Origin of the sequence: Stenotrophomonas sp. TWI809 (assembly GCF_039673205.1) — a bacterium.
Classification (GTDB): Bacteria; Pseudomonadota; Gammaproteobacteria; order Xanthomonadales; family Xanthomonadaceae; genus Stenotrophomonas.
Map to the genome: position 1 here is coordinate 229,981 of NZ_JBDJLE010000001.1, position 164,935 is coordinate 394,915.

Annotated in this window: 150 protein-coding genes, 1 tRNA gene and 1 pseudogene (1 of these 152 cut by a window edge); 68 read left to right on the plus strand and 84 right to left on the minus strand. The window is 66.3% G+C overall.

What is annotated here, in order from left to right; all coding sequences use genetic code 11:
• From carB to dapB, 4 genes are all read right to left on the minus strand, one after another.
• A protein-coding gene (carB, locus tag ABE472_RS01000; protein ID WP_313218218.1) for a carbamoyl-phosphate synthase large subunit crosses the window boundary here: on the minus strand, window positions 1-347 show its 5' end (the start). Its footprint begins 2,896 nt before the window's first position; the window shows 347 of its 3,243 coding nt (coding positions 1-347); the start codon lies at window positions 345-347; its stop codon lies off the left edge, out of view.
• 54 nt (window positions 348-401) lie between these two features.
• On the minus strand, window positions 402-956 hold the full coding sequence (locus ABE472_RS01005; protein ID WP_346462690.1) for a hypothetical protein: 555 nt from the start codon (window positions 954-956) through the stop codon (window positions 402-404).
• Entirely contained in the window at window positions 956-2,086 is a 1,131-nt protein-coding gene (carA, locus tag ABE472_RS01010; RefSeq protein WP_313212716.1) for a glutamine-hydrolyzing carbamoyl-phosphate synthase small subunit, read from the minus strand. The genes ABE472_RS01005 and carA overlap by 1 nt, the downstream gene beginning before the upstream one ends.
• A 241-nt stretch (window positions 2,087-2,327) precedes the next feature.
• Entirely contained in the window at window positions 2,328-3,065 is a 738-nt protein-coding gene (gene dapB / locus ABE472_RS01015) for a 4-hydroxy-tetrahydrodipicolinate reductase (RefSeq protein ID WP_313218216.1), read from the minus strand.
• Window positions 3,066-3,257: 192 nt separating this feature from the next.
• Between dapB and ABE472_RS01020 the strand changes: the two genes are divergently transcribed.
• Together ABE472_RS01020 and ABE472_RS01025 are read left to right on the plus strand one after the other, a co-directional pair.
• The gene (locus tag ABE472_RS01020; protein WP_313212718.1) at window positions 3,258-3,659 is read left to right on the plus strand and encodes a MerR family transcriptional regulator; all 402 of its coding nucleotides are present in this window, start codon (window positions 3,258-3,260) and stop codon (window positions 3,657-3,659) included.
• A 54-nt stretch (window positions 3,660-3,713) separates the two neighbouring features.
• On the plus strand, window positions 3,714-4,295 hold the full coding sequence (locus tag ABE472_RS01025) for an NAD(P)H-dependent oxidoreductase (RefSeq protein ID WP_313212719.1): 582 nt from the start codon (window positions 3,714-3,716) through the stop codon (window positions 4,293-4,295).
• 45 nt (window positions 4,296-4,340) lie between these two features.
• Here the strand turns inward: ABE472_RS01025 and ABE472_RS01030 are convergent, their stop codons facing one another.
• From ABE472_RS01030 to ABE472_RS01040, 3 genes are read right to left on the minus strand one after another with little or no spacing between them, the layout of a single operon-like run.
• Complete coding sequence (locus tag ABE472_RS01030) at window positions 4,341-4,595, minus strand: DUF6587 family protein (protein ID WP_346465089.1); 255 nt, start codon at window positions 4,593-4,595, stop codon at window positions 4,341-4,343.
• Window positions 4,595-6,454 (minus strand): ferrous iron transporter B, encoded by a 1,860-nt coding sequence (locus ABE472_RS01035; protein WP_313212721.1) that lies wholly within the window; start codon window positions 6,452-6,454, stop codon window positions 4,595-4,597. The genes ABE472_RS01030 and ABE472_RS01035 overlap by 1 nt, the downstream gene beginning before the upstream one ends.
• Window positions 6,451-6,708 carry a FeoA family protein gene (locus ABE472_RS01040; RefSeq protein WP_313212722.1) on the minus strand — a complete coding sequence of 86 codons (258 nt, stop codon included), beginning with the start codon at window positions 6,706-6,708 and terminating at the stop codon, window positions 6,451-6,453. Before ABE472_RS01040 ends, ABE472_RS01035 begins: the two co-directional genes overlap by 4 nt.
• A gap of 114 nt (window positions 6,709-6,822) precedes the next feature.
• Here ABE472_RS01040 and ABE472_RS01045 point away from each other — a divergent pair, with 114 nt between their 5' ends.
• From ABE472_RS01045 to ABE472_RS01075, 7 genes are all read left to right on the plus strand, one after another.
• On the plus strand, window positions 6,823-7,611 hold the full coding sequence (locus tag ABE472_RS01045; RefSeq protein WP_313218210.1) for an enoyl-CoA hydratase-related protein: 789 nt from the start codon (window positions 6,823-6,825) through the stop codon (window positions 7,609-7,611).
• Window positions 7,612-7,622: 11 nt separating this feature from the next.
• Window positions 7,623-8,009 carry a VOC family protein gene (locus ABE472_RS01050; protein ID WP_313212724.1) on the plus strand — a complete coding sequence of 129 codons (387 nt, stop codon included), beginning with the start codon at window positions 7,623-7,625 and terminating at the stop codon, window positions 8,007-8,009.
• A 168-nt stretch (window positions 8,010-8,177) separates the two neighbouring features.
• Complete coding sequence (locus ABE472_RS01055; protein ID WP_313212825.1) at window positions 8,178-9,071, plus strand: hydroxymethylglutaryl-CoA lyase; 894 nt, start codon at window positions 8,178-8,180, stop codon at window positions 9,069-9,071.
• Window positions 9,068-11,656: an EAL domain-containing protein gene (locus ABE472_RS01060; RefSeq protein ID WP_313218208.1), complete on the plus strand. Its 2,589-nt coding sequence runs from the start codon at window positions 9,068-9,070 to the stop codon at window positions 11,654-11,656. The genes ABE472_RS01055 and ABE472_RS01060 overlap by 4 nt, the downstream gene beginning before the upstream one ends.
• 52 nt (window positions 11,657-11,708) lie before the next feature.
• Entirely contained in the window at window positions 11,709-12,479 is a 771-nt protein-coding gene (locus ABE472_RS01065; RefSeq protein WP_102788428.1) for an SDR family NAD(P)-dependent oxidoreductase, read from the plus strand.
• A 68-nt stretch (window positions 12,480-12,547) separates the two neighbouring features.
• Complete coding sequence (gene yeiP, locus ABE472_RS01070) at window positions 12,548-13,114, plus strand: elongation factor P-like protein YeiP (RefSeq protein ID WP_121036675.1); 567 nt, start codon at window positions 12,548-12,550, stop codon at window positions 13,112-13,114.
• Window positions 13,104-13,565, plus strand: a complete 462-nt coding sequence (locus tag ABE472_RS01075) for a hypothetical protein (RefSeq protein WP_346465091.1) — start codon at window positions 13,104-13,106, stop codon at window positions 13,563-13,565. Before yeiP ends, ABE472_RS01075 begins: the two co-directional genes overlap by 11 nt.
• Before the next feature lie 60 nt (window positions 13,566-13,625).
• Here the strand turns inward: ABE472_RS01075 and ABE472_RS01080 are convergent, their stop codons facing one another.
• The 3 genes from ABE472_RS01080 to ABE472_RS01090 form a co-directional block, all read right to left on the minus strand.
• Window positions 13,626-14,369 (minus strand): MliC family protein, encoded by a 744-nt coding sequence (locus ABE472_RS01080; protein ID WP_346465093.1) that lies wholly within the window; start codon window positions 14,367-14,369, stop codon window positions 13,626-13,628.
• Window positions 14,370-14,472: 103 nt separating this feature from the next.
• On the minus strand, window positions 14,473-14,868 hold the full coding sequence (locus ABE472_RS01085) for a nuclear transport factor 2 family protein (RefSeq protein WP_346465094.1): 396 nt from the start codon (window positions 14,866-14,868) through the stop codon (window positions 14,473-14,475).
• Complete coding sequence (locus tag ABE472_RS01090) at window positions 14,865-15,068, minus strand: hypothetical protein (protein WP_346465096.1); 204 nt, start codon at window positions 15,066-15,068, stop codon at window positions 14,865-14,867. Before ABE472_RS01090 ends, ABE472_RS01085 begins: the two co-directional genes overlap by 4 nt.
• Window positions 15,069-15,090: 22 nt before the next feature.
• Here ABE472_RS01090 and ABE472_RS01095 point away from each other — a divergent pair, with 22 nt between their 5' ends.
• Together ABE472_RS01095 and ABE472_RS01100 are read left to right on the plus strand one after the other, a co-directional pair.
• The gene (locus ABE472_RS01095; RefSeq protein ID WP_313212835.1) at window positions 15,091-15,840 is read left to right on the plus strand and encodes a response regulator; all 750 of its coding nucleotides are present in this window, start codon (window positions 15,091-15,093) and stop codon (window positions 15,838-15,840) included.
• Complete coding sequence (locus ABE472_RS01100; protein ID WP_313212837.1) at window positions 15,840-16,907, plus strand: ATP-binding protein; 1,068 nt, start codon at window positions 15,840-15,842, stop codon at window positions 16,905-16,907. Before ABE472_RS01095 ends, ABE472_RS01100 begins: the two co-directional genes overlap by 1 nt.
• On the opposite strand, the gene ABE472_RS01105 is transcribed toward ABE472_RS01100, so the two are convergent.
• The 3 genes from ABE472_RS01105 to ABE472_RS01115 all read right to left on the minus strand — a co-directional run bounded on the left by ABE472_RS01105 (window position 16,885) and on the right by ABE472_RS01115 (window position 20,448).
• Entirely contained in the window at window positions 16,885-18,702 is a 1,818-nt protein-coding gene (locus ABE472_RS01105) for a DUF4105 domain-containing protein (RefSeq protein WP_346465098.1), read from the minus strand. The genes ABE472_RS01100 and ABE472_RS01105 overlap by 23 nt on opposite strands.
• The gene (locus ABE472_RS01110; protein ID WP_272713931.1) at window positions 18,702-18,998 is read right to left on the minus strand and encodes a DUF2388 domain-containing protein; all 297 of its coding nucleotides are present in this window, start codon (window positions 18,996-18,998) and stop codon (window positions 18,702-18,704) included. Before ABE472_RS01110 ends, ABE472_RS01105 begins: the two co-directional genes overlap by 1 nt.
• Window positions 18,999-19,059: 61 nt before the next feature.
• A complete protein-coding gene (locus tag ABE472_RS01115; RefSeq protein ID WP_313218197.1) occupies window positions 19,060-20,448 on the minus strand; it encodes an FAD-binding oxidoreductase in 1,389 nt (462 codons plus the stop codon).
• 205 nt (window positions 20,449-20,653) lie between these two features.
• On the opposite strand from ABE472_RS01115, the gene serA reads away from it, so the two are divergent.
• Entirely contained in the window at window positions 20,654-21,895 is a 1,242-nt protein-coding gene (gene serA / locus ABE472_RS01120; protein ID WP_313212845.1) for a phosphoglycerate dehydrogenase, read from the plus strand.
• A gap of 126 nt (window positions 21,896-22,021) precedes the next feature.
• On the opposite strand, the gene ABE472_RS01125 is transcribed toward serA, so the two are convergent.
• Window positions 22,022-22,606 (minus strand): NUDIX hydrolase, encoded by a 585-nt coding sequence (locus ABE472_RS01125; RefSeq protein WP_346465100.1) that lies wholly within the window; start codon window positions 22,604-22,606, stop codon window positions 22,022-22,024.
• Window positions 22,607-22,791: 185 nt separating this feature from the next.
• Between ABE472_RS01125 and ABE472_RS01130 the strand changes: the two genes are divergently transcribed.
• From ABE472_RS01130 to mtnC, 5 genes are all read left to right on the plus strand, one after another.
• A complete protein-coding gene (locus ABE472_RS01130) occupies window positions 22,792-24,270 on the plus strand; it encodes an amino acid permease (protein WP_313218194.1) in 1,479 nt (492 codons plus the stop codon).
• 69 nt (window positions 24,271-24,339) lie between these two features.
• The gene (locus ABE472_RS01135; protein ID WP_313211775.1) at window positions 24,340-25,764 is read left to right on the plus strand and encodes an amino acid permease; all 1,425 of its coding nucleotides are present in this window, start codon (window positions 24,340-24,342) and stop codon (window positions 25,762-25,764) included.
• 113 nt (window positions 25,765-25,877) lie between these two features.
• Entirely contained in the window at window positions 25,878-26,519 is a 642-nt protein-coding gene (locus ABE472_RS01140; RefSeq protein ID WP_123729133.1) for a methylthioribulose 1-phosphate dehydratase, read from the plus strand.
• A gap of 117 nt (window positions 26,520-26,636) precedes the next feature.
• Window positions 26,637-27,200 carry an acireductone dioxygenase gene (locus tag ABE472_RS01145; protein ID WP_313218192.1) on the plus strand — a complete coding sequence of 188 codons (564 nt, stop codon included), beginning with the start codon at window positions 26,637-26,639 and terminating at the stop codon, window positions 27,198-27,200.
• Window positions 27,201-27,203: 3 nt separating this feature from the next.
• Window positions 27,204-27,902, plus strand: coding sequence for an acireductone synthase (gene mtnC / locus ABE472_RS01150; protein ID WP_346465103.1), 699 nt, complete (start codon window positions 27,204-27,206; stop codon window positions 27,900-27,902).
• Window positions 27,903-28,150: 248 nt separating this feature from the next.
• Here mtnC and ABE472_RS01155 read toward each other — a convergent pair whose 3' ends face one another.
• The 6 genes from ABE472_RS01155 to ABE472_RS01180 all read right to left on the minus strand — a co-directional run bounded on the left by ABE472_RS01155 (window position 28,151) and on the right by ABE472_RS01180 (window position 38,163).
• Entirely contained in the window at window positions 28,151-30,802 is a 2,652-nt protein-coding gene (locus tag ABE472_RS01155) for a glycoside hydrolase family 2 protein (protein WP_346465105.1), read from the minus strand.
• Window positions 30,803-30,963: 161 nt separating this feature from the next.
• Entirely contained in the window at window positions 30,964-32,157 is a 1,194-nt protein-coding gene (locus tag ABE472_RS01160) for an AGE family epimerase/isomerase (RefSeq protein WP_346465107.1), read from the minus strand.
• Complete coding sequence (locus tag ABE472_RS01165) at window positions 32,154-33,149, minus strand: carbohydrate kinase (RefSeq protein WP_346463188.1); 996 nt, start codon at window positions 33,147-33,149, stop codon at window positions 32,154-32,156. The genes ABE472_RS01160 and ABE472_RS01165 overlap by 4 nt, the downstream gene beginning before the upstream one ends.
• A gap of 7 nt (window positions 33,150-33,156) precedes the next feature.
• Window positions 33,157-34,401: an L-fucose:H+ symporter permease gene (gene fucP, locus ABE472_RS01170; RefSeq protein ID WP_313218182.1), complete on the minus strand. Its 1,245-nt coding sequence runs from the start codon at window positions 34,399-34,401 to the stop codon at window positions 33,157-33,159.
• A 110-nt stretch (window positions 34,402-34,511) separates the two neighbouring features.
• A complete protein-coding gene (locus ABE472_RS01175) occupies window positions 34,512-35,555 on the minus strand; it encodes a LacI family DNA-binding transcriptional regulator (protein ID WP_313219179.1) in 1,044 nt (347 codons plus the stop codon).
• 118 nt (window positions 35,556-35,673) lie between these two features.
• Entirely contained in the window at window positions 35,674-38,163 is a 2,490-nt protein-coding gene (locus ABE472_RS01180; RefSeq protein ID WP_346465109.1) for a GH92 family glycosyl hydrolase, read from the minus strand.
• A gap of 569 nt (window positions 38,164-38,732) precedes the next feature.
• Between ABE472_RS01180 and ABE472_RS01185 the strand changes: the two genes are divergently transcribed.
• Window positions 38,733-41,816 carry a TonB-dependent receptor gene (locus tag ABE472_RS01185; RefSeq protein ID WP_346465111.1) on the plus strand — a complete coding sequence of 1,028 codons (3,084 nt, stop codon included), beginning with the start codon at window positions 38,733-38,735 and terminating at the stop codon, window positions 41,814-41,816.
• A gap of 79 nt (window positions 41,817-41,895) precedes the next feature.
• Here ABE472_RS01185 and ABE472_RS01190 read toward each other — a convergent pair whose 3' ends face one another.
• The 15 genes from ABE472_RS01190 to hisS all read right to left on the minus strand — a co-directional run bounded on the left by ABE472_RS01190 (window position 41,896) and on the right by hisS (window position 55,771).
• A complete protein-coding gene (locus tag ABE472_RS01190) occupies window positions 41,896-42,627 on the minus strand; it encodes a copper homeostasis protein CutC (protein ID WP_313211786.1) in 732 nt (243 codons plus the stop codon).
• Window positions 42,624-43,622, minus strand: a complete 999-nt coding sequence (locus tag ABE472_RS01195) for a N(4)-(beta-N-acetylglucosaminyl)-L-asparaginase (protein ID WP_346465113.1) — start codon at window positions 43,620-43,622, stop codon at window positions 42,624-42,626. The genes ABE472_RS01190 and ABE472_RS01195 overlap by 4 nt, the downstream gene beginning before the upstream one ends.
• Window positions 43,623-43,655: 33 nt before the next feature.
• A complete protein-coding gene (locus ABE472_RS01200; RefSeq protein WP_346465115.1) occupies window positions 43,656-44,657 on the minus strand; it encodes a glucokinase in 1,002 nt (333 codons plus the stop codon).
• A 145-nt stretch (window positions 44,658-44,802) separates the two neighbouring features.
• Entirely contained in the window at window positions 44,803-46,401 is a 1,599-nt protein-coding gene (locus ABE472_RS01205) for a calcineurin-like phosphoesterase family protein (RefSeq protein WP_319623952.1), read from the minus strand.
• Window positions 46,402-46,493: 92 nt separating this feature from the next.
• Window positions 46,494-47,120: a bifunctional phosphoribosyl-AMP cyclohydrolase/phosphoribosyl-ATP diphosphatase HisIE gene (gene hisIE, locus ABE472_RS01210; protein WP_313219177.1), complete on the minus strand. Its 627-nt coding sequence runs from the start codon at window positions 47,118-47,120 to the stop codon at window positions 46,494-46,496.
• Window position 47,121: 1 nt separating this feature from the next.
• A complete protein-coding gene (hisF, locus tag ABE472_RS01215) occupies window positions 47,122-47,898 on the minus strand; it encodes an imidazole glycerol phosphate synthase subunit HisF (RefSeq protein ID WP_346465117.1) in 777 nt (258 codons plus the stop codon).
• Entirely contained in the window at window positions 47,892-48,626 is a 735-nt protein-coding gene (gene hisA, locus ABE472_RS01220) for a 1-(5-phosphoribosyl)-5-[(5-phosphoribosylamino)methylideneamino]imidazole-4-carboxamide isomerase (RefSeq protein WP_313211796.1), read from the minus strand. The genes hisF and hisA overlap by 7 nt, the downstream gene beginning before the upstream one ends.
• A complete protein-coding gene (gene hisH / locus ABE472_RS01225) occupies window positions 48,623-49,225 on the minus strand; it encodes an imidazole glycerol phosphate synthase subunit HisH (protein ID WP_313211798.1) in 603 nt (200 codons plus the stop codon). Before hisH ends, hisA begins: the two co-directional genes overlap by 4 nt.
• Window positions 49,222-50,295, minus strand: a complete 1,074-nt coding sequence (hisB, locus tag ABE472_RS01230) for a bifunctional histidinol-phosphatase/imidazoleglycerol-phosphate dehydratase HisB (protein WP_070472965.1) — start codon at window positions 50,293-50,295, stop codon at window positions 49,222-49,224. The genes hisH and hisB overlap by 4 nt, the downstream gene beginning before the upstream one ends.
• Window positions 50,292-51,380 (minus strand): histidinol-phosphate transaminase, encoded by a 1,089-nt coding sequence (gene hisC / locus ABE472_RS01235; protein ID WP_346465119.1) that lies wholly within the window; start codon window positions 51,378-51,380, stop codon window positions 50,292-50,294. The genes hisB and hisC overlap by 4 nt, the downstream gene beginning before the upstream one ends.
• Window positions 51,377-52,672, minus strand: a complete 1,296-nt coding sequence (hisD, locus tag ABE472_RS01240; RefSeq protein WP_346465121.1) for a histidinol dehydrogenase — start codon at window positions 52,670-52,672, stop codon at window positions 51,377-51,379. Before hisD ends, hisC begins: the two co-directional genes overlap by 4 nt.
• On the minus strand, window positions 52,669-53,580 hold the full coding sequence (gene hisG, locus ABE472_RS01245) for an ATP phosphoribosyltransferase (protein ID WP_102788409.1): 912 nt from the start codon (window positions 53,578-53,580) through the stop codon (window positions 52,669-52,671). The genes hisD and hisG overlap by 4 nt, the downstream gene beginning before the upstream one ends.
• A gap of 12 nt (window positions 53,581-53,592) precedes the next feature.
• Window positions 53,593-53,913, minus strand: a complete 321-nt coding sequence (locus tag ABE472_RS01250; protein ID WP_346465123.1) for a YerC/YecD family TrpR-related protein — start codon at window positions 53,911-53,913, stop codon at window positions 53,593-53,595.
• A gap of 170 nt (window positions 53,914-54,083) precedes the next feature.
• The gene (locus ABE472_RS01255; protein WP_314404750.1) at window positions 54,084-54,377 is read right to left on the minus strand and encodes a hypothetical protein; all 294 of its coding nucleotides are present in this window, start codon (window positions 54,375-54,377) and stop codon (window positions 54,084-54,086) included.
• Window positions 54,374-55,771: a histidine--tRNA ligase gene (gene hisS, locus ABE472_RS01260; RefSeq protein WP_346465125.1), complete on the minus strand. Its 1,398-nt coding sequence runs from the start codon at window positions 55,769-55,771 to the stop codon at window positions 54,374-54,376. The genes ABE472_RS01255 and hisS overlap by 4 nt, the downstream gene beginning before the upstream one ends.
• 141 nt (window positions 55,772-55,912) lie before the next feature.
• On the opposite strand from hisS, the gene ABE472_RS01265 reads away from it, so the two are divergent.
• Complete coding sequence (locus ABE472_RS01265) at window positions 55,913-56,674, plus strand: helix-turn-helix domain-containing protein (protein ID WP_070472989.1); 762 nt, start codon at window positions 55,913-55,915, stop codon at window positions 56,672-56,674.
• A gap of 7 nt (window positions 56,675-56,681) precedes the next feature.
• Here the strand turns inward: ABE472_RS01265 and thrC are convergent, their stop codons facing one another.
• From thrC to ABE472_RS01295, 6 genes are all read right to left on the minus strand, one after another.
• Window positions 56,682-57,974 carry a threonine synthase gene (gene thrC / locus ABE472_RS01270; RefSeq protein ID WP_346465127.1) on the minus strand — a complete coding sequence of 431 codons (1,293 nt, stop codon included), beginning with the start codon at window positions 57,972-57,974 and terminating at the stop codon, window positions 56,682-56,684.
• Window positions 57,975-58,005: 31 nt separating this feature from the next.
• Window positions 58,006-58,938 (minus strand): homoserine kinase, encoded by a 933-nt coding sequence (locus ABE472_RS01275; RefSeq protein ID WP_313218155.1) that lies wholly within the window; start codon window positions 58,936-58,938, stop codon window positions 58,006-58,008.
• A complete protein-coding gene (gene thrA, locus ABE472_RS01280; RefSeq protein WP_346465129.1) occupies window positions 58,935-61,457 on the minus strand; it encodes a bifunctional aspartate kinase/homoserine dehydrogenase I in 2,523 nt (840 codons plus the stop codon). The genes ABE472_RS01275 and thrA overlap by 4 nt, the downstream gene beginning before the upstream one ends.
• A gap of 89 nt (window positions 61,458-61,546) precedes the next feature.
• Window positions 61,547-61,675 carry a hypothetical protein gene (locus tag ABE472_RS01285; RefSeq protein WP_346465131.1) on the minus strand — a complete coding sequence of 43 codons (129 nt, stop codon included), beginning with the start codon at window positions 61,673-61,675 and terminating at the stop codon, window positions 61,547-61,549.
• Between the two features lie 129 nt (window positions 61,676-61,804).
• Entirely contained in the window at window positions 61,805-62,752 is a 948-nt protein-coding gene (locus ABE472_RS01290) for a DMT family transporter (protein ID WP_313211821.1), read from the minus strand.
• Between the two features lie 67 nt (window positions 62,753-62,819).
• Window positions 62,820-63,509 carry an AraC family transcriptional regulator gene (locus tag ABE472_RS01295; RefSeq protein ID WP_313218151.1) on the minus strand — a complete coding sequence of 230 codons (690 nt, stop codon included), beginning with the start codon at window positions 63,507-63,509 and terminating at the stop codon, window positions 62,820-62,822.
• A gap of 103 nt (window positions 63,510-63,612) precedes the next feature.
• On the opposite strand from ABE472_RS01295, the gene ABE472_RS01300 reads away from it, so the two are divergent.
• Window positions 63,613-64,101 (plus strand): GNAT family N-acetyltransferase, encoded by a 489-nt coding sequence (locus ABE472_RS01300; RefSeq protein WP_313211825.1) that lies wholly within the window; start codon window positions 63,613-63,615, stop codon window positions 64,099-64,101.
• A gap of 54 nt (window positions 64,102-64,155) precedes the next feature.
• On the opposite strand, the gene ABE472_RS01305 is transcribed toward ABE472_RS01300, so the two are convergent.
• The 10 genes from ABE472_RS01305 to ABE472_RS01350 form a co-directional block, all read right to left on the minus strand.
• The gene (locus ABE472_RS01305; protein WP_046272599.1) at window positions 64,156-64,443 is read right to left on the minus strand and encodes a hypothetical protein; all 288 of its coding nucleotides are present in this window, start codon (window positions 64,441-64,443) and stop codon (window positions 64,156-64,158) included.
• Window positions 64,444-64,644: 201 nt separating this feature from the next.
• Window positions 64,645-65,094, minus strand: coding sequence for a PA2169 family four-helix-bundle protein (locus ABE472_RS01310; protein WP_019183020.1), 450 nt, complete (start codon window positions 65,092-65,094; stop codon window positions 64,645-64,647).
• A gap of 169 nt (window positions 65,095-65,263) precedes the next feature.
• Window positions 65,264-65,533 carry a PQ-loop domain-containing transporter gene (locus ABE472_RS01315; RefSeq protein WP_313218149.1) on the minus strand — a complete coding sequence of 90 codons (270 nt, stop codon included), beginning with the start codon at window positions 65,531-65,533 and terminating at the stop codon, window positions 65,264-65,266.
• Window positions 65,533-66,246, minus strand: coding sequence for a glycosyltransferase (locus tag ABE472_RS01320; RefSeq protein WP_346465134.1), 714 nt, complete (start codon window positions 66,244-66,246; stop codon window positions 65,533-65,535). Before ABE472_RS01320 ends, ABE472_RS01315 begins: the two co-directional genes overlap by 1 nt.
• On the minus strand, window positions 66,243-66,839 hold the full coding sequence (locus tag ABE472_RS01325) for a class I SAM-dependent methyltransferase (RefSeq protein WP_346465232.1): 597 nt from the start codon (window positions 66,837-66,839) through the stop codon (window positions 66,243-66,245). Before ABE472_RS01325 ends, ABE472_RS01320 begins: the two co-directional genes overlap by 4 nt.
• Complete coding sequence (locus ABE472_RS01330; RefSeq protein WP_346465136.1) at window positions 66,827-67,585, minus strand: PIG-L family deacetylase; 759 nt, start codon at window positions 67,583-67,585, stop codon at window positions 66,827-66,829. The genes ABE472_RS01325 and ABE472_RS01330 overlap by 13 nt, the downstream gene beginning before the upstream one ends.
• Window positions 67,573-68,565: an acyl-CoA dehydrogenase gene (locus ABE472_RS01335; protein ID WP_346465138.1), complete on the minus strand. Its 993-nt coding sequence runs from the start codon at window positions 68,563-68,565 to the stop codon at window positions 67,573-67,575. The genes ABE472_RS01330 and ABE472_RS01335 overlap by 13 nt, the downstream gene beginning before the upstream one ends.
• 1 nt (window position 68,566) lies before the next feature.
• Window positions 68,567-69,730, minus strand: a complete 1,164-nt coding sequence (locus tag ABE472_RS01340) for a zinc-dependent alcohol dehydrogenase (RefSeq protein WP_313211835.1) — start codon at window positions 69,728-69,730, stop codon at window positions 68,567-68,569.
• Window positions 69,731-69,922: 192 nt separating this feature from the next.
• Window positions 69,923-70,162 carry a hypothetical protein gene (locus ABE472_RS01345; protein WP_313211837.1) on the minus strand — a complete coding sequence of 80 codons (240 nt, stop codon included), beginning with the start codon at window positions 70,160-70,162 and terminating at the stop codon, window positions 69,923-69,925.
• Between the two features lie 92 nt (window positions 70,163-70,254).
• Window positions 70,255-70,743, minus strand: a complete 489-nt coding sequence (locus ABE472_RS01350; RefSeq protein ID WP_313218138.1) for a YetF domain-containing protein — start codon at window positions 70,741-70,743, stop codon at window positions 70,255-70,257.
• A gap of 156 nt (window positions 70,744-70,899) precedes the next feature.
• On the opposite strand from ABE472_RS01350, the gene ABE472_RS01355 reads away from it, so the two are divergent.
• From ABE472_RS01355 to ABE472_RS01365, 3 genes are all read left to right on the plus strand, one after another.
• Complete coding sequence (locus tag ABE472_RS01355; RefSeq protein WP_346465234.1) at window positions 70,900-71,271, plus strand: hypothetical protein; 372 nt, start codon at window positions 70,900-70,902, stop codon at window positions 71,269-71,271.
• Window positions 71,272-72,171: 900 nt separating this feature from the next.
• Window positions 72,172-73,296, plus strand: coding sequence for an ImmA/IrrE family metallo-endopeptidase (locus ABE472_RS01360; RefSeq protein ID WP_346465141.1), 1,125 nt, complete (start codon window positions 72,172-72,174; stop codon window positions 73,294-73,296).
• A 2-nt stretch (window positions 73,297-73,298) separates the two neighbouring features.
• Window positions 73,299-73,811, plus strand: coding sequence for a DUF4411 family protein (locus ABE472_RS01365; protein WP_346465143.1), 513 nt, complete (start codon window positions 73,299-73,301; stop codon window positions 73,809-73,811).
• Window positions 73,812-73,962: 151 nt separating this feature from the next.
• Here ABE472_RS01365 and ABE472_RS01370 read toward each other — a convergent pair whose 3' ends face one another.
• Together ABE472_RS01370 and ABE472_RS01375 are read right to left on the minus strand one after the other, a co-directional pair.
• Window positions 73,963-74,301, minus strand: coding sequence for a hypothetical protein (locus ABE472_RS01370; RefSeq protein ID WP_346465145.1), 339 nt, complete (start codon window positions 74,299-74,301; stop codon window positions 73,963-73,965).
• A gap of 1,076 nt (window positions 74,302-75,377) precedes the next feature.
• Window positions 75,378-76,232 carry a hypothetical protein gene (locus ABE472_RS01375; protein ID WP_346465147.1) on the minus strand — a complete coding sequence of 285 codons (855 nt, stop codon included), beginning with the start codon at window positions 76,230-76,232 and terminating at the stop codon, window positions 75,378-75,380.
• A 148-nt stretch (window positions 76,233-76,380) separates the two neighbouring features.
• Between ABE472_RS01375 and ABE472_RS01380 the strand changes: the two genes are divergently transcribed.
• Window positions 76,381-76,596 (plus strand): hypothetical protein, encoded by a 216-nt coding sequence (locus ABE472_RS01380; protein ID WP_346465149.1) that lies wholly within the window; start codon window positions 76,381-76,383, stop codon window positions 76,594-76,596.
• Between the two features lie 1,136 nt (window positions 76,597-77,732).
• On the opposite strand, the gene ABE472_RS01385 is transcribed toward ABE472_RS01380, so the two are convergent.
• Window positions 77,733-78,452 (minus strand): sialate O-acetylesterase, encoded by a 720-nt coding sequence (locus ABE472_RS01385; protein ID WP_346465151.1) that lies wholly within the window; start codon window positions 78,450-78,452, stop codon window positions 77,733-77,735.
• Between ABE472_RS01385 and ABE472_RS01390 the strand changes: the two genes are divergently transcribed.
• The 9 genes from ABE472_RS01390 to ABE472_RS01430 all read left to right on the plus strand — a co-directional run bounded on the left by ABE472_RS01390 (window position 78,402) and on the right by ABE472_RS01430 (window position 84,734).
• On the plus strand, window positions 78,402-78,644 hold the full coding sequence (locus ABE472_RS01390) for a KTSC domain-containing protein (RefSeq protein WP_346465153.1): 243 nt from the start codon (window positions 78,402-78,404) through the stop codon (window positions 78,642-78,644). The two genes, ABE472_RS01385 and ABE472_RS01390, sit on opposite strands and share 51 nt — an antisense overlap.
• Before the next feature lie 13 nt (window positions 78,645-78,657).
• The gene (locus tag ABE472_RS01395; RefSeq protein WP_346465155.1) at window positions 78,658-78,894 is read left to right on the plus strand and encodes a hypothetical protein; all 237 of its coding nucleotides are present in this window, start codon (window positions 78,658-78,660) and stop codon (window positions 78,892-78,894) included.
• 673 nt (window positions 78,895-79,567) lie between these two features.
• The gene (locus ABE472_RS01400) at window positions 79,568-80,059 is read left to right on the plus strand and encodes a hypothetical protein (RefSeq protein WP_346465157.1); all 492 of its coding nucleotides are present in this window, start codon (window positions 79,568-79,570) and stop codon (window positions 80,057-80,059) included.
• On the plus strand, window positions 80,056-80,301 hold the full coding sequence (locus ABE472_RS01405) for a hypothetical protein (protein ID WP_346465159.1): 246 nt from the start codon (window positions 80,056-80,058) through the stop codon (window positions 80,299-80,301). Before ABE472_RS01400 ends, ABE472_RS01405 begins: the two co-directional genes overlap by 4 nt.
• Window positions 80,298-80,594: a hypothetical protein gene (locus ABE472_RS01410; protein ID WP_346465161.1), complete on the plus strand. Its 297-nt coding sequence runs from the start codon at window positions 80,298-80,300 to the stop codon at window positions 80,592-80,594. The genes ABE472_RS01405 and ABE472_RS01410 overlap by 4 nt, the downstream gene beginning before the upstream one ends.
• Window positions 80,595-80,935: 341 nt before the next feature.
• Window positions 80,936-81,271 carry a hypothetical protein gene (locus ABE472_RS01415; RefSeq protein WP_346465163.1) on the plus strand — a complete coding sequence of 112 codons (336 nt, stop codon included), beginning with the start codon at window positions 80,936-80,938 and terminating at the stop codon, window positions 81,269-81,271.
• Window positions 81,272-81,384: 113 nt separating this feature from the next.
• On the plus strand, window positions 81,385-82,119 hold the full coding sequence (locus tag ABE472_RS01420) for a tyrosine-type recombinase/integrase (protein WP_346465165.1): 735 nt from the start codon (window positions 81,385-81,387) through the stop codon (window positions 82,117-82,119).
• A gap of 75 nt (window positions 82,120-82,194) precedes the next feature.
• The gene (locus ABE472_RS01425; protein ID WP_346465167.1) at window positions 82,195-83,868 is read left to right on the plus strand and encodes an AAA family ATPase; all 1,674 of its coding nucleotides are present in this window, start codon (window positions 82,195-82,197) and stop codon (window positions 83,866-83,868) included.
• Window positions 83,869-83,870: 2 nt separating this feature from the next.
• Window positions 83,871-84,734 (plus strand): DNA adenine methylase, encoded by an 864-nt coding sequence (locus ABE472_RS01430; protein ID WP_346465169.1) that lies wholly within the window; start codon window positions 83,871-83,873, stop codon window positions 84,732-84,734.
• 149 nt (window positions 84,735-84,883) lie between these two features.
• Here the strand turns inward: ABE472_RS01430 and ABE472_RS01435 are convergent.
• A tRNA-Arg gene (locus tag ABE472_RS01435) sits at window positions 84,884-84,960 on the minus strand.
• Between the two features lie 151 nt (window positions 84,961-85,111).
• Here ABE472_RS01435 and ABE472_RS01440 point away from each other — a divergent pair.
• The 8 genes from ABE472_RS01440 (at window position 85,112) to ABE472_RS01475 (ending at window position 92,364) form a co-directional block, all read left to right on the plus strand.
• Window positions 85,112-85,756, plus strand: a complete 645-nt coding sequence (locus ABE472_RS01440) for a phosphatase PAP2 family protein (protein WP_346465172.1) — start codon at window positions 85,112-85,114, stop codon at window positions 85,754-85,756.
• 146 nt (window positions 85,757-85,902) lie between these two features.
• Window positions 85,903-87,435, plus strand: a complete 1,533-nt coding sequence (locus ABE472_RS01445) for an aldehyde dehydrogenase family protein (protein ID WP_346465174.1) — start codon at window positions 85,903-85,905, stop codon at window positions 87,433-87,435.
• Entirely contained in the window at window positions 87,435-88,220 is a 786-nt protein-coding gene (locus ABE472_RS01450; RefSeq protein ID WP_346465176.1) for an SDR family oxidoreductase, read from the plus strand. Before ABE472_RS01445 ends, ABE472_RS01450 begins: the two co-directional genes overlap by 1 nt.
• Before the next feature lie 50 nt (window positions 88,221-88,270).
• The gene (locus ABE472_RS01455; RefSeq protein ID WP_313212673.1) at window positions 88,271-88,555 is read left to right on the plus strand and encodes a DUF4190 domain-containing protein; all 285 of its coding nucleotides are present in this window, start codon (window positions 88,271-88,273) and stop codon (window positions 88,553-88,555) included.
• 7 nt (window positions 88,556-88,562) lie between these two features.
• Window positions 88,563-89,333, plus strand: coding sequence for a class I SAM-dependent methyltransferase (locus ABE472_RS01460; protein WP_346465178.1), 771 nt, complete (start codon window positions 88,563-88,565; stop codon window positions 89,331-89,333).
• Window positions 89,334-89,342: 9 nt separating this feature from the next.
• Window positions 89,343-90,398, plus strand: coding sequence for a quinone-dependent dihydroorotate dehydrogenase (locus ABE472_RS01465; protein WP_313218104.1), 1,056 nt, complete (start codon window positions 89,343-89,345; stop codon window positions 90,396-90,398).
• Complete coding sequence (gene murB / locus ABE472_RS01470; protein ID WP_102788374.1) at window positions 90,395-91,444, plus strand: UDP-N-acetylmuramate dehydrogenase; 1,050 nt, start codon at window positions 90,395-90,397, stop codon at window positions 91,442-91,444. The genes ABE472_RS01465 and murB overlap by 4 nt, the downstream gene beginning before the upstream one ends.
• A gap of 32 nt (window positions 91,445-91,476) precedes the next feature.
• Window positions 91,477-92,364 carry a DMT family transporter gene (locus ABE472_RS01475; protein WP_313219175.1) on the plus strand — a complete coding sequence of 296 codons (888 nt, stop codon included), beginning with the start codon at window positions 91,477-91,479 and terminating at the stop codon, window positions 92,362-92,364.
• Window positions 92,365-92,478: 114 nt separating this feature from the next.
• Here ABE472_RS01475 and ABE472_RS01480 read toward each other — a convergent pair whose 3' ends face one another.
• Window positions 92,479-93,645 carry a nucleotide sugar dehydrogenase gene (locus ABE472_RS01480; protein ID WP_346465181.1) on the minus strand — a complete coding sequence of 389 codons (1,167 nt, stop codon included), beginning with the start codon at window positions 93,643-93,645 and terminating at the stop codon, window positions 92,479-92,481.
• Window positions 93,646-93,977: 332 nt separating this feature from the next.
• Here ABE472_RS01480 and ABE472_RS01485 point away from each other — a divergent pair, with 332 nt between their 5' ends.
• The 3 genes from ABE472_RS01485 to ABE472_RS01495 all read left to right on the plus strand — a co-directional run bounded on the left by ABE472_RS01485 (window position 93,978) and on the right by ABE472_RS01495 (window position 98,887).
• Window positions 93,978-94,328, plus strand: a complete 351-nt coding sequence (locus tag ABE472_RS01485; protein WP_313212677.1) for a helix-turn-helix transcriptional regulator — start codon at window positions 93,978-93,980, stop codon at window positions 94,326-94,328.
• On the plus strand, window positions 94,325-95,632 hold the full coding sequence (locus tag ABE472_RS01490) for a HipA domain-containing protein (protein ID WP_346465184.1): 1,308 nt from the start codon (window positions 94,325-94,327) through the stop codon (window positions 95,630-95,632). Before ABE472_RS01485 ends, ABE472_RS01490 begins: the two co-directional genes overlap by 4 nt.
• 135 nt (window positions 95,633-95,767) lie before the next feature.
• Window positions 95,768-98,887 carry a discoidin domain-containing protein gene (locus tag ABE472_RS01495; protein ID WP_346465186.1) on the plus strand — a complete coding sequence of 1,040 codons (3,120 nt, stop codon included), beginning with the start codon at window positions 95,768-95,770 and terminating at the stop codon, window positions 98,885-98,887.
• 12 nt (window positions 98,888-98,899) lie between these two features.
• Here the strand turns inward: ABE472_RS01495 and ABE472_RS01500 are convergent, their stop codons facing one another.
• Window positions 98,900-99,535 carry a cupin domain-containing protein gene (locus ABE472_RS01500; RefSeq protein ID WP_070427228.1) on the minus strand — a complete coding sequence of 212 codons (636 nt, stop codon included), beginning with the start codon at window positions 99,533-99,535 and terminating at the stop codon, window positions 98,900-98,902.
• Between the two features lie 389 nt (window positions 99,536-99,924).
• Between ABE472_RS01500 and ABE472_RS01505 the strand changes: the two genes are divergently transcribed.
• The 8 genes from ABE472_RS01505 to ABE472_RS01540 all read left to right on the plus strand — a co-directional run bounded on the left by ABE472_RS01505 (window position 99,925) and on the right by ABE472_RS01540 (window position 112,331).
• Window positions 99,925-101,799 carry a serine hydrolase domain-containing protein gene (locus ABE472_RS01505; RefSeq protein WP_346465188.1) on the plus strand — a complete coding sequence of 625 codons (1,875 nt, stop codon included), beginning with the start codon at window positions 99,925-99,927 and terminating at the stop codon, window positions 101,797-101,799.
• 33 nt (window positions 101,800-101,832) lie between these two features.
• On the plus strand, window positions 101,833-102,831 hold the full coding sequence (locus tag ABE472_RS01510) for a dipeptide epimerase (RefSeq protein ID WP_346463102.1): 999 nt from the start codon (window positions 101,833-101,835) through the stop codon (window positions 102,829-102,831).
• Window positions 102,828-104,828, plus strand: coding sequence for a serine hydrolase domain-containing protein (locus ABE472_RS01515; RefSeq protein ID WP_346465190.1), 2,001 nt, complete (start codon window positions 102,828-102,830; stop codon window positions 104,826-104,828). The genes ABE472_RS01510 and ABE472_RS01515 overlap by 4 nt, the downstream gene beginning before the upstream one ends.
• Before the next feature lie 19 nt (window positions 104,829-104,847).
• Entirely contained in the window at window positions 104,848-106,179 is a 1,332-nt protein-coding gene (locus ABE472_RS01520; protein WP_313212691.1) for a peptide MFS transporter, read from the plus strand.
• Between the two features lie 514 nt (window positions 106,180-106,693).
• Window positions 106,694-108,901, plus strand: coding sequence for a TonB-dependent receptor (locus ABE472_RS01525; protein ID WP_346463096.1), 2,208 nt, complete (start codon window positions 106,694-106,696; stop codon window positions 108,899-108,901).
• A gap of 192 nt (window positions 108,902-109,093) precedes the next feature.
• The gene (locus ABE472_RS01530) at window positions 109,094-110,137 is read left to right on the plus strand and encodes a DUF1611 domain-containing protein (protein WP_346465192.1); all 1,044 of its coding nucleotides are present in this window, start codon (window positions 109,094-109,096) and stop codon (window positions 110,135-110,137) included.
• Entirely contained in the window at window positions 110,134-111,138 is a 1,005-nt protein-coding gene (bla, locus tag ABE472_RS01535; RefSeq protein ID WP_313212688.1) for a class A beta-lactamase, read from the plus strand. The genes ABE472_RS01530 and bla overlap by 4 nt, the downstream gene beginning before the upstream one ends.
• Window positions 111,135-112,331, plus strand: a complete 1,197-nt coding sequence (locus ABE472_RS01540) for a hypothetical protein (protein WP_313212687.1) — start codon at window positions 111,135-111,137, stop codon at window positions 112,329-112,331. The genes bla and ABE472_RS01540 overlap by 4 nt, the downstream gene beginning before the upstream one ends.
• On the opposite strand, the gene ABE472_RS01545 is transcribed toward ABE472_RS01540, so the two are convergent.
• Window positions 112,301-113,212, minus strand: coding sequence for a LysR substrate-binding domain-containing protein (locus tag ABE472_RS01545; protein ID WP_070427220.1), 912 nt, complete (start codon window positions 113,210-113,212; stop codon window positions 112,301-112,303). The two genes, ABE472_RS01540 and ABE472_RS01545, sit on opposite strands and share 31 nt — an antisense overlap.
• A gap of 262 nt (window positions 113,213-113,474) precedes the next feature.
• Between ABE472_RS01545 and ABE472_RS01550 the strand changes: the two genes are divergently transcribed.
• The 4 genes from ABE472_RS01550 to lpdA are packed head-to-tail and all read left to right on the plus strand — an operon-like array spanning window position 113,475 to window position 118,530.
• Window positions 113,475-114,725, plus strand: a complete 1,251-nt coding sequence (locus tag ABE472_RS01550; protein ID WP_070427219.1) for a 3-methyl-2-oxobutanoate dehydrogenase (2-methylpropanoyl-transferring) subunit alpha — start codon at window positions 113,475-113,477, stop codon at window positions 114,723-114,725.
• A gap of 4 nt (window positions 114,726-114,729) precedes the next feature.
• Complete coding sequence (locus ABE472_RS01555; protein ID WP_123729076.1) at window positions 114,730-115,773, plus strand: alpha-ketoacid dehydrogenase subunit beta; 1,044 nt, start codon at window positions 114,730-114,732, stop codon at window positions 115,771-115,773.
• A gap of 3 nt (window positions 115,774-115,776) precedes the next feature.
• Window positions 115,777-117,120, plus strand: coding sequence for a dihydrolipoamide acetyltransferase family protein (locus ABE472_RS01560; RefSeq protein ID WP_070427217.1), 1,344 nt, complete (start codon window positions 115,777-115,779; stop codon window positions 117,118-117,120).
• A 3-nt stretch (window positions 117,121-117,123) separates the two neighbouring features.
• Window positions 117,124-118,530, plus strand: coding sequence for a dihydrolipoyl dehydrogenase (lpdA, locus tag ABE472_RS01565; protein WP_102788361.1), 1,407 nt, complete (start codon window positions 117,124-117,126; stop codon window positions 118,528-118,530).
• A 198-nt stretch (window positions 118,531-118,728) separates the two neighbouring features.
• Here the strand turns inward: lpdA and ABE472_RS01570 are convergent, their stop codons facing one another.
• Both ABE472_RS01570 and ABE472_RS01575 read right to left on the minus strand, forming a co-directional pair.
• Window positions 118,729-121,182 (minus strand): M20/M25/M40 family metallo-hydrolase, encoded by a 2,454-nt coding sequence (locus tag ABE472_RS01570; protein ID WP_346465196.1) that lies wholly within the window; start codon window positions 121,180-121,182, stop codon window positions 118,729-118,731.
• A 129-nt stretch (window positions 121,183-121,311) separates the two neighbouring features.
• The gene (locus ABE472_RS01575) at window positions 121,312-121,758 is read right to left on the minus strand and encodes a PACE efflux transporter (protein WP_346463086.1); all 447 of its coding nucleotides are present in this window, start codon (window positions 121,756-121,758) and stop codon (window positions 121,312-121,314) included.
• 97 nt (window positions 121,759-121,855) lie between these two features.
• Here ABE472_RS01575 and ABE472_RS01580 point away from each other — a divergent pair, with 97 nt between their 5' ends.
• Window positions 121,856-122,740: a LysR family transcriptional regulator gene (locus ABE472_RS01580; RefSeq protein WP_346465198.1), complete on the plus strand. Its 885-nt coding sequence runs from the start codon at window positions 121,856-121,858 to the stop codon at window positions 122,738-122,740.
• 94 nt (window positions 122,741-122,834) lie between these two features.
• Here ABE472_RS01580 and guaA read toward each other — a convergent pair whose 3' ends face one another.
• The 12 genes from guaA to ndk all read right to left on the minus strand — a co-directional run bounded on the left by guaA (window position 122,835) and on the right by ndk (window position 137,322).
• Complete coding sequence (gene guaA, locus ABE472_RS01585; RefSeq protein WP_313218074.1) at window positions 122,835-124,400, minus strand: glutamine-hydrolyzing GMP synthase; 1,566 nt, start codon at window positions 124,398-124,400, stop codon at window positions 122,835-122,837.
• A gap of 111 nt (window positions 124,401-124,511) precedes the next feature.
• Window positions 124,512-125,969, minus strand: coding sequence for an IMP dehydrogenase (gene guaB / locus ABE472_RS01590; protein WP_123729717.1), 1,458 nt, complete (start codon window positions 125,967-125,969; stop codon window positions 124,512-124,514).
• A gap of 313 nt (window positions 125,970-126,282) precedes the next feature.
• Complete coding sequence (folD, locus tag ABE472_RS01595; RefSeq protein ID WP_346463082.1) at window positions 126,283-127,164, minus strand: bifunctional methylenetetrahydrofolate dehydrogenase/methenyltetrahydrofolate cyclohydrolase FolD; 882 nt, start codon at window positions 127,162-127,164, stop codon at window positions 126,283-126,285.
• A 139-nt stretch (window positions 127,165-127,303) separates the two neighbouring features.
• Window positions 127,304-129,130 carry a monovalent cation:proton antiporter-2 (CPA2) family protein gene (locus tag ABE472_RS01600; RefSeq protein WP_346465200.1) on the minus strand — a complete coding sequence of 609 codons (1,827 nt, stop codon included), beginning with the start codon at window positions 129,128-129,130 and terminating at the stop codon, window positions 127,304-127,306.
• A 313-nt stretch (window positions 129,131-129,443) separates the two neighbouring features.
• Window positions 129,444-130,580, minus strand: a complete 1,137-nt coding sequence (moeB, locus tag ABE472_RS01605; protein WP_346465202.1) for a molybdopterin-synthase adenylyltransferase MoeB — start codon at window positions 130,578-130,580, stop codon at window positions 129,444-129,446.
• A gap of 136 nt (window positions 130,581-130,716) precedes the next feature.
• Window positions 130,717-132,108 (minus strand): ribosome biogenesis GTPase Der, encoded by a 1,392-nt coding sequence (der, locus tag ABE472_RS01610; RefSeq protein WP_259261070.1) that lies wholly within the window; start codon window positions 132,106-132,108, stop codon window positions 130,717-130,719.
• Window positions 132,109-132,120: 12 nt separating this feature from the next.
• Complete coding sequence (gene bamB, locus ABE472_RS01615) at window positions 132,121-133,329, minus strand: outer membrane protein assembly factor BamB (protein ID WP_346465204.1); 1,209 nt, start codon at window positions 133,327-133,329, stop codon at window positions 132,121-132,123.
• Entirely contained in the window at window positions 133,329-133,967 is a 639-nt protein-coding gene (locus tag ABE472_RS01620; protein ID WP_019183086.1) for a tetratricopeptide repeat protein, read from the minus strand. The genes bamB and ABE472_RS01620 overlap by 1 nt, the downstream gene beginning before the upstream one ends.
• Window positions 133,968-134,026: 59 nt before the next feature.
• A complete protein-coding gene (locus tag ABE472_RS01625; protein ID WP_346465206.1) occupies window positions 134,027-134,890 on the minus strand; it encodes a RodZ domain-containing protein in 864 nt (287 codons plus the stop codon).
• Window positions 134,891-134,896: 6 nt separating this feature from the next.
• Window positions 134,897-135,694: a type IV pilus biogenesis/stability protein PilW gene (gene pilW, locus ABE472_RS01630; protein WP_313212319.1), complete on the minus strand. Its 798-nt coding sequence runs from the start codon at window positions 135,692-135,694 to the stop codon at window positions 134,897-134,899.
• Window positions 135,681-136,886 (minus strand): 23S rRNA (adenine(2503)-C(2))-methyltransferase RlmN, encoded by a 1,206-nt coding sequence (gene rlmN / locus ABE472_RS01635; protein WP_346465208.1) that lies wholly within the window; start codon window positions 136,884-136,886, stop codon window positions 135,681-135,683. Before rlmN ends, pilW begins: the two co-directional genes overlap by 14 nt.
• Window positions 136,887-136,896: 10 nt before the next feature.
• Entirely contained in the window at window positions 136,897-137,322 is a 426-nt protein-coding gene (gene ndk / locus ABE472_RS01640) for a nucleoside-diphosphate kinase (RefSeq protein ID WP_008265389.1), read from the minus strand.
• Between the two features lie 320 nt (window positions 137,323-137,642).
• Here ndk and ABE472_RS01645 point away from each other — a divergent pair, with 320 nt between their 5' ends.
• The 3 genes from ABE472_RS01645 to ABE472_RS01655 are packed head-to-tail and all read left to right on the plus strand — an operon-like array spanning window position 137,643 to window position 141,953.
• Entirely contained in the window at window positions 137,643-138,305 is a 663-nt protein-coding gene (locus ABE472_RS01645; protein ID WP_346465209.1) for a TetR family transcriptional regulator, read from the plus strand.
• A gap of 44 nt (window positions 138,306-138,349) precedes the next feature.
• On the plus strand, window positions 138,350-140,722 hold the full coding sequence (locus ABE472_RS01650) for a 3-hydroxyacyl-CoA dehydrogenase/enoyl-CoA hydratase family protein (RefSeq protein ID WP_346465211.1): 2,373 nt from the start codon (window positions 138,350-138,352) through the stop codon (window positions 140,720-140,722).
• 22 nt (window positions 140,723-140,744) lie between these two features.
• Window positions 140,745-141,953: an acetyl-CoA C-acyltransferase gene (locus tag ABE472_RS01655; RefSeq protein WP_141058424.1), complete on the plus strand. Its 1,209-nt coding sequence runs from the start codon at window positions 140,745-140,747 to the stop codon at window positions 141,951-141,953.
• Between the two features lie 285 nt (window positions 141,954-142,238).
• Here the strand turns inward: ABE472_RS01655 and galU are convergent, their stop codons facing one another.
• From galU to cmk, 8 genes are all read right to left on the minus strand, one after another.
• A complete protein-coding gene (galU, locus tag ABE472_RS01660) occupies window positions 142,239-143,120 on the minus strand; it encodes a UTP--glucose-1-phosphate uridylyltransferase GalU (protein WP_346465213.1) in 882 nt (293 codons plus the stop codon).
• Complete coding sequence (locus ABE472_RS01665; RefSeq protein ID WP_313212328.1) at window positions 143,120-145,027, minus strand: nucleoside-diphosphate sugar epimerase/dehydratase; 1,908 nt, start codon at window positions 145,025-145,027, stop codon at window positions 143,120-143,122. Before ABE472_RS01665 ends, galU begins: the two co-directional genes overlap by 1 nt.
• A gap of 16 nt (window positions 145,028-145,043) precedes the next feature.
• Entirely contained in the window at window positions 145,044-146,018 is a 975-nt protein-coding gene (locus ABE472_RS01670) for a glycosyltransferase family 4 protein (RefSeq protein ID WP_346465215.1), read from the minus strand.
• 3 nt (window positions 146,019-146,021) lie between these two features.
• Complete coding sequence (lapB, locus tag ABE472_RS01675; RefSeq protein WP_121042140.1) at window positions 146,022-147,200, minus strand: lipopolysaccharide assembly protein LapB; 1,179 nt, start codon at window positions 147,198-147,200, stop codon at window positions 146,022-146,024.
• Window positions 147,201-147,206: 6 nt separating this feature from the next.
• The gene (locus ABE472_RS01680; protein WP_313212332.1) at window positions 147,207-147,491 is read right to left on the minus strand and encodes a LapA family protein; all 285 of its coding nucleotides are present in this window, start codon (window positions 147,489-147,491) and stop codon (window positions 147,207-147,209) included.
• Window positions 147,492-147,589: 98 nt separating this feature from the next.
• The gene (locus ABE472_RS01685) at window positions 147,590-147,895 is read right to left on the minus strand and encodes an integration host factor subunit beta (RefSeq protein WP_019183098.1); all 306 of its coding nucleotides are present in this window, start codon (window positions 147,893-147,895) and stop codon (window positions 147,590-147,592) included.
• Window positions 147,896-147,982: 87 nt separating this feature from the next.
• Entirely contained in the window at window positions 147,983-149,668 is a 1,686-nt protein-coding gene (gene rpsA, locus ABE472_RS01690; RefSeq protein ID WP_121042136.1) for a 30S ribosomal protein S1, read from the minus strand.
• Window positions 149,669-149,862: 194 nt separating this feature from the next.
• Entirely contained in the window at window positions 149,863-150,543 is a 681-nt protein-coding gene (gene cmk / locus ABE472_RS01695; RefSeq protein ID WP_046273768.1) for a (d)CMP kinase, read from the minus strand.
• 194 nt (window positions 150,544-150,737) lie between these two features.
• On the opposite strand from cmk, the gene ykgO reads away from it, so the two are divergent.
• The 6 genes from ykgO to ABE472_RS01725 all read left to right on the plus strand — a co-directional run bounded on the left by ykgO (window position 150,738) and on the right by ABE472_RS01725 (window position 155,364).
• Window positions 150,738-150,863 carry a type B 50S ribosomal protein L36 gene (ykgO, locus tag ABE472_RS01700; protein WP_057628212.1) on the plus strand — a complete coding sequence of 42 codons (126 nt, stop codon included), beginning with the start codon at window positions 150,738-150,740 and terminating at the stop codon, window positions 150,861-150,863.
• 181 nt (window positions 150,864-151,044) lie between these two features.
• On the plus strand, window positions 151,045-151,407 hold the full coding sequence (locus tag ABE472_RS01705; RefSeq protein ID WP_346465217.1) for a hypothetical protein: 363 nt from the start codon (window positions 151,045-151,047) through the stop codon (window positions 151,405-151,407).
• 46 nt (window positions 151,408-151,453) lie between these two features.
• Complete coding sequence (locus tag ABE472_RS01710; RefSeq protein WP_313218058.1) at window positions 151,454-152,488, plus strand: agmatine deiminase family protein; 1,035 nt, start codon at window positions 151,454-151,456, stop codon at window positions 152,486-152,488.
• Window positions 152,489-152,701: 213 nt separating this feature from the next.
• Window positions 152,702-153,589, plus strand: coding sequence for a carbon-nitrogen hydrolase (locus ABE472_RS01715; RefSeq protein WP_346465219.1), 888 nt, complete (start codon window positions 152,702-152,704; stop codon window positions 153,587-153,589).
• A 19-nt stretch (window positions 153,590-153,608) separates the two neighbouring features.
• The gene (locus ABE472_RS01720) at window positions 153,609-154,139 is read left to right on the plus strand and encodes an N-acetyltransferase family protein (RefSeq protein ID WP_313212341.1); all 531 of its coding nucleotides are present in this window, start codon (window positions 153,609-153,611) and stop codon (window positions 154,137-154,139) included.
• Window positions 154,140-154,143: 4 nt separating this feature from the next.
• Window positions 154,144-155,364, plus strand: coding sequence for a TraB/GumN family protein (locus ABE472_RS01725; RefSeq protein WP_123729051.1), 1,221 nt, complete (start codon window positions 154,144-154,146; stop codon window positions 155,362-155,364).
• A 294-nt stretch (window positions 155,365-155,658) separates the two neighbouring features.
• Here ABE472_RS01725 and ABE472_RS01730 read toward each other — a convergent pair whose 3' ends face one another.
• The 3 genes from ABE472_RS01730 to ABE472_RS01740 are packed head-to-tail and all read right to left on the minus strand — an operon-like array spanning window position 155,659 to window position 163,402.
• Window positions 155,659-158,754: an efflux RND transporter permease subunit gene (locus ABE472_RS01730; protein WP_346465222.1), complete on the minus strand. Its 3,096-nt coding sequence runs from the start codon at window positions 158,752-158,754 to the stop codon at window positions 155,659-155,661.
• Window positions 158,751-162,260, minus strand: a complete 3,510-nt coding sequence (locus ABE472_RS01735) for an efflux RND transporter permease subunit (RefSeq protein WP_346465224.1) — start codon at window positions 162,258-162,260, stop codon at window positions 158,751-158,753. Before ABE472_RS01735 ends, ABE472_RS01730 begins: the two co-directional genes overlap by 4 nt.
• Window positions 162,257-163,402, minus strand: a complete 1,146-nt coding sequence (locus ABE472_RS01740; RefSeq protein WP_313211586.1) for an efflux RND transporter periplasmic adaptor subunit — start codon at window positions 163,400-163,402, stop codon at window positions 162,257-162,259. The genes ABE472_RS01735 and ABE472_RS01740 overlap by 4 nt, the downstream gene beginning before the upstream one ends.
• 204 nt (window positions 163,403-163,606) lie before the next feature.
• Between ABE472_RS01740 and ABE472_RS01745 the strand changes: the two genes are divergently transcribed.
• Both ABE472_RS01745 and ABE472_RS01750 read left to right on the plus strand, forming a co-directional pair.
• Window positions 163,607-163,999, plus strand: a complete 393-nt coding sequence (locus ABE472_RS01745) for a c-type cytochrome (protein WP_019183109.1) — start codon at window positions 163,607-163,609, stop codon at window positions 163,997-163,999.
• 8 nt (window positions 164,000-164,007) lie between these two features.
• Complete coding sequence (locus ABE472_RS01750; RefSeq protein ID WP_019183110.1) at window positions 164,008-164,469, plus strand: cytochrome c; 462 nt, start codon at window positions 164,008-164,010, stop codon at window positions 164,467-164,469.
• Window positions 164,470-164,667: 198 nt separating this feature from the next.
• Here the strand turns inward: ABE472_RS01750 and ABE472_RS01755 are convergent.
• Window positions 164,668-164,935: pseudogene (locus ABE472_RS01755) on the minus strand (ABC transporter ATP-binding protein); the annotation flags it as partial.

Below are 164,935 nucleotides of genomic sequence, written 5' to 3' on the forward strand. Positions count from 1 at the left end.
ATCAGCTCGACGTTGTACTTCTCCAGCACGCCGTTGTCGGCCAGGTCCAGCGCGCAGTTCAGCGCGGTCTGGCCGCCCATGGTCGGCAGCAGCGCGTCGGGCTTTTCCTTTGCGATGATCTTCTCGACCGTCTGCCAGTTGATCGGCTCGATGTAGACGGCGTCGGCCATCTCCGGGTCGGTCATGATGGTGGCCGGATTGCTGTTGACCAGCACCACGCGGTAACCCTCGTCGCGCAGTGCCTTGCAGGCCTGCGCGCCAGAGTAGTCGAACTCACAGGCCTGGCCGATGACGATCGGGCCTGCACCGATGATGAGGATGGTTTTAAGGTCAGTGCGCTTGGGCATTGTCTTCTCTAAGTCTGGACAGCGAGGCAGATGGGGGTGATCGCACGCTGTCGATCAGGAAATATCGTCGGGGTTCAGCGCGATCCGGCACTGGTCCTGCAGTCCTTTCGCCAGCTGCACGCCGATGTCGTCGGGCAGCTCCGATTCGATGTCGAGCGTGGCGATGAAGCGGGTGTAGGCCGGGCTGGTCAGAAACGCCGCCACGTCGGCGCGTTCCTTTTCACTCAGGTCGGCGTTGGCCTTGGCGGCAATCGTCGATGGATTGGCACCGGCAAAGGCCGAGGCGAGGCTCTTGCCGCCCGGGGTCCCCAGGAAGCGCGACCACTCCGCGATCACCTGGTCGCCGTCGTTGCCGAGGCCGCTGATCACCGAGCGACGGAACTGCGCGTCGAGCAGGCCCTTGATCGGCGCATACGCGCACTGGCGATCGGTCTCGGGCAGCGCATTGAGCGCCGGCACGTTCTCGACCATCAGTTTGGCCATGTCCGTGCCCAGCGTGCCCAGGCCCAGCGACTGGACCACCGCCCGCACCTCGGCATCCGTGGCCGGCGCGGCCTGGGCCACACCGGTGAGGCACAACAGCGACAGCAGCAGCGCGGGGCTGCGCATCACGCCTTGGCCTCGGCCATCAGGGTCACGAAGCGATCGAACAGCGGGCCGACGTCGTGCGGGCCCGGCGAGGCTTCCGGATGGCCCTGGAACGAGAACGCCGGCACGTCGGTGCGGGCGATACCCTGGTTGGTGCCATCGAACAGCGAACGGTGGGTCACGCGCAGGTTGGCCGGCAGCGACGCCTCATCGACCGCGAAGCCATGGTTCTGCGAGGTGATCATCACGCGGCCGCCGTCCAGATCCTGGACCGGGTGGTTGGCGCCGTGGTGGCCATGGCCCATCTTGACCGTCTTTGCGCCGGAGGCCAGCGCCAGCAGCTGGTGGCCCAGGCAGATGCCGAAGACCGGCACTTTCTTCTCGAGGAAGGTCTTGATCGCGGCGATCGCGTAATCGCACGGTTCCGGATCGCCCGGACCGTTGGACAGGAACACGCCATCCGGATGCATCGCCAGCACTTCGGCGGCCGGGGTCTGCGCCGGCACCACCGTCAGCTCGCAGCCGCGCTCGGCCAGCATGCGCAGGATGTTCAGCTTGGCGCCGAAGTCATAGGCCACCACCTTGAAACGCGGTGCGGCGTTGACGAAGGCATTGCTGTCCAGATCCAGCTGGCCCTCGGTCCAGGTGTAGCGCTTGTCGGTGCTCACGACTTTGGCCAGATCCATGCCCTTGAGGCCGGGGAACTTGCGTGCCGCTTCCAGCGCCGTGTCCACGCTCAGGCCTTCGCCGGCCATCAGCGCACCGTTCTGGGCGCCGCGCTCGCGCAGGATGCGCGTCAGCTTGCGGGTATCGATACCGGAGATGGCAACCACGCCGCGCTGGATCAGCCAATCCTGCAGCGACACCTGGCTGCGCCAGTTGCTCGGGCGGCGCGGCACATCGCGCACGATCAGGCCGGCCGACCACACCTTGGCCGCTTCATCGTCCTGGTCGGTCATGCCGGTGTTGCCGATATGCGGGTAGGTCAGCGTGACCATCTGCCGGGCGTAGGAAGGATCGGTCAACACTTCCTGATAGCCGGTCATGGCGGTGTTGAACACCACCTCACCAACGGACAGGCCGGGCGCGCCTACGGATTCGCCCTCGAATACGGTGCCGTCTTCGAGGACGAGGATTGCGGCTTGGGTCACGGAAATCTCACTTTGGCTACCGAGGGGTCGCCGAAGTCACGCCTGCGCTTCACGAAAAAGCGGCTGCAAAAAAGCGCGGACTGCGGTTCTGGACCGGTCCGGCTGTCGTGATTCGGCGAGCGGGAATTGTAAAGGCAAGCCGGGTGCGACGCCAGTATCCGCGTGCAATTGCCCTGTTCAGGCCGACGGAGGGCGCAGCGCCGGTTCAGGCGCGCGCCCATCCTGCCCGGAGGCCCCCAATTCAGACGGCGGGCGGCGTGGCCCCATCCAGCAGATCCCGGACCCGGTAGCTGCCCGGCGCGCGGCCCGGCAGCTGGCGGGCCGCAAACAGGGCCCCACGGGCAAAAATGTCCCGATTGGTGGCACGGTGGGTCAGCTCGATGCGCTCGCCCAGCCCGGTGAACTGGACCAGATGCTCACCCACGATGTCGCCGGCGCGCAGGCTGGCGTAGTGGGGGTGCGCCCCGCCCTTCTCCGCCGCCGCGCCCAGGGTCAGGGCCGTGCCGGAGGGCGCGTCCTTCTTCTGGGTGTGATGGGATTCGACGATGTCGCAGTCCCAGCCGGCCAGTGCAGCGGCAGCCCGCTCGACCAGCTCGTCCAGCACCGCCACGCCCAGGCTGAAGTTGGAGGCCCAGACCAGTGGAATCCGGCCGGCCGCCTGGATCAGTGCCTGGCGCTGCGCCTCACTGATGCCGGTGGTGCCGGACACGAAGCCCGCACCGCGCTCCACGCACAGCGCCAGCACCGGATCGAAGCCCTCGGGCAGGCTGAAATCGATGGCGACATCGAACTGGGGGGCACCAGCCAGCTCGCTGCTGGCGAAATGCGGCACGCCCTCGACCACGCGCTGGGCCGGCGAGCGGCGGTTCACCGCGGCCACCACCTGCAGGGCGGGATTGTCAGCGGCAAGGCGGAGCAGCGCCTGGCCCATGCGGCCGGATGCACCGTGGATGAGCAAACGTAGGGGAGTGGTAGTCATGCATGCAGGCTAGCGGGTGGCAGCGACGATGTACAAGAGGAAAACCACCCACGGCTTGCTACGCTGGCCGACCGGTCCGTCTCTGGCAGCCTCTCCATGCAGCGTTTGAAGCAGCGCCTTCCCGTCACCCGCAGCGCACCCGACCTCGGTCATCACCTGGCGGTGCATGGCGGGCTGATGCGGGATTGATCCATGCGCATCTCCGACATCGCCCGACGCAGCGGCGCGAGCCAGAAGGCCATCCGCCTGTATGAAGCACGGGGCCTGCTGGCGCCGATCCCGCGGGTCAATCGCTACCGCGACTACAGCGAACAGGATCTCCACCTGGTCCAGCTGATCCGCCAGGCGCTGACGCTGGGGTTCCGCCTTGCCGACGTGGCCTGCCTGCGTCGTGCCGATGGCGGCATCGATTGGCCACGCGTACAGACACTGCTGGTCACGCGCCAACTGGCGGTACGCGCAGACATGGAGCGCCTCCACCAGCTTGACCAGGCACTCACCGTTCTACGCGATGAGGTGGCCGAACTCGTCGTCCACGGGGATACCGGCGCACTGGAAAGCTGCATGGCCGCTGGCGACTGCCGGGCCGCTTGACTCTGCCCCATGGGGCAGACCGCAGGCTTGCGCTCCCCTCCTGCGAGTTCGCCCATGTCCCGCTCCATCGTCATCCTGCTTGGCCACCCCGACCGTGACAGCCTGTGCGGCACAATGGCCGAGCGCTACCGGGACGCCGCGCAGGCGGCCGGGCACTGCGTCCACCTGTTCGCCCTGGGCGAGGCCGATTTCGATCCTGTCCTGCGCCATGGCTACCGGCAGATCCAGCCGCTGGAGCCGGACCTGCAGGAGATCATGGCCGCCATTGCCCAGTGCAACCACCTGGTGCTGGTCTACCCGACCTGGTGGGGCGGCATGCCGGCACTGTTGAAGGGCTTCTTTGACCGTGCCTTCCTGCCTGGCGTCGCGTTCCGCTATCGCAAGGATTCGGTGTGGTGGGACCGGTTGCTCAGTGGGCGCAGCGCGCGGGTGATCACTACCCTGGACACCCCGCCCTGGTACTACCGCTGGGTGTACCGCATGCCCGGATATCAGCAGATCCGCCGCACGATCCTGGAATTCTGCGGGATCAAGCCGGTCAGGATCAGCGGATTTGGCCCGGTGCGCAGCACCACGCTGGCGCAGCGTGAGGCCTGGTTGCGGCAGGTGGAGCGACTGGGCAACCAGGGCCGCTGACTGTGTTCCTGCAGGGGAATCCACGCAAGGCGTGGATCCCGCCCCTCAGTGCTGCTTCGGCGGCGTCGGCCCACAACTGTCGCAGCCGCCACACGCACCACCGCCACCCGTGGCAGGTGGCGCGATCCTGCGCCCCAGCGCCTGCAACCAGGCGGCGCGCTGCGGTTTGACCAGCCCCAGCGCGATCGCCCCGCGTGCCTTGCGCACGGTACCCGGGAACTGCTTCTTCATCACCACCCACGCGCTGAAAAGCACGGCCAGCGCGATCACGATGTACTGCAGCAGCAGACCGGTCTCCATCAGCCGCCGCCCAATGCCACGGTCACCTGATAGGTGATCAGCGAGGCGATGTAGGCGGCCGCGAACAGGTAGAACGTGGCAAAGCCCATCTGCTTCCACGAGTTGGTCTCACGCTTGATCGTGGCCAGCGTGGAGATGCACATCGGGGCGTAGATGTACCAGACCAGCAGCGACAGCGCGGTGGCCAGCGACCAGCCGTCGCTGATCAGCGGGGTCAGCGCCTGGCTGGCGGCATCGTCATCGGCGGCGGACAGCGCGTACACCGTGGCCAGCGAGGCCACCGCCACTTCACGCGCGGCCAGGCCCGGGATCAATGCGATGCAGATCTGCCAGTTGAAGCCCAGCGGCGCGAAAAACACCGCCATGGCATGGCCGATCTGACCGGCGAAGCTGTAGTCGATCGCCGGCATGGTCGCGTTCTCCGGCGCCCCCGGGAACGACAGCAGTACCCACAGCAGGATGGTCAGCGCCAGGATGATGCCGCCCACACGCTTGAGGAAGATCATGCCGCGCTCGTACAGCCCGACCGCCAGATCGCGCGGGTGCGGGATGCGGTAGGACGGCAGTTCCAGCATCAACGGATGCTCGCTCTTGTCGCGGCGCCACTTCTTCATCGTCCAGGACATCAGCAGCGCGCTGAGGATGCCGGCCGCGTACAGGCCGAACAGGACCAGGCCCTGCTGGTTGAAGACGCCCCAGATCTGCTTCTGCGGGATGAAGGCGCCGATCAGCAGCGCATACACCGGCAGGCGCGCCGAACAGGTCATCAGCGGGGCCACCAGGATCGTGGCGAGCCGGTCGCGCGGGTCCTGGATGCTGCGGGTGGACATGATGCCCGGCACCGCGCAGGCGAAGCTGGACAGCAACGGTATGAACGAGCGCCCGGACAGACCGGCCGCGGCCATCATGCGATCCAGCAGGAAAGCCGCGCGCGGCAGGTAACCGGATTCTTCCAACGCCAGGATGAAGGCGAACAGGATCAGGATCTGCGGCAGGAACACGATCACGCCCCCCACGCCGGCAATGATGCCGTCGGTAAGCAGGCTGTTGAGCGGGCCTTCCGGCAGCGCGCCACCGATCCAGCCGCCCAGTGCCGCCGTACCGGCCTCGATCAGGTCCATGACCGGCGTCGCCCAGGCATACACCGCCTGGAAGATCAGGAACATCACCACGGCAAGGGTCAGCAGACCGAACACCGGATGCAGCAGCCAGCGATCCAGCGCGTCGTCGATCTTCGCCGTACGTGTCGGCATGCTCACCGAAGCGGCCAGGATGTCGCGCACCTGGGCGTGGTAATCGGCCTCGGCGGCAGGCACCACCACCGGGGCCTGCAGGTGCGGCACCATCGCATCCAGGCGCTCGACCAGCTGGGCCGCGCCGTTGCGGCGCACCGCCACGGTCTCCACCACGGGCACGCCCAGGGCCTGCTCCAGCGCCTGCACGTCGATCTTGATGCCGCGGCGCTGCGCCGCATCGACCATGTTCAGCGCCACGATCATCGGCTTGCCCAGCTCACGCAGCTCCAGCGCGAAGCGCAGGTGCAGGCGCAGGTTGGTCGCATCGATCACGCACAGCAGCACGTCCGGCGCGGCCTCGCCCGGGTAGAAGCCCCGGCACAGGTCACGGGTGATGGCTTCGTCCAGGCTGGCCGGCTGCAGGCTGTAGGCGCCCGGCAGATCGAGCACGGCGAACTCGCGGCCGGACGGCGCACGCAGGCGGCCTTCCTTGCGCTCAACGGTGACGCCGGTGTAGTTGGCCACTTTCTGGCGGCTGCCGGTGAGCTGGTTGAACAGCGCGGTCTTGCCGCTGTTCGGGTTGCCGACCAGGGCGATGCGCAGGGCGTTGCTGGCGGTGCTCATGCGCGGGCCTGCTGGGCCTGCAGCGCGGTCACCACGATGCGGGCGGCTTCACTGCGGCGCAGCGCGAAGCGCGTGAACCCTACCTGCACCAGCAGCGGCTCGGCACCGACGGGACCACGGGCGACCAGACGCACCTCTTCCCCTTTGACGAAGCCAAGCTCCTTCAGTCGGCGGGCGATCGCATCGTTTGCGTGTGTTTCCTGCACGGACTCCACCACGGCGGAGCTGTACAGCGCCAGATCGGACAACGTCACGGAGCGCCTTCTCGATGATAGGAATGGTTATCAATTCTACCATCGACGCGCCGCGCCATTGCCCGTGACCGATGGCCCGCTATGATCTGTACATGTACTGGAGCAAGCCGACCCATGAGTGATGCACTACGGATTGAACGCAGCGCCTCGGTGCTGACCCTGTGGCTGAACCGCCCGGCCCTGCACAACGCTTTCGACGCCTCGTTGATCGCCCAGCTGACGGCCGCCCTGGAGGCCGCCGGCCGCGACGACCACGTCCGGGCGGTGGTGCTGGCCGGCGAAGGCGCCTCGTTCTCGGCGGGCGCGGACATGCAGTGGATGCGTGGCATGGCCGCCGCCAGCGAGGAGGACAACCGCCAGGACTCCCTCGCCCTGGCCCGCCTGATGCGGACCCTGGATGAGCTGCCCAAGCCGACCATCGCCCGTGTCCAGGGCGCCGCCTTCGGTGGCGGGGTCGGCCTGGTGGCCTGCTGCGATATCGCCATCGCCAGCACCAGCGCCCGCTTCGGCCTGACCGAGAGCCGCCTGGGCCTGCTGCCCGCCGTGATCTCGCCCTATGTCATCGACGCGATCGGCCCACGCCAGTCGCGGCGCTGGTTCGCCACCGGCGAGCATTTCGACGCCGAGACCGCCCTGCGCATCGGCCTGGTCCACCAGCTGATCGAGCCTGAACGGATCGACGAGGCCGTCCAGCGCCAGCTCGGCCTGCTCGACAAAGCCGGTCCGGTGGCCGCTTCGTCTGCCAAGGCGCTGGTCCGACGGGTCGCACTGGGCCGCGACCGCGACGCCACCGACCGCGACAACGCCGCCCTGATCGCCCGCCTGCGGGTCTCGGCCGAAGGTCAGGAAGGCCTCGGCGCCTTCCTGGACAAGCGTGCCCCGCACTGGGTCACCCAGGACTGAGGAGACGTACCATGCTCGACCACGTTGGCATCCGCTGCGGCGATTTCGCGCGCAGCCTGTCGTTCTTCCAGCAGGCCCTGGCCCCGCTGGGCATCTCGGTGGTGATGCAGGTCTCGGCCGCGCAGACCGGCGACCATGACCATGCCGGCTTTGGCCGCAGCGGCAAGCCGGACTTCTGGATCGGCAACGCCCCGGGCGCCCATGGCGGCGTGCACGTCGCCTTCAGCGCGGGCAGCCGGGCCGATGTGGACGCTTTCCACCGCGCCGCACTGGCAGCCGGCGGCACGGACAACGGCGCCCCGGGCATCCGCGAGCATTACCACCCCCACTATTACGGGGCGTTCGTGCTCGACCCGGATGGCAACAACATCGAAGCGGTCTGCCACCTCCCGGGCTGACCGCCCATCGCCGGCGGGATGGCCGCTTTGTCGCCCATCCCGCGTATCCCCCTTTCGTGGCCCGCCGGGGAACGTGGGCCGCCTTTCGTCTGACAGGAATCTCCGTGATCTCTACCCCGCCCCGCCCCCTGCTGGTCGTCCGTCGCTCCGTTCGCGGAGGGCTGGCACATGGATGACTTCGTCCGCATCGTCGAGGTCGGCCCGCGTGACGGGCTGCAGAACGAAGCCCAGCCGGTGGCCACCGCCGACAAGATCGAACTGATCCGCCAGCTTTCGCTGACCGGCCTGCGCACCATCGAGGCGACCAGCTTCGTCAGCCCGCGCTGGGTGCCGCAACTGGCCGACGCCGCCGAGGTCTACACCGGCATCGAGCGCCGCCCGGGCATCGACTACCCGGTGCTGGTGCCCAACGAACAGGGTTACGACCGCGCACGCGCGGTGGGCGTGCAGGAGGTGGCGGTGTTCACTGCCGCCTCGGAAACCTTCAACCGCACCAACACCAATGCCGGCATCGACGAGTCGCTGGCGCGCTTCGCGCCCATCCTGGCGCGGGCCAAAGCCGACGGGGTCAAGGTGCGTGGCTATGTGTCCACCGTGCTCGGCTGCCCCTACCAGGGCGAGGTCGCGGTGAGCGAGGTGGTCCGTGTCGCGCGCGCGCTGCATGACATGGGCTGTTACGAAATCTCGCTCGGCGACACCATCGGCGTCGGCACGCCGCGCAAGGCACGCGCGATGCTCAACGCGGTCGCCAGCGAACTGCCGATGGCCGCGCTGGCCGTGCACTTCCATGACACCTATGGCCAGGCGCTGGCCAACATCGATGCCTGCCTGGAAGAAGGCGTGCGCGTGGTCGATTCGGCGGTGTCCGGTGCGGGTGGCTGCCCGTATGCCAAGGGCGCCAGCGGCAACGTCGCCAGCGAAGACGTGGTCTACATGCTGCATGGCATCGGCATGCGCACCGGCATCGATCTGCCGGCGCTGGCCGCCACCGGGCGCTGGCTGGCCGCACGGCTGGGGCGCGAGACCGGCAGCAAGACCGGCAGGGCGCTGGCGGCGACATGAAAAGTGGCGGCCCGCGCAAGGACGCTGCGGTGGGTGATCACCTCACCCCCCACGTCCACGCGCTGGCTGCCCTGGAACGCGCCCTGGCCCACTCGCCGGGCGACCTGCGCGGCCTGCTGGAGGAGGTCCAGCAGGCCCTGCAGGAAGCGATGGACGAGCGGCAGCTGGCCCTGCGTCGCTATGCCGCCTTGTTCGATGCCGTCCCCGACCCGGTCAGCATCCTCAGCGAACGCGGCGTGGTACTGGACCTCAACAAGGCGGGCGTGCGTGCCTATGGGCGCCCCCGCGAGGAGATCGTCGGCCAGCCGATCGAACTGTTGAACCCGGACCTGCCCGGCGACCACCTGGACCCGGTCTGGGAAGCCCTGCATCGGGGCGAGACCTACGTCATCGAAGTCACCAACATGCGCGGCGATGGCAGCCGCTTCCCGGTGGAGGTGCATTCGGCCGGCTTCGAGCACCAGGGCGAGCACTGCATCGTGGCGGTGGCGCGCGACCTGAGCAGCCGCTGGCAGGCCGAATCGCGTTACCGGCTGCTGATGGAATCCATCGACAAGGGCGTGATCCTGTTTGACCGCCAGTTGCGGGTGGTCTCGGCCAACCCGGCCGCGCACCGCATTCTGGGCACCGCCGGCAATGGCGGCAGCCTGCAGGCGATGCTGGCGCCGGAGGACTGGATCAGCGTGGACGAGCACGGCCACCCGCTCACCCGCGACCAATGGCCCGCCAGTGTCTCGCTGCAGACCGGGCGCATCGTGCGCAGCACCATCGTCGGCCTTTACCACCGCCCGCGCGGCCGGATGATCTGGATCTCCACCACCAACGTGCCGGTGTACGGCAACGGGCGCGATGCGCCGGACCACGTGTTCGGGCTGTTCAGCGACATCACCGAGCTCAAGCGCAACAACACCCTGTTCGACCGCGCGCAGTCGCTGGCGCACATCGGCGGCTGGGAGTGGGACCGCGGCCTGCAGCGCCTGTACCTCACCGACGAAGCGACCCGCATCCTTGGCCAGAACCTGCCGATGCACGACATGGCCGAGCTGCTGGAGTGCCTGCGCCTGGATGATCGCGCGCTGCTGCAGCAGGCGCTGCTGGAGGTGATCGACCGGCAGGTGTCCTTCGAACTGGAGCTGCAGGGCCAGCGCAGCGACGGCCACTCGTTCTGGGTGCGCATGATCGGCGAAGCCGAGGCCGGTGATGTCGATGCCGCCCGCATCGCTGGCACCGTGCAGGACATCACCGCGCGCAAGCAGGCCGAAGAGACGCTGCGCATCCAGGCGCGCACCGATCCGCTCACCGGCATCATGAACCGCGATGCGGTGCTCAATGACCTGGCCACACGCATGGCCAACCCCACCCATTGCCGGGTGGCCGTGCTGTACATCGATCTGGACCGCTTCAAGATCGTCAACGACCTGCTCGGCCACAACGCCGGCGATGAGCTGCTGATCGATGCCACCCGCCGCATCGCCACTGCGATCGGTACCGAGGGGCTGCTGGCCCGGTTCGGCGGCGATGAGTTCCTGGTGGTCTGCGATACCCGCGACCAGGCCGATCAGCCCGAGCGGCTGGCCGATGCGATCACCCGTGCGTTCAGCACCCCGTTCCGCTTCGGTGCCGACGAATTCCCGGTGACCACCAGCATCGGCATCGCGCGTGCGCCGCAGGATGGGCTGCGCCCGCAACAGCTGATCCAGAACGCGGACATCGCCATGTACGACTGCAAGCGGCGCACCCGCAATGGCTGGCAGGTGTTCTCGCCCGCGCTGGCCCAGCGCCAGCATGATCGGCTGCAGATCGAGAGCCGGCTGCACCGGGCGCTGGACGACGACGAGTTCCACCTGGTCTATCAGCCGCAGGTCAACCTGCACAGCGGCCAGCTGATCGCCGCCGAGGCGCTGATTCGTTGGCGCAACACGCAGCTGGGCGAACTGCGCCCGGACATCTTCATCGGCCATGCCGAGAGTACCGGCGACATCGTCCGGATCGGCCTGTGGGTGCTGCGCGAGGCCTGCCGACAGGTGCGCCAGTGGCAGGACGACGGGCTGGGCATCGTGCGGGTGGCGGTCAATGTGTCCTACCGGCAGTTCGTTGGCGAGGATCTCGCCCGGAACGTGCGCGCCGTACTGGACGAATTCCACCTGCCCGGCAGCGCACTGGAGCTGGAGTTCACCGAGCGGGTCTTGATCGAAGATGCCCCGGATACCCTGCGTACCTTCGCGCAGCTGCGCGAGATGGGTGTGCTGTTGACCATCGACGACTTCGGCGAAGGCTACAGCGCGCTGAACTATCTGCGCCGGCTGCCGATCCATGGCCTCAAGCTGAGCCAGCTGTTCGTGGAGGGCGTGCCGACCAACCGTTCGGACGTGGCGGTCTGCGAGGCCGTCTGCGGCATCGCGCGCAGCCTGGGCCTCGGGCTGGTCGCCGAGGGCATCGAATCGGAGGCCCAGCGCCAGTTCCTGACCACGCTGGGGGTCTCGGTCGGCCAGGGCTTCCTGTTCGCGCCGGGGCTGGCGGCGGACGAGTTCGCCCGGCGGCTGGCGCTGCGTGCCAAGGTCGCCGTGGGCAGTGCACAACGGTGATGGCGGCCGCTTCCGCTAGAATCGGCGGTTCTTGAACCAGCGGGATCGTGCAATGCAGCTGTCTTCTGTCCGCGCCGTCATCACCGGCGGTGTTTCCGGCCTTGGCCTGTCCGTGGCCCAGCACCTGGTCGCCCACGGCGCCAAGGTGGCCCTGTTCGATCTCAATGACGACAAGGGCGCGGCCGCCGTGGCCGCGCTTGGCGAGTCCAACGCGCGCTACTACAGCACCAATGTCAGCGACGAAGCCGCCGTGGCCGCGCAGATCGATGCCGCCTGCGACTTCCTGGGCGGGCTGAACACCGCGATCAACTGCGCCGGCATCCTGGGCGCGGGCCGCGTGCTTGGCAAGGAAGCGCCGATGCCGCTGGCCAACTTCCAGGGCACGGTGATGGTCAACCTGGTCGGCAGCTTCAACGTCGCCAAGGCCGCCGCCAACCGCATGCAGCACAACACCCCGGGCGAGGATGGCGAGCGCGGCGTGATCATCAACACCGCCAGCGTGGCGGCCTATGAAGGCCAGATCGGCCAGGCCGCCTATGCCGCCTCCAAGGGCGGCGTGGTCAGCATGACCCTGCCCATGGCCCGCGAACTGTCGCGGTTCGGCATCCGCGTGATGACCATCGCCCCGGGCATCTTCTGGACCCCGATGGTCGATGGCATGCCGCCGGCCGTGCAGGAATCGCTGGCCGCCTCCATCCCGTTCCCACCGCGCCTGGGCAAGCCGGAAGATTTCGCCGGCCTGGTCGCCTATATCCTGGGCAACACCTATCTCAACGGCGAGACCATCCGCCTTGACGGCGCCGTGCGTCTGGCGCCGAAGTAAGCGAGCACGCAACCCGCTGGGTGCCCGGTTCCGGCACCCGCCACCTCCACGAACCGACCTTCATTCCCATGAAAGCCAGCGACATCAAGAAAGGCAACGTCGTCGAATTCAACAACGGCGTCTACCAGATCCGCGACATCGAACGCAGCTCCCCGCAGGGCCGCGGCGGCAATGTCCGTTTCCGTTTCATCATGTACAGCGTGCCGGGCGGCAACAAGCTCGATTCCAGCTTCGATGCCGACGACAACCTGCCGGAAGTCGAGCTGCTGCGCCGCCAGGCGACCTACTCGTACATGGATGGCGACGCCTTCGTCTTCCTGGATGACGAGGACTACACCCCGTACATGGTCGATGCGGATGTGCTCGGCGATGACGCCGGCTACATCACCGATGGCCTGACCGGCATCTACGTGCAGGTGATCGACGAAACCCCGGTGGGCGTGCAGTTGCCGACCAGCGTGGTGCTGGAAGTGGTCGAGACGCCGCCGGAGCTCAAGGGCGGCACCGCCACCAAGCGCCCGAAACCGGCCAAGCTCAGCACCGGCATCGAAATCATGGTGCCGGAGTACATCGCCAACGGCGAACGTGTGCTGGTCAACACCACCACCGGTGAATTCGCCGGCCGTGCCGACTAAACGGTCCGCACTGATCGTCCTGTTCCTGCTGCTCGCGGCGTGCTCGCCGCGGGCAGTGGAGCGTGAGACATTGGATACCCCGCGCGCACCTGCCCCGTTGGCTGATACCGCCAGCGGGGCGCGCTGCGACGTGCCAGCGGAGGTGTTCGTGGCCGAGGACATCCGAATGTACTGCGCGATGCCCGGCGATGTGCAGGCCTTCCTGGCGCGCGAAAGCGCCTGCCAGCACTTCGCTGGCGAAGAAGCGTACGACGAAGACCGTGCGCGCGAATTGGCGTACGCGATCCACGAGAGCTGCGACGACCGTGCCAGGCTCTTCAATCAGCTCCTGCACCGTCATGCCGACAACTGCCTGGTGCACACCGAGCTGATGCTGCTGGGCACCCGCAATGAGCTGATCCTGGATGCCGACAGCCGGGCGCTGCCCAACCCCTGCCCGCGCGGCATGTGATGATTCACCGGACGCGCATGCGCGCATCCGGTGCCTTCAACGGGATCAGAGCTTGCTGGATCAGGGCTTGGCCGCCAACGATGGCGCGCCGGCAAAATCACCACAGCCGTGGTACTGACGCGCGCCGACCGTGAGCATGGCCGTGGCACCGAAGGCCTGGCCGCTCATGTCGTCCTGGCACACCGTGCGCTGGAAGGTCAGCTTGACCGGGGTGCCATCGGCGGCGGTACCGGACCAACCGTCACGGCCCTGCGTGGGGCTGGCAATCTCGAGCGTGCGCTCGCCGTAATCCATCTCGATGTGCAGCGCCGGCGTGGCACCCGCCCCGACCTGGGCCAGCCAGCCGGGCTCATTGCCGGTCGCGCGGAATCCGCCTGCGGCATCGGCCTGCGCAGCCGCATTGGCGGTCGCATTGGCCGGCGGTGCTTCGCCGCCCTGTTCGCCGGTGCCGGTGCAGGTACGGTCCGGCTCGCCCTTCAGGATCAGGATCCCGTCGGTGGTGCCCTTGGTCCAGAATTCGTTGCCCTGCCCATCGCCATACTTCGCGCCCGACGCCGCCGGCTGCGAGGACATCGCGAAGGTGCGGTCATCGACCACCACCGTCGCCGAATCCTGTCCGCGGTAAGTGGCATGCACTTCATGCTCGCCACAGCGGAACGCATAGCTGCGCTCATCGGTGGTGGAGGCATCGCTCGGGGGCGGCGCTTCGCTGCCATTGGCGGCGGGGCTGCTCTGGCTGGCCGGTTGGCAGGCGGCGAGTGCGCCGGTAATGGCCAGGCTCAACAACCAGGGAGATGCGCGCATGAGGTACTCCTTGCGATAACGTCGACAACACTTGATCGTACCTGCCGCGCCGTGAGAACAGGTGAAGCGATGCTGACCTCGCAGGCATCGCTGAACACGCGGTTCAGTGCGTACGCGGCGCCGCCGGCAGCATGCACAGCGAGAGCAGATGGACGCCCGGCGCGCCCGTGCAGCGCGCCCAGACCCGCAGCAGGCGCATCGCATGCAGCTGCCTGCCGTGCTCGCCATCGAGGTGGATGCGCAGCTCGCCGGTGACCAGCACCATCGCGCCGCAGGCCAGCTGCTCGGTCTGCTGCCGCTCGATCGCGGCGATGCGGATGCGCCGCGCGTTCCAGCCCGCCAGCCACGGGGAGGCATCCCGACGCCGGCCGTCGAGGTCGGTCAGGAACAGTGCCGGTGACAGCAGTGCGCTCAGCTGCTGCGGCTGCCACTGGATCAGCGCATCCCACAGCCGTGCCTCGGCCGCCTCCACGTGTGCCGGTTGCAACACCGCGCTCATGTGCGCACCTGCCATCGTCGCTGCGGCACTTCGCTGTGCGCGCGCAGCGCCTGGATCACCGCCACCGGGGCGGCATGCCTGTTCTTGCTCTTCATCTGCAGCACAGCTGCCGGGATACCGGCCGAAATCACGATGGCGGCAGTCTGCGCGGCCTCGGTGGGGTTTCGATGGAGGAAGTGTGGAGATACGATGGAGCTCAAGCACCTTACGGCCCTGCCCTGCATGCCCGCCTCCGATTCACCCGGCGCCCCCACCGCGCGCTGGGATCATTCGCTCAACGCCCTGGTCCTGATCGTCGAGGACGAACCCGAGATCGCCGATATCGTCGCGGCCTACCTGGCCCGCGAGGGCCTGCGCACGCTGCGCGCGCAGGATGGCCTGAACGCCCTGGCCCTGCACCGCAGCGCACGGCCGGACCTGGTCCTGCTTGACGTGCAGATGCCGGGCATGGACGGCTGGACCGTGCTCAACACCCTGCGCCAGCGCGGCGATACGCCGGTGATCATGCTGACCGCGCTGGACCAGGACCTGGACAAGCTCACCGCCCTGCGGATGGGCGCGGACGACTACGTGGTCAAACCGTTCAACCCGGCGGAAGTGGCCGCACGGGTGCGTGCGGTACTGCGGCGGACCTTGAATGCGCCGCGCCAGAGCGCACCGGAGATCCTGCGCGTGGGCAGCCTGGTGATCGATCCGGAACACCACACGGTGCATGTCGAAGGCGATGGCTACAGTCACGAGCTCCTGCTCACCCTGACCGAATACAAGCTGCTGCACTGCATGGCGCTGGCACCGATGCGCATCTTCAGCCGCAGCGAACTGATGCACGAGTGCCTGCCGGAAAGCGAAGCACTGGAGCGCACCGTGGACAGCCACGTCAGCAAGCTGCGCCGCAAACTCGATGATGTGGGCCTGGCCAATGTCCCGGCCAGCGTCCGCGGCGTCGGCTACCGGCTGGCGGCGGACCACTGATGCGCCGCTCGGGCCTGAGCCGGCACATCGTGCTGTCGATGTCGATGATGGTGCTGGCGGTCATCGTGATGGTGATCCTCAGCTCCTACCTGCTGTACGCGGTGCTGGTGGCCTTCTATCCCGGCGGCGTGGACGAGCCGGTCAGCTGGGTGCCCAGTGGCCCGGAACTGGTCTGGATGGTCGGCGTGACCCTGATCGGGTTGACGCTGGCGGTCGCCGCGTCCGTGCGTCTGTCCCAGCGTATCCTGACCCCGCTCAACGCGGTGGTGGACAGCATTGGCCGGCTGGCCGATGGCGATCTCGGCGCACGTGCGGCAGTGAGTGACCGCTCGCTCGGCGAAGTCGCGCTGCTGGTGGACGACTTCAACGCGATGGCGCGGCGGCTGCAGAACATCGAGGCCGACCGGGTGATGTGGCACGCGGCGATCGCGCATGAACTGCGCACGCCGGTCACCATCCTGCGCGGTCGGCTGCAGGGCCTGGCCGAAGGCGTGTTTGCGCCGGACGAAGGCCAGTTCCGCAGCCTGCTGGCGCAGGTCGAGGGGCTGTCGCGGCTGATCGAGGACCTGCGCGTGCTAAGCCTGGCCGACAGCGCGCGCCTGGATGTCCGCCGTGCCCGCAATGACGTAGTGCAGGAAGTGCACTCGGTGATGAGCCTGGTGGATCCGGGTTTCCGCAGCAGCGGCTTCGTGCTGGAACTGGAGACCTCCCGCGAGGAGCATCCCGCGCATTGCGACCCGACCCGGGTACGCCAGGCACTGATGGCGCTGTTGGAAAATGCGCGCCGCTATGCAACGCCCGGCCGGGTCCGCATTGCCGTGCACGACACCGCCACCCATGTGCAGATCGCCATCGACGATGAAGGCCCCGGCATCGATGCGGCGCTGCGCGAGCAGATCTTCGATCCCTTCCTGCGCGGCGACGGCTCGCGCTCGCGTCAGCGGGGTGGCAGCGGGCTGGGGCTGGCGGTGGTCAAGGCAATCGCCGATGCGCATGGCGGCCACGTCGCCTGCGGCGCCAGCACCTTGGGCGGGGCGCGCTTCGTCATCGAGCTGCCGCGGCAGTAACACCGTCCTGCCGGGCCAGTTCTCGCATCCGCACACCCAGCCGGGCCAGATTGCGGTCGATCGTGGCCAGTTCGCGTTGCTGTGCCTGTGGCAGGCGGTGTTTGAGCTGCAGCTGCAACGCCTGCCAGGCGGGCACCCCCTGTGCGCTGAGCCGCGCCGCCGCCTCGCTGGCCTGCACCCGCTCGTCCGCCGAAGGCAGCCCGTAGCCGGCCCCCGTCACCAGTGCCGCCGGGCTGATCAGCTGGCCGGTGTCCTCCAGCAACGCGCGCAGCGCGTCGCGCGCCGCCGCATCGTCCCTGGCCGGATCGCCCAGCAGCCGTTTCAACACGTCGCGTGCGCGCAGCTCTTCGCGACGCAGGGCGGCCTGTTCCAGCAACAGCAGGGCGGCGGTGGCGCGCAGATCACCCTGCTCTACCCAGCGTGCACGCTCGCTGGCCGGCTGCCGCAACCACTCGCCGACCGATGTCGTGCCCAGCGGCAGCTGCTGGCGCGCCGCATCGAACAACTGCTGGTAGTGATCCTCGGCGGAGGCAAAGTAGTAGCCCTGTCGCGTCGCCTGCCCGCGATCGGCCAGCACGCTGGCGTCCGCCACGCCCTGGCGCGCCAGGCGGGTCAGCAGCCCGCGCGGCGTGAGCCGGTTCAACCCCGGCGACGCCAGCCGTGGCACGCCTTCCTGCAGCAGCTTGCCGGTCTCCACCGCGCAGTTGTTGCTGACGAACAGATACCGCCCGTCATAGCTCCAGTGCACCTGCGCGACACGCTCCAGCAGGCTGGCGATGTCCGGCGGATCCAGTGCCAACGGCACTGAAGAGAGCCCCCGCAGTTCCACCTGGGTGTATTCGTTGATGACCTGGTTGAGTGGCAGCACGAACAGGCGCGAAGGATAGGCGCCGGTCAACCCCCGCCAACTGGAGATCTGTACATCGCCGACGAAGGCACGGTAGGACAGCACGCGGTGATGGGACAGATCCATCCGGCAGGCCGGCCCACGCGGCCGGCCCGGCGCGCAGATCACCAGGCGCAGCATGCTGTGGCCCCAGCGGCTCATCAGCTGGTCATTGCCTTCGGCAAGCAGGTAGTCCACCGCGTAGATCCGGGCCGGATCCAGCTCGAGCAGCGTCGCCGCGCCCGCCTCCTCTTCGGCCTGCATCAACGGCAGGCGGCTGTCGCATCCCACGGCCTGGTCGCTCGGCCCGAGGTTCGCGGCAAACCACGCGGCGACGGCCGGGCGGCGGCAGGCGTAATCCGGATCGAGCAGCAGGTGCTCGGCATTGACCGCCAGGAACTCGGCCGGTCGCGTGCGTTCGTAGTCGTCCGGACTGCGCTCGCGGAAGGCGTTCGCCGTGCGACCCAGTTTCCACGGGCGTCGCTGCCAGCCGGCCAGATCGCGAAGACGTGCATCGCGCGACCAGCCACCCTGCGGCGAACGGTCCAGGACATGGGTCAATTCATGGATCAGCGCGGCTTCCAGCGGGCGTGGCAGCGGTTGATCGTCCTGCACGGCGTCCAGCAACGCGCGCTGCAGGGTGATCGTGCCGTTGCGGGCCCGGCCATGCACGTGCGCGGGCAGCGAGTCCGACCAGCGCACCTGCACCGGGTGCTGGAAACGTGCCTGCCACGGCGGCGGCAGGCGCGTGTGCACCTGCTTCAGGACACGCTCGGCGGCCACGATCTGCGCTGCGTTCAATCCCTGCGGCTGCAGCTCCAGCTGCAGGGCCGCCTGTGCGAAGGGCGCGGCAAGCCACGCGATCAGGACCGCCCAGCGCCAGCGGCGGACCTGACCAGAGGGCTGCATCAGCGGGCCAGCAGGGTCCTGGCCAGCGCCATGTCACTGGCCTGCTGCTGCGCGACACCCTGCTCGCGCAGGTGCAGCAGCGCCGCTTCCAGACGGGCGCCACGGATCGCACCGTCGCTGGCCACGAAGGCGGCAGCATCATCGCGCGCATCAAGCACGATCTTGTCATCGCCCGAGCTGGACGAACCGGCCGAGGACGCACCGGACGCGGAGCCGGCAGAGCTGCCGGCAAAACTGGAGGCCATCGCCGACAACGGCAGGGCGAGCACGGCAACAAGCAGGATCGGACGCATCATCGGAGTGTCGTTCGCGGTGGAAAACACAGAGCGTATAGGCTGCGTGAAATCCTGTCTTGTCTCAGAGGTCAAAGACCTTGCCGGGATTCAGCAGCGCTTGGGGATCAAACGCACGTTTGACCGCCTTCATCAGGGCGATTTCCGGCGCGCTGCGCGTGCTGTCCAGATAGCCCTTCTTGACCAGGCCGATTCCGTGTTCAGCCGAGATGCTGCCGTCAAAGCGGGCCAGCACACCGGCCAGCAGCTTGGTGACGTGCTCGCACTGGGTCAGGAACTCGGCGTCGGCGGTCTCGTCCGGCTTGAGCACGTTGATATGCAGGTTGCCGTCGCCGATATGGCCGAACCAGACCACTTCGAACTGCGGGTACGCCTGCCCGATCAGCGCCTGGGTTTCGGCGAGGAAGGCTGGCATCGCCGAAATCCGCACCGAGACATCGTTCTTGTAGGGCTTGTAGCGCGCCACCGCTTCGGTGATGCCCTCGCGCAGGCGCCACAGCTGCGCGGCCTGGGCATCGCTCTGGCTGACCACGCCATCGCTGACCCAGCCGTGCTCCATGCAGTCTTCGAAGGCAGCCATCGCGGCGGCTTCCTGCGCCTCGTCGCCGGCCGCGAATTCGGTCACCACGTAATACGGATGGACCTCGTCGAACGGTGCCTGCGCGCCATGCGCCAGCACGTGCTCGAGCGCCCGGTCGGTGAAGAATTCGAAGGCCTGCAGCTGCAGCCGCTCGCGGAAGGCGGCGAATACCTGCATCAACACCTCGAACGAGGGCAGCGCCAGCAGCATCACATTGCTGGCCGGCGGCGGATCGGTGAGCTTCAAGGTGGCTTCGACGATCACGCCGAGCGTGCCTTCCGAGCCGATCAGCAGCTGGCGGAAGTCATAGCCGCTGGAATTCTTGATCAGGCCCTTGTTGAGCTCGACCAGCTCACCGGCCATCGTCACCACCTTCAGGCCGGCGATCCACTCGCGGGTATTGCCGTAGCGGATCACGCGGATGCCACCGGCATTGGTGGCGATGTTGCCGCCGATCGAGCACGAACCACGCGCGGCGAAATCCACCGGGTAGATCAGGCCATGCTCGAGCGCCGCGTTGTGCACCGCCTCCAGCGCCATGCCCGCCTGGACGGTCAGCGTGCGGTCGACCGCATCGAAGGCCAGCGGCTTGTTCATCCGCTCCAGGCTGAGCACCAGTTCGCCGTGCGCCGCCACCGCGCCACCGGAGAGGCCGGTGCGGCCACCGGAGGGCACCACGGCCACGCCCTGGGCGCTCGCCCAGCGCAGGATCGCCTGCACCTCCTCCACCGTGCCCGGCAAGGCGATCGCCAACGGTGCCGGGGTCCAGCGCCGGGTCCAATCGCGGCCGTAGTGCTCCAGATCGGCTGGATCGGTCTTCAGGCGCAGCCCGGGGCAAGCGAGCAATAGCGAATCGAGGCGCGGATCGGTCATGGGGCGTCTGGTGGTGCCGGGGGAGCCCGCAAGCCTGCCAGCCCCTCCGGGCCGCGTCCAGTAGCGGGCGCTGTTCTCGCGGCACGTCGGCCTCGCCCAAATAGGTGCATCTGAAACCGTTTGAACATCGATTGGCGCACCGCACCATCGCGGCCGGCTTCTGGCATAGTTGAGGGCTCCCGCCGCCACACGTCGCACGCCGCCCATGTCGCCGAAAAAGACCTCGTTCCCGAAGCAGGATATCCGCGTACTGTTGCTCGAGGGGGTCAGCCAGACCGCGATCGACGTGTTCACCGCGGCCGGCTATTCGCAGATCGAACTGCACAGCAAGGCGCTGCCGGAAGATGAACTGAAGGCGCGCATCGCCGAGGCGCATATCGTGGGCATCCGCTCGCGCACCCAGCTCAGCGCGGACGTGCTGGCCAACGCCAAGCGCCTGATGGCGGTCGGCTGCTTCTGCATCGGCACCAACCAGGTGGACCTGGAAGCAGCGGAACTGGCCGGCATCCCGGTGTTCAACGCGCCCTACTCCAATACCCGCAGCGTGGCCGAGCTGGTGATCGCCGAGGCGATCATGCTGACCCGCGGCATCCCGCAGAAGAACGCCGAATGCCATCGCGGCGGCTGGTCCAAGTCGGCCGCCGGCAGCCATGAGGTGCGCGGCAAGACGTTGGGCATCATCGGGTATGGCCACATCGGCACCCAGGTCGGCGTGATGGCCGAGGCGATGGGCATGCAGGTGATCTTCCACGACGTGGAAACCAAGCTGTCGCTGGGCAATGCCCGTGCGGCGATCAGCCTGGACGACCTGCTTGCACGTGCGGACATCGTCACCGTGCATGTGCCCGAGACGCCCGCCACCCAATGGATGATCGGCGCCGATGAACTGGCCCGGATGCGCCCCGGCGCGCACCTGATCAACGCCGCGCGCGGCACCGTGGTCGACATCGACGCGCTGGATGCAGCGCTGCGCTCGGGCCACCTGGGCGGTGCGGCGCTGGACGTGTTCCCGGTCGAGCCCAAGGGCAACGGCGATGCGTTCGTCTCCCCGCTCACCGCCCACGACAACGTGATCCTGACCCCCCACGTGGGCGGCAGCACGCTGGAAGCGCAGGACAACATCGGCGTGGAAGTGGCGGCCAAACTGGTGCGCTACAGCGACAACGGCAGCACCCTGTCGGCGGTCAACTTCCCGGAAGTGACCCTGCCCGAGCACGCCGAGAGCCTGCGCCTGCTGCACATCCACCAGAACGTGCCGGGCGTGCTCTCCAAGGTCAACGAGATCTTCTCGCGCCACAACGTCAACATCGACGGCCAGTTCCTGCGTACCGACCCCAAGGTCGGCTACGTGGTGATCGACATCACCGCCAGCGAAGCCCAGGCCGGCGCGGTGCGCGACGAACTGGCGGCCATCCCCGGCACGTTGCGCACCCGCGTGCTGTACTGATCCAGCTTCGCTGACAACGTGCGTCATCAGTTGATGGTGCGGCTCCACGGCGCCATACATCTGGTGTGGAGCCCCCCTTGAGTCAAGGGGGGCGCGCCAACGGCGCGGGGCGGAAGCGCGAATGCGCTATCGCCGCGCCAGCCAGCGCTTGGCCATGCGCGGGAGGGAGTCATCCCCATCGGGGGTCTCGATCGCCGCGTTGGCCACGTCACGGATCTCGCGCCAGGCCAACGCCAGCGATTCCTCGCTGATCGCGAACTGCTCACTGCCCAGCGCCCGCACGACGTAGCGGGCGTCGTAGTGCCAATGTCCCGGGACGTCCTTGCGTTCGGGAATCCAGTGCTTGTCGATGTCGAACAACTCGCCATCCTCCAGCACCAGCGCGGTCAGCCCGGATTCCTCCTCGGCCTCCTTCAGCGCCACCTGGGCCAGATCGCGCTCGCCATCGGCGTGGCCGCCCAACTGCAGCCAGCGGTCCAGTTTGCGGTGGTGGGTCAGTAGCACGCGCTGCCCGTCGGCGCTCACCAGCCACGCGCTGCCGGTGAAGTGCCCGGCCAGGCGCTCGCGCAGGAACGGGTTATCAGGATCATCCAGCAATGTGCTGAATTCGTCAGCCAATGCCGCGTGCTCGGGGTGCCGGCGAGCGTAAGCATCAAGCTGACTGCGCAGGGCGGCGTCAGGAATGGCAACGGATTCGGGGTTCAGCGACATGGCAGGTGCAGGCATCGTGCGGATTTGGCCGATTATCGCTCGGCCATGCTGCAATTGTGCTTGTACAGCGGCTTCAGCTTTGGCTAAGGTACAGCGGGCCCCGCACCGCTGGGGCGCCCAGTCGCCATCAGGGCGTGCGGCAATGTACCGCGCGCCTCACCTTTGTTCATTTAGGGAAGCACTGCATGCTGAAGTCTCTGTTGAGGGTCAAACCGGTCGCACCGGCACCGCACGTCGATGCCGGCGAGCCCATCGAAGGCAGCCTGGACGGCGAGCCCACACTGAGGCGGACCCTCACAGCGAAACACCTGATCCTGCTGGGTATCGGCGCGGTGATCGGTGCGGGTATCTTCGTGCTCACCGGCCAGGCCGCAGCGAACCATGCCGGCCCGGCGGTGATGCTGTCGTTCGTGTTCGCCGGCTTCGCCTGCGCGCTGGCCGGCCTGTGCTACGCCGAATTCGCGGCGATGATGCCGGTCTCCGGCAGCGCCTATTCCTATTCGTACGCCACCCTCGGCGAAGGCATGGCCTGGTTCATCGGCTGGTGCCTGGTGCTGGAATACCTGTTCGCCTCGGCCTCGGTCGCGGTGGGTTGGTCGGCATACCTGATCAGCTTCATCACCACCACGCTGAACATGCCCTTCCCGGACGCGCTCAGCGCCGCACCCATCGCCTGGACCGGCCATGAGTTCATCTCCTCCGGCAAGCTGTTCAACCTGCCGGCGGTGCTGATCGTGGCAGCTGTCTCGGGCCTGCTGTACGTCGGCGTGACACAGTCGGCCTTCGTCAACGCGATCATCGTGGCGATCAAGGTCACCGTGATCTGCCTGTTCATCGGCTTCGGCGCAGCGCACCTGGATCCGGCCAACTGGACTCCCTTCATCCCGGAGAACACCGGCGTGCCTGGCGAGTTCGGCTGGAGCGGCGTGTTCCGTGCGGCAACCATCGTGTTCTTCGCCTACATCGGCTTCGATGCAGTTTCCACCGCCGCCGGCGAAACCAAGGACCCGCAGCGCAACATGCCGATCGGCCTGCTCGGCTCGCTGGCCGTGTGCACCATCGTCTACATCATCGTCTGCGCCGTGCTGACCGGCATGATGCCGTACCACCTGCTGGGCACGGACAAGCCTGTCGCCACCGCGCTGGAGCCCTACCCGACCCTGTCCTGGTTGAAGACCGCCGTGGAAATCGGGGCGATCGCCGGCCTCTCCTCGGTGGTGCTGGTGATGATGATGGGCCAGACCCGCATCGCCTACACGATCTCCCGCGACGGCCTGCTGCCCAAGATCTTCGGCAAGGTGCACAAGCGCTTCCGTACCCCGTACTGGAGCACGATCGTCGTCGGCGCCATCGCCGCCACCCTGGCCGGTACCGTGCCGCTGAACGTGCTCGGCGAGCTGGTTTCGATGGGCACCCTGCTGGCCTTCGCCACCGTCTGCATCGGCGTGCTTGTCCTGCGCTACACGCGCCCGGAACTGGAGCGACCGTTCCGCGTGCCGCTGGTGTGGGTGATCTGCCCGCTGGGCGCGATCGCCTGTCTGTTCCTGTTCTACCAGGCGTTCGTGGTGCATTGGCACCTGTTCGTGGCCTGGACCCTGCTGGGTCTGTGCATCTACTTCGGCTACGGCATCCGCCACAGCAAGCTGAACAAGAAGAACGCCTGAGTGCTGCCGGGCCGGCCCAGTGCCGGCCCGGTCGTTTGATACGTCGCGCCTGAGAAGAAAAATCAAACCATGTTCAAGCAACTGTGGGCCACCAAGCATCCGCACGCCGCCCATGAAGACGCCAACGGCCTGAGCCTGCGCCGTACCCTCGGCCCCTGGGGCCTGACCGCGCTGGGCATCGGTGCGGTGATCGGCGGCGGCATCTTCGTGATCACCGGCCAGGCCGCGGCCAACCACGCCGGCCCGGCGATCATGCTGTCGTTCGTGCTGGCCGCGATCTGCTGCGCGTTCTGCGCGATGGCCTACGCCGAATTCGCGGCGATGGTGCCGGTCTCCGGCAGTGCCTACACCTATACCTATGCCACCTTCGGCGAGCTCTCGGCCTGGTTCATCGGCTGGATGCTGGTGCTCGAATATGGCGTCTCCGCCTCGGCCGTGGCGGTCAGCTGGACCGGCTACTTCCTGAGTCTGCTCAGCCATTTCGACATCCATCTCCCGGCCGCGCTGGTCAGCGCGCCGCTGGATGGGCAACTGCGCCCGACCGGCGCCATCGCCAACATCCCGGCCGCCGTGCTGGTGCTGCTGCTGACCTGGCTGTGCTACGTGGGTATCAGCAAATCCTCGGCCATGAACATGGCGATGGTGGTGCTCAAGACCGCGCTGATCCTGCTGGTGATCGTGGTGGGTTGGAAGTACGTGGATCCGGCCAACTGGACCCCGTTCATTCCGGAGAACGAAGGCCCGGGCAAGTACGGCTTCGATGGCGTGCTGCGCGGTGCGGCGATGGTGTTCTTCGCCTACATCGGTTTCGAGGCGGTCTCGGTGGCCGCGCAGGAATCGCACAAGCCGCAGCGCGACATGCCGATCGGCATGATGCTCTCGCTGGTGATCTGCACCGTGCTGTACATCGCCATGGCCGCGGTGATGACCGGACTGGTGCCGTACCAGCTGCTGGGGACCGATGAGCCGGTGGTGACCGCCGTGGCGGCGCATCCGCAGCTGGGCTGGCTGCGCGTGGTCGTGGAAATCGGCGCGCTGATCGGGCTGTCCTCGGTGGTGCTGGTCATGGTGATCGCGCAGCCGCGCATCTTCATGATCATGGGCCGCGATGGGCTGCTGCCGCCGCTGTTCACCAAGATCCATCCCAAGTACCGCACCCCCCACATCAACACCGTGATCACCGGCATCGGCATCGCGCTGCTGGCGGCGGTGTTCCCGCTCGATGTCCTCGGTGAACTGACCTCGATGGGCACGCTGATCGCGTTCGCGGCGGTCTGCGCGGGCGTACTGATCCTGCGCCGCACCCAGCCAGACCTGCCGCGTCCGTTCCGGATGCCGATGGCGTGGCTGATCTGCAGCCTGGGCGTGCTCAGCTGCATCGCGCTGCTGACGGCGATGACGGCGCACAACTGGATGCTCATGGGCTTCTGGACGCTGGGCGGTTTCGCGATCTACTTCAGTTATGGGTATCGCCATAGCCGCCTGCGCAAGTAGTGCCGGCCGCTGACCGGCGCCACGCACACCCAGGACCCTCATGGGGAGCCGGCCAGCGGCCGGCACGACCACGGACCGCGCGAAATCGATGGAAGCGCCGTAAAATAGCCCCCATGAACACCCCCACCTTCCCGTACGACACCGCGCGCCTGAGCGAACTGGCCCAGCTGCTGATCGACAACGTCCGCGAGCTGGCCCACGCCGGCTGGACCCCGGCCACCAGCAGCAACTTCTCCCACCGCCTGGATGACCGCCATGCGGCGATCACCGTGTCCGGCAAGGACAAGGGCCGGCTGGTGGAAGACGACATCATGGTGGTGGATTTCGACGGCCAGGCCGTCGGCCGCCCGCTGCGCCCGTCCGCCGAGACGCTGCTGCACACCCAGCTGTACCGCCGTTTCCCCGAGATCGGCTGCGTGCTGCACACCCATTCGCCGGTGCAGACCATCGCCTCGCGCCTGTATGCGCCGCAGGGTCATATCCGTCTGGAGGGCTACGAGCTGCTGAAGGCCTTCCACGGCAACAGCACGCACGAGATGGCGGTCGATGTGCCGGTGTTCGCCAATACCCAGGACATGGATGTGCTCTCGGCCCAGGTCGACGCCCTGCTCGACACCCAGCCGCTGTGGGGCTATCTGATCGACGGCCACGGCCTGTACGCGTGGGGCCGCACCATGGCCGAGGCGCGCCGCCACATGGAAGCGTTCGAATTCCTGCTGCACTGTGAGCTGGAGCTGCGCAAGCTGCGCGGCTGATCGCGCTCAGATTCCTGAAGAGAATCTGTATTCCGCGCATCGGCATCAGTGCGTCGCCCCCACCCCGGCGCCGCACTGGTACCCTTTCCTTCCCCTCTTCGCCTCGATGCCGCCGCCATGAGCCGACTCCGTATCTTTGATGACACCGCCCCGGATGTCCCGCTGTTCGACAGCCGGGATGGCGAGGCGATCGCTGCCGAACTCAAGCGGATCGGCGTCACGTTCGAGCGCTGGCAGGCGGCCCATGAGGTCGCGCCGGGCGCCAGCCAGGACGAGGTCTTCGCCGCCTACAAGGTCGATATCGACCGTCTCGTCGCCACGCACGGTTTCAAGAGCGTGGATGTCGCCTCGATCGCGCCGGACAACCCGAACCGCGCCGAGCTGCGCAGGAAGTTCCTGGACGAGCACTTCCACAAGGAAGATGAAGTCCGCTTCTTCGTCGCCGGCTCCGGGCTGTTCACCCTGCACGTGGACGGCAAGGTCTACGAGATCGAGTGCGTCAAGAACGACCTGATCGCCGTGCCCGATGGCATCACGCATTGGTTCGACATGGGCGAGGAGCCGAGTTTCGTGGCGATCCGCTTCTTCACCGAGCCGGATGGCTGGGTCGGCCATTTCACCGGCAGCGACATCGCCCAGACCTTCCCGCGTTACCACCCCGCACAGCACCAGGCCGACTGATCCATGCCGCAACCGACCGTCATCCTCACCGATATCGAGGGCACCACCAGCAGCATTTCGTTCGTCAAGAACGTGCTGTTCCCATATGCGCGCAAGGCACTGCCGGCGTTTGTCGCCGCGCATGGCCAGGAGCCGCAGGTGCGCCGCTGGCTGGACGCGGTAGCGGTGGAGATCGGTGGCGCCTGCCAGGACAGCCTGATCGTGGAGACGCTGCAGGGCTGGATCGACCAGGATCGCAAGCACACCGCGCTCAAGGCGCTGCAGGGCATGATCTGGGAAGCCGGCTACCGCAACGGCGATTACCAGGCGCATTTCTATCCGGAAGTGGCCGCCGTACTGAAGGGCTGGCATGCCGAGGGCAAGCCGCTGTACGTGTATTCCTCCGGCTCGGTGCCGTCGCAGAAGCTGTTCTTCGGCTTCAGCGAAGCCGGTGACCTGACCGGGCTGGTCTCGGGCTGGTTCGATACCGAAGTGGGCGGCAAGCGTGAGGCCGACAGCTACCGCCGTATTGTCGAGGCGATCGATGTGCCGGCCGCGCAGATTCTGTTCCTGTCCGATGTGGTGGAAGAGCTGGATGCCGCACGCGACGCCGGTCTGCAGACGCGCCTGATCGACCGCCTGGACGATTACCCGTTGCCACGCAGCGGCGAGGCCACACACGGGCACGACCGCGTCGAGAATTTCCAGCAGATCACGCTGTAGAGCCGATGGGTAAACCCGACCGGTAGAGCCGAAGGGTAGAGCCGAAGGGTAGAGCCGACTGTTAGTCGGCTAACGCCATGCCGATCGAAGAAGAGCAGCCGACTAACAGTCGGCTCTACCGTCGGCTCTACCGTCGGCTAACGCCATGCCGATCGAAGAAGAGCAGCCGACTAACAGTCGGCTCTACCGTCGGCTCTACCGATCGCCTCTACCCCCATCGGCTGACGCCATGCCGGTCGCCGGTCGCGTTACCTTGCCTTCGTATCCGCAAGCGAGGTGAAGCGCAGCGCATCACGCAGGGTGTCCAGGTCCGCCTCACTGCGCAGGCGGATGGTGACGGTCTCGCCCGGCACCAGGTCCAGCGCGTTGTCGTCCAGGGCGGCATCCACGCCGTCGAAGTCGATCCACAGCGCACGCACCAGCTTCGGCGCGCGCAGCGTCAACACGTAGCCGTTGCCGTTGCCGTCGGCGCGCAGCTCAGCATCAATCGTCGCAGGTGACAGCGCCAGCGCCTTGGCCGGGACGAAATACACCACCTGCTGCGACAACAGCGTCGCGTCATCGAACAGCTCGAGCACCGCCACGGTCCGCGCAGGATCGGCCCCCTTCAACAGGTCTGCATCGGCGAACCGGCCCACCTCCAGCGCGGACAGCGGCGGCAAGGCCACCGTATGCCGCTGCTCACTGCGCAGCGCGCCATCGAGATCCATCACGCGCAACCGCCAGGTCGCCTGCAGGCCGCGCTGGCGATCATTGAGCAGGCTCACCCGGGTCACCCCATCGTCGCGCAACGCCGCCACCGCGTGATCGGCGAAGAAGCGTTTGGCGTGGAAATGCAGCGCCTTCCAACGGCCGGCGTAGTCGATGCTGGACCACGACGCACCCGGCCACACATCGTTGAGCTGCCAGTACAGCGAGCCCATCGTGTACGGGCGCGAGGCCCGGTGATGCAGGGCGGCGAGCTGGATGCCGTCGGCCTGCATGACCTGGCTCAGGTAGACGAACGTGGGGAAGTCACGCGGCGTGCCGTACTCCTCCTCGATGTACTTGAGCAGGCGCTGGTTGCCCTCGCCCGCCATGAACTTCTGGTGGGCGCGCACCGTGGCGCTGTCCACCTGCTGCTCGGCGGCCGGAATGATGCCGTCCAGCGTGCGCAGCACCGGCCAGGCCTGCAGGCCGTACTCGGACATGAAGCGCGGGGTCTCGTGCAGGTACGCCGTCACCGGCAGCGCCGGATTGCCCCACACCTGCCAGTAGTGCTTGTCGCCGCGGGTGGAATCGTTGGCCTTCTCGTCCAGATCATTGCTCGGCGAGCTGGACCAGTACGGCACGCCCAGCCCTTCGTCGGCCACCACCTGGCGCAGATCGTTGCCGAACAGGTCCACATAGCCCTGCCAGACCTTCGCGGCGAACGCGGGATCGGCGGCGGTCAGGTCACGGCCATGGCCCCAGTCCTTCCACGCGGTCTCTTCTTCATTGTTGCCACACCACAGCACCACGCTGGGGTGATGGCGCAGGCGGCGCACATTGTCGCGCGCCTCATGCACCACATTCGCCCGGAACGCCGGATCGTAGCCGGGCTGCATGCCGCCCCCGAACATGAAGTCCTGCCAGACCAGCAGGCCGAGTTCGTCGGCGATGTCGAAGAACACGTCATCTTCGTAATAGCCGCCGCCCCAGTTGCGCAGCATGTTCATGTTGGCATCGCGCGCAGCGGTCAGCTCGCGCCGGATCCGCGCCGCGTCCACGCGCGCGGGAAACATGTCGAACGGGATCACGTTGGCGCCCTTGGCGAAGATCGGCACGCCGTTGATCACGAACACGAAGCCCTGTCCGCCGTTGCGATCCACTTCGCGGCGCAGCTCGACGGTACGCAGGCCGGTGCGTTGCTCGATGTGCGTCGCCTTCGCTGTATCAGGCGCCAGGGTGGCACGCACGGTATAGCGGGCCTGCTCGCCCTGCCCGGCCGGCCACCAGCGCCGCGGCTTCTGCAGCGCCACCGGCACCGCGATGCGGTTGTCCCCGGCCTTGAACATCGGCTTGCGGTCGATGCGCGCCACGCGCGTGCCCTCCGGATCCAGCACCTCGATCTGCACCGCAGCGCTGCCGACCGCGGCACTCTCGATCTCGACCGTGATCTCCAGATCCGCCCGGGTCGCATCCAGCGTACGGGTCTGCACGGCCAGCGCGGTCAGCCGCTGCGCGTCCCAGCTCTCCAGTGTCACTGGCCGCCAGATGCCTGCCGTCACGTAACGCGGGCCCCAGTCCCAGCCGAAGTGGTAGCCCGGCTTGCGCACGAAATTGCCGACCATCGCGTCTTTGGGCTCATCGCCATACGGCGAGGGGTAGTTGCCGGCGATCTTGTGCGGCATCGCCTGCACGTCCGGCAGCAGGCTGCGGATCGGCGAACGCAGCACGATCCGGAGGTCATTGCCGCGAGGCCGCAGCTTGCCGTCCACCCGTGCACGCCAGGTGCGATGACTGTTGTTGGCCTGCAGCAGCGGCTGGCCGTTGAGCGTGACGGTGGCGAACGTATCCAGGCCTTCGAACGCCAGCTCGGCGTGCGCGCGTGCCACGGTTGCCGCATCCACATCGAATCGTGCGCGGTACTCCCAGTCGGCCAAGCCGATCCACTGCAGCCCGGCTTCCGGCGCACCCACGTAAGGATCGGGAATCTGCCCCTGCGCCATCAGATCGGTATGCACGGCCCCGGGCACCTGCGCCGGGCGCCACTGCTGCAGGTCAGGGTACGCGGCACCGCGCGCGTCACCGGGCAGCAGGCGGAATGACCACTCCGCCGCCAGCGGGGCGGCGGCCACGGGCAGTGCCCATGCTGCCAGCAGGACCAGCAACAGCCAGCTGGCCGGTGCAACGACATGGAGACGGCTGTGCGCGCGCATGGGGACCTGCCTGGCTGCGGGAGCCGCCGACCAACGGTCGGCGCTACCGGGGTTTTGGGGCAGCCGACCAACGGTCGGCTCTACCGGGGTTGGGGTAGCCGACCAACGGTCGGCTCTACCGGGGTTTTGGGGCAGCCGACCAACGGTCGGCGCTACCGGATTCAGCGCACCACGTTGAGCACTTCGTAGCACGCGCCCATGGTGTGGTAATCGGTCTTGCCGGCCGGGCTCTTCTCGTCGCTGTACGTGCGGTTGTCCGCATCCAGGATGCGATACCAGGCACCGTAGCGATGGTCGATCATGTGCTGCCAGGCGTAGCCCCACAGCTTGTCGTACCAGTCCCAGTACACGGCATCGCCGGTGCGCTTGGCCAGCAGCGCGGCGGTGGCCAGCGATTCGGCCTGCACCCAGAAGTACTTGTCGTCATCGCAGACGCTGCCATCCGGCGCGAAGCCGTAATACAGCCCGCCACGCTCGGCATCCCAGCTGCGTTCCACCGCCACATCGAACAGATGCCGCGCGGTCGGCACCAGCCAGTCGGCCTGTACGTGGCGATCCAGGATCAGCAGCAGCTTGGCCCACTCGGTCTGATGCCCGGGCTGGAAACCCCACGGACGGAACAGATGTTTGGGGTTGTCGCGGTTGTAGTTCCAATCGATCTGCCACTGGGTGTCGTAGTGCTCCCACACCAGGCCATCGCCCTGCGCCGCCTGGCGGCGGGTCATGTGGTCGGCCAGCAGCAGCGCACGATCCAGGTAGCGCTGCTCGCCACTGGCCTCGAACGCGGCCAGCATCGCCTCGCACATGTGCATGTTGGCGTTCTGGCCGCGGTAATCGCTGAAGGTCCAGTCGGCGTCGGCTTCGTCCTTGTACAGGCCGAACGCCGGCTCCCAGAAGCGCGTCTCCAGCAGCTGCCAGGTCTCGTCCATCCACGCGCGGGCGTCGTTGATGCCGGCCTTCAGCGCGCAGCTGTAGGCCAGCAGCACGAACGCCACGCCGTAGCAGTGGTTGGTCGCGTCTTCGACCACACCATCGCGCAGCGTCCAGGCATAACCGCCGGTCGCCGGATTGCGGTGCACCTCGCGCAGGTAGCGGATGCCGTGTTCGGCTGCGGCCAGATCTTCCGGCTTGCCAAACTCGCGGTAGGCCATGGCGTGGTTGAACACGAACCGGGTGCTGCTGACCAGATGGCGGTGGCTGGCGTCGTACACGCTGCCATCGTCACGGTAGTAGTGGAAGAAACCGCCGTTGGGGTCGATTTCATGCGGCTGGTAGAACGCCATCGTCTGGGCGATGTGGGCGCGCAGGAACGCGGGCGAGCGGAAGTCGGGGGTCGGCGGAACCGGCGTGGTCATGCGGCGTCATCCTGTTGTTGCTGCAGCAGTTGCTGGACTTCATGAAGGCTGGGCATCGCGGCGAAGGCACCCTTGCGGGTCACGGCCAATGCACCGACGGCCGCACCGAAACGGATCGCATCCACCAGCGCCGTGGGGTCCTGGCAGAACGCGGCAAATCCGGTGCCGTCACCGCCGCGCTCGCCGATGCCGAACAGCAGGCCGCCGACAAAGGCATCGCCCGCCGCGGTGGAATCAACCGTGGTCACGCGGAAACCGGTCAGTACGCCGTGGGTGTGGCGGGTATGCCAGCGGATCGGCGCGGCGCCGTCGGTGATCACCACCGCCTGCGCCTGCGCACCCAGCAGCCGCTCGATCACGGCCGCGTCACCGCCCGGCACCGCGGCCGCGAGGTACTCCAGTTCTTCACGCGAGAGCTTGACCAGGTCGGCCAGCGACAGCGCTTCCCACAACCGCGGCAACGGGTCGACACCGGTCGGCCACAGCGCCGGGCGCAGGTTGAGATCAATGCTGACCATCGCACCGGCCTGATGGGCGCGGCGCATGCCCTCCAACGTGGCCTGTGCGATCTCGGCCTCGGTCAGGCTGTTGGAGCACACATGGAAGCTGCGCGTGCCTTCAAAGCAGTTCGGGTGGAAGTGCGCACTGCGGAACAGCAGATCGGCCGCCGGCGGGCGGTAGAAGCTGAAGCTGCGTTCGCCGCTGGCATCCAGTGCCACGAACGCCAGCGCGGTTTTGGCCGCGTCGGTACGCACGATGCAGTCGGTCGCCACGCCGGCACTGGCCAGGCTCTCGGCGAGGAAATCGCCGAACATGTCCTGGCCGAGCATCCCGGCAAAATGGGTGTCCGCACCAAGCCGCGCCGCCGCAACGGCGACGTTGGCGGGCGCACCGCCGGCGTACTGCAGGAAGGCACGCGGGGTGTCCGGGGTGGCCGGCGGTTGGGCAAGTAGATCGATCAAAATCTCGCCGAAACAAACAATCTTGGACATCGTGGCCTCAAGCTCCCTGGCGGATTCCAGCGGCCGGGCGCGAGCCCCACAGGCCGTAGAAGATGATGTAGCCGTAGCACAGCAGCGGCAGGATGAAGGACGGCTGCAGGCCGATATGGTCGGCCAGCTTGCCCTGCAGGACCGGGATCAGCGCCCCGCCGACGATCGCCATGATCAGCAGGCTCGACGCCTTGGTGGTCAGCGTGCCCAGGCGTTCGATGCTCAGCGCGAAGATCGTCGGGAACATGATCGAATTGAACAGGCCGATCGCCACCACCGAGTACAACGCCACCTGCCCCTGGGTGAGCATGGTCAGCGCCAGCAGCGCCACGTTCATGCTGGCGAACAAGGTCAGCAGCAGGCGCGGCGAGAAGCGGGTCATGATGGCCGAACCGGCAAAGCGGCCGATCATCGCCATCGTCCAGTACGCAGAGACGTAATGCGTGGCCTGCTGTTCGCTGAAGCCACCGATGTTCGGCAGCGACAGGTAGTTCACCAGCACGCTGCCGACCGCCACTTCCGCACCCACGTAGAAGAAGATGCCAAGCACGCCGAACCGGACGTGGCGGTGACGCAGCGCCTCCATCAGGGTGTGCTTGTCGCTGCTGTTCTGCTCGGTCGTCTCATTCAGTGCCGGCAGGCGGAACAGATAGACGAACACGGCAAGCAGGACCAGCGCGATCGCCAGGCCGACATACGGGCCCTGCACCGACTGGGCTTCCTGGGTGCGATAGGCCAGCTGTTCGGCTATCGGCAGCACATTGATCTCGTCCGCACTCTTGACGGTGTTGCCCAGGATGAGCAGGCCACCGAAGATCGGCGCGATCGCGGTCCCCAGCGAGTTCAGCGCCTGGGCCAGGGTCAGTCGGCTCGACGCCGTCTGTTCCGGACCGAGCAGCGCCACGTAGGGATTGGCCGCCACCTGCAGGACAGTGATACCCGTGGCCAGCACGAACAGCGCACCCAGGAAGGCTTCATACACGCGCAGCTCGGCCGCCGGCCAGAAGCCGAGCGCGCCCACTGCGGCGATGGCAAGACCGGCCACGATGCCGTTCTTGTAGCCCAGCCGTGCGACCAGGCGACTGGCCGGCACCGACATCAGGAAGTACGCGCCGAAGAAGGTGAACTGCACCAGCATCGCGCGGGCGTAGGTCAGATCGAACACGGCCTTCAGATGCGGGATCAGGATGTCATTGAGGCAGGTGAGGAAGCCCCACATGAAGAAGATCGTGGTCGCCACGGCCAGCGCCATGCGCGTGTTCACCACGGGCGCGGCGGCGGATGAGGATGGGAGGCGGGGCGTAGGAGAGATGGGCATTCAGGTACGCGCCTCAGTGCGCGAGCAGGTGATTGTGGGAGCCATCAGACGGTCATCGAGCCACTGCTCTCGCGAACGCGGAGCTGGACCGGTGCAACGGTACGGGCCGGCGCCGCGTCGGGATGATCCAGACGCAGCAACAGCAGTTCGGCCGCCTGTCGCCCGCGCTCGCGCGGGTTGACGGTCAGCGTGGTCAGCGGCGGCGATGCCACCGAGGCCTCGGAAATATCATCGAAACCGGTCACCGCGAAGTCGCGGCCCGGCTGCACGCCACGCGAGGCCAGGCCCAGCATCAGACCCAGCGCGACGCTGTCGTTGTAGCAGACCGCTGCGGTCGGGACGGCATCCAGGCCGAACAGCTCCCCGGTGCGCGCGGCCGCATCCAGGCGGCTGGGCGAGGTTTCAATCAGCCACTCCGGTTGCACCGGCATGCCAGCTTCCACCAGGGCCTGCGCATAGCCGGTACGGCGCTGATGGCAGGAACTGGAGACCGCATGGCCGCCATAGAACGCGATGCGGCGGTGGCCCTGCTCGATCAGATGACGCGTGGCCAGGTAAGCGCCCTGCTGGTTGTCCAGGGTCAGGAAGTCCCAGTCGGCACCGGGCAGCTCGCGGTTGAACAGCAGCACGTTGGCGTGCCCGAGCACCTGGCGCAGCTGCCCGGCATCGCTGCCTTCGGCGGGCGACAGGATCAGCCCGGCAGGCATGTGCTCCATCAACGTGGTCAGCACCGCCTGCTGCCGCTCCGGCGATTCACCGGTGCTGCCGAGCAGGGTCACGAAGCCCTTGCCGCCCAGCGCTTCGTCCACCCCGGAGGCGAACTCGGCGAAGAACGGGTTGGACAGGTCGTTGATGACCAGGGCCACGCTTGAGGACGTGCGGCGACGCAGATTGGCCGCGCCGCGGTTGTACACGTAGCGTTGGCGTCGCAGTTCGGCCTCCACCTTGGCACGGGTGTCGACGTTCACCAGCGGGCTGCCACGCAGCACCAGCGAGACGGTCGCGCGCGACACGCCGATCGCTTCGGCGATGTCGGTCACGGTGACCGCGCGCGTGCCTTTGCCGGCGGGGGTGGCCTTGTCTTTCATCGGGTCGTCGGGTTCCTCAAGCAAGGTGCAAGCCTAAACGATCGCATTGACCAGCGGTCCGTGCCCGTGCCGACGGTCAACCCCGGTGGGCTGGCCACGGCGCGGGCCGGCGCGTGGCTCATTCCAGTACCGCGCCGGGGGTGGCGCAGAAGGACGCCGGCAGCGCCTCGGCCTGCGTACCCCAGCCGTTCTCCTGCGCGGTGCTGCCCAGGGCGAAGGCGATGGTGCCACCGCGCTGCAGCTGCGCCCAGTCCAGCCACACCGGCGCATGCGCGCGGCCATCCACCTGCACGTTCTGGACATACTGCAGCTGGCGGCCGTCGGCGCCCGGCGCCTTCAGGGTGAGCGTCCTGCCCTGGCCCAGATCGATCTCGGCGCGGGCGAAGCGCGGCGTATGCAACAGGAACTCGCCGCTGCCCGGCACCGCCGGGTACAGGCCCAGCGCACTGAACAGGTACCAGGCCGACATCGTGCCCAGGTCATCGTTGCCGGTGACGCCGTTGGGCGCATTGGTGAACAGCTGCTGCGCGGCGCGCACCACGGTGGCGGTCTTCCACGGCTGCCCGATCAGCGTGTACATCCACGGCGCGTGCAGGTCCGGCTCGTTGTTGGGGTTGTAGCGGAACTGGTTGTAATAGCTGTACGGCCCGACCACCCACTCCTTGCGCGCGGCGGTCAGCGGCGATGTCACGAGGGCGTCGTACGCGAAGAAGGTATCCAGACGCCGCGCGGTCTGGTCGCGGCCGTGCATGGCCTGGACCAGGCCCGGCACGTCCTGCTGCACCAGCCACTGGTACTGCCACGCGGTGCCTTCATGGAAGCCATGGTGCGAGCGCGGGCTGTACCTGCCATCGGCGGGCAGGTACCACGCGCCATCGTCCATGCGCGGCCGCGGGAAGCCGTTGAAATCGCCCTCCTCGTCACGCACCGACGGGTCCCATACCTTGTGCCAGTTGCGGCCACGCTCACGCAGCACGCCGGCATCGGCGGCATGGCCGAGGCCATCGGCCATCTGTGCCAGTGCGCAGTCGGCCAGTGCGTACTCCAGCGTCGCCGAGCCACCGTGGTGCGGGTCCACGTCCATGCCCTTGGAGGGGAAGGCGCGGTCGTACTGCACGTAGCCGTTGGCCAGGTAGCTCGGGTTGCCCGAACGACCCGCGTGACGCGAGTTCATCGGCGGCACCTCGAAGGCGTTCTTGCGCAGCGCGGTGTAGGCCTCGCCCTCGCGGCCGGCGAGCGCACCGAAACGCCACAGGTCGACCAGAAACGGCGTCACCGGGTCGCCGGTCATCACGTTGGTTTCAAAGTTGGCGTACCCCCAGCGCGGCAGCCAACCGCCCTGCTCCTCGATGGCCAGCAGCGTCCGGCCAATGTCGCGCGCGACCTCCGGCTTGGTCAGGGCCAGCCACTGGTTCTGCGCACGGTAGGTATCCCACAGCGAGAAGTACTCGTAGTAGGTCCAGCCGTCAGCGCGATGGATGGTGTCGTCGTAGCCACGGTAACGGCCGTCGGCATCGCTGCCGGTCAGCGGCTGCAGCAACGCGTGGTAAAGCGCGGTGTACAGCACGGTGCGGTCGTCGCTGCTGCCGCCCTGGACACGCACGGCCGCCAATTCCTTGCGCCACTGCTGCTGGGCCATCTGGCGCATCTGATCGAAGCCGAGCAGGCGCTCACCCTGCATGCCATCGCTGCGCAGATTGGCGCGCGCACCTTCGGCATCCACGTGGGAGATCGCGCTGACCGCGGTCACCGCACGGCCCTTGGCCAGGTCGAAGCTGAGCCAGGCGCCGCTGGGCTTGAGCTCGCCTTCCATGCCATGGCGTGCACCCGGCAGGCCGCCGCCCTCGCCCCAGGTCCCGAACGCCTTGAACGGGCGGTCGAACTCGATGCGGAACCAGGTGGTGTACTGATGCCCGCCACAGAAGCTCTTGGTGACCAGCTTGCCTTCCACCGCACGGTCGCCGACGACATCGACCACGCTGCCGATCACCGAATGGCGCTCGTTGGCCTGGCCGAGGTTGACCAGCACGTGGCCGGTGCCCGCATCGGCGGCGAAGGTGTAACGCTCGGCCGCGGCACGGGTGCGTGCGGTGGCCTCGGCATCGATGCCGCCGTAGTTGGTCAGGCGCACCTTGTAGTAGCCCGCCTGCCCGACTTCACCCTCGTGGGTGTAGCTGGAGGCGTAGCGCTTGTGGTCGAAGCTCTTGGCGTCGTCGGTATTGAAGTCACCGCCCGGGCCGATGCTGCCGGTCACCGGCAGGACCGAGACCTGGCCGCCCTGCTCCCAGCAGCCGGCACCGGACAGGAAGGAATGCCCGAAACCGCGGATCTTGGGATCGTCGTAGCGCCAGCCAGCGTAGTGCTCACCGATCGGGCTGACCTGGATCAGGCCGAACGGCGCCGAGGCACCCGGGAACGTATTGCCATCGTCCTTGCTGCCGATGAAGGTGTTGACCTCGCGCTCCAGCGCCGCAGGCGCGGCCTGAAGCAACAGCGGCGCGCAGCTCAGCGCCAGCAGGCAGACCAGCCCAGCCAGCGGGCGGCGGCGGCGGGCCCGGACGGCACCGGCGGCGGGAACAACGGAAAGACGTTGAGAAAAACGGGTCACGGACACGGACTCCTTGGCGGACGTGGCGGCAGCGCGAACCAGTGGCGGCGGGCGCCGCTGGTTCCCTGGACTGGGGCGACCCAATCCACACCCCGGTGAATTTAGATCGATTTAAGTAAAGCACGGAGATTTCAACGGATGCATTCTGCGCTGCAACATCGATGGCTGATCGCCAGCACCCGACTCTGCCCGAGGCTGCGCAGTGCCTGGCAGTGCCCGGTCCCGACAGCCGACAACCCGCCTCATCGGTCGATATACCGGGCTAAAGCCCCGGACCCAGCAACGTCGCGGGATCGGCAGGGGTCAACCGAAAGCACGCCCCGTGTCCATATTGCGGAGCAGCATGCTTCCCTCGCGCGGTCGTGCTAAAAATCCCCCGCCAATCGTTTAGATCGATCCAACTTAAAACGGTCACGATTGCCGGAAGTGGGGAGCCGGGGGACTGCCCACGCGATGCATGCGGGACGCGCCAGGCAACTCGACGCTCGAGAGAATTTGGCTCCACCCATTAGATCGATTCAAAGAATTCGTATCGCCACCGTTTCAATCCAGGAGAGGGAGAGAGTGGAATGAAGATGTCACGCATGCACCGCCGCGTTGCGTTGTCCGCGGCCATTGCCAGCGCCTTGGCCACGGCCGTCGTGCCGGCCGCGTTCGCGCAACAAGCCACCCCGGCCACCGGCACACCCGATGCCACCACGCTCGACAGCGTGACCGTCACCGGCTACCGCTACGCCATCGAAAAAAGTCTGCAACAGAAGCGCGACGCCAACGCCGTGGTGGAAGTGATCACCGCCGAAGACGTGGGCAAGTTCCCCGACAAGAACGTGGCCGACGCGCTGCAGCGCGTGCCGGGCGTGGTCATCGAGCGCAGCGGCGGCGAAGGCAAGACCGTCAGTGTCCGCGGCCTGGCCCCGGACCTGACCCTGACCCAGTTGAACGGCAACTACGTGGCGACCTCGGAAACCAACAACGAGGCCACCCGTTCGTTCAACTACACGCTGCTGCCGGCCAACATGCTCTCCAGCGCCGAGCTGTTCAAATCGCCGGAGGCGCGCCTGGATGAAGGCGGCATCGGCGGCACCGTGATCCTGCACACCCGTCGTCCGCTCGACATGGAAGCCAACTCCGGTTACGTGAACCTGGAGGGCACTTCCTCGGACACCAGCCACGACGTGGATCCGCAGGCGTCGGCGCTGTACTCCTGGCACAGCAAGGATGAGCGCTTCGGCGTGCTGGTCGGCGCGACCAAGCAGACCCGCACCAGCCGCACCATGCAGGCGAGCACCGAGGACTACCAGTGGTACGGCAACGGCACCGACGCGGTGGATGCGTACGGCAATCCGCAGCTGCAGGACGGTATCCACTACTGGTGGGGCCAGTCCGGCTTCAATGACCAGAGCGGCCGCAACTACAGCGAGTTCTTCATGCCGACCTCGGTGAACTTCGCCGTGAAGGAAGAGAAGCGCGAGCGCACCGGCGGCCAGTTGACCTTCCAGTTCAAGCCGACCGACAACCTGACGCTGACCGCCAATTACTTCCGCTTCGAGCTGGAAGGCAATTACACCCAGAACATGTTGAAGATCCCGGAATGGAACCTCGCCCGCTTCAACGGCGATGGCAACTGGGACGGTGGCCGCCTGCTCAACGGGCTGAACTTCGACCCCTCTGGCAGCATCGTGACCGGCGCGCAGTACGAAAAGCTGGCCGGCAAGACGTATTACTGCAGCGAAGAACAGGCCGCGGCCGCTGGCATGGCACCGGGCGGCTGGGGTCCGGACGACTGCACCATCCCCACCCCACAGCTGACCGGTACCTACAGCAAGGAAAAGGCGCTCTCGCAGACCGGCGACCTGACCGTCGAGTGGGATATCAGCCCGCTGTGGAAGGCCTCCTTCACCGGTGGCCGTACCTGGTCCGAAGGCGGCCCGTCGATGAACTTCGGCATGTCCGCCAAGCCGCGCCGCCAGGTCGACGGGGTCTGGCAGTCCGGCAACTCGTACAGCGCGTGGGATCTGACCGGTACGCCGAGCGCCACCTTCTCGCCGAACCTGCAAGACCAGTTGATGGCCGGCATCGCCGAGATCGACACCGGCTCGACCGGCTCGTCGTGGATGCAGACCGAGGTCAAGCAGAACTACTTCCAGGCCGACTTCACCAAGCTGTTTGAAAGCGGCTGGCTGGACTCCATCCAGTTCGGTGCCAAGTACCGCGACGGCGATGTGCACCGCAATACCGGCAACACCTACTGGGTGTGCCAGGGCAAGGATCCGGCCGACTACGACAACAACCGTTACCAGGCCGGTTGCGATGCCACCGCCGGTGTCGCCCAGCCGGGCTTCTTCCTGTCCAACCCGATCAGCAACATCGCAGGCGGCTTCAACGCCAACGTGTTCCCGGGCATCAACTATCCCGCCTACATCAACTACCTCAACGAGAAGTACGGCGGGTCGCACAGCCGCAAGGAAGAGGACTTCGTCTACAACGTCAACGAGAAGATCTACTCGGGCTACTTCCAGGCCAACTTCCGTACCGAGCGCCTGCGCGGCAACGTCGGCGTGCGCGTGGTCCGGACCAAGCAGTTCGCCGAATCCAGCGACTCGGTGGAGAAGTTCAACGACTACTTCCAGGACAACGCCGCCGGCTCGCCGATGGGCTGCAACGATCCTGCTGCAGCGCCGCTGATCGCCTCCAACACCGGCTACGTATGCCAGAGCGGCTTCGTGCGCCTGCCGGACGGCCTGGCGCGCGAGAAAACGTACGCGTTCACCTCGATGGACAAGACCTACACGGACTTCCTGCCGAGCTTCAACATCGCCTGGGACATCACCGATACGCTGGTGCTGCGTGGTGCGGCCTCCAAGGTCATCGCACGCCCGAGCTACACCAGCATCGCCGCCCCCGGCGCGCTGAACTACATCAGCGAGGAGTACAGCAACGACCGTCGCGTTGCCGGCGGCACGGACACGCCCGGCTGGTACGGCTATGGCAGCAACAAGAACCTGGAGCCGTTCGAAGCGACCCAGTTCGACGTCGGCCTGGAGTGGTACTTCAAGCCCGGCGCGGTGGCGGGCCTGGGCCTGTTCCGCAAGAACGTGGACAACTTCACGGTCCCGGTGGTCCGCGACCAGCAGATGAATGTCGGTGGCGAAACGGTCACGGTGCAGAAGTACGAGACCCAGGCCAACGGTCGTGATGGCGTCTCCCAGGGCGTGGAGCTGTACGGTCAGTACACCTTCGACATGGGCTTCGGTATCCAGGCCAACTACACCTACAACGACACCAACCTGGCCGCCATCGTGCTCGATGGCGAAGAGATTGGTTCCTCGCCGCTGGTGGGCAGCGCCAAGAACCAGGCCAACGTCACCATCTTCTACGAGAACGAGACGTTCCTGGCACGCGCGTCGTACAACCGCCGCGGTGAAGTCGTGGGCGGTCCGGTCAATGGCATGAGCCAGTACTCCGAACCGTACGACCAGCTGGATCTCAACGTGGCCTACAACTTCACCGAAGCGCTGACCTTCACCGCCTCGGTGCTGAACGCGACCAAGTCCGAGCAGCGCATCCATCTGGGCAACGACACCAAGGCCCGCCTGGTGTCCAACACCTACACCGGCCGCCAGTTGTACTTCGGCGTGAACTGGAAGTTCTAAGCGTCACCCGCCCCCGCCTCCGGGCGGGGCAACGGTCCTCCACGGCAGCTGCGCTTGTACAGGCGGCTGCCGTTTTTTTTTAATCCAGCGCCGCGCGCAGTGCGTTGACCTGCGCCACGTCGGTGGCGGTCCAGTCCGGTGACAGTCCCATCAGGGCGGGATTGTGGTGACGCATCGCCGAGGGCTGCGTCGTCTTCGCTGAGGCGTGAAGTTCGGTGCACCCACTGCGCTCGGCGACCTCCACGGCGTTGGCCGCCGTGATTCCCGCACCGGCCATCAGTGAGATGCGGTTGCCTGCCTGCGCCACCAGGGCGGCCAGCACATCGGCACCGGCCAGTGCACTGGCCTGCCCGCCCGAACTCAGGATGCGCTGGCAGCCCAGCGTCACGATCTGCTCCAGTGCCGCCGGCAGATCACGCGCCGCATCGAAGGCACGGTGGAAGGTGATGCCGAGTGGGCCTGCTGCGGACACCAGTTCCCGGCACAACGCCATGTCGATGCCACCGTCGGCATCCAGAGCGCCGATCACCACACCGTCGCAGCCGAGCGCACGGCAGTACGCGATATCGCGCAGCATGATCTCGGCCTCCAGCGCGGTGTAGAGGAAATCGCCGGGACGCGGCCGGATCAGCACGAACAGGGGAATCTGCAGGCGCTCACGGGCGACCGCGATGCTGCCCTGCGACGGCGTGGTGCCGCCCTCGGCGAGGTTGTCGAACAGTTCGATCCGATCCGCGCCGCCCTGCTGGGCGGCCAACGCAGAGGCCACCGAATTCGACGCGATCTCCAGCACCCGGCGCGGCGCGCTCACGTCTGTTCGCTCGTGTACACCGAAGCGGAATCGCGCAGGTCGTCCTGACGGTCCTTGTCGCAGACCGCGTAGACGAAACCGCGATGCAGCGCGTAGGCGCCGACCTCACCGTGCTTGTTCAACGCGAGGAAACACACCTGCAGGGTCTTGCTTGCCTCAGGGCGCTTGCGCACGACCCGGGCGATCGCCTCGCGGCAGGCCTCGGCCGGCGAGCGGCCCTGGCGCATCAGCTCGACCACCAGGAAGGAGGCCGCGTTGCGGATCATTTCCTCACCCACGCCCGAGGCCGTCGCCGCACCGACCTCGTTGTCCACGTACAGGCCCGCACCGATGATCGGGCTGTCGCCCACGCGGCCGTGCATCTTCCAGGCCATGCCACTGGTGGTGCAGGCACCGGCCAGACGCCCCTGGGCATCGATGGCGAGCATGCCCAGCGTGTCGTGGTTGCTGCTGTCACCGGGACGGCTGCGCCGCTCGGCATTGATCTCGGGGGTGTACTGCGCGGTCTTGAGCCACTCGCGCCAGGCCTTCTCGGCTTCCGGGGTGAGCAGCTTCCTGCGCTCGAAGCCCTGCTGCACCGCGAACTGCTGCGCGCCCTCGCCCACCAGCATCACGTGCGGGGTCTGCTCCATCACGCGACGGGCCACCGAGACAGGGTGCGCGATATCGCTGAGCGCTGCCACCGAACCGCAGCGGCCATCGCCGTCCATGATGCTGGCATCCAGGCTCAGCACACCGTCACGGTCCGGATTGCCGCAGCGCCCGACGGTGGGATTGCACAGGTCGCTCTCGGCCCAGCGCGCACCGGCTTCCACCGCATCCAGCGCGGAGCCGCCGGTTGAGAGGGTCTTCCAGGCGACCTGGTTGGCCCCTACGCCGAAATCCCAGGTGGACACCACGCGCGCACCGGAGGCGGAACGCGCCTGCAACGTCGGCAGCACGAGGGCGCCAGCGGCCAGGGCACTGGCCTGGAGAAATCGCCTGCGGTCAGTCATGGGTACGTCTCCAGTGAACGGACAAAGAGGGAATTACACGACGATACAGCGATGCTCCGCATGCCAGACCGCCGCGCCAAGAACACCGAGCTCGCCGTGGTCCACCCGCCAGATCGGCACCTGGCGCAGCACATCGTGCATCACGCCCTTGGCCAGGAACCGCGCGCGGAAACGGCCATCGCGCAGGAACCGGTCCACCCGCGTGGAGATCCCGCCGGCCAGGTAGACCGAGCGCGCACCGAAGGTCGTGGCCAGGTCGCCGGCCAGACTGCCGAGCCAGGCGCAGAACACCTCCAGCGTCTCGACCGCCACCGGATCCACGCCCTCGTGGGCGGCCGCGATCAGGGCCTCGGTGCTGGTCCAGTGCGGTGTGACCCCACGGATGTCACACAGGCAGGGATACAGGTTCATCAGCCCGCCACCGGACAGCACGCGCTCGTTGTCCACGTGCTCCCAGCGCTGCAGCAGGCGCGAGAGCACCTCCAGTTCCAGCCCGTTGCACGCGTTCAATGCGGCATGGCCGGCCTCGCTGGCCAGCACCGGCCGCTCGCCGCCCTCGAAGCGCAGCGCTGCGCCCAGGCCGGTGCCCGGGCCGAGCACCAGCGCCGGCCAGCGCGGGGTAGCATCGGCGTCCCCGTTGAGGGCCACCAGCGTGTCCGGCGCCACGTGCGGAATCGCATAGGCCACCGCTTCGAAATCGTTGATCAGCGCCAGCGACGCCAGCCCGGAATCGTGACGGGTCCGGGCGACCGAGACCGGCCACGGCAGATTGGTGTTGACCAGGTGGTCACCATCCAGCAGGCCAGCGATCGCGACCACGGCACTGTCCGGCGCTGCCGGCAGTCTGGCGATGAAAGCGGCCAGGATCGCGGCCAGGCTGGGGTGCTCGGCGCAGGTATAGCGCTGCAGGCCGCTCAGCTGTGGCGCAGCGCCCGCCCGCACGGTGGCCAACGCGACGCGGGCGAACGTGCCGCCCACATCGGCCACGATCAGCGTATCAGGGGAGGAATCCCGGTGGGCCGCGGTCCGCGCCACATCAGGTTGAGCCGGAACCGGTACCGCTGCGCTCACTCGCTTGCCTTGGTTGAATCGATTGAATCCCGGCGATTCTCAGGCATCGCCGGGGGAATGCAAAGCCGCCTGCGCCATACAGCGCCGTACTGAACCCACGGCGCCGTGATCAGGGCTTGGCGGTCTGCAGGCGGTAGCTGGTGCTGGCCGTGGCCGTCGGGCCATCGCCCTGCACGGCACGCACCTCCACCTTGTGCTCGCCTACCGGCAGGTTGGTCGGCAGCGCGCCGCGCCACAGGTGCGGCGACGGCGTGGCTTCCGGCGAGCGGTCGAAACCGCGCAGGCGCTCGGCGGTATCGTCGGCGACGTTCTCCTGCAGCAGCCGCGGATCGGGCTGCTCGACACGCTTCATCGGCTGCCAGGCGCCATCGTCCACGCGGTACTCCACCAGCGAATCGGCCTGGCCCATGAACACGTTGGCGTACACGCCCCACGCCGGATACGCGCCCTGGCGCAGCACCTTCGGCGCATGCAGGGCGATCTGGTAATCGTCCGGTGCACGCGCCACGTAATAGCGCAGGCCGTAGTCGCCACCGGGCTTGACCGACAGCACCGCATAGCCGTTCGGGGTGCCATCGCTCATGGTTGCGTCGGGGATGCCGCTGCTGTCCTTCACGCCCGACCAGAATGCCCCGCAGGCCGCGCCCACGTTGTACTCGTGCAGCGGCTTGCTGCCCTGCCAGCCTTCGGCCGCGCCGTGGTAGTAGTGTTGCTGGGTGTGGCTGTGGCCGCTGAGCACCAGCACGTTCGGAAAGTCCTTGAGCAGCGCGAACAGGCGCGTGCGATCGGCATGGCGGAACGTCTCCCGGCCGGGTGCCGCATCGAACAGAGGGATGTGCATGCCGAGCACGATCAGGCGATCACGCGGCAGGCCCTTGAGGTAATTGCCGAGGAAGGTGAACTGGTCCGCGCGCAGGCCGCCCACGTAACTCGGCTTGGCCTTGGGGTCGTAGACCACGTCATCGAGGAACACGAAACTCGCGCCCCCCTCTTCGACCGCATAGGTATCCGGGCCGTACACGGCGCGCCAGCTGTCCAGCGAGTGCGCATCGTTGCCGGCGTCCATGTCCAGGTCATGGTTGCCCGGCACGTGGAACCACGGCACCTGCAGCTGCGCGGTGACCTTGTTGATGTCCGGGTACAGGCTCAGGTCGTCATTGACGATGTCGCCCAGGGTCGTGCCCAGTCGCGCCGGGTGTTTGCCGATGATCGGCTCGACGATGGCGCGCTGGTAGTAGCCGATGTCCTGGCGGCTGGCGGTCTGCGAATCGGTGAACACCAGCATCTCGAAACCGTTGCGTGCCGCATCGGTGCCCTTGGCCGGTTCCAGCGCGAAATCCCAGTTGCGGGTGGCGCCGCCGGTGGCGCGGATGCCGTCGTACTTCAGCTTCGGCGATCCCTGCGGCGCGTAGTGGCGCCAGTACGAGGGCAACCCGTTGGCGGCGGCCGGGAAGCGGTACTCGTCGGGCTTGATCACGAACACGGTCTGGCCCTCGCGCACCGGCAGGCTGTAGCTGCCATCGGCGGCGGTGCGCACGATCCTTTCGCCGTTGGAGACCTGCACACCGGCCAGGCCGGGATCGGTCGGGCCGCGCCCGGGCTTGCCGTCGCGCTCCTGATACACCTTGCCGGTGACGGTCGTTTCAGCAGCCCAGGCAGGCGAAGTCATCAACAGCAGGCAAGCCAGCCAGGCGGCAGTACGGGTCATCGGGGGCGGTCCGGTGGGGGTGGGGAATTGTAGAGCCGCACATCATCGCCTGCACCGCGTTTCACCGACGTTAAACGATGTGCAGCCCTGCCCTACCCGGCGTGGCGCGCCGCCAGCACCGCGACCGCATCATCCAGCGACAGCCCACGCGCACGCAGCAGCACGGTCAGATGGAACAGCAGATCGGCCGACTCGCCCAGCAGCGCCTCATCGTCCTGCACCACGCCGGCCAGCGCGGTCTCCACCCCTTCCTCGCCCACCTTCTGTGCGATCCGGCGGATATCACCCTCGAACAGGGAGGTGGTGTAGCTGCCGGCCGGGCGCTGCTGTTCGCGCTCGCGCACCACGGTATCCAAGCGGCCCAGGAAGTTGCCCGGTGCCTGCGGGAAGCAGCTCTCGCTGCCGGTGTGGCAGGTCGGCCCGGCCGGGCGCGCACTCACCAGCAGGGTGTCGTTGTCGCAGTCGATCCGCACGGCGGTCACCGCCAGCACGTTGCCGGAGGATTCACCCTTGGTCCACAGCCGTTGCTTGCTGCGGCTGAAGAAGGTCATATGGCCCGTGGCCAGGGTCTGCTCCAGCGACGCCGCATTGGCATAGCCGAGCATCAGCACGCGCAACGTGTCGGTGTCCTGCACCACCACCGGCAGCAGGCCATCGCCCTTGCCCCAGTCCAGCTGCGCCAGCGCCTCGCGCGACGGCTGCACGTCAATCAAACCCACTTCAATAGACATCTCGAACCTCGATCTGCTGCTCGCGCAGGAACTGTTTGAGCGCGGGAATGGCGATGGCCCCACTGTGGAACACGCTGGCGGCCAATGCGCCGTCAACGTCGGCCTGGTCGAACACATCGGCGAAGTGCTGCATCTCGCCCGCGCCGCCGGAGGCGATCAGCGGCACCTGGCACAGCGCACGGGCCTGGCGCAGCTGGGCCACGTCATAGCCGCGACGCACGCCATCGCTGTCCATGCAGTTGAGCACGATCTCGCCGGCCCCCCGGTGCTGTGCCTCCACCACCCAGTCCAGGGTACGGACCGCCACCGCCTGGGTCTTGTCCGGATCGCCGCTGAAGCGGCGCACCCGCCATTCGCCGTCCGCCTCGCGCACCGAATCGATACCGACCACCACGCACTGGACGCCGAAGGCATCGGCCAGCTCCTCGATCAGCTCGGGCCGACCGAGGGCCGGCGAGTTGATCGAGATTTTGTCGGCGCCGGCATGCAGTACGCGCCGTGCGGTCTCCACATCGCTGATGCCGCCGGCCACGCAGAACGGAATGTCGATCAGGCGCGCGATGCGCTCGATCCAGGCCACGTCCACCGCGCGCCCTTCCGGGCTGGCGCCGATGTCGTAGAACACGAGTTCATCGGCGCCCTGGTCGCGGTAACGCATCGCCAGCTCGGCGATATCGCCCATGTCCACGTGATCGCGGAAGCGCACGCCCTTGACCACGCGACCATCGCGCACATCCAGGCACGGAATCAGGCGACGGCTCAACATGCCAGCGCTCCTTCCAGGGTCATGCGCCCCTCCAGCAATGCCTTGCCGAGGATCGCCCCGCCGCAGCCGACCGCCTTGGCCTGGGCGACATCGTCGGCATCACGCACGCCGCCAGAGGCCTGCACCGCCACGCCGGGAAGCAGTGTGGCCAGATGCTGGTAGAGATCGATGTTCGGCCCGGACAGCATGCCGTCGCGCGCGATATCCGTGCACAGCAGGTGCTGCATGCCGGCCTCGGCGTAGCGCTGGGCCAACACGTCCAGCGTGTCCTCGGCGGTCTCGGTCCAGCCATGCACCGGTAGCAGCCAGCGGCCATCCTCGGCCTGGCGCGCGTCAAGCGCGATGGTCAGCCGGTCCGGGCCGAACTCGCGCAGCCAGCCGATCACCGTCGCCGGTTCGCGCACCGACACCGAGCCGACCACCACGCGGGTGGCACCGGCGTCGAGGATGCGCGCGACGTCATCGCGCGAGCGCACACCGCCGCCGGTCTGCACCTTCAGGCCGGTCTGCGACGCGATCGAGGAGAGCAGCGGTGCCAGCGTGTAACCACCGGCACGGGCCGCATCCAGATCCACCAGGTGCATCCAGCCCGCGCCCGCCGCGGCAAAGGCCTGCGCGCGCGGCAGCGGGTCATCGCCGTAGGTGGTCTGTTGCGCGTAGTCACCCTGCAGCAGCCGTACCACGCGGCCTTCGCGGATATCCAGGGCGGGATAGACGATGAAACTCATGTCGGTTCGTTCTCGATGAAATTGCGCAGGATGCGCGCGCCGGTATCGGCCGAGCGCTCCGGGTGGAACTGGGCGCCACTGTGCCGGCCGCGCTGCACGACGGCCGCGAACAGCCCGCCGTGATCGCACGCCGCCACGGTGTCTTCGCCCAGGGGGGCGGCGTAGCTGTGGACGAAGTACGCGCTGGCCCGGGCCGGCACGCCCGCCAGCAGCGGCGACGCGCGCAGGGGCAGCAGCCGGTTCCAGCCCATGTGCGGCACACGGATGCCGGTGGCAGGACGCAGGTGGCGAACGACCCCGGGCAACAGGCCCAGGCATTCGACATGGCCCTCTTCAGAGCCATCGAACAGCAGTTGCATGCCCAGGCAGATCCCAAGCAGCGGTACCTGCAGCTCGCGCAGCGGCTGCACCAGACCCTGCGCATGCAGACGCGCCATGCCGTGCGGGGCCGCGCCGACGCCGGGCAGGATCACCCGCGAGACACCTTCGAGCCCCTGCGCATCGCGCACCAGCCGCACCTGCACGCCCAGCCGTTCCAGCGCATAGCGGACCGAACCGAGGTTGGCTCCACCCGCATCGATCAGCGCAACCTCGGTCACAGTGCCCCCTTGGTGCTCGGCAGCGCGGTGCCCTGCCGCGGCAAGGCCTGGCGCAGCGCGCGCGCCAGCGCCTTGAAGCAGGCCTCGACCTTGTGGTGGTCGTTGTCGCCGCGCACGCTCAGGTGCAGATTCAACCCGGCCGCATCACACAGCGAGCGGAAGAAGTGCGGCACCAGCTCAGTCGGCATGTCACCCACGCGCTCGCGCTTGAACTCGCCTTCGAACACGAAATACGGGCGGCCGCTGAAATCCAGCGCGGCACTGGCCAGGGTCTCGTCCATCGGCAGGGTGAAGCCGTAACGGCCGATGCCACGCTTGTCGCCGAGTGCCTCGCGCAGGGCCTGGCCCAGCGCCAGGCCGGTGTCTTCAATGGTGTGGTGCTCATCGATGTGCAGGTCGCCCTCGGCCTGCACACTCAGCGCGAAGCCGCCGTGCTTGCCGATCTGCTCCAGCATGTGATCGAAGAACGGCAGCCCGGTGTGGGTCTGCGGCTCGGCGGTGCGGTCCAGATCGACGTCAACCCGGATCTTCGTTTCCTTGGTATTGCGCTGCACGGTGGCGCGGCGCGGCGCATCGGCCAGCTCATGCGCGATCGAGGTCCAGTCCCAGTCGCCGCCGAACTGCTCGGTGCGCAGCTGGAAACCGCGGATCTTCATGTTCTCGGCGAACTGGATATCGGTCAGGCGGTCGCCCACCATCGCCGAGCGTGCCCAGTCGATGCTGCGGTCCTGCAGATACGGCAGCATCAGGCCGATGCCCGGCTTGCGGGTCGGTGCGTTGTCCTGCGGCCAGGTGCCGTCGATCAGTACGTCACGGAAGGTGATGCCCTGGCTGGCGAAGATCTGCAGCATCAGGTCGTTGGGGCCATCGAAGCTGGCCTGCGGATAGCCTTCGCTGCCCAGGCCATCCTGGTTGCTGACGATCACGAACTGATAGCCCGCATCGCGCAGCTTGAGCATCGCCGGGATCACATCGCGCACGAAGCGCAGCTTCTCGTAGGCGTCGATCTGGAAATCGGCGGGCTCTTCGATCAGGGTGCCGTCGCGGTCGACGAACAGAATCGGGGTCATGCGGCAGCCCTCCGGGCCATCAGGGCGGCGAGTACGCGGTCGTTCTGTTCCGGACTGCCGAGGGTGATGCGCAGTGCATCGGCCAGCTGCGGCGCGGCACGCTGGTCACGCACCACCACGCCGGCCGCGAGCAGCGCATCAAACGCGCCTTGGGCGTCGGCAAAACGGACCAGCAGGTAGTTGCCCTGCGAGGGATAGACACGCAACACACCGGGCAACGCGGCCAGGCCGGACTGCAGGCGGGTACGTTCGGCTTTGATCTGTGCGATGCGCTGGGTGGTGACGGCCAGACTCTCGGCGCCGAGACCGGCCAATGCCAACTCGGCACAGGGCGCGGGTACCGGGTACGGCGCCTGGCAGCGGCGCAGCAGCTGGATCAGCGCGGCATCGGCGATCAGTGTGCCAATGCGAGCGGCCGCCAGCGCATGCGCCTTGGACAGCGTGCGCAGCACGGCGATGTTCTCGTAACGGCTCAACAGCGTGGTCGCGGACGGCTGCTCGGCATACTCCCCGTAGGCCTCATCCACCACCACCAGCGCCCTGCCCTGCAATGCCGTGGCCACCCGCTCGATCTCGGCCAGGCTGATCACACTGCCCGCGGGATTGGACGGCGAGCACAGGAACACCAGCTTGGCGTTGCCCGACAGCGCCGCGGCAATGACGGCATCGATATCGGCGACCAGCGCATCGCCCTGATCGACCAGCGGCACCTCGATCAACGGCGCGTTCTGCAGGCGCGCGCAGACGGCATACATGCCGAACACCGGCGGCGTGGTCACCACCGCATCGCGGCCCGGCTCGCACAGCACGCGTACCAGCAGATCGATGGCCTCGTCGCTGCCGCGGCCGATCAGCAGTTGTTCGGACGAGCAGCCGTACAGCTCGGCCAGCCGATCACGCAGCGCCGCTGGCTGCGGGTCGGGATAGCGGCGCGCGCCACCGGCGACGTCGGCCGGATTGGCCCAGGCCGATTCATTCGCGTTGAGCCAGACATCCCCGACCAGCGCACTGCTGCGCGCCGAGGAATAGCCGGCAAACGCCTGCAGGTCGGCACGGGCCAGGGACAGGATGGAGGCAGTGCTCATGCGGCCGCCTCCATGCGCAGGGTCACCGCGTTTTCGTGGGCGTCCAGGCCTTCGGCGCGGGCCAGCACGCGGGCACACTCGCCGATCGCCGCGATGCCAGCGGCCGTGGCCGACTGCACGCTGATCAGGTTCTGGAAGCTGGCCACGCTGACGCCGCTGTAGGCGCGGGCAGCGCCGGCGGTCGGCAGCACGTGGTTGGTGCCACTGCAGTAATCGCCGAGCGCTTCGGGGGTGTAGTCGCCCAGGAACACCGACCCGGCCGCGTCAACCTTGTCCAACCACGCGCGCGGCTCGCGCAGCGCCAGGATCAGGTGCTCCGGCGCATACCGGTTGCTGATCGCGAAGGCGTCGTCCAGCGAATCGACCAGGATCAGGCGCGAGGACGCCAGCGCCTGCGCGGCGATTTCCGCACGCGACAGCTGCGCCAGCTGCGCTTCAACCGCCGCCTCGACCCGGTCCACCATCGCCGCGTCGTCGGTCAGCAGCAGTACCTGCGAATCCGGGCCGTGCTCGGCCTGCGAGAGCAGATCGGCGGCGACGAACGCCGGCGTGGCACCGGCATCGGCAATCACCAGCACTTCGGACGGCCCGGCCGGCATGTCGATCGCCGCGGCACCGTCCTGGGCGACCTGCTGCTTGGCTTCGGTCACGTAACTATTGCCCGGGCCATAGAGCTTGTCGCACGCCGGCACGCTGTCAGTGCCATACGCCATCGCCGCGATCGCCTGGGCACCGCCCAGCTTGAACACGCGGTGCACGCCGGTCAGGCGTGCGGCCACCAGCACGGCCGGATCGGCACTGCCGTCCTTGCGTGGCGGCGTGCACAACACGACTTCCCGGCAGCCGGCCAGCTGTGCGGGCACCCCCAGCATCAGCGCGGTGGACGGCAACGGCGCGCTGCCGGCCGGCACATACAGACCCACCCGACCGATCGGCCGCACCACGCGTTCGCAACGCACGCCGGGCGCGGTCTCGACCGCATAGCCCTGGGTCATTCCGGCCTGGTGGAAGGTACGGATGCGCGCGGCCGCATCGATCATCGCCTGGCGCAGCTCGGCCGAGACGGCCTGCTCGGCGGCGGCGAACTCCGCCTCGCTGACCTCGAAGGTCGCCGGTGCCACGCCGTCGAAGCGCAGGGTGATCTCACGCAGTGCGGCATCACCGCCCTGGCGCACTGCCGCGATCAACGCGGCAACGGACTCACGGGTGCGCGCCGCCACGGCCTGGACCGGGCGTTGCAGCGCCTGCGCCTGGGCGCCGGCATCCAATTGGGACCACGTCAAACGATTCATGCCAGCGACCGCTCCACACTCAATACCATCAAGCCCTGCGCACCCGCGCGCTCCAGGTCCTCCAACCGCTGCCAGGTCAACGCACCGTGGCACATGGTCTGCAAGCGCAGGTGGCCGCCGTCATCGGGCAACTGCACCAGCGGATCGGCGTCGGGCAGCAGGCGGGTCAACTCGGAGACCCGGTCCAGCGCGGCGCGGAACATCAGCAGCTTGCTGTCCTGCACGTTCACCACGCCATCAAGGCGACGCAGCAGCATCGCCATCAGACCGGCGCGGGCGTCATCAGGCGTGCGGACCGGGCCGGCCAGCACCGCCTCGCTTTCCAGCAGGGTTTCGACCGGCTTGAGCTGGTTGGCGGCCAGGGTGGCGCCGCTGGACACCAGATCGCAGATCAGGTCGGCGGTGCCCAGGCGCGGGGCGATTTCGACCGAACCCGACAGCTCGACCACCTGGGCATCCACGCCGCGCGCGGCCAGCCAGTCGGCCAGGATCGCGGGGTAGCTGGTGGCGATGCGCTTGCCGGCCAGCTGCTCCACGCCCGTCCATTCCCACTCCTCCGGCACCGCCAGCATCAGCCGGCACTGGCCGAAGTTCAGCCCGCGCAGCGCCTGGTAGGCATCCGGCAGGCCGATCCGGCGGCGGGCGGCGCCCTGCTCGTCCAGCTCGTTGCGGCCGACGATGCCGAAATCGCAGACGCCATCGGCGATCAGGCCAGGGATGTCGTCATCGCGGACCAGCAGCAGGTCCACCGGCAGCGACTCGCCGTAGCAGAACAGCTTGTCGCGGCTCTGCCGCCAGCTCAGCCCGCAGGCGGTCAGCAGGCTGCGGGCGGGCTCGGCCAGCCGCCCGTTCTTCTGGATGGCGATACGCAGCCGGTCACGTGCCGGGGCGGTCTGGGTTGCACTCATGGGGAGGCTCACTTACTCGGATTCGGGGGAAGACGGCGTGGCGGCAATGGCGGCGGCATAGCCGCCGTGGCCATGCTCCAGCGAACGCGCCACGCGCCCGGTGGTGGTCACGCTGACGCCGGTCAGTTCGTGGATTTCGCGATACGGCACGCCGTGCTGCAGCAGCGGCACTACCTTCCAGCGGTCCGACAGCGCCTCCAGCTCCGCCGGGGTGCACAGGTCGCGCAGGAACGCGGTGACCTGTTCGGCGCTGGACAGCGCGGCGAAGGCCGCAGCCAGGCAGGCCAGATCGGCCTGGGCGTCTTTTTCTCGGGGGGCGGGGCGTAGTTTCATCGTATCAATGTAATAGCGTGCTATTACATTAGCGCAAACGAAGCTCCAGGGTCAAACCGGGTGGCTACTCGGATCAGGTTGGTTCAGGGGCGGGAACGAAAAACGCCCGCGGAGCGGGCGTTTGTTGTGGGTATCGGGCATTCAACGGCGTACCGACCAACGGTCGGTACCTACCGGCACGTTACCTCGGCGCGGAGGGCGCCGCTGCGCAGGCACTCGCCGAACAGGCTGCCCTGGCGGCTCGGGATGGACTGGACGGCCTGCAGCTCCCCTGCCCCGTCCGGGCACTTCTTCCCGGCCAATCCGCGCAGGTCACGCTGCAGCTGCTCCCGGTCGATCACGTGGCAGCGGTCGACCGTCAGCCGGTACTGGCCCGGACCGATCCGCTGGCCATGCAGCGCAGGATCGGTCCGGCACGCGGTCAGCAGGAGCAGCAGCGTTGCCGCCACCCCCAGCCGCCTCACGGCATGACCTTGGCCTGCTCCAGTTCCACCTGCAGGGTGCTGGCCAGTTCCTCGCGCGAGACCTCGAACTGCTGCTCGCGCAGCAGATCCTTGACCGCGACCACGCCACGCGCCAGCTCGTCGTCACCGGCCAGCACGACGAAACGAATGCCGGCCTTGGCCGCGTACTGGAACTGCTTGCCGATCTTCTTCGGCTCCATCTGCACTTCGGCGTTGATGCCACCGGCGCGCAGGCGGCGGGCGATATCCAGCGACTGCGGCAGGCTGGCGTCGTCCATCAGCGCCACCAGCGCGTGCACGCTGCTGTCTTCAATCCCGGCGATCAGGCCGGCTTCGCGCAGCTGCCAGAACAGACGGGTCAGGCCGATGGAAATGCCCACGCCCGGCAGCCTGGACTTGCTGTAGTGGCTGGCCAGGTCTTCGTAACGGCCACCGGAGCAGATCGAGCCGATCTGCGGGTGGTCGGTCAGCGTGGTTTCGTACACGGTGCCGGTGTAGTAATCCAGGCCGCGCGCGATGGAGAAGTTCAGGCAGTACGCGGTTTCCGGCACGCCCAGCGCCTTGACCAGCTCCAGCACTTCGCGCAATTCGGCCACGCCCACCTTCAGCGTCTCGCTGGCAGCCGGATCGGCCAGCAGCGCGTCCAGCTGCGCCAACGCGTCGGCGTGGCTGCTGGAGCGGACCGCCACGAAGGCCAGGATCCGCTCGACCTGCTCGGCCGGGATCTCAAAGCCTTCGCCCACCAGCGTCTCGCGCACGTAGTCGGGGCCGCGCTTGTCCAGCTTGTCCACTTCGCGCAGCACCGCCAGCTGGCGCTCGCCATCAGCCACGCCCAGGCTTTCAAAGAAGCCGCGCAGCAGCTTGCGGTTGTTGAGCTGGATACTAAAGGCGCCGATGCTGAGCTCGGCGAAGACCGCATGGATCACCGCCAGGACTTCGGCGTCATAGCGGATGCTCAGCGCATCCTTGCCGATCACATCGATGTCGCACTGGTAGAACTCGCGGAAGCGACCGCGCTGGGCACGCTCGCCGCGGTACACGCGCTGCATCTGGTAACGACGGAACGGGAAGGTCAGGTCGTGCTCGTGCTCGGCCACGTAGCGGGCCAGCGGCACGGTCAGGTCGAAGCGCAGGGCCAGCTCGGGCAGCGTTTTGTCGCCGGCTTCGGCCGCGTTGGCCAATGCGCCGGTGGACTGCACGAAATACACCTGGCGCTCGGTTTCACCGCCGGACTTGGTCAGCAGCACATCGGACAGCTCGAACACCGGGGTTTCCACCGGCAGGAACCCGAACCGCTCGTAGTTGCGGCGGATGACGTCCAGCATGCGCTGGAACGCGATCTGCTCACGCGGCAGCAATTCCATGATGCCGGGCGGCGTACGGGGCTTGATCACTTGCGGGACTCCTGCGGAAACGGGGGGATGAGCGAGCGGCATATTCTAGCCGCAGCCAGCGCAACGAGCCGCATCCGGGCATCGGGACCGGGCCAATGGCGGCATGACGTATCATAGGCAGGTCCCGCTTGCTGACCTGACATGACCCGGCCCCACTCCGGTACCGCGCTTTCCGCTGTTGAAGACACCGCCGCCCCCGGTTGCTCGCCGCTGCGCGACTGCCTGCATTGCTCGGTACGGCACCTGGCGGTCTGCTCGGCGCTGTCGCCGGATGAAGTGCAGGCGCTGGAGCGGGTCACCGTGTCCCAGGCACTGCCGCTGGGGTCCACCCTGGCCCGTGCGGGTGAGCCGCGCCAACATGTCTATACGATTACCGCCGGTGCGCTGCGCCTGGTCCGCACGCTGGCCGATGGCCGCCGCCAGATCAGCGGCTTCGTACTGCCCGGCGACTTCCTGGGCTTGAGCGGCAGCGATCACCACCGCTATGACATCGAGGCCATCGCCGACAGCCGGGTCTGCCGCGTGGCCCTGCCGCAGATGAAGGACCTGCGCTCGCGCTTCCCGCACCTGGAGCGCAAGCTGCTGCAACGCGCCTGCCAGGAGCTGGATGCCGCGCAGGATGCCGCCATGGCGCTGGGCCGGCTGCAGCCGGCCGAGAAGGTCGCCGATTTCCTGCTGCGCCTGGCCGCGCGCGAAGCGCTGCTCGGTGAGCCGGGCCTGCGCGTGACCCTGCCGATGGGCCGCGGCGACATCGCCGACCATCTCGGCCTGACCATGGAAACCGTCAGCCGCACCTTCACCAAGCTGCGCCAGCAGGGCCTGATCGCCCTGCCCCATCTGAACACCGTCGAGATCCTGGACGAAGCCGGCCTGCAGAAGCTGTCGGCCGACGAGTCGTACTGACCCCGCCTCACCCGCGCAACAGCACCTCACGCAGCGCCCCATACTCCGGTGCGCACGCTTCGGCCTGCGCGGGCCGCTCCAGCAGCGCGGCCAAGGCCGGCGGCACGTCCAGCACCTGCCCGATCAACGGCTCCACCACCGATTCGAACTTGGCCGGGTGCGCAGTCGCCGCCACCGCCCAATGCCCCTGTGCGCCCGCGGCCCGCAGGTGCTCCAGGCGCGCCACCGCCGTCGCCGTATGCGGGCAAAACACCTCGCCATGCAGGTCATGGCGCCGCTTGATCACTTCGCGGATCGCCGCATCATCCACGGCCTCGGCCGTGAACGCGCCTCGCAGTGCCACGTCATCGTCGTTGTAGAGCCAGCGCAGCCGCTCGAAATTGCTGGGCGCCCCCACGTCCATCGCGTTGGCAATCGTCGCCACGCTGGTTTGTGCCTGGTAGGCCTCGCCATGGAAATAGCGCGGCAACACCTCATTGGCATTGGTCGCCAGCGCGATCTTCCCCAGCGGCAGGCCCATCGCCCGCGCCAGGATCGCCGCCATCGCATTGCCCAGGTTGCCGGTCGGAATCACCAGATTGAGCACGTGGCCGGTCTGCGCCTGATGCACCAGGGCCGCATGGGCGTAATAGCTCATCTGCGGCAGCCAGCGACCCAGGCTGATGCTGTTGGCCGAGCTCAACGGCACTGCGTGCTGCAGCTCGCGATCGCCCAGCGCCTGTTTCACCATCGCCTGGCAATCGTCGAACGACCCGGCGACGCGCAGTGTGTGGATGTTGTCGCCGAAGCACCCCAGCTGATGCGCCTGGCGCGGCGAGACGCGGCCATCCGGGTACAGCACCACGACGCGGATCCCCGGCTGCCGATGAAAGGCCGCGGCAACGGCCGCCCCGGTATCGCCCGAGGTCGCCACCACGATCGTCAACGGTCGCTCACGGCCCTGCTGCAGGCGGGCAAGACACGCCGCGAGAAAGCGCGCACCGAAATCCTTGAATGCCGCCGTCGGGCCATGGAACAACTCCAGCACATGATCATCAGCGGTCGCCAGGGGGCGCAGTGGCGCATCGAAATCGAAGGCCTGCTCGCACAGTTCGGGCAGTGCTCTCTCCAGGGCATCGTCATGGAAATACGGGGCCAGTACCGCCGCGGCGGTCTGCGCGAAGGAACCCTGCGCTGACCAGCTCTGCAGTTGCGGGCGGTGTTCGGGAACGTACAGACCACCATCCGGGGCAAGGCCGGCGGCGAGCGCCTGGCTGAGCGAGGCGGCGGGCGCGGCGTGACGCGTGGAAACGAACTTCATCGGATATCCCAAAGTAGAAAGAGTGGACGTGTCACAGCACGCGCGCGGCGGGCGCATTCAAGGGTGACACCCAGCCTTGGCTGTCGAAGCCCGCGTCCGCGAACGCCTGCTGGACTGCCGCCTGCGCGGCAAGCGCGGCATCGCGCTGCTCGAACCAGGCAAACACGCTCGGCCCCGCACCGGAGATGCTGGCGCCCATCGCCCCGGCATTCAACGCAGCATCGCGGGCCGCCGCAAACCCGGCGATCAGACCGGCCCGACGCGGCTCGACCAGCACGTCGCGCAGGCCGGCACGGACCAGTGCGGCATCGGAGGTGAAGCAGCCACTGAGCACCAGCGCCAGATTCGCGCTCTGCGCGACGAACTCGCCCAACGCGTAATGCCCCTGCAGCGCGGCGCGCGCGCGGCGCGTCTCCAGCACCGCGTCCGGATGCACCAGCAGGCTGTGCCACGCCGCCGGAACCGGCACCGGTACCAGCCGGTCCGCCGTGCTCAGTACCAGCCCGCCCAGCAGCATCGGCCCGAGGTTGTCGCCATGGCGGCCACCACTGGCCACCGCCTCGCCGGTCAGCGCGAACGGATACAGCGCTTCGCGCGACAACGGCTGCGGCAACAGCGCATTGGCCGCGACCAGCGCGGCCACACACGACGCGGCCGAACCGCCCATGCCCGAGCCCAGCGCGATGCCCTTGTCGATCTCCACCTCGAAGCCGAACGGCAGATCCAGCGCGGCACGCAGCGCAATCAACGCCGCACCGGCGGTGTTGTCCTCGGCCACCCGTGGCAGATCCACCGTGGTGCCGCGGATCGCGTGGATGCGAACCACGGGCTCGTCGATCCGCCGCACTGTCACAGTATCGCCAACGCCCTCGATGGCGTGCCCAAGGATGTCGAACCCGACCCCCACGTTGCCGACCGAGGCCGGCGCAAACGCGCGTGCTTCCGTCCTCCTGCCCTCACTCACAGACGTGCTCCTTCGCCCACCGCCACGCGCAGCACATCGGCGAACACGCCGGCGGCGGTCACCTCCGGCCCGGCGCCCGGGCCCTGCACCACCAGCGGATTGTCGCAGTAGCGGCGCGTGGTGAACTGCACCACGTTGTCGGTCAGGCGCAGGTTCGCGAAGGCATGCCCGGCCGGCAGCGCGACCAGGCCGACCTCAGCCCCGTCCGGCGTGAGGCGCGCCACATAGCGCAGCACCGCACCGTCCGCTTTGGCGACTGCCAGGCGCTCGGCGAACACCACATCGATCTGCGGCAGGCCCGCCATGAAGTCGTCCACGCTGGCCTGGCGCAGTGCTTCGGGCACCAGGCTTTCCACGCGCACCTGCGCCAGGCTGAGCTCACGGCCCGCCTCACGCGCCAGGATCACCAGCTTGCGCGCGACATCCACGCCGGAAAGATCATCGCGCGGGTCCGGCTCGGTATAGCCCATGCCACGCGCCTGGCTGACCAGCGCGGAGAACGGCACCTGGCCGTCGTATTTGTTGAACAGCCACGCCAGCGTGCCGGAGAAAATACCGTCGATCGCCAGCACCTCATCGCCGGTGTCGACCAGGTCGCGCAGCGTGGTGATCACCGGCAGGCCCGCACCGACCGTGGCTTCGTAGCGGAAGCGCGCGCCACTGCCAGCCGCTGCCTCGCGGATCGCGTGATAGCGCTCCAGCGGGCCGGCACCGGCCTGTTTGTTCGGGGTGACCACGTGGATGCCTGCGGCCAGCCAGCCGGCATAGCGGTCGGCCACTTCGGCGCTCCCGCTGCAATCGATGATCAGGGCGTGCGGCAGATGGGCGGAGACCAGGTGTTCGGTGAATGCGTCCAGATCGCTCGGCTGCGCCGGGCCGGACAGCGCCGCGCGCCAGTCACCTTTCAGGCCGCGCTCGTCCAGGACCATGCGGCTGCGCGAGGCGACCGCACGCAGGCGCAGATCCACATTGGCGCGGCCGAGCAGCTGTACCTGGGCCGCCTGCAGCTGGTCCAGCAGCGCCGCACCCACATTGCCCGGGCCGATCACACCGACCGAGAACGTCTGCGGCGACAGCCAGAACCCGGCATGCGCCGCGCGCAGCGCCTTGGTCGCATGGCGGCTGTCGACCGCCACCGAGATGTTGCGCTCCGAGGAGCCCTGCGCGATCGCCAGGATGTTCACCTGCGCGCGGCCCAGCGACTCGAACAGGCGCGCGGCCACGCCGGGCTGGCCGGCCATGCCATCGCCCACGGCGGCCAGCACACTCACGTTGTCGGTCAGCTGCACGCGCTGCACCTGGCCCAGACTCAGCTCATGGGCAAAGGCCTGCAGCAGCGATTCGCGCGCCCGCACCGCCTCGGCCTGCTTCACCACGCAGCAGATCGAGTGCTCGGAGGAGCCCTGCGAGATCATCACCACCGACACATGCGCATTGCGCAGCGCCGCGAAGACGCGCTCGGCCGTGCCGGGCACGCCGATCAGGCCGGTGCCTTCCAGGTTGATCACGGCCAGGTCCGGGCTCAGGGTCAGCCCCTTGATCGGACCGGACGCGGTGCGCTCGGCGGTGATGCGCGTGCCTGGATGATCCGGGTGGAAGGTGTTGCGGATGATGATCGGCAGGCCACGCTCGATCGCCGGCGACATCGTCTGCGGGTGCACCACTTTGGCGCCGAAGTAGGCCAGCTCGCAGGCTTCGTCGTAGCTCAGCGCTTCGAGCTGGACCGCCTCGGGCACCACCCGCGGGTCGGCCGAGAGCACGCCGTCCACATCGGTCCAGATGTGCAGCTCATCGGCGTTGAACAAGGCGGCGAAGATCGCCCCGGAGTAATCGCTGCCGTTGCGGCCCAGCGTGGTGATGCGGTCCTGGCGGTCGCGGGCGACGAAGCCGGTGGCCACGATGCGCGATTGCGGATGCTGCAGGCGCCACTGGGCCAGGCGCTCGGCGCTGCGCGCCCAGTCCACGTCCACGCCCAGTTCACCGCGCTCGATCACCAGCACATCGCGCGCATCCAGCACCGCGCAGTCTTCGCCCAGCGTCTGCAGGTACGTCCCGAGCAGTTGCGCCGAATACACCTCGCCCATGCCCTGCACGCGGTCCAGCACTTCGGTGGGCAGGCCGCCGATCACCGCCAGCGCACCCAGCACCTCGGCCAACTGATCGAAGCGCTGGTCCAGCCACTCCACCGTGGCCCCGGCGTGCTCACCGAGCAAGGCAACGGCGGCACCGCGATGACGTGCCCGCAACGCGTGCCACTGTTCGCGCCAGGCCGAGCCGTCTTCCGCGGCCAACGTGGCCACCCCGATCAGTGCATCGGTAACGCCCTTCATCGCCGAGACCACGGTGACCTGCATCGTCTCCTCACGCGCCAGCAGCAGCTGCGCCACATGACGATAGCGCTCGGCATCGGCCACCGAGGTGCCGCCGAACTTGTGGACCACGGTGGTCACGCCGGCCCGCGCGGCGACGGAGACGGCGGGCTGGGCGGAAGGTGGAGCGGAAGCGGCGACAGAAGACATGCTGACCTCGATGGGAGGCCCCGCGTCACATCAGGTTTGAGAGTTTCCCCCGCCACCTGATCTGGGTGCGGGGCCGTGGTTTTCGGAAATTACGCGAAGACGACGGGCCGCACCGGGCGAGTGGTGGCGGTGGTAATGATGGTGGTACCGGTCGACACGGCCTGGCCGCCCGCGAAGGCGGGAACGAGCAGGTAGGCGTGGGCAGCGGTGATGACCATGGATCAAGAAAACTACGCCACCGCCCTGCTTGTCAAGTGCTGCGCTGCAAAAGATCGCGGCACGTAAATCGCGGCCATCGTCGGCCAACAAGTTGCGATTGTGACCATCCAGCCGGGGCAAGGCCTGCCCTACCCCACATGCTCCGCCACCGCCGCAGGGGGCCGATGCGCGTGCGCGCACATCAGCACGCCCGACACCAGGCAGACGATGGCCACCGTTTCCATCAGCGTCGGCCAGCGTTGCTGCCAGGCAAAGCCATACAGCAGGGCGAACAGGGTTTCGAAGACGATCATCTGCCCGGTGAGGGTCAGTGGCAGGTTGCGGCTGGCGCGGTTCCAGCAGGCATTGCCGAGCACCGAGGCGACCACCGCCACGCCCGCGCTGATCAGCCAGAAGTTCAGCCACTCGCCCGGCGGATGCACCGTCGCGCTGGTCAAAAACGCACTGGGCACCAGCACGAGCGCGAGCCCGCCGGTGGTGATGCCGGTCAGCAGCGACCAGTCATGCCCGGACAGATCCGGCCGGCGCGCCAGCCAGCGGCTGTTGCCGATGGAGTACACCGCCCAGGACAGCAACGCGCCGACCGCGCACAGCAGCCCGAGCAACCGGCGCCCGGCCGAGCCCTGCGCATGTTCGGCCATCAAGGCTTCATAGCCCACCAGCGCCACGCCAAGCAGGCACAGCAGCAGCGCCGGGGCCAGGCGACGCAGTGGCACCGCGCCTTCCTCGCGTACGCCGGCCAGGGTCACCACCACCGGGATCAATCCCACGATCAGCGAGGCGGCCGCACCACCGGCCCATTGCACGGCATTGGCCAGCAGCAGGAAGTAGACCAGGTTGCCGGCCAGGCTCAGCCACAACAGACCCCGCCACTCGGCCCAGGCCAGCCGCTCCTTGAGCTGCCGCCAGCGCGGCGCAAGCAGAACGACGGCAATCAGGCCGTAGACCAGATAGCGGCCGGCGGAGAGCTGTACCGCGTTGAAGCTGTGCAGCATCGCCGGGGCCAGGAACACCACGCCCCACAGCGCGCCGGCGGCAATGCCGTTGGCGATGCCCACTCCCATCGATCGTTTCATTGCGGCTCACGCGGTATGCATTGGCCGCGCAGTGTAGAAGCCGCGCACCGCGACGTCTTGACCGAGGCTACTGCCGCCGGAAGGCCTGCGGGGTCAGCCCGGTTTCCCGGCGCAGGGCTCGGGTCAGCGCACTGTGCTCGGAATAGCCGGCATCCAGCGCGATCGTGGCGATGCTGTCGCTGCTGGTGAGCAGCCGGTGCTTGGCCCAGCGCAACCGGCAGGCACTCAGCCACGCCTGCGGAGGCACCCCGAATTCCTGGACGAAGGCCGCATGCAGGCGGCTGCCGCTGATGCCGACCAGCGCGGCCATGCGGGCCACGTTCCAGTCCGCGCCGGGGTTGGCCGAGAGCCGGGTACACAGGGCATGCAGGCGTGCCGCGCTGCCAGCGGGCGCGTACTGCTGCAGCAGGGTCGCGAGCAGACCCTCACTGCCGTGTGCGGGCGCACCGGCCAGGCGCTGGCGCACTCCCTTCGGCAGTGCCAGCCAACGCTGCCGGCGCAGGTGCTCCAGGGTGTGGTCATCGATCACCCCCGCCGGGCAATCGACGATCACCATCAGATGATCGCCATCGCCGGTCTGCGCATGTCCCTCGCCGGGTGCCACGAAGGCCCCCTGCAGCACATCCAGGCGGCCGCCAAACGCATCGACCTCCACCTCCAGATCGCCGCGCAGCGGCAGCACCCATTGCGCAAAGTCATGCCGGTCCACATCGGTGGACGTTCCGTAACACCGCAGGTGGCAGGCGCTGGCGTGCATGGGGATAGTCTGCGCGCTGGGTGAAGGCCGCTGCAAGCGGCGGCGAAACGCCCGCGCATCCGCGTACCATGGCAGCCGACCCGTCCAACATGGAGCGTTCACCGTGGCCTGCACCATCGTTCCTCTCAGTGACCGCCCCGACCTGCTGCCGATCCTGGCCGAGTGGTATTTCCAGGAATGGGGACGCCACGTGCCGGACCTGACCCTGCTCGATCAGCAGCAGCGACTGGAAGTGTTCCTGCAGGACGACGAGTTGCCCCTGCTGCTGATCGCACTGGATGACGCGGTGCCGGTCGCCGCAGCGCAGCTCAAGTTCCATGAGCGGACCGAGCGCCCCGAACGATTGCATTGGCTGGGCGGCGTCTATGTCCATCCGGCGCACCGCGGGCGCGGCCTGGCCGAGAAAGTCATCGAAGAACTGCTGGTGCGCGGTCGCGCGCTTGGCGTACGCGATCTCTACCTGCAGACCGAAGCCGATGATGGGGGCCTGTATCGCCGGCTGGGCTGGGCACCGCTGGAATCACTGCAGCATGCCGCGGGCATGCCGGTCCGGATCATGGTCCGCAGCGTTGCCGCCGACCGCGTCGACTGAACGCGCGGTTGCGGCACCTTGGTTCAAGAATGAATGCGACGCCAGTGAACGGCGTCAGCGGAAGCGCACCGGCTGCGGTGCCGGGCGGTCGGCCAGCGAGCCGAGCGTGAACGTGTATCCGGCCTCTTCCAGCAGCTTGCGCATGCGCAGCTCCGCGCGCTTGGGATAGGCCAGCGAGGTCGGTGCGTGCAGGGCGTAGGAGGTCGATTTCCCGGGCAGCGTTTCGCGGGTCACCGAGGACTGATTGGTCTCGCACGCGTTGGCCCACAGGTCCATCAGCACCTTCGGGCCGATGGATTGATTGTTGCTGAGACGAAGCGTCAGCCAACGCATGTGTTCCATGACAAATCCAAGCGGCTCTTTGTCCCGAGTATGCACCAATTCCCCCACTACCGTTCGGGGCCGTCCGGTGCGCTGGCAGCCACCCGGCAGTGTCGGACAAAAACGAACAGCCCCGGCAGGGCCGGGGCTGTTCGGGTACCGCTTCAGGGAGCGGACTACTGGCGACCGTGGGGAATCGCCAGCGCACCGCCTGTCTGAAACTCAGTGCTTCATGGCGTGCTTGCGGTCGCGCATGACAGCATGGCATTCCTGCACCTGCGGCAGCAGACGCTGGACTTCCTGGCGCGCGGCCGGCGAGGTGTCGGCGTCGGTCAGGGTGTCCTTGAACGCCTTCAGCAGGCGATCTTCGGATTCTTCCAGCTCGGCCACGTAGCCGTACTGCTTGTCGCCCAGGGTGGCGCGCACCTTGCCGTAGAACTGCTGCATGGAACCGACGAAGGTGCCATGGTCGGCCGGCTTGCCGCCCGCGGCGACAACGGTGGCGCTCAGCGAGCGGACGATCTCATTCTTGACACCGGCGATACGGGTGAAGAGCGCCGCCAACTCGGCATCTTCGACCTTGCCTGCGGCCTCGGTGTAGAACTCCTGGCCATCGCGGGCGATTTCGATCAGGTCGTTCAAGTTATGCGCGGTCTTCGATTCGGTATTCACTGCGATGTACTCCTGTTGGTCCGGTTTGGCCCGTGTGTTGTTGTCGGGGTGAGTCGACTTTTCCGCATCGGCCATGAAGTCGGCGTGACACTGAAATGCGAGTGTTCAGCGAGCTCAACGCACTGCGCGACAGATGTGCACGGCGCGTCGTCGAGGCGCGAAATGCGTGTTACTTCCCTGCCCGTCTGCGCTTGATCCAGGCCAGACATTGCCCGGCAATCGCCGTGAGCAGAATCAGCGAATTGGTCACCACGAAAACGATCGAGCCGGTCGCCGCGCTGTACGCAATGAACAACACCGAGGCCGTGATCTGGCCAACGAACAACCACGTCGATACCGCCTGTGCATCCTCGGCCGTCCACTGCTTCCATATCTGCCGCCACAGCGTGGCGATCAGCACGGCGGTCGCCGCCCAGCCGAGCAGATCAATGGGCGCCATCAGCGCGCCAGCAGTGACAGCGGGGCCACGTCGCCCGCCACCTCATCTGCCACCAAGCCAACGCGCTGTTCCAGGCGGCGCAGGAAGTCACTGAAACCGTGCGGTGCACGCGCGTGCCGGCGTGCGCTGGTCATCACCCGTGGGCTGGCCAGCCGCGCCACCTGCATGCCGGCCCCGTGCATGGCCTGGATCAGCGCGACGTCCTCACCGGTGGCCAGCGGCGCAAAGCCGCCGGACTGCCGATACGCCACCGCGCTGAAACCCATGTTCGCGCCGTGCACGTGCGGGTGCCCATCCACCGCATGCTCGCCCTGCAGGAACTGCTCGCGCACGGCCTGCGGGTAGTCCAACCAGTCACCCACCGCCACCACGCCACAGAAGGCATTCGCACCACACTGCAGCTGGCGCGCAAGCCAGTCCGGCGGCACCACGCTGTCCGCGTCGGTGCAGCCGATCCAGCGGGCCCCCAGCGCCAACGCGCGCTCACTCGCCGCCGCCCGTGCGACACCGACACACCCGGCGTCCACGCTGACCACTTCCACGCCCATGCGCTGGCAGATCCATTCCGTGGCATCACGGCACCGATCCAGCGCCACCACGATCACCACCGGCTCGTTGCGCAGGGCCGGATGCAGCGCCGCCACCTGCAGCGACTGCAGGCAGGCCGCGATCATTTGCTCTTCGTTGTGCGCGGGAACGGTCACGGCAATCATCGCAGGCCCTCGCGTTCGGCCACCGAGGTGGTCTCGGCCGACCAGCCTTCCAGCAGCATGTCCTCGTCGCGATAAGAGAACAGGCGTGGCAGGCTGTCATCAAACTGCGCGTGCACGAACGCGGCGCTGCAGCGCGCCTGCTCGAACGGCACGCGCCAATGGCATGCGATCACCACGCCCTGCGGCGTGAGCGATTGAACCACCTGCGCCGCCAGCTGACGCATGTCGTCTTGTGAGAGGTAGTAACCCATTTCACCCACCACGATCAGGTCGAACCTGCCTGCTGGCCAGTCGTGTGGATGACGCGCCTGCTCGACGGAAACGTGCGCGTGGCGCCGGGTCATCGCGCGCGCCGCGGCGACAGCGCCTTCGCTCAGGTCGGTGGCGAGCAGGTGATCGCAGCGCTCGGCCAGGGCCGCGGTCAGCACGCCGTTGGAGCACCCCAGCTCCCAGCCACGGCCAAAGCGCTCGCGCGGCAGGCTGGCCAAGGTGAGCGCGCGCTTGCGCTGCTCGTACCAGCGGGTCCGGTACTGGAAGGGGTCCTCCTTCTCATACAACGCGTTGAAGTAGGCGACATCACTCATCCGATCAATACCTCGTAGTTCCGTTCAAACCGCTGCAGCACAGCGGCAGGCAGGATGGGCTCGCACTCGAGCCCCGCCACTGCGCCGGTCTGGGTCACGAACTGCTGGATCGCATCGCGCTTGCGGTCCAGCAGGTCGTCCTCCAACGCATAGCGCGTCGCCGGCGCCCAAGCGGACGGTGCCGCCTGCGGGTCCAGCCAATGCCAGCCCCACACCGGGTATTCCTTCAACGCGGCGCCGCGCGCGGTGCAGGCCTGCACGCAGGCACGCGCGACCGCTTCATGGTCCGGGTGCCCATCGAAGCGCCACGGCGCCAGCACCAGATCGTCCGGCTGCAGCAAAGCCGCCAGCTGCTCGCCCATCCATGCTTCGCTGGCCGTCACGGCGCCATCGCCGATGTGCCAGGCAATCCGCGCTGCGCTCACCAAGCCCAGGCAACGCAGCGCATCGTCCAGCTCAGCGGCACGGGCCACGCGCAGCCGCTCGGGCGACCACGCAGGCTGATCGGGATAGCAGGCTTCGCCGTCCGTCACCGAGACCACCGTGACCGCCAGCCCTGTCTGGTGCGCAAGCGACATCAGGCCGCCGCAGGCGAGCACTTCATCGTCCGGGTGCGGCGACACCACCACCAGCCGACGCGCATCGCCGAACAGCGCCGCAGGGGACGCAAGCGGCAGCGACTGCAACCACGGCGATGCTGCCCACTGCGCCTCGGTCACGCCGCCGCCTTCGATCTGACGGTTCACAGCGTCCACGTACGCCCCTCGCGATGCATCAGGTTGCCAAGATGCTGCCAGTCGCGGTCGGCATGGCTCTGGCGGATGAAGACGGTCAGGTCAGCCCAGCGCCTGGCGTGCGCCGGGTCCATGCACATCGGGCCCGGCCCAAGCGCCCTGCCGACCCGATCCAGCGTCACGGAGGCGGCGCGCTCCACCGCACTGCGCGCTCGCACGATCTCACGCTGATGGGGTTGGTCGGGCTGTGCATCGATCAGCGCGGCCAGCTCGCGCAGCAGTGAGGCGCATGGCGACAGCGCCAGATCGATCTCACCCAGCAGGCCGGCCGCCGTGCCCGGTTCGTCCGCGCGCGCGCTGTGCAGCAATGGCTCGGCCAACGCGCTCGCCCCGCCGAACCAGCACGCCGCGATGCCTGCGCCACCATGCCAGAACCCGGGACGCTGCAGATAGGCATCCGCCGCGCCGATCTCGACGGCCGGCACCTGGTCGAAACAGGCGGTGCCACTGGGCACCCGCCCCATGCCCGTGGCCTGCCACGTCTGCGGCAGGAAACGCACGCTGGCCCGGCGCACCGGCACCAGGAACAGCCGCGAGCGCCCGTCATCGCGCACCGTCACCAGCGCATGGTCAACCCAGCCGGCACCGGAGCACCACGGCTTGTCACCGGACAGCGTGCCGCTGGCGCGATCAAAGCGCAGGGTTGCCGCCGGCCCTTCGGCCGCCCATACCGCGCCCAGCCGATCGTGGTCCGGCATCGCGGCGCCCAGTTCTTCCAGGATCGCCTGCGCGTCGTAATGTGCTTCCAGCACCTTGGCCAGGCAGAGATCCCGCGCGGCGATATGCGCCAGCGCCTGCCAGCGCAACAGCGTGTCCCCGCTGCCAGGGCGTGGCAACGAGGCTTGATGCTCGATCCAGGCGCGGGCCTGCGCCTGCAGGTCGTCGCCATCGGTCACCGGCGGCGGTGCCGCCGGCGGTACAAGAGAAGCCACGGCATTCATGTCAGGGCGTCAGGATCACCTTGCGGCAATCCTCCTCTTTGCGGTCGAAGATCTCGTAGCCACGCACCGCGTCTTCCAGCGACAGCCGGTGGGTCACGATCACGCCGGGGTCCAGGCGGCCCTCGCCGATATGGTCGAGCAGCTCCGGCATCAACTTCTGCACGTGGGTCTGGCCCATCTTGAAAGTGAGGCCCTTGTCGAACGCATCGCCGAGCAGGAAGCCGTGAATGAACCCGGCATAGACGCCCGGGATGCTCACCGTGCCACCCCGACGGGTCGCAGCAATGCACTGGCGGATCGCCACGCCGCTGCTGCCTTCCACCTTGAGCGTCGTCAGCGCCGATTCCAGCGCACTGCCCTCGGCCTCGAAGCCGACCGCTTCGATCGTGGCATCCACGCCGCGGCCGTTGGTCTGGGTGATGATGTATTCCGCCGGATCCTCCACCTGGGTGAAATCGATCGGGGTCACGCCGTAGGTCTGCTGCGCGAAGGCCAGGCGATACGGCAGGTGGTCGACCATGAAAATCGTCTCCGCCCCCAGCAGGCGGCAGCACGCCGCACTCATCAGCCCGACCGGGCCGGCACCGAAGATCGCTACCGTGGAACCCGGCTTCACGCCTGCGTTGATCGCGGCCTGGTAGCCGGTCGGCAGGATGTCGGAAAGGAACAGCACCTGCTCATCGGACAGCGCATCCGGAATACGCAACGGCCCGACATTGGCCTTCGGTACGCGCACGAACTCCGCCTGCCCGCCGGATACACCACCATAGAGATGGCTGTAGCCGAACAGCGCTGCCGGCGGGCGGATGCCCTTCTGGTTCACCGCGGCGCCCTTGCCGGTGTTGGTGGTCTCGCAGGCCGCGAACTCGGCCAGGCGGCAATGGAAGCACTCACCACACGCAATCACGAACGGAATCACCACGCGGTCGCCCGGGCGCAGATCCATCACGCCCGCGCCCACCTCCTCCACCACGCCCATGAACTCGTGGCCGAGCACGTCGCCGGTATGCAGATCCGGGATCTTGCCGCGATACAGATGCAGGTCCGAGCCGCAGATCGCCGTGGCGGTCACGCGCAGGAGGATGTCATCCGGGGCGGCCAGCGCGGGATCGGGCACGGTATCGACCCGTACATCCTTGCTGCCGTGGTAAGTCAGTGCGCGCATAGCAGACTCCGTTATCCAAGTACCTCTGTGGTACGTGGTACGGCGTGGCAGCGTCGTGACCGCACCGTGTGCGGCGTGTCTATCCGGGTGAGCGCGCCGCCCAGCAGAGGCTGGCGCGCATGGCGCTGCGCAGCGCATGAGGACTGAATCATTCATTCTGCGCGCGCGGCGAGCGCCGCACGCGACGGTCGCTTACTCCACCGAGGGCGCCGAAGGCGTCTCCGGGTCCGGCGGCAGTTCCTGCGGCGGCGATGCGGGTGCGGGGTCGCCCTCCGGTGGGATTTCCTGCGGCGGCTCCTGCGCAGGCGGGTCGCCACGGCCGGGCTCTTCCACCGGCGGCGCGGGCGGCACGGGTTCCGGGGTCGGGTCCGGCACCTGGGCGATCACATCATCGAATGGGGCCATCGTTTCACTGTCCAGTGCCATGTACATCGCGTGTGTTCCTGTTGTGGGACTGCGCCCGACCCTACGCGGCGCACCGTCAACATCCAGCGAGGGCGAGCGTGACCGACGAGCGCTCCCGCTCAGTCATCGCCGTCGGCGCGGCGCTTGTTCACCGTGATCTCGCCGGAGGTTTCCAGCACTGCCAGGTCGACCTGCCCGAAACCTTCACAGCCGTTGGCGCGCATCGCCACTTCCAGATCCGCCGGGCTGACATTGCAGCGTTTCACCTGCTCCCAGTAGATCGTGCCGTGCCGCGCCAGCACCACCGGCACGCCTTCCACGATCTCGTTGAGGCGCTTGCTGCGCGCCCCCAGAAAGCCGACGAACCAGTTCAGGCCGATCAGCGTCGCGGCCAGGATAAGCCCGCCGGGCAGCGAGGTGTCCTCACCGATCAGCGAGTTCTGCACGGCCGTGCCCAGCAGCACGATCACCAGGATGTCGAACGGGGTGGACTGCCCCATCGAACGCTTGCCGCTCATGCGGGTCAGCAGCAGGACCACCACATACACCGCAACCGCGCGGACCACGAACTCCCACCATTCCATTCCCAGCTCGAACATCTCATGCATCGCGGCAGCCTCCGTGTGGCGAGGTCTGGACGATAGGAACTCCCGGGTGAAGCCGATGGGAGCACCCGCCCTTCACGGCACCCCCGCTCCTTCGTAACAGCGGCAGGGCTAGCGTCGAGGCATCACCGCCCTACCCGTTCGCGCAGGAGACACCCCATGCAGCACGACAAAACCCCGCCCGCCTCCACCGAAGACGCTCACGCCGCGCACAACTGCCCGCCCGCGGAAGGCACGGTCGACAAGCAGCGCACCTCGGAGAACCATGACGAAGCGCTGGAAGAGACGTTCCCGGCCAGTGACCCGATCTCTCCGTTCGTTGCGGCCAAGCCGCCGACGGATGACAAGGACGAGAAAGATCCGGATGCAGCGCGGCTGAAGACGGAGAACGAGGGCTACAACCAGCGCGGCCACGGCAAGGGTGGCAAGGCCGGTGAAGGGGAACCGGATGGCGTCCGCGAGGATGACGGCATCACCCAGCCGAACTTTGGGCAGGGTGGTACGTCTGGCAAGCAGACGTTTGATCGCTGACCGAACGAGGACCTGTCATGACTACTGCACCGCGAGCGCCCGCCACGAAAGAAGACGACCAGCAGAAGAGCCATACGCCGGACAAGCTGAGGAACGATGACGCCCGGTGGAAGGACAAGGACATGCCGGAGGCCGAGCATGGGGCTACGCCTGAGGATTATGAGCGGCCGGGGAAGGTGTAAATGCACCATCGGCTCAGCTACCATTCGCGCCATATTTCAGGGAGGAATGGCGATGAAGAGGTGCGGGCTGCTTTCCTCGATGCTTCCCGACAGCTGCGCCTTCATCAAGGCGTATGCCCAGCGGCCAGGCATGGTTGGGGTACCCGCCGGGCTGGAGCAGTTGAGGGCATTCTCGAAGGAATACTTACCGTTCGCGGAGAAGATTGCCAGCGAGCCCCTGCAAAGGCAGCGCCGGGAATGATCATGGGGACCAGGGGGGGCGTACCCATGACCGGGGGCGTTCTTTCGATCACACCCTTGCTCACCTGAGGGACCCGGGATCCGGTAGCGCCGCACGGGCGATGCGCTGGGGCGCGGATACGCCACGAATGTGATTGGTGACCCCGGCCCGATTCGAACGGGCGACCTTCCCCTTAGGAGGGGGGCGACCCGGCTATTCGTAGCAGCGCTCTCGCTACCATCTGTGCCAAAGGTGTGCCAATTTGCTGCGATTTGCAGCCCCTGATGCTTAGCCGTATGCAGCAAGCTGCGGCGTGTACCACACGGCAGACTTCCGCCCGAAAGATATGTTCCATCGACCACAGAATTGGCAGGCTGTCTCGCCACCTGTTGAGACTCTGTCACTTGACGCGGCCCGGCACTTAAGCGCTATCCTCCCTAGAAGGATCAAGGAGTATCCTATGCGCACTTGTTTGGAACTGCAGCTGAGCGCTCTTAAATGGCCGCGTTGAACCTCTCTCTCACGGTCCTCGACTGGGCTGCCAAGGAAGCAGGCAGAGACCGCCAATCTCTCGCCGAGGAAATCGCCAAGCGAGACGACGACCGGAGGCGCATCCTCCAGGGTGAGTTGACCATACGTCAGGCGGAGAGGGTTGCTAAGTTGGCAAGGATTCCATTTGGATTCCTTTTCCTTCAGGCGCCCCCGGAACCTAGTCGTCCTTCTATCCCTGACCTAAGACGGGTGACGGATGCCGCACCGCTGAGCGATGATTTTTTTGAAGTCTTGGCAGACGCGACTTCAAAACAGGAATGGTTCATTGACCATCTTCGCGAGGGAGGCGCGGACTCGCTCCCGTTCGTAGGCCGCTTCCGGTTTGCAAGTCGCCCAAAAGTGGCCGTCGTCGCAGAGGACATTCGCCGGACTCTCGGCGTCACCGTGGTTGATAGAACATCTAGCCAGGACGCCGACGCATATTTCCGAAAGCTATCCGACCGAGCTGAGGACCAGGGCATCTTGGTCATGAAGTCGGGAATCGTGCGCGCGTTTACTAAACGACGCCTCTCGGAAGTCGAGTTTCGTGGCTTTGCAGTTGCACACCCCATGGCGCCTATAGTTTTCATCAATGGACAGGACGCCGTTGTTGCCTCCGTGTTTACGCTGATGCATGAGATTGCCCACATCTGGCTTGGGGAAAGCGGAGTTTCGGACCTCAGTCCGACCACAGACCGCGCTATTGAAATCTTCTGCAATGCTGTATCTGCCGAGGTCCTAGTTCCTAACCATGAATTCTTGGCGCAGTGGACTAATACGCCGAACGTGGAAGCGCTCGCGAGATTGTTCCGGGTAAGCCGAGCCGTCATTGCGCGCCGTGCTTTCGACAACGGGGTCATTAGCTGGCCGGAATTCGAGGTCTATCTACGGCCGGTTCCGAGGAAGCCGCGCGAGCCAGGCGGGGATCCCTTCAGGACCATACCTGTGCGAAATAGCAAACGACTGACGCGAGCAGTGGTTGGAAGTGCTCTCAGCGGCGAGACGTTGCTTCGCGAGGCTGCAAGTCTTCTAAACAGCAAGCCTGACACGGTCATTAAACTTGGCAGTCGTGTATTCGGCAGGGAAGCCTAAGAATGTATCTGATAGACACTAACGTGTTCCTGCAGGGCAAGAATTTTCACTATCAGTTTGGGTTCTGCACTGGTTTTTGGGACTGGGTAGTCAACGCTCATGCGAGCCAGAAGGTCTTCAGTATCAATAAGGTGAGAAGGGAGCTGCTAGACGGGCCCGCAGGTGATCCGTGCGTAACATGGGCCAATGCGATGCCAGCTGCGTTCTTCCTACCAGACGATACCGACCCCGGTGTAATGACCAATTACGCGACTGTGCAGCAGTGGGCGGCGTCTAGCTCGCATTACCAGCCGCGCGCTAAGGCGGTATTCGCGAATGCAGACAAAGCCGACGCCTTTTTGATCGCTACGGCAATGCACAAGGGCTGGAAGATCGCTACGCATGAAAAATGGAATGCCGAGAAAAAGAATGGTATCCCTATCCCTAATGCCGCTTCCGCAATGGGCGTACAGACGCTCACAATCTATGAGCTCTTGACCCTGCACTCAGCTCCAACGTTCAATTTTATCCCCTAGGCAGGTAAAGGAACTCGGCCTGCTGCCGTAGCGAAGCCGCCCTCGCGCGCGCCCAGCGCGCCTTGCCGATGCTCTTTTGATCCATGGACCCACTGTCGCCGCCGGCGGTCGCACGCGCCGATACGGAGGCAACGCCGGCTGACTCAGGCCGCTACAGCTTCGGGTTCGGGATTGCGTCCAAGCGCCTTTGCTGCTGGATCTCGGTGCGGGAGAGCCTGCGGGCCGGCTCGTCGTTGGCCACCAGCCGAGCCACAGCCTCCTTCAGAGGCACCCCATCCAGTACCCGCGCTGCGCACCAGCGCTCTGCGTAGCGCTTTCCCTGACGGACGCTGGCCGCCCGCACCTCTTTGTCCTGCCAGAGCTTCCTGCAGGACAGGACGACGCGGATGCCATAGGCACTCGGCTGCACGCTGGCGATCTGACGGTTTCGCCACCACAGCCCCCAGTGGTCACCGTGCTGCACCCAGCCTTGAGGCGTAGGGGCGGTCATGAAGCCAGTGGAGTTACAAGGCGGGAGCATGGGCGCAGGATACGGACCGGGGTCTCAGATTCCGCGACGGGCCGTCGGGGCGACGCAAAGGGCCCAGCGGTGGGCGAGCCAGACCCCTCAACGCCCGACCGGGTCGAACACGACGGCACAGTACCGTTCAAACGTGGCCAACTGGTACGCTCCCACAAAAACTCACGGAGCAAGCCATGGATCATCAATAAGGACGGTCAGCGGCCGACCGGCTGGGACAGCTCGAAAGCCAAGTCGCGGCGCTCATGGGCCATGTCAAAGCCCTTGAGTACGGCCTTCGGCTCGTCATTGCCACTCATCCGGAACCTGATGTAGTCCTCAATGCGATGGACCGCATATCAAGCGATGCCCTGGCCCCACCCTCGCCCACCGGAGATGCGGCAACCCCCATGTACTACGCCGCCCTGCGGCAAGGCCTGGGAATAGTCAGAGAGCAAATCACGGAGTCCCTGCGGTCACGCCCATGACGACCGACTGTCGCTTCCACCAACCTCTCAGCGACACTCTCTTGACGTAGACCTACCGTCGGCCCGGATAGGGTGACGCCAATCGCAACAACGCCGCGTCCAACCGTGACCATGTCTAACACAGTACTTTTTTACCTTCACGAAGTCGTCGGATCGCGTGAAGAAGACCAGTTCAGCTGCATCACTTCCATCCAAGCGACATGTCTGGAGTGCTACCGCGCTCTCCACGCCACAAAGCTTCCAGAGTTAGAAGTGATCAACGGTGGTGCGATCCTCTACTGTCCGGGTTGTGGAACTAGACAGGCCATTAGCAACGCGCGTTTCGACGTCTTTTTGAGAGGCGCAGTCCGTGAATCTGATGCGCCTGCGGAAGGGCACGGCCGAATCGGATGATGCGCTGGCGTTGTAGCTGGGCAGCGCGACGCAGCGGGCAGATATCTATCGCGTCGGCCGGGCGATGAACTTGCCGAGCAATTGCCGCGACGGCCCGTTGAAGCCCCGATTCAATCCAGCCATCGCCAAACTAAAGGTGGCCAATCGTCTCCGATGGCCACCCATTTGAAGCCTATTGCTATCAGCCTACATCTGCTGAGCGCACTCCAAAGTGCCTTCGGTTGATCGCCATTGGCAGACGATAATCAGATTGTCATTGCCACCGCTGATCCCGTTAAAGCGCGCACCGATGTCCATCAGCGCACCGAGGAAGTCATCGACACTGGTCCCGCCATTGAACGTCCACGTACCAGCGTACTCTTGCGTGTTCTCGGCGGGCAGCACCTGCCCGTCGGCGAAACGACCGCTTCCAGGGACGTAGCTGTAGTCCCCAAATGCTGACGACTTAACAAAGGTGGACCGGCTTCCATCGTCGCCTTTGATCACCACCTTTACTTGAAACGTCGCTTGGTCCCCAAAGAGGTTATTCACCAAGTAGTAGAGGCGCTCCATACCCGCCTTGAATCCGTCACGAACAGAAATCCGGCTGTCAATCCTCGTCTGTATAGCAGCCCGAATGTTGACGTTACTCTGGATGTCGTACGCAGTGATGCTGGGATCAAGCCAAGGAGCCTGGTCTCGAATTTCCTGAATTGGAATCTCGATACTCATGACCATTGGCTGGCCATATATCTGTGCGGCGGCCTGCAACTCCTGCATTGCAGCTTGCTCTGCAGGCGATGCCTCTGCCTCCACCACGTTCATCTCCTCACCAAATTCAATGGGAGACTCACCCCAGCCCGACACTTGATAGTGCCGAAGAATGCCAGCGCTGACGTTATAAATGGTGTGAGAACCGTCGCCCGAATACATGGCGAGCTCTCGCATTTGGTAAGCGTCACAACCATCACACGGCAACGTAACGGCTTCCACCGGAGCGGAATAAAGCGCCAACCCTGCGACTACCGCCAAAGCACTTACACATGATCTAATCATGCTCATGCGACATCACTCCTTGATCTAAGACAACTCTCGATTGAACCGCTCATAAATGTGAGCCAACCGTTTGTCTCATAGATGTCATGTGCTCGCAAGAACACCTGTCACAAAAACTCTAGGCATCCGCTCCTGCGTCATTAGTACGTTGAGCATGCTGATCTTCTTCATTTACCACCACATGTCGGCGTGGTTGAAGACGAGCTACGCCGGTGACCGTTTGGCGGGCGATCCCAACTATGCGATGGCGATGCTGCTGGCCAGCAAGCCGCCGGCGATGGAGGTCAATCGCGTCAGGCGCACGGTGAAGGCCCCGCGTGATAGCTGGCCAGAGCATAGCCCCCCTAAGCGACCTCGAAAGAGGACATGAGCGATCCTAATCGCTAGGCGCGGCAGGAAGCTCAGCGTATAAGGGCAGGCCTTTCCTTGCCTTATCCCGGTTCAAATCGGCATGCGCGCTCCGAATTGTCTCCATGGGCACGCCGTCGACCGCCGTCAACTCCGGCGTTTCTTTCAACCTAGAAGCCAAGTCGTCGAAATACTCCCTGCAGATCTTGTCGTCGCCAACAGGCGCACCATCCAGCCTGGCCTGGCACTGTTGAAAGCGCGACGCGTTAGACATCGAGCTACCGGCCTTGATCGCATTCGCCCCCCCACCAAGGAGATGGGCTCCAAGAATAACGGCTAGCACTCCGCCACCTCCCAGCAAGTACTTCTTAATACTTGTCATTCGAATCCTCCGTGATTCCTAGGCCACAAGCCGCGCCACCCGAGCTTATCAGCTAGCGGCTCACTGGCGTTGCTCGGATCATGGCACTGCCAACAACTCGTGGTGCAGTGCTGCCGTTTGTATCGACCGTCGCTAATGCGCTTCACACGTCAGCGCTTGCGCCGCCTCCACACCCGCTCTAGCACGGCTGCCAAGCCCAGAAAACACGCAAGGGCCAAAGCGGCTTCCAGCAGGTGGAAAAGTAACTTCATGTCCAGGGGTCCCCAAGTAAGCGCGCCGACCTGGTGGTCGACCTCGTTGCGCCCCCCGCACACAGTGCTCAATGTAGTGCAGCGCACAACCACCACGTTGTGATGATCATCACCAATCTAGCGCTCATGGGCGAGGTGGACAGACCGGATGAAGCGTCAGCTTCTATCCCGATCAGTGTCTGGCGTGCCGTCAGCATCTTCGCTTCGATCAGCGATTCGGAGATGGGAAACACGCCAGCCACCATGCGACGTGAACCTACCGCTGTCGCCAGTGAGTGCATATCGCGCTGCAAGAATTGCCGACTTGCCCGCCCCTACGTGCCAGTCCCGGAATTTTGCGTAGGAGTACTTGTACCGTTCGATCAGCATTCCTACCCTTTCCGATGAATCATTAAGACCGCATCGAGAATAGGCCAGCAGAGTCGAGGAAGGATGTATGCAAGCTAACTTGCGTCAACTATTTGACGCACACCGTGTGCGGGCACGTAGCTGTAGACCTTCGAAGCCTGCCGCTTCCCTTGCTCGTCATGCATCAAACCCAACCGGCGCGGCACCCAGCGCGACGTTGGCGAGCGCCTGTCCCAACGCGCTGCCTATCTCGTCCAGCCCTCGAGCATTGTAGTGAAGGCGGTCTTGCATCATTTCCCGGGCCCCGAAGTGCTTGGCGGCGCGCGAAGCCAAGATGATCTCGCCGGCTCGCGCAAGCTCAGATTGGGCTGCCCGCAGTGCTGCCCAGGCCGGCGAATCCGGGGCGTCCATATCGATACCGATCTGGCTCATGACGAACGGAAGCGCCGGAAGCCCGGTGGCGGTGCGCATGCGATCACGCAGGCTCAGAATGCCAGCCTTCCAGACCTCGGGAGGCGTGCCCAAGCCAGCGTCAGTCTCGCCATGGATGACAGCCGCTGCGCATCCAACGATGTTCAGCTTTTGGGCCAATGCATCGGCCACCGCCGCGTTCCACATCGGCAGCGCTGTCAGCCACGAGGTCCCATCAGGCCCCCACATGCTGATGGTGCTGCTGCCGACGGCAGTATTGACCAACACCACACCAAAGCGCCCCCCGGTGGCATCAAGGACCGCTTGCGCCAGTGCCGGGCCCACGCTGCTACGGCCTGACTGGGCGATTTCATCCGTTCCCGTAGGGTCTGCCAGCTGCACCAGCGCGTTTCCGGCCACGTCAAACTTGAAGCCTTGGCCCGGGCTGATTGCGTATGCACTGGGCGTCAGGCCCCGGCCCGCCATGTCCGCTTCTTCCGCGGCTCCGGCGACAAGCGCGGCCCCGGCTCGCTCTACCACTACGCCAATTTCGACGCCGCCGACTTCGCTGCCTTCAAGGCCGCCGACTCGGTCGGCAGCTACTTCGGCAAGAACATCAAGGCCTGCCCGGAGGAATACCCGTTCCAGAAGATCAACGAAGCCGCCCAGGCGGCGTAAGGCGGACCCCGCCATGAAGAATCGGCAGCAGCTCGACATCTTCGAACACGACCCAGGACGGATGGCGCTGCTATACCGGGCCTCAGCCGGAAGCGCCTTGAACGACGTCCAGTTCAGCCCGCCGGTTCGCAAGGACCGGCACGACCACTACATCCGCGAGGCCGAGCGACTTGAAGCGCTGGCTGCGCATTGCAAGGCCAACTACCTCATCGACTGCATCAAAGACCACGCGAAGGGAAGCCAGCCATGACGACCGACAGGCATACATCGATCTTGCTGATAAGCGGCTCCGTCTCGCTCAGCCAGGAGCAGCCTCATGCACATGGGTGGGCAAGCTACGGACGTACTCGCCACCCATCTGCTCTGCGAGGGACTCTGCAGCGCTCAGCGTCGAATGAGGGGCAGAGGTCTCGATCGTCCGAAGATGGCTCCCATCTCTCGCAAAGATGTGAACGACACCTTGGAAATGCATACCCCGATCGACTGCAGACACCACCAGCTTGTAACCAAGCACATCCCTTCTGTACGCCACGGTCGCTCCTTGAGTTCGCTACATCAGAATCTTACCGGGAGATTGGCGATGTAGCTTTCGGCTGCAGCAACACCGAGCTGCAGGGCATCGCCCCTGCCCAAGATCCTGCCCGGGCGCCTGGTAGGCACCTGCTCGCCATTCACGGTGACGCTGTAGTCGAAGGCCCCCGCCCCAACCTCCGTGACGAGCACGACGAAGGCGTGCCCGGAGAGAGTTCCGCGGAGTGTCCGGCGCGAGGGGGTCGGTGTCATCGAGACAATTTGCTGAATTGGCGGCCGCACTTTACGCCGTCGCCCCGGCCCTTGGAAGAGCAGCTGCCCAACCGTCCCACCACCCTGGCCACCGTCAAGCCGCCGCGTAACCGGCGCACCAGGCTGCGGGAGGACGCGTGATGCGCAAGCAGATGCCCGACTTCCGAGAGATGGGGCGCGAACTGGCCTGCCTTTCCGGCATCCAGCTCGATTCGATCACTCCGAAAGATGCTCGGCTTTGGGAGGCCCGCGGCCAGGCGCTTGAATCGCTGGCTGCCGGCGACATGGATTCCGCGCTGCGGGTCATGGGCATGGTGTCCTCCCGGAGCATGGAAGAAGAGGAGGCACGGGAGATCGCAGAAGCTGCGGTATCGGTTCGCCTCGCTGCAGGCTGGACGCGGGAAATGCTCATCGATAGCACCGAGAGCGGCAAGGCTGCATGTGGCCGGGGCTACTACCTCTTCTGCTCCGGGGCGATCGCCGTGTGCTACTTCCCGATGGTCTGCATCACCGATATGAACGGCCGCGGCTACCACTTCCAAATCGCGCGGGACCTGCTTCACGAGCGAGAGGCCTGCCCCTTCGCAGTCCGTCGCCCAATCGCGCCGTATCAACTGGAGTTGTTCGCATGATCGCCGCCGGCTTCCCCCTCGCCCGGCACAGGCTGCTGTGCTTCATGCGGGAGCACCTGCTGATTGCGCGCCGCGTGCGCCTGTATGGCCCGGGCAGCGGCGGCCTGCTGGATCCGCCGTTCTGGCATTTGATGGACCTCGCCGCGGCCAACCGCCGCAGGCTGCTTAATTTGATTGCAATCGAGCGTTCGGTGCGCGCAGCGGCGCCGTCTCTCCCCACACAACTGGAGCTGTTCGGTTGAACATGACCCCATCATTTGGCCTGGGAGCATTGGCGTTCTCGGCCACCATGGAAGTTCCGCACATCGCCAAGCGCGAGAGGCCGCTGGCTCAGCACGACTATGCGGACTACGGCTGCGTCCGCTCGGTCATGGAATTCATGAAGTGGGCGCACGAACAGGACCGCTTCCCGACGGTCCCAGCCGTGCAGAACCGATTCAACGTCAGCAAGGCCACAGCGTACAGATGGACAAACGCCCTTGCTGAGACGTACGGCATTGACCCGCCGGTTCGATCCGGCCCAGGCATCTTCTAATGACTGCCGGCAATCAGGAGAGCTCCCCATGACCCAACGACACATCAGCCACCCCGAGCCGCTGCCGGCCTGCGCCGCCGGTCACAGCGCGCGCCACATCCACGACCTGCGTAGCCTCGCCGCCGGCGGCGGCCACTTCGTCGAGTGCCGGTGCCGGGCTACCCAGCGCCACCCTGAGGCGAACGGAGCATTCGACCAGTGGCGGCGCATCAACCGCCCTGCCCGCAGTGCCCGGAAGGTAATGCCCACGATCGGCGCGCCCGCGGCAAACAACGTTGTGCAGTTGGACTTTGGCCTGGCGCCGCCGGCACCGCCCCGGCGAGCAGCAACAGGAGGTGGCCATGGGCGCCGCTGAAAAGCTCGACCTATCAGGCAAGGACTGGCTGACGGTCGAGGAAGCCGCGCACTACTGCGGCGTCTCCAACAGCCAGTTCCGCAAGAACGCCCTCAGCTACGGCCTCAAACCCCGTCGCTTCATGGGAAAGCAGTTGTACGAAAAGGCGGCGCTCTATGCCGCGATCGAAGGTGCAGAGGAATGGCAAAGGTTCGACTCTACTGGCGTGGCACAAAGGCCTACCTCGACTGGGCGCAAGGCGGCGAGCGCTTTCGCCGGTCCATTGGGCAACCTGACGCCCGTGAGGCGGAGAGAATTCGTGCCGCGAAAGAGGCAGAGCTGACCCATGGTGTTCGGATCCTGGCGCGACTGCCCAAGGTCCGCGACTACCTAGAGTGGTATCTCGACTGGTACGAATCAGAGCACCCCACCACCATCTCGAAGGCGCGCAGTGAGATGAAGCGCTTTATCCAGCGCTTCGGTCATCGCCCGATCGACACGATTCGCCCAGTCGAAGTGGAGCAATACAAGCGCGGCCGGCTGCTTGATGACAAGGCAGCGAAAGAAACCGTAGGCAAGGAGATCCGCGTTCTTAAAACGGCGTTTCAGCGAGGAGTTGAATGGAAAGAGCTAGACGTCAATCCTCTGGAGTCCGTCAAGGCGCCGCGTGGCGTACGCAGCGTCGCAGTGAAGTTCTACGACCGACAGGCAATGCGTAAGCTCTACCGAGCCAACGCAGCACGAGCACCCTTGTGGCTATTCCTGGCGCACACGGGACTCCGCCGGGGGGAAGTCATCGGCTTGGAAAAGGCTTCAGTCGTCGGCGGGCGCCTGCTTGTCGAGAGCGATCCCGATGAAACGGGCGCAGGACGGACAAAATCAGGCAAGTGGAGGGAGGTCCCGCTCAACCGTTACGCGCGTTGGGCATTGCGACATCTACCGGACCCGATCGTCACGGTGCACAAGGACACCGTCTCGGACTGGTTCGCCAAGGACGCGGCGAAAGCCGAGATCGGTGGCCATCTGCATCGCTTGAGACACACGTTCTGCGCGCACATGGTCATGGCCGGCGTGCCACTGAGGCGAGTGCAAGTACTCGCCGGCCATGCCGACTATGCCACCACCGAGAAGTACTACGCCCACCTAACCCCGGAAGGTGACGACCGCGCTGTGGCCAATCTTCGCTTCTAACGCGCCAGCCCCTGACCAACCCGCTTGGGCTATGCTTCGGCAATTCGCCACTGCTACAAAAGGGAATTCGGGGACATGGACAGCTTTGAGGGCGCCTTGCCGAAGGCGGAGTTGGGGTATGAGGACAACAAAGAGATACCCATTCAGAGAATCGTAGGAATCAGAATCAATAAGTTCCGCACCCTCGAGAACCAGGGTGTACGGCTCGGCAATCACGTCACTGTGATCTCGGGGCGAAATGGGACGATGAAAACTTCCATTCTTGGATTGATCGCCCATCCGTTCGACAGCGATGCTCGCGACGCGTTCGGCGCTCCATTGAAGACAATACTCTCCAACGTGTTCAGGCTATCGCCAGATCACGACACGGATGAATATACCTACGATTTGGTCCTTCAGACACAGAAGGGACTCCTTTCCGAGCAGGTGAGGATTTACTGGGTCGGCGATAAAACCAATCGACACCGAGTGGTCGTATCAGGCTCGGAGAAAGGGGACGGAAATTTTGCCCTAAATACCTCCTTCCTGAACCTGAAGCGCCTTTTCCCGATGGTCGACACGAAGGCGAAGCCTGATCTTGAAGAGGACACCCAGCTTAACAAGAAGGAGGCCGAAGCACTCGTCGACCTCTATGAGAAGGTCTTTCCGAGTAGCGACTACAGAGCATTTACGCCAGTGCGAGAGAAGTCACTAAAGACGACCTTCGCCCCCTCTGGCGAGGACGTGCTGTACGATTGGACGGCAATATCGTCCGGAGAGGATAACCTCGGCGCCATATTCAACAAACTAGCGGGCTTCATGCGCAACCCTGGCGAGGGTGGAGCTTCAAATGGCATCCTCTGCATCGACGAGTTCGAGAGCAGCCTTCATCCGGCGGCCCAGAATCGACTGTTTGACTACCTCTACCGCTGGGCTCAGAAAAACAACGTTCAAGTGGTGCTAACCACACACTCGCTGCACCTGATCCAGCACGCCTACCTGAACTATCCAAAGGACATGGCAGCCAACCGAATTGCAATGAACTTCATAAGCAAGGGAAAGGCGAAGGGAAAGAACACGCCAATCTTGTACAATCCACCCGCAGAGATAGCCTTTCGAGAGTTGACTTTATCGACCCCTGAAGCAGCTGCAAAGGCACGCAAGATTGACGTTTTTTGCGAAGATGAGTATGCAATCCATTATGCCAAGCGCCTCATAAAGTCTCAGAGCATCTTAGGCCTAGTTGAATTTCATAGCTCCCTAGCACCTGACGGTGATAAACCTGGAACGGCATACAGCGAGCTCGCCAAGCTATGCACATCCTTCCCTTTACTCCTTGAAGGATCCTTGGTTCTTTTCGACGGAGACGTTGCCGACACCGTCACTGCAAAGATCAAAGACAAAGCGCTCTTCATCAGGCTACCGGATCCAGCCAACCTTGCGATTGAGCGCCGGATAATTCTCCACATAGTCCAGCTGGAGAATGATGATGAGTTCTTCGTTCACTTTGACAAAGAGCGAGACGTATTCTTAGACGAGTTCAAACAGGCCGGGGTAGAGTCCCTTGCACCTAATTTAATTGCTGATGAGAACAAAGTCAGCATGGCCCGCTGCAAAGCGTGGGCAGATAATTCACCAAAAGAATTCAAAAAATATGTAACTTACTACGCAAAGAGCGTGGACTCGGCCGCCTTCATAAAGGCTTTTGTTGAACGCGTGAATAATATAAACTCCAAGCTTGGCCTCCCACCCATCCCCGCCCAGGACTAGCCTTGTACTCTAACCGGCTCTTCACCCCCCTCCGCTACCCTGGCGGAAAAGCCGCGTTCGCGCCTGTGATTAGTCGCGTTATGCAGGTCAATGGGCTAGATGGCGGGCACTACCTAGAGCCTTACGCAGGCGGTGCCGGCGTGGCGTTAGACGTCCTCTTCAGCGGACTGGCATCTCATATCCACATCAATGATATCGACCCCGCCGTTTATGCTTTTTGGCAAGCAGTTGTGTCGGACGCGGATGGGCTGTTAAGGCTGATTCGAGATACACCGGTAACCATGGACGAATGGTTGAAGTGGCGGGACGTCGTGCGGGGAGTCATCGAGGTGTCGCAGACCGAGAGAGGGTTTGCGACTTTCTTCCTCAACCGGACGAATCGATCCGGAATTCTTAAAGGCGGCGTAATTGGCGGCCTCTCGCAAAGTGGCACATATAAGCTCGATGCCCGCTACAAGAAAGATGTTCTGACAAAACGAATTGAGCTGATTGCTGAGCAAGCAGATAGAATTTCGGTGTACTGCGAGGACGCACTGATCCTGATTCGTCGAGCCGCCGACATCATGCAAGGGCGAGGTCTAATTTACTTAGACCCACCCTATTTCGTCAAAGGAAAAGGCCTCTATCGGAATTACTACTCGCCCAGCGACCATCAGAGTATCGCCGACGAGCTGCAATCCGGCACCTTTACTACCCCTTGGGTGGTTTCATACGATGACGCGCCAGAGATTCGAGCGATGTATGAGGCCTCGCACGGCGTCGGCTACTCACTCAACTACACGGCTCAGAGGAAGTACCGGGGCAGTGAGGCGGTGTTCTTCTCGGCTGGCCTTGTGGTTCCAGACCTGGAAGTCCTAGCAGCGTAGTTGAGCTCGAAGACCCAGCAATGCTGCCGCGGGGCCAAGTTCACAAGGGAAGCGCAATTTTCAACTGTGCCAACTGTGCCAACTCAAGTCCGAAACAGAGCGAAATAGAGCATCTCGGTGCTGCGTGGCACGGCCTAAGTCATTGAATTTGGTGACCCCGGCCCGATTCGAACGGGCGACCTTCCCCTTAGGAGGGGGACGCTCTATCCAGCTGAGCTACGGGGCCACGGAGGGCGTAAAGGATACAGGCAAAGGTCACGTCACTTCCAATAGACGCCCGGAGCGTCCGGCAGGACCAGGTCCACCCGGTTGCCCGGCACTCATCAACCACGTCGGCAGCTGGCCTATGCTCCTGTGCCCTGCGATGAGTGACGCGAATGCAGTCCCTGTGGCTTTTCCTCTCCCAATTGGGCGACAGCCGCTTGTTGCTGCCGCTGAGCCTGGTGCTGATTCTCTTTGGCACCCAAGGCGACAGCGCGTTAAGAGTGCGATGGACAATCGGACTGGCCATTGCTGGCGGTCTATCCCTTGTGTCGAAATTGGCGTTCCTGGGATGGGGCATTGGGTGGGCCCATCTGGACTTCACTGGCTTCAGTGGTCACGCCACCATGACGGCAGCGATCTATCCGGTGGCGCTGTACCTGACGCTGCGGGGCCGGGTACGACTCCCATTGGCAGGTGCCGTGGCCGGTGCCCTGCTATCCGCCGCGATCAGCTACTCCCGGCTTCCGCTCAATGCGCACTCCGTCTCCGAAGTGGTCAGCGGCTGGCTGCTGGGGATGGCGGTCAGCAGCATTGCCCTGCGCGGCCGGAGCAACGGTTTCGTTACCCCGTTCCCCACGATCGCCGGGGCTATTCTCGTTGGAACGATGACGATCATGATGCTGTCCACGGTCCGGACGCACGATCTGGTCCTGCGTTTGGCCACCGGGCTCTCCGGTCGGACCGAAGTGTTTACCAGGCCCGTCAACTGCACCCAATCCGCGCCCCGCACCAAGCCGCACTGCGGCCACCGGCGCTGATCGCGAGATCGGCCAATCGGACCATCCGCCGCGCTGCACGGCCAGATAAGGCAATGCCCCCCTCTGTTACCATTCGGGGTTCAGCTTGCCGCCCCCCACCCTGCCAGCGGCCAGCGCCTTACAAACGCAACGCAACAGGAGTTTGCATGTCCTCTGACCTGCTCAAGGCCCTCGGCCTCGACGCGACCAACGCTGGCACCTACCTTGGCAACGGCGAGTGGTCCTCGGCCACCGATGCCGGTGTGATCACCCCGGTGAACCCGACCACCGGCGAAGCCATCGCCAAGGTCTACGCGACCACCAACGCCGACTACGAAACCATCGTCGCCCGCGCCCAGGAGGCCTTCAAGGTCTGGCGCACCACCCCGGCCCCGCGCCGTGGCGAAGCCGTGCGCCTGTGTGGCGAAGCCCTGCGCGCCAACAAGGACGCCCTGGGCTCCCTGGTCGCGCTGGAAATGGGCAAGAGCAAGCCCGAGGGCGATGGCGAAGTGCAGGAGATGATCGACATCGCCGATTTCGCCGTGGGCCAGAGCCGCATGCTCTATGGCTACACCATGCATTCCGAGCGCCCGGGCCACCGCATGTATGAGCAGTACCAGCCGCTGGGCCTGGTCGGCATCATCAGTGCGTTCAACTTCCCGGTCGCGGTGTGGGCCTGGAACTCGTTCCTGGCCACGATCTGCGGCGACATCTGCCTGTGGAAGCCGTCCAACAAGACGCCGCTGACCGCGATCGCCTCCATGCGCATCTGCAATGAGGCGCTGCGCGACGGTGGCTTCCCGGACCTGTTCTTCCTGATCAACGATGCCGGCACCGAACTGTCGCAGAAGATGGTGGCCGACAAGCGCGTGCCGCTGATCAGCTTCACCGGCTCCACCCAGGTGGGCCGCCAGGTCGCCGAAAAGGTCGCCCACCGCCTGGGTCGCTGCCTGCTGGAGCTGGGCGGCAACAACGCCATCATCCTGGACGAAACCGCCGATCTGAAGCTGGCGATCCCGGGCATCGTGTTCGGCGCCGTCGGTACCGCGGGCCAGCGCTGCACCACCACGCGCCGGCTGATCGTGCACGAATCCATCCATGACGACGTGCTGGCCACGCTGATCAAGGCGTACAAGCAGGTGGAAGGCAAGATCGGCGATCCGACCGATCCGGCCAACCTGATGGGCCCACTGAACAGCGACGGCGCCGTGCAGCAGTTCCTGGCCTCGATCGAGAAGGCCAAGGCCAGCGGCGGCACCGTGCAGACCGGCGGTACACGCATCGACCGCGCCGGCAACTTCGTGCTGCCGGCCATCGTGACCGGCCTGAAGAACAGCGACGAGGTCGTCCAGCACGAGACCTTCGCCCCGATCCTGTACGTGATGAAGTACAGCACGCTGGACGAGGCGATCGACATGCAGAACGGCGTGCCGCAGGGCCTGTCTTCCTCGATCTTCACCACCAACCTGAAAACCGCCGAGCGCTTCCTGTCGGCAGCCGGTTCGGATTGCGGCATCGCCAACGTCAACATCGGCACCTCGGGTGCGGAGATCGGTGGTGCGTTCGGCGGCGAGAAGGACACTGGCGGTGGCCGTGAGTCCGGCTCGGATGCCTGGAAGGTCTACATGCGCCGCCAGACCAACACCATCAACTACTCCGACTCGCTGCCGCTGGCCCAGGGCATCAAGTTCGACCTGTGATGGATCCCGGGCCCCACCTGCCGGCCGGCCCGCGCCTGGAGTTCACCGGGCGCCGGGTGCTGATTGCCGGTGGCAGCAAGGGCATCGGGCGCGCCATGGCGCTGGCGTTTGCTTCGGCAGGCGCCCGCGTCTCGGTCTGCGCCCGCGGTGAGGCCGGTCTGGCCGCGCTGCGTGAGGATGCCGGGGCGCTCGGCTTGGCCGTGCATACGGTCAGTGCCGACCTCTCCCGGCTGGACGACATCGGCCGTTGGCTGGCCGATGCTGCGCAGGCCTTGGGCGGCATCGACGTGCTGGTCAACAACGCGACCGGTTATGGCATGGCCGACGATGAGGCGGGCTGGGAGGCCAGCTTGAACGTCGACCTGATGTCGGCGGTGCGTGCCTCGCGGCTGGCGCTGCCCTGGCTGCAACAGTCCAGCGATGCCTGCATTCTCAACCTGGCTTCGATCGCCGCCCAGCAGCCGCGCCCGGGTGGCGCACCGTATGCGGCGGCCAAGGCCGCGCTGATGCATTACACCACCTCGCAGGCCCTGGCCCTTGCGCCGCAACGAATCCGCGTCAACGCCATCGCCCCCGGCTCGATCGAGTTCGAGGACGGGCTGTGGGCGCGCCGGCGCGAACAGGACCCGGCGCTGTATCGAAACACCCTGGCGAAGATTCCGTTTGGCCGCTTCGGCGAGCCGGCGGCCGTCGCCAACGCCGCGCTGTTCCTGTGCTCGCCACTGGCGGGCTGGATCACCGGGCACACCTTGAATGTCGATGGTGGCCAGGTCCTGATGGGATAAACCCGCCGCTGGCCCTATCATCGAACCACCCCACCGCGACCAGGACCTGCATGAGCCTTCCGCCCCGACAAACCAGCGCCATGGCCGTGGTCAGCCTGATCATGGGCATCCTCGGCTGGACCGCCCTGCCCTTCATCGGCAGCGTCGCGGCGATCATCACCGGCCACCTGGCCCGCGCCGAGATCCGCCGCCGCCCACTGGAGCTGGAAGGCGACGGCATGGCCTTGGCCGGCCTGATCCTGGGCTGGATCATCGTGATCGGCAGTCTGCTTGCCCTGGTGGTGGTGCTGTTGTTCTTCGGCGGACTGGCCTGGTTTGCCGCTACCCAATCGTGAGGTGCACATGAGCCGCTCGGATTCGACCGAACGCTTCAGCAGTCGGGTGGCCGACTACGTCCGCTACCGTCCCGACTATCCCCCGGCATTGCTGGATTGGCTGCACCAGGACATCGGTGTACCCACCGAGACCCTGGTCGCCGACATCGGCGCCGGCACCGGCATTTCCACCCGGCTGTTCCTGGCCGCTGGCCACCCGGTCATCGCGGTGGAGCCGAACGCGGCCATGCGCGAGGCGGCCGAGCAGCTGCTGGCGCCGGACTATCTGCGCCTGAAGGTCGCCGACGGCACCGCCGAGGCGACCGGCCTGGCCGACAACAGCGTGGGCCTGGTTGCTGCGGCGCAGGCCTTCCACTGGTTTGACACCACCGCGGTGCGCCGCGAATGGGCGCGCATCCTGCAGCCCGAAGGCATGGCGCTGGTGTTCTGGAACTCGCGTCTGCTCGATGCCTCGCCGTTCCTGATCGGCTACGAACAGTTGCTGCTGGAGTTCGGCACCGACTACACCGAAGTGGCCGAGCGCTACCAGGACGATGACACCATGCGCGCGTGGTTCGGCGAAGGCCTGCGCGGCATGGCCCGCCTGCCGAACGTGCAGCGCATGGACTACGACGGCCTGCGCGGGCGCCTGTTGTCCTCTTCCTATGCACCGCAGGCCGGCCACCCGCGCCACGCGCCGATGCTCGATGCACTGCAACAGCTGTTCGACGCCCATGCGGTGGACGGCCAGATTGCCTTTGAATACCAAACCCGTGCCTTTGTCGGCACGCTGGACTGATTGAACGCCATGTACTCGCTTGCCCGCCCCTTCCTGTTCGCCCTTGATGCAGAACGCGCCCACGGCCTTGGCCTGAGCGCGCTGGACCTGGCCTATCGCACCGGCACCACGCCGCTGATGGGCCGCCGCATCGACCCGCTGCCGACCACCGCGTTCGGATTGAGTTTCCCGAATCCGGTGGGCCTGGCCGCCGGCCTGGACAAGAACGGCGAGCACATCGATGCGCTGCTGGCCCTGGGCTTCGGCTTCGTGGAGATCGGCACGATCACCCCGCGCCCGCAGGCGGGCAACCCGAAGCCGCGGCTGTTCCGGCTGCCGGACCACCAGGCCATCATCAATCGCATGGGCTTCAACAACCTGGGCGTGGATGCACTGGTCCGCAATGTCGAGCGCGCCAAGCGCCGCACCGGCCTGCTCGGCATCAACATCGGCAAGAACAAGGACACCCCCAACGAGCAGGCGTTCGACGACTACCAGCACTGCCTGCAGAAGGTGTATCCGCTGGCCGACTACATCACCGTCAACATCTCCTCGCCGAACACCGCCGGCCTGCGCGAGCTGCAGGAAGAGACCGCGCTGCGCCAGCTGATTTCGCAGCTGCGCGAAAGCCAGGAAAGCCTGGCCGCCCAGCACGGCAGGCGCGTGCCGATGCTGGTCAAGGTGGCCCCGGACCTGAGCGACCGCGACATCGATGCCGCCGCGCGCGTGCTCGGTGAGCTCAAGGTGGACGGCGTGATCGCCACCAACACCACCATCGACCGCAGTGCGGTGGCCGGTGACCCGCGGGCGAACGAAGCCGGCGGCCTGTCCGGTGCGCCACTGCTGGGCCAGTCGACCCTGGTGCTGCGCCGCCTGCGTGCGCGCCTGCCCGAGTCGATGCCGTTGATCGGCGTGGGCGGCATTCAATCCGGCGCGGATGCGGTGGCCAAGATGGCGGCCGGCGCCGCACTGGTGCAGTGCTACAGCGGCCTGATCTTCCGTGGCCCGGAGCTGGTGCATGACTGCGTGGAGGCGATCCGCCGCCGCAGAGAGGCGCCCAGCCGCGGCGCGGTGGCACCTCTGTGAACGACGCCATGACTGCCTGGGCCATCACTGAAAACGCCTCGCTGAAGGCGCTCAACACCTTCCACGTCGACGCCACGGCAGCGCAGCTGCTGGAGGTGTTCGATCCCTCCGTATTGCCGGAGGTGCTGGCCCTGCCACGCGTCGCAGAGCAGCCGCTGCTGGTGCTGGGCAGCGGCAGCAATGTGCTGATCGCCGACAACGTGGAAGGCACCGTGCTGGTATTCGCCAACCGCGGCATCGAGATCCTGGAGCACCGCGCCGACCACACCATCGTGCGCGCCGGTGCCGGCGTGAACTGGCATGGGCTGGTGATGTGGTCGCTGCAGAACGGCCTGTCCGGCCTGGAGAACCTGGCCTTGATCCCCGGCACTGCCGGCGCCTCACCGATCCAGAACATCGGCGCCTATGGCGCGCAGGTCGGCGAGTTCATCCAGGCCGTGGATGCCTGGGACCGACACGAAAACGACTGGGTGCGCTTCGATGCGGAAGGCTGCCAGTTCGCCTACCGCGACAGCATCTTCAAGCACGACCCGGACCGTTACCTGATCACCGCGATCGAACTGCGGCTGCCGCTGCTGCATGGCCTGCGCCTGGGCTATGCCGGGATCGCCGAAGAAATGGAGGCGATGGGCGTTGAACTGCCGGTGGCCGCCGATGTGGCCAACGCGGTGATCAACATCCGCCGCCGCAAGCTGCCCGATCCGGACGTGCTCGGCAATGCGGGCAGCTTCTTCAAGAACCCGATCCTGCCACTGGAACAGGTGGAGGTGCTGCTGCAGCACTTCCCCGAGCTGCCGGTGTTCCCGGCCGACGACGACAGCCGCCGCAAGATCTCCGCTGCCTGGATGATCGAAAGCTGCGGCTGGAAGGGCTATCGCGATGGCGATGCCGGCGTGGCGCCAAGCCATGCGCTGGTACTGGTCAACCATGGCCAGGCCACCGGTGAAGAACTGCTCGCGCTGGCGCGGCGGATCTCCGCCTCGGTCCTGGAGAAGTTCGGCGTGCCGATCGAACCGGAGCCCAGGCTGATCGGCGCACAGTGGTGAACCCCGCCCCCGCGTTACCGGTGGCCACGCCGTTGCGGGCCGCCTTGCTGATGCTCGGCAGTACCTTGGCCTTCGGCCTGATGGCGATTGCGATCCGCTACGCCACCCGGTACGTGCCGACCCAGGAAGTTGCGTTCTTCCGCAACGCCTTCGGCCTGCTGGCGCTGCTGCCGATGCTGATCCGTCCCGGCAGTGCACCGCTGAAGACGCAGCAGCTGCCGCGCTACTTCCTGCGCAGTGCGATCGGGCTGGCCTCGATGCTGTGCGCGTTCTGGGCGATCGGGCATCTGCCGATCTCCCAGGCGATCTCGCTCTCCTACTCCACGCCGCTGTTCGTCACCATCGCTGCCGTGTTGTGGCTGGGCGAAACCGTGCGCATGCGCCGCTGGGCGGCGGTGATCATCGGCTTCATCGGCGTGCTGATCATCGTGCGCCCGGGCTCGACCAGCTTCACCCCTGGCACCCTGGTCGCCGTGGGCGCCGCGGTGCTGAGTTCGCTGGTGGCGATCCAGATCAAGCAGCTCACCCGCGTGGACAGCGCCGATACGGTGGTGTTCTACACCTATGTGTTCTGGGTGCCGCTGTCGCTGGTGCCCGCGCTGTTCGTATGGGTCTGGCCGACCGGCCTGGCGTGGGTCTGGCTGGTCGCGACCGGCGTGCTCGGCACGCTGGGCCAGCTGCTGTGGACCCGTGCGCTGCGCCTGGGCGAGGTCTCCGCATTGACCCCGATCAGCTTCATGCAGCTGCCGCTGGTGAGCCTGTTGGGCTGGCTGCTGTTCAATGAAGCGCTGGACCGCTGGACCGTGATCGGCGCCGGCATCATCCTCGGCGCCAACGCCTACATCGCCCACCGCGAAGCGACGCTGGCACGGCGGGCGAAATCACAGGCAGTCACAGCGGCCGCCAAGCCGGGGGAATAGCCCCCGCATGGGGTGATGCGCGGCCCGGAGCAGTCGGCCACGCACGGCGTGGCCCTACCGCGACAAACGGTCGCCTGCGGGTAGATCCACGCCATGCGTGGATGCTCTCCAGGCTCAATCCGAGCCGAACAGATCGCGGGTGTAGACCTTGTGCGCCACGCCCTCCAGCTCCGGCGTCAGACGGTTGGCGACGATGATGTCCGCCTCGGCCAGGAACGCGGCGAAATCGTTCACCACGCGGGAGCGGTAGAACGTCGCCTCGGTGAGCACCGGCTCGTGGACGATGACCTCGATGCCCTTTGCCTTGACCCGCTTCATCACGCCCTGCACCGCCGAGGCGCGGAAATTGTCCGAGCCGGCCTTCATCACCAGCCGGTAGATGCCCACCACCTTCGGATTGCGGGCCACGATGTCATCGGCGATGAAATCCTTGCGCGTGCGGTTGGACTCGACGATGGCGTGGATCAGGTTCTGCGGCACCTTGCTGTAGTTCGCCAGCAACTGCTTCGTATCCTTGGGCAGGCAGTAGCCGCCGTAGCCGAAGGACGGGTTGTTGTAGTGACCGCCGATGCGCGGATCCAGGCTGACGCCCTCGATCATCTGGCGCGTATCCAGCCCGTGCGAACTGGCGTAGGTATCCAGTTCGTTGAAGTAGGCCACCCGCATTGCCAGGTAGGTGTTGGAGAACAGCTTGATCGCCTCCGCCTCGGTCGCGTCGGTGAACAGCACCGGCACGTCCTTCTTGATCGCGCCTTCCTTCAGCAGTTCGGCGAATACCGCGGCGCGCTCGGAGCGCTCGCCGACGATGATCCGGCTCGGGTGCAGGTTGTCATGCAGCGCGCGGCCTTCGCGGAGGAACTCCGGCGAGAACAGAATGGCGTCGGTGTTGAACTTGGCCCGCAACGCGGCCGTGCAGCCGACCGGCACGGTCGACTTGATGACGATGACGGCAGACGGATGGATCCGCAGCACATCGCCGATCACCGCCTCCACGGAGCCGGTGTTGAAGTAATTCGATTTGGGATCGTAATCCGTCGGCGTGGCGACGATGACGAAATCTGCGCCCTCATAGGCCTGCGCCGGATCCAGCGTCGCGGTGAGATTCAGCGCGCGGTTGGCGAGGAAGTCTTCGATCTCGACATCTTCGATGGGCGACTGGCGGGCATTGATCATCGCCACTTTGGCCGGATCGATGTCCAGCGCCACCACCTCGTGATGCTGTGCGAGCAGCACCGCGTTGGACAGGCCCACGTACCCGGTACCGGCGACGGCAATCTTCATTCAAGGTCCTTTTTTTACAGCGTCCAGAGTGAACTGCGAATTTTAGCAAACGCCGTGCACTGAACGCCGGCGCAGGTGGGCGGCATTTCGACCCGATCCCTGTGATTGCCGCTGCCTGGCCGGTGCCCATCGTGCGAGCGCAGGGTTTCGGGGTCCCAATGACCTCAGTTAATACATGTATCGTTAAACGTCATTTGTGGCGCATTATGCGATTTTTGCCAGTTAAATAGCCATATGTGACGCTTTCGATTAATCTCATTTAATTTACACAAAGCGTCATGCTTGACGCCGCATCCAAATAGTGGATGATAAAGCGTCACGAGGGTCACTTTATGACGATCACACATCTGATGACCGACGAGGCTGTCCTGGTGGAGCTCGGGCACCGCCTTGCCCGCATGCGCCTGTCGCAGGGCATCACCCAGGAACAGCTCGCTGATGCGGCCGGCGTCTCCAAGCGCACCGTACAGCGGCTCGAAGACGGCACGCCCGCCCAGCTGGCCAACCTGATCCGTTGCCTGCGGGCCCTCGGCAGGCTGGATGCGCTGGACGTGATGCTGCCCAGCGACGGCCCCAATCCGCTCGATCTGCTGAAGCGCCGCGGCCACCCGCGCCAGCGCGCGCGACCGGGGGCGGCCGTGGCGGCGCCGGCCAAGCCGTGGACCTGGGGCGATGAGCAATGAGCACCACGGCCGAGGTGCGCCTGTGGGGCAGCCGGATCGGCGCGGTGACGCTGGCCGACGGCGAGCGGATCGCACAATTTGCCTACGACCCGGCCTTCGCACGTTCCAGCATTGAGGTCGCCCCACTGACCATGCCGCTCGCGGCGGATCGGATCTACGGTTTCCCCTCCCTCAACCCTTCCGGCTTCCATGGCTTGCCCGGCCTGCTCGCCGACGCCTTGCCGGACAAGTACGGCAATACCCTGATCAATGCGTGGCTGGCGACCCAGGGCCGCACGCCGGACAGCTTCAATGCGGTGGAGCGGCTCTGCTATACCGGCACGCGCGGCATGGGGGCGCTGGAGTTCTCGCCTGTGCATGGGCCGCGCGTCCGCACGGCACACAAGATCCAGATCGATGCCCTGGTCGCGCTGGCCACCGAGGTCCTGAGCAACCGCGACAACCTGCGTGCCTCGTTCGGCGATGAAGAACGCGCCGATGCGCTGCGCGATATTCTGCGCGTGGGCACCTCGGCCGGTGGCGCACGGGCCAAGGCCGTCATCGCCTGGAACGAAGGCACCGGCGAGGTCCGATCGGGCCAGGCCGCGGCGGCGCCAGGCTTCAGCTACTGGCTGCTCAAGTTCGATGGCGTGCAGAACAACCGCGACAAGGAACTGGCGGACCCCAAGGGCTACGGCGTGGTCGAGTACGCGTACGCGCTGATGGCGCGTGATGCGGGCATCCAGATCAGCGAGTGCCGGCTGCTCGAGGAAGGCGGCCGCCGCCACTTCATCACCCAACGCTTCGACCGCACCGATGCAGGGGGCAAGCGCCATATGCAGTCGTTGGCGGCGATGGCCCACTTCGACTTCAATGATCCCACTGCCTACTCCTACGAGCAGGCCTTGCTGGTCATGCGTCAGTTGCGCCTGCCCATGGCGCAGCTGGAGGAACAGTTCCGGCGGATGGTGTTCAACGTGATCGCGCGCAACCAGGACGACCACGTCAAGAACATCGCCTACCTGATGGACCGGCAGGGCCAATGGTCGCTGTCCCCGGCGTTCGACATCACCTGGGCGTACAACCCGGACGGCGACTGGACGGCCCGGCACCAGATGTCGATCAACGGCAAGCGCGAGGGGTTCGACGTGGCCGACCTGGCCGCATGCGCCGCGACCGCCTCGATCAATGCCCGCCGCGCCCGGGACATCATTGAGCAGGTCCGGCAAAGCGTGCTGCGCTGGCCGCACTTTGCCGACGAGGCCGGCGTCGCCGAGATCTGGCGCGATCAGATCCGCGGCAGCCTGCGCACGGACATTCGCTGACGCGCGCGAGCCGATCGCAAATCCACTCACCTGATGCCGCGTTCGATATTGCGACGCGTCATGTAAACGGTTACAGCCCCTGCTAGCGTGACCTCTACCCCGCCGTCGGGGTCGTTTCAGATCAGGAGCACGTTGATGGGGCTGCATGCTGACCGTTCGACTGTTGTGCACCGGCCGCGCCGCGTCATGGCCGCTACCCTGCTCTTCTCTGCGCTCGCGCTGAGCTTCGGCGCTGCCGCCCAGACCCTGCCGCCGCGCAGCCAGTGGCAGGCCAGCAGTTCCTCGCAGCAGGTGCCGGCGATGGCGGTCAGCCACCTGATCGATGGCGACCCGAAGACGGTGACCGGCGGCGCCTTCAGCCCCGGGCACTGGTTCCAGGTGGACCTGGGCACGCCGAGCACGCTCAGCGGCGCGCAGATCACCTGGGACGTTTCCAATCCCGAGGGCTACACCCTGCAGACCTCGCTGGACGGCCAGCAGTGGCAGCCGGCTTACACCATGCGCGATTCGCTCGGCGGTATCGAGACGCTCTACTTCGCGCCACGCCAGGCCCGCTACCTTCGCCTGGCGAGCCCGGAGCGCACGTCGGACTGGGGCGTGTCGATCTTCGAACTGGAGCCGTTGGACAGCACCACCCGTGCGCGCGTGGCCGGGGTGGATGCAGCCCAGGCCGCGGCGCTGTGGCAAGGCGGCAGCGCGGTCACGATTCCACGTGGCAAGGTCGGTACGCACACGCTTGAGATCACCTTGCCGCGTGCCGTGGCTACCACCGGCCTGGCCGTGGACTGGACAGGCGCGCATGGCGCCGCACGGCTGCAGGCACGTGATGCGCAGGGTAGCTGGGTGGAGCTTGCGCGCGATCCGCAGGCTGCTGCACGCCAGCAGAGTTGGCTGGCCGGCACTGCGGCCGTGACCGCCACGGCGCTGCGGCTGACGGTGGAGGGCGACGCGCCACAGGTCGACCGCCTGCGCCTGCTGGGGCCGAAGGCGGTGATGACGCCCATGAAGCGTTACCAGATTGCCGCCAGTGGCGCGCAGCGCGCGTTGTTCCCGGCCTCGCTGCACCTGCAGCAGACCTACTGGACCGCAGTCGGCATCCATGCCGGCCGGCAGAAATCGATTTTTGACGAGTACGGCAACATCGAGGCCTTCAAGGGCGCGCCGCTGGTGCAGCCGATCTGGCGCAATGCCGACGGTGTTGCCGCAGGCGCCGCCGACCAACCGGTGCAGCACGCACTGCGCGACGGCTGGAAGCCGATGCCCTCGGCCACCTGGTCGCCACAACCCGGGCTTGAACTGCAGAGCGAGGCATTCGCCGTCGAGCTCGATGGCCAGCCGGTCACCTTCGTGCGTCACCGCCTGCGCAACACCGGCAGTGCGCCCGTCGACGGCACCCTGACCTTGGCGGTGCGGCCGATGCAGATGAATCCGCCGTGGCAGAACGGTGGCCTCTCACCGATCCGCGAAGTCGCCATCGAGGGGCAACGCGTACGCATCAATGGTCGCGCCCTGCTGCAGTCGCTGACGCCGGTGGATGCTGCCGGCGCGGCACCACTCGGCCCGGACGGCAGCAGCGAGATCACCGCGGCGATCGCCAGCGGCACCTTGCCCGCCGCCATGCAGGCACGCGATGCCGATGGCCTGGCCTCCGCGGCGCTGGCCTACCGCGTGCAGCTCGCGCCCGGTGCCAGCCACTCGGTGGTGGTCGCCTTCCCGCTTGGCACCGCGGCAGCAGCCAAAGACGGCTCGCTGCCGGATGCGCCCGCGCTGGGTCTCTCCGGCATACCCCGTACACCCGATGCCGCGTACGACACGCTGGCCAAACGTGCATCGGACGACTGGCAGGCGCGCCTGGGCCAGGTCGGCCTGCGCCTGCCTGATCCCTCATTGGTGGACATGCTGCGCGCGCAGGCCGCTTACATGCTGATCAACCAGACCGGCCCGGCGATGCAGCCCGGCCCGCGCAACTACAACCGCTCCTTCATCCGTGACGGCATGGCCACCTCGGCGGTGCTGCTGCGCATGGGCGAATCCCAGGTCGCCCGCGATTACCTGGCCTGGTACAGCGAGCACGGTGTACACGCCAACGGCCTGGTCTCGCCGATCCTCAACGATGACGGCAGCGTCAACACCGGCTTCGGCTCCGATATCGAATACGACAGCCAAGGCCAGTACATCAGTCTGGTCGCCGACGTCGCGCGGCTGGATGGCGGCCCGGAATCGGTGCGCCCCTACCTGCCCAAGGTGAAAGCAGCGATGCGCTTCCTGCAGGAACTGCGCGAGCGCACGCTGGTGCCGGGCTACATGGCCAGCCAGCCCGCGCCCGAACGCTTCGCCGGGATCCTGGCGCCATCGATCAGCCACGAGGGCTACCCGTCGCCCACGCACAGCTACTGGGACGACTACTGGGGCCTGAAGGGCTGGCATGACGGCGCGTGGTTGGCCGAGTCGCTGGGAGATCACGAAACCGCGGCGTGGGCGCGCGATCAGTACACCGCCCTGCACGATGCGCTGGCTGCTTCGATCCGCGCCACGATGGCGTGGAAGGGCATCGACTTCATTCCCTCTTCGGCCGACCTTGGCGATGGCGACCCGACCGGTGTGTCGATCGCGCTCGACCCCACCGGCGCGCAGGATGTGCTGCCGGCGGAGGCACTGCGCACCACGTTCGCGCGGTATCTGCAGGATGTGCGCAAGCGCGGCGAGCCGGGCGCGTTGTACGCCTACACGCCGTATGAAATCCGCAACGTGCTGAGCTACGTGCACCTGGACCAGCCCGAGGCGGCCGACGAACTGCTGCAGGGCCTGCTGCACGACCGCCGCCCGCTGGAATGGCAGGTGCTGGCCGAGGTGGTGCACTCGCGGCTGCGCTTCCCGCGCTACCTCGGCGACATGCCGCATACCTGGATCGGTGCCGAATACGGGCGCACGCTGTTCGGGATGCTGATGCGCGAAGACGATGACGCACTGTCACTGTTGCCGGGCACCCCGCCGTCATGGCTGGTCGGCGATGGGCTGGCCGTGGATCGCCTGCCGACCGCCTATGGCAGCTTGGCGCTGCAGGCCCGGCAGCGCGACGGAGCGCTGCAGGTCACGCTGGGCAAGGGACTGCGCAAGGACACCGCGGTGCGCGTGTGGTGGCCGAGCCGGACACGCCCGACGTCCGTGCGGGTGGATGGGCGCAGGCTCACTGACTACGACGCACGCGGTGTACTGCTCACGCAGCCGTTCCGCCGGCTGGAGGCGACGTGGTGAGACTGGGGAAGGTCAGACGCCGCCCTCCTGCTCATGCAGGGTGATCAGCGACTCCATCAGATCCTCGTCCGCGCTGGCACAGACGGCCAGCAGCACCGCTTCCTCGCAGCCGGTATCGACGATGTAGGCGTGGCCCATCTGGCTGTCGATGTAGATGCCCTGCCCGGTCTCCAGCACCACAGGATCGTAGAACTCGGTGTGGACCTGGATGCGGCCTTCGATCACATGCACGTACTCCTCGCCCGGGTGGCGGACCAGCTCACCGAACTCGGCGGTGGTCTTGGCCCGCACCTTGGTGAGGATCGGGATCATCCGCTTGCGCCGCAGTTCGGTGCACAGATAGTAGTAATCGTAGTTGTCGGTCTGCACCCGCAGCGCTTTGTCGAGCGAGCCGAGGCTGCGCCGCGCGGTGACCGGTTTGGGCGCGCTGTCGGTCTCCGGCTCGGAGAACAGCTCGGACATGCGCAGGTTCAAGCGCTGGGACAGGTGCTGCAGCTTGTCGTAGGTCAAGGTCAAGCGGTCATGCTCGATCTTGGACAGCGTGGACAGCGGAATTTCGGTGTGCTCGCTCATTTCCTTGAGCGTCCATCCCTGGCGGGTGCGCAGACCGCGCAGCAGGGTTCCGAGCGTCGGGCTTTTGGGGCTCATCGACAGGACCTTTGGGCTATTGCTGGTGAAGTTGCCGATACGATACTACGTAGAGATGAATGCCATCCTGATCAGGATGCTTTCTTGTCGCGTTCGCCGCGTTAAGCGCTTCTCTGCGCCCTGAAAACGTTCTCAATGGTCAAAAAACGGCCTGCGCTGGGCATCCAAACGTCACATTCAGCCCGGTTTGCGCGATCCAATCGCGATCACGCGCATTTGACATTTCTCTGATCAGGAATATTGTTGTCTGATTGAGATGGTTTGAAGGGGATCGTCACATGCGTGCGTTGTCAGGGCTTGTCGGCTTGTGCTGTGGGCTATTGCTGTCTTTCCAGGCCGACGCACAGCGGCCATCCTCCCCACCCCAGGCGGCCACACCGCCTGCCGGCGTGGATTCCGTTGCCCGGCTGACCGCCGACGATGCGACCACCTGGCTGGATGGCTTCATGCCGTATGCCATCGCGCGCGGCGATATCGCCGGTGCGGTGGTCACCGTGGTCAAGGACGGCAAGATCCTGGTCCGCCGCGGCTACGGCGTCTCCGATGTGGCCAAGCAGACGCCGGTGGATCCGGACCGCACGCTGTTCCGGATGGCCTCGGTCTCCAAGCTGATGACCTGGACCGCGGTGATGCAGCTGGTGGAAGCGGGCAAGCTGGATCTGGACGCGGACATCAACCAGTACCTGGATTTCAAGGTGCCCGAACGCGGCCTGCCGATCACGCTGCGCCAGCTGATGACGCATACCGGCGGCTTCGAGGCCAACATCAAGTACATGTGGACCAGCGAGGCCGTGGCCGAAGCCGGTGGCATTGAACTGGGGCCGTACCTCAAGCGCCGCGTGCCGGCGCAGATCTTCGCGCCAGGTACCGTGCCCGCGTACTCGAACTACGGCACCAGCCTGGCCGGCTACATCGTCGAGCGCGTGTCAGGCCAGCCCTTCGCCGAGTATGTCGAACAGCACATCTTCGTGCCGCTGCAGATGCAGCACGCCAGCTTCCACCAGCCGTTGCCGCCGGCGCTGCGCGCCCTGGTCACCAAGGGCTATGCCCTCGGCTCGGGCAAGCCGCGTGAGTTCGAAGTGACCCCGTCCGCGCCGGCCGGCGCCCTCTCGGCCACCGGCAGCGACATGGCGCGCTTCATGATCGCGCACCTCAGTGCGGCCGGCGGTCACGACACCGCCATCCTGAAGGCCGCGACCAGCCAGCTGATGCTGACCCCGCAGACCCGCTTCGCGCCGCCACTGAACACCATGGCGCTCGGCTTCTACGAGATCGATGTCAACGGCCAGCGCGTGGTGTCACACGCCGGTGACACTTACTCGTTCCACTCACAGCTCTTCCTGTTCCGCGATCACGATGTCGGCCTGTTCGTCTCGCTCAACAGCGCCGGCGCCAATGGCATCACCGGCCCGATCCGGCGTGAACTGCTGGAGAACTTCGCTGACCGCTACTTCCCGGCGGGCACCGCGGCCCCGGCAGCGGCCGTCGACGCGGCGCTGGCCAAGGCGCAGGCCCGCCAGCTGGCCGCACCGAGCTATCTCGATTCGCGTCGCGCCGAGACCGGCATCGGCCGCACCGGCATCCTCACCCAGACGCGCCTGGAAGCCCTCGACGATGGCAGCCTGCGCTTGCCGCGCCTGAAGCAGCCCAACGGGCAGCCGACCACCTTCAAGCCGATCGGACCGTGGCTGTGGCAGGCGAACAACAGCGAACTGCGCTTGGCCGCCATCCTCAAGGACGGCAAGCCGGTCGGCTTCGCGGTGGATTCCTCCTCCCCGTTCAACGTGTTCCTGGTCGCGGAAGGCTACCGCTCGGCGCTGTGGCTCAAGCCGTTGCTGACCGCTGCGGTGGCGGTGTTGGCACTGGCCGCGCTGGCGTGGCCGATCGCCGCGTTCGTCCGCCGCCGCCATGGCCGCGTGCTGGGCTGGCCGCGCAGCACGCTGCGGGCCTATCGCCTGAGCCGCGCCGCCTGCTGGCTCCTGCTGCTGGTGCCTGCCGCCGCGATGGCCGTGATGGCCTGGGCGTCTGCCGATTTCGCGCGCCTGGATGATCGTCTGGATCCGGCGGTGATCGGGCTGGGCATCGCCACGGTGATCGCGATCATCGGCGGAATCGGCGCAACGGCCTGGAACCTGGTGCAGACGGTCCGCGCTGGACGCGGCTGGCTGGCGCGCCTGTGGGCCGCGCTGCTGCTGCTGTCGGCCTGCGTGCTCGCTTACGCCCTGGTCCTGATGGGCCTGGCCGACTTCGCTCTCAACTACTGACCCATGGCCCCGCCGTGGGGCTGGAGACATCCTGTGAAACTGACCCTGCAGATCGACTCGCTTGCGTTGCTGGCCCCGTTCCGGATCAGCGGTTACGTGTTCGAAAACGCGCCGGTGCTGCGCGTGGAACTGGAAGAGGACGGCCATCGCGGCCGTGGCGAAGCCAGCGGCGTGTACTACTTCAACGACACGCCCGAGCAGATGCTGGCCACGCTGGAACTGCTGCGTGCGCGGATCGAAGCCGGCATCACCCGCGCCGAACTGCAGCAGCTGCTGCCCCGCGGCGGTGCGCGCAACGCGCTGGACTGCGCGCTATGGGATCTGGAAGCAAGCCGCACCGGCAAGCATGCCTGGGCGCTGGCCGGACTCTCACAGACCCGGCCGCTGCTGACCACCTGGACGCTGGGCGCCGATGACCCGGCGACGATGCAGTCGATCGCCACCGGACGCTATGCGCCGGCCAAGGCACTCAAGCTCAAGCTCAGCGGTGACCTGGATATCGACATCGAGCGCGTGCGCGCGGTGCGCAAGGTGCGCCCGGAGGTGTGGATGGGCGTGGACGCCAACCAGGGCTACAGCGTGGATGTGCTCGATGCGCTGATTCCGGTGCTGCTGGAGAACGACATCAAGCTGCTGGAACAGCCGCTGCCGCGCGGTCGCGAAGCCGAGCTCAAGGGCTTTGCGCGGCCGCTGCCGTTCGCCGCCGACGAAAGCGTGCAGGACGCTTCAGAGATCGAAGCGCTGGCAGGCCTGTTCGACGTCATCAACATCAAGCTCGACAAGGCCGGCGGCCTCACCGAAAGCCTGGCGATGGTCGGCAAGGCGCGCTCGCTGGGCATGCAGGTGATGGTCGGCAACATGATCGGCAGCAGCTGGGCGATGGGCCCGGCCTTCATCGTGGGCCAGCATTGCGACGTGGTGGATCTGGATGGCCCGCTGTTCCTGCGCGACGATCGCGTGCCGGGCCTGCGTTACGACGAGGGCCTGGTGCATTGCCAAGATGCCGTGTGGGGCAAGGGAGTGCAGGCATGAGTCTCTGGCGCCCCCTGATCTGCGGCCTGCTGCTGGCCTCCACCGCCGCGTTCTCGCCGCTGCATGCGCAGGCACCCACGCCCGTCGCGACACCCACCGCACCGGTGGCTGCCGAGACGCCGGACACCCTCACGCCCGCACCGGCCGCCACCGGCACGCTGGATGCGGCCCGTGTCGATACGTTCCTGGATGGCCTGGTGCCTTATCTGATGGCGCAGGGCGATCTCGCCGGCGCCGTGGTCACCGTGGTCGAGAACGGCAAGGTCGTCACCGAGCGCGGCTTTGGTTTCTCCGATGTTGAAAAGCGCACGCCGGTGGATCCCAAGACCACCCTGTTCCGCCCGGGCTCGATCTCCAAGCTGTTCGTCTGGACCGCGGTGATGCAGCTGGTGGAACAGGGCAAGCTGGACCTGGACACCGACATCAACACCTACCTGGACATCAAGGTCCCGGCCAAGGGTGAGCCGATCACGCTGCGCCAGATCATGACCCACACCAGCGGTCTGGAAGAGCGCATGCGCTACCTGATCGTGCTCGGCCCGGACCATCCGGCCAACCGCGACAACTACCTCAAGGAATGGGTGCCCAACCAGATCTCCGCACCGGGCACCACGCCGGCGTATTCCAACTACGCCACCGGCATCGCCTCGTACATCGTCGAGCGGGTCAGCGGCCAGCGCTTCGAGGACTACGCCAGGCAGCACATCCTGCAGCCGCTGGACATGCAGTACGCCAGCTTCGAACAGAAGCTGCCGGCCGAGCTGCTGCCGCACGCCGCCAAGGGCTATCTGCTGGGCTCGGGCAAAAGCTACCCGGCCGAGAAGAACACCGCGCCGGGCGTGGGCGGTCTGTATGCCTCCGGCTCGGCGATGGCACGTTTCATGATGGCCACGCTCAATCATGGTGAGCTCGACGGCCAGCGCATCATGCGCGCCGAGACCAACGCACAGATGCTGACCCCGCAGCCGGCGATCCTGCCGCATCTGCCGCGCATGGCCCTGGGCTGGATGGCCTCGGACACCGGGGGCTACGACACGCGCTCGCACGGCGGCACGATGCTGTTCTTCTACTCGTGGCTGTGGATGATCCCGGAACGCAACATCGGCGTCTTCGTTTCCACCAACAGCGTGGGGCGTGATGCGGCCGGTTCTGCCCTGCGCGCCCAGGTGTGGGAGCGCTTCGTCGAGAATTTCCTGCCGACCCTGCCGATCGAACGCGCCGGCCCGGGCGTGGATGCTGCCACGGCCCGCGAGCACGCCGCTGCGCTGGCCGGGACGAGCTGGCAGAGCACGCGCCGTTCGGACAGTTCGTATCTGCGCATGCTGACGCTCTTCGCACCGATCCGTGTGCACCCGCAGGATGACGGCACCATCACCGTGGATGGCCAGAAGGGCCTCAACGGCCAGCTGCTGCGCTGGCGCGAGGTGTCGCCGTGGTTGTGGCAGCAGGAAAACGGCCGCGGCCTGTTGGAAGTGAAGGTCAAGGACGGCCGGCCGGTGTACTTCTCCGGTGGCCCGTTCGCCTCGGTGTTCGGCTTTGAACCGATCCCGGGCTGGCGTTCGCCGGCGTGGCTGCGCCCGGCGCTGTTCGTCGCGCTGGGGTTGCTGACGCTGTCGGCCGTGCTGCGCATCGGGGGCGTGTTCGTGCGCCGCTACTACCGTGTCGGCGCGCCGGCAGAACGCCGCGGCCTGCGCTGGCTGCAGACGCTGTCGATCACCACGCAGCTGGGCACCGTCGTCGCCTGGGCGCTGTATGTGAAATCGATCGCTGGCCCGGGCGCGATCTCCTCGTACACCAACGGGCCGTTGATCCTGGTGCAGGCGCTGTCGTGGCTGAGCGTGTTCGCCGCCGTGGCCCTGGTGTGGGTGGCGGTCCGTGCGCCGGCCAGCTGGCCGCGTGCGCGCCGCCATGGTGCCTGGGTGGTCGCACTGGCAGGCGTGGTGGTGGCGTTCGTCGCCATTACCCAGCGCCTGATCAGCACCGGTCTGCAGCTCTGACCTACGGACGCCCTGCCCGATGACCCTCGATGCACCGCGCAAGGCCTGGTTCGGGCAACCGCCAGGCCTGACCATCCTGTTCCTCACCGAGATGTGGGAGAAGTTCTCCTATTACGGCATGCGGGCGCTGCTGGTCTATTACATGACCAAGCAGCTGCTGTTCTCGCAGGAACAGGCCTCGATGGTCTACGGCCTGTACACGGCGCTGGCCTACCTCAGCCCGGTGTTCGGCGGCATGCTCGCCGATCGCTGGCTGGGCAAGCGGCGGGCCGTGATCCTGGGCGGCGCGATCATGGCGTTCGGCCACTTCCTGATGGCCTTCGATGCACTGCTGTATCCGGCATTGCTGGCGATCGTGCTCGGCAACGGGCTGTTCCTGCCGACCTTGCCGGGACAGGTCGGCGATCTGTACCAGCGCGATGATCCGCGCCGTGGCTCGGCGTTCAATGTGTACTACGTGGGCATCAACCTCGGTGCGTTTCTCGCCCCGCTGATCTGCGGCACGCTGGGTGAGGTGTATGGCTGGCACGTTGGCTTCTCCGCGGCCGGCATCGGCATGCTGCTCGGCCTGGTGATCTACATCACCGGCCGCCGCCATCTGCCGCCGGATCCGCCGCGCAGCGAACGCGCCACGCTGCCCTTCTCCGCCCTGTGGCAGCCAGCCTACCGCCCGCTGCTGCAGGTGATGGCGATGATTGCCGGCTTGATCGTGGTGTTCCGCCTGGCCTACGAGCAGATCGGCAACACCATCGCGATCTGGCTCGATACCGGCGTGGACCGCGTGCTCACCGCCGATTTCACCCTGCCGATGACCTGGTTCTTCTCGCTCAATCCGCTGCTGGTGTTCCTGATCACGCCGATGCTGGTGCAGCACTGGACCCGCCAGGCCCGCAACGGCCGCGAGCCGGCCGCACTGACCAAGATGGCGATCGGTGCTGCGGTGGTCGGCCTGTCCTTTGCCCTGGTGGCGATGCTGGGCGGTGAACCGTCGGCCAAGGTGGGCTGGCTGTGGGCCGTGCTGTTCTTTGCGATCTTCACCTTCGGCGAGCTCTTCATCCTGCCGGTGGGACTGGGCCTGTTCGCACGGCTGGCGCCGGTCGGTTTTGGTGCCACGATCATCGCGTTCTGGTTCCTGGCCTCGTTCGGCGGCAACCTGCTGGCCGGCGCGGTCGGCACGCTGTGGTCAACGCTCTCCAGTGCCGTCTTCTTCTCGCTGATGGCCGGCACCTGCATGCTGGTTGCGGTGCTGATGCTGCGCCTGGAGCGACGTGCCCGACCATTGCTCGCCGGCAATGCTGCACCTGCACCACAGCGTGCCGCCGCGGCCGACGGTGCCGTGACGTCGGGTTGAGCCGGCAGCGTTGAGCATCGCGATCGGCCGCAGCGACGATCGCGGCCGATAGCGACCCGTTTCCCGGCGTACGCCCCTGGGACAGATCAGGCCGCGCGGCAACGCCGTTCGGCACCCGCTGAAATGCTGCAGCGCAATAGTCCGTAATGGGATGATGTTTTCTGATTGCGCTTGACATATACCTGATCAGGCTAAATATTCCTTACATAGGATTTGTAGGGATGTCGAAATGCCCGATCAGTTTCCGTACGACCCCAGCCGCCGGTATGCCCGCGCGCCCGCACTGACCGCCAGCTTCCGCGCCCATCGCGCCGCTGGCCAGCAACACGGCCTTGCACCTGCCAACGCCCGTTACCTGCCGTTTCCTTCCCCCACGCCCCCTCCCCTTACCGACGTGCCAACCCGGCGCGGCTGCGACAGCGCGCGCGTCCCTACCCCTGCACGGCGGTTACCGCCGTGCACGGCCGTCGTTTTTCCTGCCTGACCCCGTTGCTGATTCCGGAGAGCCCGCCACATGCGCAAGCCGATGAAACGTTCGATCCTCGCCTCCACCGTCACCCTGTGCTGCATGGGCCTTGCCACCGCGGCGATGGCCCAGGATGCCGACGCCGATGGCAGCCGCAGCACACCCGATGTGGTGGAGCTTGATCGCGTGGTGGCGACCGCACAGAAGCGCGCCGAGAACGTGATGGAGGTGGCGGCCGGGGTCAGCGTGATCAGCGAAGAACGTCTCGAGGCGTTCGGCGCCACCCGCCTGAACGACTTCGCCGCGTACGTACCGGGCTTCCAGGTGGACAGCGGCGGCGCACCGGGTCAGACCACGATGGCACTGCGCGGTGTCGCGCCCCTCGGCGGTGGCTCGATCATCGGCACCTACATCGATGACACCCCGATCGGCCCGAGCAGCAACAAGCAGCGCGCGACCACCTATGCACTGGATCTGCTGCCGTATGACATCCAGAGCGTGGAAGTGCTGCGCGGCCCGCAGGGCACGCTGTACGGCGCCAGCTCGATGGGCGGCCTGTTCAAGTACGTCACCAAGGCGGCTGATCCGGATGGTTTCGAGTTCCGCGCCGGCATGGACGTCAATGCCACCAAGGAAGCGGGCGACGTGGGCACCGGCGTGCGCACCTCGTTCAACGTGCCGCTGATCGAAGGCAAGCTGGGCCTGCGCGCCAGCCTCTCGCGCCAGGGCACGCCCGGCTATGTGGATCAACCCGACCTCACCGGCGAGGACGCCAAGGACAGCAACGGCTACTACCAGCTGGCCTCCCGCCTGGCGCTGACCTGGCGCATCAGCGACACCGCCAACCTGCGCGTGCAGGCGTTGTCGCAGATCGTGGATGCCGACAACTCCAGTGCGGTGGGCTTGACCTATCCCACGCTGGAGCCGATCCGCGGCCCGCTCGAAGGCATCCTCCAGCGCGCCACGCCGTACCGGATGGAAACCGACTACTACTCGGCGATCCTGGACTGGGATCTGGGCAACGTTGATTTCGTCTCCGCCACCAGCTTCTCCGAAACCCGCATGGACGAAGTGCAGGATTCCACGCTGGTCTATGGCGTGGCCTGGCCGCTGCTGACCCCGTACCCGGCCGGCCAGGCCCAGTTCGATGTCTTCCTCGGCACGCGCAAGTGGACCCAGGAGTTCCGCCTGAACTCCAAGGAGAACGAGCGCTTCGAATGGTTGCTTGGCACCTTCTTCACCGGCGAGAAAAACACCAACCGCCAGCAGGTCAGTGCCTACGATGCAAACGGCGTCCCGCTGCCGTTCAACCCCGGTGCCGCCAGCCTGCCCGGCACCTACGACGAGCAGGCGATCTTTGCCGACGTCACGTATAAGTTCAGCCCACGCTTCGATGTCTCCGCCGGTGTGCGGCACGCGCGCAACCAGCAGGATTTCGAACAGCACAGCACCGGGCTGCTGTACGGCCCGCGGCCGATCGATCTGGCCGACTCCGCCGATGACAGCGTGACCACGTGGAAGCTGGCCTCGCGCTGGCACCTCAACGACAGTTCAATGATCTACGCGCGCTACGCCACCGGCTATCGCCCGGGTGGACCGAACGTATCGACCTCCGGCGTGGTGCCGATGACCAAGGCCGACACGCTGGACAACCTCGAGCTCGGCTTCAAATCGCACTTCTGGGACCGCCGCGCGATGATCGACCTGGCGCTGTTCCGGATCGACTGGGACGACATCCAGGTGCGCGTTTCCGAGAACGGCCTGAGCTGGATGGGCAACGCCGGCAGCGCGCGCAGCCAGGGGGCGGAACTGAGCTTCATGGTCCGCCCGGCCGAGCGCCTGACGATCGGCCTCAATGCCGCCTACATCGATTCGAAGATCGGTGATGTACCGCCGTCCAGCGGACTGGTGTCCGGCAGCCGGATGCCGATGACGCCGCGCCTGAGCTGGTCGAGCACGATCGACTACGACTTCGATGTGAGCGACCAGTGGCAGGGCCGGGTCGGCGCCGGCTACCGCGTCACCGGCGAGCGCGTGGCCGGCGCGTACGACATCGACAGCTACAACGCGCTGGACCTGCATGCCGAGCTGACCAACATGACCTGGACGGTCCGCCTGTACGCCCGCAATGCCACCGACGAGCGTGCCTACGTCTCCACCGGCTCGGTGCGGGACGCGCTCAACCGCTACGTCGCGGTGACCGGCGTGCCGCTGCAGCCCCGCACGATCGGCATGTCGATCGACTATCGCTACTGAGTGCCGTAGCGCCATGCCCGGTGGCGCGCACGCCGTCGCCGGGCCCACCGTCGGAAGAGACTAAAGGATTATCCTGATTGGGTTGCATATTCTCTGATTAGGACTTATACAGATCCAACCAGGTCTAACAACTGCGAGCCCCTCGTCGTGAATGCCTCCCCTCTCTTCTCTCCGCCGACTACTGGATCCCTCATGAGCGCAACGCCCACCGCTGCCGTACAGGCTCTCGCCGCCCTCCCCCAGCCGTACCTTCTGTTCCTGGGTGATACCACCGAAGCGGGCTTCGCCAAGACCGCGATCGGCCTGAAGGACTGGGCACCGGAGGTGTGCGTGGCCGAGTGGAGCCTGCCCGGCTGCCCGATCACCACCGGCCTGCCGAGCATGACCCCCGCGCAGGCGCGCGCCGCCGGTGCCCGTGCGATGGTGATCGGCGTGGCCAACGGCGGTGGGGTGATTCCCTCGCAGTGGCTGCCGGCGCTGGTGGACGCACTGGAAAACGGCCTGGACCTGGTCAGTGGCATGCACCAGAAGCTGGATGACATTCCGGAACTGGCTGCCGCGGCCGAACGCCACGGACGCGAGCTGATCAACGTGCGCGTGCCGCCGCGCGGCATCCCGGTCGGCAACGGCCGCAAGCGCACCGGCAAGCGCGTGCTGACCGTCGGCACGGACTGCGCGCTGGGCAAGAAATACACCGCGCTGGCGCTGGCACGCGGCCTGCGTGGACTCGGCGTGGATGCCGACTTCCGTGCCAGCGGCCAGACCGGCATCCTGATCGCCGGCAGCGGCATTCCGATGGACGCGGTGGTCGCCGATTTCTCGGCCGGTGCCGCCGAACTGCTCAGCCCGAATGCGGCCGACAATCACTGGGATGTCATCGAAGGCCAGGGTTCGCTGTTCCATCCCGCCTACGCCGGCGTCAGCCTCGGTCTGCTGCATGGCAGCCAGCCGGATGTGTTCGTGGTCTGCCACCAGCCGGGGCGCAAGCACGTGCTGGGGTATCCAGACTATCCGCTGCCCTCCATCGAGGAGGTGATCGCGTTGACCGTACAGCTGGGACGCCGTACCAATCCTGATATCCGCTGCGTCGGCGTCAGTCTCAACACCCATGGCATGACCGAGGCCGCGGCATCGGCCGCCTGTGCCGAGGTCAGCGCGCGTCTTGGTCTGCCGGTGGCCGACCCGATGCGGCAAGATGGGGAATTCAACCGTTTGCTGGAGGCCTGCATCGCATGAAGATGACATCCCGTACCTTGAGCCTGTGCGTTGCCGCGTTGCTGGGCCTGAGTCCGCTCGCCGCGTTCAGCGCCAGCAAGACCAGCCCGGTGGAAACCGAAGTCGCGCGCCTGGCTACCCTGGTCGACGGCAAGGTGGGTGTCTCGGCGTGGCGCCTGGATGGCAAGGGGGCGCAGGTCCATCTCAATCCCGACGAAGCATTCCCGATGGCCAGCACGTTCAAGGTCGCCGTGGCGGCCGTGATCCTGACCAAGGTCGATGCCGGCGAACTGGCGTTGACCACGATGGTGCCGGTGCCGAAATCGTTCTATGTCGATTCGGAAGTGATCGCCGATCGTTTCATCCACGACGGCGTGAGCCTGTCGGTGCACAACCTGCTGGAGGTCATGCTGACCCAGAGCGACAACACCGCCACCGACGTGCTGGTGGCGCAGGCTGGCGGGCCGGCTGCGGTCACTGCCTGGCTGCGCGCGCAGGGCATTGAAGGCCAGCGCCTGGATCGCAACACCCGGCAGCTGCTCAGCGATATCTTCGGCCTCGGTGACGAGCCGCTGACCAAGGAGCGCGTGGCCGAACTGACCCTCGACCCCGAGGTCGTCAAGCGCACCAAATCCGGCAATGAAGCCTTCGACAAGGATCCGCGCGACACCTCCACGCCGCGGGCGATGTCGACCCTGCTGACCCAGCTGTTCACCGGCAAGGCGCTGAGTCCGGCCAGCACCGAGGTGCTGGTGCAGATCATGGAACGTTGCCGCACCTGCAGTGCACGCCTGCGGGGCAGCCTGCCGCCGGGCACCAAGGTGGCCGACAAGAGCGGCACCGTGGCCGGCACCGTCAACGATGTGGGCGTGGTCACCCTGCCCGATGGCAGCCAGTTCGCGATCTCCGTGTTCGTCAAAGCCAGCAATGCCCCGCGCAGCGAACGTGAGCGTGTGATCGCCGAGATCGCCCGCACCGTGCGTGACTTCTACCTGCTGCAGCCCACGGCCGCCCGCAAGTGACCGCCGCCGCCAGCCGGTTCCAGCGGTATCTGTTGCCCGGTTTGGCGTTCAAGTCGGCCGTGATCGGCGGCGGCTACGCCACCGGCCGTGAGCTGGCGGAGTTTTTCCTGCCCTCGGGCCCCTGGGGCGGCCTGGCGGCGATGGTGTTGTCGATGCTGATCTGGAGCGTGATCTGCATCCTGACGTTCCTGTTGGCACGGGCGATCCGTGCCAACGACTACCGCACCTTCTTCCGGCATCTGCTCGGCCGTGGCTGGTGGACCTTCGAGGTGGCCTACCTGGCGCTGATCGTGGTGGTGCTGGCCGTGTTCGGTGCCGCCGCCGGCGAACTGGCCGCGACCATGTTCGGCTGGCCGCGCATCGTGGGCACCCTGCTGCTGGTGGCGATCATCACCGGCGTGGTGCAGGCCGGCACCAATGCCGTCGAACGCATGTTCAAGCTGATGTCGGCCTTCATGTATCTGGTCTACGCCATTGCCGCGTGCCTGATCCTGTACCGCTTCGGTGGCGGCGCGATGGCACAGCTCTCCAACACCCATGAACTGGGCAAGGACTGGGTGCTCAACGGCGTGACCTACGCCGGCTACAACATGTTCGCGGCGGTCTCGATCCTGCTGGTGGTGCGCCACCTGCTGTGCCGGCGCGATGCGGTGATCGCAGGCGCCCTGGCCGGCCCGCTGGCGATCCTGCCGGCGATCGTGTTCTACGTCTGCATGATCGCGTTCCTGCCGGACATCGCCGACGCGCCGCTGCCGTCGGACCTCATGCTCGGCCAGCTCGGCCTGCCGTGGTTCCAGCTGCTGTTCCGCCTGATGATCATGGTGGCCCTGGTCGAAACCGGCGTCACCCTGATGGCCTCGGTGGACGGCCGCATCAGCGTCAACTGGAAGGAACGCACCGGTACCGCACCGAAGCGCGGGGTCCGCGTGGCGATCATCGTGGCGATCCTGCTGATGGCCGTGTTCATGGCCGATGGCATCGGCCTGGTCGCGCTGATCGCAAAGGGCTACCGGCTTCTGGCCTACGCCATCCTGGCCACCTACGTGGTGCCGTTGCTGGCCTATTCGGCGTGGCAGATCTGGTCACGCCGCGGGCAGGCCTTCACCGCCCCGGTGGGTGAACTGCCCGATCCGCGCCCCGCGCTGGCCGATGCCATCGGCGCTCATCCGCCACAGGCGAAGACCAGGAACTGATGCAGTGCGCGTGCCGGCGCGGACAGGTCTTCGTCCGGGCGCCAGACCAGGCCGACTTCCATCGGCGGTACCGCATCGGTGAGGGTGCGTACGTCGATCCGGCGCCCCTCCAGCGACCACGGTCGATAGACCATGTCCGACAGGATGCTGACCCCGAAGCCGTAGGCGACCATGCCACGCAGCGCTTCCAGCGACGAGGTGCGGAACACCACGTTGGGTTCGCGCCCGACCGAGCGCCAGTAGCGCATCGCCGACTCCTGCCCTTCGTCGACCATCAGCATGATGTACGGGTACGGCTCGACGTCGGCCGGGCTGATCACCGGCAGCTGCAGCAGCGGATGCGACTCGGCCAGCCACAGCTGGCGGCGCGAGCGGATCAGGACCTGGCGCCGCAGCACATAGGGCTCGGCCATGTTGGAGATGATGCACAGCCCGAAATCGAGCTCACCGCTGCCGACGCCCTGTTCGATCGCCGCGCGGTCCATGTCGACCAGATCCACCTCCACCTGCGGGTAGGAGCGCTTGAAGCGCGCCAGCAGGCTCGGCAGGAAATAGCCCAGCACCGTGTAGGAGGCGCCGATCCTCACCCGGCCTGGCAGTGTGTTGGCCAGGAACATCGGCTCGCTGAGCGCGTCCTGCAACGTATCCAGGATGTGCCGCACATGCTGGTGGAAGCGGTGCCCCTCGGCGGTCAATCCGACCCCGTGCGGCATGCGGTCGAACAGCTTCAGCCCCAGCGAGGTTTCCAGCTGGGCGACCGCGGTGGTGATGACCGACTGGGAGACGTGCAGCTTGCGCGCAGCCTGCGAAAACTGCCCCAACTCGGCCGCTTCGGCAAAGTACCGCAGCTGGCGCAGGGTCATGTTGGCGGGGATTTGCATGCACGGGCTCCCACGGAATGAAGATATCTGAATAAACAATACCTCATACGCAATTAAACAAATTTACGATAAGCCGCTGTGCCTCTAGACTTCACACCGGGTGCAATGCGCCATGGCCCCAGCCGCCTTGCAAGCGCTGGCCCTTACCCGCTTCGCGACGAGATCCCGCCCGGATGTCGGCGCGCCAACATCGCCATTACCGTTGCCCCCCGCCTGCGGTATGCCTGTAGCTCCATGACCCAAGCCCAGCGAGGCCCCTGACATGTCATCACCCCAGATCCCCGCCACGCGTGAACCGTTGCGTTTGCACGTGCCCGAGCCCAGCGCCCGTCCCGGCGAGGCCACCGACTTTTCCTATCTGAAGCTGAGCCCCGCCGGCGCGGTCGACAAACCGCCCGTGGATGTGAGCGCCAGCCAGACCGCACCGCTGACCGGCCAGCTGATCCGTGTGCTGGACGACAACGGCGACGCCGTGGGCCCGTGGGCCGCCGACATCGACGACGCCGTGCTGCTGCGTGCCATGCACGCCATGCTCAAGACGCGCGCCTACGACGCCCGCCTGCTGATCGCCCAGCGCCAGAAGAAGACCTCGTTCTACATCCAGTGCCTGGGTGAGGAAGCGATCGCCGTCGGCCAGACCCTGGCGCTGCGCGATGACGACATGCAGTTCCCGACGTACCGCCAGCAGGGCATCCTGATCACCAAGGAAGTCTCGCTGGTCGACATGATCTGCCAGGTGCTGTCCAACGCGGCCGACCCGCTGAAGGGCCGCCAGCTGCCGATCATGTATTCGTACAAGGACTACGGCTTCTTCTCGATCTCCGGCAACCTGACCACCCAGTACATCCAGGCGGTGGGCTGGGCGATGGCCTCGGCGATCAAGGGCGACACCCGCATCGCCACCGCATGGGTGGGTGATGGCGCGACCGCCGAAGGCGACTTCCACGCCGCGCTGACCTTCGCGCACGTGTACCGCGCGCCGGTCGTGCTCAACGTGGTCAACAACCAGTGGGCGATCTCCACCTTCCAGGCGATTGCCGGCGGTGAGAACACCACCTTCGCCGCGCGCGGCGTGGGCTACGGCATTCCGTCGCTGCGTGTGGATGGCAACGATCTGCTGGCGGTGTACGCCGCCTCGCGCTGGGCTGCCGAACGCGCCCGCAGCAATCTTGGCCCGACCCTGATCGAGTGGGTGACCTACCGCGCCGGGCCGCATTCGACCTCGGATGATCCGTCCAAGTACCGCCCCGCCGATGATGCCCAGCAGTTCCCGCTCGGCGATCCGATCGACCGCCTGAAGCAGCACCTGATCAAGCGCGGCCTGTGGAGCGAGCAGCAGCACGACGAACTGCGCACCGAACTGGATGCCGAGATCCTGCGTGCCCTCAAGGAAGCCGAGACCCACGGGTTGCTCGGCAGCGACAACCGTCCCGGCGCGGCCCTCATGTTCGAAGACGTCTACAAGGACATGCCCGAACACCTCCGTCGCCAGCGTCAGCAGTTGGGAGTCTGAACACATGAGCGGGATTGAACAGAACAACACCGGCGGTACGCCGATGACCATGATCCAGGCGCTGCGCTCGGCGATGGACGTGATGCTGGAACGCGACGACAACGTGGTGGTCTTCGGCCAGGACGTGGGCTACTTCGGCGGCGTGTTCCGCTGCACCGACGGCCTGCAGACCAAGTACGGCAAGCAGCGCGTGTTCGATGCGCCGATTTCCGAGAACGGCATCGCCGGCGCGGCGATCGGCATGGCCGCCTACGGCCTGCGCCCGGTCGCTGAAATCCAGTTCGCCGATTACATCTACCCGGCCTACGACCAGATCGTGTCCGAAGCGGCGCGCATGCGCTATCGCTCCGGCGGCAGCTTCACCTCCTCGCTGGTGTTCCGCACCCCGTGCGGTGGTGGCATCTACGGCGGCCAGACCCACAGCCAGAGCCCGGAAGCGATCTTCGCCCATGCCACCGGCCTGCGCACGGTCATGCCGTCCAACCCGTACGACGCCAAGGGCCTGCTGATCGCCTCGATCGAGAACGACGATCCGGTGATCTTCCTGGAGCCCAAGCGCCTGTACAACGGCCCGTTCGACGGTCACCACGACCGCCCGGTCACCGCGTGGTCCAAATACCCGGACAACCTGGTGCCGGAGGGCTACTACAACGTGCCGCTGGACAAGGCCGCCATCGCCCGCGAAGGCAAGGCACTGACGATCATCACGTACGGCACCACCGTGTGGGTGGCCAAGGCCGCCGCCGAAGATGCCGGGATCGATGCTGAAGTGATCGACCTGCGCAGCCTGTGGCCGCTGGATCTGGAGGCCATCGTCAATTCGGTCAAGAAGACCGGCCGCTGCATCGTGCTGCACGAAGCCACCCGCACCTGCGGCTTCGGCGCCGAACTGGTCGCGCTGGTGCAGGAGCACTGCTTCTACCACCTGCAGGCACCGGTGGAACGCGTCACCGGCTGGGACACCCCGTATCCGCACGCGCAGGAATGGGACTACTTCCCGGGTCCGTCCCGGGTCATCGATGCAATGCAGCGCGTGCTGGAGGACTGAACCATGGGACATCACGTCATCAAGATGCCGGACATCGGTGAAGGTATCGCCGAAGTCGAACTGATCACCTGGAAGGTCGAGGTCGGCGGCCCGGTCGCCGAAGACCAGGTCGTGGCCGAGGTCATGACCGACAAGGCCATGGTCGAGATCCCCTCGCCGGTGTCAGGCACCGTGGTCTCGCTGGGCGGCACGCCCGGCCAGATGATGGCCGTCGGCAGCGAGCTGATCCGCCTGGAAGTGGAAGGCGCCGGCAATGCCAGTGCTGCCAGTGCACCGGCTGCTGCCGCGCCGGCCGAACCGGTTGCTGCGCCCAAGGCGGCTGCACCGGCCGCTGCACCTGCCACCGCCGCCGAGGCCGCACCGGCTGCGACGCCGGCCAAGGCCGCCGCTGCCTCCGCACCTGCCTGCGCCGCCAAGCAGGACGCGCGTGGCGCGGTCACCAACGGCGTGCTCAACGCCGGTGAAGCCCCGCTGGCCTCGCCGGCCGTGCGTCGCCGCGCCTGGGACCTGGGCATCGAGCTGCGCTACGTGCCGGCCACCGGCCCGGGCGGCCGCATCCTGCAGGCCGATCTGGATGCCTACGCCGCCGCCGGTGGCAAGGCGCAGCCGGTCGGTGGCAGTGCCGGCGGCAGCAGCTACGCGCGCCGCACCGGCGAGCAGCAGGTGCCGATCATCGGCCTGCGCCGCAAGATCGCGCAGAAGATGCAGCAGTCCTGGACGACCATTCCGCACATCACCTATGTGGAAGAAATCGACGTCACGGAAGTGGAAGCCCTGCGTGCCAAGCTCAACGAACGTTGGGCCAAGGAGCGCGGCAAGCTGACCCTGCTGCCGCTGCTGGCACGCGCCGTGGTGCTGGCCGCACGCGACTTCCCGCAGATGAACGCCCGCTTTGATGACCAGGCCAACATCGTGACCCGCTATGAGGGCGTGCAGCTGGGTATCGCGACCCAGAGCGAGGTCGGCCTGTCGGTGCCGGTGGTCGCGCATGCCGAGTCGCTGGATCTGTGGCAGACCGCCACCGAGATCGCGCGCCTGGCCAATGCCGTGCGCGTGGGCAAGGCGACCCGTGAGGAGCTCTCCGGCTCGACCATCACCATCAGCAGCCTCGGTGCGGTGGGCGGTGTGGTGTCGACCCCGATCATCAACCATCCGGAAGTGGCGATCGTCGGTGTGAACCGCATCATCGAACGCCCGATGTTCCGCGAGGGCCAGGTGGTGGCGCGCAAGCTGATGAATCTGTCGTCTTCGTTCGACCATCGCATTGTCGATGGCATGGATGCGGCCGAGTTCGTGCAGGCGATCCGTACCCGCCTGGAAACCCCGGCCCTGCTGTTCGTGGAGTAAGCGATGTCCAATACCCTTCAAACCCAGTTGCTGATCATCGGCGGCGGTCCCGGCGGTTACATCGCCGGCATCCGCGCCGGCCAGCTCGGCGTCAAGACCATCGTGGTCGAGGGCGTCAATCCGGGTGGCACCTGCCTCAACATCGGCTGCATTCCCTCCAAGGCGCTGATCCATGCCGCCGAGGAATTCGCCAAGGTCACCGCCTATGCCGCAGGCACCTCGCCGCTGGGCATCAGCGTGCAGGCGCCGTCGCTGGATCTGGCCAAGACCGTGGCGTGGAAGGCCGGTATCGTCAAGAAGCTGACCGGCGGCGTCAGCGCGCTGCTGAAGAAGAACGGCGCGCAGCTGATCAAGGGCTGGGCCACGATCGTCGACGGCAAGACCGTCGAGATCGCCGGTGCCGCCGAAGACGGCGGCACGCTGCGCATCACCTGCGAGCACCTGCTGCTGGCCACCGGCTCGGTGCCGGTGGAACTGCCGTTCCTGCCGTTCGGCGGCAAGGTCATCTCCTCCACCGAAGCCCTTTCGCCGACCTCGCTGCCCAAGCAGCTGATCGTCGTCGGTGGCGGCTACATCGGCCTGGAGCTGGGCACGGTGTACCGCAAGCTCGGCTGCGAGGTGACGGTGGTCGAGGCCCAGGAACGCATCCTGCCGGCCTACGACGCCGAGCTGACCAAGCCGGTGGCCACGCACCTGGAGAAGTCCGGCGTGAAGCTGCTGACCGGCCACAGCGTGCTTGGCCTGGCCGACAACGGCCAGCTGCGCGTGCGCGACAAGGACGGTAACGAAATCGCGCTGGACGCCGACCAGATCCTGGTCGCAGTCGGCCGTCGCCCGAAGACCGACGGCTTCAATCTGGAATCGCTGCAGCTGGATCTGACCGGCAAGGCAATCAAGATCGACGACCAGTGCAAGACCTCGATGCGCAACGTGTGGGCCATCGGCGATGTCGCCGGCGAGCCGATGCTCGCGCACCGGGCGATGGCGCAGGGCGAACTGGTGGCCGAGATCGTCAGCGGCAAGAAGCGGCACTTCGTGCCGGCCGCGATTCCGGCGGTGTGCTTCACCGATCCGGAAATCGTGGTGGTCGGGCTGTCGCCGGACGAAGCCAAGGCACAGGGCATCGAGACCAAGGTCGCGCTGTTCCCGTTCGCGGCCAATGGCCGTGCGATGTCGCTGGAATCCACCGATGGCTTCGTGCGCGTGGTCGCACGCAGCAGTGACCACCGCATCCTCGGCTGGCAGGCCGTGGGCGTGCAGGTCTCGGAACTGTCCATCGCCTTCGTGCAGTCGATTGAGATGGGCGCCACGCTGGAAGATATCGCCGGCACGATCCACCCTCACCCGACGCTGGGCGAGGCGGTGCAGGAAGCGGCGCTGCGTGCGTTGGGGCATGCGTTGCATATCTGAGGCATCTGCAAGGCGCTGCTGAGGCATCGGCAGCGCTGGATGTCCAGGCAGGAAAAGAAACGGCCCGCACTGCGGGCCGTTTCTTTGTGTTGCTTCCGGTACGCCCCAACGAGCGGCCGTGGCTGTTGGCTGTGGCGGATGGGCCACCGGCTGTCCATCCCATCCTGCGTAGTGCCGCCGATCCCAATGCTCTCCGCCCTACTGCGCTCCGCCCTCGTGGCTCACGCGCGTCGCGCCCAGAATCCAGGTCATGTCCGAGGTCGACCACGGCACGATGTGCGCAGACCGCGCAGGCAATGGCGCCGCATCCCTGGGCCAGCCATCGATCCCGGCTGCGGCCTGCACCTCGACCGGGCCACTGTCTGCCGGCCAGCGCAGCTCGATCCCGTCCGGGCCCGGCGCCTGCCAACGCAGTCGTGACCAGCGGCCTGCCTCGTCCAGCAGGGGCGCGCCCTCGCCCTGCAGCTGCACATTGCGCACGATTGCCCCGCTCTTGAGCCGTACACGGAGTTCGCGCGTGCCTGCTGGTGCCAGCACGCGCAATATCGCCTGGCCCGTATCGGCATCGTAGGAGCGCTCGAAACGCACCGGCCCTGGCACCGCAATGGCGTCCGCCGTCGTTGCCCAGACAGATGTCAGATCCATCGCAGGAATCGGCAGGCGGGCAGGTTCAGCCTGCGCGCCGCCCAACGCACGCCGGCTCCAGTCAGACAGCTGCGGCAGTGAACTGACGCGGTGGTAGTGCTGGTTGTCTGGGTCCGCAACGAACAGCACCTGGGACAGCTCGGGGTAGCGCGTGCGGTCCGCCTCGGTGAATGACGCGGCGGCCAGTACACCCGCAGCCGCCAGCAACGTCACGAGCGCAGCGATCGCGAACCCGCGTCCACCCTCGGCTATACGTACCCACGGCAGCAGCAATACGGCCAGCCACGCGAACGGCAACGCCAGCACCTCCGGCGTGCCGAAGCCGATCGCCTCGAACAGCTGCAGGGCAAAGTGGAAGACGTGCGCCAGAGCAAACGCGGTGATCACTGCCGCGACAAGGACACGCAATGCGGTCAGCGGCGCGTGTGCCGGCAGCAGCCAGACCACCGCGGCCACCGCCAGCAGCGGCCACAGCAGCAACGGCGCCAGCTCCGGCGCCAGCACCTGCACGGCCGCACCGATGATCCAGGCCACCAGCAAGGCGCCCAGCCGCACGCTTTCACCGCGTGCAGCGGTTCCCGCGCTTGTCCAGGCCAGCAGCGCAACCAGCACGCCCAGCACCAGCCCGATCACATCGAACCCACCCCGCAGTGAGGCGCACGCACCGGCCAGCAGCGCCAGTGCGGCAGCCGGTTTGCGCGCAGCCTTGCAGGCCAGCAACGCACCCAACCCCACCACCACCCCGATGGACAACAGCCCCTCGCCCGCCGCCAGCGTCGAGAATGCCGCCAGCAGGTCGCGATTGATCACCAGCGTGGCATCGCCACCGCCCAGCAACCGGTAAGACACACGCACCGCCAGCGCGACCGACAGCAGTGCCAGCGGCCACCAGGCCACACCACTGACCACGCCGCGCCATCCGCCCAGGTTGAACGTGGCACGCCGTGCGACGACGACAATGACCAGCAGCCCGACCGCCAGCACGCACCAGCCTGACCACACCGGCACGCTGATCATCCAGCCGCCAGGAAGATCGCTGTAGATCGCATCCTGGGTGGAGGTCGGCAGTGTCGCCGAGGTCGCCAGCCGGCGCACCAGCGGCAGCACCTGCGCGCCCATGTGCTGCACGCTGCCCGGGTCGAGATTGGCCACGCTCGCGGTGGCGGCGTGGTAGTCGATCTGGCTGCCGATGATCGCGAAATTGAGCCCCGGAATGCCCTTCTGCGCCGGCACGGTGAAGTCGGTGCCGTTGGGCATGTAGCGGTAGACGAAACCGGTCAGCGAATTGCCCAGCGGCTGCGGCGCGAGTTTGGCGAACATGCCCAGCAGCGCCGCGTTGCCCGGCCCGGTTTCAAACAGCACCGCACGGCCGCTGCTGCCGCGGGCTTCCAGATTGACGACCGTGCCGATACGCGACGACAGCGGATGCGAGGCGAAAAACGCACGCGCGCCAAGCAGGCCGGCCTCCTCCGCATCGGTGAACAGGAAGACCACGTCACGCTGCCGCAGATCGTTCTGCAGCGCACGCGAGATCTCCAGCATCACCGCCACGCCGAGGCCATCGTCGGCTGCGCCGGGCGAATGGGGAACGGTATCGTAGTGCGCCATCAGCAGCACCGCCGGCAGGCTGCGATCGCGGCCCGGCAGCACCGCAACCACGTTCTCGACATTGGCCGCCCGCACACCGCGACCGTCGCCCTTGCCGTACTCGGCAGCCGCCTGGCCACGCTGCACGGATACCTGGAGTCCGGCCTGCTGCAGGTGGTTCACCAATTGGTCGCGAACCCTTGCCGCAGCCGCTGAGCCGGTGGGATGGGGCTCGGCCGCGATCCAGCTCAGGTGCTGCATCGCGCGTGCGGCCGAGAACTCGGTGGTGGCGATGGTGGCTGGCTTTGGCGGCGGGGTTTTCTGCGCGCTCCAGGCGGACCAGGCGGCGATGACGATGCTGAGGAGCAGCAGTGGCAGCGTGTAGCGTGCGACGCCGCGGGATGACCGGAGCGCGCTCATGCGCGCACCCTGTGGTCTAGGTCATTCGCCAGGCTGCAGAGGCGCGGGATAAGGAGCACAGGGGCAATCCAGCAAGGGGACCTTCACAGGATTACAAAGCAATTTCCGATCTGTCAAACAATTTTCTGATCAGCCAAGATGCGGGTTCCCCTCGTGATTCACTGCGGAACTGGGAACGCCGAAGCACCGGTCGAACGCCCAGTTGTAGGCGAACGTATAAAAAGGGATGTAGACGATGAACACAAGGTCCAGTACGAACGCCTGCGTCAACGTGATGCCCAGCCACCATGCGATGAGCGGGACCAGAAAGCACACCAAGGTCAGCTGGAACGCCACGGCATGCAGCACACGTCGGCGTACCGTGCGGGTGCGGTCGCGCTGGCGCCGCTCCCATGCCTCGAACAGGTAGTTGAAGCTCACGTTCCATACCGTGGCTATCCCCGTGATCATCAGCGCCAGCAGTCCGGTCGTGGCCGGTGACTTGCCGGTCAGCACCGTCATGACCATCGTTCCCACCGCGAGTCCCAGAAGCTCATAGCCCCCGACGTAGATCACCTTGCGTTTTACGCCCTGCATCACATCCTCCTGCTTGGTCACTGGCGAAGGGTGTGGATGCTATATTCAGAATCACTGACTGAAAAAGTCATCTCCTTTCAGAATTATTGAAAGATATATGTCCCTCTCCAGCGATGACATCGATCTCTTCCTCGCTGTGGTCGACCACGGCTCCTTCTCCGGCGCGGCCCGCGCGCTGCGTCGGGTGCCCTCCGCAGTGAGCATGGGCATCGCAAACATCGAGGCCGGATTGGGTTATCCACTGTTTGATCGCTCGCGCCGCGAGGCGTTACCGACCGCACAAGCACTGGCCCTGCTGCCCCACGCGCGCTCCGTCGCCAGCAGGTTGCGGCTGTTGCAGATCCATGCCGTGGAGCTTTCGCAGAATCTGGAGAGCACTCTGACCGTCGCTGTCGCCGCCGGCGTTCCGGACCAGACGTTGCTGGAGGCGCTCGCCCGGGTGGGCTGTCGGTACCCTCTGCTGCGGGTGAACCTGCTTCGACTGCCCCAGGACCAGGTTCGCGAGATGCTGCACCAGGAGCGGGCCGATCTGGTCCTGCTGCCCGTCTCCACGGAGGTGGATCGGGAAGAGGCCTTCACCTATGTCACCAACGTTCTTTTCATCGCCGTCGCTTCGGCCACGGCGGACACGCCCGGTCTCCCGGCGGACCTTCGGCGTCTGGAGGATCTCAGCGGCAGCCGCCAGATCGTGGTGGCTGGGCCTGACGACGACGTCGCAGATCGTCGGCTGCTGGTGTCCGACGCCCGCTGGCATGTGGACTCTGTGGAGGCTGCGCTGGGGCTGGTGGAACGCGGTGCTGGCTGGGCCAACCTGCCGGCGGATGTCGTTGAGGTCGCCGTTTCTGCTGGACGCGTGAAAGTGCTGGCGTTCGACAACCTGGAGAACGGCGTGACGATGCCGGTGCACCTGGTGTGGCTGCGCAGGAAGCCGGTGCGACGTGCCGCTGGCGATGTGATCGCGCTGATGCGCGACCACCTCTGACCCCGTACACCCGAAGAGAACAAAAAAGCCCGCATTTCTGCGGGCTTCCGTGTACGTCCGTGTGTCTAGATACCAGCCAGGGCTGGACGCAGACTCACTCCCACTCGATCGTCGCCGGCGGCTTCCCCGAGATGTCATAAACCACCCGCGACACTCCCCGCAGCTCATTGATGATCCGGTTGCTCACCGTGCCCAGGAAGTCATACGGCAGGTGCGCCCAATGCGCCGTCATGAAATCGATGGTTTCCACCGCGCGCAGCGCGATCACCCACTCATACGCACGCGCATCACCGACCACGCCCACCGACTTCACCGGCAGGAACACCGCAAACGCTTGGCTGGTCTTGTCGTACAGATCGGCCTTGCGCAGTTCGTCGATGAAGATCGCATCGGCCTTGGCCAGCAGTTCGGCGTACTCACGCTTCACTTCGCCGAGGATGCGCACGCCCAGGCCCGGACCCGGGAACGGATGGCGGTAGACCATGCTGCGCGGCAGGCCGAGCTCGACGCCGAGGCGACGCACTTCGTCCTTGAACAGCTCACGCAGCGGCTCGACCAGGCCCAGCTTCATGTGCTCCGGCAGGCCGCCGACGTTGTGGTGGCTCTTGATCACGTGGGCCTTGCCGGTCTTGCTGCCGGCCGACTCGATCACGTCGGGGTAGATGGTGCCCTGCGCCAGCCACTTGGCATTCTTCAGCTTGGTGGATTCTTCATCGAAGATGTCCACGAACAGGTTGCCGATGATCTTGCGCTTGGCTTCCGGATCGCTGACGCCTTCGAGCTTGCTGAAGTAGCGGTCCGCTGCATTTACGCGGATCACCTTGACGCCCATGTGCTCGGCGAACATCGCCATCACCTGGTCGCCTTCCTGCCAGCGCAGCAGGCCGGTATCGACGAACACGCAGGTCAGCTTGTCACCGATCGCCTTGTGCAGCAGCGCAGCCACGACGGACGAATCGACGCCGCCGGACAAGCCCAGGATCACTTCGTCATCGCCGACCTGCTCGCGCACGCGGGCGATCTGGTCGTCGATGATGTTGGCGGCGGTCCACAGGGTCTCGCAGCCGCACACATCCACCACGAAGCGGCGCAGCAGCGCCTGGCCCTGCAGGGTGTGGGTCACTTCCGGGTGGAACTGCACGCCGTACCAGCGCTTCTCTTCGTTGGCCATCGCGGCCACCGGGATGCGATCGGTCACGGCGGTGACGGTGAAGCCCGGGGGCGCGACGGAGACGTGGTCGCCGTGGCTCATCCAGACGTTCAACTTCGGCTCGCCACCGTGGTCGCTCAGGCCCTTGAACAGCGCATCCGGGGCGACGACGTTGACTTCGGCATGGCCGAACTCACGCTGGTCGGCCGCTTCGGTGGCACCACCGAGCTGGGCGGCCAGGGTCTGCATGCCGTAGCAGATGCCGAAGATCGGCAGGCCGCTGTCGAACACTTCCTGCGGCGCGGCGGGCGCGCCCGGCAGCGTGGTCGATTCCGGGCCACCGGACAGGATGATGCCCTTGGCGCCGAACGCGGCGATATCGGCCGGGTTGTGGTCCCATGCCCAGATCTCGCAATACACGCCGAGTTCGCGGATGCGGCGCGCGATCAGCTGGGTGTACTGGGCGCCGAAATCGAGGATGAGGATCTTGTCGTTATGGATGTTGGTCATGGTGCCCGGGCAATGCAGGAGTAAATACGGGAAACACAGCGTCGTTACCGGCGGCCGATAGAGAAAGAGGAACGGGAATCAGCTTCCTCGTTCCTCTTTGCTCATGCCGCGTCAGGCGCGGTAGTTCGGCGGCTCTTTGGTGATCTGCACGTCGTGGACGTGGCTCTCACGTTGGCCGGCGCCGCTGATCTTGACGAACTTCGGCTTGCTGCGCATGTCTTCGACGGTGCCGCAGCCCACGTAACCCATGGTGGCGCGCAGGCCGCCCATCAGCTGGTGGATGATGCCGCCGACCGGGCCGCGATACGGCACGCGGCCTTCGATGCCTTCGGGCACCAACTTGTCGGCGCTGGAGGCGTCCTGGAAGTAGCGGTCCTTGGAGCCCTTCTCCATCGCGGCCAGCGAGCCCATGCCGCGGTAGCTCTTGTAGGAGCGGCCCTGGAACAGCTCGGTCTCGCCGGGCGATTCCTCGGTACCGGCCAGCAGGCCACCGATCATGATGGTGGAGGCACCGGCGGCGAGCGCCTTGCCGATGTCACCGGAGTAGCGGATGCCACCGTCGGCGATCAGCGGGATGCGATCCTGCAGCGCCTCGGCGACCAGGTCGATCGCGGTGATCTGCGGCACGCCAACGCCGGCGACGACGCGCGTGGTGCAGATCGAGCCCGGGCCGATGCCGACCTTGACTGCGTCCGCGCCGCTGTCCAGCAGCGCCAGTGCGGCTTCACCGGTGCAGATGTTGCCACCGACAACCTGCACCTGCGGGAAGTGCTTCTTGACCCAGCTGACGCGGTCCAGCACGCCCTGCGAGTGGCCGTGCGCGGTGTCCACCACCAGCACGTCCACCCCGGCGGCGACCAGCGCCTCGACCCGGCGGTCGGTATCGCCACCGACGCCGACGGCCGCGCCGACCAGCAGGCGGGTGGCGGTGTCCTTGGCCGCGTTCGGGTAATCGGTGTTCTTCTGGATGTCCTTGACGGTGATCAGGCCGCGCAGGGCGAACTCATCGTTGACGACCAGGATCTTCTCGATGCGGTTGCGGTGCAGCAGCTGCAGCACTTCATCCGAGGCCGCGCCTTCCTTGACCGTGATCAGCCGATCCTTCTTGGTCATGATGTGGCGGACCGGATCGTCCAGCTCGGTCTCGAAGCGCATGTCACGGTGGGTGACGATGCCGACCAGCTGGCCGCCGCCGTCCACTACCGGCACACCGGAGATGTTGCGCGCCTGGGTCAGGGCCAGCACGTCGCGGATGGTGGTCTCCGGGCCGACGGTGATCGGGTCGCGGATGACGCCGGCCTCGAACTTCTTGACCTTGGCGACTTCGGCAGCCTGCTGCTCGACGCTCAGATTCTTGTGGATGATGCCCATGCCGCCGAGCTGGGCCATGGCGATGGCCAGGCGGGCTTCGGTGACGGTATCCATGGCAGCCGAGAGGATCGGAAGCTTCAGCCGCAGGTCGCGCGTCAGGCGCGTTTCCAGACTGACATCCTTGGGCAGGATGATGGAATGAGCGGGGACGAGGGAGACGTCGTCGTAGGTGAGAGCTTCAGCCTGGATGCGCAGCATCGGCATACCCGAGATGTGGGGAAGCGCGACATTTTACCCTGATTCGGGCGTCTTTGGCAGGGGGCAGGTGCGACGCTGTGTCGCGCCGACGAACCCGGTAGAGCCGACCGTTGGTCGGCTACGCCTGGATCGGGTAGAGCCTGTCGGCGCCGTCTGAGCCCGTAGAGCCGACCGTTGGTCGGCTGCGCCTGGATCGCCCTGCCACCGCGCCAAGAGCAGCCGACCAACGGTCGGCTCTACCAGGGGCGGCAGGTGTCGGTCGGCCCGGAGGCGCGGCCGCGGGAGGTGCCGACCGTGGGGCCGCACAGGGCGGTCAGAACGCCTCGGCGGCCTCGATCGTGTTCTGCATCAACGTGGCCACGGTCATCGGCCCTACCCCGCCCGGGACCGGGGTGATCCAGCTGGCGCGCTGGGCGGCGGCCTCGAAGCCCACGTCGCCGACCAGGCGGCCATCCTCCAGGCGGTTGATGCCCACGTCGATCACCACGGCGCCCGGCTTGACCCACTCGCCCGGGACGATGCCCGGGCGGCCCACGGCGACCACCAGGATGTCGGCGTTGCGCACCGACTGCTCCAGCACGTCCTTGGGGGTGAACTTGTGGCAGCTGGTCACGGTGCAGCCGGCGATCAGCAGCTCCAGGCCCATCGGGCGGCCGACGTGGTTGCTGACGCCGACGATGGTGGCGTTGCGACCGCGCACCGGCTGGTCGGTATGGCCCAGCAGGGTCACGATGCCGCGCGGCGTGCACGGGCGCAGGCCGAACTCGCGCAGGGCCAGATGGCCGACGTTTTCCGGGTGGAAGCCGTCCACGTCCTTGCGCGGGTCGATGCGGTGGATCAGGCGATTGGCGTCCGGGATGCCCGGCAGCGGCAGCTGGACCAGGATGCCGTGGATCTTCGGATCGGCGTTGAGCTGGTCGATCAACGTCAGCAGCTCGGCCTCGGTGGTGCCGGCCGGCAGATCGTAATCAAAGGCTTCGATGCCCACTTTCTCGGCCGCGCGGCGCTTGTTGCGCACGTACACGGTCGACGCCGGATCGCCACCGACCAGCACCACGGCCAGGCCCGGACGGCTGCCACCGGCAGCCAGGCGGGCGTCCACCCGGACCTTGAGGCTGTCCAGCAGGTCTTCGGCGATGCGGCGGCCGTCGAGAATGCGGGCGGAAGAAGCGGTGTCGGAAGTCGGTGAGCTCATCGAGGGCGGCAGGCGTGGGGGCGACGGTCGGCTATTGTCCCTGATTCGGCCCGCCCCGCCCACCGGTAGTGCCGGCCGCTGGCCGGCGCGTGGGATGGGCCCATCTGGGTGCCGGCCAGCGGCCGGCACTACCGGAGCCTCATTCCTCTTCCGGCACCTCGTCCGCGTTGAGCGTGCGCGCTTTGCGCTTGGGCGCGGTGAACGGGGTCGGCGTGGGCACGCCGGGCAGCGCCGTGCCGAACACCATGTGCGCCCCGGCGCGCAGGTCTCCGCCCGCCATCTCCAGCTCGAAGCGTTCCGCATCACGCTCGCGGATCTGCTCGGCGATCTCACGCGCATCGTCCGGATCGGCACCCAGCTCCATCAACGCGGCCTGGCCGAACTGCAGCGCCGACTCGAAGGTCTCGCGGATCTGGAAGTCCACGCCGGCATGGATCAGGCGCAGCGAATGCTCGCGATCGAACGAGCGCACCAGCAGCTTGGCCTGGGGGAACTCGTGGGTGACCAGCTCGACGATGCGATCGGCATCCTGGTCGCTGTTGACGCACACCGCGATCGCACGCGCCGACCCCGCGCCGGACGCATGCAGTACATCCAGCCGGGTACCGTCGCCGTAGTAGATCTTGAACCCGAAGCGCTCGGCGTTGTGGATCATGTCCACGTCGTTGTCGATGATGGTCACATCCACATCGCGCGCCAGCAGCGACTGACTCGCCACCTGGCCGAAGCGACCAAAGCCGATCAGCAGCACGCTGCCGGACAAGCCGTCGGCTTCTTCGACGCCATCGAGCGAGACTTCCCGGTCCGGCATCAGCTTGTCGTGCAGCAGCACGAACAGCGGCGTCAGCGCCATCGAAAGCACCACGATCGCGGTCAGATTGGCATTGACCTGTACGTCGATCACACCGGCCACCGCCGCGGCGGAGAACAGCACGAAGGCGAACTCGCCGCCCTGCGCCATCACCACGCCACGGTCCAGCGCCTGCCGATGATCACTGCCCAGGATGCGCGCGACCACGTAGATGCAGACCGCCTTGGCCAGCATCAGCGCGAACACGCCGGAGACGATCAGCGGCCAGTTGTTGACCACGACGGTGAGGTCCAACGCCATGCCGACGCTGAGGAAGAACAAGCCGAGCAGGATGCCGCGGAACGGCTCGATGTCCGCTTCGATCTGGTGGCGGAAGGTGGATTCGCTGAGCAGCACGCCCGCGAGGAACGCGCCCATCGCCATCGACAACCCACCCAGCTGCATCAGCAGCGCGGCGCCGAGCACGACCAGCAGGGCAGCGGCCGTCATCACCTCGCGCGCCTTGGCGGCGGCGAGGATGCGGAACAACGGATTGAGCAGGAAGCGGCCGACCAGCACCAGGCCGACGATCGCACCGGCAGCGATACCCACGGTGACCCAGCGCGAGCTCTCGCCCGCATCACTGTGCACCGGCGCCATGAACGCGACCACCGCCAGCAGCGGCACGATCAGCAGATCTTCGAACAGCAGGATCGAGACGATCTTCTGGCCGGTCGGCAGCGCGATGTCGCCGCGTTCGGCGAGCAGTTGCATCACCACCGCGGTGGAGGTCAACACGAACCCGGCGGCGCCGATGAAGGCCACCGGCAAGGGGAAGCCGAGCAGCATGCACACGCCGGTCAGCACCGCGCCGCAGACCACGATCTGCAGCGTGCCCAGGCCGAAGATCTCGTTGCGCAGACTCCACAGGTGCGAGGGCCGCATCTCCAGGCCGATCACGAACAGGAACATCACCACGCCGAGCTCGGCGGTATGCAGGATGGCCTGCGGATCGGAGAACCAGCCGAACCCGAACGGGCCGATGGCCAGGCCCGCGGCGAAATAGCCCAGCACCGAGCCCAACCCGAGCCGGCGGAACAGCGGCACCATGACCACTGCCGCGCCCAGCAGAGCGACGACTTTCACCAGTTCACTGGCACCTGCTTCCACCGCCATGCGGTTGTTTCCCCGGACTACACAAGATGGGTCAACGATAGGGCAAAGCGGTGGAGGGCAATAGCGCGGATGATGCGTTTTATCGTGCTGAATTCAGAACGATATTGAATCTGGATGCCGCATCGTCCCGAAATCGCCACCGAACCCACCGGTAGAGCCACGCCACGCGTGGCTGCGCTCACCCGGCGGCCCCTCGCCAACGACGGCATCCACGCATAGCGTCCCGGCGAACCGCATCCACGCATGGCGTGGATCTACGCGCCTCACGGACAGATCGAGCAGCCACGCATGGCGTGGATCTACACCCTGCCTCTCAGTCGCTGCAGAACGCGGCGTAATCGATGTACCCAGGGAATGCTTGCCCGGGCGCGCAGAGCGGACAGGCCGGGTCCGGCCTGAGCCGCGTCTCGCGGAAGCGCATGCCCAGCGCATCGAAGGTCAGCAGGCGTCCGATCAGTGGCTCGCCGATGCCGAGCAGCAGCTTGAGCACTTCGGTGGCCTGCAGCAGACCGACCATGCCCGGCAGCACGCCCAGGACACCGGCCTCCGAGCAGTTGGGCGCGAACTCGGGCGGCGGCGGCTCCGGGAACAGGCAGCGGTAGCACGGCGCAGTGCCACGCTGGCGACCGGCATCGAACACACTGACCTGGCCGGAAAAGCGCTCCACCGCGCCATACACCAGCGGGATGCCGTGCTGGAGGCAGGCATCGTTGAGCAGATAACGCAGCGGGAAGTTGTCCGAGCCATCCAGCACCACGTCGACCCCCTCGAGCAGCGCATCGACGTTGTCCGAGGTGACCCGCGCCTGCACGGCCTCCACATCCAGCGAAGGATTGAGCGCGAGCAGGCGCGCGCGGGCGGAGCGCACCTTGGGCTCGCCGACGCTGGCATCGGTATGGATGATCTGCCGATGCAGGTTGCTGCGATCCACCACGTCGTCGTCGGCGATGCGCAGGTGCCCTACCCCGGCCGCGGCCAGGTAGAAGCTGGCCGGTGCGCCCAGACCGCCGGCGCCGAGCACCAGCACGCGCGAGGCGAGCAGCGTCTTCTGGCCCTGGACACCCACCTGCGGCAACAGCAGATGACGCGAGTACCGTTCGTTGAAATCGCGCTCGGCGTCGCTCTGCATCGGCTGCACCAACGGCAGCCCGTCAGCGCGCCACGCGGACGTGCCGCCGTGGACGGAGGCGACATGCGTATAGCCGAGACCGGCCAGGACGTTCGCGGCCTCCATCGAGCGCTTGCCGCTCTGGCAGATCAGGACGACCTCGCGGTCGATGGCCGGCAGGTGCGTGCCGGGTTCGGCCTGGAGATCGCCCGTGGCGATGCCGAGGGCGCCTTCGGCCATGCCGGTGGCACGCTCGTGCGCCTCTCGGACGTCGACCAGCAGCGCGCCCTGGGCGAGGCGTTCGCGGGCCTGCGCAGGGGTGAGTTCGGGGATAGTGCTCATGCGGGGATTATCGCGCACGGGCGCGCCGGCCGCCGGTTCGTCCGGGTTGCCGGCCAGCGGCCGGCACTACCGCTGCGTGCGGCCACTGGCCGGCAGCCCCAATGAAAAGAGCCGGCTTGCGCCGGCTCTTTCTGCATCACTTGCCCTTGACGTGCTTGATCAAGCGGCGTTTGCGCTTGAGCTGACGTTCGGTGAGCACGTTCTTCTTGCCCTCGTACGGGTTCACACCCTCGCGGAAGATGAACTGCACGGGCGTGCCGACCAGCTTGAAGCGCTTGCGGAAGAAGTTCTCCAGATAGCGCTTGTACGACTCCGGCAGGTCTTTCAGACGGGTGCCGTGGACGATGAAGGTCGGCGGGTTGGAACCGCCCGGATGCACGTAGCGCAGCTTGGACACGTGACCACGGATCGCCGGCGGCGGGTTGGTCTCGTAGGCCGTTTCCAGCGCCTTGTTGACTTCGCTGGTGCTGAACTCATGCGTCGCCGAGGCATGCGCGGCGTGGATGCAGCGGAACAGCTCACGCAGGCCCGAGCCGTGCTTGGCCGAGATGCGCACCACTTCGGCCCACGGCACGAAGCCGAGCTTGCGCGACACCAGTGCTTCAGCCTGCTCGCGCTGGTAATCGGTCAGGCCATCCCACTTGTTGATCGCCACCACCAACGCACGGCCGGCATCGAGCACCGCACCCAGCACGCTGGCGTCCTGATCGGTGACACCTTCAGAGGCATCGAGCATCAGCACCGCGACCTGGCACTGCTCGATGGCCTGCAGGGTCTTGATGACGCTGAACTTCTCGACCACTTCCTCGACGCGCGCCTTGCGACGCAGGCCCGCGGTATCGATCAGGCGGTACTCGCGCCCGTCACGCTCCATGTCCACCGCGATCGAATCACGGGTGGTACCGGGCACTTCGGAGGCGATCATGCGCTCTTCGCCGAGCAGACGATTGACCAGCGTCGACTTGCCCACGTTGGGGCGGCCGACGAAGGCGATGCGAATGCGGTTCGGATCGGTGTCCAGGGTCTCGGTGGTGCCCTCTTCCGGCAACCGTTCCACGACCTCGTCCAGCAGATCATCCAGGCCCTGACGGTGCGCGGCCGAGACGGTCAGCATTTCGCTGAAGCCGTAACGGGCAAACTCCGAACGCACGGTGTCTTCGTTCATGCCGTCGATCTTGTTGATCAGCAGCAGGGTCGGACGGGCCAGTTTGCGCAGCCAGGACAGGATCTCGTCGTCCATCGGGCCCTCACGGGCATCGACCACGAACAGGATCAGGTCCGCCTCGGCGGCGGCGGCGCGGGCCTGGCGGGCAGTAGCGCCGGCCAGACCTTCTTCTTCACCGGCGATACCGCCGGTATCGACCACCAGGAACGGGTGGTCTTCATCAAGACGACAAACACCGTAATTACGGTCCCGGGTCACGCCGGGCTGGTCATGGACCAGCGCGTCGCGCGTACGGGTAAACGCATTGAACAGCGTGGACTTGCCGACATTCGGCCGTCCAACCAGGGCGACCAAGGGCAGCATCGCGGTAACTCCTTATTGTGCCAACCGGAACGCGGTCAGCTTTCCATCAACGTTCTGCACCAGCAGAATCCCATCGGCAGCTACCGGCTGTGCCAGGAGGGCGTCGCCGCCACTCTTGGCGCGCGCCGCGAACTCACCGTTATCGGTCCGCAACCAGTGCAGATACCCCTTGTAATCACCGACCACAACGTAATCGCCGTGGATGACCGGACCGGTCAGCGAACGACGGGCCAGGCCCGTCTGCGACCACATGGCCGAACCGCTGGCCTTGTCCAGGCCGAACACGCCGCCCTTGTTGTCGGTGACGAACACATTGCTCGAGGTCAGGGCCACGCCACCGGCGCCACCATGATCACGTGCCCACAGCGGACGGCCGGTCGGGCCTTCGATCGCCATGGTCTGGTTCTTGAAACTGCTGACGAACAGCGTATTGCCTTCCAGCACCGGGGCGCCATCGATATCGGCCATGCGCTCCAGCTCGGTACGGCCTTCGCCGGTGCCGACCATCTGGTCCCACAGCGTGCGGCCGTCCTGCATGGCCAGCGCGGCGATGGAACCGTCGTCGTTACCGATGAACAGCACGCCCGGGCCGGCGACGACCGGCGCGTTGCCACGCACGGTCAGTGCCGGCAGCTCGCGCGGGTTGAACCAGCGCTGGGTGCCATTTTCGGCATCCAGGCCGGTCACGCGGCCGTCGTTGCTGCGCACGAACACCATGCCCTGGCCCACGGCCGGCGCGGAGATCACTTCACCCGGCACCTTGGCACGCCACTTCTCAGTGCCGTCGGCCGCGTTCAACGCGATGACTTCGCCATCCAGGGTGCCGATGACGACCAGGCCGTCACCCACGCCCGGGCCACCGGACAGACGCAGCTTGGGCTGCCTCTTCACCTTGGCCGGTTCATAGGTCCAGATCTTCTTGCCGGTCTGCAGGTCGATGGCATGTACGCCACCGTAGATGGCGGCCGCGTACACGCGACCATCGGCGACCACCGGGCCCTGACGGACGCCGATGCGCTTCTCACCCTTGCCGACGTTGGCCGTCCAGATCTTGTCGACCTTGGCGGTGGCATCGAACTTGACCAGCTCGGCCGGCTCCAGCGCCTTCTTGGCCGCCGCATCTTTGCCGGCGAACCAGCCCTTCATCGTGCTGCAGCCGGTCAGGGCCATGCCCAACAGGGCGACCGTGGCAACGCGCTTGATCATGACCATCTGATTCATTACACCGACTCCGCAGGATCGGTGACGGTGCCACCGGCATCCGTCAACTTGGTTTCCAGCAGGCGCCGCTGGGGCGCTGCCACGTCCAGCGTCTTGAGCGCCTTCTCATACTGCTCGCGGGCGGCATCACGCTTGCCCTGCGCCATCAGTGCGTCGCCATGGATTTCCAGGCTGGCGCTGTCGGTTGCGGTGCCGAGCTGCTTGATCGCATCCTCGGTCTTGCCGGTGGCCACCAGCAGGCGCGCAACGCGCTGCTCGATCACCGGCTTGAATTCGGGGTCGGCCTTGATCGCGCGCAGGGTCGCCAGCGCGTCTTCGTTCTTGCCGGCATCGACCTGGGCCTTGGCCAGCTGCAGTGCGGCCAGATCGGCATAGATGTTGGCCTTGCCGCTTTCCAGGTCCTTCACACCCTTGGCGGCCTGCTCCAGATCCTTTTCTTCCAGGCTCTTGAGGACGATCTGGTATTGGACGTTGGCGCCGGCCAGGCTGTTGCTGTGCCGGGTCTGCCACTCTTTCCAGCCCCAGATGCCACCAATCGCGATGGCTACGCCAGCGAGGATGCTGACACCGTTCTTCCGCAGCCAGCCGCGGACGCGTTCACTTTGTTCGTGCTCGTCGAGCAGGTCGTCGATCGCCATGCGTACTCTCGCCCCGCCCATGAGGAGGAGCTATTTGAATTGGATTGGGGAAACGCGGTTCAGTGCGAAACTGGGACCACGGAGCCGTCAGAGGATACCGTAAAGCGTGCCACGTTGGCTCGCTGGTACGGCGAAAGGTCGACGATAGTGCCGGCCTGCTGAACCTCGACCGCCGATGCATTGCCCAGCACCATGCGGGCCACCTGGCCTGGCGGGAAGCTGCGGGTCTCGCCCGACTTGATCAGGGCCTTTTCGACGGTGGTGCCGTCGGGCCCGGAAATATCCACCCAGCTGTCGCCTTTGAACTGCAGGCTCAGGGCGCCGGCCTGCGATGCCGGCGCAGCGGCCGGACGCGGAACCGGGGTCAGCGATGCCAGATACGGCGCCGCCGGTGCCGAAGGCTTGGCCGCTTCGACCGCCACCGGTGCGGCCGGGTCCGGGGTGTCGCCACCGGCCACCGGTACCGCCGCCGGGATCACATCCAGCGAGGCGGTGTTCGGGGTGGTCGCCGTGCCATCGAAATGGCCGCGGGTGGCGAACCAGACCGGCACGGCCAGAACGGCGGTGATGCCGACATACAGGACACGACGCCCCAGGCTCTCGGCAATGCGCCGGGCCCGCGGGGTATGGGTGTGGCTGACCAGCTGCGGCGGCACGATCGGCCCGATATGCGCCTGCTCGAGGATCTCGCCGATGTCCACCTTGAGCAGGCGGGCATAACTGCGCAGCTGGCCGCGGACGAAGACCGGCGCGCCGAGACGCTGCCACTGTTCTTCTTCGAGGGACTTGAGTACCTGAACCGGCATATGCAGCTGCTGCCCCACCGCCTCCAGGGTCAGTCCGGCCGCTTCCCGGGCCTGGCGAAGACGAGCTCCGCAACCGGCCGCAGTATCAAAAGCGTTCACAGTCTGGTCATCAATCACAATGCTTCAACCCCGGGGATTAGGTGCCGCATCCTGCGGAAATTCGTCATGAATTCGCTGCAGATAGCGACCGGATGCCACGCTGTCGCCAAGCCGCGCCTCGATTTGAGAGGCAAGTTGTAACACGGAACGTGTGGCCGGTGCAGCCGTCAAACGCCGTTGCGAAAAGGCCCGGGCCTCGAAATAGCGCCCTTGGGCGTACTCGTTGCGGGCCATCGACTCCAGCGCATAGGCATTGACGGGATCTATCTCAAGCGCCCGTCGCAGGTCCGGCACCGCCCGTTCGGGCTGGCCTGCGTCCAGCGCACAGCCACCGGCATTGGCCAGGGCGGACGCCGGCGTGGTGTAGCCCGGCGCCTGAAGCGCCCGGTCGAACCAGACCAGCGACTCGGCCGGCCGGCCATGAGCACATAGCCACGCGCCATAATTGTTGAGGACGTCGCCGCGCTCCGGGCCCAGCTCGGCGGCCTTGGCGTACAGCTGGCCGGCCTCGGCCTCGTTGCCGCGCTGGGCGGCGATGGCCGCCAGCAGCATGTAGGCCTCGGGACGCCGCGCATCGATCTTCATGGCCGCCCGCACCCGCTTCTCGGCGGCATCCGGGGCACCTGCGCGCAGCGATTCGCCAGCCAGGACCATCTGGTCCTGGTAGTTCACGCGCTTGCGGATCTCAGGGTTGTCCCGGGCCTCATAGGTCGGCGCGACCTCAAGGGGCCCGGACGGCGGTTTGATGCCTTGCTTGCCACAGCCGACCACTGCCAGCGCGAGGAAAACAACGGCTGGCAATCGGCAATCAGGCAGCCGCATCCCGGCCTTTCCCGTCCTGCAGCGTTTTATTGAACTCGGCCTGGCGGCGCGTGCGATCCATGACCTGGCCCTTGAGCTGGCCGCAGGCGGCATCGATGTCGTCGCCACGGGTGCGTCGCACCATCGTCAGCACCTTCGCATCGAGCAGGATCTTCTGGAAGGCGCGGATGTCGGTTTCGCCGGAGCGCTCATAGCGCGTGCCCGGGAATGGATTGAACGGAATCAGGTTGACCTTGCCCGAGTTCGAGGCCTGTACGGCGTTGTCGAACTGGCGCATCAGCCGCGCCAGCTGGCGGGCGTGCTCGGGCTGGTCATTGATGCCCTTCATCAGGGTGTATTCGAAGGTGACCGATTCGCGGCGCTTGTTGGCGCGCAGGTAACGTGCGCACGAGGCCATCAGCTCGACGATCGGGTACTTCTTGTTGAGCGGGACCAGGGTCTCGCGCAGTGCATCGTTGGGCGCATGCAGCGACACCGCCAGCGACACGTCACTCTCGGTGGAGAGGCGGTCGATCTGCGGCACCAGGCCGGAGGTGGACAGCGTCACGCGCTTGTTGGCCAGGCCATAGCCCAGATCGTCGCGCATCACGCTCATGGCGCGCACGACGTTGTCGAAATTCATCAACGGCTCGCCCATGCCCATCATCACCACATTGGTGAGACGACGCTGCTTGTGCGGGATGTTGCCCAGATGGCGCGCCGCGACCCACACCTGGCCGATGATCTCGGCGGTGGACAGGTTGCGGTTGAAGCCCTGGGTGGCGGTCGAACAGAAGGTGCAGTTCAGCGCGCAGCCGACCTGCGACGATACGCACAGCGTGCCGCGGTTCTTGTCCGGGATGTAGACCGCTTCAATCGCGTTCTTGCCGTCGGTGCCCATGGCCAGCAGCCACTTGTGGGTGCCATCGGCGGAGGGCTTGTCGAACACGATGTTCGGAACCAGCACCTCGGCATGCTGCTTGAGCTTGGCGCGCAACGCCTTGCCGAGGTCGGTCATGTCATCGAAATCGGTGACGTAGTGATGGTGGATCCACTTCATCACCTGGTGGGCACGGTAGCGCGCTTCGCCGAGTGTCTCGGCGAAGAAGCGCTCCAGACCCTCGCGATCGAGGTCGAGCAGGTTCTGCTTGGCCACAGCCGGGCTCGAGACGAGCACGGATGGGATGGCGGTTGGCTGTACGACCTCGTTCACGGCATCACTCTCAGCGCGAGACGACTTCAGTCGCGGCGAAGAAGTAGGCGATTTCGATCGCGGCATTCTCAACCGAGTCCGAGCCGTGGGCGGCATTGGCATCGATGGATTCAGCGAAGTCGGCGCGGATGGTGCCTGCGGCGGCTTCCTTCGGGTTGGTGGCGCCCAGCAGGTCGCGGTGGGCCAGCACGGCGTTCTCGCCTTCCAGCGCCTGGATCATCACCGGGCCGGAGATCATGAACTCGACCAGCGCGTTGAAGAACGGACGCTCGCGGTGCACGGCGTAGAAGCCTTCGGCTTCACGGCGCGACAGCTGCTTGTACTTGGCGGCGACGACCTTCAGGCCGGCCTTTTCAAAGCGGGCGTAGATTTCGCCGATGACGTTCTTGGCGACGGCGTCCGGCTTGATGATGGAAAGGGTGCGCTCCAGCGCCATGGGAATACTCCGTTGGGCGGGCCACTTGATCGGCCCGAGGTTAACATGAAAAAAACCCGCGTCAAAACGCGGGCTTAGCCTGATATACGTGCGCCAATTCTAACGTGTCCTCCCCATCTCCGGTAGTGCCACGCCTTGCGTGGCAGGCTTGGACCGCATGGGATCGCTCGCCCCGTTCAGGGAATGAAGGGTTGCCGGCCAGCGGCCGGCACTACCGAGCGGGCGGATGAACGGACGCCCATTTCTGCTGCGCCGCACAATGCGATGCCGCAGCCGCAGGTCTAATATCAAACAATCGTTTGATTGAACTGCCCTGCCCCATGGCCAAACCTGCCCACTTCTCCACCAAGGACCGCATCCTCGGCGCCGCTGAAGAACTGTTCGCCCTGCACGGGTTCGCGGGCACCTCGCTGCGCCAGGTCACCAGCCAGGCCGATGTGAACATCGCCGCGGTCAACTACCACTTCGGCTCCAAGGAGAACCTCGTCAACGAGGTCTTCCGCCGCCGCATGGACGAGATGACCTCGGCCCGCCTTGCCCAGCTGGAGGCTGCACGCCGTGAGCACCCCGGCGCGCTGCGCCCGGTGCTGGCCGCCTTCGTCGAGCCGGCGCTGGCGATGGCCCAGGACCGCCAGACCGGCGGCGCGTTCGTGCGGGTCATCGCCCGCGCCTACGCCGAAAAGAACGACAACCTGCGCAAGTTCCTGTCCGACCATTACGGCCACGTCCTGCGCGACTTCGGCAAGGCGATCTCCGCCTGCGTGCCGGAGCTGAGCAAGGAGGAGCTGTACTGGCGCCTGGATTTCCTCGCCGGCTCGCTGACTTACGCGATGGCCGACTTCGGCCTGATCAAGCGACCCGCCGGTGTCACCGAAGCGGCGCATCGTGCCCATGCCGCCCAGGAACTGATTCATTTCGCCGAAGCCGGATTCCGCGCCAGCGGGGCCTCGAGCGCTTCGACGACCTCCCTTTCCACCCCGTAGAGCCGGGCGTTGACCGGCTTCCAGACAACCAAAGGCTTATCGACATGTCCAATTCCCTGCTAGTCCGCCGTGCCGCCGTGCTGGGTGCCGGCGTCATGGGTGCCCAGATCGCCGCCCACCTGACCAACGCCGGCGTCGACACGGTGCTGTTCGACCTGCCCGCCAAGGAAGGTCCGGCCGATGGCATCGTGCTCAAGGCGATTGCCAACCTGGGCAAGCTCAGCCCTGCCCCGCTCGCCAGCAAGTCCTACGCCGAGGCGATCACGCCGGCCAACTACGAAACCGGCCTGGAGCAGTTGAAGGACTGCGACCTGATCATCGAGGCCATCGCCGAACGGATGGACTGGAAGCAGGACCTGTACAAGAAGATCGCCCCGTTCGTGGCCGATCACGCCGTGCTGGCTTCCAACACCTCGGGCCTGGGCATCAACAAGCTCGCCGACGTACTGCCAGAACAGCTGCGCCACCGCTTCTGCGGTGTGCATTTCTTCAACCCGCCGCGCTACATGCACCTGGCCGAGCTGATCCCGGCGACCACCACCGATGCCTCGGTGCTGGAAGGCCTGGAAGCGTTCCTGGTCACCACCCTGGGCAAGGGCGTGGTGTACGCCAAGGACACCCCGAACTTCATCGGCAACCGCATCGGCGTATTCTCGATCCTGTCCACCATCCACCATACCCAGGAATTCGGACTGGGCTTCGATGAAGTGGACGGCCTGACCGGCCCGCTGGTCGGCCGCCCGAAGTCCGCCACCTACCGCACCTCCGACGTGGTCGGCCTGGACACCATGGCCCACGTGATCAAGACCATGGGCGACACTCTGCCCAACGATCCGTGGCATGAATTCTTCAAGTCGCCGAAGTGGCTGGACGCGCTGATTTCCAAGGGCGCGCTCGGCCAGAAGACCGGTGCCGGCATCTTCCGCAAGGTCGGCAAGGACATCGTGGTGCTGGACCTGGAGAAGCAGGACTACCGCCCCGCCGACCGCACCGCCGCACCGGAAGTGGTCGAGATCCTGAAGATCAAGAACCCGGCCGAGAAGTTCGCCAAGCTGCGCGAAAGCCAGCACCCGCAGGCGCAGTTCCTGTGGGCGACCTTCCGCGACCTGTTCCACTACAGCGCCTACCACCTGGCCGACATCGCCGAAACCGCGCGCGACGTCGATCTGGCCATCCGCTGGGGCTACGGCTGGTCGCTCGGCCCGTTCGAAACCTGGCAGGCTGCCGGCTGGAAGCAGGTCGCGCAGTGGATCGCCGATGACATCGTGGCCGGCAAGAGCATGAGCAGCGCACCGCTGCCCGATTGGGTGTTCGACGGCCGCGACGGCGTGCACGCCGCCGAAGGCAGCTACAGCCCATCGCGCAATGCCAAGCTGCCGCGTTCGGCGCTGCCGGTGTACCAGCGCCAGCGCTTCCCGGATCCGCTGCTGGGCGAGACCTTCAGCCCGGGCGAAACCGTGTTCGAGAACGACGGCGTGCGCATGTGGCACGACGGCGACGGCATCGCGGTGGTCAGCTTCAAGACCAAGATGAACACTGTGTCCGACCACGTGCTCAACGGCCTGCAGGAAGCGATCAAGCGCGCCGAGCAGGACTACAAGGGCCTGGTGATCTGGCAGCAGAAGGAACCCTTCTCCGCCGGCGCCGATCTGTCCGGTGCGCTCGGCCTGCTGCAGGCCGGCAAGGTGGACCAGTTCGAAGAGATGGTGCACAACTTCCAGCGCACCAGCCAGGCGATCAAGTATTCGCTGGTGCCGGTGGTGACCGCGGTGCGCGGCCTGGCCTTGGGCGGTGGCTGCGAGTTCCAGATGCACAGCGCCAAGAGCGTGGCCGCGCTGGAAAGCTACATCGGTCTGGTTGAAGCGGGCGTGGGTCTGCTGCCGGCCGGTGGTGGCCTGAAGGAACTGGCCGTGCGCGCCTCGCAGGCCGCCGGTCCAGGCGGTGACGTGTTCGCCGAGCTGAAGAAGACCTTCGAAACCGTCGCGATGGCCAAGGTCTCCAACTCGGCGGTCAACGCCAAGGAACTGGGCCTGATGCGCGCGACCGACAAGGTGGTGTTCAACAGCTTCGAGACGCTGCACATCGCCAAGGCCGAAGTGCTGGCGCTGGCCGAAGGTGGCTACCGTCCGCCGATGCCGGCCCGCCGCATCCAGGTCGCCGGTGACGTCGGCATCGCCACGTTCAAGATGATGCTGGTCAACATGCTGGAAGGCCGCTTCATCAGCCCGTACGACTACGAGATCGCCGTGCGCATCGCCACCGTGCTGTGCGGTGGCGAAGTGGATCGCGGCACGCTGGTGGACGAAGAGTGGCTGCTGACGCTGGAGCGCAAGCACTTCGTCGAACTGGCCCAGCAGGAAAAGACCCAGGCCCGCATCGCGCACATGCTCAAGACCGGCAAGCCGCTGCGCAACTGACCCTTTTAGAGAGATCACTGCAATGACCAAGCAAATCCAGGACGCCTACATCGTCGCCGCCACCCGTACCCCGGTGGGCAAGGCGCCCAAGGGCGTGTTCCGCAATACCCGTCCCGACGACATGCTGGCCCATGTGCTCCGCTCCGTGGTCGCACAGGCGCCGGGCATCGACCTCAACCGCATCGATGACGCGATCATCGGCTGCGCGATGCCGGAAGCCGAGCAGGGCATGAACGTGGCCCGCATCGGCGTGCTGCTGGCCGGCCTGCCGGACACCATCGCCGCGCAGACCGTCAACCGCTTCTGCTCCTCCGGCCTGCAGGCCGTGGCCATGGCCGCCGACCAGATCCGTCTGGGCAATTCGGACCTGATGCTGGCCGGTGGTACCGAGTCGATGTCGATGGTGCCGATGATGGGCAACAAGATCGCCATGGCACCGAGCGTGTTCGACAACGACCACGTCGCCATCGCCTACGGCATGGGCATCACCGCCGAGAAGGTCGCCGAAGAATGGAAGGTCTCGCGTGAGGAGCAGGACGCCTTCGCCCTCGCCTCGCACCAGAAGGCCATCGCCGCGATCCAGAACGGCGAGTTCAAGGACGAGATCAGCCCGTACGACGTGCGCACCCGCCAGCCGGACCTGGCCGACGGCCGCCGCATCATCACCCGCGACACGATCGTGGATACCGACGAAGGCCCGCGCCTGGATTCCTCCGCTGAAGGCCTGGCCAAGCTGCGCCCGGTGTTCCGCAACGGCCAGTTCGGCGGCACGGTCACCGCCGGCAACTCCTCGCAGATGAGCGATGGCGCCGGTGCGGTGCTGCTGGCCTCCGAGCAGGCGATCAAGGACTACGGCCTGACCCCGCTGGCCCGCTTCGTCAGCTTCTCGGTCGCCGGTGTGCGCCCCGAAGTGATGGGCATCGGCCCGATCGCCGCGATCCCCAAGGCGCTCAAGCAGGCCGGCCTGACCCAGGACCAGCTGGACTGGATCGAGCTCAACGAAGCCTTCGCCGCACAGTCGCTGGCGGTGATCCGCGATTGCGGCCTGGACCCGTCCAAGGTCAACCCGCTGGGCGGCGCGATCGCCCTGGGCCACCCGCTGGGCGCCACCGGCGCGATCCGCACCGCCACCCTGTTGCACGGCCTGCGCCGTCGTCAGCAGAAGTACGGCATGGTGACCATGTGCATCGGCACCGGCATGGGCGCGGCGGGTATCTTCGAATCGCTGTAAGGCATTGATCGGTGCCGGCCCACGGGTCGGCGCCGATCCGGCGGATAACCGGCCCCACCGGTGGCACCAATGCAACGGGTATCACCGGTCCAACCGGTGGCACCAATGCAACGGGTAGGCACCGACCGTTGGTCGGTGCACGGTCGGAAACGAAAAGGGCAGCCTCGCGGCTGCCCTTTTCTGTTCTGCCGGGAGCCGGCCAGCGGCCGGCACTACCACAGCTGCTTGAAGAGCCGGCCAGCGGCCGGCACTACCGCCTCTGCATCGCGCGGCGGCAGCTCGTCCTCAGCCTTCAGCCAGCATCTTCTGCAGCACTTCGCGCGCCGGACCGGCCAGCTTCTCGTTGTCGAGCGCAAAGCGGATCGTGGCTTCGACCAGGCCCAGATGGGTGCCGCAGTCGAAGCGACGGCCTTCAAAGCGGAACGCGTCGACACGTTCGGTCTTGAGCAGCTCGGCGATCGCGTCGGTCAGCTGGATCTCGCCACCTGCACCGGTCCCGGTTGCTTCGAGCAGCTCGAAGATCTTCGGGCTGAGCACGTAACGGCCGACCACGGCCAGGTCGCTCGGGGCATCTTCGGGCTTGGGCTTTTCGACGATGGCACTGATCCTGCCCTGGCGGCCGTCGAAGGCTTCTGTGGCCACGATGCCGTAGCTGCCGGTCTTGTCATGCGGTACGTCTTCGACCGCGATGATGCTGGCGCCGGTGGCTTCGTTGGCGTCGGCCATCTGCTTGAGCGCACCGTTGCCGCGGTTCCAGATCAGATCGTCCGGCAGCAGCACGGCGAACGGCTCGTCACCGACAATCGCCTTGGCGCACAGCACCGCATGGCCCAGGCCCAGCGCTTCAGCCTGGGTCACGAACACGGCGCGCACGCCATTGGGCAGCACATGGCGAACCAGTTCGAGCTGCTCCTGCTTGCCGGCGCGCTCGAGTTTCTGCTCCAGCTCGTAGGCCTTGTCGAAATAATCTGCGACCGCATGCTTGTAGCGGTTGGTGATGAAGATCAGCGTGTCACAGCCCGCCTCGATCGCCTCATCCACGGCATATTGGATCAACGGCCGATCAATGATCGGCAGCATTTCCTTCGGAACGGTTTTGGTAGCCGGAAGGAATCGCGTTCCCAACCCTGCGACAGGAAATACCGCCTTGCGAATACGCTTGCTCATCAGAACCTAGTGGCCTCACGCGCCGGAAAGGCGAGCACTTTAGCAGAACTGACGTGATCGTCCTGTTGCAGCGGAGAAAATTCCGGCATGGTCGCAAACAGAATGCTGTTGATCGCATCAGTATCGTAGCTGGCAATCGCCTCGCGCAGTTTCGGCACATTGGCCAATACCTGTTCGCGCGCGAACGTGCGTACGCCGGCCTCGAGAATCTTCGGGTGCGCGGTCGGACGATAATCTTCGTCGGAATAGAACAGCGTTTCGTGCAGTTTCTCGCCCGGGCGCAGGCCCGTATAGACGATGGCGATGTCCTTGTACGGCTGCTTGCCGGCCAGGCGGATCATCTGCTCGGCCAGCACGCGGATCGGCACCGGCTCGCCCATGTCCAGCGTATAGATCGCCCCATGCGAGGCCGACGCGGCCGCCTGCAGGATCAGCTGACAGGCCTCGGGAATGGTCATGAAGTAGCGGGTGACTTCCGGGTCGGTCACGGTGACCGGGCCACCCTTGAGAATCTGCTCGCGGAACACCGGCACCACGCTGCCGGCCGAGGCCAGCACGTTGCCGAAGCGCACGGTCACGAAACGGGTGTGGCTGGTCTTCTGGTCCAGGCTCTGGCAGATCATCTCCGCGTAGCGCTTGCTGGCACCCAGGGCGTTGACCGGATCGACCGCCTTGTCGGTGGAGATGAAGACGAAATGCTCGATGCGCGCTTCGACGCAGGCACGCGCCACCGTTTCGGTGGAGAGGATGTTGTTGCGCACCGCCTCGCGGAGCTGGCGCTCCAGCACCGGCACCTGCTTGTAGGCGGCGGCATGGAAGACCGAGTCCACCCGTGACAGCGACAGCGCATGGCGGATCACCGCGGGGTCGCCGCAGTCACCCAGCACCGCTTCCACCACCAGATCCGGGAAGCTGCGCTGCAGCTCGGCCTCGATGGTGAGCAGGAGCAGCTCGCTCATCTCCACCAGGACGATGCGCCCTGCCCCGTGGCGTGCACACTGGCGGCACAGCTCCGAACCGATCGAACCGCCCGCGCCGGTGACCAGCACGGTGCGCCCGCCCAGCCAGCCACGGATCAGCGCCCAGTCCGGCAGGATCGGCTTGCGGCCGAGCAGGTCCTCGATCGCCACTTCCTTGAGCTCACCCGGCAAGGAATGACCCAGCAGGATGTCGTTGAGCTTGGGCACCATCCGGAACGGCACGCCGGTGCTTTCGCAGATGGCCACCACCCGCTGCATGCCCACGGCATCCAGCGAGGGAATGGCGATCACCAGCAGCTTGGCGGCGGTCTCGCGGACCACGGCCGGGGCATCTTCCAGGGTGCCAAGGATCGGCAGGCCCTGCAGCTTGGCGCCCTGCAGGTGAGGGGCGTCGTCGAGCAGGCCGACCGGCTCGAAATCACCCGAGCGGCGCAGGTCGCGGACCAGGGCCTCGGCCGCCTGGCCGGCACCCAGGATCAGCACACGGCGCGCGGTGACGTCGGACTGCAGCGCCTGATAGTCCTTCCATGCGCGGTACAGCAGGCGCGGCGCGCCCAGCAGCGCGGACAGCGCGAAGGGGTAGATGACCAGCACCGACATCGGCACGCCTTCAAAGCGCTTGTACGCCAAGGCCACCACGATGGCGAGCAGGCCGATGAAGCTGGCTTTGAAAATATTGAGCAGATCGGCGACGCTGGCAAAGCGCCACAGGCCGCGGTACAGGCCCACCCGCCAGAACACCACGGCCTGGATGACCAGCACCAGCGAGGTGTCGATGTTCCACAGCGGCAACGCCGGCGCGTCGACCAGCATCGAGTAGCGTCCGGCGTGCAGCAACTGCCAGCACGCCCAGACCATGAACAGGTCGTGGGCGACGATGGCCGCGCGGGGCATCAAGCCGGTAAGTCGGTCCTGCCAAGGCGTCATAAACAACGTAATCCTTCTAGTTGCGCATTCCCTTGCGCAGGAGCAGCCAAAGGCCGGACGCGAAGATCAACCACGCGATGGCCACGGCAGCCTCCCACCTCGGCTGCAAATTCGTGCATGCATTAAACACTGCCGCACTGAATATTCCAAAAACAAGATACATCCCGGTGACGAAAGTGTGGCTTGCACCACCTTTCACCGCGCGCTGATAGAGATGCTGCGTGTGGGGTTCCATCCAGCGCTGTCCGGACAGGATGCGCGAAAGCAATGTGAAGCCTGCGTCCACAAGAAAGGCCGAAAGCGGCACCAGCAACAGCAGCCAGTGGATATCGGTGCGCACGCTGACCAGACAGACCAGCGCCGCGATCGCATAGCCCAGCGCCCCGCTGCCCACGTCACCCATGAAGATGCGCGCCTTCGGGTAGTTGAACGGCAGGAAGCCCAGGCAGGCCAGCCCCAACACCACGCCGGCCAGCCCGTAAGGTGGCGGCAGGACAAGGGCGAACGCGAGACCGGCCAGGATCGCCTGCGTGGTGGCTATCCCGTTGATCCCATCCATGAAGTTCCAGATGTTGATCAACGAAGTGGCAAACAACAGCGCCAGCAGCGCCTGCCAGGGATTGCCACTGGCGTGCCAGACCAACCCAGCCAGCAGCGCGGCCGCGATGACATGGACCAACAGGCGACGCACCGCCGGCAGCGGCCGATGGTCGTCCCACCAACCGATGCCCGCGACCAGCACCAGCCCCAGCGCGAATATCGCCAGGGTGAGTCCGGCCGTGGGCCAGATCACCGCGGCGACCACGCAGGCCAGCAGCAGGGTCAGCACGATCGCGATGCCGCCGCCGCGTGGCGTCGCCACCCCGTGGCTGCGGCGCTCGCCGGGCTCATCCAGTAGATTGCGGCGCAGCGCATAGGCGCGTGCGCCCCAGGTGAGGCCCGCCGATACCGCCAGCACCGCCAGCAGCCCCGCCATCCAGGCGACCATCATGGTTCAGAGCACCGCGTAGTTGAGCAGCGGCTTGACGGTGCCCCATTCCTTGCAGCTCGGGCACTGCCAGTGATGCGTGCGCGCCCCAAAGCCACAGCGGGTGCAACGGTACGCCGGATTGCGGACCAGCAACTGGTCGGTGATGTGCTTGAGGTCGTGCAGGGTCGCGGTGGAATCCGCGCCCTCGGCCAGGGTCAGGTCGATCAGGGCCGACTCGCCACGCACCGACGGACGATCCTTGAGCTGGCGGCCGAGGTAGGCGCGCGCCGGAGCGACACCCTCCTGCTCTTCCATCAGCTGGGTCAGGGCCAGCACCGGGGCGATGCCGCGATAGTGCTCGGTCATCTCCGAGAGGAACGCGCGCGCGCCACCGAGGTCGCCGACCTTGCGGTAGTTCTGCATCAGCGCCTGCAGCACTTCCGGCAGGTACTCCGGATCGTTGCGGGCGGCCCGCTCGAAGGCACGCACGGCGGCTTCAGCATTGCCCGCATCGTTCTCCAGGCGCCCTTCGATGATGCCGGCCCGCACCGACATCGCATCGGCCTGGTAGGCGCGCGCGATGGCCGCGCGGGCCTCTTCGATCTTGCCAGCGCCACGGTAACGCTCGGCCAGCTCGCATTCGAACTGTCCGATCAGCTTGCCCATCGGCTCGCCGGTGACCTCTTCGAAGCGGCTGGCGTTGTCGATCGCCTTTTCCCAGTCGCGCTCGGCCTGGTAGATGCCGATCAGGTGCTTGAGCGCCTGCGGTGCGCGCTGGTCGATCTGGGCGAGCTCGGTGAACACGGTTTCGGCGCGATCAAGCAGGCCGGACTTCATGTAGTCCTCGCCCAGCGCCAGCAGTGCCTGGACACGCTGCTGATCACTCAGGTCCGCGCGGTTGACCAGGCCCTGGTGCAGGCGGATCGCACGATCAACCTCACCGCGGCGGCGGAACAGATGGCCCAGCGCGACCTGGGTCTCGAAGGTTTCCTTGTCCAGTTCGGCGATGTGCAGGAACAGCTCGATCGCCTTGTCCGGCTGCTCGTTGAGCAGATAGTTCAGGCCGCGGAAGTACGTGCTGGACAGATGGCTGACCTGGTTGTCGCCATGGCGTTGACCGCCGCGACGCCCGATCACCCAGCCCGACAACGCGGCCAGGGGCAGGAACAGGAAGAACCAGAACCACTCGGAGACAAATTCCATCGGCGCTCAGCGTCCGTCGAATGTAGAAGAAGAAGGGGGTGCCACGACCACGGCAGGCGCGGCCTTCTGCGCACGGCGCAGTTTGGCGTACAACGGGATCACCACACTGGCGAGCACGAGGCCGCCGCCGATGATTGCACCGGACAACAGGGCGATGATGATCGCCACGCCGGTGGTGGAATTGATCTGGGTAAAGCCCAGGCTGATGATGATCGGCTGCGAGTTGAGGGCGCCGATGATGAGACCCACGACCAGAACCGCCAGCAGGATCAGCAGACGTACGATGTTCATGCAGCAGCTCCAGTTCCGGGAGATTCAAGAGTAGCGGAATATAGAGCAGCGGGACAAAGAGGCCCGGAACGAAAAAAGCAGCGGACCAACGGTCCGCTCTACGCGGGGTCGCTTTCCAGCGGTACCACGGCGCTGACGCGCTCGCGCAGTTCCTTGCCCGGCTTGAAGTGCGGGACATGCTTGCCCGGCAACGCGACCGATTCCCCGGTCTTGGGATTGCGCCCCAGCCGTGCGGGCCGGTAGTGCAACGAAAAACTGCCGAACCCGCGGATCTCGATGCGATCCCCGCCGGCCAGCGCCCCACCCATCATTTCCAGCAACGACTTCACGGCCAGATCGACATCGTCCGACTTCAAATGCGCCTGTCGGCGCGCCAGGATTTCGATCAGCTCGGATTTGGTCATTACGGGCTCTTGGGGAGGAACTCAGACCCTGAAACGGCCCGGACTGATGTCCGGGCCGCCCAGGAAACTACGACAGCGACAGACCGATTACTCGGACTTGTTGCCGTTCAGCTGTGCACGCAGCAGCGCGCCGAGCTGGGTGGTGCCACTGGAAGCCGAAGAGGACTGGTATTCCTCCAGCACTTCTCGCATTTCCGCGTCGTCCTTGGCCTTGATCGACAGCTGCAGGGTACGACCCTTGCGATCCATGCCCACGAACTTGGCTTCCACCTTGTCGCCGACCTTCAGGAACTGGGTCGCGTCGTCCACGCGCTCGTTCGCAACGTCGCGAGCGGCCACGTAGCCTTCGATGCCGTCAGCCAGTTCGATGGTAGCGCCCTTGGCGTCCACTTCCTTGACCACGCCTTCGACCTTGGAACCCTTCGGGTTGGCCGCCATGTACTGACCGAACGGATCCTGCTCCAGCTGCTTGACGCCCAGGCTGATGCGCTCGCGCTCCGGATCGACGGCCAGGACCACTGCGTCCAGGTTGTCGCCCTTCTTGTAGTTGCGGACCACGTCTTCGCCGGTGGTGTTCCAGCTGATGTCGGACAGGTGCACCAGGCCATCGATACCGCCGTCCAGGCCGATGAAGATGCCGAAGTCGGTGATCGACTTGATCTGGCCCGACACCTTGTCGCCCTTCTTGTGGATGGCAGCGAAGGTTTCCCACGGATTGGCGGCAACCTGCTTCATGCCCAGCGAGATGCGGCGACGCTCCTCGTCGACGTCCAGGACCATGACTTCAACTTCGTCACCGACCTGCACAACCTTGGACGGGTTGACGTTCTTGTTGGTCCAATCCATTTCGGAGACGTGCACCAGACCTTCGACGCCCGGCTCGATCTCGACGAATGCGCCGTAATCGGTGACGTTGGAGACCTTGCCGAAGACGCGGCTGTTGGCCGGGTAACGACGGGCGATGTTGTCCCACGGATCTTCACCCAGCTGCTTCAGACCCAGCGAAACGCGGTTGCGCTCGCGGTCGAACTTCAGCACGCGCACGTCCAGCTCGTCGCCGACGTTCACGACTTCGGACGGATGGCGCACGCGCTTCCAGGCCATGTCGGTGATGTGCAGCAGGCCGTCGATACCGCCCAGGTCCACGAATGCGCCGTAATCGGTCAGGTTCTTGACGACACCCTTCAGGATCGCGCCTTCCTGCAGCTTGTCCATCAGCTGCTCGCGCTCTTCCGAATGCTCGCTTTCGACGACTGCACGACGGGACACAACGACGTTGTTACGCTTGCGGTCCAGCTTGATGAGCTTGAATTCCAGCTCCTTGCCTTCCAGGTAGGCCGGGTCGCGCACGGGGCGCACATCCACCAGCGAACCGGGCAGGAACGCGCGGACATCCTTGATGTCCACGGTGAAACCACCCTTGACCTTGCCGCTGATGCGGCCGGTGATGGTTTCGTTCTTTTCCAACGCTTCTTCCAGCTCGTCCCACACCATCGCGCGCTTGGCTTTCTCACGCGACAGAACGGTTTCACCGAAGCCGTTCTCGATGGAATCGAGGGCGACCTTGACGACGTCGCCTTCAGCAACGTCGATCTCGCCAGCGTCGTTACGGAACTGTTCGATCGGCACGATGCCTTCGGACTTCAGGCCGGCGTTGATCACCACGACATCGCCGCGGACTTCAACAACGACACCGCTGACGATCGAGCCCGGCTTCAGCTTGGCCAGATTGGCCTGACTGGCTTCGAACAGCTCTGCAAATGATTCGGTCATTAGATTTACTCTGTTGGACACATGGGCATTGGCCCCCGAAGGGAACCGCTTACTGCCCGCCTGTTGGTCGACCCCGGTAAGGCAGGTCGTGTGTTAAGTAGGAAAACCGCCACGCATCATTGCGGGACGGAGCTTTTGTTGCCTTGCGATGGTGCGACACCGTCGATGGATTGACGGCCCTCCTTTACAACGGATCAGGCACCCGAAACCGGAAGCAGATCCAATACCTTGGCAACGACAGCGTCGATGCCAATACCACTGGTGTCGATGACGACGGCATCGTCTGCCGGCTTCAGGGGCGCCACTGTGCGCTGTGCATCACGGGCGTCGCGGGCCATGATCTCGCGCAGGAGGTCGTCAAAGTTAACCGAAACACCCTTGTCTTTCAACTGCTTATGCCGCCGCTCGGCCCGTTCCTCGGCGCTGGCGGTCAAAAACACCTTGAATGGAGCGTCCGGGAAGATGACCGTACCCATGTCCCGTCCGTCGGCGACAAGCCCCGGCTCCATCCTGAATGCGCGCTGGCGCTCTTTCAGCGCCGCCCGGACCTCCGGGATGGCGGCAATGGCCGAGGCCAGCGCGCCGGTGGTCTCCAGGCGCAGCTCGTCGGTGGCATCGGTCTCGTTGACCAGCACCCGCAGCCCGCCATCGGCCGATTCCACGAAGCGCACGTGGGTGTCGAAGGTGCAGCGCACCAGCGCTGAAGCGTCGGAGGTATCGATATCAGCCCAGCTGGCGGCCACGCCCACCGCCCGGTACAGGGCGCCCGAATCCAGGTAATGCCAGCCCAGGCGGCGTGCGACAATGCGGCTGACAGTGCCTTTGCCGGCCCCGGAAGGACCGTCGATGGTGAGCACGGATGGAAGCTGATTCATGGGTTTCCCGGTAGATGTGACCGCCCATTCTAGCCCCTGCCCGGGGCGCCCTGAGACTTTTTTGGCCCAACCACTTGAAAGGATGGGAAAAAGGCCGGTAGAATGGCGGGCTTGAACGGGCGTCACCTGCCGATTGTCATCTGCATATCGCGGCCGCGCTCCAACCGAATCCAACGTTTACGCCGAGGTATGCAATGAAAGTCCTGTCTTCCCTGAAGTCGGCCAAGACCCGTCACCGCGACTGCAAGGTCGTCCGTCGTCGCGGCAAGATCTTCGTGATCTGCAAGTCGAACCCGCGCTTCAAGGCTCGCCAGCGCTGAGCCGGCTGGCCTCACGGCCGCCATCGGTCCCTCACCGGACCGGGTGATGAACAAAAAGCCGCCTCCGGGCGGCTTTTTGCTGCCATTTTTGGTGTAATCGCCAGGTAGCTCACGACCGTTGGTCATGAGACCTGCAGTCGTGAGACCTTCCGCATTCTTGACCACTGGGGAGTAGATCGAGATGAAGCGTTACCTGACCACCTTGCCGTTGCTGGCCGTACTGGCCGTACTGGCCGTACTGGCCGTACTGGCCGTACTGGCCGTTTCCAGCGCCCACGCCGACACGCTGCTGATCGACCGCAGCCGTGAAAAGCCCGCCGTCGCCCTGCCCGTCCGCGGCCAGAGCATGCAGCAGGTCCAGGCCCAGTTCGGCGACCCGGGCGAACGCCTGGAACCCCGCGGCGGTCAGAAGCGCCAGTGGCCCACGATCAACCGCTGGGTCTACCCGCAGTTCACCGTGTACTTCGAAAAGCAGAAGGTGATCGACGTGGTCGCCAACCGCGCCGACGCCAACGAGATCGGTCCGAAACCGCCGATCCGCTGACCCCTTTCCCTTTGCCCGCCAGCCGGCGGGCCATCGCACTGAGATCATGAACGACACGCTCCGCTTTCCGGCCGAATGGGAATCCCAGTCCGCCATCCTGATCGCCTGGCCCCACGCCGACACCGACTGGGCCGACCGCCTGGGTGACGTCGAGGACACCTACATCGCGCTCGTCGCGGCCATCACCCGCTTCCAGCCGGTGGTGATCATCGTTGCCGACGACGACCTGGAGGCGTACGCCGATGCGCGCCTGCGTTCGAACCGGATCGACACGGACCGCGTGCGGTTCGTGACTGCCCAGTACGACGATACCTGGCTGCGCGACTCCGGTCCGATCACGCTCACGCGTGCCGATGGTGGCTTCCGCCTGCTGGATTTCCGCTTCACCGGCTGGGGCGGCAAGTTCGACGCCAGCCTGGATGACCAGCTGGTCGGCGTCCTGCACGCGGCGGGCCTGTTCAACAACGCGGAGCTGCAGAGCATTCCGTTCGCGCTGGAGGGCGGCGGCATCGAGACCGACGGCGCCGGCACCCTGCTGACCACCTGGCAGTGCCTGCACGAGCGTCATCCGGACCGCAGCCGCGACTCGCTCAGCGCCGACCTGGCCACCTGGCTGGCCCAGGACCGCGTGCTGTGGCTGGACCATGGCTATCTGGAAGGCGACGATACCGACGCCCACATCGATACCCTGGCCCGCTTCGCCTCGACCGACAGCATCGTCTACCAGGCCTGCGACGACGCCGGCGATTCGCACTACGCCGAACTGCAGGCGATGGGTGCCGAGCTGGCGGCGCTGCGTACCACCGACGGCCAGCCGTACCGCCTGTTCCCGCTGCCGTGGGCGCAGCCGGTGATCGACGATGGCCGCCGCCTGGCGGCTTCGTATGCGAACTACCTGATCCTCAACGGCGCGGTGCTGATGCCGGCCTACGGCGATGCGGCCGACGAAGCGGCGCGTGCGGTGTTGGCCCAGGCCTATCCGGACCGCGAGATCGTGCCGGTGCCGTGCCGTTCGCTGATCTGGCAGAACGGCAGCCTGCACTGCATCACGATGCAGCTGCCGGCGGGATTGCTGGCCTGATCGACCAGTGAGCGCCTTGGCGGGTCGGCAGCCGACGGAAGAGCGACAGCCCACGACCGATGGTTGTGGCCTGTCCGCCGCTGTTCCGGTCATCCTGCAGAGCCGGCCAGCGGCCGGCACTACCGGTGCGGGTGTTGCCCATTTAGCAGCCAGCACGCTGCGTGCACCCATCCGCGATAAACTGCGTTTTTCCCCTTGCAGGACCGTCTCCGGATGAGCTCACGCCACACCCTTTCCGTCGCCCTGATCCAGGAGCGCAACCACGGCGATGCCGAGGCCAATCTGGCCGTCATCGAAGCGCGCGTGGCTGAAGCGGCCGCGCAGGGTGCCAAGCTGATCCTGCTGCAGGAACTGCACAACGGCGCGTACTTCTGCCAGCACGAATCGGTGGATGAATTCGATCTGGCCGAGCCGATCCCGGGCCCGAGCACGGAGCGCCTGGGCGCGCTGGCCAGGAAGCATGGCGTGGTGATCGTCGGGTCGCTGTTCGAGCGTCGCGCTGCCGGGCTGTACCACAACACCGCGGTGGTCTTCGAGAAAGACGGCACCCTGCTCGGCAAGTACCGCAAGATGCACATCCCGGATGATCCGGGCTTCTACGAGAAGTTCTACTTCACCCCGGGCGATCTGGGCTTCACCCCGATCGATACCTCGGTGGGTCGCCTCGGCGTGCTCGTCTGTTGGGACCAGTGGTATCCGGAAGCGGCGCGCCTGATGGCGCTGGCCGGTGCCGAGCTGCTGCTCTACCCCACCGCGATCGGCTGGGACCCGGATGACCAGCGCGACGAACAGGGCCGCCAGCGTGATGCGTGGGTGCTGAGCCACCGCGGCCATGCCGTGGCCAACGGCGTGCCGGTGCTGAGCTGCAACCGCGTCGGCCATGAAGCCTCGCCGATGGGTGCTTCGGGCATCCAGTTCTGGGGCAACAGCCACGTGCTGGGCCCGCAGGGTGAATTCATCGCTGAAGCCAGTGGCGAGCCGACCGTGCTGGTCTGCGATGTGGACCTGCAGCGCAGCGAACACGTCCGCCGCATCTGGCCGTTCCTGCGTGATCGCCGCATCGATGCATACGGCGATCTGCTCAAGCGCTACATCGACTGACCGACCAGGACACCCCACCGTGACCGTGCACCTGCGCGATGCCACCGATGCCGATATCGCGGCCATCACCGCGATCTATGCGGTGGAAGTAACCGACTTCGTCAACACCTACGAGTACGAGATCCCGGAGGCGGCGGAAATGCACCGCCGCATGCAGGACATCGTCGGCCGCGGCTTTCCGTACCTCGTGGCCGAGGTCGATGGCCAGGTGGCCGGCTATGCCTACGCCAATACCTACCGCGGCCGGATCGCCTATCAGTGGACCGTGGAGAACTCGGTCTATGTGGACGCGGCGTTCCAGGGCCGCGGTGTCGGCACCGCGCTGATGCAGGGCCTGATCGATGCCTGCGTCGCGCGCGGTTACCGGCAGATGGTGGCCGTCATCGGCGAGCCCACCAACACCGCCTCCATCAAACTGCACGAGCGTTTCGGTTTCCATACCGTCGGCGTTTTCCGCGGCCTCGGCCGCAAGCATGGCCGCTGGCTGGATACCGTCCAGATGCAGCGCGCGCTCGGCGATGGTGCCGACAGCGCCCCTTCGAATGAATGATGCAATGACCGATACCCTGATTGACGCCGGCGACACGTTGTTCGCCGGCCAGCCCGTCCGCATCGTCGAACGCGATGGCGTGCGCTACACCCTGCTGGGTACCGCGCACGTCTCGCAGGCCAGCGTGGAAGCGGTGGAACGTGCGATCGAGAGTGGCCGCTTCGATGCGGTCGCGGTCGAACTGGACGCCCAGCGCCTGCAGGCACTGACCGATCCGGATGCGCTGGCCAAGCTGGACCTGGTCGAGGTGATCCGCAAGGGCCGCGTCGCCCTGTTCGCCGCCAACCTGGCCTTGGCCGCCTACCAGCGCCGCCTGGCCGAACAGCTCGAGATCGAGCCGGGTGCCGAGCTCAAGCGCGCGGTCACCCTGGCCAACGAACGCAACCTGCCCGTGCATCTGATCGACCGCGAGGTCGGCCTGACGTTCCGGCGTGCCTCGCAGCGCCTGGGCTTCTTCGGCAAGATCAAGCTGGTGATGGGCCTGGGCGCTGGCCTGTTCGCGTCCGAGGAAGTCGGCGAAGACGAGATCGAGAAGCTCAAGCAGGGCGACATGCTCGAAGCCAGCTTCGGCGAGTTCGCCAGCGAGAGCCCGGCCCTGTACGAAACCATCATCGGCGAGCGCGACCGCTACATGGCCACGCGCCTGCGCGAAGTGCACGATCCGGCCCAGCGCGAAGTGCTGGCCGTGGTCGGTGCCGGTCATCTGGCCGGGCTGGCCAGGTACCTGGAAACCGACACCGACGCGCCGGGCCCGCTGCGCGAGTCGCTGGAAGACGTGCCGAAGAAGCGCAACATCCCGTGGATCACGCTGGCGATCCTGGCCATCGTGCTGACCGGTATCGGCGTGGGCTTCTATCGCGGTGGCCTGGGTGTCGGCAGTGAGCTGCTGGCGGTCTGGGCGATGTACACCGGCGGTCTGGCCGGTCTGGGCTGCCTGTTGGCCGGCAGCCACCCGCTGAGCATCCTGACCGCGATCGTGGTCGCGCCGTTCAAGCCGTTCCGGCTGAGCATCCCGACCGGTGCGTTCTCGGCCCTGGTGGAAGCGCGCCTGCGCAAACCGGCCTACGAGGATTTCCTGAAGCTGCGCGACGATGCGCAGAGCGTCAAGGGCTGGTACCGCAACCGGGTGACCCGCGTGGTGCTGACCTTCATGCTGACCAACCTGGGCAGCATGCTCGGGTTGTGGCTGACCGGGTTCCAGGTGTGGGGCAAGGTCGCGGGGTGATTCCCGCGCCGGCTGTAATCGAAAGGCCACGCAATGCGTGGCCTTTTTTGTGCACGCATGTGGGAACCGCGGGTAGTGCCGGCCGCTGGCCGGCTACGCCCTTGGTGGTACCGGCCGCTGGCCGTCTCCTGTCTCCGGTCGATACCGCGTGAGCCGGCCAGCGGCCGGCACTACCGCCAAGCGTGTAATCCCTTGCCATGCGGCAGAATTGGGGGTTCTCAACGGTAGATCCACGCCATGCGTGGATGCGGTCCGCGAAAAAAGGAGGCCCGCCCAACGGGCCTCCATCCACCCTCAAACCGATTCTGCGCCCGGCTCGACCACCGGAGCATCCACGCCGCGGCCACGCGCGCGCCGGATGATCCGCGACACCGCCGTGCTCATGTCATCGAGCATCGCGTAGATGGTCGGCAGGAACAGCAGGCTCACCACCGTGGAGAACGCCAGGCCGCCAGCGATGGCGCGGGCCATCGGGTAGTACGGCGGACCATTGCCGAGCAGCTGGGTGTCGGTCATGGAGATCGGGATCATCGCCAGGATCGCGGTGCCCATCGTCATCATGATCGGGCGCAGGCGCTCGCGTGAGCCTTCCACCAGCGCCTGGGTCCGCCCCATCCCGCGGCGGCGCAGGTTGTTGATGTGCTCGATCATCACGATGCCGTTGTTCACCACCACGCCCATCAACACCAGGATGCCGATGAAGGACATGATCCCGAACGAGGTGCCGGTGATCCAGAACAGCCAGAACACGCCGAAGATCGAGAACAGCACGCCGCTCATGATCGCCGCCGGGAACAGCAGCGACTCGAACACGGCCGCCATCACCACGTAGATCATCACCAATGCGATCACCAGATTGAACATCATCTGCGACATCGCCTGGTCGTCGTCGCCGTAGTCGCCGCCGTCGAAGCTGAAGGTGTAGCCGGCCGGGAAACTCATCGGCGTGAGCATCTCCTCCATGGCCTTGCGCCCTTCCGGCACGGTGACCTTCTCGGCCAGGTTGGCCTTGATGGTCAGCGTGGTCTGGCGGTTGGTGCGGCCGATCTGCGTGGCCGAGGGTTTGATCGCCACATCCACCAGGCTCAGCAGGGGCACCGAGCGGCCGTCACCGGTGCGCACGGTGTAGCTGGCCAGGTCTTCCGGACTGCTCTGCTCGGCACCGGCGAAACGCACCCACACCGGCACTTCGCTGTCACCGCGGCGGAACTCGCGCAGCGGCGCGCCACGCAGGGCCAGGCCGACGAAACTGGCCACCTGCTCGGCATTGAAGCCGAACGCAGCCGCGCGCTCGCGGTCCACATGGATGGACAACTCGCTGCCCTTCTCGCCGTTGTCGATGCGCACGTCGCGCAGTTCCTTGCGCTGGGCCAGCAGCGGCACCACTTCCTCGCCGATCTCCTGCAGCATCTTGGTCGAGTCGCCGACCAGCTGCACCTGCACCTGGTTGTTGCCACCGCCGCCGCCGTCGCCCGAGTTGCCGACCACGTAATCGGCACGCGCCGACCGCGGCAAGCCCTTGCGCAGTGCCTCCTGCACGGCCGGCATGCTCTTGGCGTGCGCGGTATCGAAGGTCACGATCGTGCTGCTGCCTTCCTGCTCGCTGTACCAGGAATACACCTGCGTGATGTGCAGCGCCTCGCGGTTGTCATCCAGGTAGCGTTCGACGCGTGCCACTTCCTCGGACATCTGCCCGAAGGTATAGGCGCCCTTCCAGTTGTACCCGATGAACACCTCGTGGCCACCCTCGCCACCGAACATGTCGATCTTGGTCAGCTTCATCGGCACCAGGCTGATCAGGATTACCATCACGATGCCGAACACACTCCAGCCACGGTGTTCCAGCGTCCACTGCAGCAAGGTGGCGTAGCGGCGCTGCAGGCGGGCGATCACGCCACTGTCCGAATGCACCAGCTTGGGGGTCTGCATGCGCGCGGACAGCATCGGGATCAGGCTCACCGCGACCAGCCAGGAGGCCAGCAGCGAGACCGAGATCGTGATCGCGATCTGCGACATGAAGATGCTGATGTTGTTGGTCTCGCCGAACAGGTTCGGCACGAACACGATGCAGTGGCACAGGGTGCCGGCGCTCAGCGCGATGGCCACGTTGCGGGTGCCGATGATCGAGGCCAGCCGTGGCTGGTCAGGCATCCGCTCACGTTCCTGGTAAATGCTCTCCACCACCACCACGGCGTTGTCCACCAGCATGCCGACCGCCAGCAGCAGGCCCATCATGGTCAGGATGTTGAGCGTGACGCCGGCGAAATACATGAAGCCCAGCGTGATCACGAAACAGATCGGGATCGCCAGGGTCACCATCAGCGTGGAGGGCCAATGGCGCAGGAAGAAGAACAGCACCGTGATCGACAACAGCAGGCCCACTGCACCCGCCTCGGCCAGCTCCAGCAGCGAAGACGTCACCATCTTGCCCTGGTTGTCGATCACCTTGATCTGCACATCGCGCATCGAGGGCTGCGTGCGGATCGCCTCCACTTCCGCCAGCGCGGCACGCGAGACCTCCACCAGGTTGGCGCTGCGCTCCTTGTAGATATCCAGGCCGACGGCCGGGTTGCCGTCCAGGCGGCGACCGTAGTTCATGCGCGTGGGCTTGAGCCGGATCTCGGCGATGTCGCCCAGGCGCAGGCCCTTGGTGTCGATCACCAGATCGCGCAGTTCCTGCAGGTCGGTGATCTCGCCCACCGGCTGGATGCGCACGCGCTGGCCGTTGTCGTCGATCTGCCCGGCCGAGATCGAGAAGTTCAGCGTGCGCAGGCGATCGCTGAGCTCGTTGATGCTCAGGTTGTGGGCGGTCAACCGGTCCGGGCTGATCGCGATCTCGACCTCGTTCGGTGGGGCACCGGAGATGTTGACCCGCGCCACCCCCGGGATGCGCTCGATCCGCCGCTTGAACTCGCGGTCGAGCATGTCGTATGCGCCGGTCAGGTCGGTGGCACTGGCCAGGCGCACCTTCAGCACCGGGTCATCGCTGCTGGACCACTTGAACACGTTGTAGCGCTGCAGGTCGTCAGGCAGGTCGCTGCGGATCGCATCGATGCGCTCGCGGGCATCGGAGGCCGCGATGGCGATGTCGCGATCCCAGTCGGTGAACTCGATGAAGATGCTGGCACCTTCGGAGGTGGCCGAGGAGCGCATGCGCTTGATCCCGGTCATCGTTGCCAGCGCTTCTTCGGTGGGCCGGATGATGTTGCGCTCGACCTCTTCCGGCGTGGAACCGGTGTACGGCACCTGCACGAACAGGAATGGCGCGGAGATGTCCGGCAGTGCTTCCAGCGGCAGCCGGAACGAGGCGATCAGGCCCACCACCGCCAACGACACAAAACACATGATCGTGGTGATGGGCCGGCGGATGGAGAACTCGGCAATGCTCATGCCGGCTCCTGTGCGGTGTCATGGCCGGCATCGGCCAGCGGCGTCTTGAGGTGCCGGCCACGCGCGCGGTAGTAGGCGTCGCCACGACGATCCAGCAGGTCGTACACCACCGGGATCACCACCAGGGTCAGCAGGGTGGAGATCAGCAGGCCACCGATCACGGTGATCGCCATCGGCGCACGCACTTCGGCGCCTTCGCCCATCGCCACCGCCAGCGGCAGGAAGCCGAACAGCGTGCACAGGGTGGTCATGATGATCGGCCGCAGGCGGGAGCGCGCGCCTTCCACCAACGCCTCGCGCTTGGGCACACCGGCCTCGCGCAGCTGGTTGACCTTGTCGATCAGGATGATCGCGTTCTTGGTCACCAGGCCCACCAGCAGGATCAACCCGATGAACACGACCACCGAGATCGGCTTGCCGGTCAGCATCAACGCCAGGATCGCACCGACCAGCGCCAGCGGGATGGTGAACAGGATGACGAACGGGTGCAGCAGCGACTCGAACTGCGAGGCCATCACCAGATACACCAGGAAGATGGCCAGGCCGAAGGCGAAGATCAGCGAGCGCGCCGAATCGGCCAGCTCCTCACCCTGGCCGCCGATGTGCATGCCCACACCGGCACCCAGCGGCTGCTTGGCGACCATGTCCTGCACTTCGCGCACGGCGCCGCCCAGGTCGATATCGCGCAGGTTGGCCGAGACCACCGCCACGCGGGTCTGATCGGCGCGATGGATCTCGCTCGGGCCGTTGGTGGCGACCACCTCGGCCACCGAATCCAGCGTCACCGGCCGGTTGCTGCCCGGATTGACGATCAGCCGGCGGATGCTGTCCACGCTGGCCCGGTCGCCTTCCTGGGCACGGACCAGCACGTCGATCTTGCGGTCGCGGAAGCTGTAGCGCGTGGCCACATCACCGCGCACCTTCTTGACCACCACATCGGCGATCTGCCGCGTGGTCAGGCCCAAGGCACCGGCGCGCTCCTGGTCGAAGCGGATCTGGATCTCCGGGAAGCCCTCTTCCACCGTGGATTTGACGTCTGCGTAGTGCGGGTTGTTGCGCAGCATCGCGGCCAGCGCCTTGCCGGCCGTTTCCAGCGTGGCCATGTCCTGGCCGCGCAGTTCCACTTCCAGCGGGGTGGAGAAGCTGAAGAGCGCCGGGCGGGCGAAATCGACCTGCACGCCGGGATGCTGCTGCATCGACTCACGCAGACGCTCGGTGATCGCCGCTTCGGTGCGTGCGTTGCCGCCACCGGCCATCACCACGGTCAGCTTGCCGATGTTTTCGCCACTCTCGGTCGGGCTGGCATCCAGGCGCGTGCCGCTGCCACTGACGCCGTACAACGAGGCGATGCTGTCGTCCTTGGCATGGGCCAGCTGCATCTCGCGGACCAGTGCATCGGTCTGCTTCAGCGGCGTGCCGGCCGGCAGCTTGGCGGTCATTTCGAAGCGGTCCTGGGCCAGCTGCGGGATCAGATCCGCACCCAGCATCGGCACCAGCGCCATCGTGCCGACGAAGGCCAGCGCGGCCAGACCCAGCACCTTGCCCGGGTGGTGCAGCGCGCCCGGCAGCAGCTTCAGGTAACCGCGTTCGGCACCGGCGTACGGCTTCATCGCCACATCGCTGGCCTTGCGCATCACCGGGCCGACCACGGCCACCAGACCGCGCCAGACGCGGATCACCGACCAGGCCATCCCGAAGCAGATCCAGCGCACCAGCGTGCCTACGCCACGACGGCTGCCGGCGACCGGCTTCAACCAGCGGCTGTCCGGCTGCCACGGCTGATGCGCGGGTTCTTCCGGGAAGGCCAGCGGTGGGCGGCCCTTGAGCGAGCTCAGCATCGGGATCAGGGTCATCGAGACCAACAGCGAGATCGCGATCGCGATCGCCACGGTCAGCGCCTGGTCGCGGAACAGCTGGCCGGCGATGCCATCCACGAACACCAGCGGCAGGAACACCGCGATGGTGGTCAGGGTCGAGGCGACCACGGCCATGCTCACTTCACGGGTGCCGACGATGGCGGCCTGCAGGATGCTCAGGCCACGCTCGCGCGCCTTGGCGATGCTCTCCAGCACCACGATGGAGTCGTCCACCACCAGGCCGGTGGCCAGCGCCAGACCGCCCAGCGACATCACGTTCAAGCTCAGGCCGAGCTGGCCCATGAAGAAGAACGTGGTGATGATCGAGACCGGCAGCGACAGGCTGATCACGAACGTGCTCCAGCCATCGCGCAGGAACAGGAAGATGATCAGGATGGCGAGGATGCCGCCGATCACGGCGTCTTTCTTGACGTCGCTGATGGCGTGTTCGATGAAGCGCGACTGGTCTTCGATCGTGGTCAGCTCGGCATCGCCGGGCACCTGGCCCTTGATCTGCTCCAGCCGCGCACGCAGCGCTTCGGCGGTCGACACCGTGTTGGCATCGCCCTCCTTGTAGATCGCCAGCTCGACCGCTTCCTTGCCGCCCAGACGGATGATCGCTTCGCGTTCCTTGTAGCCCTGGCGCACGGTGGCGACATCCTTCAGCCGCACCGGCACGCCGTTGGCGATGTTGGTGGAGCTGCTGCTGGATGCGCTCTGCGCGGCCGAGGCGGCGGCCACGGCGGCATCCGAGCCGGTCGAGGCGGCGATGGCGAACATCTGCTGCATCGCTGCATCGGCGGCGCTGCCGTTGCTGCTCTGGGTGGTCACCAGCAGATTGCGGATGTCCTCCAGATCGGCGAACTGGTTGAGGGTGCGCACCAGGTAACGCTGCGAGCCTTCCTCCAGGCGACCGCCGGAGATATTGATGTTCTCTTCCTTGAGCCGCTTGATGACATTGTCGATCGGCAGGTTGAGCTGGGCCAGCTTCTGCTGGTCGATGTCGACCTGGATTTCATCCTCCAGACCGCCGCCGACCTTGACCGCCGCCACGCCGGTGACCGGCTCCAGTTTCTTCTTCAGGTCTTCATCGGCGTAGCGGCGCAGCTCGGTGAGCTGGCGCACGGCCTCGGCATCGCTGGACGGATCGGTCTTCGCCGAGATCACCAGCCGCATGATCGGTTCGGTGGACGGATTGAAGCGCAGCAGCACCGGGGACTTCGCCTCCAGCGGCAGGTTCAGCGCTTCCATCTTGTCGCGCACCTCCAGGCTGGCCTGGTCCATGTTGGTGCCCCAGGCGAACTCGAGCACCACATCGCTCTGGCCGGTACGCGAAATCGATTTGAGCTTGCGCAGGTTCTTGACCACGCCGACGGCTTCTTCGACCGGCTCGGTGATCAGCGTTTCGATTTCCGCCGGCGCTGCACCGGTGTACTCGGTGCGCACGGTCAGGGTCGGGTAGCTCAGGTCGGGCAGCAGATTGACCTTGAGATTGCCCAGCGCGATGAAGCCGAACAGCATCAGCGTGACGGTGAACATCGCGATGGTGACGCGGCGGCGGGTGGCGAATTCCACCAGGCCGCCGCCTTGGGCACCGGGGCGCTCGCCCTGGTGCGGATCATTGCCGTGGTCGTTGCCGGCCGCTGTCATTGACGGCTCTCCGCCTTGGCCGGCGCCGGCTTGGCGACGGCAGTGGCGGCCGGCTTGGCACCGATCACCTGCACCGCGGTGCCGTCACGCAGCGCCACCTTGCCGGCTGTAACCACCTGATCGCCTGCGGCCAGGCCCTCGCGGATTTCCACCCACGGGCCTTCGGCATAGCCCAGCTTGACCGGCACGCGTGCGGCCTTGCCCTCGCGCACGCGGAACACCGCCGGCTCGCCATCGTCGAGCAGTGCGATGCGCGGCACCACCAGAGCATCGGCACGCTGGTCGTAGTCGATCCGGATGCGGCCGAACATGCCCGGCTGCAGGCCTTCAGCGTCTTCGCCGAAGCCGCTGACCACGCGGAACGTGCCGCTACCGGCATCGACCACCGGCGAGATGCGGTCCACCGTGCCCGGGAAGGTCTTGCCCGGCAGCGCGTCGGCGATCAGCGTGACCGGCTGGCCCGGGCGCAGCGTCGCCAGCTCGCGCTCGGGCACGTTGAGCGTGGCTTCCAGACGCGAGTTGTCGACGATGCGGAAGATCGGAGTGTTGATCTGCACGAAGTTGCCGGTCTTGATCGAGCGCGAGGCGATCACGCCCGAGATCGGCGCGACCACCGTGGTGTAGGACAGTTCAAGCGTGGCCAGGCGGTACTGCGCGCGGGCGTTGTCGAGGTCGTACTTGATCTGGTCGACATCGGCGGCGCTGACCATCTGCTCGCCGACCAGCTTGTGGGCACGCTGGTAATTGTTCTCCAGCTTGCGCATCTGCGCTTCGCTCTGGGCAACCGCCAGGCGCGCACGGTCCGGGTCCAGCCGCACCAGCGGCTGGCCGGCACGTACCTGCTGCCCTTCTTCGACCAGAACGACCAGCGCGACGCCGGAGGTCTTGGCGACCACCTGCGACTCGCCCCGCGGTTCCAGTGCGGCCGTGCCGGTGTAGCTGGCGGCGACGGCGCGACGGCTGGCAGCGACGGCTTCGACCGGTACCGCATCGACCTTCTTCTCGGCCTTGCCGTCCTTTTCAGCAGCGTTGGCTTCGGCGGGGCCGGCGCCACCGCAGCCGCTCAGCAGCAGGGTGGAGGTGATCAGCAGTGCAGCGGCACAGCGTCCGGTGCGGCCGAGCAGGAAAGTGTGTCGCGACATCGTCGTGTCCCTAAGGATGCGTGGGCAGGTGTGGTAGCAAAGTAATGCACCACGTCACGACCACACCATATCCCAAAGGTCATGGTGACCTGCGGCGATGGCTTCCCGGGCCCGGTTTCAGCTAGATGAAATGGCAGGCTATACTCGGCCCAGTTCCGTACCCCACGCCGGAACGACCAGACCCGTTTATCGGAAAAGGACATCATGCGCCCGCAGCCGCTCGCCGCTTGTCTCGTTCTGGCCGTCCTCCTGCCCCTCGGGGCCGCCGCACAGGCCGCAACACCCGCTCCTGCAGTACCCGCCACCCCCGCTCCGGCCGCCACCGCGCCGGCGCCCGCCGCCGTCACCGGCCGGTTCGACAATGGCCGTGTCCTGGCCTACACGTGCCAGGGGTGCCACGGCATCACCGGGTACAAGAACGCCTACCCCAGCTACAAGGTGCCCAAGATCGGCGGGCAGACCCGTGAGTACCTCAGCCAGGCGCTGACCGAGTACCGCCACGGCAAGCGCAAGCATCCGACGATGCAGGCGCAGTCGATGAGTTTCAGCGAACAGGAGATCGCCGATCTCGCTGTTTACCTGTCCACCGTCAAATAAGCGCGCTCATGTCGAAAGCCACGCCACTCCAGCGTTACGCCATCGCCCTGTCCGTTGCCCTGCTGATGACTGCGTGCTCGCAGTCACAGGTGGAGAACAGCGCAGATTCCGCCGCCGATCCGGGCCACGCCAGTGGTGAACACGGGTCCGGCTCCTCCGCCGGCCTGCCGGCCGGCCGCATCGCTGCCGGTGAGGCGCGTGCCCAGGTGAAGGGCAAAGCCACCGGCCAGAGCTGCATCGACTGCCACGGGGCGGACGGCAACAAGCCGATCGACCCGACCTATCCGAAACTGGGTGGGCAGTACGGGGATTACCTGGCGCACAGCCTGCAGGCCTACCGCGCGGGGGATCGTCAGCACGCGCTGATGACCCCGCAGGCGACCGACCTGAGTGATCAGGACATCGCCGATCTGGCGGCCTATTTCGGCTCACGGCCGACCCAGCTGCGGGATCTGCACGGCTTGAAGTGACAGCGGTAGAGCCGACCGTTGGTCGGCTGCCCTTCGTCAGGGCGTCATGAACCTCTGACGCCAGCCGACCAACGGTCGGCTCTACGCGTGCGGGCGACCAACGGTCGGCGGCGTTACGCGGGCGGCCGACCAACGGTCGGTTCCATACGTCCCCCACCGTCAAGCCGACCAACGGTCGGCTCTACATCGATTGCTGGATCAGGCGTCCAGCTCTTCCCAGCGCGCGTACGCGGCATCCAGCTCGGCCTGCACCTTGGCGAGCTTCGCATTGTGCGCGGCCATGTCGGGCGCGCTGCGCTGATAGAACGCCGGGTCGTTCATCGCGGCGGTGAGGCCTTCGACGTCCTTCTCCAGCGTTTCGATCTTCAACGGCAGCTGTTCCAGCTCACGCGCATCCTTGTAGCTCAGCTTGCGCTTGGGCTCGGCCGGCGCCGCGGCAGCCGCGGCCGCCGCAACAGGCTTGGCC

What these genes read in the sequence shown, in the direction of transcription:
- ABE472_RS01140 (WP_123729133.1), top strand. Translation starts at nt 25,878, where the DNA reads ATGAACACCCCCACCTTCCCGTACGACACCGCGCGCCTGAGCGAACTG.
- rpsA (WP_121042136.1), bottom strand. Translation starts at nt 149,668, where the DNA reads ATGACCGAATCATTTGCAGAGCTGTTCGAAGCCAGTCAGGCCAATCTG.
- hisD (WP_346465121.1), bottom strand. Translation starts at nt 52,672, where the DNA reads ATGAATCGTTTGACGTGGTCCCAATTGGATGCCGGCGCCCAGGCGCAG.
- ABE472_RS01425 (WP_346465167.1), top strand. Translation starts at nt 82,195, where the DNA reads ATGGACAGCTTTGAGGGCGCCTTGCCGAAGGCGGAGTTGGGGTATGAG.
- ABE472_RS01560 (WP_070427217.1), top strand. Translation starts at nt 115,777, where the DNA reads ATGGGACATCACGTCATCAAGATGCCGGACATCGGTGAAGGTATCGCC.
- ABE472_RS01065 (WP_102788428.1), top strand. Translation starts at nt 11,709, where the DNA reads ATGCAGCTGTCTTCTGTCCGCGCCGTCATCACCGGCGGTGTTTCCGGC.
- guaB (WP_123729717.1), bottom strand. Translation starts at nt 125,969, where the DNA reads ATGCTGCGCATCCAGGCTGAAGCTCTCACCTACGACGACGTCTCCCTC.
- ABE472_RS01080 (WP_346465093.1), bottom strand. Translation starts at nt 14,369, where the DNA reads ATGCGCGCATCTCCCTGGTTGTTGAGCCTGGCCATTACCGGCGCACTC.
- ABE472_RS01355 (WP_346465234.1), top strand. Translation starts at nt 70,900, where the DNA reads ATGCAGCACGACAAAACCCCGCCCGCCTCCACCGAAGACGCTCACGCC.
- ABE472_RS01155 (WP_346465105.1), bottom strand. Translation starts at nt 30,802, where the DNA reads ATGCGCGCGCACAGCCGTCTCCATGTCGTTGCACCGGCCAGCTGGCTG.
- ABE472_RS01060 (WP_313218208.1), top strand. Translation starts at nt 9,068, where the DNA reads ATGAAAAGTGGCGGCCCGCGCAAGGACGCTGCGGTGGGTGATCACCTC.
- ABE472_RS01400 (WP_346465157.1), top strand. Translation starts at nt 79,568, where the DNA reads ATGCGCAAGCAGATGCCCGACTTCCGAGAGATGGGGCGCGAACTGGCC.
- hisF (WP_346465117.1), bottom strand. Translation starts at nt 47,898, where the DNA reads ATGTTGAGCCGTCGCCTGATTCCGTGCCTGGATGTGCGCGATGGTCGC.
- ABE472_RS01725 (WP_123729051.1), top strand. Translation starts at nt 154,144, where the DNA reads ATGACCGATACCCTGATTGACGCCGGCGACACGTTGTTCGCCGGCCAG.
- ABE472_RS01525 (WP_346463096.1), top strand. Translation starts at nt 106,694, where the DNA reads ATGCGCAAGCCGATGAAACGTTCGATCCTCGCCTCCACCGTCACCCTG.
- ABE472_RS01375 (WP_346465147.1), bottom strand. Translation starts at nt 76,232, where the DNA reads ATGAGCATGATTAGATCATGTGTAAGTGCTTTGGCGGTAGTCGCAGGG.
- ABE472_RS01305 (WP_046272599.1), bottom strand. Translation starts at nt 64,443, where the DNA reads ATGGAACACATGCGTTGGCTGACGCTTCGTCTCAGCAACAATCAATCC.
- ABE472_RS01750 (WP_019183110.1), top strand. Translation starts at nt 164,008, where the DNA reads ATGTCGAAAGCCACGCCACTCCAGCGTTACGCCATCGCCCTGTCCGTT.
- ABE472_RS01055 (WP_313212825.1), top strand. Translation starts at nt 8,178, where the DNA reads ATGGATGACTTCGTCCGCATCGTCGAGGTCGGCCCGCGTGACGGGCTG.
- ABE472_RS01480 (WP_346465181.1), bottom strand. Translation starts at nt 93,645, where the DNA reads ATGAAGATTGCCGTCGCCGGTACCGGGTACGTGGGCCTGTCCAACGCG.
- ABE472_RS01265 (WP_070472989.1), top strand. Translation starts at nt 55,913, where the DNA reads ATGACCCGGCCCCACTCCGGTACCGCGCTTTCCGCTGTTGAAGACACC.
- ABE472_RS01490 (WP_346465184.1), top strand. Translation starts at nt 94,325, where the DNA reads ATGAGCACCACGGCCGAGGTGCGCCTGTGGGGCAGCCGGATCGGCGCG.
- ABE472_RS01105 (WP_346465098.1), bottom strand. Translation starts at nt 18,702, where the DNA reads ATGCAGCCCTCTGGTCAGGTCCGCCGCTGGCGCTGGGCGGTCCTGATC.
- ABE472_RS01705 (WP_346465217.1), top strand. Translation starts at nt 151,045, where the DNA reads ATGAAGCGTTACCTGACCACCTTGCCGTTGCTGGCCGTACTGGCCGTA.
- ABE472_RS01665 (WP_313212328.1), bottom strand. Translation starts at nt 145,027, where the DNA reads ATGACGCCTTGGCAGGACCGACTTACCGGCTTGATGCCCCGCGCGGCC.
- ABE472_RS01370 (WP_346465145.1), bottom strand. Translation starts at nt 74,301, where the DNA reads ATGACCGCCCCTACGCCTCAAGGCTGGGTGCAGCACGGTGACCACTGG.
- ABE472_RS01025 (WP_313212719.1), top strand. Translation starts at nt 3,714, where the DNA reads ATGTCCCGCTCCATCGTCATCCTGCTTGGCCACCCCGACCGTGACAGC.
- ABE472_RS01050 (WP_313212724.1), top strand. Translation starts at nt 7,623, where the DNA reads ATGCTCGACCACGTTGGCATCCGCTGCGGCGATTTCGCGCGCAGCCTG.
- ABE472_RS01550 (WP_070427219.1), top strand. Translation starts at nt 113,475, where the DNA reads ATGTCATCACCCCAGATCCCCGCCACGCGTGAACCGTTGCGTTTGCAC.
- ABE472_RS01485 (WP_313212677.1), top strand. Translation starts at nt 93,978, where the DNA reads ATGACGATCACACATCTGATGACCGACGAGGCTGTCCTGGTGGAGCTC.
- guaA (WP_313218074.1), bottom strand. Translation starts at nt 124,400, where the DNA reads ATGACCAACATCCATAACGACAAGATCCTCATCCTCGATTTCGGCGCC.
- ABE472_RS01545 (WP_070427220.1), bottom strand. Translation starts at nt 113,212, where the DNA reads ATGCAAATCCCCGCCAACATGACCCTGCGCCAGCTGCGGTACTTTGCC.
- bla (WP_313212688.1), top strand. Translation starts at nt 110,134, where the DNA reads ATGAAGATGACATCCCGTACCTTGAGCCTGTGCGTTGCCGCGTTGCTG.
- cmk (WP_046273768.1), bottom strand. Translation starts at nt 150,543, where the DNA reads ATGAATCAGCTTCCATCCGTGCTCACCATCGACGGTCCTTCCGGGGCC.
- ABE472_RS01385 (WP_346465151.1), bottom strand. Translation starts at nt 78,452, where the DNA reads ATGGCGGGCCGGGGCCTGACGCCCAGTGCATACGCAATCAGCCCGGGC.
- ABE472_RS01620 (WP_019183086.1), bottom strand. Translation starts at nt 133,967, where the DNA reads ATGGCGATCGACGACCTGCTCGACGAGCACGAACAAAGTGAACGCGTC.
- ABE472_RS01715 (WP_346465219.1), top strand. Translation starts at nt 152,702, where the DNA reads ATGAGCTCACGCCACACCCTTTCCGTCGCCCTGATCCAGGAGCGCAAC.
- ABE472_RS01295 (WP_313218151.1), bottom strand. Translation starts at nt 63,509, where the DNA reads ATGCACGCCAGCGCCTGCCACCTGCGGTGTTACGGAACGTCCACCGAT.
- hisC (WP_346465119.1), bottom strand. Translation starts at nt 51,380, where the DNA reads ATGAGCACTGCCTCCATCCTGTCCCTGGCCCGTGCCGACCTGCAGGCG.
- ABE472_RS01350 (WP_313218138.1), bottom strand. Translation starts at nt 70,743, where the DNA reads ATGCATGAGATGTTCGAGCTGGGAATGGAATGGTGGGAGTTCGTGGTC.
- hisB (WP_070472965.1), bottom strand. Translation starts at nt 50,295, where the DNA reads ATGACCCCGATTCTGTTCGTCGACCGCGACGGCACCCTGATCGAAGAG.
- ABE472_RS01570 (WP_346465196.1), bottom strand. Translation starts at nt 121,182, where the DNA reads ATGAGCGCGCTCCGGTCATCCCGCGGCGTCGCACGCTACACGCTGCCA.
- ABE472_RS01530 (WP_346465192.1), top strand. Translation starts at nt 109,094, where the DNA reads ATGAGCGCAACGCCCACCGCTGCCGTACAGGCTCTCGCCGCCCTCCCC.
- ABE472_RS01735 (WP_346465224.1), bottom strand. Translation starts at nt 162,260, where the DNA reads ATGACAGCGGCCGGCAACGACCACGGCAATGATCCGCACCAGGGCGAG.
- ABE472_RS01445 (WP_346465174.1), top strand. Translation starts at nt 85,903, where the DNA reads ATGTCCTCTGACCTGCTCAAGGCCCTCGGCCTCGACGCGACCAACGCT.
- pilW (WP_313212319.1), bottom strand. Translation starts at nt 135,694, where the DNA reads ATGCGGCTGCCTGATTGCCGATTGCCAGCCGTTGTTTTCCTCGCGCTG.
- hisG (WP_102788409.1), bottom strand. Translation starts at nt 53,580, where the DNA reads ATGAGTGCAACCCAGACCGCCCCGGCACGTGACCGGCTGCGTATCGCC.
- ABE472_RS01495 (WP_346465186.1), top strand. Translation starts at nt 95,768, where the DNA reads ATGGGGCTGCATGCTGACCGTTCGACTGTTGTGCACCGGCCGCGCCGC.
- lapB (WP_121042140.1), bottom strand. Translation starts at nt 147,200, where the DNA reads ATGGAATTTGTCTCCGAGTGGTTCTGGTTCTTCCTGTTCCTGCCCCTG.
- ABE472_RS01600 (WP_346465200.1), bottom strand. Translation starts at nt 129,130, where the DNA reads ATGGCGGTGGAAGCAGGTGCCAGTGAACTGGTGAAAGTCGTCGCTCTG.
- ABE472_RS01095 (WP_313212835.1), top strand. Translation starts at nt 15,091, where the DNA reads ATGCCCGCCTCCGATTCACCCGGCGCCCCCACCGCGCGCTGGGATCAT.
- ABE472_RS01195 (WP_346465113.1), bottom strand. Translation starts at nt 43,622, where the DNA reads ATGACTGACCGCAGGCGATTTCTCCAGGCCAGTGCCCTGGCCGCTGGC.
- ABE472_RS01465 (WP_313218104.1), top strand. Translation starts at nt 89,343, where the DNA reads ATGTACTCGCTTGCCCGCCCCTTCCTGTTCGCCCTTGATGCAGAACGC.
- ABE472_RS01185 (WP_346465111.1), top strand. Translation starts at nt 38,733, where the DNA reads ATGAAGATGTCACGCATGCACCGCCGCGTTGCGTTGTCCGCGGCCATT.
- ABE472_RS01580 (WP_346465198.1), top strand. Translation starts at nt 121,856, where the DNA reads ATGTCCCTCTCCAGCGATGACATCGATCTCTTCCTCGCTGTGGTCGAC.
- ABE472_RS01205 (WP_319623952.1), bottom strand. Translation starts at nt 46,401, where the DNA reads ATGACCCGTACTGCCGCCTGGCTGGCTTGCCTGCTGTTGATGACTTCG.
- ABE472_RS01360 (WP_346465141.1), top strand. Translation starts at nt 72,172, where the DNA reads ATGGCCGCGTTGAACCTCTCTCTCACGGTCCTCGACTGGGCTGCCAAG.
- ABE472_RS01135 (WP_313211775.1), top strand. Translation starts at nt 24,340, where the DNA reads ATGTTCAAGCAACTGTGGGCCACCAAGCATCCGCACGCCGCCCATGAA.
- ABE472_RS01020 (WP_313212718.1), top strand. Translation starts at nt 3,258, where the DNA reads ATGCGCATCTCCGACATCGCCCGACGCAGCGGCGCGAGCCAGAAGGCC.
- ABE472_RS01680 (WP_313212332.1), bottom strand. Translation starts at nt 147,491, where the DNA reads ATGAACATCGTACGTCTGCTGATCCTGCTGGCGGTTCTGGTCGTGGGT.
- ABE472_RS01670 (WP_346465215.1), bottom strand. Translation starts at nt 146,018, where the DNA reads ATGATGGTCGCCTGGATGGCGGGGCTGCTGGCGGTGCTGGCGGTATCG.
- ABE472_RS01175 (WP_313219179.1), bottom strand. Translation starts at nt 35,555, where the DNA reads ATGAAAGACAAGGCCACCCCCGCCGGCAAAGGCACGCGCGCGGTCACC.
- galU (WP_346465213.1), bottom strand. Translation starts at nt 143,120, where the DNA reads ATGAGCAAGCGTATTCGCAAGGCGGTATTTCCTGTCGCAGGGTTGGGA.
- ABE472_RS01555 (WP_123729076.1), top strand. Translation starts at nt 114,730, where the DNA reads ATGAGCGGGATTGAACAGAACAACACCGGCGGTACGCCGATGACCATG.
- ABE472_RS01035 (WP_313212721.1), bottom strand. Translation starts at nt 6,454, where the DNA reads ATGAGCACCGCCAGCAACGCCCTGCGCATCGCCCTGGTCGGCAACCCG.
- ABE472_RS01320 (WP_346465134.1), bottom strand. Translation starts at nt 66,246, where the DNA reads ATGATTGCCGTGACCGTTCCCGCGCACAACGAAGAGCAAATGATCGCG.
- ABE472_RS01520 (WP_313212691.1), top strand. Translation starts at nt 104,848, where the DNA reads ATGACCCTCGATGCACCGCGCAAGGCCTGGTTCGGGCAACCGCCAGGC.
- ABE472_RS01030 (WP_346465089.1), bottom strand. Translation starts at nt 4,595, where the DNA reads ATGGAGACCGGTCTGCTGCTGCAGTACATCGTGATCGCGCTGGCCGTG.
- fucP (WP_313218182.1), bottom strand. Translation starts at nt 34,401, where the DNA reads ATGGCGCTGGCCGTGGCGACCACGATCTTCTTCATGTGGGGCTTCCTC.
- dapB (WP_313218216.1), bottom strand. Translation starts at nt 3,065, where the DNA reads ATGACTACCACTCCCCTACGTTTGCTCATCCACGGTGCATCCGGCCGC.
- hisA (WP_313211796.1), bottom strand. Translation starts at nt 48,626, where the DNA reads ATGAGTTTCATCGTCTATCCCGCCCTGGATATCCGCGAAGGCCGCGTG.
- ABE472_RS01650 (WP_346465211.1), top strand. Translation starts at nt 138,350, where the DNA reads ATGTCCAATTCCCTGCTAGTCCGCCGTGCCGCCGTGCTGGGTGCCGGC.
- ABE472_RS01415 (WP_346465163.1), top strand. Translation starts at nt 80,936, where the DNA reads ATGGGCGCCGCTGAAAAGCTCGACCTATCAGGCAAGGACTGGCTGACG.
- ABE472_RS01100 (WP_313212837.1), top strand. Translation starts at nt 15,840, where the DNA reads ATGCGCCGCTCGGGCCTGAGCCGGCACATCGTGCTGTCGATGTCGATG.
- ABE472_RS01005 (WP_346462690.1), bottom strand. Translation starts at nt 956, where the DNA reads ATGCGCAGCCCCGCGCTGCTGCTGTCGCTGTTGTGCCTCACCGGTGTG.
- ABE472_RS01710 (WP_313218058.1), top strand. Translation starts at nt 151,454, where the DNA reads ATGAACGACACGCTCCGCTTTCCGGCCGAATGGGAATCCCAGTCCGCC.
- ABE472_RS01130 (WP_313218194.1), top strand. Translation starts at nt 22,792, where the DNA reads ATGCTGAAGTCTCTGTTGAGGGTCAAACCGGTCGCACCGGCACCGCAC.
- ABE472_RS01125 (WP_346465100.1), bottom strand. Translation starts at nt 22,606, where the DNA reads ATGTCGCTGAACCCCGAATCCGTTGCCATTCCTGACGCCGCCCTGCGC.
- moeB (WP_346465202.1), bottom strand. Translation starts at nt 130,580, where the DNA reads ATGAGCACTATCCCCGAACTCACCCCTGCGCAGGCCCGCGAACGCCTC.
- ABE472_RS01740 (WP_313211586.1), bottom strand. Translation starts at nt 163,402, where the DNA reads ATGTCGCGACACACTTTCCTGCTCGGCCGCACCGGACGCTGTGCCGCT.
- ABE472_RS01285 (WP_346465131.1), bottom strand. Translation starts at nt 61,675, where the DNA reads ATGGTCATCACCGCTGCCCACGCCTACCTGCTCGTTCCCGCCTTCGCG.
- ABE472_RS01160 (WP_346465107.1), bottom strand. Translation starts at nt 32,157, where the DNA reads ATGACCACGCCGGTTCCGCCGACCCCCGACTTCCGCTCGCCCGCGTTC.
- yeiP (WP_121036675.1), top strand. Translation starts at nt 12,548, where the DNA reads ATGAAAGCCAGCGACATCAAGAAAGGCAACGTCGTCGAATTCAACAAC.
- ABE472_RS01315 (WP_313218149.1), bottom strand. Translation starts at nt 65,533, where the DNA reads ATGGCGCCCATTGATCTGCTCGGCTGGGCGGCGACCGCCGTGCTGATC.
- ABE472_RS01405 (WP_346465159.1), top strand. Translation starts at nt 80,056, where the DNA reads ATGATCGCCGCCGGCTTCCCCCTCGCCCGGCACAGGCTGCTGTGCTTC.
- ABE472_RS01380 (WP_346465149.1), top strand. Translation starts at nt 76,381, where the DNA reads ATGCTGATCTTCTTCATTTACCACCACATGTCGGCGTGGTTGAAGACG.
- mtnC (WP_346465103.1), top strand. Translation starts at nt 27,204, where the DNA reads ATGCCGCAACCGACCGTCATCCTCACCGATATCGAGGGCACCACCAGC.
- ABE472_RS01365 (WP_346465143.1), top strand. Translation starts at nt 73,299, where the DNA reads ATGTATCTGATAGACACTAACGTGTTCCTGCAGGGCAAGAATTTTCAC.
- ABE472_RS01115 (WP_313218197.1), bottom strand. Translation starts at nt 20,448, where the DNA reads ATGACCGATCCGCGCCTCGATTCGCTATTGCTCGCTTGCCCCGGGCTG.
- ABE472_RS01645 (WP_346465209.1), top strand. Translation starts at nt 137,643, where the DNA reads ATGGCCAAACCTGCCCACTTCTCCACCAAGGACCGCATCCTCGGCGCC.
- der (WP_259261070.1), bottom strand. Translation starts at nt 132,108, where the DNA reads ATGCTGCCCTTGGTCGCCCTGGTTGGACGGCCGAATGTCGGCAAGTCC.
- ykgO (WP_057628212.1), top strand. Translation starts at nt 150,738, where the DNA reads ATGAAAGTCCTGTCTTCCCTGAAGTCGGCCAAGACCCGTCACCGCGAC.
- folD (WP_346463082.1), bottom strand. Translation starts at nt 127,164, where the DNA reads ATGAGCTCACCGACTTCCGACACCGCTTCTTCCGCCCGCATTCTCGAC.
- bamB (WP_346465204.1), bottom strand. Translation starts at nt 133,329, where the DNA reads ATGAATCAGATGGTCATGATCAAGCGCGTTGCCACGGTCGCCCTGTTG.
- ABE472_RS01460 (WP_346465178.1), top strand. Translation starts at nt 88,563, where the DNA reads ATGAGCCGCTCGGATTCGACCGAACGCTTCAGCAGTCGGGTGGCCGAC.
- ABE472_RS01685 (WP_019183098.1), bottom strand. Translation starts at nt 147,895, where the DNA reads ATGACCAAATCCGAGCTGATCGAAATCCTGGCGCGCCGACAGGCGCAT.
- ABE472_RS01340 (WP_313211835.1), bottom strand. Translation starts at nt 69,730, where the DNA reads ATGCGCGCACTGACTTACCACGGCAGCAAGGATGTACGGGTCGATACC.
- thrC (WP_346465127.1), bottom strand. Translation starts at nt 57,974, where the DNA reads ATGAAGTTCGTTTCCACGCGTCACGCCGCGCCCGCCGCCTCGCTCAGC.
- ndk (WP_008265389.1), bottom strand. Translation starts at nt 137,322, where the DNA reads ATGGCGCTGGAGCGCACCCTTTCCATCATCAAGCCGGACGCCGTCGCC.
- ABE472_RS01655 (WP_141058424.1), top strand. Translation starts at nt 140,745, where the DNA reads ATGACCAAGCAAATCCAGGACGCCTACATCGTCGCCGCCACCCGTACC.
- ABE472_RS01145 (WP_313218192.1), top strand. Translation starts at nt 26,637, where the DNA reads ATGAGCCGACTCCGTATCTTTGATGACACCGCCCCGGATGTCCCGCTG.
- ABE472_RS01395 (WP_346465155.1), top strand. Translation starts at nt 78,658, where the DNA reads ATGAAGAATCGGCAGCAGCTCGACATCTTCGAACACGACCCAGGACGG.
- ABE472_RS01250 (WP_346465123.1), bottom strand. Translation starts at nt 53,913, where the DNA reads ATGAAACTACGCCCCGCCCCCCGAGAAAAAGACGCCCAGGCCGATCTG.
- lpdA (WP_102788361.1), top strand. Translation starts at nt 117,124, where the DNA reads ATGTCCAATACCCTTCAAACCCAGTTGCTGATCATCGGCGGCGGTCCC.
- ABE472_RS01575 (WP_346463086.1), bottom strand. Translation starts at nt 121,758, where the DNA reads ATGCAGGGCGTAAAACGCAAGGTGATCTACGTCGGGGGCTATGAGCTT.
- ABE472_RS01335 (WP_346465138.1), bottom strand. Translation starts at nt 68,565, where the DNA reads ATGAATGCCGTGGCTTCTCTTGTACCGCCGGCGGCACCGCCGCCGGTG.
- ABE472_RS01110 (WP_272713931.1), bottom strand. Translation starts at nt 18,998, where the DNA reads ATGATGCGTCCGATCCTGCTTGTTGCCGTGCTCGCCCTGCCGTTGTCG.
- ABE472_RS01440 (WP_346465172.1), top strand. Translation starts at nt 85,112, where the DNA reads ATGCAGTCCCTGTGGCTTTTCCTCTCCCAATTGGGCGACAGCCGCTTG.
- ABE472_RS01515 (WP_346465190.1), top strand. Translation starts at nt 102,828, where the DNA reads ATGAGTCTCTGGCGCCCCCTGATCTGCGGCCTGCTGCTGGCCTCCACC.
- serA (WP_313212845.1), top strand. Translation starts at nt 20,654, where the DNA reads ATGTCGCCGAAAAAGACCTCGTTCCCGAAGCAGGATATCCGCGTACTG.
- ABE472_RS01455 (WP_313212673.1), top strand. Translation starts at nt 88,271, where the DNA reads ATGAGCCTTCCGCCCCGACAAACCAGCGCCATGGCCGTGGTCAGCCTG.
- ABE472_RS01085 (WP_346465094.1), bottom strand. Translation starts at nt 14,868, where the DNA reads ATGAGCGCGGTGTTGCAACCGGCACACGTGGAGGCGGCCGAGGCACGG.
- ABE472_RS01165 (WP_346463188.1), bottom strand. Translation starts at nt 33,149, where the DNA reads ATGTCCAAGATTGTTTGTTTCGGCGAGATTTTGATCGATCTACTTGCC.
- thrA (WP_346465129.1), bottom strand. Translation starts at nt 61,457, where the DNA reads ATGTCTTCTGTCGCCGCTTCCGCTCCACCTTCCGCCCAGCCCGCCGTC.
- ABE472_RS01745 (WP_019183109.1), top strand. Translation starts at nt 163,607, where the DNA reads ATGCGCCCGCAGCCGCTCGCCGCTTGTCTCGTTCTGGCCGTCCTCCTG.
- ABE472_RS01420 (WP_346465165.1), top strand. Translation starts at nt 81,385, where the DNA reads ATGAAGCGCTTTATCCAGCGCTTCGGTCATCGCCCGATCGACACGATT.
- ABE472_RS01450 (WP_346465176.1), top strand. Translation starts at nt 87,435, where the DNA reads ATGGATCCCGGGCCCCACCTGCCGGCCGGCCCGCGCCTGGAGTTCACC.
- ABE472_RS01290 (WP_313211821.1), bottom strand. Translation starts at nt 62,752, where the DNA reads ATGAAACGATCGATGGGAGTGGGCATCGCCAACGGCATTGCCGCCGGC.
- ABE472_RS01045 (WP_313218210.1), top strand. Translation starts at nt 6,823, where the DNA reads ATGAGTGATGCACTACGGATTGAACGCAGCGCCTCGGTGCTGACCCTG.
- ABE472_RS01345 (WP_313211837.1), bottom strand. Translation starts at nt 70,162, where the DNA reads ATGTACATGGCACTGGACAGTGAAACGATGGCCCCATTCGATGATGTG.
- ABE472_RS01730 (WP_346465222.1), bottom strand. Translation starts at nt 158,754, where the DNA reads ATGAGCATTGCCGAGTTCTCCATCCGCCGGCCCATCACCACGATCATG.
- ABE472_RS01500 (WP_070427228.1), bottom strand. Translation starts at nt 99,535, where the DNA reads ATGAGCCCCAAAAGCCCGACGCTCGGAACCCTGCTGCGCGGTCTGCGC.